Annotated in this window: 139 protein-coding genes and 4 pseudogenes; 61 read left to right on the forward strand and 82 right to left on the reverse strand. The window is 72.0% G+C overall.

Features of this window, described 5'->3' with window-relative positions:
- The 16 genes from ACIF9R_RS17405 to ACIF9R_RS17480 all read right to left on the reverse strand — a co-directional run.
- On the reverse strand, positions 1 to 179 hold a 179-nt coding region (locus tag ACIF9R_RS17405; protein WP_399980749.1), incomplete at its 3' end, for a flavodoxin-dependent (E)-4-hydroxy-3-methylbut-2-enyl-diphosphate synthase.
- Positions 180 to 183: 4 nt separating this feature from the next.
- On the reverse strand, positions 184 to 1,206 hold the full coding sequence (hpnH, locus tag ACIF9R_RS17410; RefSeq protein ID WP_399980432.1) for an adenosyl-hopene transferase HpnH: 1,023 nt from the start codon (positions 1,204 to 1,206) through the stop codon (positions 184 to 186).
- Positions 1,207 to 1,211: 5 nt separating this feature from the next.
- Positions 1,212 to 1,853: a 1-hydroxy-2-methyl-2-butenyl 4-diphosphate reductase gene (locus ACIF9R_RS17415; RefSeq protein WP_399980435.1), complete on the reverse strand. Its 642-nt coding sequence runs from the start codon at positions 1,851 to 1,853 to the stop codon at positions 1,212 to 1,214.
- Positions 1,853 to 3,961, reverse strand: a complete 2,109-nt coding sequence (gene shc / locus ACIF9R_RS17420) for a squalene--hopene cyclase (protein WP_399980437.1) — start codon at positions 3,959 to 3,961, stop codon at positions 1,853 to 1,855. The genes ACIF9R_RS17415 and shc overlap by 1 nt, the downstream gene beginning before the upstream one ends.
- A gap of 117 nt (positions 3,962 to 4,078) precedes the next feature.
- Positions 4,079 to 5,143 (reverse strand): polyprenyl synthetase family protein, encoded by a 1,065-nt coding sequence (locus tag ACIF9R_RS17425; protein ID WP_399980751.1) that lies wholly within the window; start codon positions 5,141 to 5,143, stop codon positions 4,079 to 4,081.
- A 71-nt stretch (positions 5,144 to 5,214) separates the two neighbouring features.
- Positions 5,215 to 6,642 (reverse strand): hydroxysqualene dehydroxylase HpnE, encoded by a 1,428-nt coding sequence (gene hpnE / locus ACIF9R_RS17430; protein ID WP_399980440.1) that lies wholly within the window; start codon positions 6,640 to 6,642, stop codon positions 5,215 to 5,217.
- A complete protein-coding gene (locus ACIF9R_RS17435) occupies positions 6,639 to 6,761 on the reverse strand; it encodes a DUF6380 family protein (RefSeq protein ID WP_399980442.1) in 123 nt (40 codons plus the stop codon). The genes hpnE and ACIF9R_RS17435 overlap by 4 nt, the downstream gene beginning before the upstream one ends.
- The gene (gene hpnD, locus ACIF9R_RS17440; protein ID WP_399980445.1) at positions 6,761 to 7,708 is read right to left on the reverse strand and encodes a presqualene diphosphate synthase HpnD; all 948 of its coding nucleotides are present in this window, start codon (positions 7,706 to 7,708) and stop codon (positions 6,761 to 6,763) included. The genes ACIF9R_RS17435 and hpnD overlap by 1 nt, the downstream gene beginning before the upstream one ends.
- Positions 7,705 to 8,616 carry a squalene synthase HpnC gene (hpnC, locus tag ACIF9R_RS17445; RefSeq protein ID WP_399980446.1) on the reverse strand — a complete coding sequence of 304 codons (912 nt, stop codon included), beginning with the start codon at positions 8,614 to 8,616 and terminating at the stop codon, positions 7,705 to 7,707. The genes hpnD and hpnC overlap by 4 nt, the downstream gene beginning before the upstream one ends.
- Positions 8,617 to 8,990: 374 nt before the next feature.
- The gene (locus ACIF9R_RS17450; protein WP_399980449.1) at positions 8,991 to 9,770 is read right to left on the reverse strand and encodes an ABC transporter ATP-binding protein; all 780 of its coding nucleotides are present in this window, start codon (positions 9,768 to 9,770) and stop codon (positions 8,991 to 8,993) included.
- Positions 9,763 to 10,698 carry an ABC transporter permease gene (locus tag ACIF9R_RS17455; protein WP_399980451.1) on the reverse strand — a complete coding sequence of 312 codons (936 nt, stop codon included), beginning with the start codon at positions 10,696 to 10,698 and terminating at the stop codon, positions 9,763 to 9,765. The genes ACIF9R_RS17450 and ACIF9R_RS17455 overlap by 8 nt, the downstream gene beginning before the upstream one ends.
- Before the next feature lie 98 nt (positions 10,699 to 10,796).
- Positions 10,797 to 11,642, reverse strand: coding sequence for a glycosyltransferase family 2 protein (locus ACIF9R_RS17460; RefSeq protein WP_399980754.1), 846 nt, complete (start codon positions 11,640 to 11,642; stop codon positions 10,797 to 10,799).
- A 35-nt stretch (positions 11,643 to 11,677) separates the two neighbouring features.
- Positions 11,678 to 12,457, reverse strand: coding sequence for a CDP-alcohol phosphatidyltransferase family protein (locus tag ACIF9R_RS17465; protein ID WP_399980453.1), 780 nt, complete (start codon positions 12,455 to 12,457; stop codon positions 11,678 to 11,680).
- On the reverse strand, positions 12,435 to 13,496 hold the full coding sequence (locus ACIF9R_RS17470) for an iron-containing alcohol dehydrogenase family protein (protein ID WP_399980455.1): 1,062 nt from the start codon (positions 13,494 to 13,496) through the stop codon (positions 12,435 to 12,437). The genes ACIF9R_RS17465 and ACIF9R_RS17470 overlap by 23 nt, the downstream gene beginning before the upstream one ends.
- Positions 13,484 to 14,236: a sugar phosphate nucleotidyltransferase gene (locus tag ACIF9R_RS17475; protein WP_399980457.1), complete on the reverse strand. Its 753-nt coding sequence runs from the start codon at positions 14,234 to 14,236 to the stop codon at positions 13,484 to 13,486. The genes ACIF9R_RS17470 and ACIF9R_RS17475 overlap by 13 nt, the downstream gene beginning before the upstream one ends.
- Positions 14,233 to 16,047, reverse strand: a complete 1,815-nt coding sequence (locus ACIF9R_RS17480; RefSeq protein ID WP_399980459.1) for a DUF5941 domain-containing protein — start codon at positions 16,045 to 16,047, stop codon at positions 14,233 to 14,235. The genes ACIF9R_RS17475 and ACIF9R_RS17480 overlap by 4 nt, the downstream gene beginning before the upstream one ends.
- 321 nt (positions 16,048 to 16,368) lie before the next feature.
- On the opposite strand from ACIF9R_RS17480, the gene galE reads away from it, so the two are divergent.
- From galE to idi, 3 genes are all read left to right on the forward strand, one after another.
- Positions 16,369 to 17,364, forward strand: a complete 996-nt coding sequence (gene galE, locus ACIF9R_RS17485; RefSeq protein WP_399980462.1) for a UDP-glucose 4-epimerase GalE — start codon at positions 16,369 to 16,371, stop codon at positions 17,362 to 17,364.
- A 123-nt stretch (positions 17,365 to 17,487) separates the two neighbouring features.
- Positions 17,488 to 18,426: a cation diffusion facilitator family transporter gene (locus ACIF9R_RS17490; protein ID WP_399980464.1), complete on the forward strand. Its 939-nt coding sequence runs from the start codon at positions 17,488 to 17,490 to the stop codon at positions 18,424 to 18,426.
- Positions 18,427 to 18,694: 268 nt separating this feature from the next.
- Entirely contained in the window at positions 18,695 to 19,288 is a 594-nt protein-coding gene (idi, locus tag ACIF9R_RS17495; protein WP_399980467.1) for an isopentenyl-diphosphate Delta-isomerase, read from the forward strand.
- A 19-nt stretch (positions 19,289 to 19,307) separates the two neighbouring features.
- Here the strand turns inward: idi and ACIF9R_RS17500 are convergent, their stop codons facing one another.
- Together ACIF9R_RS17500 and ACIF9R_RS17505 are read right to left on the reverse strand one after the other, a co-directional pair.
- Complete coding sequence (locus ACIF9R_RS17500; RefSeq protein ID WP_399980469.1) at positions 19,308 to 19,769, reverse strand: ATP-binding protein; 462 nt, start codon at positions 19,767 to 19,769, stop codon at positions 19,308 to 19,310.
- A gap of 138 nt (positions 19,770 to 19,907) precedes the next feature.
- Positions 19,908 to 20,579 (reverse strand): HdeD family acid-resistance protein, encoded by a 672-nt coding sequence (locus ACIF9R_RS17505; protein WP_399980472.1) that lies wholly within the window; start codon positions 20,577 to 20,579, stop codon positions 19,908 to 19,910.
- A 114-nt stretch (positions 20,580 to 20,693) separates the two neighbouring features.
- Here ACIF9R_RS17505 and ACIF9R_RS17510 point away from each other — a divergent pair, with 114 nt between their 5' ends.
- The gene (locus ACIF9R_RS17510; protein WP_399980475.1) at positions 20,694 to 21,449 is read left to right on the forward strand and encodes an enoyl-CoA hydratase/isomerase family protein; all 756 of its coding nucleotides are present in this window, start codon (positions 20,694 to 20,696) and stop codon (positions 21,447 to 21,449) included.
- Here the strand turns inward: ACIF9R_RS17510 and ACIF9R_RS17515 are convergent.
- Positions 21,436 to 22,071: a DJ-1/PfpI family protein gene (locus ACIF9R_RS17515; protein WP_399980477.1), complete on the reverse strand. Its 636-nt coding sequence runs from the start codon at positions 22,069 to 22,071 to the stop codon at positions 21,436 to 21,438. The two genes, ACIF9R_RS17510 and ACIF9R_RS17515, sit on opposite strands and share 14 nt — an antisense overlap.
- A gap of 206 nt (positions 22,072 to 22,277) precedes the next feature.
- Positions 22,278 to 23,240: a GlxA family transcriptional regulator gene (locus ACIF9R_RS17520; protein ID WP_399980479.1), complete on the reverse strand. Its 963-nt coding sequence runs from the start codon at positions 23,238 to 23,240 to the stop codon at positions 22,278 to 22,280.
- A 136-nt stretch (positions 23,241 to 23,376) separates the two neighbouring features.
- Here ACIF9R_RS17520 and ACIF9R_RS17525 point away from each other — a divergent pair, with 136 nt between their 5' ends.
- Both ACIF9R_RS17525 and ACIF9R_RS17530 read left to right on the forward strand, forming a co-directional pair.
- Positions 23,377 to 23,508: an LPFR motif small protein gene (locus ACIF9R_RS17525; RefSeq protein WP_363039958.1), complete on the forward strand. Its 132-nt coding sequence runs from the start codon at positions 23,377 to 23,379 to the stop codon at positions 23,506 to 23,508.
- A 105-nt stretch (positions 23,509 to 23,613) separates the two neighbouring features.
- Positions 23,614 to 25,983 (forward strand): Tex family protein, encoded by a 2,370-nt coding sequence (locus tag ACIF9R_RS17530; protein ID WP_399980482.1) that lies wholly within the window; start codon positions 23,614 to 23,616, stop codon positions 25,981 to 25,983.
- 147 nt (positions 25,984 to 26,130) lie between these two features.
- Here ACIF9R_RS17530 and ACIF9R_RS17535 read toward each other — a convergent pair whose 3' ends face one another.
- A complete protein-coding gene (locus tag ACIF9R_RS17535; protein WP_399980485.1) occupies positions 26,131 to 27,771 on the reverse strand; it encodes an ABC-F family ATP-binding cassette domain-containing protein in 1,641 nt (546 codons plus the stop codon).
- 273 nt (positions 27,772 to 28,044) lie between these two features.
- On the opposite strand from ACIF9R_RS17535, the gene ACIF9R_RS17540 reads away from it, so the two are divergent.
- Complete coding sequence (locus ACIF9R_RS17540; RefSeq protein WP_399980488.1) at positions 28,045 to 28,998, forward strand: FAD-dependent oxidoreductase; 954 nt, start codon at positions 28,045 to 28,047, stop codon at positions 28,996 to 28,998.
- 64 nt (positions 28,999 to 29,062) lie between these two features.
- On the forward strand, positions 29,063 to 29,764 hold the full coding sequence (locus tag ACIF9R_RS17545) for a MerR family transcriptional regulator (protein WP_399980490.1): 702 nt from the start codon (positions 29,063 to 29,065) through the stop codon (positions 29,762 to 29,764).
- A gap of 15 nt (positions 29,765 to 29,779) precedes the next feature.
- Here the strand turns inward: ACIF9R_RS17545 and ACIF9R_RS17550 are convergent, their stop codons facing one another.
- From ACIF9R_RS17550 to ACIF9R_RS17560, 3 genes are read right to left on the reverse strand one after another with little or no spacing between them, the layout of a single operon-like run.
- Positions 29,780 to 31,957, reverse strand: coding sequence for a 3-hydroxyacyl-CoA dehydrogenase NAD-binding domain-containing protein (locus tag ACIF9R_RS17550; protein WP_399980493.1), 2,178 nt, complete (start codon positions 31,955 to 31,957; stop codon positions 29,780 to 29,782).
- Positions 31,958 to 31,997: 40 nt separating this feature from the next.
- Positions 31,998 to 33,212 carry an acetyl-CoA C-acetyltransferase gene (locus tag ACIF9R_RS17555; RefSeq protein ID WP_399980496.1) on the reverse strand — a complete coding sequence of 405 codons (1,215 nt, stop codon included), beginning with the start codon at positions 33,210 to 33,212 and terminating at the stop codon, positions 31,998 to 32,000.
- Positions 33,209 to 34,390: a CaiB/BaiF CoA transferase family protein gene (locus ACIF9R_RS17560; RefSeq protein WP_399980497.1), complete on the reverse strand. Its 1,182-nt coding sequence runs from the start codon at positions 34,388 to 34,390 to the stop codon at positions 33,209 to 33,211. The genes ACIF9R_RS17555 and ACIF9R_RS17560 overlap by 4 nt, the downstream gene beginning before the upstream one ends.
- A gap of 271 nt (positions 34,391 to 34,661) precedes the next feature.
- Here ACIF9R_RS17560 and ACIF9R_RS17565 point away from each other — a divergent pair, with 271 nt between their 5' ends.
- On the forward strand, positions 34,662 to 35,840 hold the full coding sequence (locus tag ACIF9R_RS17565) for a saccharopine dehydrogenase family protein (protein ID WP_399980499.1): 1,179 nt from the start codon (positions 34,662 to 34,664) through the stop codon (positions 35,838 to 35,840).
- Between the two features lie 54 nt (positions 35,841 to 35,894).
- On the opposite strand, the gene ACIF9R_RS17570 is transcribed toward ACIF9R_RS17565, so the two are convergent.
- From ACIF9R_RS17570 to ACIF9R_RS17585, 4 genes are all read right to left on the reverse strand, one after another.
- Complete coding sequence (locus tag ACIF9R_RS17570; protein ID WP_399980502.1) at positions 35,895 to 36,635, reverse strand: DsbA family protein; 741 nt, start codon at positions 36,633 to 36,635, stop codon at positions 35,895 to 35,897.
- Positions 36,636 to 36,694: 59 nt separating this feature from the next.
- The gene (locus tag ACIF9R_RS17575) at positions 36,695 to 37,405 is read right to left on the reverse strand and encodes an endonuclease V (protein ID WP_399980505.1); all 711 of its coding nucleotides are present in this window, start codon (positions 37,403 to 37,405) and stop codon (positions 36,695 to 36,697) included.
- Positions 37,406 to 37,483: 78 nt separating this feature from the next.
- A complete protein-coding gene (locus tag ACIF9R_RS17580; protein WP_399980507.1) occupies positions 37,484 to 37,807 on the reverse strand; it encodes a plasmid stabilization protein in 324 nt (107 codons plus the stop codon).
- Positions 37,808 to 37,878: 71 nt separating this feature from the next.
- Positions 37,879 to 38,937 carry a WD40/YVTN/BNR-like repeat-containing protein gene (locus ACIF9R_RS17585; protein ID WP_399980509.1) on the reverse strand — a complete coding sequence of 353 codons (1,059 nt, stop codon included), beginning with the start codon at positions 38,935 to 38,937 and terminating at the stop codon, positions 37,879 to 37,881.
- Between the two features lie 299 nt (positions 38,938 to 39,236).
- Here ACIF9R_RS17585 and ACIF9R_RS17590 point away from each other — a divergent pair, with 299 nt between their 5' ends.
- The gene (locus ACIF9R_RS17590; RefSeq protein ID WP_399980511.1) at positions 39,237 to 39,650 is read left to right on the forward strand and encodes an SsgA family sporulation/cell division regulator; all 414 of its coding nucleotides are present in this window, start codon (positions 39,237 to 39,239) and stop codon (positions 39,648 to 39,650) included.
- A 13-nt stretch (positions 39,651 to 39,663) separates the two neighbouring features.
- Here ACIF9R_RS17590 and ACIF9R_RS17595 read toward each other — a convergent pair whose 3' ends face one another.
- Together ACIF9R_RS17595 and ACIF9R_RS17600 are read right to left on the reverse strand one after the other, a co-directional pair.
- Positions 39,664 to 40,503 (reverse strand): isocitrate lyase/phosphoenolpyruvate mutase family protein, encoded by an 840-nt coding sequence (locus ACIF9R_RS17595; protein WP_399980513.1) that lies wholly within the window; start codon positions 40,501 to 40,503, stop codon positions 39,664 to 39,666.
- A gap of 325 nt (positions 40,504 to 40,828) precedes the next feature.
- Positions 40,829 to 41,473 (reverse strand): GPP34 family phosphoprotein, encoded by a 645-nt coding sequence (locus ACIF9R_RS17600; protein ID WP_399980515.1) that lies wholly within the window; start codon positions 41,471 to 41,473, stop codon positions 40,829 to 40,831.
- Positions 41,474 to 41,786: 313 nt separating this feature from the next.
- Here ACIF9R_RS17600 and ACIF9R_RS17605 point away from each other — a divergent pair, with 313 nt between their 5' ends.
- From ACIF9R_RS17605 to ACIF9R_RS17615, 3 genes are all read left to right on the forward strand, one after another.
- A complete protein-coding gene (locus ACIF9R_RS17605; RefSeq protein ID WP_399980518.1) occupies positions 41,787 to 43,412 on the forward strand; it encodes an ABC-F family ATP-binding cassette domain-containing protein in 1,626 nt (541 codons plus the stop codon).
- A 341-nt stretch (positions 43,413 to 43,753) separates the two neighbouring features.
- The gene (gene ddaH / locus ACIF9R_RS17610; RefSeq protein ID WP_399980520.1) at positions 43,754 to 44,530 is read left to right on the forward strand and encodes a dimethylargininase; all 777 of its coding nucleotides are present in this window, start codon (positions 43,754 to 43,756) and stop codon (positions 44,528 to 44,530) included.
- A 210-nt stretch (positions 44,531 to 44,740) separates the two neighbouring features.
- Positions 44,741 to 45,715: an acyl-ACP desaturase gene (locus ACIF9R_RS17615; RefSeq protein WP_399980523.1), complete on the forward strand. Its 975-nt coding sequence runs from the start codon at positions 44,741 to 44,743 to the stop codon at positions 45,713 to 45,715.
- A 375-nt stretch (positions 45,716 to 46,090) separates the two neighbouring features.
- Here ACIF9R_RS17615 and ACIF9R_RS17620 read toward each other — a convergent pair whose 3' ends face one another.
- The 4 genes from ACIF9R_RS17620 to ACIF9R_RS17635 form a co-directional block, all read right to left on the reverse strand.
- A complete protein-coding gene (locus ACIF9R_RS17620; protein WP_399980526.1) occupies positions 46,091 to 46,336 on the reverse strand; it encodes a WhiB family transcriptional regulator in 246 nt (81 codons plus the stop codon).
- 162 nt (positions 46,337 to 46,498) lie between these two features.
- Positions 46,499 to 47,293 (reverse strand): VOC family protein, encoded by a 795-nt coding sequence (locus ACIF9R_RS17625; protein ID WP_399980528.1) that lies wholly within the window; start codon positions 47,291 to 47,293, stop codon positions 46,499 to 46,501.
- A gap of 284 nt (positions 47,294 to 47,577) precedes the next feature.
- Positions 47,578 to 48,612 carry a LacI family DNA-binding transcriptional regulator gene (locus tag ACIF9R_RS17630; RefSeq protein ID WP_399980530.1) on the reverse strand — a complete coding sequence of 345 codons (1,035 nt, stop codon included), beginning with the start codon at positions 48,610 to 48,612 and terminating at the stop codon, positions 47,578 to 47,580.
- Positions 48,613 to 48,697: 85 nt separating this feature from the next.
- Complete coding sequence (locus ACIF9R_RS17635; RefSeq protein ID WP_399980532.1) at positions 48,698 to 49,702, reverse strand: multicopper oxidase domain-containing protein; 1,005 nt, start codon at positions 49,700 to 49,702, stop codon at positions 48,698 to 48,700.
- 201 nt (positions 49,703 to 49,903) lie between these two features.
- On the opposite strand from ACIF9R_RS17635, the gene ACIF9R_RS17640 reads away from it, so the two are divergent.
- Positions 49,904 to 52,414 carry a ThuA domain-containing protein gene (locus ACIF9R_RS17640; RefSeq protein ID WP_399980534.1) on the forward strand — a complete coding sequence of 837 codons (2,511 nt, stop codon included), beginning with the start codon at positions 49,904 to 49,906 and terminating at the stop codon, positions 52,412 to 52,414.
- A gap of 23 nt (positions 52,415 to 52,437) precedes the next feature.
- A complete protein-coding gene (locus ACIF9R_RS17645; protein WP_399980756.1) occupies positions 52,438 to 54,630 on the forward strand; it encodes an OmpL47-type beta-barrel domain-containing protein in 2,193 nt (730 codons plus the stop codon).
- 29 nt (positions 54,631 to 54,659) lie between these two features.
- Here ACIF9R_RS17645 and ligD read toward each other — a convergent pair whose 3' ends face one another.
- Positions 54,660 to 55,685: a non-homologous end-joining DNA ligase gene (gene ligD / locus ACIF9R_RS17650; protein WP_399980537.1), complete on the reverse strand. Its 1,026-nt coding sequence runs from the start codon at positions 55,683 to 55,685 to the stop codon at positions 54,660 to 54,662.
- Between the two features lie 75 nt (positions 55,686 to 55,760).
- Between ligD and ACIF9R_RS17655 the strand changes: the two genes are divergently transcribed.
- Complete coding sequence (locus tag ACIF9R_RS17655) at positions 55,761 to 56,828, forward strand: ATP-dependent DNA ligase (RefSeq protein WP_399980539.1); 1,068 nt, start codon at positions 55,761 to 55,763, stop codon at positions 56,826 to 56,828.
- 37 nt (positions 56,829 to 56,865) lie between these two features.
- On the opposite strand, the gene ACIF9R_RS17660 is transcribed toward ACIF9R_RS17655, so the two are convergent.
- Positions 56,866 to 58,095 carry a zinc-dependent alcohol dehydrogenase gene (locus ACIF9R_RS17660; RefSeq protein ID WP_399980542.1) on the reverse strand — a complete coding sequence of 410 codons (1,230 nt, stop codon included), beginning with the start codon at positions 58,093 to 58,095 and terminating at the stop codon, positions 56,866 to 56,868.
- A 197-nt stretch (positions 58,096 to 58,292) separates the two neighbouring features.
- Between ACIF9R_RS17660 and ACIF9R_RS17665 the strand changes: the two genes are divergently transcribed.
- Positions 58,293 to 59,279 carry a DUF3048 domain-containing protein gene (locus ACIF9R_RS17665; protein ID WP_399980545.1) on the forward strand — a complete coding sequence of 329 codons (987 nt, stop codon included), beginning with the start codon at positions 58,293 to 58,295 and terminating at the stop codon, positions 59,277 to 59,279.
- A gap of 10 nt (positions 59,280 to 59,289) precedes the next feature.
- On the opposite strand, the gene ACIF9R_RS17670 is transcribed toward ACIF9R_RS17665, so the two are convergent.
- Complete coding sequence (locus ACIF9R_RS17670; protein ID WP_399980548.1) at positions 59,290 to 59,754, reverse strand: MarR family winged helix-turn-helix transcriptional regulator; 465 nt, start codon at positions 59,752 to 59,754, stop codon at positions 59,290 to 59,292.
- 163 nt (positions 59,755 to 59,917) lie between these two features.
- Here ACIF9R_RS17670 and pcaH point away from each other — a divergent pair, with 163 nt between their 5' ends.
- The 4 genes from pcaH to pcaD are packed head-to-tail and all read left to right on the forward strand — an operon-like array spanning position 59,918 to position 63,751.
- Positions 59,918 to 60,697: a protocatechuate 3,4-dioxygenase subunit beta gene (pcaH, locus tag ACIF9R_RS17675; RefSeq protein ID WP_399980551.1), complete on the forward strand. Its 780-nt coding sequence runs from the start codon at positions 59,918 to 59,920 to the stop codon at positions 60,695 to 60,697.
- A 5-nt stretch (positions 60,698 to 60,702) separates the two neighbouring features.
- Positions 60,703 to 61,308, forward strand: a complete 606-nt coding sequence (pcaG, locus tag ACIF9R_RS17680; protein WP_399980553.1) for a protocatechuate 3,4-dioxygenase subunit alpha — start codon at positions 60,703 to 60,705, stop codon at positions 61,306 to 61,308.
- The gene (pcaB, locus tag ACIF9R_RS17685) at positions 61,305 to 62,636 is read left to right on the forward strand and encodes a 3-carboxy-cis,cis-muconate cycloisomerase (protein WP_399980556.1); all 1,332 of its coding nucleotides are present in this window, start codon (positions 61,305 to 61,307) and stop codon (positions 62,634 to 62,636) included. Before pcaG ends, pcaB begins: the two co-directional genes overlap by 4 nt.
- Entirely contained in the window at positions 62,633 to 63,751 is a 1,119-nt protein-coding gene (gene pcaD, locus ACIF9R_RS17690) for a 3-oxoadipate enol-lactonase (protein ID WP_399980558.1), read from the forward strand. Before pcaB ends, pcaD begins: the two co-directional genes overlap by 4 nt.
- Before the next feature lie 351 nt (positions 63,752 to 64,102).
- On the opposite strand, the gene ACIF9R_RS17695 is transcribed toward pcaD, so the two are convergent.
- Entirely contained in the window at positions 64,103 to 66,790 is a 2,688-nt protein-coding gene (locus ACIF9R_RS17695) for an ATP-binding protein (protein ID WP_399980560.1), read from the reverse strand.
- Between the two features lie 488 nt (positions 66,791 to 67,278).
- On the opposite strand from ACIF9R_RS17695, the gene ACIF9R_RS17700 reads away from it, so the two are divergent.
- Positions 67,279 to 68,214 carry a DUF2510 domain-containing protein gene (locus ACIF9R_RS17700; protein WP_399980562.1) on the forward strand — a complete coding sequence of 312 codons (936 nt, stop codon included), beginning with the start codon at positions 67,279 to 67,281 and terminating at the stop codon, positions 68,212 to 68,214.
- Positions 68,215 to 68,447: 233 nt separating this feature from the next.
- Here the strand turns inward: ACIF9R_RS17700 and ACIF9R_RS17705 are convergent, their stop codons facing one another.
- The 10 genes from ACIF9R_RS17705 to ACIF9R_RS17750 form a co-directional block, all read right to left on the reverse strand.
- Entirely contained in the window at positions 68,448 to 70,259 is a 1,812-nt protein-coding gene (locus ACIF9R_RS17705) for a hypothetical protein (RefSeq protein ID WP_399980565.1), read from the reverse strand.
- Positions 70,256 to 74,332: a DUF5682 family protein gene (locus ACIF9R_RS17710; protein WP_399980567.1), complete on the reverse strand. Its 4,077-nt coding sequence runs from the start codon at positions 74,330 to 74,332 to the stop codon at positions 70,256 to 70,258. The genes ACIF9R_RS17705 and ACIF9R_RS17710 overlap by 4 nt, the downstream gene beginning before the upstream one ends.
- A 123-nt stretch (positions 74,333 to 74,455) precedes the next feature.
- Positions 74,456 to 79,483: a DNA-binding protein gene (locus ACIF9R_RS17715; RefSeq protein WP_399980569.1), complete on the reverse strand. Its 5,028-nt coding sequence runs from the start codon at positions 79,481 to 79,483 to the stop codon at positions 74,456 to 74,458.
- Positions 79,484 to 79,523: 40 nt separating this feature from the next.
- Positions 79,524 to 80,399: a DUF4132 domain-containing protein gene (locus ACIF9R_RS17720; protein WP_399980572.1), complete on the reverse strand. Its 876-nt coding sequence runs from the start codon at positions 80,397 to 80,399 to the stop codon at positions 79,524 to 79,526.
- Positions 80,400 to 80,659: 260 nt separating this feature from the next.
- Positions 80,660 to 82,240 (reverse strand): glycoside hydrolase family 13 protein, encoded by a 1,581-nt coding sequence (locus tag ACIF9R_RS17725; RefSeq protein WP_399980575.1) that lies wholly within the window; start codon positions 82,238 to 82,240, stop codon positions 80,660 to 80,662.
- A gap of 39 nt (positions 82,241 to 82,279) precedes the next feature.
- Complete coding sequence (locus tag ACIF9R_RS17730; protein ID WP_399980578.1) at positions 82,280 to 83,140, reverse strand: carbohydrate ABC transporter permease; 861 nt, start codon at positions 83,138 to 83,140, stop codon at positions 82,280 to 82,282.
- The gene (locus ACIF9R_RS17735; RefSeq protein ID WP_399980580.1) at positions 83,137 to 84,087 is read right to left on the reverse strand and encodes a carbohydrate ABC transporter permease; all 951 of its coding nucleotides are present in this window, start codon (positions 84,085 to 84,087) and stop codon (positions 83,137 to 83,139) included. Before ACIF9R_RS17735 ends, ACIF9R_RS17730 begins: the two co-directional genes overlap by 4 nt.
- 3 nt (positions 84,088 to 84,090) lie before the next feature.
- Positions 84,091 to 85,434 carry an ABC transporter substrate-binding protein gene (locus tag ACIF9R_RS17740; protein ID WP_399980582.1) on the reverse strand — a complete coding sequence of 448 codons (1,344 nt, stop codon included), beginning with the start codon at positions 85,432 to 85,434 and terminating at the stop codon, positions 84,091 to 84,093.
- Between the two features lie 137 nt (positions 85,435 to 85,571).
- A complete protein-coding gene (locus ACIF9R_RS17745) occupies positions 85,572 to 86,570 on the reverse strand; it encodes a LacI family DNA-binding transcriptional regulator (protein WP_399980585.1) in 999 nt (332 codons plus the stop codon).
- Between the two features lie 128 nt (positions 86,571 to 86,698).
- Positions 86,699 to 87,358 (reverse strand): hypothetical protein, encoded by a 660-nt coding sequence (locus ACIF9R_RS17750; protein ID WP_399980588.1) that lies wholly within the window; start codon positions 87,356 to 87,358, stop codon positions 86,699 to 86,701.
- Positions 87,359 to 87,580: 222 nt separating this feature from the next.
- Here ACIF9R_RS17750 and ACIF9R_RS17755 point away from each other — a divergent pair, with 222 nt between their 5' ends.
- From ACIF9R_RS17755 to ACIF9R_RS17765, 3 genes are all read left to right on the forward strand, one after another.
- The gene (locus tag ACIF9R_RS17755) at positions 87,581 to 88,237 is read left to right on the forward strand and encodes a helix-turn-helix domain-containing protein (protein WP_399980590.1); all 657 of its coding nucleotides are present in this window, start codon (positions 87,581 to 87,583) and stop codon (positions 88,235 to 88,237) included.
- Between the two features lie 31 nt (positions 88,238 to 88,268).
- Positions 88,269 to 88,808 (forward strand): toxin-antitoxin system, toxin component, encoded by a 540-nt coding sequence (locus tag ACIF9R_RS17760; RefSeq protein ID WP_399980758.1) that lies wholly within the window; start codon positions 88,269 to 88,271, stop codon positions 88,806 to 88,808.
- Between the two features lie 121 nt (positions 88,809 to 88,929).
- Positions 88,930 to 89,169: a hypothetical protein gene (locus ACIF9R_RS17765; RefSeq protein ID WP_399980593.1), complete on the forward strand. Its 240-nt coding sequence runs from the start codon at positions 88,930 to 88,932 to the stop codon at positions 89,167 to 89,169.
- A gap of 297 nt (positions 89,170 to 89,466) precedes the next feature.
- On the opposite strand, the gene ACIF9R_RS17770 is transcribed toward ACIF9R_RS17765, so the two are convergent.
- Both ACIF9R_RS17770 and ACIF9R_RS17775 read right to left on the reverse strand, forming a co-directional pair.
- Complete coding sequence (locus ACIF9R_RS17770) at positions 89,467 to 90,144, reverse strand: 4'-phosphopantetheinyl transferase (RefSeq protein ID WP_399980595.1); 678 nt, start codon at positions 90,142 to 90,144, stop codon at positions 89,467 to 89,469.
- A complete protein-coding gene (locus ACIF9R_RS17775) occupies positions 90,141 to 91,043 on the reverse strand; it encodes a metallophosphoesterase family protein (RefSeq protein ID WP_399980760.1) in 903 nt (300 codons plus the stop codon). The genes ACIF9R_RS17770 and ACIF9R_RS17775 overlap by 4 nt, the downstream gene beginning before the upstream one ends.
- Before the next feature lie 238 nt (positions 91,044 to 91,281).
- On the opposite strand from ACIF9R_RS17775, the gene ACIF9R_RS17780 reads away from it, so the two are divergent.
- Positions 91,282 to 92,469 carry an ATP-grasp domain-containing protein gene (locus ACIF9R_RS17780; protein ID WP_399980597.1) on the forward strand — a complete coding sequence of 396 codons (1,188 nt, stop codon included), beginning with the start codon at positions 91,282 to 91,284 and terminating at the stop codon, positions 92,467 to 92,469.
- A gap of 189 nt (positions 92,470 to 92,658) precedes the next feature.
- Here ACIF9R_RS17780 and ACIF9R_RS17785 read toward each other — a convergent pair whose 3' ends face one another.
- Complete coding sequence (locus ACIF9R_RS17785) at positions 92,659 to 93,996, reverse strand: 6-phospho-beta-glucosidase (protein ID WP_399980600.1); 1,338 nt, start codon at positions 93,994 to 93,996, stop codon at positions 92,659 to 92,661.
- Positions 93,997 to 94,619: 623 nt separating this feature from the next.
- Here ACIF9R_RS17785 and ACIF9R_RS17790 point away from each other — a divergent pair.
- The 8 genes from ACIF9R_RS17790 to ACIF9R_RS17825 all read left to right on the forward strand — a co-directional run bounded on the left by ACIF9R_RS17790 (position 94,620) and on the right by ACIF9R_RS17825 (position 106,759).
- Positions 94,620 to 95,816 carry a sensor histidine kinase gene (locus ACIF9R_RS17790; protein ID WP_399980603.1) on the forward strand — a complete coding sequence of 399 codons (1,197 nt, stop codon included), beginning with the start codon at positions 94,620 to 94,622 and terminating at the stop codon, positions 95,814 to 95,816.
- Positions 95,813 to 96,484 carry a response regulator gene (locus tag ACIF9R_RS17795; RefSeq protein ID WP_399980605.1) on the forward strand — a complete coding sequence of 224 codons (672 nt, stop codon included), beginning with the start codon at positions 95,813 to 95,815 and terminating at the stop codon, positions 96,482 to 96,484. The genes ACIF9R_RS17790 and ACIF9R_RS17795 overlap by 4 nt, the downstream gene beginning before the upstream one ends.
- 131 nt (positions 96,485 to 96,615) lie before the next feature.
- Complete coding sequence (locus ACIF9R_RS17800) at positions 96,616 to 98,733, forward strand: MMPL family transporter (protein ID WP_399980608.1); 2,118 nt, start codon at positions 96,616 to 96,618, stop codon at positions 98,731 to 98,733.
- 694 nt (positions 98,734 to 99,427) lie between these two features.
- Positions 99,428 to 101,017, forward strand: a complete 1,590-nt coding sequence (gene zwf / locus ACIF9R_RS17805; protein ID WP_399980763.1) for a glucose-6-phosphate dehydrogenase — start codon at positions 99,428 to 99,430, stop codon at positions 101,015 to 101,017.
- Positions 101,014 to 101,949, forward strand: coding sequence for a glucose-6-phosphate dehydrogenase assembly protein OpcA (gene opcA, locus ACIF9R_RS17810; RefSeq protein WP_399980610.1), 936 nt, complete (start codon positions 101,014 to 101,016; stop codon positions 101,947 to 101,949). The genes zwf and opcA overlap by 4 nt, the downstream gene beginning before the upstream one ends.
- A 98-nt stretch (positions 101,950 to 102,047) precedes the next feature.
- A complete protein-coding gene (gnd, locus tag ACIF9R_RS17815; RefSeq protein ID WP_399980612.1) occupies positions 102,048 to 102,932 on the forward strand; it encodes a phosphogluconate dehydrogenase (NAD(+)-dependent, decarboxylating) in 885 nt (294 codons plus the stop codon).
- Positions 102,933 to 102,936: 4 nt separating this feature from the next.
- Positions 102,937 to 103,521, forward strand: coding sequence for a histidine phosphatase family protein (locus ACIF9R_RS17820; protein WP_399980615.1), 585 nt, complete (start codon positions 102,937 to 102,939; stop codon positions 103,519 to 103,521).
- A gap of 844 nt (positions 103,522 to 104,365) precedes the next feature.
- Positions 104,366 to 106,759: an ATP-binding cassette domain-containing protein gene (locus ACIF9R_RS17825; protein WP_399980618.1), complete on the forward strand. Its 2,394-nt coding sequence runs from the start codon at positions 104,366 to 104,368 to the stop codon at positions 106,757 to 106,759.
- Between the two features lie 34 nt (positions 106,760 to 106,793).
- On the opposite strand, the gene ACIF9R_RS17830 is transcribed toward ACIF9R_RS17825, so the two are convergent.
- Positions 106,794 to 107,240, reverse strand: a complete 447-nt coding sequence (locus ACIF9R_RS17830) for a PPOX class F420-dependent oxidoreductase (RefSeq protein ID WP_399980621.1) — start codon at positions 107,238 to 107,240, stop codon at positions 106,794 to 106,796.
- Between the two features lie 46 nt (positions 107,241 to 107,286).
- On the opposite strand from ACIF9R_RS17830, the gene ACIF9R_RS17835 reads away from it, so the two are divergent.
- Entirely contained in the window at positions 107,287 to 108,525 is a 1,239-nt protein-coding gene (locus tag ACIF9R_RS17835; RefSeq protein WP_399980623.1) for a serine hydrolase domain-containing protein, read from the forward strand.
- Positions 108,526 to 108,537: 12 nt separating this feature from the next.
- On the opposite strand, the gene ribA is transcribed toward ACIF9R_RS17835, so the two are convergent.
- Entirely contained in the window at positions 108,538 to 109,197 is a 660-nt protein-coding gene (gene ribA, locus ACIF9R_RS17840) for a GTP cyclohydrolase II (RefSeq protein WP_399980625.1), read from the reverse strand.
- A 41-nt stretch (positions 109,198 to 109,238) separates the two neighbouring features.
- Between ribA and ACIF9R_RS17845 the strand changes: the two genes are divergently transcribed.
- Positions 109,239 to 110,075, forward strand: a complete 837-nt coding sequence (locus ACIF9R_RS17845) for a creatininase family protein (RefSeq protein ID WP_399980627.1) — start codon at positions 109,239 to 109,241, stop codon at positions 110,073 to 110,075.
- Positions 110,076 to 110,227: 152 nt separating this feature from the next.
- Here ACIF9R_RS17845 and ACIF9R_RS17850 read toward each other — a convergent pair.
- The 5 genes and pseudogenes from ACIF9R_RS17850 to ACIF9R_RS17870 form a co-directional block, all read right to left on the reverse strand.
- Positions 110,228 to 111,208 (reverse strand): annotated as a pseudogene (locus tag ACIF9R_RS17850) (lysylphosphatidylglycerol synthase transmembrane domain-containing protein); the annotation flags it as partial.
- The gene (locus tag ACIF9R_RS17855; protein ID WP_399980629.1) at positions 111,205 to 112,269 is read right to left on the reverse strand and encodes a class I SAM-dependent methyltransferase; all 1,065 of its coding nucleotides are present in this window, start codon (positions 112,267 to 112,269) and stop codon (positions 111,205 to 111,207) included. The pseudogene ACIF9R_RS17850 and the gene ACIF9R_RS17855, both read right to left, overlap by 4 nt.
- Positions 112,266 to 113,507: a glycosyltransferase family 4 protein gene (locus tag ACIF9R_RS17860; protein ID WP_399980632.1), complete on the reverse strand. Its 1,242-nt coding sequence runs from the start codon at positions 113,505 to 113,507 to the stop codon at positions 112,266 to 112,268. The genes ACIF9R_RS17855 and ACIF9R_RS17860 overlap by 4 nt, the downstream gene beginning before the upstream one ends.
- Positions 113,504 to 113,902, reverse strand: coding sequence for a 6-carboxytetrahydropterin synthase (locus ACIF9R_RS17865; protein ID WP_125502651.1), 399 nt, complete (start codon positions 113,900 to 113,902; stop codon positions 113,504 to 113,506). The genes ACIF9R_RS17860 and ACIF9R_RS17865 overlap by 4 nt, the downstream gene beginning before the upstream one ends.
- A 115-nt stretch (positions 113,903 to 114,017) precedes the next feature.
- Positions 114,018 to 115,013: a dehydrogenase gene (locus ACIF9R_RS17870; protein ID WP_399980634.1), complete on the reverse strand. Its 996-nt coding sequence runs from the start codon at positions 115,011 to 115,013 to the stop codon at positions 114,018 to 114,020.
- 108 nt (positions 115,014 to 115,121) lie between these two features.
- Between ACIF9R_RS17870 and ACIF9R_RS17875 the strand changes: the two genes are divergently transcribed.
- The 3 genes from ACIF9R_RS17875 (at position 115,122) to ACIF9R_RS17885 (ending at position 117,484) form a co-directional block, all read left to right on the forward strand.
- A complete protein-coding gene (locus ACIF9R_RS17875; RefSeq protein ID WP_399980637.1) occupies positions 115,122 to 115,886 on the forward strand; it encodes a CDP-alcohol phosphatidyltransferase family protein in 765 nt (254 codons plus the stop codon).
- A gap of 273 nt (positions 115,887 to 116,159) precedes the next feature.
- Positions 116,160 to 116,750 (forward strand): HD domain-containing protein, encoded by a 591-nt coding sequence (locus ACIF9R_RS17880; RefSeq protein ID WP_399980639.1) that lies wholly within the window; start codon positions 116,160 to 116,162, stop codon positions 116,748 to 116,750.
- A 221-nt stretch (positions 116,751 to 116,971) separates the two neighbouring features.
- A complete protein-coding gene (locus ACIF9R_RS17885; RefSeq protein WP_399980642.1) occupies positions 116,972 to 117,484 on the forward strand; it encodes a hypothetical protein in 513 nt (170 codons plus the stop codon).
- Between the two features lie 35 nt (positions 117,485 to 117,519).
- Here ACIF9R_RS17885 and betT read toward each other — a convergent pair whose 3' ends face one another.
- Genes betT through ACIF9R_RS17900 form a run of 3 tightly spaced genes read right to left on the reverse strand, consistent with a single transcriptional unit; the run spans position 117,520 to position 122,756 of the window.
- Complete coding sequence (gene betT / locus ACIF9R_RS17890; RefSeq protein ID WP_399980644.1) at positions 117,520 to 119,646, reverse strand: choline BCCT transporter BetT; 2,127 nt, start codon at positions 119,644 to 119,646, stop codon at positions 117,520 to 117,522.
- Positions 119,647 to 119,679: 33 nt separating this feature from the next.
- Positions 119,680 to 121,233: a GMC family oxidoreductase gene (locus tag ACIF9R_RS17895; RefSeq protein ID WP_399980647.1), complete on the reverse strand. Its 1,554-nt coding sequence runs from the start codon at positions 121,231 to 121,233 to the stop codon at positions 119,680 to 119,682.
- Positions 121,234 to 121,289: 56 nt separating this feature from the next.
- Positions 121,290 to 122,756 (reverse strand): aldehyde dehydrogenase family protein, encoded by a 1,467-nt coding sequence (locus ACIF9R_RS17900; protein WP_399980649.1) that lies wholly within the window; start codon positions 122,754 to 122,756, stop codon positions 121,290 to 121,292.
- Positions 122,757 to 123,061: 305 nt separating this feature from the next.
- On the opposite strand from ACIF9R_RS17900, the gene ACIF9R_RS17905 reads away from it, so the two are divergent.
- The 3 genes from ACIF9R_RS17905 (at position 123,062) to ACIF9R_RS17915 (ending at position 132,553) form a co-directional block, all read left to right on the forward strand.
- Positions 123,062 to 124,354: a serine/threonine-protein kinase gene (locus tag ACIF9R_RS17905; protein ID WP_399980651.1), complete on the forward strand. Its 1,293-nt coding sequence runs from the start codon at positions 123,062 to 123,064 to the stop codon at positions 124,352 to 124,354.
- A 169-nt stretch (positions 124,355 to 124,523) separates the two neighbouring features.
- Positions 124,524 to 127,427 (forward strand): DEAD/DEAH box helicase, encoded by a 2,904-nt coding sequence (locus ACIF9R_RS17910; protein WP_399980653.1) that lies wholly within the window; start codon positions 124,524 to 124,526, stop codon positions 127,425 to 127,427.
- Between the two features lie 26 nt (positions 127,428 to 127,453).
- The gene (locus tag ACIF9R_RS17915) at positions 127,454 to 132,553 is read left to right on the forward strand and encodes a class I SAM-dependent DNA methyltransferase (protein WP_399980655.1); all 5,100 of its coding nucleotides are present in this window, start codon (positions 127,454 to 127,456) and stop codon (positions 132,551 to 132,553) included.
- Positions 132,554 to 132,623: 70 nt separating this feature from the next.
- On the opposite strand, the gene ACIF9R_RS17920 is transcribed toward ACIF9R_RS17915, so the two are convergent.
- From ACIF9R_RS17920 to ACIF9R_RS17930, 3 genes are all read right to left on the reverse strand, one after another.
- A complete protein-coding gene (locus ACIF9R_RS17920) occupies positions 132,624 to 132,827 on the reverse strand; it encodes a DUF397 domain-containing protein (protein ID WP_191879963.1) in 204 nt (67 codons plus the stop codon).
- Entirely contained in the window at positions 132,824 to 133,588 is a 765-nt protein-coding gene (locus ACIF9R_RS17925; protein WP_399980765.1) for a Scr1 family TA system antitoxin-like transcriptional regulator, read from the reverse strand. Before ACIF9R_RS17925 ends, ACIF9R_RS17920 begins: the two co-directional genes overlap by 4 nt.
- A gap of 330 nt (positions 133,589 to 133,918) precedes the next feature.
- Positions 133,919 to 134,863 (reverse strand): C45 family autoproteolytic acyltransferase/hydolase, encoded by a 945-nt coding sequence (locus ACIF9R_RS17930; protein ID WP_399980657.1) that lies wholly within the window; start codon positions 134,861 to 134,863, stop codon positions 133,919 to 133,921.
- A gap of 620 nt (positions 134,864 to 135,483) precedes the next feature.
- On the opposite strand from ACIF9R_RS17930, the gene ACIF9R_RS17935 reads away from it, so the two are divergent.
- Positions 135,484 to 135,912, forward strand: a complete 429-nt coding sequence (locus ACIF9R_RS17935) for a hypothetical protein (protein WP_399980660.1) — start codon at positions 135,484 to 135,486, stop codon at positions 135,910 to 135,912.
- Between the two features lie 118 nt (positions 135,913 to 136,030).
- Positions 136,031 to 137,020: a hypothetical protein gene (locus ACIF9R_RS17940; RefSeq protein ID WP_399980663.1), complete on the forward strand. Its 990-nt coding sequence runs from the start codon at positions 136,031 to 136,033 to the stop codon at positions 137,018 to 137,020.
- Positions 137,021 to 137,102: 82 nt separating this feature from the next.
- Here the strand turns inward: ACIF9R_RS17940 and ACIF9R_RS17945 are convergent, their stop codons facing one another.
- The gene (locus ACIF9R_RS17945; RefSeq protein ID WP_399980666.1) at positions 137,103 to 137,840 is read right to left on the reverse strand and encodes an SDR family oxidoreductase; all 738 of its coding nucleotides are present in this window, start codon (positions 137,838 to 137,840) and stop codon (positions 137,103 to 137,105) included.
- Positions 137,841 to 137,973: 133 nt separating this feature from the next.
- Between ACIF9R_RS17945 and ACIF9R_RS17950 the strand changes: the two genes are divergently transcribed.
- The gene (locus ACIF9R_RS17950; protein WP_399980669.1) at positions 137,974 to 138,798 is read left to right on the forward strand and encodes a helix-turn-helix transcriptional regulator; all 825 of its coding nucleotides are present in this window, start codon (positions 137,974 to 137,976) and stop codon (positions 138,796 to 138,798) included.
- Positions 138,799 to 138,873: 75 nt separating this feature from the next.
- Here the strand turns inward: ACIF9R_RS17950 and ACIF9R_RS17955 are convergent, their stop codons facing one another.
- Complete coding sequence (locus ACIF9R_RS17955) at positions 138,874 to 139,299, reverse strand: hypothetical protein (protein WP_399980672.1); 426 nt, start codon at positions 139,297 to 139,299, stop codon at positions 138,874 to 138,876.
- A gap of 259 nt (positions 139,300 to 139,558) precedes the next feature.
- On the opposite strand from ACIF9R_RS17955, the gene tgmA reads away from it, so the two are divergent.
- The 3 genes from tgmA to tgmC are packed head-to-tail and all read left to right on the forward strand — an operon-like array spanning position 139,559 to position 141,938.
- Entirely contained in the window at positions 139,559 to 139,870 is a 312-nt protein-coding gene (tgmA, locus tag ACIF9R_RS17960) for a putative ATP-grasp-modified RiPP (protein WP_399980674.1), read from the forward strand.
- Entirely contained in the window at positions 139,867 to 140,817 is a 951-nt protein-coding gene (gene tgmB / locus ACIF9R_RS17965) for an ATP-grasp ribosomal peptide maturase (protein ID WP_399980677.1), read from the forward strand. The genes tgmA and tgmB overlap by 4 nt, the downstream gene beginning before the upstream one ends.
- The gene (gene tgmC / locus ACIF9R_RS17970; RefSeq protein ID WP_399980680.1) at positions 140,814 to 141,938 is read left to right on the forward strand and encodes an ATP-grasp peptide maturase system methyltransferase; all 1,125 of its coding nucleotides are present in this window, start codon (positions 140,814 to 140,816) and stop codon (positions 141,936 to 141,938) included. Before tgmB ends, tgmC begins: the two co-directional genes overlap by 4 nt.
- A gap of 113 nt (positions 141,939 to 142,051) precedes the next feature.
- Here tgmC and ACIF9R_RS17975 read toward each other — a convergent pair whose 3' ends face one another.
- A complete protein-coding gene (locus tag ACIF9R_RS17975; RefSeq protein ID WP_399980683.1) occupies positions 142,052 to 143,320 on the reverse strand; it encodes a PQQ-binding-like beta-propeller repeat protein in 1,269 nt (422 codons plus the stop codon).
- Between the two features lie 276 nt (positions 143,321 to 143,596).
- Between ACIF9R_RS17975 and ACIF9R_RS17980 the strand changes: the two genes are divergently transcribed.
- The 3 genes from ACIF9R_RS17980 (at position 143,597) to ACIF9R_RS17990 (ending at position 153,561) form a co-directional block, all read left to right on the forward strand.
- The gene (locus tag ACIF9R_RS17980) at positions 143,597 to 144,067 is read left to right on the forward strand and encodes an ATP-binding protein (protein ID WP_399980686.1); all 471 of its coding nucleotides are present in this window, start codon (positions 143,597 to 143,599) and stop codon (positions 144,065 to 144,067) included.
- Positions 144,068 to 144,256: 189 nt separating this feature from the next.
- Entirely contained in the window at positions 144,257 to 151,276 is a 7,020-nt protein-coding gene (locus ACIF9R_RS17985; RefSeq protein WP_399980689.1) for a DEAD/DEAH box helicase, read from the forward strand.
- Complete coding sequence (locus tag ACIF9R_RS17990; RefSeq protein ID WP_399980692.1) at positions 151,273 to 153,561, forward strand: UvrD-helicase domain-containing protein; 2,289 nt, start codon at positions 151,273 to 151,275, stop codon at positions 153,559 to 153,561. The genes ACIF9R_RS17985 and ACIF9R_RS17990 overlap by 4 nt, the downstream gene beginning before the upstream one ends.
- An 86-nt stretch (positions 153,562 to 153,647) precedes the next feature.
- Here ACIF9R_RS17990 and ACIF9R_RS17995 read toward each other — a convergent pair whose 3' ends face one another.
- The 3 genes from ACIF9R_RS17995 to ACIF9R_RS18005 all read right to left on the reverse strand — a co-directional run bounded on the left by ACIF9R_RS17995 (position 153,648) and on the right by ACIF9R_RS18005 (position 156,249).
- Complete coding sequence (locus ACIF9R_RS17995) at positions 153,648 to 154,592, reverse strand: serine/threonine-protein kinase (protein WP_399980694.1); 945 nt, start codon at positions 154,590 to 154,592, stop codon at positions 153,648 to 153,650.
- Positions 154,593 to 154,814: 222 nt separating this feature from the next.
- A complete protein-coding gene (locus tag ACIF9R_RS18000) occupies positions 154,815 to 155,075 on the reverse strand; it encodes a hypothetical protein (protein WP_399980697.1) in 261 nt (86 codons plus the stop codon).
- The gene (locus tag ACIF9R_RS18005; RefSeq protein ID WP_399980700.1) at positions 155,038 to 156,249 is read right to left on the reverse strand and encodes an MFS transporter; all 1,212 of its coding nucleotides are present in this window, start codon (positions 156,247 to 156,249) and stop codon (positions 155,038 to 155,040) included. The genes ACIF9R_RS18000 and ACIF9R_RS18005 overlap by 38 nt, the downstream gene beginning before the upstream one ends.
- A gap of 54 nt (positions 156,250 to 156,303) precedes the next feature.
- Between ACIF9R_RS18005 and ACIF9R_RS18010 the strand changes: the two genes are divergently transcribed.
- The gene (locus ACIF9R_RS18010) at positions 156,304 to 157,047 is read left to right on the forward strand and encodes an AraC family transcriptional regulator (RefSeq protein ID WP_399980702.1); all 744 of its coding nucleotides are present in this window, start codon (positions 156,304 to 156,306) and stop codon (positions 157,045 to 157,047) included.
- A 180-nt stretch (positions 157,048 to 157,227) separates the two neighbouring features.
- Here the strand turns inward: ACIF9R_RS18010 and ACIF9R_RS18015 are convergent, their stop codons facing one another.
- The 4 genes from ACIF9R_RS18015 to ACIF9R_RS18030 all read right to left on the reverse strand — a co-directional run bounded on the left by ACIF9R_RS18015 (position 157,228) and on the right by ACIF9R_RS18030 (position 163,924).
- Positions 157,228 to 158,148, reverse strand: a complete 921-nt coding sequence (locus tag ACIF9R_RS18015) for an NlpC/P60 family protein (RefSeq protein ID WP_399980704.1) — start codon at positions 158,146 to 158,148, stop codon at positions 157,228 to 157,230.
- 165 nt (positions 158,149 to 158,313) lie between these two features.
- Entirely contained in the window at positions 158,314 to 162,294 is a 3,981-nt protein-coding gene (locus tag ACIF9R_RS18020) for a helix-turn-helix domain-containing protein (protein ID WP_399980707.1), read from the reverse strand.
- A gap of 152 nt (positions 162,295 to 162,446) precedes the next feature.
- Positions 162,447 to 162,893 (reverse strand): peptidase inhibitor family I36 protein, encoded by a 447-nt coding sequence (locus tag ACIF9R_RS18025; RefSeq protein ID WP_399980709.1) that lies wholly within the window; start codon positions 162,891 to 162,893, stop codon positions 162,447 to 162,449.
- Between the two features lie 110 nt (positions 162,894 to 163,003).
- A complete protein-coding gene (locus ACIF9R_RS18030) occupies positions 163,004 to 163,924 on the reverse strand; it encodes a hypothetical protein (RefSeq protein WP_399980712.1) in 921 nt (306 codons plus the stop codon).
- A 352-nt stretch (positions 163,925 to 164,276) separates the two neighbouring features.
- Between ACIF9R_RS18030 and ACIF9R_RS18035 the strand changes: the two genes are divergently transcribed.
- Entirely contained in the window at positions 164,277 to 167,141 is a 2,865-nt protein-coding gene (locus ACIF9R_RS18035; RefSeq protein ID WP_399980715.1) for an ABC transporter substrate-binding protein, read from the forward strand.
- Positions 167,142 to 167,190: 49 nt separating this feature from the next.
- Here the strand turns inward: ACIF9R_RS18035 and ACIF9R_RS18040 are convergent, their stop codons facing one another.
- Both ACIF9R_RS18040 and ACIF9R_RS18045 read right to left on the reverse strand, forming a co-directional pair.
- The gene (locus tag ACIF9R_RS18040) at positions 167,191 to 167,505 is read right to left on the reverse strand and encodes a hypothetical protein (protein ID WP_399980767.1); all 315 of its coding nucleotides are present in this window, start codon (positions 167,503 to 167,505) and stop codon (positions 167,191 to 167,193) included.
- Between the two features lie 125 nt (positions 167,506 to 167,630).
- A pseudogene (locus ACIF9R_RS18045) lies at positions 167,631 to 168,923 on the reverse strand (IS256 family transposase).
- Positions 168,924 to 169,447: 524 nt separating this feature from the next.
- On the opposite strand from ACIF9R_RS18045, the pseudogene ACIF9R_RS18050 reads away from it, so the two are divergent.
- Positions 169,448 to 169,651, forward strand: a pseudogene (locus ACIF9R_RS18050) (transposase); the annotation flags it as partial.
- On the opposite strand, the gene ACIF9R_RS18055 reads toward ACIF9R_RS18050, so the two are convergent.
- Together ACIF9R_RS18055 and ACIF9R_RS18060 are read right to left on the reverse strand one after the other, a co-directional pair.
- Positions 169,648 to 169,983 (reverse strand): hypothetical protein, encoded by a 336-nt coding sequence (locus ACIF9R_RS18055; RefSeq protein WP_399980718.1) that lies wholly within the window; start codon positions 169,981 to 169,983, stop codon positions 169,648 to 169,650. The pseudogene ACIF9R_RS18050 and the gene ACIF9R_RS18055 overlap by 4 nt on opposite strands.
- 78 nt (positions 169,984 to 170,061) lie before the next feature.
- On the reverse strand, positions 170,062 to 173,829 hold the full coding sequence (locus ACIF9R_RS18060; RefSeq protein WP_399980721.1) for a CHAT domain-containing protein: 3,768 nt from the start codon (positions 173,827 to 173,829) through the stop codon (positions 170,062 to 170,064).
- A gap of 89 nt (positions 173,830 to 173,918) precedes the next feature.
- Between ACIF9R_RS18060 and ACIF9R_RS18065 the strand changes: the two genes are divergently transcribed.
- The 4 genes from ACIF9R_RS18065 (at position 173,919) to ACIF9R_RS18080 (ending at position 179,826) form a co-directional block, all read left to right on the forward strand.
- Entirely contained in the window at positions 173,919 to 174,314 is a 396-nt protein-coding gene (locus ACIF9R_RS18065; protein WP_399980724.1) for a hypothetical protein, read from the forward strand.
- A gap of 10 nt (positions 174,315 to 174,324) precedes the next feature.
- Positions 174,325 to 175,260, forward strand: coding sequence for a hypothetical protein (locus tag ACIF9R_RS18070; protein WP_399980727.1), 936 nt, complete (start codon positions 174,325 to 174,327; stop codon positions 175,258 to 175,260).
- Positions 175,261 to 175,560: 300 nt separating this feature from the next.
- A complete protein-coding gene (locus tag ACIF9R_RS18075; protein ID WP_399980730.1) occupies positions 175,561 to 178,365 on the forward strand; it encodes a glycosyl hydrolase in 2,805 nt (934 codons plus the stop codon).
- A 378-nt stretch (positions 178,366 to 178,743) separates the two neighbouring features.
- Positions 178,744 to 179,826: an esterase-like activity of phytase family protein gene (locus tag ACIF9R_RS18080; RefSeq protein ID WP_399980732.1), complete on the forward strand. Its 1,083-nt coding sequence runs from the start codon at positions 178,744 to 178,746 to the stop codon at positions 179,824 to 179,826.
- A gap of 64 nt (positions 179,827 to 179,890) precedes the next feature.
- On the opposite strand, the gene ACIF9R_RS18085 is transcribed toward ACIF9R_RS18080, so the two are convergent.
- From ACIF9R_RS18085 to ACIF9R_RS18100, 4 genes are read right to left on the reverse strand one after another with little or no spacing between them, the layout of a single operon-like run.
- Entirely contained in the window at positions 179,891 to 180,973 is a 1,083-nt protein-coding gene (locus ACIF9R_RS18085) for a DNA helicase (RefSeq protein ID WP_399980734.1), read from the reverse strand.
- Positions 180,970 to 182,820, reverse strand: coding sequence for a DrmB family protein (gene drmB / locus ACIF9R_RS18090; protein ID WP_399980736.1), 1,851 nt, complete (start codon positions 182,818 to 182,820; stop codon positions 180,970 to 180,972). The genes ACIF9R_RS18085 and drmB overlap by 4 nt, the downstream gene beginning before the upstream one ends.
- Entirely contained in the window at positions 182,817 to 185,945 is a 3,129-nt protein-coding gene (locus tag ACIF9R_RS18095) for a helicase-related protein (RefSeq protein ID WP_399980738.1), read from the reverse strand. The genes drmB and ACIF9R_RS18095 overlap by 4 nt, the downstream gene beginning before the upstream one ends.
- Positions 185,946 to 185,998: 53 nt before the next feature.
- Complete coding sequence (locus tag ACIF9R_RS18100; protein WP_399980740.1) at positions 185,999 to 189,685, reverse strand: RNA polymerase sigma factor RpoD/SigA; 3,687 nt, start codon at positions 189,683 to 189,685, stop codon at positions 185,999 to 186,001.
- A gap of 222 nt (positions 189,686 to 189,907) precedes the next feature.
- Between ACIF9R_RS18100 and ACIF9R_RS18105 the strand changes: the two genes are divergently transcribed.
- From ACIF9R_RS18105 to ACIF9R_RS18115, 3 genes and pseudogenes are all read left to right on the forward strand, one after another.
- Entirely contained in the window at positions 189,908 to 196,246 is a 6,339-nt protein-coding gene (locus ACIF9R_RS18105; protein WP_399980743.1) for a protein kinase, read from the forward strand.
- Positions 196,247 to 196,294: 48 nt separating this feature from the next.
- A complete protein-coding gene (locus ACIF9R_RS18110; protein ID WP_399980746.1) occupies positions 196,295 to 199,258 on the forward strand; it encodes a helicase-related protein in 2,964 nt (987 codons plus the stop codon).
- Positions 199,258 to 202,008 (forward strand): annotated as a pseudogene (locus tag ACIF9R_RS18115) (Eco57I restriction-modification methylase domain-containing protein); the annotation flags it as partial. The gene ACIF9R_RS18110 and the pseudogene ACIF9R_RS18115, both read left to right, overlap by 1 nt.
- Positions 202,009 to 202,092 lie beyond the last annotated feature (84 nt).

Below are 202,092 nucleotides of genomic sequence, written 5' to 3' on the forward strand. Positions count from 1 at the left end.
TCGGCGATCTGCTGGAGCGTCGCCCCCACATCGGACGTCCGCGTGGTCGTCATCGACTGCACCGACACCGGCGCGTCCCCGCCCACCGCCACGGAACCGACCTGGATCCGCCGCGACACGCGCCGCTCGGCGAGCCGCGGCGCGGGTACCTCGGGCATCCCGAGCGAAATGGCGGTCATGGCCTCACTCCCGGTTCCCGGAGACCGTCTCGCGCAGGGCGCGCAGCGACTCCTTCAGCGATCCCATGGTGGCGAGGACGGCGGTGGGCTCGTAGCCGCAGTGCGCCATGCAGTTGGCGCAGCGCGGGTCCTTGCCGCGGCCGTACCGGTCCCAGTCGGTGTCCTCGATCAGCTCCCGGTACGTCGGCACATAGCCGTCGCTCATCAGGTAGCAGGGGCGCTGCCAGCCGAAGAGGGAGTAGTTCGGGATCGCCCACGCGGTGCACGGGAAGTCGACCTTGCCCTCGAGGAAGTCCAGGAACAGCGGGGAATGGTTCAGCCGCCAGCGGCGGCGGTTGCCGCCCGCGAAGGCCTTCTTGAACAGCTCCCGGGTCTGCTCCACGCCCAGGAAGTGCTCCTGGTCGGGGGCCTTCTCGTAGGCGTAGGCGGGCGAGATCATCATCTCGTCGACCTTGAGGTCGTCGTTGAGGTAGTTGAGCACCTCGATGATGGTCTGCGGGGTGTCGGTGTTGAAGAACGTCGAGTTGGTGGTGACCCGGAAGCCGCGCCGCTTGGCCTCCTTGATGGCCTCCACGGCCTCGTCGAAGACGCCTTCCTTCGCCACGGACTCGTCGTGCCGCTCCCGCAGGCCGTCGATGTGCACGGCGAACGCGAAGTAGGGCGAGGGGGTGAACAGGTCCATCTTCTTGCGCATGAGCAGGGCGTTGGTGCACAGGAAGACGTACTTGCGCTTGGCCACCAGCTGGCGCGCGATCTCGTCGATCTGCGGGTGCATCAGGGGCTCGCCGCCGGCGATCGACACCATCGGTGCCCCGGACTCCAGGACCGCGCCCACGGCCTGCGCCACGGGCATCCGCTGTTTGAGCACCCCGGCCGGGTGCTGGATCTTGCCGCACCCCTCGCACTTGAGATTGCAGGCGAAGAGCGGTTCCAGTTCGACGATGAGCGGGAACTTGTCCCGCCTGCGGAGCTTCTGTTCGGCCAAATATGTAGCGACCTTGATGGACTGACGCAGCGGCATGGCCATCGGGCTCACCTCCTGGGGAGCAGCAAGGAACGGTGCCATTCATAGAAAGCCGGAAGTACGGAACGAAGGACACGGAAAGCCGATATTCCACCGCGGACCGTGCCGATGCGGACCAGTTCGTGCTCAGGAGCGTCCACGACCACCCGGACGGCCGCAACCGGGCGCTCGCCCGTACGGACGGCGCTCAGAAGCGTGGCCGCCGATTCCATGTCGACCGCGATCGCGCCGGTGGCGAGCAGACCGGACCGTTCCTGACCGCGGACGACGTGGTCGGAGCCGGTGAGCGGGCCGGTGTGGACGGTGCGCCCGGGCACCGCCCGCACCAGTTCCTTCACCAGCAGTTCGGTCCCGACGCAGGGGACGCTGCCGCGCGGGTCCCGGGTCTCCTCGGCGACGACCAGGTCGCCGGGGTGCATCCCGGTGGCGAGCCCGGCACAGAATCCGGTGGCCAGCACGGCCGCGCCGCTCAGGGCGGGGCCGGCGAGCACCCGCGTGACGGAGCGCTCGGCCGCCGCCGGGCCCATGCCCGTGCGCAGGACGGTGACCGGCCCGCCCGGAGTGCCCCGCCCACGCCTGCGCAGGGCGAGGTGCTCGATGCCGAGCGCACAGGCGATCAGCAGCGGGGCCGGGGCGGGCCGGTGGCTCATCAGCTTCCCTTCGCCTCGGCGAGCGGCTGCGGCCCGGGACCGTCCGCTGGCTCGGGACCGTCCGCCGGCTCGCGTGCGTCCGCCGGCCCGGGGGCGGACCTCGCGGCGGGTCTCGCCGCGGACTGCTTCCTGCCGAGTGGCTCCCCGTGCACGTACCGGCCGAGCGCGGTGAGCGGGAAGACCTGCCGGTAGAGGTGGTAGTTGATGGAGAAGTCCCAGGGGAAGCCGGTTCCGGTGAAGTACGGCTCGTCCCAGGAGCCGTCCTCGCACTGGGTGGCCGCCAGCCACGTGATGCCGCGTTCCACGGCCCTGGACTCCCGCTCCCCCGCCGCCAGCAGCGCCATCAGCGCCCAGGCGGTCTGCGAGGGGGTGGAGGCGCCCCGGCCGCTCCACTCACGGACGTACCGGTAGGAGCGCAGGTCCTCGCCCCAGCCGCCGTCCTCGTTCTGCACCTTCTCCAGCCAGGCCACGGCCCGTCTGATCGCCGGGTGCGAGCCGGGGAACCCGGCCGCGGTCAGGGCGGGGACCACGGAGCCCGTGCCGTAGAGGTAGTTGACGCCCCAGCGCCCGAACCAGGAGCCGTCGAGCTCCTGTTCGGCCAGGAGCCACCGGATGCCGCGCCGGGTGCGCGGGTCGTGGGCCAGGCCCTCGGCGGCCAGCATCTCCACGACGTGCGCGGTGACATCGGCCGACGGCGGGTCGATGACCTCACCGAAGTCGCAGAACGGCAGCCGGTTGGGGAACGGACTGGTGTTGTCGACGTCGAAGGCGCCCCACGCACCGTTCCTCGACTGCATGCCGAGGTTCCAGCGCACCCCGCGCCCGATCGCGTTGTCCATCCGCTCCGGGTCGTGATGCTTGACCCGGCGCAGCGCGAGGACCACCTCCGCGGTGTCGTCGATGTCGGGGTAGTTGTCGTTGTGGAACTCGAACGCCCAGCCGCCGGGCGGCAGCTGGGGCCGGCGCACGGACCAGTCACCGGGCCGCACGATCTGTTCGCCCAGCATCCAGTCGGCGGCCTTGACCAGTTGGGGGTGGTCGGCGGGCAGACCCGCGTCGGCCAGCGCGATGGTGGCCAGGCAGGTGTCCCACACCGGGGACTGGCAGGCCTCGATCATCCGGGCCCCGTCCTCGCGCCACACGGCGAACCGGTCCAGCGACTCCAGGCCCGCGCGCATCACCGGATGGTTCAGGTCGTAGCCGAGCAGGTGCAGCGCGATGACGGAATACACGGCCGGGGGCTGGATGCCTCCCCAGCAGCCGTCGTTCTCCTGCCGCTCGATGATCCAGCGGGCGGCGGCGTTCATGGCCGCCGCGCGCAGCCGGCGCGGGACGGCCCGGCGCAGGGCGTGCAGACCCTTGTCCAGCCGCTGGAAGGCGCCGTCCCAGCTCCTCACCGGGGCGAACGGCCGGGGAGGGTTGGGGCGGTGCGGGTCGGTGTGCAGTTCGTCCAGCGGGAACGGGGCGGGACGCACCGGGCGTCGGGCGGAGACGATCGTCAGCGGCACGATGGTCTGCCGGGCCCAGCAGCCGAAGTCATAGATGTTGAGCGGCACCCAGGAGGGGAACCAGATCAGCTCGGGCGGGAGTTCGGGCAGGTCCTCCCACTTCCACCAGCCGAACAGCGCCAGCCAGATGCGGGTGAAGACCCGGGCGGCGGCGATACCGCCCCGCTCGCGGATCCAGGCGGAGGCCCGCGCCATGTGCGGGGCGTCCGGCGGGTCACCGGCCAGCCGCAGGGCGACGTACGCCTCGATGGTGGTGGAGAGTTCGCCGGGGCCGCCGTAGAAGGAGGCCCAGGTGCCGTCGTCGCGCTGCTCGCCGCGGATGAACAGGGCGGCCGCGCGGGTGGTGTCCTCGTCGCCGATGCCGAGGAACTGACGCAGCAGCAGGTCCTCGGCGTCCATCGTGACGTTGGTCTGGAGGTCCCCCTTCCACCAGCCCTGGTCGTCCTGCCGGGACAGCAGGAAGTCGGTGGCGCGCCGCATGGCGTGGGCGGCGATGTCGGGAACCCCGGCCGCCTCGGGGATGTCGGTGTCGTGTTCGCTGGCCGCGGTCACGCGGGACGGCCATGCCGCCCCGGTGCTTCCGTCGGTCGTCGCTGTCATGGCTTCCCCTTCGTGCAGTCCTGCGAGTGGTGTCTGCTGTGGGTCCGCCGTCGGCCGGTGCCGTTCTCCCCTGGGCGCCGGCCGGCGACTACGCGAGGGCTATTCGACCGATAGTGATCATCTCTTTCGTACGACGACGAAGTCCGCGAGCGCCGTGAACCGCTCCCGCACCCGGTCGGGCATGTCCACGGTGTCCAGGGCCTCGATGGCGATGGTGTGCTGACGGCGCGCCTCGCCGGCGGTCCACTCGCGGCCGCCCGCCTCCTCGATGAGGGCGGCACGTGCCGCGAACTCCTCCTCGGAGAAGTTCGCGACGTCGCTGCTCCTGGCGTCGGCCGCGAGGATCTCGCCGAGCCGCCGGGAGGCGGGTCCTTCGGCCGCGAGCGCGGCCACGACCGGGAGGGACTTCTTGCGCTGGCGCAAGTCGCTCCAGGTCTGCTTGCCGGTGGCGTCCGGGTCGCCCCAGATGCCGAGGAGGTCGTCGACGGCCTGGAAGGCGAGGCCGAGGTGGTAGCCGTACGTCTCCAGCGCGTCGGCGGTGCGGTCGTCGGCGCCGCCGAGCACCGCGCCGATGGAGCTGGCGCAGGCGAGCAGGGCACCGGTCTTGTTGCCCTCCATCTCCAGGCACTCCTCGACGCTGACGCGGTCGCGGTGCTCGTAGGAGATGTCCTGGGCCTGGCCGTCGATGAGCGCGCGGCTCGCCGTGGTCAGCCGGCGGGCCGCGCGGCCCGCCTCGACCGTGCCGAGTTCCAGCAGCACCTCGCCCGCCAGGGCGAACAGGGCGTCGCCGACCAGGATGGCCTGGGCGGGGCCGTGCACCTTCCAGACGGTGTCGCGGTGCCGCCGCTGTTCGTCACCGTCCATCAGGTCGTCGTGCAGCAGCGAGAAGTTGTGGACCAGTTCGACGGCGACCGCGCCGGGGACACCGGTCTCCGGCGTGGCCCCGGTGACCTCGGCCGACAGCACGGCGAGCGCGGGGCGCACGGCCTTGCCGCCGTCGCCGTCCGCGGGCCGGCCCTGGGCGTCGATCCAGCCGAAGTGGTAGGCGGCGACCGTGTCCATGGGAGGGGCCAGGCGGTCGACGGCCGCCCGCAGTACCGGCGTGGCCAGGGTCCGCCCGCGCTCCAGGAGCGCGGCCACGTCCACCGCCGTCCTTCGAGCGGCCTGCGGGGCCGGGGTCACAGGGGGCACAGTCTCTCCTCTTGTCGCGGTACCGGGGGCACGGAAGCCTGCCGCACCGCTCCGTTGCAGCATCAGGCCGCCTCCTCGATCGCGAAGAGGTGGCGGGGGCGGGGCCGGCCGAGGGCGTGCAGCGCGGCGTCCGCCGCGCCGACACCGCTGCGGACCGCGCCCTCCATGGTCGCGGGCCACCCGGTGGCGGTCCACGCTCCGGCCAGGTACAGGCCGGGGGCCTTGGTGCGGGCGCCGGGCCTGAGGCGTCCGACGCCGGGTGCGGGGGCGAAGGTGGCGGTGCGCTCCCGGGTGACGAAGAAGTCCTCGATCCGGGCGTCCCGGGTGCGCGGCAGCAGCCGCCGGAGTTCGGGCAGATAGCGCTCACGCAGAGCGGCCACCGGCTCGTCGATGTCGGCCTGGGCGACGGACTGGGACAGCGCCAGGTACTGGCCCCGGTCGAGTCCGGCGGCGTCGGTCCGGTCGAAGACCCACTGCACGGGGGTGCCGAGGGCGGCGAAGAAGGGCCGTGACAGCACCTGGCGGTCGTAGATCACGTGGACGTTGAGGATCGGGGCGGTGCCGATACCGAGGAGCCGCTCGGGGTGGTCGAGCGCGCCCTCGGGCAGCAGGTCGTACGTCTCGCGCTGCGGCACGGCGAGCACCACCGCGTCGGCCCGGATCGTGTCGCCGGGAACCGAGACGTTCCACCCTCCGCCCGCGTCGGCGCGGACGGAGGAGACCCTGGTACGGACCTCGGTGCGCACGCCCGCCGAGTCGAGCGCCTCGCGGGCGAGCCGGTCATGCAGTTCGCCCAGGGGCACCCGGGCCCAGCCGATGTCGGCGGCCGAAGGGTCGGACAGCAGACCGGTCTTGAACACCATCGCGGCGAGCGACAGGGACGTGTCGCCCGCGACCGCGTTGAGGGTGGCGACCCCGACCAGGTCCCACAGCGCCTCGATGGCGCGCGCCGACTGGCCGTGGGCGGTCAGCCAGCTGCCGAAGTCCTGGGTGTCCAGAGCCGGATCGGCGGGGTCGAGCCCCTTCAGCGCGAGCGCGGCCCGGACCGCCCTGGCCCGGTCGGCGAGCGACAGATGCGGATACGTGGCGAGGCTGCGCCCCAGGTGCAGGGGCACCGGCAGCGCGTCGCGCCGCAGTCTGCCGAGCCGCCGCCCCTCGGGGCGCGCGAGGTCCACGACGGGCACGTCGAGGCGGTCCTGCAGCGGTGCCAGCGCCGCTCCGCCGATCCGGTCGAGGAACCAGCGGTAGGCGGTGCAGCAGCGCAGGTACACATGCTGGCCGTTGTCGACGGTCAGGTCGCCGCGCCGGAAGGAGAAGGCGAGCCCGCCCAGGCGCGGCCGGCCCTCGATCAGGGTGACGCCCACGCCGGCGTCGGCGAGTGCGAGCGCGGTGGTGACCCCGGCGAGCCCGCCGCCGACCACGACGGCATGCCGTCCTGCCGGGACCGGGGCGTCCGTGCGCGGCCCCCCGGTGCGTGTGCCGTGGCTCATGCGCCCTCCCCTGCCCGGCCGGGCCGCCGCAGCGGTGCAGGACCGGTCGTCTCAGTCTGGGACGCGGCGCCGCGGCGGAGGGTTGCCCGCCGCTTCCGGGCCGGTGGCGGGGTGTCCATCAGGCACGCCTCCTGACGCTCCGCCGGGTCACGTGCCGGGTGTCCAGGCCGGACAGACCGCGCATCGCGACATACGCCTTCTCGCGTCCGGGCAGGGAGACCCGGCCGCGCAGCACGGCCTCGGGCTCGCGCTCGATGCGGTCCAGGAGACGGCGGTAGATGCCGGCCATGGCGGCGACGCACGCGCCGCTGCGCCGGTCGAGCAGGGGGAGCAGCCGGTAGCCCTCGGCGAAGAGGGCACGGGCCCTGCGCACCTCGAAGTGCACCAGGCCGGGGAAGTCGGAGCCCTCGGGCGGCGTCGGCCCGCCGAACCCGGCCGAGCAGCCGAACTTGGCGAGGTCGTCCGCGGGCAGATAGGTGCGCCCGCCCTCGGCGTCCTCCCGGACGTCCCTGAGGATGTTGGTCAGCTGGAGGGCGAGCCCCAGCGTGTCGGCGTACTCGGGGGCGCGCTCGACGCCTCGCGCGCCGGGTTCGGTGCCGAACACGCCGAGCGAGAGCCGCCCGATGGCGCCCGCGACACAGCGGCAGTAGACCTTCAGGTCGTCCCAGGTCTCGTAGGTCTCGCCGCGTACGTCCATCCGGACGCCGTCGATGAGCTCGTCCAGGCCGCCGAGCGGGATCGGGAAGCGGGCGGCGGCGTGCGCGAGGGCGACCGCGACCGGGTCGGTGTCGTCCTCGTCGACCGCGCCGTCGCGGATCCGGGAGAGCAGGGCCCGGGTGTCCTCGAGCCGGGCGATCTTGACGTCGTCCGCCAGCGCGCCGTCGCCGATGTCGTCGACCCGCCGGGAGAACGCGTACAGCGCCGACATGGCGCGCCGCTCCGGTGTGGGCAGCAGCCGGATGCCGTAGGCGAAGTTACGTGCCTGCTGTCCGGTGACGGTCTCGCAGTAGCTGTAGGCGGCGAGTACCGGTGCGGACGCGGGTTGCGACTCCACGGTCCGGATCACCCCTTTCCTCGCAGAGTCACGCCCGCCTCGCGCAGCAACTGGATCGTGCCGGGCTTGGGCGGGCCGGGAAGTACGTCGTACGCGGCGGCGGCGATCGCCTGGACGGTCGCCCTTCCTCCCGCCACGAACCCCGCGAGCAGCAGTCTGAGCCTGCCGTGGACGCTGCGCACCAGGGGGTCGCCCTCGTCCAGCAGGTCCCGGGCGCGTTGCGCCTGGTACGCGACCAGTGCGCGCACCGATGCGCCGGCGGTGGGCGCGGCGAGGTCCGCCTCCCGGACATGAAAACGCTTCATGTCCACGGCGGGCAGGTAGATGCGGTCGCGGCCGAGGTCCTCGGCGACGTCCTGGAGGTGTTCGACGATCTGCAGCGCTGTGCAGATCGCGTCGGAACGGCGGATCCGCTCCGGGGTGGCGGTCCCGGTGACGGCGAGGACGAGGCGGCCGACGGGGTTGGCCGACAGCTCGCAGTAGGCGAGCAGGTCGTCGTAGGTCTCGTAGCGCTTGACGAGCTGGTCCTGACGGTTCGCGGCGATCAGCCCGAGGAAGGGCTCGGGGGTCAGCGCGTGGCGGCGGACCGTCGGCAGCAGCCGGCGCAGCAGCGGGTGACCGGGCTGCGGGCCGGAGGGATCGAACACCCGGCGGAGATCGGCTTCGAAGGCGTCCAGCAGGGCGAGCCGGTCCGCCGCCTCCTCCGCCGGCACGCCCAGCAGGCGGGCGTCGGCGCCGCCGGGGGCCAGATCGCCGTCGCCGATGTCATCGACCAGACGGGCGAAGCCGTACACGGCCATGAGGTCGTCGCGCCAGGACCGGGGCAGGAAGAAGGGGGCCACGGGGAAGTTCTCGGCGGCGGCCTTGTCGAGGGTGGCACGCTCGACGTCGACGGCGGACGCCGCGGCGGTGGGCGTCATCGTGGACTGCCCGGGGCGAGGACGGCACGCGCTGCGTTCACCCGGGGAGTTTCCGTAGCCATTGCCGTCACATCTCCCGTTCTACACTGCTGACCCAATGCACACTATTTCGGACACGCCGCCCAGGTTTCCGCCCGGCGGTATCACTGGATGGTGTCGGGCATTATGGCCCTGATTGCCGTCTTTCGGGACCGGTACAGCTTACGTTGTACAACGCGGCGCGCATCGTCGGGGGTCACGCGGACACCACGGCAACACGCGCATCGGCGTCAGGATTCCTCGCGGGGGCAGGAGTTGACGCTGCCTTCCCAGACGCCGGACCCTCACCGGACAGTTCCGGCGAGGGCCCGGGACCCGTCCCTCCGCCAACCGGGCTACTTCCCCGAGAACTTCTCGTACTCCTTGAGCACCTCGTCGGTCGGCCCGTCCATGCGCAGCTCGCCGCGCTCCAGCCAGAGCACGCGGTCGCAGGTGTCGCGGATCGACTTGTTGTTGTGACTGACCAGGAAGACGGTGCCGGCCTCCTTGCGCAACTCCCGGATCCGGGCCTCGGAGCGTTTCTGGAACTTGCGGTCGCCGGTGGCCAGGGCCTCGTCGATCATCAGGACGTCGTGGTCCTTGGCGGCGGCGATGGAGAAGCGCAGCCGGGCCGCCATGCCGGAGGAGTAGGTGCGCATCGGCAGGGTGATGAAGTCGCCCTTCTCGTTGATGCCCGAGAAGTCGACGATCTCCTGGTAACGGTCCCTGATCTCCTCGCGGGACATCCCCATGGCGAGTCCGCCCAGCATGACGTTCCGCTCGCCCGTCAGATCGTTCATCAGGGCGGCGTTGACGCCCAGCAGGGAGGGCTGGCCGTCGGTGTAGACCTTGCCCTTCTCGGCGGGCAGCAGTCCGGCGATGGCCCGCAGCAGGGTGGACTTGCCGGAGCCGTTGGAGCCGATCAGGCCGATGGCCTCGCCCCGGTAGGAGACGAAGGAGACCCCGCGCACGGCGTGCACCTTGCGCACCCCCCGCTCCTCGCCCCGCCTCAGGATGCGGCTCAGCGCCGAGGTGGCGCTGCCCCGGCCCGTCCTGGCACCGTTGACGCGGTAGACGATGTGCAGGTCGTCCGCGATGACGGTGGGGACGCGCGCACCCGTCGTGTCGTCAGCCACGGCCGTACCTCTCCTCGGACTTCCAGAAGTAGACGAAACCGGCCGCGCCGACCAGCAGGGCCCAGCCCAGGGCGAACGCCCACACGTGCGGGGGCAGGTACGAGGAGCCGTAGTCGTCGATCAAGGCGAAGCGGACCAGGTCCATGTAGACCGCGGCCGGGTTCCACTGCAGCACGTCGGCGAGCCAGCCCGGGACGTCCTTGTCCGCCAGCATCGCCGGGATGCTGAACATCACGCCCGAGGCGTACAACCAGGTGCGCAGCACGAACGGCATCAGCTGCGCCAGGTCCGGGGTCCTGCTGCCCATCCGCGCGAAGATCAGCGCGAGACCGGTGTTGAACACGAACTGCAGCGCCAGCGCCGGCACCACCAGCAGCCACGAAAGGCCCGGGACGTTCCCGAACGCCAGCATGATCACCACGAGCACGATCATCGAGAACAGCAGCTGCTGCAGCTGCTGGAGCGCGAACGAGATCGGCAGCGAGGCCCGCGGAAAGTGCAGCGCCCGCACCAGCCCCAGATTGCCCGAGATGGCACGCACCCCGGCCAGCACCGAGCTCTGGGTGAAGGTGAACACGAACACGCCCGTCACCAGGAACGGCACGTAGACGTCCTTCGGGATGCCCCGGTTGGCGCCGAGCAGCAGGCCGAAGATGAAGAAGTACACCGCCGCGTTCAGCAGCGGGGTCGCCACCTGCCACAGCTGGCCCAGCTTGGCCTGGCTGTACTGGGCGGTGAGCTTCGCCTGCGAGAAGGCGACGATGAAGTGCCGCCGCCCCCAGAGCTGACGGACGTACGCGCCCAGGGACGGCCGGGCGCCACTGACCGTGAGGCCGTACTTGGCGGCCAGCTCGGCCGCCGTGAGGCCCTCGTCGGGCGATGCGGCCGCAGTGACCGCGACCGTGCCGTCGTGCCTTGTCTCACTCACTGGTGGAAAAACTTTCGTCCTCGAGGTGCGTGGCCCGAGCGGGCCTGGCATGAGCCGGGGAGCCTCGGTACGGCCCCGGTGTTCCGGACACGAGCTTGTCAGATCACGGGGGGCCGGCCCAGTCGGGTCAGCCGCCACACCGTACGCCACTTCATGGGCCTGCGGGGTCCGCAGGGGGCGGTCAGGCCCTCCCGGAAGCCGCCGAACCAGGCCTTCAGGGCCGCGCGTGAGGGACGGCGCAGCAGGGTGAGGAGGAGCCAGGTGCCCAGGTAGACGGGGACGAGGAGGGCGGGGAGGTTGCGGCGGGCGAGCCAGACCCGGTTGCGGGCGACCATGCGGTGGTAGACCGCGTGCCGTGAGGGGGCGGTCGCCGGGTGGTACAGCACCATGTCGGACCGGTAGTCGATCATCCAGCCGGCGTCGAGGGCCCGCCAGGCGAGATCGGTCTCCTCATGCGCGTAGAAGAACGCGTCCGGCAGTCCGCCGACCTCGGCGAGAACCTTGGTGCGTACGGCGTTGGCGCCACCGAGGAAGGTGGTCACGCGGGAGGAGCGCATCGGATCGGCCGCGCGCAGCCGCGGCACGTGGCGGCGCTGGGTGACGCCGGTCTCCGGGTCGGCGATGCGGAAGCTGATGATGCCGAGCGTCGGGTCGTCCGCGAAGGCCTCGCGGCACAGCTCGGCGGTGTCGCGGCGGGCGAGCAGACCGTCGTCGTCGAGGAACAGCAGGATGTCGACGTCCCGGCCGCCCGGACCGAAGGCCTCGATGCCGACGTTGCGGCCGCCGGGTATGCCGAGGTTCTCCGGCAGCTCGACGGTGCGCACCCCCTCGGGGACCTCGGGGACGGGCGAGCCGTTGCCGACGACCACGACCCGCACCGGGTCGCCGTCCTGGGCCGCGACCGAGTCCAGCAGGGCCCGCAGTTCCGCGGGGCGGTTGCCCATGGTGATGATCACCGCCCCGACCGTCGTTCCGGTGCTCACTTCAGCCTGCTCGACGCGAGGACGGACACCAGGTGCAGCACGGTCTGCAGCAGCGCGATGCCGGCGAGTACGGCGGTGCCGAGCCGGGTGAAGAAGAGGTCGCCCCGGGCCGCGTCCAGGATCGCGAGCAGCAGGATCAGCAGGGACGCCTCGATGCCGAGGATGAGCCGGTGGAACCTGACCGCGCCGGCGGCCCGGCGGGCCAGTGCCATGCCGGAGGAGCGCGGCTCGGACGCGGCCTCCTTCACCGGGGGCAGCCCGCCCTGGTGGCGGGCGACGCCGACCAGGTCGGTCTCGGCCTTGACCAGGATCGCGCCGAGCGCCGCCAGGGTGCCGAGGAAGGCCCACAGCCAGTCGACGCGCCCGGAGCCCCAGAGGTCGGCGGCGCGCAGGCCGAGTCCGGTCAGGACGGCGGCGTCGCACAGATAGGCGCCGACCCGGTCCAGATAGACACCGCTGAGCGAGTACTGCTTCTTCCAGCGCGCGACCTCGCCGTCGACGCAGTCCAGCAGCAGGTACAGCTGGACCATGACCACGCCGAGGACGGCTCCCGTGATCCCGGGCACCAGCAGGGCCGGGGCCGCGAGGACGCCGAAGACGGTCATCAGGTAGGTGAGCTGGTTGGGCGTGACCCTGGTGTTCACCAGATAGCGGTCCACCCGCAGGGAGACCTCACGCATGTAGAGGCGCCCCATCCAGTGCTCACCGCTGCGCCGGTCCTTGACCCCGGCGGGGTGCACGACCGGACGGAGTTCAGCTACCGATGGCCTTGACATAGTCGGCGTAGACGTCCTTGATCTGTTCGGTTTTCAGGTCGAGATGTTCGAGGATGGTGAAGCGGCCGGGGCGGGTCTCGGGAGCGAACTCGACGACCCGGACGAACTCGTCCACCGTGAATCCGATCTCCTCCGGCAGCACCGGCAGCCCGTGCCGGCGCAGCACCTCTGCCATGGCCGCCGACTCCTCGTGCGCTCCGCGCAGATACATCGCGAAGGCGGCCCCCAGTCCGCACTGCTCGCCGTGGGCGGCGGCCCTCCTGGGGTGGAGCAGGTCGAAGCCGTGGTTGATCTCGTGGCAGGCGCCGGAGGAGGGGCGGGAGTCGCCGGACACCGACATGGCGATGCCGGTGAGGACGAGGGCCTCGGCCAGCACCTGCAGGAAACCGTCGTCGCCGACGCCTCCGGGGTGGCGCAGTACGGCCTCGCCCGCCTGCCGGGCCATGGCGGCGGCGAGTCCGTCGATCTTCTCGCCGTTGACGCGGTGGGAGAGCTCCCAGTCCGCGACGGCGGAGACATTGGAGATGACGTCGCCGATGCCGGAGCGCACGAACCGGACGGGGGCCTCACGGATGACGTTGAGGTCGATGACGACCGCGATCGGGTTCGGCACCCCGTACGAGCCGCGGCCCGCGTCGTTGTCCAGGGTCGCGACCGGCGAGCACAGGCCGTCGTGCGCCAGGTTGGTGGCGACCGCGACCAGGGGCAGGCCGACACGCGCCGCGGCGAACTTGGCGCAGTCGATGATCTTCCCGCCGCCGAGCCCGACGACCGCGTCGTAGTGACCGCCCTGCATGTCGCCCGCCAGCCGGACCGCGTCGTCGAGGGTGCCGCCGCCGACCTCGAACCAGGTGGCGCCGGGCAGCGAGGGCGCGATCCGCTCGCGCAGCCGGGCGCCGGAGCCGCCGCTGACGGCGATGGCGAGCCGGCCCGACTGCGAGATCCGCTCGTCGGCGAGGACATTCGCCAGGTCGTCGAGGGCACCCGGGCGGATGTCGACGACGACCGGCGAGGGGATGAGCCGGGTCAGTACTGGCACGCGATCTCCCGTCCGCGGGCGAGGTCGTCGTGGTTGTCGATCTCGACCCACGCGACGTCACCGATCGGCGCCACGTCGATCCGGAAGCCGCGGTTCACCAGCTCCTGGTAGCCGTCCTCGTAGTACAGCTGCGGATCCCGCTCGAAGGTCGCCTTCAGCGCGTCCGCCAGCTCCCCGGCCGCCTCGCCCTCGATGAGCGTGACCCCGATGTACTCACCGGTCGCCTCGGCCGGGTCCATCAGCTTGGTGATCCGCGTCATCCCCTTCGCCGGGTCGACGACGACCTTCATCTCCTCGTCCGCGAGCTTCTTCACCGTGTCCAGCGCGAGGATGATCCTCTTGCCGTCGCCGCGCGCGGCCAGGAGCGTCTTCTCCACCGAGACCGGGTGCACGGTGTCGCCGTTGGCGAGGATCACCCCGTCCCTGAGGGCGTCACGGCCGCACCACAGGGAGTAGGCGTTGTTCCACTCCTCGGCCTTGTCGTTGTCGATCAGCGTCAGCCGGACGCCGTACTTCTTCTCCAGGGCCGCCTGACGCTCGTACACGGCCTCCTTGCGGTAGCCGACGATGACCCCGACCTCGGTCAGCCCGATCTCGGCGAAGTTGGCGAGGGTCAGGTCCAGCACCGTCACCGCGTCCGGGTCTCCCTCCGCTCCCACCGGTACCAGCGCCTTGGGCAGGGTGTCGGTGTAGGGGCGCAGACGGCGTCCGGCGCCGGCCGCGAGCACGAGGCCGATCATGCGGGTTCTCCTTCGTCGTGTACGGCGGGCGCCCCTGCGGACGCCCAGAAACGGATGCTCTCGGCGAGCACCACCAGCGCCGCGGCCACGGCGAGGACCGTGAGCGCGACAGTGAACCGGGAAGCGGTGAGCACGGCCGCCAGCACCGCGACCAGCAGGGTGCGGACCTCGTGCCCGCCGATCGCCCACACCAGCCGGCGCGGGGGCGCGCCCGCCTGGCCGCGGATGCGGTAAACGGTGTCGTAGTGATGGTAGGCGATCACGGCCACCAGTCCGTAGGCCGCCGGCAGGGCTCCGTTCACCTCCGCCCGGGCCGCCAGTGCCAGGACGGTACCGTACTCGGCGGCGCGGAAGAACGGGGGGACCATCCAGTCGAGGGCGCCCGTGAGGGGACGGGCCACGGCGAGGGCGGAGGTCAGGACGTAGCCGCAGGCGGCCAGGACCGTCCAGGCGCTGCCGAAGCCGGTGGACGCGGCCGTGGCGACGACGGCCGCGCCACCGAGCAGGGCGACGGCGGGGGTGGCGAGGCCGGGGAGCCGGCGCGCGGCGTTCGTCAGCGGGCCGGTCAGGGCCTGGGCGAGCGGACCGGAGTCGGCGAGGTCGGCAAGCGCCCGCGCCGCCCGGTCGCTGCGGCGGACCCCCGGGGTCAGCGAGCGCAGGACGCGGCCCGCCGCGGTGTACGTGGCCGCGAGGGCGCAGCCGACGAGCAGCGCGTAGAAGGTGATCCGGGGGGTGGTGACGGCCGTGAGCACGGCGATCATCGCCCAGCGTTCACCGATCGGCAGGACGATCATGCGGCGCGCCCAGACCGTCCAGCCGACGCTGTCGAGCCGGTCGGAGAGGGCGGCGGTGGGGCTGGTGCCGGCGGCGTCCTGGCCCGCCTCGCTGAAGGAGAAGTCGACGACGTGCCGGCAGGTCTGCAGGATTATGGCGCCGAGGGCGAGGGCCCATACGTCGTCGCCGCCGCGCGCGGCCCCGAGGGCGAGGCCGGCGTAGTAGGCGTACTCCTTGGCGCGGTCGAAGGTGGCGTCGAGCCAGGCGCCGAGGGTGGAGTACCGCAGGGTGTAGCGGGCGAGCTGGCCGTCGGCGCAGTCCAGCACGAAGGACGCGATGAGCAGGACGCCGGCGGCGACGAAGCCGGGGCGGGTGCCGGTCGCGGCGCAGGCGGCGGCGATCAGCGCGGTGAGCAGCGAGGCGGTGGTGACCTGGTTGGGGGTCAGTCCACGGCGGGCGCACCAGCGGGCCAGGTAGCGGGAGTAGGGGCTGATGAAGTGGGTGGTGAAGAACCCGTCGCGGGCCTTGACCGCGGACTTCAGGCGCAGGGCCTCGTCGTCGACGGCGGCAACGGCCTGGCGGGCCTCGTTGCGGGTCTGGGGGTCGGCGGGGACGGTGGCGACGAGGCTGCCGAGCTCGGGACGGTGCACCTCGGCGCCGTCGGTGTCGAGAGCGGTGACGACGCGGTCGGCGAGGCCGTCGACGAGGGTGGTGCCACTCCCCCGCGTCTCGCCGGCCGCGTACTCGCGGGCCATCGCACGGGTCAGGGCGCGGCGGCCTTCCCGCTGGGCGGTGACGGCGCCCGGGATCGCGGAGATCGGGAAGCGGGGGTCGGTGAGACCGAGGCGCAGCGCGTGCACATGGCCCACGAAGCGGGCGTCGACCACGGCGACCCGCTGCCCGGCGGGCACCCCGGCGAGCAGGGTCTCGGCCTCGGCGGTGCCGGACGCTATCCGTACGTCGAAGCCGAGGGAGCGCAGGTCGGCCTCGAGTGACGAACCGGGGACCGGGTGGCCGGTGAGGATGGCGATCGACAAGCGAATCTCGCTCCCTGGGTGCCGGCGCGTCCACGCCGGTGACGTACTGGTGCGCCCGTGCCGGGCCTCAGGGCGGCATGCCGGCAGAGGCTATCGGATGGACGTCGAGCCCGCGTTCACCGGCCGTTCCACGGCTGGATCGACGTGGTTCGCCCGCGCCGCCGCCCGTCATCATCGGGGATGCGGGGCCCGTCCCACAAACCGCACCCCAGAAGGGATATAGCGGGTCACTTCGTGAAATGACTTCGCATACCCGACTGTTCGGCGCGCGGCGGCACGGCTCGGAGCGACGGGGCACGGCTCGGCATAGGGTGGGCGACCATGACTTGGCTGATCACCGGCGGAGCCGGTTACATCGGGGCACATGTGGTGCGGGCCATGGCCGGCGCCGGGGAGCGGGTCGTCGCGCTGGACGACCTCTCGGCCGGCGTGCCGGAGCGTCTCCCCGCCGATGTCCCGCTGGTCAGGGGCTCGTCACTGGACGGCGAGCTGCTGAAGCGTGCGCTCGCGGAGCACGAGGTGACGGGCGTGCTGCATCTCGCCGCGCGCAAGCAGGTCGCCGAGTCCGTGGCCCAGCCGGCCCGGTACTACCGGGAGAACGTGGGCGGTCTCGCGACGCTCCTGGAGGCCGTCGCGGAGGCGGGGGTCCGGCGCTTCGTCTTCTCCTCGTCCGCGGCCGTGTACGGCGATCCCCGGGTGGATCTCATCACGGAGGAGACGCCCTGTGCCCCGGTGAACCCCTACGGCGAGACCAAGCTCGCCGGGGAATGGCTCGTGCGGGCGGCCGGCCGGGCTCACGGCATGTCCACGGTGTGCCTGCGCTACTTCAACGTGGCGGGGGCCGCGGCGCCGGAGCTGGCCGACACGGGTGTGTTCAACATCGTGCCGATGGTCTTCGACCGGCTCACCCGCGGCGAGGCCCCGCGGATCTTCGGCGACGACTATCCGACGCCGGACGGCACGTGTGTCCGTGACTACATCCACGTGACCGATCTGGCGGAGGCGCACCTGGCGGCGGCCCGCAGGCTGTCGGACGGGGACCTGACCGGAGACCTGACGCTGAACATCGGGCGCGGCGAGGGTGTCTCGGTACGCGAGTTGATCACGGCCATCGGCGAGGTCACCGGGGACACCCGGGCCCCGCTCGTGGAGCCCCGCCGCCCGGGTGACGCCCCCCGCGCGGTGGCCTCGTCCGTCCTCGCGGGCGAGCGGCTCGGCTGGTCCGCCCATCGTTCCGTGCGCGAGATGGTGGACTCGGCCTGGCAGGGCTGGCGACTCCACCACGCCGCTGCGGCAGGCCATTTGAGCCGGCCCTGACCTGCGGATCGTTTCCGCAGGTCAGGGCACATGACAACGGTGTTCAGTGCCGCGTTGCCCCATACCCCCCGCCCGTAGTTCACTGTGGTCCGACGGACCGGAACGGAAAGGGCGGCGGCACCCATGGGGGCTGGGCACGATCACGGGCACACGCACGGCGCGCCGGCCGGCGGTACGGCCAGTGCGGCGTACCGCGGCAGACTGCGGGCGGCGCTGGCGATCACGCTCGGCGTCATGGCGGTCCAGATCGTGGGCGGGGTGCTGGCCGACTCGCTCGCCCTGGTCACGGACGCGGCGCACATGGCGACGGACGCCCTGGGACTGGGCATGGCGCTGCTCGCGATCCACTTCGCGAGCCGCCCGCCGAGCGAGCGCCGCACCTTCGGGCTCGCCCGCGCGGAGATTCTCGCGGCCCTGGCCAACTGTCTGCTGCTGCTCGGCGTCGGCGGCTATGTGCTGTACGAGGTGGTCGAACGGTTCATCATCCCGGCAGACACCAAGGGCGGCCTGACGATGGTGTTCGGCGCGATCGGCCTGGTCGCCAACCTGGTGTCGCTGACCCTCCTGATGCGCGGGCAGAAGGAGAGCCTGAACGTGCGCGGCGCCTTCCTGGAGGTGGCGGCCGACGCGCTCGGCTCGGTCGCGGTCATCGTCTCCGCGCTGGTGATCGTGACCACCGGCTGGACGGCCGCCGACCCGATCGCCTCTCTGGTGATCGCGCTGATGATCGTGCCCCGCAGCGTGAAGCTGCTGCGCGAGACCCTGGACGTCCTGCTGGAGGCGGCGCCCAAGGGTGTCGACATGACCGAGGTGCGGGCGCACATACTGGCCACGCCGGGGGTCGTGGACGTGCACGATCTGCACGCCTGGACGATCACCTCGGGCATGCCCGTTCTCTCCGCACACGTGGTCGTCAGCTCCGACACCCTGAACGCCATCGGGCACGAGAAGATGCTGCACGAGCTGCAGAGCTGTCTGGGCGACCACTTCGACGTGGAGCACTGCACCTTCCAGCTGGAGCCCGTCGGGCACGCCGAGCACGAGGCGCGTCTGTGCCACTGAGGCCGGTTCGAAGGCGCCCGGGTGCCCCCGTGCGCCGGGGAACGCGGCCCTCCGCCCCCCGTCCCGGCGTCCCTGCGCCCAAGGCTCCTTTCGGGGGAGGTTCCCGGCCGCCCGACGTGGGCACGATGAGCTCCGGGTCCGGTTCCGCCCCCTGATGGCGGAGGCCGCCTCCGGCAGCGCCGTGGGACATGCGGGCGGAGACCGGAGTGCCGGGAGTGCCGGATTCGTGCGGCAGACTTGGGGCGCGAAGACCGAGTGAAGGATGGGTATGCCGATCACACCTGCCACCGCGACGAACAGCCCGTCGAGCGGCACCGCCGAGCCGATTTTGCTGGAACTGGTCGACGAGGACGGCGTGACGATCGGCACCGCGGAGAAACTCGCCGCGCATCAGCCGCCGGGGCAGCTGCACCGGGCGTTCTCGGTGTTCCTGTTCGACGAGCGCGGGCGGCTGCTGCTCCAGCGGCGGGCGCTGGGCAAGTACCACTCCCCCGGTGTGTGGTCCAACACCTGCTGCGGTCACCCCTACCCCGGTGAGGCGCCGTTCGCGGCGGCGGCCCGGCGGACCTCCGAGGAGCTCGGGGTGTCCCCGTCACTGCTCGCCGCGGCCGGCACGGTCCGCTACAACCATCCGGACCCGGCCTCGGGCCTGGTGGAGCAGGAGTACAACCACCTCTTCGTCGGCATGGTGCAGTCGCCGCCGCGGCCGGACCCGGAGGAGGTGGTGGCCACGGCGTTCGTGACCCCGGACGAGCTGGCGGAGCGGCATGCGCGGGACCCCTACTCGGCCTGGTTCATGACCGTCCTGGACGCGGCCCGCCCGGCGGTCCGGGAACTGACCGGGCCGTCGGCGGGCTGGTGACCCGACCCCCCGGACACTCCTAGAGGATCCGCGTGGGCTTGAGCGGCAGGGCGGCCCAGATCACCTTGCCGCCGATCGCGGTGTGCTCGACATCGCACCCCCCGCCCGCCTCACGGGCGATCTCGCGCACCAGGAGCAGTCCGCGGCCACCGGTGCGGGCGTGGTCGGTCTCCAGGGCGGTGGGACGGTAGGGGTGGTTGTCCTCCACGGAGACCCGGACCCAGTCGGCGCCCACGGCGACCTCGACGGCGAGCGTCGGGGACAGCAGCGCCGCGTGCCGTACGGCGTTGGTGACCAGCTCCGAGACGATCAGCAGCAGCCCCTGCACCACGTCGTCGGAGACCGGCACCCCCTGCCGCGTCAGCAGGTCACGCACAGCGTGGCGGGCCTGTGGGACCGAGGCGTCCACGGCCGGGGCGGTGAACCGCCAGACACCTTCGTACGGCAGCGGATCGCCACCTTCACGCTCGATTGTCACCACACGTCGAGTGTTGGTACCGAGCGGCCCCGCACCGCGAGACTGAACAGAAGTCAGCACGTATCGAGCGATTGCGACCGTTGACGCATGATCCGGTCGATCCCGGGACCGCTTCTGTGCGCCTGGTGCCCTCTCGGCGGACTATTCGGGTGGGACGGGTTTGGCTCCGGGCGTTTCCCCCGCCCTTCCCGCCTCCCGCGTCCGTCCCTCCTCCTCACCGGCCAGCCGCTCGGAGACCATGCCGACGATCCGGCGCCCTCCGTAGCCGGTGGCGATCAGACCGAGCCCGTCGAAGAGCAGGGAGAGCGAGAAGAACGTTCCGATGACGTACTGGCTGCTGCTGGGCCAGGTGGCCAGGACGAGGATGCCGAGCAGCAGGCCGAAGGCGCCCTGGACCAGCGTCCAGCCGAACTGCGGCCCGCGCACCACCAGGCTGCCGACCAGCCGGAACAGCCCGCCGGTGAGGAAGAGCAGCGCGGCGAACATGGTCAGCGCCTCGGCCGCCGCCTCCGGTGTCCTCAGCACCACCACACCGGCCGCGATGTTCAGGGCCGCGACGACCACGCCGAGCCAGAAGAAGTTGGTGTGCCGGGCCTGGACGGCGTGCAGCAGCCCGATCACACCGCCGATCAGCAGCAGCCAGCCGAAGAGCAGCATCGAGGTCAGGGTGGCCACGCCCGTGTACACCAGGCCGACCAGGCCGGCGACGACGAGGATCACCCCGAGTACGGCGAGCCAGCTGAAGCCCCGGCTCAGTTTCGCGACCTCGCCCTGCGGCTTGGCGGTCCCGGCGGTCTTGGCGGTCCTGGCCATCAATGCCTCCTCGCTCCCGTCCCCCGCTCCCAGTCTCCGCCGTCCCCCCGCCCCGCGCCGGGCGGCGGGATCCTGCCGCCCGGCGCGCCGACCGGGGCGGATAGCATCCGGCGCATGGAGCCGCAGCTGCTGCACAACGTCATCGACTCGGTCGCCACGGTCGTCATCCGCCACCCGGCCAAGCGCAACGCCATGACGGCCGCGATGTGGGGTTCCCTGCCGCCCCTGCTGGAAACACTGGCGGCCGACCCGGAGGTGAGGGCCCTGGTGCTCACCGGCGCGGGCGCGACGTTCTGCGCCGGGGCGGACATCTCCACGCTCCGGGAGTCGCCTTCGACGGCCCAGCGACTGGCCGTGGCGGCGGAGGAGGCGCTCGCCGCCTTCCCCAAACCGACGCTGGCCGCGGTCCGCGGGCACTGTGTGGGCGGCGGGGCCCAGCTGGCGGCGGCCTGTGATCTGCGGTTCGCCGAGGAGGGTGCGCGCTTCGGGGTGACCCCGGCGAAGCTCGGCATCGTCTACCCGGCCTCCGCCACCCGGCGGCTGGTGTCGCTGGTGGGGCCGGCGACCGCCAAGTACCTGCTGTTCTCGGGTGAACTGATCGACACCCCGCGGGCACTGCGCACGGGTCTGGTGGACGAGGTGCTGCCCGAGGGCCAACTGGACAAGCGGGTCGCGGAGTTCACCCGGATCCTGACGTCCCGCTCCCAGCTGACGCAGGCCGCGGCCAAGGAGTTCGCGAACGGCCGCGCCGACCGGGAGGCGCACTGGGGCGAACGGGCGCGGGAGAGCGGCGACGCCGCCGAGGGCGTCGCCGCGTTCCTGGAGCGCCGGGCGCCGCACTTCACCTGGAGCGTGTCTACGTCAGGATGAAGCGGCTCTTCGACCGGAACTCCTCCACGAGCTGCGCGGGCGCCTTCTCCGGCGATCCGGCGTCGTAGGGCGGCTGCGGGTCGTACTCAGTGAGCAACTGGACGGCCTGGGCGTGCTCGTCGCCGGCGATGCGGCCGAGCAGGGTGAGCCCCATGTCGATACCGGAGGACACCCCGGCCGCGGTGACGTACTTGCCGTCGCTCACCACCCGCTCCCCGGTCGGCTCGGCGCCGTAACGCTCCAGATGGCCGAGCGCCAGCCAGTGGGAGGTGGCCCGGCGGCCCCGGAGGAGACCGGCCGCGGCCAGCAGCAGGGAACCGGTGCACACGGACGTCGTCCACGTGCTGGAGGCGTCGGCGGCGCGCAGCCAGTCCAGCAGGGTCCCGTTCTCCATCTGGGGCGTCTGGCCGGGGCCGCCGGGAACCACCACGATGTCCGGACGGGGCACGTCGGCCAGGGTCCTGTCGGCCATGAGTGCGAGCGAGCCGGAGTCGTTGCGCACGGGTCCGGTGCGCTCGGCGACGAAGACGGTCTCCGCGTCGGGGAGCCGGCCGAGGGTCTCGTAGGGCCCCACCGCGTCGAGGGCGGTGAAGCGGTCGAAGAGGACGACGGCGATCTGCATCGGGGGCCTTTCGGGGTGGGTGAGGCAGGTCGGGTGGGGTCAGGCGGGTGAGGACGGGCGGATGAAGAGAGGTCCGGTCCGATCAGGCCGACGAGGTCAGGCGGGTACGGCAGGTCCGGTCCGATCAGGCCGACGAGGGGGCGGGTACGGCAGGTCCGGTCCGATCAGGCCGACGAGGTCAGGCGGGTACGGCAGGTCCGGTCCGATCAGGCCGACGAGGTCGCGGGCTGGAAGCGACGGCGGTATTCCGCCGGGGACGCTCCGAGGGTCCGGACGAAGGCGCGCCGCATCGCCTCGGGGGTGCCGTAACCGCTGGCGCGGGAGATCTCCTCCACACCGTCGTCGGTGTCCTCCAGCAGCCTGCGTGCGTGTTCGAGCCGTACCCGGTCGACGTAGCGGCCCGGCGTCATACCGGTCTCGGTGTGGAAGGCGCGGGCGAAGTGGCGCGGCGAGAGGGCCGCGCGGGCGGCGAGCGCCTCGACGCACAGATCGGCGTCCGGATGCTCGGTGATCCAGTGCTGCACCTCCCGCAACGGCTCGCGCCTGGCGGTCTGGGCGGCGAGCTGGGCACTGAACTGCGCCTGGTTTCCCGGTCTGCGCAGGAACACCACCAGGTGCCGGGCGACGGTGAGGGCGACGCTTCGGCCGAGGTCCTCCTCGACCAGGGCGAGCGCCAGGTCGATGCCGGAGGTGACACCGGCGGACGTGGAGACGCGGCCGTCCCGGATGTAGATGGGGTCCGGGTCCACCTCGACGGCCGGGTGCTCGCGAGCGAGTTGGTCGCTGTAGGCCCAGTGGGTGGTGGCGCGGCGGCCGTCCAGCAGCCCGGCCGCGGCGAGCAGGGCGGCTCCGGTGCAGACGGAGACCAGCCGTTCGGCGCGCGGGCCGTGCCGGCGCAGCCAGTCGGTCAGCCGCGGGTCGGGCCGGCGGGTGCCCTGTCCACCGGGCACCAGCAGCGTATGCGCCTCGGGGACGTCGGTGAGCGCCCGGTCCGGTACGACGGTCAGGCCGCTGGTCGTCCGGACGGGAGCACCGTCGAGGGAGGCGGTGCACAGCCGGTACGTCCCCGGGGTGTGCTTCTCGGCTCCCGCGAAGACCTCCACGGGACCGGTGACATCGAGGCTCTGCACGTCGTCGAAGAGGACGACGAGAACGGTTCGCTGCGCCATGCGGTCGATTCTTGGCGCTGTCCGTGACGGCGGCAATGACGGATTCCCCACCTTTCCTGCCATGCATGGCCGGCGCCTCGACGAGGTACCCGCGGTACGTCCGGCCGGACAGGCCGGGAAGCGAAAGGGGAGACACGTGTTCCGTGCCATCGCAGATGTTCTGCGCCAGATCGGCGGCGCCGTCGCCACCGTCGTGACGCTGCCGTTCCGGGCGCTCGCCCGGCTGTTCGGCGGGGCTTCCTCCGCCGGCCGCGGCCGTCGCGCCTGAGCCCGCCCGTGCGGTGTCCGGGCGAGTCGCCGCCCTGATCCCCGATTGTCGGCGTCACCTGCCACAATTGCCGCGCAACCTCAGTGGAGAAGGCGGTACGGGAACGTGACGACACCCCTCGCAGGGTCCATCGAAGGCAGGATCGCCGAGGAGCTCGGCGTACGGGAGCGGCAGGTCAAGGCCGCCGTCGAACTGCTCGACGGCGGTTCGACGGTGCCCTTCATCGCCCGCTACCGCAAGGAAGCGACCGAGATGCTCGACGACGCGCAGCTGCGCACGCTCGAGGAGCGGCTGCGCTATCTGCGGGAGCTGGAGGAGCGTCGTACGGCGATCCTGGAGTCAGTGCGCGAGCAGGGCAAGCTGACGGACGAGCTCGAGGCGCGGATCCGGGGCGCGGAGACCAAGGCGCGCCTGGAGGACATCTATCTGCCGTTCAAGCCGAAGCGGCGCACCAAGGCACAGATCGCCCGCGAGGCGGGGCTCGAACCGCTGGCGGAGGGGCTGCTCGGCGATCCGGGCGTCGAGCCCCTCGCCGCGGCCGCCGCGTTCGTGGACGCCGACAGGGGTGTCGCCGATCCGCAGGCCGCCCTGGACGGCGCGCGGGCGATCCTCACCGAGCGGTTCTCCGAGGACGCGGACCTGATCGGTGAGCTGCGTGAGCGGATGTGGGTGCGCGGGCGGCTGGCCGCGAAGGTGCGCGAGGGCAAGGAGGAGGCGGGCGCGAAGTTCTCGGACTACTTCGACTTCGCCGAGCCGTTCACCGAGCTGCCCTCCCACCGGATCCTGGCGATGCTGCGCGGTGAGAAGGAGGAGGTCCTCGACCTCGTCCTGGAGCCGGAGGAGCCCACGGACGGGCCGTCGTCGTACGAGGGGATCATCGCGCACCGGTTCGGGATCGCCGACCGGGGGCGCCCTGGTGACAAGTGGCTGGGCGACACGGTCCGCTGGGCCTGGCGGACTCGCGTCCTGGTGCACCTCGGCATCGACATGCGGCTGCGGCTGCGCACCGCCGCCGAGGACGAGGCGGTGCGGGTCTTCGCGGCCAACCTGCGCGACCTGCTGCTCGCCGCCCCGGCCGGCACGCGCGCGACCCTGGGCCTCGACCCGGGTTTCCGTACGGGCGTGAAGGTCGCCGTGGTCGACGCGACCGGCAAGGTCGTGGCCACGGACGTGATCCATCCGCATGTTCCGGCGAACCGGTGGGACGAGGCGATCGCGAAGCTGGCGCGGCTGGCGAAGGAGCACGCGGTCGAGCTGATCGCGATCGGCAACGGCACGGCGTCCCGCGAGACCGACAAGCTCGCCGGTGAGCTGATCACCAAGCACCCCGAGCTGAAGCTGACCAAGGTCATGGTGTCGGAGGCGGGCGCCTCCGTGTACTCGGCCTCCGCGTTCGCCTCCCAGGAACTGCCGGACATGGACGTGTCGCTGCGCGGCGCGGTGTCGATCGCACGCCGGCTCCAGGACCCGCTGGCCGAGCTGGTGAAGATCGACCCGAAGTCGATCGGTGTCGGCCAGTACCAGCACGACCTGTCCGAGGTGAAGCTGTCGCGTTCGCTGGACGCGGTGGTGGAGGACTGTGTGAACGGTGTGGGGGTGGACGTCAACACCGCGTCGGCGCCGCTGCTGGCCCGGGTCTCCGGCATCACCTCGGGGCTCGCCGAGAACATCGTGGCGCACCGCGACTCCAACGGACCGTTCCGCTCGCGCGGTGAGCTGAAGAAGGTGGCGCGGCTCGGCCCGAAGGCGTACGAGCAGTGCGCGGGCTTCCTGCGGATCCGCGGCGGGGACGACCCGCTGGACGCGTCCAGTGTGCACCCGGAGGCCTATCCGGTGGTGCGGCGCATGGTGAAGCAGTCGGGCGCGGAGGTCGCCGCGCTGATCGGCAACACGGCGGTGCTGCGGTCGCTGCGGCCGCAGGAGTTCGTGGACGAGACGTTCGGTCTGCCGACGGTGAGCGACATCCTGAAGGAGCTGGAGAAGCCGGGGCGCGACCCGCGGCCCGCGTTCAGGACGGCGGTCTTCAAGGAGGGCGTGGAGAAGATCTCCGACCTGTCCTCCGGGATGGTGCTGGAGGGGGTCGTCACGAACGTCGCCGCGTTCGGCGCCTTCGTCGACGTCGGTGTCCACCAGGACGGTCTTGTGCATGTCTCCGCCATGTCGAAGACGTTCGTCAAGGACCCTCGGGACGTCGTGAAGCCGGGGGACATCGTCAAGGTGAAGGTCCTCGACGTGGACATCCCGCGCAAGCGGATCTCGCTGACGCTGCGGCTGGACGACGAGGCGGCGCCGAAGGAGCAGGGGTCCGGCGGTGAGCGCCGGCAGCGTGGCGGCCGTCCGCCGCAGCAGCGCCAGGGCCGCGGTGGCGGCGCGGGCGGCCAGGGCGCGCGGCAGGCGCCCGCGCCGGCGAACAGCGCGATGGCCGACGCGCTGCGCCGTGCGGGTCTCGTCGACCCGAAGAGCGGCAGGCGCTGAGCCTCCCGGGCCCGTTTCCGCGCCGTGGCGGCGGGGAAACGGGCCCCCCTGGCCTGGAGCGCCGACGGTGAGCGGCTGCCCGGTCCGGGCGGCGCGGCCTCGTCGCCGGCTGTCCACGGCCGGCCCGGCGGCTCGGCCGACGTCCCGTCAGCGCTCGGTGACCTTGCCGTCGGCGACCTCCAGGCGGCGGTTCACCCGGACCGCGTCGAGCATGCGGCGGTCGTGGGTGATCAGCAGGAGGGTGCCCTCGTAGGAGTCCAGGGCCGATTCGAGCTGTTCGATGGCCGGCAGGTCCAGGTGGTTGGTGGGCTCGTCGAGGACCAGGAGGTTGACGCCTCTGCCCTGGAGGAGGGCCAGCGCCGCCCGGGTGCGTTCGCCCGGGGACAGGGTGGCCGCCGGGCGCGTCACATGGTCCGCCTTGAGACCGAACTTGGCCAGCAGGGTGCGGATGTCGGCCGGTTCCAGGCCGGGTACCGCCGGGCGGAAGGCGTCGAGCAGGGCCTCGGGTCCATGGAAGAGCGCGCGGGCCTGGTCGACCTCGCCCAGCAGGACGCCCGAGCCCAGGGCGGCGTGGCCGGCGTCCAGCGGCACCCGGCCCAGCAGGGCGCCGAGCAGGGTGGACTTGCCGGCGCCGTTCGCACCCGTGACGGCCACCCGGTCGGCCCAGTCGATCTGCAGGGAGACCGGGCCGAGGGTGAAGCCGTCGCGGCGCACCTCGGCGTCCCGGAGGGTGGCGACGACCGCGCCCGAGCGGGCGGCCGAGGCGATCTCCATGCGCAGTTCCCATTCCTTGCGCGGCTCGTCGACCACCTCCAGGCGTTCGATCATGCGCTGGGTATGGCGTGCCTTGGCTGCCTGCTTCTCGCTGGCCTCGCTGCGGAACTTGCGGCCGATCTTGTCGTTGTCGCCGGCGGCCTTCCGGCGGGCGTTCTTGACGCCCTTGTCCATCCAGGAGCGCTGTGTCTGCGCCCGGTCCTGGAGCGCGGCCCGCTTGTCGGCGTACTCCTCGTAGTCGTCCCGGGCGTGCCGACGGGCCACCTCCCGCTCCTCCAGATAGGCCTGGTAGCCGCCGCCGTAGAGGTTGATCCGCCGCTGGGCGAGGTCGAGTTCGAGGACCTTGGTGACGGTGCGGGTGAGGAACTCGCGGTCGTGGCTGACGACGACGGTGCCGGCCCGCAGTCCGGTCACGAAGCGTTCGAGGCGCTCCAGGCCGTCCAGGTCGAGGTCGTTGGTCGGCTCGTCGAGGAGGAAGACGTCGTAGCGGGAGAGGAGCAGGGAGGCGAGGCCCGCGCGGGCCGCCTGGCCGCCGGACAGCGCGGTCATCGGCTGGTCCAGGTCGACGGCCAGGCCGAGGGTGGCGGCGACCTCGTCGGCGCGCTCGTCCAGGTCGGCGCCGCCCAGGGACAGCCAGCGCTCCAGGCCGGTGGCGTAGGCGTCGTCCGCGCCCGGTGCGCCGTCGACCAGGGCCTGGGTGGCCTCGTCCATCGCCCGCTGGGCCTCGGCGACACCGGTACGGCGGGCCAGGAACTCCCGCACGGTCTCGCCGGGCCGGCGCTCCGGCTCCTGCGGGAGGTGCCCGACGGCTGCGGTGGGCGGGGAGAGGCGCAGCTCGCCCTGTTCCGGCGCGGTGAGTCCGGCGAGCAGGCGCAGCAGGGTGGACTTGCCCGCGCCGTTGGCACCGACCAGGCCGATCACGTCGCCGGGGGCGACGACGAGGTCGAGACCGGTGAACAGGGAGCGGTCACCGTGCCCGGCGGCGAGGTTCTTGGCGACGAGGGTGGCAGTCATCAGACCGCCGATCCTAATGGCCCCGCACGGCCGCTCACGCGCCGGTCCTCGTCACCGCTCCACGGCCGTCACCAGCACGGTCCCCGCGGTGCGCGCCACGACGGGGGCCTCGCCCCGCACCGCCGCCGGGTCCGGCGGAACACGGTGCGGCCGGCGGCCGGGTTCCTCGCCGGTGCCGGGCCGGAGGTCGCGTACCCGGCAGAGATGCTGTGAGTGTTCGCACCGCGGAACCGGCCCGCGCACGGCCTGACGTGTTCCGCTAACGTCCGGTCGATGGAAACCGAACTGGACGGCGAGGTCCTGGTGGTCGGCGGTGGTGTCATCGGGCTGACCACGGCCGTGGTCCTCGCCGAGCGCGGCACACGGGTGCGGCTGTGGGCGCGGGACCCGGTCGAGCGGACCACCTCGGCGGTCGCGGGCGCGCTGTGGTGGCCGTACCGGATCGAGCCGGTGGCGTCGGCGCGGGCGTGGGCGCTGCGGTCGCTGGAGGTGTACCAGGAGCTGGCGGCGCGGCCGGAGACCACCGGCGTACGGATGGTCGAAGGGGTACTGGGCGAAACCGCGCCGGACGAGGTCGACGCGTGGGCCGCCGCGCGGCTGCCGGGGCTGCGGGCCGCCACGGCGCAGGAGTATCCCGCCGGGCCGGGGCTGTGGGCCCGGCTGCCGCTCATCGACATGCCGGCTCATCTGCCGTGGCTGCGGGAGCGGTTGCTGGCGGCGGGGGGCACGGTCGAGGCGCGTACGGTGGCGAACCTGGCGGAGACGGACGCTCCGGTCGTGGTCAACTGCACGGGACTGGCGGCGCGCGAGCTGGTGCCGGATCCGTCGGTGCGTCCGGTGCGGGGGCAGCTGGTCGTCGTGGAGAACCCGGGGATCGACACATGGATGGTCTCCACGGGGGCGGATGGTGCGATGGCGTACTTCTTCCCGCAGCCGGGGCGGCTGGTGCTCGGCGGCACGGCGGAGGAGGACGTCTGGTCCGCGGAGCCGGACGCGGCGGTGGCCGAGGCGATCGTGCGGCGGTGTGCGGCGCTGCGCCCCGAGATCGCCGGTGCCCGCGTCCTGGAGCACCGGGTGGGCCTGCGCCCCGCCCGTGACACGGTCCGGCTGGAACGCACCACGCTGCCCGACGGCCGGGTCCTGGTCCACCACTACGGCCACGGCGGCGCGGGCGTCACCGTGGCCTGGGGCTGCGCGGAGGAGGCGGCGACGCTGGCCGCCGGGTGAACCGGCCGCCCGCTGATCGGCTGGGGTGTGTCACAGCGCGGGTGGTACAGCGATACTGCTGCGCATGACGAACGGGACCGAGGGCCTGACGATCGACGAGCTGGCGGCCCGGTGCGGGGTCACCGTGCGCACGGTCCGTTTCTACGGCACCAAGGGCCTGCTGCCGCCGCCGGTGATCGGTCCCCGGCGGGTCGGCCGTTACGGGCGGGAGCATCTGGCCCGGCTGGAGCTCATCGAGGAGCTGCAGAGCCGGGGCATGACGCTGGCGGCGATCGAACGGTACCTGGGGCAGCTGCCGCCGGACCTGAGTGTGCGGGATCTGGCCATCCAGCGGGCGGTGGTGGCGTCCTGGGCGCCCAGCACGGTGGAGACGGTCTCGCGCGGGGAACTGGAGCGCCGGGCGGGGCGGGCGCTGGGTGAGGAGGACCTGAAGCGGCTGGCGGCGATGGACGTCGTGGAGCGGGACGGTGAGGCCCCCGGGTCCTTCCTCGTGGACACGGGGCTGCTGCGGCTCGGTGTGGAACTGCTGGACGTACCGCTGTCGCACGAGACGATCCTCGCCGCCCGTACGGCGCTCACCGAGCACTCCCGCACGGCGGCCCACGAGTTGTCGCGGCTGCTGCGCGACGCGGTCGCGGACAAGGACACGCGGGATGTGCGGTCCTTGTCCGCCCGGATGCAGCCGCTCGTGGTGCAGGCGCTCCTCACGACCTTCCAGCGGTCGCTGAAGGAGGAGCTGCGGGAGTGGCTCGACGAGGAGGGGTGAGCCCCGGGAAGGACGTCAGCGGGCGTCCGTGAAGACTTCCCCCTTCTCCGCCTTCTCCACCAGCAGGGCCGGCGGGTCGAAGCGCTCGCCGTAGCGCTCGGCGAGTTCGCGCGCGCGGGCCACGAATCCGGGCAGGCCGCCCTCGTAGCCGTTGATGTACTGCAGGACGCCACCGGTCCAGCCGGGGAAGCCGATGCCGAGGATCGAGCCGATGTTGGCGTCGGCGACGGACGTCAGCACGCCCTCCTCCAGCAGCCGGACGGTGTCCAGCGCCTCGGAGAACAGCATGCGTTCCCGCATGTCGCGGAACGGGATCTCGCGGCCGGGCTCGGTGAAGTGCTCGCGCAGGCCCGGCCACAGGGCGCCGCGCTTGCCGTCCTCGCCGTACTCGTAGAAGCCGGCGCCGCCGCTGCGGCCGGGGCGGCCGAACTCGTCGACCATGCGGTCGATGACGGCTTCGGCGGGGTGCGGGGTCCAGGTTCCGCCGGCCTCCTCGACGGCCCGCTTCGACTCGAGGCGGATCTTGCGGGGCAGGGTGAGGGTCAGCTCGTCCATCAGCGAGAGCACCTTGGCGGGGTAGCCCGCCTGGGCCGCCGCCTGCTCCACCGACGCCGGCTCGATGCCCTCGCCGACCATGGCGACGCCCTCGTTGATGAAGTGGCCGATGACGCGGGAGGTGAAGAAGCCGCGTGAGTCGTTGACGACGATCGGCGTCTTGTTGATCTGCCGTACGAGGTCGAAGGCGCGGGCCAGCGTCTCGTCGCCGGTGCGCTCGCCCTTGATGATCTCGACGAGCGGCATCTTGTCGACGGGCGAGAAGAAGTGCAGCCCGATGAAGTCGCCCTGGCGCTCGACGCCTTCGGCAAGGGCGGTGATGGGCAGGGTGGAGGTGTTGGAGCACAGCAGCGCGTCGGGGGCGACGACGTCCTGGATCTCCTGGAACACCTTGTGCTTGAGGGAGGTGTCCTCGAAGACGGCCTCGATGACCGCGTCGCAGCCGGCCAGGTCGGCGGCCTCGGCGGTGGGCGTGATCCGTGCGAGCAGCGCGTCGGCCTTCTCCTGGCTGGTACGGCCCTTGGCGACGGCCTTGGCGCACAGCTTCTCGGAGTAGCCCTTGCCCTTGGCGGCGGACTCCGGGGAGACGTCCTTGAGGACGACGTCGATGCCCGCGCGGGCGCACGCGTAGGCGATGCCGGCGCCCATCATCCCGGCGCCGAGTACGGCGACCCTGCGGACCGTGCGGGGCTCGATGCCCTGGGGACGGTTGGCGCCGGAGTTGACGGCCTGGAGGTCGAAGAAGAACGCCTGGATCATGTTCTTCGACGTCTGTCCGGCGGCCAGTTCCACGAAGTAGCGGGCCTCGATGACCTGGGCGGTCTCGAAGTCGACCTGGGCGCCCTCGACGGCGGCGGCCATGATGTTGCGCGGCGCCGGGTAGGGGGCGCCGCCCGTCTGCTTGCGCAGGGTGGCCGGGAAGGCGGGCAGGTTCGCGGCGAACTTGGGGTGCGCGGGGGTGCCGCCGGGGATGCGGTAGCCGGGCCGGTCCCAGGGCTGGGCGGACTCGGGGTGGGCATCGATGAAGGCGCGGGCCTTGGCGAGCATGTCCTCGTGGCTGTCGGCGATCTCGTCGACCAGGCCGTTGTCCAGGGCGCGGCGCGGGCTGTACTGGGTGCCCTGGAGGAGCACCTTCAGCAGCGCGTCGGTGATGCCGAGCATCCGCACGGTGCGGACCACACCGCCGCCTCCGGGCAGCAGACCGAGGGTGACCTCGGGGCAGCCGATCTTGGAGCGGGGGGCGTCGAGGGCGATGCGGTGGTGGCAGGCCAGGGCGAGTTCGTAGCCGCCACCGAGGGCCGCGCCGTTGATCGCGGCGACGACGGGCTTGCCGAGGGTCTCGATGCGGCGCAGCTGGCGCTTGAGCGCCATACCGCCGTCGAACAGCTGCTGGGCGGTCTCGGGCGTGACCCGGATCAGGTCGCGCAGGTCCCCGCCGGCGAAGAAGGTCTTCTTGGCGGAGGTGATGACGACACCGCGGATCGTGTCCTTCTCCGCCTCCAGGCGGTCGGTGATCGCGGCGAGGGAGTCGCGGAACGCCTGGTTCATGGTGTTCGCGGACTGGTGGGGATCGTCGATGACGAGGGTGACGACGCCGGTGCGGTCCTGTTCCCAGCGGATGGTGGTGCTCGCGGTCATGAGGGAGTCTCCGTGAATAGGGTGGCGGGTCGCTGGGGTTTCAGAGGCGTTCGACGACGGTGGCGATGCCCATGCCGCCGCCCACGCACAGGGTGGCCAGGCCGTAGCGCTTGTCCTGGCGCTCCAGTTCGTCGACGAGGGTGCCGAGGATCATCGCGCCGGTCGCGCCGAGGGGATGGCCGAGCGCGATGGCGCCGCCGTTGACGTTGACCTTGTCCAGCGGCAGGCCCATGTCCCGCGCGAAGCGCAGGACGACCGCGGCGAACGCCTCGTTGATCTCGACCAGGTCGATGTCGTCGATGGTCAGCCCGGCCTTGGCGAGGGCCTTGCGGGTGGCGGGGGCGGGGCCGGTGAGCATGATGGTGGGCTCGGAGCCGGAGACGGCGGCGGAGACGATCCGTGCGCGGGGCGTGAGTCCGTAGCGTTCCCCGATCTCGCGGGAGCCGATGGCGACCAGGGCGGCGCCGTCGACGATGCCGGAGGAGTTGCCCGCGTGGTGGACGTGGTCGATCCTCTCCACCCAGTGGTACTTCTGCAGCGCGACGGCGTCGAACCCGCCCAGCTCACCGATGTCCGCGAACGACGGCTTCAGCCTGGCCAGCGAGTCGGCGGTGGTACCCGGGCGCGGGTGCTCGTCCCGGTCGAGGACGACCAGGCCACTGCGGTCCCGCACCGGGACGACCGACCGCTCGAAGCGGTTCTCCTTCCAGGCGGCGGCCGCCCGCTCCTGCGACAGGGCCGCGTACTCGTCGACATCGCGCCGGGAGAAGCCCTCGATGGTGGCGATCAGGTCCGCGCCGATGCCCTGCGGCACGAAGTCGACGGCGAGGTTGGTCATCGGGTCGTTGAACCAGGCCCCGCCGTCGCTGCCCATGGGCACCCGGGACATGGACTCCACTCCCCCGGCCAGGATCAGGTCCTCCCAGCCGGAGCGGACCTTGGCGGCGGCCAGGTTGACGGCCTCCAGACCGGAGGCGCAGAAGCGGTTCTCCTGCACACCGGCCACGGTGTCCGGCAGTCCGGCCGCGATGGCGGCGATACGGGCGATGTCGGAGCCCTGGTCGCCGACGGGACCGACCACGCCGAGGACGATGTCGTCCACGGCAGCCGGGTCGAGGTCCGGGAAGCGGGCGCGGATCTCGTGGATCAGCCCGACCACCAGGTCGATGGGCTTGGTGCCGTGCAGGGCTCCGTCGGCCTTGCCACGCCCGCGCGGGGTGCGGATCGCGTCGTACACGTACGCTTCGGTGCTCACGAGGAGGCCTTTCGCTGAGGGTTCGAGGGCTCGGAGGAGTTCGAGGGGGCCGGGTCCGCGGGGCGGGGCAGGTCCCAGTCGCGGGCCACGTCGTCGGTGTCGGCGCCGGGCCGGACGGGTCCGGTGCGGATGCGGGCGGGGGTCGCGGAGAACCGTGGGGCCGGGGCGGGCTGGCGGATGCCGCCGTGATCGGTGAAGGTGCCGCGGGCGGCGAGGTGCGGATGGTGCGGGGCCTCGCGGAGGGACAGCACGGGCGCCACGCACGCGTCGCTGCCCTCGAAGACGGCCGTCCACTCGTCACGGGTGCGGGCCTCGAAGCGGGCGGCGACCCGCTCGCGCAGCTCCGGCCAGCAGGTGACGTCCCCGTGGGCCTCCGTCAGGTCGTCGAGGCCGAGCAGGCGCAGGAACTCCGCGTAGAACCGCGGTTCGAGCGCACCGACCGCCATGTGCCTGCCGTCGGCGGTGCGGTAGGTGCCGTAGTAGGGGCAGCCGCCGTCGAGGAGGTTGGCGCCGCGCCGGTCCTGCCAGGCTCCGGCGGCGAGCATGCCGTGGATCATCGCGGAGAGGTGGGCGGTGCCGTCCACGATGGCGGCGTCGACGATCTGTCCCGTGCCGGTCGCGCGCGCGTGGTGCAGGGCGGCGAGGACGCCGACGACGAGGTAGAGGGAGCCGCCCGCGTAGTCACCGAGCAGGTTGGCCGGGACGGCCGGGGGCCGGTCCGGGTCGCCGATCATGCCGAGGGTGCCGGTGAGGGCGATATAGGCGATGTCGTGTCCCGCTCGGTCGGCGAGTGGGCCTTCCTGCCCCCAGCCGGTCATCCGGCCGTAGACCAGGCGCGGGTTGCGGGCGTGGCAGTCGGCGGGGCCGACGCCGAGACGCTCGGCGACGCCGGGGCGGTAGCCCTCGATGAGGACGTCGGCCCGTTCGGCGAGGTCCAGGACGCGGGCGGGTCCTTCGGGTGCCTTCAGGTCCACGATCACGGAGCGCTTGTTGCGGTGGGTGATGTCGCGGGCCGGGTCGATGCCCAGGCCGGGGCCGCCCGGCCGGTCCACGCGGACGACATCGGCACCCAGGTCGGCCAGCAGCATGGCGGCGAACGGGCCCGGCCCGATCCCGGCCAGTTCGACCACCCGCACGCCGGCGAGCGGACCGCCCTGCGGCGTCTGCGCCTTCGTCATCGAGCCCCCATCGCCTGTGACACTCCTGGTGTAACACCCGTGATGTTAAGAACACGTTCCACCCGGCACAAGACCGGGCGAGCAAGCGCTTAGCCACTGTACGGGGCGGTGTCTCCGCGCGCCCCGTCGGCGTGCGCCGGTTCGCGCCGCGAACCGTCCCGCGTTCGAGGGCACGGTCATCGCTTTCCTCCGGGGCTCGTCGTCGGGCTCCGCATCCCTCACGCTAGCCTCGGCCACCGACAGCGGCGCGGCTGCACGATCAAGGGGTGTCATGAGCAGGCTGAACAGGACGGACCGTCCGTACGACATCGTGCTTTTCGGAGCGACCGGCTTCGTCGGGACGCTGACCGCGGAGTACCTCGCCGCCCATGCCCCCGCCGGGCTGCGCTGGGCCGTCGCCGGCCGCAGCACCGAGAAGCTGGAACGGCTGCGGGAGCGGCTGCCCGGCGGCGCGGGGATCGGACTGCTGCGGGCGGACGTGTCCGACCCGGCCTCGCTGCGCGCCCTTGCCGAGCACGCCCGCGTGGTCGCCACGACCGTGGGCCCGTACGCGCTGTACGGCGAGGAACTGGTCGCCGCCTGTGCGGACACCGGGACGGACTATGTCGACCTCACGGGTGAGCCCGAGTTCGTGGACCTGATGTACATCCGGCACGACGCACGCGCGCGGGAGACCGGGGCGCGGCTGGTGCACGCCTGCGGCTTCGACTCGGTACCGCACGACCTGGGCGCGTACTTCACCGTGCGGCACCTGCCGGAGGGGGTGCCGCTGACCGTGGACGGGTTCGTCACCACCGACGCGGTCTTCTCGGGCGGGACCTTCGCCTCGGCGCTGAACCAGTTCGCCGCGCACCGCCGGATCCGCGCGGCCGCCCGCGAGCGCGGACACCACGAACCGCGGCTGGTGGACCGCCGGACCTCGGCCCCGCTGGGCGCGCCGCGCTACGCGCCGGAGGTCGGTGCCTGGGCCCTGCCGCTGCCGACGATCGACGGGCAGATCGTGCACCGGTCGGCGAAGGCGCTCGACCGGTACGGCCCCGACTTCCGCTATCGGCACTACGCCGCCGTGCGTCGTCTCCCGGTGGCGGTGGGCGGGGTGGCGGCCGTGGGCGCGCTGGTCACGGCGGCCCAGCTGCCGCCGCTGCGGCGCCGGCTCTCCGACCGGCTCAAGCCCGGCGAAGGACCGGGCCCCGAGAGGCGCGCCCGGAGCTGGTTCACCGTCCGCTTCGTCGGCGAGGGCGGCGGACAGCGGGTGTACACGGAGGTGGCGGGCGGCGACCCCGGTTACGACGAGACGGCGAAGATGCTGGCCGAGGGCGCCCTCTGCCTCGCCTTCGACGACCTCCCGCCGACGGCGGGGCAGGTCACGACGGCGGTGGCGATGGGTGACGCGCTGATCGACCGCCTGCGCACGGCGGGCCTCCGCTTCCGCGTCGCCGCGACCCGCTGACCGCGCGGCCGGACAGGTGTACGCGTACCCCGTACGTCTCCGGCCGCCGCACCCTCAGAACACGTGGTCCGACCAGCCGTCCGGGTCCTGGATCACCTTGAACAGGAGCATGCCGAAGGTCGCGCCGTCGTACAGGGTTCCGCTGTATTCCGGCGGGATCCGCTTCCCGTTGATGACGACCGTCGGGGTGCCGGGGCCCTCGGGTTCCGCCGCTCCCCCGGCCCGCTCGTACGCCTTCTCCGACGCGGTGACGAAAGCGCGGTACTTCATGGACCTGACGGCCTTGTCGAACGACGGGCCGCGCAGCCCCGGGACCTCGGAGGCCAGTTCCAGCAGGCGGTCGTCGGTGTAGCCGTCGTCGGTCTCCTCGGGCTGGTTGGCGTAGAGCACCCGGTGGTACTCCACGAACCTGTCCTCCTCCAGCGCGGCACGCAGCGCGTTGACCGCCTTCTTCGAACCGCTGCCGCCGACGCGGTCGTCCAGGAAGGAGGCGAGGGTGTACTCGGCCCTCACCTGACGACCGCGCAGCGCCTCATCGACCAGGGAGCCTCCCCCGTCGACCTCGAAGTCGCGGCAGTACGGACAGCGCGGATCCTCGTACAGGTGGACGACCGTCTTCGCCTTCGGGTCGCCCGCCTGGATGGTGGTGCCGTCCGCGCCCAGTCGCTCCGGCACGTCCTCCGCGCTCTTGTACGGCTCCGCCGGTGCCGCGGCGGCGCTCGTGGGCGTGCTGTCGGGCTGTCTCCCGCGCTCGCCGCAGCCCACCAGTACGAGCGCCGCGATGGCGAGCGCCATGGCTCTTCGTCCCCCACGCCTCACAATGGTCCCCTCCCCTTGATCGGCGTGTCATTAGATCATCCCGGGGCCTGGGAAGGCTGGGCGGTGGTCTCCGCGAGTGCCCGGCGGCACAGGGTGTCCGCCCTGCGGGTGGTCTCGGGGAGGCGGTAGGCGGGGGTCAGGGCGAGGGTGTGGGCGCAGGCGTTGTCCAGGCTCACCCGGTGGCCGACCGAGACGAAGACCGGCTTGACGGCGTCCCTGGTGCGCAGGGCACGGCCGACCTCCTCGCTGCCGTCGAGCAGCGGGGAGGTGCTGCCGCGCGAGGTGCCGGGTACGGCGTGGGTGAAGGTGAAGGGATTCTTGGCGACACCGATCGTCGGCAGGCCGGTGAGCACGCCGAGGTGGCTCGCCAGGCCGAAGCGGCGGGGGTGGGCGAGGCCGTAGCCGTCGCAGATCACCAGGCCGGGCGGGCACGGCAGGGCTTCCAGGGCGGCGAGCACGGTGGGGATCTCGCGGAAGGCGAGCAGTCCGGGGACGTACGGGAAGGAGATCCGGCCGACGGCCGTGGTCTCGGCGACGACGTCCAGGGTCGCCGCGTCCAGGACGACGGCCGCGGCGGCGACGACGTCCCGTTCGTCGTCGTACGCCACGTCCACGCCGGTGACCCGGCCCGACCCGGGCGGCGGGCCCGGTTCGTCGAGCACCACCCGCGCGCGGAGTCCGTCCTGGACCGCGCGGGCCTCTTCCTCGGTCACGGGCCAGCCGGCGGGTGTGGGTACGGTCGTCATGGTGCCCCTGAGCCTACGGGGCGGGGGTGCTCCGCGCGGAAGGCGGTCCCCGGCCGGGGGCCTGCGCGCGGCGGCGGCTCACTTGCCGAGCGCGCGCTGGAGCTGGCTCTTGTTCATGTTCGAACGGCCCTCGACGTTCCGCTTCTTGGCCTCTTCGTACAACTGGTCGCGGGTGGGCCCCTGGGAGCCCTTGCCGGAACGCTGCCCGCCGCGCCTGCCGGACGACATGTCCTGCGTCGACGTGCGGCTGGCCGTCTTCGACTCGCCGGAGCGGGCGCGCTCCTTGTTCACCGTCCGGGCGGCGATCTCCTTGGCGCGTTCGGTGCTCTCGCCCCGGTCCTCCGCGCCCTCCTTGATGTGCTCGTACTGACGCTCCCGCTTGGGGCTGGATCCGCGTGGCATGTCCGCTCACTTCCTCTCGCGTACGACGAACGGGTACCCACGCCGACGGCGTTCAGGGCACCCCGCACGCGTCAGTGCTCCAGACGGGCCACCCGTCCCTTCTCCCCCGCCGCCCAGCAGCCGTGGTCGGGCGTGCAGTCGACCGTGTCGAACGAGCCGCTGTCCACGGTCCGCCAGGTGCGGCCGGCGTCGGTGGTCAGGTCGGTTCCGGTGGGGCCGACCGCGAGGGCGGCGGTGCGGCTGTGCGGGAGCCAGGTGACGCCCGAGCGGTAGGCCGGTGGCGGGGCCGCAGCCGGGCGCCAGGTGCGGCCGCCGTCCGCGGTGCGCGCGGCGGCGTCGGGCGAGACCTGGTCGGGGCGGAAGTCACCGCCGACGGCGAGGCCGTGGGCGCGGTCGCGGAAGGCGAGGGCGAAGACGCCGCGCGCCGGGTCCCCGCCGGGGATCGAGGTGCCGGTGACCGTCCAGGTGCGGCCGCGGTCGGCGGAGTGCAGCACCCGCGCGCGTGCCGCTCCTCCGGTGGCCAGCCAGACGTCCTTCGGTCCGGAGGACACCAGGCACTGGCCGCTCGCCGCGAACCCGGCCTCGCCCTCCAGCGCGGCCGGCATCCCCTCGTCGGGCAGCACCGTCCACGAACGGCCGCCGTCGCGGGTCGACAGGATGCGGAACTTCCCGTCCACCGGGTCGCTCATCGCGAGGCCGTGGCGGTGGTCGAAGAAGGTGAGGCAGTCGTAGAAGGCGCGGGCGTCGGTGTTGCGGAAGGACTCCGTCCAGGTCGTTCCGCCGTCGTCCGTGCGGTACACCCGGGACGCCTCACCCTCGCCGATGGCCAGCACCACGGCCCGCCGCGCGTCGAACGCCTCGATGTCCCGGAACTGCAATTCCCCCGCGCCCGGCGGCGAGACGTTCCGCCAGCTCCGGCCGCCGTCGGTGGTGCGCAGGACGGTGCCCCGGGTTCCGGCCACCCAGGCGGTGCCGCGGCTGACGGCGGCCAGGCCGCGGAACCTGACCTCCGGGGTGCCGGTGTCCTTGACCGACCACCGCGGTGACGTCTGCCGGTCCGGGCCGTGCGCCTGTGCGGGTACGGCCGTCCACGCGGCCAGGGCCGCCGCGCACACGGCCACCGCGGTCATCCGCCGCCGCATCCGCCCCGTCCGTGTCGTCGGAGTCGTCCGCCTCGTCCGTCGCGTGCTCCCCGAGCGCCTCATGGCGGGCGAAGCTAGTCCACCGCCGGGATGCCGTCCAGAGGGCCTTCCGCCGGAGCGTTCGCCCCGAGGGGCGAGCGGGGAGAGCCGTGTCACCCGAGTGCATGAACGCGGTGACAGAGGTCACTCGCAGTTCGTGTGCACGGATTGGCTGCTTCCGTCGTCTCTTCCGGTAGCCGACCCGATCCGCCCGGAAGCCCGTCCAGCCGTCACGAGGGAGCAAGGCGTTGTCCACCGTCATTGAGCAGCCCGTAGAGGCCCGTCTGGTCGCCGCCGCGCCGCGGATGCCGAACATCCCCGCCACGTTGCACTACGACCGTGACGACCCGTTCGCCGTCCGCATGACCTTTCCGGCGCCCGCCACCCTCGAGGGCGTCGAGGTCTGCTGGACCTTCGCGCGGGAGCTCCTCGCCGCGGGCCTGGAAGGGCCCGAGGGTCATGGCGACGTACGGGTCCGTCCGTACGGCTACGACCGCACCGTGCTGGAGTTCCACGCCCCCGAGGGGACCGCTGTCGTGCATGTCCGCTCGGGCGAGGTCCGCCGGTTCCTGGACGCCACGGGCGAGTTGGTGCCGGCCGGACTGGAACACCTCCGGCTCGATCTCGACCACCGCCTCGCGGAGCTGATGCGCGACGCCTGAGGGCAGGGCGGCGTCACGGGCCCTCGTGCATCAGGGTGTTGAGCGTCGTGGACGCCAGTCCGCCGGCCTGTGCCTGGTACGTCCCGGTGTCGAGCAGCTCTCGCGCCGCGCGCTGGACCAGGGCGTACGCGGCCCGGGCGAGGCCGGAACCGACGCTGATCCGGGCCACCCCCAGCGCGGCCAGTTCCCCGGTCGGCGGGGCGCCGGGACCGGCCAGCACGTTCAGCGGCGCGTGGATCCGGCCGGCGAGCTCCCGCACGGTCCCCGGGTCGACGGTCCCGGGGACGAAGATCCCGTCGGCGCCCGCGGCGAGGTAGGCGTCGGCGCGCTCCACGGTCTCGTCCAGTCCCCCGGCGCCGCGCAGGAAGGTGTCGATTCGGGCGTTGACGAACAGCGGCACGCCGGTCGCGTCGGCGGCCGCACGGGCGGCGGCGATGCGTTCGGCCTGCTCGCCGGCCGGACGCAGGGTGTCCGGGCCGGTGCCGTGCAGGGTGTCCTCGATGTTCACCCCGACCGCGCCCGCCGCGAGCACGGCGCGCACGGTGTCACCGACTCCCGCCGGGTCCTTGGCATAGCCGCTCTCGATGTCGGCGGTGGTGGGCACGCGGACGGCCCCGGCGATCTCCGCGACGACGCGCAGGGCCCGCTCGCGGTCCAGTTGGTCCCCGTCCGCCGCCCCGAGGGCCCAGGCGACCCCGGCGCTACTGGTGGCCACGGCGCCGGCACCCGCGTCCTGGACCAGACGGGCACTGGCGATGTCCCAGGCGTTGGGCAGGATCAGCGGGCGCCCCGGGACGTGCAGGGAGCGGAAGGCGAGGGCGCGGTCACGGCGCTCTGCGGCGGAGTTCGTCATACCCGCCACTCAACCATCCGGGCAGGCGTCCTGGCCCGCGAGATTCCGACAGGAACGTGCGGGCCCGCATCGACCAGGGGTGTCCGGCGGATCGACCAGGGGTGTCCGGCGGGTGGGGCCGCAGGCAACCGACGGTATCCGGCCGGGTGGGGTCCCATGCGTTCAGATGCAAGGGCGGAGGAGGAGGCGGCGACGCGGAGCGTCGACCACCGGCGACAACGCCGCGGACGAGCGTACCGGACCCCACTCCCCCGGCATGATCCGCCGGACTTCCCGAGAAGCGTCGGAATCGCCGGACGCGGCAGGGACAGCCCCGGACGAGGGGTCAGCGGCCCCTGGTCAGCGAGGGCAGCGGCGACATGTCGGCCAGTGCCGCGCACAGTTCGTCCAGGACGGCGTCGACCGCGGGGGTGGACGCCCCGGCACGGCGGGTCGGGGCCGCGGCGCGGCGGTCGTGGAAGGAGTCGTCCCGCGCCGGCGGCAGACCCGCCGCGGTGACGAGGGCGAGAGCGGTCGCGGTCGGCTCGGTGACGCTCTCGGCCGGTGCGGACCCGGCCAGGATCAGGCGGGCCTCCCGGCGCAGGGCGTCCGCCCGGGCGGTGTCGGCCAGCACGTGGTCGACGGACGGGAAAACCCCGAGGACCCGGTGTTTCTCGGCCCGCAGCACGCCTTCGGCCACCAGCTGCTCCCGGACCGCCTCCAGGGTGTGCCGCGCGTGCAGCGTCACCCAGCCGCGCCAGCGGTGCGGGAAGGACTCGCTGACCAGCTCGAGGAGACCGTCCAGGACCGGGGCGCCGGTCCTGGTGTCCAGGTCGCGCGGGGTGACGATGCCGTCGTCGTCGGTCAGCAGACCGCGCCGGGCGAGCTCGGCGAGGGCACCGGCCCGCACCAGCGGGGCCAGCCGCCCCGGGTCGGTGTCCCAGGCCAGCAGGCAGAGACGGGCCGGCAGGGAGAGCGGGCCGTTGGGCATGTGGCCTCCTCGGGGGGTGGGGTCGTGGTCCGTAAATTGCGTTGACAGCCGATGGGGCGGTTCGTAGCGTGAGCAACGGTTCTGTTGCCGTCGAATGGAGAAGGACGTTGCTCGTCTGAGGTTCTGAGACACCGCGTCACACCGGTCAGGTGTGTACGCAGCGTGCGACCTCGTTGTGCGAGCCGTCCTTGCGGTCCCTTCGGAACAGGGCTCTTCTTCCGCCCACGGTTTCCCTCCCGGCTGCCGGTCGTCGTCCCGCGGTGTCTCGATACGCGTGTGCCCCTGATCGCCCCGAGCAACCGCGGAGGCCCGTATGTCACCTTCCCTCACCTGTACCTCCCTCGCCTTCACCTGGCCCGACGGCACCGCCGTCTTCGACGGCCTCGATGCCGCCTTCGGCCCCGGACGCACCGGGCTCGTCGGTGTCAACGGGTCGGGCAAATCCACCCTGTTGAAGCTGATCGCCGGTGAGCTCACCCCGGCCGACGGCACCGTGCGGGTCGCCGGGGAGGTGGGGTACCTGCCGCAGAACGTCACGCTCGACACCGCGCTCAGGGTCGACGAGGCACTCGGCATCGCCGCCCGGCGGGCCGCGCTGCACGCCATCGAGGCGGGCGACGCGGCCGAGGAGCACTTCGAGGCCGTCGGCGACGACTGGGACGTCGAGGAACGTGCCCTGGCCACGCTCGGCGAGCTGGGCCTCGGACACATCGGGCTCGACCGCACGGTCGGCGAGGTGTCGGGCGGCGAGTCGGTACTGCTGCGACTGGCGTCGCTGCTGCTGCGGCGCCCGGACGTACTGCTGCTGGACGAGCCCACCAACAACCTCGACCTGTACGCCCGCAGGCGGCTGTACGCGGCCGTCGCGAACTGGCCGGGCGTCATGGTCGTGGTCAGCCACGACCGTGAACTGCTGGAACTGGTCGACCAGATCGCCGATCTGCGCTCCGGCGGGATCACCTGGTACGGCGGCAACTACTCGGCCTACGAGGAGGCTCTGGCCGTCGAGCAGGAGGCCGCCGAACGCATGGTGCGCGTCGCCGAGGCGGACTTCCGCAAGCAGAAGCGCGAACTCGTGGACGCCCAGGTCAAGTTGGCACGTCGCAAGCGGTACGGGCAGAAGATGTTCGAGCAGAAGCGCGAGCCGAAGATCGTCATGGGGGCGCGCAAGCGCGCGGCGCAGGTGTCCGCGGGCAAGCACCGCATCATGCACGAGGAGAAGGTCGCCGAGGCCAGGGAGCGCCTCGACGACGCGGCGGAGGCCGTACGGGACGACGACGAGATCCGCGTCGATCTGCCGTACACGGCCGTACCGCCGGGGCGCGACGTGCTCACCCTCCGGGATCTGGGACTGGCGTACGGCGCCCGGGTGGACGGCGGTCTCGATCTGCGCGGCCCGGAGCGGGTGGCGCTGATCGGACGCAACGGGGCGGGCAAGACGACCCTGTTGCGCACGATGGCCGGGGAGCTGGAGCCGGTCTCCGGTGAGGCTCGGGCCCATGTGCCCCTGCGGTTCCTGCCGCAGCGGCTCGACGTCCTCGACGCGGAACTGACCGTCGCCGAGAACGTGGCCCGGTTCGCCCCGGGCGCCACCAACAACCGGATCCGGGCCCGCCTGGCCCGCTTCCTGTTCCGGGGCGCCCGCGCCGACCAGAAGGCGGACACGCTCTCCGGCGGCGAGCGGTTCCGCGCGGCGCTGGCCGCGCTGATGCTGGCGGAGCCCGCACCGCAACTGCTGATGCTGGACGAGCCGACCAACAACCTCGACATGGCGAGCGTCCGGCAGCTCACCACGGCGCTGGAGTCGTACGAGGGAGCCCTGATCGTGGCCAGTCACGATCTGCCGTTCCTGGCGTCGATCGGCATCACCCGATGGCTGCTGATGGAGGAGGGAGGGCTGAGACAGACCACGGCGGAGGCTGTCGGGGATCCCTCGTAGCGTCGGCGTACATCCAGCCCCTCCGGCGTTTGAGGAGTGGGGTCCGGGGCGGAGCCCCGGTTTCGCGGGGTCACCGGCCGGCCCGACGCTCGACGGCCCCGCCCGGACGGCAGACGGCAGACGGCAGACGGCAGACGGCAGACGGCAGGACGATGGCCGGAGCCGCGGCGGCGGGCCGGGCGGCGCCGGCCTTACCGGCGGTACGTGTCGTCGTCGGCGGGGGTGGCCCGGGCCGGATCCGCCCTGCATGATGGCAGCGCCGACGCCCGTGGGAGGCCGGCCGCCGCACGGGCTCCCCGGACCCGGCTGAGCCATGCCCGTCCCGTCCGAAAGGCGCTCCCGTGCCCAGCAAGAAGGCCCTCGTCCGCCGCCCCTCCCCCCGTCTGGCCGAAGGGCTGGTGACGCACATCGAACGGGAGGGCGTCGACGTCGACCGCGCGGTGGAGCAGTGGGAGGCGTACACGGAGACGCTGCGTACCCACGGCTGGGAGACGATCGAGGTGGACCCGGCCGACGACTGCCCGGACTCCGTGTTCGTGGAGGACACGGTGGTGATGTTCCGGAACGTGGCGCTGATCGCCCGCTCCGGTGCCGAGTCCCGGCGGGCGGAGACACCCGGGGTCGAGCAGGCCGTCGCGTCGCTGGGCTGCTCCGTGAACTGGATCTGGGAGCCGGGCACGCTGGACGGCGGCGATGTGCTGAAGATCGGCGACACGGTGTACGTGGGCCGCGGCGGGCGCACCAACGCGGCCGGCGTCCGGCAGCTACGGGCCGCGTTCGAGCCGCTGGGGGCGCGGGTGGTGGCGGTGCCGGTGGCCAAGGTGCTGCATCTGAAGTCGGCGGTCACGGCGCTGCCGGACGGCACGGTGGTCGGCCACATCCCGACCGTGGACGCGCCGTCCCTGTTCCCGCGGCTCCTTCCGGTGCCGGAGGAGTCCGGGGCGCACGTCGTGCTGCTCGGCGGGGACAGGCTGCTGATGGCGGCGAGCGCGCCGAAGACGGCGGAGCTGTTCGCGGATCTCGGATACGAGCCCGTCCTCGTGGACATCGGCGAGTTCGAGAAGCTCGAGGGGTGTGTGACGTGCCTCTCGGTACGGTTGCGGGAGCTGTACGCCTGACCGCCCCCCGCGTGCCGTACGGCGCGGCGACCTGCGGCTCCGGTGCATCCGCCGCGCCACACCCCCTTTTGGGGGACCCCCGCTGATCAGCGCTCTTTACGGCGGTCTTAACCTACGGCTACGTAACCTACGGCTTCGTAGCCTACGATTCCGTAGGTTCCGGCACCGCTCGCCGGACCTCCGAATGTCATCGTCCCCCTGGAGTCACCCGTGTCGCTCACTTCTCCCCACCTGGGCAGCCCTTCGGTCTGGACCGACGCCCGGCTGTTGTACGCACTGGAGGAAGTGGTCGAGAAGGAGCTCAACCGGCATCTGAAGGTCACCAAGGACTGGATGCCGCACGAGTACGTGCCGTGGAGCGACGGCCGCAACTTCCCGGGTTTCTTCGAGGACGGCGAGGCCTGGGACAAGGAGCAGTCGAAGGTCACCGAGGTCGGCAGGATCGCCCTGGTGGTCAACCTGCTGACCGAGGACAACCTCCCGAGCTACCACCACGAGATCGCCACGCTGTTCGGCCGGGAGGGCGCCTGGGGCACCTGGGTGCACCGCTGGACGGCCGAGGAGGGCCGGCACGGCATCGTGATGCGGGACTACCTGCTCGCCTCGCGGGCGGTGGACCCGGACAAGCTGGAGCAGTTCCGCATGTCGCACATGAGCGAGGGCTTCGAGTCGGACAACCGGCACTCGATGCTCCACTCGATCGCCTACGTCGCCTTCCAGGAGCTGGCGACCCGTATCTCGCACCGCAACACCGGCCACCAGTCCGGTGACCCGGTCTGCGACCGCATGCTGGCCCGCATCGCGACCGACGAGAACCTGCACATGGTCTTCTACCGCAACCTACTGAAGGCGGCGTTCGAACTCGCCCCGGATCTCACGATGCAGGCGGTGCGCGATGTCGTGGTGAACTTCCGGATGCCCGGCCACGGGATCCCCGGGTTCGAGCGGGCGGCCGCGCAGATGGCCATCGGTGAGGTGTACAACATGCGCATCCACCACGACGACGTGCTGCAGCCGGTGCTGCGCTACCTGAAGATCATGGAGATGGACGGGCTGAGCCCCGACGGCCTCAAGGCGCAGGAGGAACTGGGCCTGTTCCTGGGCGGCCTGGACGCGGAGGCCGCGAAGTTCGACGAGAAGCTGGCGGCCCGCAAGGCCCGGATGGCGGCCCGCGCCGCCGGCTGAGGAACGGATCCGACGGGGCGGGGCCGGGTCTCCGGGCCCCGCCCAGGCTCCGGCGACCCGGCACGCCTGCCCCCGCGCCACGGCCCCGCCCCCGGAACACGACACGAAGGCCCGCCACCGGGCCGCACCACCGGACTCCGACCCACGGGACCGCGTGAGCGAGGCGGTACGTCCGCCCCCGCACCACGGCCGCACCCCCGGAACACGACACGAAGGCCCGCCACCGGGCCGCACCACCGGACTCCGACCCACGAGACCGCGTGAGCGAGGCGGTACGTCCGCCTCTGCGACGCGTCCGGCCGCGGAACGGTCCTGGCCAGGGGGCCGGTGCCGGCCAAACCGGTCTTCCCGGCCGGTGGCCGCACGCGCCGGCGGCTACCGTCCGGCGCGCCGCAGTTCCAGGCGTTCCTTCTCCGACATCCCGCCCCAGACACCGAAGCGCATGTCGTGGGCGAGGGCGTACTCGAGGCAGCTGGGGCGGATCGGGCAGAGACCGCAGATGCGCTTGGCGTCGCGAACCGAACTGCCGGGCTCGGGGAAGAAGAAGTCTCCGCCCGTCTGCGCGCACAACGCCTCCTCCTGCCAGGCGAGGTCCGGCGACGTGAATGTGTCGGTGTGCATGGCGGGAAGCGTGCCGGACGGCGAAAAACGTTCGATCAACGCCGCATCAACGCGGGGGGCGACGCCGGATCGGCGCCGGGGTCCACCGGGGCATGCCCGCCCGTTCGCGACCGCATGATGATGACGTCCGGCGCGTCACCGCGCACGGCGGCGCGCCGGTGCTCACGTCTGGCGCGGATCACCTTTGAGGACCGCGAAGCGCGCTCCGTACGGGTCCTCCAGGCGGGCGAGCCGGCCGACGCCGGCGAGGGAGGTGGCGGGCATCCGCACCGTGCCGCCCAGCTCGACGGCCCGGTCGACGACGGCGTCCGTGTCGTCCACCCCGATGTAGGGCAGCCAGTAGGGCTGTCCGGTGCCCGCCTCGACGGGGTCGTCCGCCAGCGGGACCATCCCGCCGAACATCCCGTCCTCGCCCGTCCCGGCGGGGTTGACGGAGGTGTAGACACCGCCGGGGAAGGTCACCGCCGAGGTCTCCCAGCCGAGGGCCGCGTGGTAGAAGGCGGCGGCCCGCGCGATGTCCGGGGTGTAGAGCTCGGCCCAGCACAGCGCGCCGACCTCGCCGGCCGCCTCGATCCCCTTGCGCCGCGCGGGTTCCCAGATACCGAAGGGCACGCCCGCCTGATCGGCGAGGATCGCCGCTCTTCCCTGATCCATCACGTCCATGGGCGGCATGGGCACGCTGCCCCCGGCCTGCCGGGCGGCCTCCGCGGTGGCGCCGGCGTCGGGGCTCCGGAAGTAGACGGTCCAGGCGGGCGGGCCCTGCTCGGGCGTGGTCCGCATGCCGCCGGCGACGATCCGCCCGGCCAGCTCGAAGAAGCCGTACCCTCCTGCGTCGGGCCCCGCCGAGCGGAACTCCCAGCCGAACAGGCCGCCGTAGAAGGACTGGGCGCCCTCCATGTCGGACGTACCGACGTCGATCCAGTTCGGGGCTCCGTCGACAAAGCGGGTGGTGAGCATGGTGCCTCCTCCAAGAGCTCCCGTCACCTGCTCTGCGAGTCTCCCACCACCCACCGGCCCTCACCGCCGAAGCACCCGAACGGACGCGTCCCGAACACGGCCCGGCCAACGCGCACCCCGGCACCCGGAGCTCCGGCCCGAGGCGCGGCACCCGGAGCTCCGGCCCGAGGCGCGGCATCCGGGGCTCCGGCCCGAGGTGAGAGGTCCGGACGCCGGCCCCGTGCCCGGGCGGGGCACCGTGGGCTCCGGCCGAGGCCCAGGGGCTCCCGCCGAGGCCCGGGGGATCAGGCCGAGGCCCTGGGGATCAGGGTGGTCGGCAGGATCACCCCGGCGGGGTTGCCGCCCGTGTTCCCGTCGGGCGCTCCCGCGAGGTCGCGCAGCAGGAGGCGGGCCATCAGGCGGCCCATCTCCTCGATGTCCTGACGGACCGTGGTGAGCGGCGGTTCGGTCTGTTCCGCGATCGGCAGCATGTCGTCGAAGCCGACGACCGCCACGTCGTCCGGCACCCGCCGGCCGTGCTCGCGCAGCACCCGCAGGGCGCCCACCGCCATGAGGTCGTTGCCGGCGAACACCGCGTCCAGGTCGGGGCGGCGCCCCAGGAGTTCCCGCATCGCCCGCTCGCCGCTCGCGGGGGTGAAGTCGCCCTCTTCGACCAGCCGGGGGTCGACGTCGGTCATGACGTCGCGGTAGCCGTCGAGCCGGTCCACCGCCGAGGTCTGGTCCAGGGCTCCCGTGATGTGGGCGATACGGCTCCGGCCGAGGCCGATGAGATGGCGTACGGCGTCGCGGGCGCCGCCCCGGTTGTCGCTGTCGACGTAGGACACGCCGCCCCGGCCGCCGTTGAAGTCGGGCCGGCCGCCGAACACCGTCGGCAGTCCCGCGCGCTGGATCAGTTCGGGCAGCGGGTCGTCGATGTGGAGTGAGAAGACCAGCGCGCCGTCGACATGGCCGCCGGCGAGGTAGCGGCCGACGCGGACGTGGTCGTCGCGGTCCTCGGTGAGCAGGAGGACGAGCTGGTTGTCGTGCGCGGTCAGTTCCTTGCTGATCCCGCGCAGCTGCCGGGCGAAGAAGGGGTCGGCGAAGACCCGGGTCTCCGGTTCGGCGACGATGACGGCGATGGCGTCGTGCCGCCTGGTCACCAGGCTGCGGGCGGCCTGGTTCGGCACGTACCCGAGTTCTTCCACGGCCTGTCGGACCCGCTCGGCCAGGGGTTCGCGCACCCCGTCGGATCCGTTGACCACGCGGGAGACCGTGGCCCGGGAGACCCCGGCTCGCGCGGCGACCTCCTCCAGCGTGGGGCGCGGCACTGTTTCGGTCACTTGGGCGCTCCTCACCTGCGGCTGCGGGAAAGGATAGCCGCGGCGCGCCCGGGTGGGAGAGCGCTCTCGGATCACGTCCGGTACATCAGTGCTCGTGCGCCGGCTTCTTCGCGGGGGCCGGATCGTGGGCGTGCTCGTGCGGGTCGTACCCGGGGATCGTGCCGTCCGGCTTCTTCACCAGGAACAGCCCGACCATGCCCATGTCGGAGTGGCTCTGGACATGGCAGTGGTACATCCAGGCGCCCGCTCCGACGCCCTCCCCCGCGATGATCTGGAAGCCGAAGGAGTCGGCAGGGCCGCAGATCTTGTTGTCGATGACCTGGCTGGGGTCGTCGGGCCCGGTGAGCATGCCGGTGCGGTTGTCGGCCCAGCGGTGACCGTGCAGGTGGAACGTGTGGTAGTACTCGCCGTGGGTGATCATGACGATCTCGACGCGGTCACCCACGGTGGCCTCGAAGTTCGGGCCGGCGTGGGCTGGTCTGTTGTTGATCGACATGTCGTTGAAGACGATGGTGTGGGTCGCGTCGGGCAGGACGTCGCCCTTGCGGCGCACGACGACCGGCCCGTACAGGCCGTTGCGGATGCCGCCGGTGCCGTGCTCGGTGCCGACGACATGGTCGTGGTAGTGCCAGTAGCCCGCGCTGCCCGCCCGCCAGGTGCCGTCGGAGCGGCGGCCGGGCGCGTGGGTGCGCCAGGTGTAGGTGCGGGTGCCGCCGGGCTCGACGTGGCTCTTGTTCAGTGTGGTGCCGTCGCTGGAGATCTCGTAGTCCAGGCCGTGGACGTGCAGGCTCGCAGGTACGTCCATGGTGTTCTCGAACTCGATGTGCAGGGTGTCGCCCTCGTTGAGCTCGATCAGCGGTCCGGGGACCGACGCCTTGCCCTTCTCGAAGCCGTAGCCCATCTGTCCGCCGCCCAGCCGTTCGGCGTACATCTTGACGCGCCGTACCTCGCCCCCGGCGGGCGCGGTCTTCGCCGGGGCGGCCGTGCCCGCGGCCCCGGGCACGCTCACGGCCTCGGGTGCGACGGACAACGAGGTGGCGACGGCCGCGCCGCCCAGCAGTACCCGTCGGTTGAAACCACGTCTGTCCATGCCGAACTCCCAGGCTGGCTGTCATGAACCTGTGAAACCGTAGCGGCCCGGCCGCCGTTTATCCACGCTCGGGACAAAGTTTGATTCATTGCCGCGATAGGTATTGGCGTCTGACGCAAAGGGGTCTAGCTTCCTTGACGCTGTTGCTGCGACCGAGGAGGGGTGGGTGGCCACGTGCGGTCCACATCGCATCACGAACCCATGCGCTTACGAGGATTGAGCACGTCACGCGTCACGAGCGCACGAAGGACGAGAACGGGACGACGCCTCTGGGCGGCCGCCGTGACCGCCGGCGTCGTGACCGCCGGACTGCTGTCGGGTCCCGCCGCCAGCGCGCGGCCGGCCCCGGATCCGTCCCTGACAACGATGTCCATCAAGTCGCCCCCGGGCGGCGCGAACGTACGGGTGCTGCTGTTCTACGGTTCGGCGGCCGGCGGTGACGAGTCACCGCTGGTGAACGCGGGGATCGCGGCGATCGAGCGGATCGGTCTCTCCGGCCCGGAGGAACAGCGGTTCACGGTGACCGCCACCGACAACGCCTCGGTCTTCACCAACGCCAAGAGGCTGGGCCGCTTCAACACCATCGTGTTCCTGACCGGCGGCGGGGATGTCCTCGACCCGGAGCAGGAGGCGGGCCTGGAGGCGTACATGGAGGCCGGCGGCGGTTTCGTCGGTCTGCACGACGCGGCGCGCGCGGAGCCGTACTCGGACTGGTTCACCGGTCTGATCGGCGCCCGTCCGGCCGCGTCCGGTCCGGACACGGTGCAGCGGGCGACCGTCGAGGTCGGCGACCGGACGCATCCGGCGGCCAAGAGCCTGCCCATGCAGTGGAAGCGGCCCGACAAGTGGCTGAACTGGGTGAAGAACCCCTCCGGCGAGGTACACACCGTCGCCCGGGTGCGGGAATCGACGTACACGCCCGGCGCGGGCGCCAACGGCTGGGACCACCCGGTCAGCTGGTGCCGCGACTACGACGGTGGCCGGTCCTTCTACACCGGAATGGGCGGCACGGTGTCGTCGTACGACGAGACCGACTTCCGCGACCATCTGCGCGGCGCCCTGCTGTGGACCAACCGTCTCGCACAGGCCGACTGCAAGGCCACCATCACCGGGAACTACAAGGCGGAGCGGCTCACCCAGCCCAACCAGCCGGGGCAGAACGACCAGATCGGCGAGCCGCACGGCCTGGTCACCGCGCCCGACAGCCGTGTGTTCTACATCGGCCGGGGCGGCGCGGACTCCTCGCAGCCCGTCGTCACCGACTGGAACGACCCGGACATCGGCAAGGGCAGGGGCGAGATCCACGTCTACGACCCGAAGACCAAGAAGGTCACCCTCGCCGGGGCGCTCACCGTCTTCGGCAACAAGGGCGGCGGTGACGAGCTGCGGAAGGTGGAGGAAGGCCTGCTCGGCATCGAACTGGACCCGGGGTTCGAGCGGAACGGGTGGGTGTACCTGCACTACACACCGCACTCCGGGATCAACCGGGACACGCACATGGGCGAGCGGCGGGTCTCCCGGTTCACGCTCGACCATGCCACGAACAAGCTGGACCTGGGCAGCGAGAAGGTGCTGCTGAAGTGGCCGGTGCAGATCCACAGCTGCTGTCATGCGGGCGGCGGGATGGCCTGGGACTCCAAGGGCAACCTGTACATCGCGACCGGTGACACCAACTCCAGTGGCTTCACCGGTGGTTACTCGGGCAACAACCCGGAGCCCAACTTCAAGGGCGTGTCCTTCGCGGACGCGCGCCGCACCGCGGGCAACACCAACAACCTCAACGGCAAGATCCTGCGCATCCACCCGGAGCCGGACGGCACGTACACCCTCCCGGAGGGCAACCTGTTCACCGGCGAGGAGACCGCCGAGGGCGGCGGGAAGACACGCGGCGAGATCTATGTGATGGGGGTGCGCAACCCCGCGCGCATCTCCGTCGACAGGAAGACCGACGTGCTCTACGCGGGCTGGGTCGGCCCGGACGCCGGTTCCCCGTCGACCACCTGGGGTCCGGCGAAGTACGACACCTTCGCCGTCATCACCGAGGCGTCCAACCGCGGCTGGCCGTACTGCATGGGCAACAACCAGCCCTACCGCGACCGCAACCTGCCCGACCCGTCCGAGCCGCTGGGCTGGTACGACTGCGACGCCCCGAAGAACGAGTCGCCGAACAACGACGGTCTGGTCAATCTGCCGCCGGTGACCCCCAACAACATCTGGTACTCGCCGCAGGGCGGCGCTCCGGACTACCCGCGCGACGCGAACGGCGTTCCGTCGTACGTGCAGGACCAGGCCACCTACCGGCTGCCCTGGCTGAAGGGCGGCGGCCAGGCCGCGATGAACGGCCCGGTCTACCGGTACGACGCCGCCGGCGCCAGTGAGGTCGCGTGGCCGGCGTACTGGGACGGCAAGTGGTTCGTCGGTGACTTCTACGACGCCGACCAGCCGCGCAACGCGGTGCTGATGGACCCGAGGACGCAGGGCGACGGCGGTCTTCCGGTGCACTCGGAGTCCCTGAAGAAGATCGTGCCGATCGGCAACGACGGCATCAAGAACCTGATGGACTGGAAGTTCGGCCCGGACGGCGCGCTGTACGTCCTCGACTACGGCCGGGGCTTCTTCACCTCCGACACCAAGTCCGCGCTGTGGCGGGTCACCTACACGGGCGGCGGCCCGACCCCGGCCGCCGACCAGTTGGCGAGGAAGGCCGGATGAAACCAGTGACACGGCAACGAAGAGTGTGGGCCGGCCTGCTGGCCGCCCTGCTGATGACGCTCGGTCTGCAGACGACGACGTCGGCGGCCGGCGGATCCGGATCCCCGGCCGCCGAGGCGGCCGAGCAGGTCCTCACCTGGACCGCCGGTGACAGCATCACGCAGTACACGTCGGCGCCGACGACCGCGGAGGCCGGTCCGGTGACGATCGTCTTCGAGAACAGCGCGGCGACCGGCAACACCACCGGCATGCCGCACACGCTGACGTTCGTGACCTCCGACCCGGAGTTCAACAACGACGTCCAGCTGAACATCCTGGCCAATCCGGGCGATGCCCAGGGCGGCCGGCACACCGCGGAGGTGGTCCTCACCCCGGGCCGGTACTTCTACCACTGCACCATCCCCGGCCACAGCGAGATGCAGGGCATCCTGACGGTGACCGAGGGCAGTGGTGAGGACACCACCGCGCCCGAGGCCACGGCGAAGGTGACCGGCTCGCAGAACGACCGGGGTGAGTACGTCGGTTCGGCGAGCGTGAGCGTCGAGGCCACCGACGAGGGTTCCGGCGTGGACCGGATCGAGTACGCCGTGGGCGCCGACGGCGCCTGGCAGCCGTACACCGCCCCGGTCGTCGTCGACCAGGTCGGCACCCACACGGTGCGCTACCGCGCGCTGGACCGGGCGGGCAACGTCTCGGCCGAGCGGAGCGCGCAGTTCACGGTCGTCGCGCCACCGACGGACGACACCACGGCCCCGGAGACCTCGGCGACGGTGGACGGCGAGCGGAACGACGCCGGCGACTACATCGACATGGCGACGGTCACCGTCACCGCGTCGGACACCGGATCCGGCGTCAACACCATCGAGTACGCACTCGGGGCCGACGGCGCCTGGACCGCGTACACCGGCCCGGTGATGGTCCACCAGGTGGGTACGCACACCGTGCGCTACCGCGCCACCGACAAGGCGGGCAACACGGCGGCGGTCAGGAGCGTGGCGTTCACGGTCGTCGCCGCTCCCCCGCAGGACACCACCCCGCCGGCGACCGGCGTGAGTCTCGGGGGTGTCAGGAACTCCGACGGCGCGTACGTCGGTGACGCCACGGTGACGGTCAGTGCCGACGACGGGCACGGCGGTTCCGGGGTCGCCGGGATCGAGTACTCACTCGACGGCGGCCCGTATCTGGCGTACACCGCGCCCGTGGTCGTCGACCGGGCGGGCCGGCACACCGTGGCCTACCGGGCGAGCGACCGGGCCGGCAACACCTCCGCGCCGCTCACGGTGAGCTTCACGGTCGTGGCCGACGGCGGGGTGCCCGCACCCAACTGCCCCGAGTACGACGAGCGGTTGACGGTGATCGTCGGCACGGTCGACTCCGGTGTGCCGAACCGGGTCACCAACAACCGGTGCCGGATCGGCGAGCTGATCGAGGACGAGAAGCAGTGGACCTCACAGGCGCTGTTCCTGAAGCACGTGAAGAGCGTCCTGGACCGGCTCAAGGACGAAGGGGTCATCGACCAGCGGGAGCGGAAGGCGATCAACCAGGCGGCCAAGCAGTCCGGTGTCGGCACGCCGGGACAGACCGACGGCTACCGCACCATCCTGGACGGCACGCCGGAGTCGTTCGCCAAGTGGCAGCATGTGGGCGGCGGTTCGTTCGCGCTGAACCCGGACGGGTCGATCACCTCCGGCACCACCCGGGGCGGGCTCGGCATGCTCTGGTTCCCCGAGCGCACGTACGGCGACTTCTCGCTGAAGCTCCAGTGGCGTGACGACGCGCCGGACACCGGCAACGCCAACTCCGGTGTGTTCGTGCGGTTCCCGCAGATCCACGACCATCCGGAGGAGCCGCGGCCGGAGTGGGCCGCCATCAAGTACGGACACGAGGTGCAGGTGTTCGACTCGCCCAGCGGTGACATGTACAAGACGGGCTCGGTCTACGGCTTCGACCGGGTGGGCCTGGCCGGCGCGGGCGTGACACAGAAGGGCACCTGGAACGACTACGAGATCCGCGTGGTGGACCAGCACTACTCGGTCTACCGCAACGGTGTACTGATCAATGAGTTCGACAACACCGGCGGCCAGGACTTCACCCCGCCGCGCTCGGACGATCCGGGCACGGACGGGCGGCGGTTCGCCTCCGGCTACATCGGACTGCAGGTGCACGGCACGTCGGACGTCGTCTCCTACCGGGACGTCCGGATCAAGGACCTGTAGTCCCGCGCCGCTCCGGGTGACGCACCGGGTCAGGAAGCCGGGGGTTCCGGCTTCCTGGCCCGGCTCGGCTGCACCCGGCTGGGCTCTCCCGGCATCTTCGGATACTCGGGCGGGTACGGCAGATCGCCCAGGCCGTGGTCGTGCTCGTCGCGGCGGGCGAGTTCGAGCAGGGACTCCAGCGAGAACGCGTGATCGTCCATGTCCGCGTGCACGTCGCCGAGTTCGGCGAAGCGCGCGGGCATGGTCGTGAGGTCGAAGTCCCGCGGACGCGCGGCGCCCACCTCCTCCCAGCGCAAGGGCGCCGAGACGGGCGCGTGCGGGCGGGGGCGTACGGAGTAGGCGGAGGCGATGGTGCGGTCGCGGGCCGTCTGGTTGTAGTCGACGAAGATGCGCTCGCCGCGCTCCTCCTTCCACCACTTGGTGGTCACCCGCCGGGGCATCCGGCGTTCCAGCTCCCGTCCCACGGCGATGGCGGCACGGCGGACCTGGGTGAAGGTCCAGCGGGGCTCGATCGGCACGAAGATGTGCAGGCCGCGCCCGCCGGAGGTCTTGGGCCAGCCGCGTAGCCCGCCGAACTCATCCAGTACGGCCCGTAGTTCGTGGGCGGCGTGGACGGCGTCGTCGTAGTCGGTGCCGGGCTGGGGATCGAGGTCGAGGCGCAGTTCGTCGGGGTGCTCGACATCGGCGCGGCGCACCGGCCAGGGGTGGAAGACCAGCGTGCCGTACTGGGCGGCCCAGACGACGGCCGCCTCCTCGGTGGGGCACATCTCGTCGGCGCTGCGGCCGCTGGGGAAGGTGATGTGCGCGGTGGGGATCCAGTCGGGCATGCTCTTGGGCGCCCGCTTCTGGTAGAACCACTCGCCGGTGACGCCGTCCGGGTAGCGCTGCAGGGTGGTGGGCCGCTCGCGCAGGGCGCGCAGGATGCCGGGGGCGACCGCCTGGTAGTAGCGGGCGACGTCGAGCTTGGTGTAGCCGTGCTCCGGGAAGAAGACCTTGTCCGGGCTGGACAGGCGTACGGTCCGGCCGGCCACTTCCAGTTCCACCGCGTCACCCATGCGAGCCACGGTAGGGGGCGCGCACCTGCCGCGCACACCGGGCGGCACCGGGCGTGTGCGCGCAGAATCGGAGGCATGGAGCTGCCCGTCATGCCGCCCGTGAAGCCGATGCTCGCCAAGTCGGTGGCGAGGATCCCGCCGGACATGCAGTACGAGGCGAAGTGGGACGGTTTCCGGGCGATCGTGTTCCGTGACGGGGACGAGGTGGAGCTGGGCAGCCGTACCGGCAAGCCGCTGACCAGGTACTTCCCCGAGTTGGTGGCGGCGGTGCGGGAGCGGCTGCCGCGGCGGTGCGTGCTGGACGGGGAGATCGTCGTCGCGCGGGAGGGGCATCTCGACTTCGACGCGCTCAGCGAGCGGATCCATCCGGCGGACTCCCGGGTGCGGATGCTCGCCGAGCGGACCCCCGCGTCGTTCGTCGCCTTCGACGTGCTGGCGCTGGAGGACGAGTCGCTGCTGGACGTCCCGCTGTCCGACCGGCGGGAGCTGCTGGTCCGGGCGCTGGAGGGAGTCACCCCTCCGGTGCATGTGGCCCCGGCGACGCGGGACGTCGAGGTGGCGCGGGGGTGGTTCGAGCAGTACGAGGGGGCAGGTCTCGACGGGGTGATCGCCAAGCCGCTGAATCTGCGCTACCGGCCGGACGAGCGGGCCATGTTCAAGATCAAGCACGAGCGCACGGCCGATGTGGTGGTGGCCGGGTACCGGTTGCACAAGAGCGGCCCGGTGGTGGGCTCGCTGCTGCTGGGCCTGTACGACGAGGGCGGCACCCTCCAGCACGTGGGCGTGTCCGCGGCGTTCTCGATGAAGCGGCGCGCGGAGCTGGTCGAGGAGCTGGCCCCGCTGCGGATGGACGACGTGTCGGGCCATCCGTGGGCGGCGTGGGCCGAGGAGGCGGCGCACGAGACGGCGCGGCTGCCGGGCGCGCCGAGCCGCTGGTCGGGCAAGAAGGACCTGTCCTGGACGCCGCTGAGGCCGGAGCTGGTGGCCGAGGTGGCCTACGACCACATGGAGAACGGGCGGCGTTTCCGGCACACCGCCCGTTTCCGCCGCTGGCGCCCGGACCGGACTGCCGAGAGCTGCACCTACGCGCAGTTGGAGGAGCCGGTCCGCTACGACCTGGCCGAGATTCTCGGCGGCCCCTGAGCCGGGGCCCGCCCGGAGTCCCGGCGAGCCCTCCGGGTCAGGGCCGCAGCACCACCTTGACCGCGCCGTCCTGCTTCTTCTGGAACATGTCGTAGGCGTGCGGCGCCTCGCTGAGCGGCATGCGGTGGGTGGCGAAGTCGTCGACGCCCAGCGGGTCCTCGTCGGTGAGGTAGGGGATGATCTCGTCGCTCCAGCGGCGGACGTTCGCCTGGCCCATGCGCATCTGGACCTGCTTGTCGAACAGGGTGAGCAGGGGCAGCGGGTCGGCCATGCCGCCGTAGACGCCGCTGATCGAGATGGTGCCGCCGCGGCGCACCAGTTCGATGGCGGTGTGCAGGGCGGCCAGCCGGTCGACGCTGAAGCGCTCCGCCATCGGGCCGCTCAGCTTGCGGGGCAGCAGCGCGGAGGCGTTCTGCACCATGCGGGCCGCCGCGCTGCCGTGCGCCTCGGTGCCGACGGCGTCGATCACGGCGTCGGGGCCGCGGCCGTCGGTCTGGTCGCGGATGGCGGTGACGAGTTCCTTCTCGTCGTCGAAGGAGCGCAGGTCGAAGGTCTCGACGCCGCGTTCCCTCGCCCGGCGCAGCCGTTCGGGGACGAGGTCCACGCCGAACACCCTCCCCCAGCCTCCGGCCGGGGGGACCCCCATCTCGCTTCGCTCGGCGCCCTGGACCTGCGCGACCCGGCAGGCCATGTCGCCGATGGGGCCGAGCCCGAGCACGGCGACGCTACCGCCCTTGGGGACTCCGGCGTAGGCGACCGCCTGCCAGGCGGTGGGCAGCACGTCGGAGAGGTAGAGGAACCGCTCGTCGGCGGGCCCCTCGGGGACCTTGATCGGGCCGTACTGGGCCTGCGGGACACGCAGGTACTCGGCCTGGGCGCCCGGCACCGCGCCGTACAGCCTGGTGTAGCCGAACAGCGCCGCGCCCATGCCCTCGGCGCTGACCTGGGTGGTCTCGCACTGGGTGGGCAGTCCGGTGAGGCACATCCAGCAGTTGCCGCAGGCGATCTGGAAGGGCACCACGACCCGGTCGCCGGCCTGGAGGTCCGGCACCGCCGCGCCGACCTCCTCCACGATCCCCATCGGCTCGTGGCCGAGGATGTCGCCCGGTGTCATGAACGGGGTGAGCACCTCGTACAGATGCAGATCGGATCCGCACAGTCCGCTGGAGGTGACGCGGATGATCGCGTCCGTCGGCTCCTCGATACGGGGGTCGGGCACGGTCTCCACCCGTACGTCCCGCTTTCCCTGCCAGGTCAGTGCCCTCATTGCCGCCCGCTCCCTCCGTCGTACCGGTGTGTCGCTCGTGCGGTGGGCGACCGGGTACCCGAGGGGCCGCACACCGAACCCCGGGGCGCTGGGCCGATCGGCGGACGCCGCCGCGCGGGAGCGGCTCCGACCCGCGCTGGCCAGAGACCATCGGAAAAGCGCACAATCGAGAGTACGGATGATCTGAGGCGGGCGCGGTGACGACGGTGGGCACGGAACGAGGAGCGCGCCGACGGCGTGGCAGGGCGGCGGGGATAGCGCTCACCGTCGTGCTGACGGTCGGCCTGGCCGCGGGCTGCACGACATCGGACGGTCCGCGCGACGACGGGCGGGGTACGGCCGGCGAGTCGCCGGCCCGGCCCGGCGACGGCCCGCCGGTACTCACCGTGAAGATCGACAACGCCCCGGCCGCCCGGCCCCAGACCGGTCTGGACGCCGCGGACGTGGTGTACACCGAACAGGTCGAGGGCGGCAGCAGCAGACTGATCGCCGTGTACGCCACCGGGCTGCCGGAGTCCGTGGGGCCGGTGCGCAGTGCCCGGGAGTCGGATCTGGAGCTGCTGCGCCAGTTCGACCGGCCGCTGCTGGCCTACTCCGGGGCGCAGAGCAAGCTCAAGCCCCTGATCGAGCAGGCGCCGCTGGAGGCGGTGACACCCGAGTCGGAGCCCAACGCCTACACCCGGGACCCCAGCCGCGCCGCGCCGCACAACCTGTATCTGCGCCCGGGGCAACTCATGGACGAGCCGCCCGGCGAGGCGGCTCTGACCACCGGTTTCCGCTTCGGCCCGGCCCCCGCGGACGGCGAGCCGCGAAACGACCTCACCGTGCGCTACCCGGCGGCCCGCTTCACCTTCACCTGGTCCGGCGCCCAGGACCGCTGGCTGGTGTCGATGGACGGCTCCCCGGCGCTCACCGCGGAGGGCGAACGGCTGGCGCCCGCGACGGTCGTCGTGCAGTACGTGACCGTGCGCCCGTCCGGCTTCCGCGACTTCCTCGGCAACACCACCCCGTACACCGAGACGGTGGGCTCCGGGGAGGCCACCGTGCTGCGCGACGGACGCGCCTGGGAGGTGAACTGGAAGCGGACGGCGGCCGAGGACGGCACCTCATTCACCACCGACTCCGGCGAGCCGGTGAACTTCGCACGCGGCCAGGTATGGGTCGTGTACGCGAAGGCACCCTGAGGCGGTCCGGTCAGTGCGGGGCGGTCAGGTGCGGCGCGGGATCACGCAGGCTCTCGGCCGCGTCCGCGACCCGCCGCATCAGCTCGGTGAGGACCGCCCGCTCACCGGCGTCGAGCGGGGCCAGGAAGACCTGGTTCATCCGCGCGGTGCGCACCGTCAGCCCACGGTGGGTGCGCGTCCCGTCGTCGGTGAGGCGCAGCTGGAAGCGGCGGCCGTCCCGCGGATCGCGGACCTTGTCCAGCAGTCCGCGCCGGATGAGCCGGGCGATCACCTCGGCGACGGTGGACCGGTCCAGGCCCACCCGCTCCCCCACGGTGCGCTGGTCGAGGCCGGGTTCGGCGACGAGCGCGTTGAGTACGGCGAACTGCGGCGAGGTGACCTCCTCGGAGACCATCGTGTTCCACAGCAGGTGGTGCGCCTGCTGGAGCCGCCGGGCCAGATGCCCGGGATGAGTGGTGAGATCCACGGCGGCCATGCGCGCTCCCCATTCTTCCATCGGTCTACTGATTGTCGTTGGCATCTGAACAGTACTGGACATGGGGTTGATCTCCGGTTAATACTCAGTGCACTGACTAAATGGGATCACCGCAGACCACCGCCAAGACCGGAGCCGGACGCACGCCCGGGGAGGGCCCGTCATGACCGACACACTCACGCAAGCCGACATCGACAAGGAGATCGCGGCCGAGCGCGCCGCGTACGGGCGGCGGCTCGCCGACGGCGCTCCCGTCGAGCACCACCCGCGCCGCGACTACGCCCCCTACCGTTCCTCGGTGCTGCGCCACCCGAAGCAGCCGCCGGTCGTCATCGACGTCGCGAAGGACCCGGAACTGGTGGAGCTCTCCTCCCCCGCCTTCGGCGAGCGCGACATCGCCGAGACCGACAACGACCTCACCCGGCAGCACACCGGTGAGCCCCTCGGCGAGCGCATCACCGTCTCCGGCCGGCTGCTGGACCGGGACGGCCGGCCGGTGCGCGGCCAGCTGGTGGAGATCTGGCAGGCCAACTCGGCCGGACGATACGCCCATCGGCGCGAGCAGCACGACGCCCCGCTGGACCCGAACTTCACCGGCGCGGGCCGCACCCTCACCGACGACGACGGCCACTACCGCTTCACCAGCATCCAGCCGGGCCCGTACCCGTGGCGCAACCACCTCAACGCCTGGCGCCCGGCCCACATCCACTTCTCCGTCTTCGGCTCCGCGTTCACCCAGCGGCTGGTGACGCAGATGTACTTCCCGGGCGACCCGCTCTTCCCGTACGACCCGATCCTGCAGTCCGTGACCGACGACGCGGCGCGGCAGCGGCTGGTCGCCACCTACGACCACAGCCTGTCGGTGCCGGAGTTCTCCCTCGGCTACCACTGGGACATCGTGCTGGACGGGCCTCGGGCCACCTGGATGGAAGAAGGGCGCTGACCACCATGACGAGGATCGACACCGACCACCCGGACCGTGTGCTGCCCACCCCCTCGCACACCGTGGGCCCCTTCTACGGCTACGCGCTGCCCTTCCGGGGCGGCGAGGACATCGCGCCCGCCGGGCACCCGGACACGGTCACCGTGCACGGGTATGTGTACGACGGCGAGGGCCGTCCCCTGCCCGACGCGCTGCTGGAGCTGTGGGGGCCGGACCCCGAAGGCGTTCTTCCGGCAGTGGACGGCTCGATGCGGCGGGACCCGGCGAGCGGGGACCACCTGGGCCGCAACGGCGTGGAGTTCACCGGCTTCGGCCGGATCCAGACCGACGCGAACGGCCACTGGTACGCCCGTACGCTGCGCCCGGGAGCCCGTGGCGGGAACGCTCCCCATCTCAGTGTGTGCGTCTTCGCGCGGGGTCTGCTGGTGCACCTGTTCACCCGGATCTACCTGCCCGGCGACGAGGCCGCGCTGACGGCGGACCCGCTGCTGTCCCGGCTCGACGGCGAGCGCCGTGCCACGCTGGTCGCGGGGGAGGAGGGCGCGGGCACGTACCGTTTCGACATCCGCCTTCAGGGCGAGGACGAGACGGTCTTCCTGGAGTTCCGGTGACATCGGCCGATCGCGGCGACGGTCTGCTCGGCCCCGGGTGGGCCGGTTCCCCGGCCGCCGCGGAGACCGGTGACACGGCGTACCTGCGGGCGCTGCTCGACGCGGAGGCCGCGCTGACCCGGGCGCAGGCCGCGCTGGGGCTCTCCCCGGCCGAGTCGGCGGCCGCGGTGACCCGGGCGGCGGATCCGGACCGCTTCGACCTCGCTTCCCTCGCCGCGCAGGCCCGGGACGGCGGGAATCCGGTGATCCCGCTGGTCGCGGAGCTGACCCGGGCGGTCGGCGCGGAGCACGGCCCCGCCGTGCACCGGGGAGCGACCAGCCAGGACATCATGGACACGGCGGCGATGCTGGTCGCCCACCGCGCCCTGGGACCGGTCCTCGCCGATCTCGACCGCGTACAGCGGGCCCTGGCCCGCCTGTCCGCCGAACACCGTGACACCGTGCTGCCGGGCCGCACCCTGACCCAGCACGCCGTGCCGACGACCTTCGGGCTCAAGGCCGCCGGGTGGCGGTCACTGGTGCTGGACGCCCGGGACCGGGTGACCTCGGTACGCGGCACACTGCCCGCCCAGCTCGGCGGCGCGGCCGGCACCCTGGCCGCCTTCGCCGCGTACGGCGCCGAGGACCCGGCCGCGCTGCCGGCCGTGTACGCCCGTGAACTGGGCCTGTGCGAACCCCTGTTGCCCTGGCACACCCTGCGTACGCCCGTCGCCGACCTCGCCGGATGCCTGGCCCTGACGGCCGGGGCGCTCGGCAGGCTCGCGGCGGACGTCCTCACCCTCTCCCGCACCGAGATCGCGGAGGTCTCCGAGGGCGGCGGCGGCGGTTCCTCGGCCATGCCGCACAAGGCGAACCCGGTCCGCTCGACGCTGATCGCGGCCGCCGCCCGACGCGCGCCGCAGCTCGCGGCCACGCTCTACGGCTCGCTGGTGGCCGAGGACGAACGCCCCGCCGGGGCCTGGCACGCCGAGTGGGAACCGCTCAGGGACCTGCTCCGGCTGGTCGGCGGTGCGGCCCGGGACGCCGCCGAACTCACCGCGGGACTGCGGGTGCACTCGGCCGCGATGCGTGAACACCTCGGCCTCACCCATGGGTTGATCGTCTCCGAGCGGCTCTCCGCCGAGCTGTCGCCGGTGCTCGGCCGGGACCGGGCGAAGGAACTGCTGACGGAACTGGCCCGGCAGGCGTACCAGGAGGGGCGGGACTTCGGCGGACTGCTGTCCGAGCGACCGGAGTTGGTGGACGTCGACATCCCCTCGCTGATGGACCCCGCCCGTTACACCGGCTCCGCCGGCACGCTCACCGACCGCGCACTGGAGCGACCGTGACCGACACACTCCTCAACCACCGTGCCGAAGGCTCCGCTTCGGCTCCCCCGCTGCTGCTCGGCCCCTCACTCGGCACCTCGTACGCCCTGTGGGACACGGTGGCGCCCGAACTGTCGGCCGCACACCGGGTGGTCCGCTGGGACCTGCCGGGGCACGGCGGATCGGCGGCGGGGCTGATCGGCGCCGGGGCGACGGTGGGCGATCTGGCGGAGCTGGTGCTGGCGCTGGCCGACGCGCTCGGCATCGAGCGGTTCGCGTACGCGGGCGTCTCGCTGGGTGGTGCGGTGGGGCTGCATCTCGCCGTGCACCATCCGCGGCGGGTGTCGTCGCTGGCCGTGATCTGTTCCTCGGCACACTTCAACGGCGCGAAACCGTGGGAGGAGCGGGCGGCACTGGTGCGGCGCGAGGGGCTGGCCGGGCTCGCGGAGGGCGCCGACGCCCGCTGGTTCACGCCCGGGTTCACCGTTCCCCGGCTGGTCCGGGACCACCGGGAGGCCGACCCGGGCGCGTATGCCGCGTGCTGTGACGCGCTGGCCGCGTTCGATCTGCGGGAGCGGCTCGCGGACATCTCCCTGCCGACACTGGCGGTGGCCGGCCGGGAGGACCCGGCGACCCCGCCCGGGCATCTGCGGGAGATCGCGGACGCGGTGCCGGGTGCCGCGCTCGTGGAGATTCCGGGCGCCTCCCATCTGGCGCCGGCGCAGTGCCCGGAGGCGGTGCTGGCGGCTCTGCGGACGCACTTCGACGGGGCTGCCGGGCGCGGGACGGCAGTGCGCCGGGAGGTACTGGGCGATGCCCATGTGGACCGGGCCCAGGCGCGCCAGACACCGTTCACCGCCCGCTTCCAGGACTTCATCTCGCGCTACGCCTGGGGCGAGATCTGGACCGACCCGACGCTCAGCCGCCGCGAACGCAGCATGATCACGCTCACGGCGCTGGTGGCGCACGGCCACTACGACGAACTCGCGATGCACGTCCGGGCGGCCCGGCGGAACGGGCTCACGCCCGAGGAGATCGGCGCGGTGCTGCTGCAGACGGCCGTGTACTGCGGGGTCCCGGCGGCGAACTCGGCGTTCGCGACGGCACAGCGGGTGCTGGCGGAGGACGACGGGTGAACCGGCCACGGCGTGGCGCCGGCGGAGGAGGGACGGGGACCCGGGTCCGGCGTGACGCCGGCGGAGGTTCGGGGCGAAACCGGCCACGGCGTGGCGCCGGCGGAGGAGGGACGGGGACCCGGGTCCGGCGTGACGCCGGCGGAGGTTCGGGGCGAAACCGGGCACGGCGTGGCGCCGGCGGAGGAGGGACAGGGATCCGGGTCCGGCACGGCGCCGGCGGACGGTATGAACCGGCCCGGCACGGCGCCAACAGGAGGACGGGGTGACGGGCCACGGCGGGGCGCCGACAGCGACGGGGACACGAGGGTGGTGCCGGCCGGAGGAGGGCGGGGGGCGGGGTCCGGTGGAGGGCTAGCGGAGGCCCGCGCCCGTTTGCAGCTCCGCGCGGGCTCGCTTCACCAGGCCGTCCGCTCCGCAGGAGCGTGCCAGGGCCAGACCGCGTTCGAGGTCGGGGACGGAGCGGGCGAGGATGCCGTACTCGACCCGGGCCGCCGCGTGTTCGTACTGGCAGGGAGAGGACTCCAGGTAGGTGACCGCCTGGGCGGCGAGGCGGACCGCGCGCTGCCCCGTCTCCAGGGCCGCCGCGACACGCAGCGCCTCTCCTATCGCGGTGTCCGTGCCGAGGCGCTCGGCGTGCCGGCGCATGTCGACGGCCAGCCTCGCGGCGCGGGCGGGGTCCTCCGTGGCGAGGGCGCGGGCCAGGTCGCCGGCACCGAAGACGTGCACGGGGTTGTGGTGGCCGCGGGCGGCCGCCGCCTTCTCCGCCGCCTCCAGTTCGTTGATGCCGTCCTTGGTGCGGCCGACGGCCAGCAGCAGCCTGCCGCGCACGGAGCGCGGGTCGGGCAGCACGATGGTGGACGGGTAGGGCGGTGTGAAGCCGTGCCGTTCCGCCATGGCCCAGGCCTCGTCCACATGACCCCGGGCGAGCAGGGTGTCGACGAGATTGCAGGTGGCCGTCCAGTACAGAGGCAGTCCGCGGCCGACGCGCTCGGCGAGGCGCAGTGACTCACGCAGCGACGCCTCCGCCGCCTCCAGCCTCCCCCTCCTGCGGTGCGCGAGACCGACGTAGGCGTGCGCCAGGACCAGGTGGCCGCCGCCCCAGCCCGCCGTGTCGTAGGCGTGCAGCGCTTCGCTGAAGAGGCTTTCGGCGCGGTCGAGGCGGTCCGTGTAGGCGTAGGAACTCGCGAGCATCAGCAGGAGTTCTATGCTCCACTCGGAGTCGGTCCAGCCGAGGCCCGGTGCGAGGCGGCCGTTGACGAGGGCGCGGTCGCAGACCTCGGCGACCTCCTCCGCGTTCTCCCCGCGCATCATGGCGTCGAAGCCGCGCAGGATGAGCAGCGCCCGTTCGGAGTTGTCGCGTCCGGTACAGGTGGCGGCGAGCCGGACGAGCCGCTCGGAGCGGCCGGGGGTGATGGTTTCACCGGCGTGGATGCCCTCCCACATGAACTGCACCGCGTGCAGCCTCATTTGGGCAGGGCCGGAGGGGAGCCGGGCCGCCTCCGCCTCGACCGTGCGGACCGCCTCCTCCATCTGGTCGTTGTGGAGCAGCGCCTGGGAGAGCCGGATCACGGCGTCCACGCGCCGGTCGCCGTCGAGGCCGGGCATGCCGAGCGCGGTCCGCAGATGGCCGATGGTGCGGGCGGGTGCGGTGAGGAAGGCGGCGCTGCCCAGTTCGTACAGGACGTGCGCGTGGACCTCGGGGCGGGGCGGTTCCTCCAGCGCGCGCTCCAGGCAGCGGCGGGCGGCGTCCGGGGCGCCGACGGCGAGGTGTTCGCGGGCGGCCTCGCGCAGTTGCCAGACGAGTTCCTCGTCGTCGTCCGGGTGCACTTCGAGGAGGTGCCGGGAGGCCGCGGCGGCGCCGCGCCCGGAGTCGGTGACGATCCGGGCGGCTATGCCGTGCATGGCCCGGCGCAGGGCGTCGGGGATGGAGTTGTAGACGGCCGTGGCGATGAGGGGGTGGACGAACTCGAGTTCGGCGGGCCGGGGACCGCCCGTGGCGGCCGGGTCGGGAGCGGTGAGGATGCGGGCGCTGCGCAGACGTTCGGCGCAGCGGGCGGCGTCGTCGGGGGTGAGGGTGGCGAGCCGGGCCACCAGGCCGACGGTGATGTCGGTGCCGAGGATGGCGGCGGCCCAGGCGAACCGGGTGGCGTCTATGCCGAGTTCCTCCAGGCGGGCGACGAGGCCGCCGCCGCGGGCGGAGCGGTTGAGCTCGCGCAGTTCACCGGCGTGGGCCTCGACGGGTTCGAGTTCGCTGTCCTGGACCTTGGCGAGGAGTTCGACGGTCTCGTAGGGGTTGCCCGCGGTCACCGCCCACACCTCGCGGCAGAATGCCGCGTCGGCGTTCTCACCGAGGGTGGCGCGGGTGAGTCCTGCCGCGGCGTCGGGGGTGAGAGCGCTGAGGGTGGTGACGGGGCGGTCGGCCGCGGCGGCGACGCGGTCCAGGTACCGGGCGGCCGTCCCGGAGATCTCACCGGGGCGGCGGGCCACGACGACGAGCACGGACAGGTCGGCGAGGCGTTCGGCGAACACGGCGAGCCAGTAGAGCGTTTCCTGGTCGGCCCAGTGGGCGTCGTCGATCAGCAGGACCAGCGGCCAGTCCCGGCGGGCCAGCCGGCGCACGGCGGCCACCAGGCCCTCGCACACTCCCTGCGGGTCGGCGTGCCGGTCGCCGGGGTCGGCTATGCCGAGGGCGGGGCCGGCGATGTCGTACCAGTCGCCGAGGTACTCGCGGGCCTCCTCCGGCAGCATCGACACCAGAGCGGGCTGCAGGAGTTGGCGTACGACGTTGAAGGGGACGGAGCGCAGGGTCTCGCCGCCGCGGGCGGACCAGACGGTGCAGCCGCGCTGTTCGGCGATGCGCCGGGTCTCGGCCAGCAGCGCGGTCTTGCCCAGCCCCGCCTCGCCCCGGAGCACCAGCAGGCTGCCCGGCGAGGAGCGGTCGGCGCACAGGATGTCGACGGCCTCCGCTATGGCGGCGACTTCCTCGTCGCGCTCCCACAGGGAAGCCGAGGGAGCCGCCGGGGGCCGTACCTCCGTCATCCCGCTGCCTCCCAGAGTCGCCCGAATGACGTACCGCTCTCGAGCCTAGTCCCCCTCCCGCCCGAACGGTGGCCGCTCGGGACACGTGTTGCCGTGACGGGTGACACGGAGCACGACGAGTCGACGTGGACCACTCCTCACCAGGGGTCCTGATGGTCAACAGCTGTCAAGGGGGCGGGGGTTGAGAAGCACCGGAGGGGTGCGACACCGCCGCGGGAGTGACGGGTGCGCGGGGGCGGCCGGAGGTGCCGCGCGGGGCGGCCACGCGGACGGCCACGGGGACGGGGCCCGCGGCCGCGGGAAGGGGAAGGACCCCGTCCACGGACACCGTCCACGGATGCGGGGCAGGAGCGGGGCGCGTGGGCGGGGCAGGGGGCGGGGGGCGGCGGGGCAGGGCGCGGTGGGCGGGGCAGGGGGCGGGGCGCGTGGGGCGGGCCGGAGTGGGACTCTCTCATACGGCTTTCACCGTCGCCTCATACGGTGGGGGCATGACGCAGGTGACTCCTCCCGGGTGGTACCCCGACCCCGGGCAGACGAATGACGGACCGGCCACCGAACGCTGGTGGGACGGCGCGGCCTGGACGGACCAGGTCCGGCCGGCGGGGTCGGCCGCCGCATGGGGTCCGCCCGCGCCGGTCGCCGCGGCCGGTCCGGCGTACCCCGCCTACCCCGTGTACCCGGCTCCGCCGCCGCCCGGCCGGGGACACAAGGTGCGGAACGGGATAGCCGTCGCCGTGGCCGTGGCCGTACTGGCGAGCATCGGTGTGGGCGTGTACGCGCTGACGGACGACGGACCGGACCGGGCCGCCACGGCCTCGCAGGCACCGGAGGGCCGGGACGACGGCTCCGAGGGCGAGGAGCCGGGGCCGGACGGACCCGAGCCGCCGCGGATCGAGAGCGGGTCGGTGACCGACTCGCTGAGCGGCATCAGCCTGCCCGTCCTGGACGGCTGGTACGGGCAGGAGCTCCAGGTGGGCGCCTCGGTGACGTCGGAGGACTCGTACGACTGCCCCGGCAACACCGAGAAGAGCTGTACCAAGGGCGGTGCGTACTCGGCGCCCGCCCTGGCGCTCGGCAGCCGCGGCTCCACCGCCGAGGAGGTCGCCAAGGCGGACATCGCCGCCAACGCGGAGGAGAGCTACGGCGGGGACGCGTACGGGAAGATCACCTCGCACGACGTGCTCGCGTCGAAGGCCGTGACCGTCGCCGGACAGAAGGGCTATCTGGTGCGCTGGAAGGCGGTCACCAGCAAGGGCTCCGACGGGTTCGTGCAGTCGCTCGCCTTCCCGTCCCCGGCGCAGCCGAAGCAGATCGTCGTGGTGCGCGTCGGCGTGGACACCGACCAGACGCAGGCCGTCCTCGACGAGATCACCGAGGGCATCGAGGTGGCGTCGGGCGGCGGCGGCAACGGGCAGGACGTCTGAATCGTCAGGTCGCGGCCCGGATGGGCGGCGTGCGGGGCCCTGGACCGTGATCGGCCCCGCCACGGCGGGGAACGTGTCCTGATGCCGCGTGTCCGACGGCCGGGTGGGGCGTCGCTCCGCTCAGGAGTGCCCCACCCGGCCGGGCCCCGTGCCGCCCCGTCCCCACGGTGCGGCGCGGCCGGGCCGATGTGGCGATCCTGCCGGGACTCGGTCCGTCCGGGCGGCGCACCGGCTCACCCCCGCCAGGTTCCGTCGCGCAGGGCCGCCTCGGTACCGGCGAGGTAGACGGCGGTGGCGAGCCACTGGGCCGCGTACCGGTCGGGGCCACCGTCGTCGAGGCGGCCGAAGACGTCACGGGTGCGGTGCGCGGCCACCGCGCCGAGCGCGGCGACCAGCCGCGCGCCGTTGACGAAACCGCCGCGGTGCAGCGCGGCGACGTGCTCGCGGTGATCGTCGGTACGTGCGGGTTCCGCGGCGGCCCGGCGTCCGCCCGCAACCGCCAGTTCGACCAGTCGGCGCACGCGCCACAGCGGTGGGTCGCCCGCGGCGACGCCGGAGCCCACGAGGACGGGCCCGTCCGGGACGGGCAGGTCCGGCGGGAAGTGATCGTCCTGGAGACGGTCGTAGCCGAGATCGGCGCGGCCCTGCCAGTCGTGCGGCAGACGCAGGGTCGCCGCGGTGCCGGGCACCGGGGCGACGGCGAGTGGGTGGAGGGCTGCCGCGCGGCCCGCCGGGACGCGGCCGGCGACCCGGATCCGCAGCCCGGGACGGGCACCGAGTCGCCGCAGGTTGGCGGTGTGCGCGAGGCCGGGGTGGTGGTGGGCGGGGGTCAGCCGGACGAACGTCCCCTCGTGCTCGGGCAGTACCCGGGCCAGCAGGTCATCGCCGTCCATGGCGAGCACTTCCACATCGCGGACGGTCAGCGGTCCGGCGCGTCCGGCTCCGTCGGAGTCGGCCGTGGGGAACGCCGGGAACCGCTCACCGCCGGCCGGTGCCGTCCGTGCGCTCACGGTCCAGGGCCGTCCGGCGGCGAAGGTGGCACGGACGCCGGGTTCCGGCAGCAGCCGGCCGTCCGGGGCGACGGTCGCCCCGGTGAGGACGAGGCCGCCGCGGGAGAGCCGGAAGTGGTCACTGAGGAAGGTCCGGATCGCGACGTGGGCCCGGCCGGTGCGGCGGGCCCGGGCCGGTCCGCCGGGCTTGACGTCGGGGAGTGTGTACCCGTGGCCGTCGTCGTCGACGAGATGGGTGACCACCCCGCCGAGACCGCCGGGACCGATGACCGGTTCGCGGCAGACGCCGTACAGCCGCAGCGGCCCGTCGGGGCGGTGCAGCCGGCGGGCGGTGCCGATCAGTTCGGGGTCGGGGTCGGACGACTTCAACCGGTGGGTGACGAGGAGAAGTTCACCGAGTGCGGAGACCAGCGCGGCGAGGGCGCGCGGTCGGTGCGGATCGCGTACGTCCCGCAGGTGGCGCACCACGGCGAGGGCGGCGGTCTCCGAGCGGCGCAGCCCCGCGAGGCCGGCCGTGTGGGCTGCGCGGAGCAATTCGGCCTGAAGGACCGCTCCCGCGCCGCCCGTTCCGGCGGACAGCACGGTCGCGGCCGCCGCCCAGAGCCCGGAGGCGGCCCGGACCTGCTCGGCGGAGGGGCCGGTGGGTCCGGCGGCCGGGTTGAGGGTGGGGCCCGCCGCCGGGGTGGTGAGGGGGATGTCGTCGGTGGGGTGGGCCGGTGTCGGGGGGTGGTGGACGGTGCCGGCCACCGGACAGGCGGTCAGCAGGGCCGCGCGGTGCAGGCAGCGCGGGGCCAGCAGACAGGTGCAGTCGACCTGTCCGGCTTCCGTGAGTGTGCCGGACGGGCCGGGGGTGAGGGTCACCCAGGTGTCCTCGCCGCAGCGGACGCGCAGGGTCGCGGCCCCGGCGGTGACCGGTGCGCCGGCCAGAGCCTCGACGGCCGCGTCAAGACGGCCCCGCAGACGCGTGGTCAGGCTCTCCACCGCGGCGGCGACCACCTCCGGTGCGGCCGGTGGGAGGGGGACGGAAGGGGTCATCGGGTCGCTCCGCGGACGCGTTCGCCCACCCAGCGGGCGAGTGAGAGAGGGCTGAGGGCGGCCACCGGCATTCCGGCGGCGACGAGTTGCCGGGCGACCGGCACCGAGTAGCGGGGCACTCCCTCGTCGTTCAGGGCGGCGCAGCCCAGCAGCTGGACACCGGAACCGACCAGGGACTCGACCTCGGCCAGCAGGCCGTCGACCCCGAACCCTTCCTCGAAGTCGCTGACGACCACCATCAGCGTGCGGTTCGGCACCTTCACCAGCGTGCGGGCGTGCGCGAGACCCGCCGCGATGTGCGTACCGCCGCCGACCTTCACCTCCAATAGCAGGGAGAGCGGGTCGTCGACCCGGTCGGTGAGGTCGACGACCTGTGTGCTGAAGGTGAGGAAGTGCGTGGAGAGCATGGGGGTCCCGCCCAGTACGGCAGCGGTCAGCGCCGACCAGATGACCGCGGCCTGCATCGATGCCGACACATCGACGACCAGAATCAGCCGCCAGTCGTTCTGCCGGGCGGTGCGGGTCGTGAACACCGGCCGTTCGGGGATGACTTCCACTCTGCCGTCCTCCAGCCGGCGACTGTGGACGAGGTTCTCCCGCAGGGTACGGGCCAGATCGAGCCGGCCGCCGGGACGCCGGGTGGGACGCGGTGTGCTGAGTCCGGTCAGCGTGGGGCGCAGCCGGGTGGCGAGCTCGCGGGTGAGTTCCTCGACGAGCCGCGCGACCAGCGGACGGAGGTGCGCGATCCGCTGCTCGGGCATGCCGCGGGCCAGCGTGAGCACGGCGGAGAGCAGTTCCACGGACGGACGGACCGACGCCGGGTCGAGGTGGGCGATCACCTCCGTGCGGCCGTTCGCGGCGGCGCGTCCCAGGACCTCTTCCCGGATGTCCGCGCCGAAGAGAGCTTCCAGGTCCTCGGCCCAGTGGCGCACGCTCGGGTACCCGGGGTCGTCCTGGCCTCCGGTGAGCGCGTCCGTGTCGCTGCCGGGGGCCCCGGTCCCCGCCCTCCCCTCTCCCGCACCGCCGTCCGTATCCGCGTCCGCGTCCTCGACCGCGTCGCCCGCCTGTCCGTCCGGTCCGAACAGCTCGTCGAGGGCACGGGCGTAGGGCAGCAGGTCAGGGGGAAGTCTCGTGCGTTCGCGGCCGAGCAGCAGCCGCCAGCGGTCCGTGGGGCCGAGCCGTGGAGTCCCGTGTTCCGTACCGCCGGTGCCGGACGCCGGCGCCTCCGCCGTGTGCGGCGGCCCGTCCGCGACGACGGACACTCCGGAACGCACCGACCCCGTGTGCCCGGGACCGGCCGGATCCACGCCCGGGAAACCGGCGGGCCCCCTGTCCGGACGACCGGCAGAATCCGTATCCGGACAACCGGCCGAATCCACACCCGAGAGACCGGCAAGCCTCGCCCCCGGACAACCAGCCGAATCCACGCCCGGAAGACCAGCCGGATTCGCGCCCGGGAAACCGGTGGGCCCCCTCTCCGGACGACCGGCAGAATCCGTGTCCGGACAACCAGCCGAATCCACACCCGAGAGACCGGCAAGCCTCGCCCCCGGACAACCAGCCGAATCCGTGTCCCGGCAACCAGCCGAACCCACGCCCGGAAGACCAGCCGGATTCGCGCCCGGGAAACCGGCGGGCCCCCTCTCCGGACGACCGGCAGAATCCGTGTCCGGACAACCAGCCGAATCCGCGCCCGGGAGACCGGCGGGCCCCCTGTCCGGGCAACCGGCCGGATCCACGCCCGAAGGACCAGCCTGATCCGTGGGCGCGGGATTCTCCGGCTCCGCCAGTCCCCACTCGCTCAGCAGCGCGAACCCCGCGTGGTCGGCCTCGGCCCAGCGGCCGGCCTGCTCGGCGGGCGCGCCGAGCCGGAGGTCGGGCCGGTCGCCCAGGCGTTCGGTCACGGCCGTCAGCAGGCGGCCCCGGCCTTCCGGGGTCAGTGCCCGGAAGCCGCCGCGCAGGGCGGTGAGCCGGTCGAGGAAGTGCCGGTCGCTCATCGTCTCGACGCGTTCCAGCAGCGGTTCGAGGGCCGCGGGTGCGGACTCGATCAGTGGTCCGGCGGCGATGAGCACTCCGGTCAGCCGGCGTTCCAGCCGGTGCCGGCCGTCCGGTGCGGTCGCCGAGTCGACCCAGGCGGCCAGCCTGCTGCCCAGCAGGTCGGAGCTGTCGAGGTCGAGCAGCACCCGGGCGGCGAGGGACGCTCCCTGCACGAGTGGCGAACCGGTGCGGGAGAGCGCGTACAACTCGCCGTCCAGGCGCAGGCCGAGGCGGTCCTCGCCGCTTCTGACCGCCAGGGTCACGACGGCGACCGCGTCCTCCGTCTCGTCGCTGCCGGCCAATCCCGGCAAGGCGCGGACGGCGGCGTCCAGCAGGGTGCCGGAGAGCGCGGTCGCCCGGTCGCGTGTCCGCCGGGTGGTGCCGGGCAGGTGCTCGCGCCGTATCGACTCCAACAGGTCCAGGGCCTTGAGGAGTTCGGGCAGGGTGGCGGCGGTGGGCAGTATCCGTGCGGCCTCCGTGAGGCCTTGGCCGACCAGGGCCGGCAACGCGCACCGGGCCGCCGCGTCCAGGAGGCCGATGACCCGGGCGGGGGTGGTTCCGTCGGCCTCGCAGGCCCGGCGGTGGTTCTCGCGGAGGGTGCCGTCGGCCGCCTGGGCGGCGGTGACGCCTCTGGCACCCACCAGGTCGAGCCGGGCGGCGACCGACGGGGTCCAGGCGGCCTGCCAGCGTGTGGTGAGCGCGCTTCCCTCCCTCGCGGCGGCCACCCCGGCCGGCTCCGCGTAGCCCACCCCGCACGCCATGAGACGCTGGAGCAGGATCTCGCGCCGGGCGTCGAGGGAGGAGCGCAGCGGCGAGAGCCGGATCTCCCGGGGGTCGGGGCTGTGCGGCCCGGGCAGCCGCAGGGCGGCGAGTTCCGCCTCCACCCACGGTCCGAGGCCGGACCGGGGTGTGCCGGGCGCGAGCCGCCCGCGTCCGGTGCCGACCAGCACCGGTTCCAGGACCGGGTCGAGAGGCCGGCCCCGGCCCAGTACGGACGTCACCGCTTCCCGCAGTTCGCGCCGGCCGGGTGCGGGAAGGCCGCGCAGGCTGCCCAGGTCGCAGGCGAACCGCAGGGTCTCGATCGCCTCCCCGGTTCCCGCGGTGTGCCCCGACGCGCGGATCTCCCGGCAGATCTCGGTGACGAGACGGGCCGCGGTGTCACGTATCCGGGCGGGGTCTCCCCCGGCTTCGAGCACCGCCTGCTGCCAGCGGGGGTCGCGGACCCCGGCCGGGTAGCCGGAGCGTGAGTCCAGCAGGGCGGCGGCGTAGGGCACGAGCGAGGTGACCACCGCCCGGCCCGGCCCGTCGGCGACGGAAGCGACGGGCGCGGCGGGCGCGACGGCGACGTCCCGCTCCCCCTCGTGGGTCAGGGCGGGTGCGTGGAAGGCACCGGTGACCGCGGCCACCCGGCGCTTGCCGAAGGCGGTGACCACCTGGCGCATGTGTGCCTCGCGGGCGAGGTCGACGTCCGTGATCCCGCCCCGGGCCCGTAGGTCCTGGCGCAGTACCAGGCCGAAGCCGAGGGCGGCGCGGCGCACGGCCTCCGGGGTGCTGCCGGGGGCCAGCGCCTCGACCGCACGGTCCCACAGCGCGTCTGCATCGAGTCCGGTGCCGTCAGCGCCGGTGGCCGCACCGGATACCGCACCGGTGGCCGCCCCGGCCGCGGGGCCTGCCGCCGGGCCCGATGTCCACCCCGGGTCCGCGAGCGGCAGATCGCAGCAGATCACCTCCGCGCCTCGTTCCCGGGCCCAGCGGATCGCCGCGAGTTCCGGCGAGAAGTCGGCGAGGGGGTAGAAGCGCAGCTGTCCGTTCTCGTGGGCACCGGTCAGTGCCACGGGCGCGACGGTGCGCGGATCGGAGAGGTACGGCAGCCACGGCTGGAAGTCGGCCGGCAGCTCGACGCAGACGACCTCGGCGTCGGCGGCCTCCAGCAGCCGGGGTACGGCGACGGCCAGCGCGGGGCTGTGGTGCCGTACGCCGATCAGACGGGGCCGGGTGCGGGCGGCCAGTGCGGCGGTCTCGTCAGGTGCGCTCATGGGTCCCAGCAGGCGTTTCGGCGGGGACGGCCGTACGCGACCGGCCGTCCCCCTTCTTCTCGTGCTCCCGGTTCTTCTCGTGCTCCCGGCTCTTCTCGGTGCTCCCGGTGGAACCGGCGGAGCTCAGCGGCGGCGCTTCCGCGGCCGCGGCACCTCCAGTTCCTCCAGCCCGGGTCCGTCCCCGTTCTGGACCCGCTGCCATGCCTCGCGGTAGAGACGTGCGACGGGCCGGAGCGGCACGACGACGCCCAGGACGGGCTGCTCCCCCTCGATCAGGTCGTACAGCGGCAGCTTCCACCGCTCCAGCGGGAGGTGCGGGACGGCGAGCTGGGTCCAGCCCCCGGGCAGGAACAGGGAGCGTCCGGCCTTGGAGCGGTTGCCCTCGATGACGAGGTCGGTGGCGGCGAGTTCGGCGCGGGCGGCCCGGTGCCGGGCCGTGCCGCCGCGCTGCGCGCCCCAGCCGGTCCAGCGGGCGGTGTTGCGGTCGGTGGGGTCGGGCAGGACGAGCAGCATCAGGTAGAGGACGGCGGCGTCCGCACTGATGCCGTACCGCTCGGTCACCTCCGTGACCAGGTCGGGTACGGACCGGGCGGGGTCCTGCGGCCACCACAGGCCGTCCGCGTCACGCTCGCCCGCCACCGGGTTGCCGGGGTCGGCGAGGAGTTCGGCGAACAGCCGGTCGCGCACCAGGCGCAGTGCGGTCTCCTGGGCGTTCGGCCGTGTACCGGTGAACAGCGCCGTCAGGTGGGGGTCGTTCCCGGACGCGTCCAGCAGCGCGGGCCGGATGGCTGGCACGGGTTCGGACGCCTCGGTGCCCAGCACGATCGCGCCGTAGCGCACGTGGTCGTCGCCGGTCTCGGTGGGATCTCCGGCGGCCTGCCGGTACGCCTCCCAGTCGATCCGCCGGTCGAGATGGATCAGCAGGCCCGGGTGGGCGAGCCGGTCGCGCAGCGCGGTCAGGATGCCGGGCAGCACGGCACGGACCGGGTCGCCGGAGGGGAGACGGTGGGCGAGGTACGCGGCCAGGGCCACCGAACCCTTGAGGACACCGTTGTCGAAGCCTGGCCCCTGCCCGGTGGATTCGACGTAGTAGCGGTTGAACGTCCAGTCCCGGTCCTCGGTCAGCCGGGGCTCGCCGGCCATGTCGACGAATCCCCACAGCGCCGCGGCCGGTGCCCATCCCGGCGAGACCACGCTGCGGACCGCGTCGTGCAGCACCTCCTCGGGGACGGGGGTGCGCCGGCCCAGGCGGTCGTTCCAGACCGCGGCCGCGCGGGCGGCGTCGGGGCCGTGCGTCCACAGCCGGGACGGATCGTCGGGGAGCAGCGCCGCCACGACGGCCTGCCGGGCCCGTGCGTCCAGGGTCTTCAGCTCCTCCTTGGCCACGCGCGCGTCGGCCGTCCTCACCCCGATGGTCTTCAGCGTCGCGGCGGGTACCGGCTCGCGCCGGTGGTCGATCCTGGGCAGGCCCGCGACGACCAGTCGGGCCATGGTCGGGGTGATGCCGGTGAGCCGCGCGAACTCCTCGGCCGCCGCCGGGAACCAGGGTGCCGGGCCGCGTTCGGCGAGTTCGGCGCGGAACGCCGCGGCCCAGCCGGCCGGCCGGGTCGGCTGCGGTACGAACGGCTGTGCGGCGAGCAGGGTGTAGGGCGCGGGTACCTCGAACCGGCCGGAGGGGTCGTGGAAGAGCGCTCCGTAGTGCCGGCCCGTGGGCTCGTCCACGTTCGCGTCGTTGAGGAGGAGCCACGGCCGGTACGGGAGGAGCAGGAACGCGCCGCCTTCGAGGTTCAGCACGGTGGCCTCCGTGTGCCCCTTGATGGCGTCGGGCCCTTCGAACAGGCTCGGGTCCAGCCGCAGCCGGACCGCGCGCCAGTGGTCGGGGTCCAGTTCGGTGAGGCCCTGCGCGTCGAACTCCGCGAGGAACGCGTCGAGCGCCGCCCGGTCTTCCTCCACGGTGGCCGCCGAACCCGCCCGCAGCGCCAGTATCGCGGACAGCAGGGGAAGGGCCAGGGGGTCCAGCTTCTCGAACGCCTTCTGTGGGTCCAGTTCGACGTGGGTCCGGCCGGGGGGAACCGGCTGGACCAGGCCCCGCATCGACCGGCCGAGCAGGCCCGGCAGCTCGTACAGGAGGTGGTCGGAGTCGTAGTACGCGGTGTACCAGCCGTAACCGGTCAGGCCGAGGCCGTTCACGGCCGCCTCGAGCCGGGCGTCGCCCACCTTGGGCCGGGGGGCCTCGCGCGGAACGACTCCGGCGATCGCGGAGTCGAGCCGGGCGCGCGCCGCGTCGATCATGCGCTGCTGCTCGGCGGCGAACCGCACCACTCCGGTGATGCCCCGGCGCAGTGCCTCATGGCCGACCTGCGGCAGCAGGGTGCGCACCCGTGCGGGCACCAGGTCCGCACCGTGCCCGGCCGGTTCCGTTCCGGGTTCGTCCTCTCCCTCGGTGTCGCGCGGCCCCTCCTCCATGGCCGCGGCCAGCAGGGCCGCCGCCGTCTCCTCGCCGACCGCGCGGAGCGCCGCGGAGCCCCGCGGGTCGCGCGGCCGGAGCTGGTGCCAGTAGTGCATCGGCGGGAACAGCGCGGTGCCCGCGCTGAAGGAGCCGGTGCTGTGGTCTCCCGGGGTCCGGGCGACCACGCTGCCGTCCTGGTCGTACAGTTCGATTCCGCCGTACGTCCGGATCACCGCGAGGAACCGCTCGGTGCCCGGGAACCGCAGCGCGTGGCGCAGGGGGTGGTACGTCCCGGGCGGCACGACAACCGAGCGTCCGGACAGGTCCTCGCCCCGGCGTGAGCCGTCGGGCAGTTTCACCACGCGCCAGCCGAGCACTCCGTCCACCGGACCGCACACCGGGCCGTGAGCCGCGGACGGCTCGGGGCGCAACCAGGCGGTTTCCAGCACACTGCCCTCCGGCACGTCCGACAGGGCCGTGGCGAGCCATTCCGGTACTCCGGGTGCGCCCGCCGTGTCACTGACGGGGTCGTAGGCATGCCATGCCTCGGAGCCGGTCCCGCCGTCCCGGATCCACACCCAGTACGACGTGCCGTCGCTCAGGATGTTCCGCCGGTCCGGCATCACGGTGTCCCCCCGGCGCAGCACGCCGTGCCCGGTGGTGCGGCCACCGCCGGGCAGCGGGAGGGAGACGGGGTCCGGGTCGCTGCTGTATCCGCCCCGCCCCTCCGCCGTGGCGAGCCGGGAGCCGGGTGACGATGCGAGGGGGAGCGGCGGTGCGTCCGCGGTGTGGTGCCAGTAGCACTGCGAGCCGGTCCGGTACGTGTGCCACGAGACGAACAGCTCTCCGTCCACGTACTGGCAGCCCACGTCCCAGAGGCTGTTCGCCACATCCGCCGGAAGGCGCAGCTCATGGATGAGGGCCGTGCCCTCCGCGCCGATCACCCGGGCCTGTCCGCGGGCCACGACCACCAGGTGGGGCCAGGAGTCGGCGACACGCAGGTTTTTGGCCGGTGTCTCCGGCGCGAGGGCTTCGAGGGCCTCGTCCCAGGCGGGCCAGCCCAGCTCGTCGAGGATGCCGGTGCGCAGGGTGCGGGCGAGGGCCGGTACGACACCGGTGGCCAGTGCCTGGCGTACCTCGTCCTCGGCGACGGCCAGCACCTCTCCCGGCAGCCAGTCCGGAATCCGGAGTGTGTCGGAGAGTTCGGGCAGTTCACTGTTCCGGTACCGCCGGCAGGCCGCGCCCACCCAGACGGCGAGCATCGGCCGTCCGCCGGGGGACTCGGCCAGTGTGAGGAGGGTGTGCCTGCCGGTGCTCCCCTCGCTGTCGGGACAGCCGTTCCAGAACGCCGGGTGGAAACGGGGGTCGGCCGCCAGCGCGAGGAGGTCACGCCGTCGGCCGCGGGCCGCCCAGGCGTCCAGGGCGAGCCGCGGACGGCGGCCCCGCGGCTCCGCCACCGGTACGCCCAGTGACAGGAGCTGGTCGAGCAGGTCCACATCGCCGACCGGGGGCGGCAGCATGTCCGCGGCCGCTTCGAGTTCGCCGCGCAGCACGCCGGCCATGCGGTCGACGATCGGGTACAGCCCCTCCGGGGCCGGGTGATGGCCGTCGGCTCCGCACAGTGCGACGAACCGGCGCAGCCATCCGGCCGCGCCGTCGGGGGACCGCACGTCGGCGGGCAGCGTGGGGTCGCACAGGCCGGCGGTGGCGTCACTCTTCTCCAGCAGGTCGAGCCACTGGTCCAGTTCCTCGCGCGCCCAGTCCGCGGGCAGCAGTCGCAGCAGGGTGCCGCGGACGGCGGGCTCCTGCCGGGTCAGCCGGAGCAGGGCCTGGCGGTGGGCCTTCCACCAGCCGGGGGGTGCCTTGGGCGTGCCGGGGAGTTCCAGCATCTCGCGCAGATAGGACATCTCCTCCGCCTGCGCGTCCGGGCCCGCGGCCGCCTTCGCCAGCTTGCGCAGTTCGCTCGCGCCCGGACTGGACGGGGGCAGTCCGTGGGCCGCGAGCCGGACGAAGAGCCCGCGCAGATGCCGGAACGCCGTGGCGGCCGGTACCCGGGAGGTGAGGCCCTTGGCGTAGCTGGAGAGGACCTTCGTCGGTACGGCGTCGGCCAGGGCGAACTCCAGGAAGACGGCGTCCATGCGGGCCTCGTCGAACGGCAGCGCGTGGGCCGTCTCCGCCTTGCGGGCGTTGACGAACATCTGCGAGGCGTAGGCCTGTTGACCGGCGGCCAGGAACACCCGGCCGGCCTGCTCGTAGAAGGTCGGCAGGAAGTGCGGTACGGAGCCCGCGAGCCGTTCACCGAGGGACTCGTAGGTGGCGCGGGCCCTCTTCGCCCGCGATCTCACCGTCCGGGCGACCTTGTCCATCTCCTCGACCAGGGACATCGCCAGGTGGCCGTCGGAGGGGTGGCGGGCCAGTACCCAGTCGGGGAAGCCCAGGGCCCGGTGCTGTCCGACACCGACCTCCACCGGGTCGCCCTCGGGCCGAAGTCCGAGGAAGCCGGAGTCCTGGTCACCGGTGTGGTCCTCGGCGGTCAGGCGTACGACGGTCCTCCCGTCCAGCTGCGGATGGCGGTAGGCCCGGGCGAACATGCGCACCGCCCGCTCACCGCCCCCTGTGGTGCCCGGCGGCAGTACCGCGCCGGCGCGCAGCAGTTCCTCCACGTCCGCCGTCGCCCCGTCCCGCCTCGTGCCGTCACTCATGATCGCGTGCCTTTCGTGGATGTACGTACCGCCGTGCCGTTCACCGGTCGCCGTCCGCGGGGACGGTGCGGCCGGCGTGCAGGGCCGCGGCCATGCGCATGCCCTCCGACCAGGCCACGGGGCCGACCTCGGTCAGCTTCAGGGGGCGGTGCCCGTCCTCGTCGCTCCAGGAGAGATCGCCGGTCCAGGCCCGTTCCTCGGCGTAGGGGTCGCTCATGCCGACGCGGGCGGTGAAGATGCGTCCGGCGTCCCTGATCCGGTCGGTGATGCTGCTGCCGGAGATCGTGTAGCCGAGGGACGTCGCGCGGGCGGAGAGATGGAACCAGGAGCGGTACTCGGCATCGGCGAACTCGCGAATCGACTCGGCGGCCGTGTCAAGGTCGCCGGGCTTGTGCCAGGTGGCGCGGTGGAGCTGCTCGACGCCCTGAACCACGCCCAACTCGGCTGCGAACGTGCGCAGTTCCTCCAAGTCGGGCAGGAGGACCGGGTGGGGCAGGGTCACGGTGCGGGGGGTCAGCCGGACGGTCTCGCCGTCCAGGTTCACCACCCGCAGTGCGCCCGCGTCGTCGGCGTCACGCAGGAAGCCGACGTCGTCGGGGCCGTCACCGACCACGACGGCGTCACGCAGCGCCGCCTGCCACGCCTCGTCGGGCCAGACCCGGGCCAGCAGACCGGTCGGCACCGGCAGGGAGGACACCATCCAGGTGGTGACCTGTGCCGCGCACTCGGCGGCATGCCGGTCCAGCCATTCGGCGAACCGCTGGAGTTCGATCACCTCGGGACGGTCCCGTATCGCCGCGGGCAGGCCTCTCTCCTGTTTCCCCTCCGGCCCGTCCCCCGCCGACGCGGACCGGGCCACCACCCGGCCGTCCACCAGGGCGACTTCGTAGGTGTCGCCCGCTGATCGCCAACCCATGAGATCTTCGCCTCTCCCACCATCCGGAAACCGGCACAGCGCATCCGGCAGCCCCAACTGGCCTGCCTCGCCGTGGCGTTGACCGGAAGACTAGGGGGTAACGCTGACAGTCACCGGTGAAAGCCCCGGCACGGGAGGACCGGCGCCCCGCTCCGCCGAGTCGCGGGTCCCTGTGCAGGAGCGGATCCGGGTGGCGAAGCGCTCGGGCGCCACGGCGGGGGTGGGATGTGCCTCGACCTCCGTGAACAACCCCGGTCGCCTCAGGCGCGCAGCCAGACCGCGGTGTCCCCGGGCAGCCGTCCGTCGGGGTCCAGGGGGCCGCTGGCGAGGAGTGGCGCGGTGTGGGCCGGGAGGGCCACGGGCGTGGCCGCGAGGTTCACCACGCACAGGGCGCCGTCGGCGCGGGTGAAGGCGAGCACGCCGTCGGCGGTGGGCAGCCAGGTGAGCGGCCCGTCGCCGAAGACGGGGCGCAGGCGGATCGCCTCACGGTAGAGGGTGAGCATCGAGCCGGGGTCCCCGGCCTGCCGGTCGGCCGCGTACGACGCCCAGCCGGAGGGCTGCGGCAGCCACGGTTCGCCGCCGAACCCGGCGTGCGGCGCGTCGGCCTGCCAGGGCAGGGGCACCCTGCATCCGTCGCGTCCGGGGTCGGTGCCGCCGGAGCGGGCGTGCATGGGGTCCTCGATGCGGTCGGGCGGGATGTCGGCCTCGGGCAGGCCGAGTTCCTCGCCCTGGTAGACGTAGACCGCGCCGGGCAGGGCCAGGGAGAGCAGGGCGGCGGCGCGGGCCCGGCGGGTTCCGAGAGCGAGGTCGGCCGGGGTACCGAAGACCTTGGTGGCGAAGTCGAACCCGGTGTCGGCGCGGCCGTAGCGGGTGACCGTGCGGGTGACGTCGTGGTTGCACAGCACCCAGGTGGCGGGCGCGCCGATGGGGACGTGCTCGGCCAGGGTCTCGTCGATGGCGGCGCGCAGCCGTCGCGCGTCCCAGGGACAGGTCAGGAAGGAGAAGTTGAACGCGGTGTGCAGTTCGTCGGGGCGCAGATAGCGGGCGAAGCGCTCGGTGTCCGGCAGCCAGACCTCACCGACGAAGACGGCGCCGTACTCGTCGGCGATGGCCCGCCAGGCCCGGTAGATGTCGTGGAGGTCGTCGCGGTCCACGTACGGGTGCGGGTCGCGGCCCGCCACGAAATCCGGCAGCCGGGGGTCCTTCGCCGGCAGCGCGGCGGAGTCGATACGGAAGCCGGCCACGCCCCGTTCGAACCAGAAGCGCAGGATGTCCTCGTGCTCCTGACGGACGGCGGGGTGCGCCCAGTTGAGGTCGGGCTGTTCGGGGGCGAACAAATGGAGGTACCAGTCGCCGCCCGCCGTCCTGGTCCAGGCGGGGCCGCCGAACTCCGACCGCCAGTCGTTGGGCGGGAGCTCGCCGTGGTCCCCGCGGCCCGGACGGAAGTGGAACAGCTCCCGCTCGGCCCCGTCGGCGAGCGCCGCCCGGAACCAGGGGTGCTGGTCGGAGACATGGTTGGGCACGATGTCGACGATCGTGCGGATGCCCAGTACCCGTGCCTCGGCGATGAGTTTCTCCGCCTCGGCGAGGGTGCCGAAGGCCGGGTCGATCGACCGGTAGTCGGCGACGTCGTAGCCGCCGTCCTTCATCGGGGAGAGGTACCAGGGGTTGAACCACAGGGCGTCGACACCGAGTTCGGCGAGGTAGGGCAGCCTGGCGCGGACGCCCGCGAGGTCTCCGGTGCCGTCGCCGTCGCCGTCGGCGAAGCTGCGGACGTACACCTGGTAGATGACGGCGGAGCGCCACCAGTCGTCGTTCCGGTCGGGGGTGGGCTGTCCCACGGTGCGTGCCTCTCTCTTCTGTGGACGTCGGGTCCGGTGTCAGCCCTTGGTGCTGCCCGCGCTGATTCCGGCGATGATGTGCCGCTGGAAGACGAGGAACAGCGCGACCATGGGGATGCTGGCGATCACCATCGCGGCGATGAGCACGGTCAGCTGGATGTTCTGCGACAGCTGCACGAGGGCCACGCTGATCGGTTGCTTCTCGGTGTCGGAGAAGACCATCAGCGGCCACAGGAAGTCCTGCCAGACGGCGACCAGCGCGAAGATCGACACCACGCCGAGCACCGGGCGCGACAGGGGCAGCACGATCGACCACAGGGTGCGCAGTCTCCCGGCGCCGTCGATCTGGGCCGCTTCGAGCACATCCCGGGGCAGTTGGTCGAAGAACCGTTTGAGCAGGTACAGGTTGAAGGCGTTGGCAACGGCCGGCAGCCAGATGGCCAGGGGGTCGTTGAGGAGTCCCAGGTCCGCCACGGTGAGGTACTTCGGTACGACGAGGGCCTGGGCGGGAACCATCAGGGTGGCGAGGATGCCGCCGAGGATCAGCGTGCCGAAGGCGGGCCGCAGCCTGGACAGGGCGTAGGCGGCGGCCGTGCAGAACACCAGCTGGAACAGCCAGGCACCGGACGCCTGCACCACCGTGTTCCCCAGGTGGACCGGCAGTCGCATCAGTTCCCAGGCGTCGGTGTAGCCACTGGTGCTCCAGCTCTCCGGGACGAGGGTGGGCGGGGTGCGGGCCACCTCGTCCGGTGACTTCATCGCGCCGCTCGCCATCCAGTAGACGGGGAAGAGGAAGGCGAGGGTGAAGAGCACGACGACGCCCGTGAACACGGTCCAGTAGACGGCCCTGCCGCGCGGGCGGGCCAGGACGGCCGGGGACACCAGGGTGCGGGTGCTCACCGGGCTTCCTCTCCGGAACGGGTGAGACGGAGGTAGCCGGCGGAGAACACGCCGAGCAGGGCGAGCAGCATCACGCTCAGCGCGCAGGCGCCGCCGAAGTCGTTGTAGAGGAAGGCGTACTTGTAGATGAGATAGAGGACGGTCACGGTCGCGTTCTCCGGGCCGCCGCCGGTGATCACGAAGGGTTCGGTGAACACCTGCATGGTGGCGATGATCTGGAGCAGCATCAGCATGAGGATGACGAATCTGGTCTGCGGCACCGTCACATGGCGGACGCGCTGGAGCAGGTTCGCGCCGTCCAGTTCGGCGGCCTCGTAGAGCTCGCCGGGGATGGACTGGAGGGCGGCCAGATAGATGAGCACGGTGCCGCCCATGTTGGCCCAGGTGGCGACGACGACCAGGGAGATCAGGGCGGTGTCGGCGCCGTTGGTCCAGTTGGACGTGGGCAGGTGCAGGAAGCGCAGTGCCTCGTTGGCGAGGCCGGCGCCGGGGTCGTAGAACCACTTCCACAGCAGGGCGCTGACGACGGGCGGGATCATCACCGGCAGATAGACGACGACCCGGAAGAAGGCCTGTCCGTGCCGGAGTTCGTTGAGGACGAGGGCGAGGACGAAGGGGACCGCGAAGCCGAGCAGCAGGGCGAGCAGGGTGAAGGTGAGCGTGTTGCGCCAGGCCGCGCCGAACTCGGGGTCGTTCAGGACGCGGGTGAAGTTGGCGGTGCCGACCCATTCGGGGTCCCCGCCCGGGGTGTACTCCTGGAAGGCGATCACGACGGCGCGGATCGCCGGGTACCAGGAGAACAGGGCGAAGCAGACGAGTCCGCCGAGGAGGAAGCCGTAGGCGCGCAGCTGGTCGGTGAGGCGGCGCCGTCTCCGGTCCCCTGCCGCCGGCGGCGCCTTCACCGGCCGGACCCGCACGGCGGCCGGCCGCTGTGCCGTCTTCGTCACCGGTCAGCTCCGGGCCAGGATGCCGTCGATCTTGCCGGAGGCGTCCTCGAGGAGCCGGTCGATGTCTGCGTCCTCCTTGGTGAGGACGGCGGAGACGACACCGTCGAGGACGGAGTAGAGCTGCTGGGCGTGCGGCGGCTCGATCTTCATCTCCAGGGACTGGTTGCCGGCCAGGAAGGACCGGTAGTTCTCCACCGGGACGTTGGCGTGGGCCTTCTTGGCCCGCTGGTCCCTGGCGTCGGCGGTGCCGGTGAACAGGCGGGGTTCGGGCAGGCCGACGGGGGCGCCGTTCTTGCGGGCGCGGGCGTAGTCGCCGAGGAATCCGTCGCCGGGGGTGAGGAACATGTGGTCGAGCCACTTGAGTCCGGCGCGGATCTGCTCGGGCGAGGCCTTCCTGCTGACCATGTAGCCGTCGCCGCCGATGAGGGTGGCCCGGCCGCCGGGCATGGGGGCGATGGCTATGTCCTGGTACGCGGCGCCCTTCTCCTTGACCAGGATCGGGATGTTGTCGGGGGCGGCGAGGTACATGCCGAGCTTGCCGGCGCCCATCATCTGCTGGACGTCGTTGATGACGAGCAGTTGCCTGCTGCCCATCGACCGGTCCTTCCACCGCATGTCGTGGAGGGTCCGGAGCACGGCGTGGCCCTCGGGGGTGTCGATGGTGGCCTTCTCGCCGTCGGCGCTCACCACGTCGCCGCCCCGGGAGTACAGCTCGGCGGTGAAGTGCCAGCCGCCCTGGTTCTGGGCGCTGTAGTCGGCATAGCCGACGGTGCCGTCGCCGAGCGCGGCGATCTTCTTCGCGGCGTCCCGGACCTCGTCCCAGGTGGTGGGCGGCCGGTCCGGGTCGAGGCCTGCCTTCTCGAAGAGTTCGCGATGGTAGATCAGGCCCATGGAGTAGCCGGTGCGCGGGATGCCGTAGACCTTGCCGTCGACGGTGTAGATGTCCCGCAGCTGCTGCTGAAGGGTGTCGTAGCTCTTCAACTCTTTTATGTACGGAGTGAGATCGGCCGCCTGGTTGATGTCGACGACGTGTCGCGCGTCGGTGAAGTACGTGTAGAAGACGTCCTCCATCTGCCCGCCGGCGAGTTTGGCGTCGAACGTCTTGGGGTCCTGGCAGGGGAACGCGTCGTGCGGGACGACGTCGATGTCCGGGTTCCGCTTCTCGAAGGCGGCGATGTCCTCCTCGAAGAACTGCCGGTCGACCTTGGCGCTCTTGGGCGGCATGCAGTTGACGGTGATGCGGGTCTTGCCGCCGGCGGCTTCGTCGCCGTCCGAGCCGCATGCGGTGAGCGTGAGCGCGCCGACGCCCAGAGCGACGAAGGTACGACGGATCCCGGTGCTTCTCATCGGTGGACCCCTTCAAGGGACAGGAGCGAGTGAACCCCTCGGAACAGGAGCGGTGGGCGGGGCACACTCAAGCACCGACGACATCGGTCCGCAAGATATCGCGCAGACTTTGAAATTATTCGACAGACAGGTGGATCTCAGGAACGGGGCGCCTGGGCGGTCGACCCCCGCACCACCAGTTCGGGCTCGAACAACAGCTCCTCGGGGGCCACCGCGCTCCCGCTGATCTGTGCGTTGAGCAGTTCCACGACCGCCCTGCCCATGGCCTCGATGGGCTGCCGGACGGTGGTGAGCGGGGGCTCGGTGCAGTTCATCAGCGCCGAGTCGTCGTATCCGACGACCGAGATCTCCCCTGGCACGTCGAGCCCCTTGCGGCGGGCGGCCCGTACGACACCGAGGGCGAGGGGGTCACTGGCACAGATGAAGCCGGTGACGCCCCGCTCGATGAGCCGGGAGGCGGCGGCGTGACCGCCCTCGATGGAGAACATGGCGCGGGCCACGCGCTCCTCGGGCACCTCGCCGGCGACGGCGCGGGCGGCGGCGAGCTTGCGCGCGGAGGGCACGTGGTCGCCGGGGCCGAGCACCAGGCCGATGCGCTCGTGCCCGAGCGAGGCCAGATGTCTCCATGCCTGCTCCACCGCCACGGCGTCGTCGCAGGAGACGGCCGGGAAGCCGAGGTGTTCGATGGCCGCGTTGACCAGGACGACGGGGATGTTGCGCTCGGCGAGCCGGCGGTAGTGCTCGTGGGGCGCGTCGGCCTGCGCGTAGAGGCCGCCGGCGAACACGACGCCGGAGACCTGCTGCTGGAGCAACAGGTCCACATAGTCCGACTCGGAGACGCCGCCACGGGTCTGGGTGCACAGCACCGGCGTGAGGCCGAGCTGGGCCAGCGCGCCGCCGATGACCTCCGCGAAGGCCGGGAAGATCGGGTTCTGCAGCTCGGGCAGGACCAGTCCGACCAGCCGGGCGCGCTCGCCGCGCAGCTGGGTCGGCCGCTCGTAGCCGAGCACGTCCAGGGCGGACAGCACCGCCTGCCGGGTCGCGTCGGAGACTCCCGGCTTGCCGTTGAGCACCCGGCTGACCGTGGCCTCGCTGACGCCGACCTTCTTCGCCACCACAGCAAGTCGTCGTGTCATGAACGCAAGACTAGCGCAAGAAATGCAAATGGCTTGCGTACGGGTGCAACGTCCCCGGTCAGGGAGCCGAACGGCCGGGAGCAAGGAGGAGAGGGGAGAGGGGCAGGCGCAGGGTCGGCGGGGGCCGGTCAGTCGGCGGCGTGGACCACCCGGAGGTGGGAGACGGAGCGGCGGGCCCGGCGGCTGCGGGCCGGGGCGCGGGGGGCCTCACGCAGCACGAGGGTCAGCCGGGCGCAGCCCATCTCCTGGAGGGTGTCGGTCGTCTCGACGACGATGCGGCAGTCCGTGGCGCCCCAGCGTGGATCGGGATGCAGCAGCGGCCGTACGGCGCCGTCGTGTTCGGCGGCCCGCTCGCCGACGGACCGGAGCCAGTGCGGCAGGCCGTGCCGGTAGGCGGCCTCCATGATCGGGTCCTGGGCGATGTCGCGGCGGATGGCCTGCATCCCGTGGTCCTGGCCGTGGCGCTCGACGGTCTTGGCGAAGTGGGCCAGCATCGGCAGGCACCAGCTGGACTCGTGGTCGCCGAGGACGGTGGCGGCGTCCGGGTGGAAGAGGACGAACCGGAGGAAGTTGTCGACGGGCAGGGCCGTGGGATGCGGCTCCACGGCCTGGAAAAGTGTCCGGAAAGCACTGTTGGTGAGCAGCACGTCCCAGCGGTGGTCCACCACCAGTGAGGGGAAGGGGGCCGCTTCCAGCAGAGCGGCGTAGTCCCGCAGATAGGCCTGGGCCTCGGGAGTGCCGGGGCCGGGCCGCGGATCCGGCCGCTGCCCTCCTGCCTGAGATGTCATCGGGAGGTCACCCCTCTTGCCCGTGCGGCCCTGACGCGGGCCCTGATCCTGGTGCCCGGACATGTGACGTGTCAACTATCGTGGCATTCCGCGACGGTTGACGGCTGAAATTGGCCACAGTTGTGGCGAGACCTGGATGTGAGTTCGAACCACCGGCTAGTCTCCGTGAGGTTCACGGCAATCGCTTGTGAGAAGCCTGTGAGAGACGTAGGAGATCTTTCGGTGACGGGTGACTTCGAGGGTCCGGGCACCGCGCCGACAGCCGCGCTGCCGGCCGTCGTCGCCCGCGTCTCCGCACTCGCCGACCGGCTCGACGTGCCGCACGCCGAGGTTTTCGACATCGGCCGGCTGTCCGTGGCCTCGGGTGTACCGGAGCCCGTGGTCAAGTCGCTGCTGGGCGGGCGGCCCGCGGGCGAGCCCGATGTCCAGGCCCGGTTCCTGCAGCGGCTGGACCTGCTGCGCCGCACCCGGCTGAAGCCGAACGGCCGCAAGTACACCCAGCAGGAGATCGCCGACGGCGCGGGTATGTCCCGGCAGCAGGCCGGCGCGCTGATCAACGGCGACCGGCGGCCCACCATGGAGCACTGCGACGCCATCCAGCGGTTCTTCCGGGTGCACGCCGGTTTCCTCACCGCGGAGGACCCCGAGGCGCTGACGAGCGCCCTGCAGCACACCGAGCAGGAACTGCTGCAGAAGCTCGCGGACCGGGAGCGCGAGGCGGCCGCGCTCGCCGACGATCCGCTGGAGCGGCTGCTGCAGGACCACGGGGTGCGCGGAATCGCCTGGCGGGCCGCGCAACTGCCCACCGACCAGCACCGCGACAAGGTCGCGGAGTGGCTGGACATGCTCCTGGAGAGCGTCCAGCGGCCCAAGTCCTGACCCGGGGAGAACTGTGGGCATCGGCAGGGAAATGCGCCGCCTGTGCGGCGAGTTGGTCGCGGAGCTGACGCTTCCCGTTCCGGCGCGGCCCGCCGATCTGTACACCGCCCTGTGCGAGGGCATGAGCCGGCGCCGCGGCCGGCCCGTCCTGTTCCGTACGGCCGTCTTCCCGCCGGGTACGGCGAGCGGGCTGTGGCTCGACATGGCCGACCAGGATCTCGTGGTCGTCGAGGAACGCACCGCTCCCGACCACCAGTTGGTGATCCTGGGCCACGAGCTGTGGCACATGAAGGCCGGGCACTGCGGCGGTCACGTCGCCGGAGCCGGGGTCGCGACCCGCCTGCTGGACGCGGCGGTCGACGAGGACGCGCTGCGGACGACCGTACTGAGGGTCGCCGCGCGCACCCGTTTCGACCTCGCGGAGGAGAAGGAGGCCGAGGCGTTCGGTCTGCTGCTGGCCAGCAAGTGCCGGACCCGGCTCGCCGGTTCGGCCCTGCGCGGACCGGTGCAGCGGGACCACCTGGCCGGCCGGATCGGGGCGTCGCTCGGCTACCTGGGTCCTCAGAGCTGAACGGGCCCGCCCCGGCCCGCGGGGCGGGCCGATTGTCAGTGGGGGACGGCAAGCTGGAGGCAGGCCCCCGCACCGTGCGGGGGCGTGGGACCGACGACCACGACACGGGGAGAGCCGAGCGATGCCCACCGCCGTACTGACCGACCGCGAGCGCACCGCCGTCCAGGCCTATCTACGGCTGCTGCACACCGTGCGCGCCGCCTTCGACACCGGCCGACCGGGAGCGCCGGACACCGCCGGGCCGCCACTCGTCCCGCCGTCCGTACTCGCCGAGGCGGAGGCCGCGCTGGCCCGGGCGGGCCTGACCGGCAACGAGGAGAAGTTCTTCCGGCTGGTCCGCACCTGGCACCCCGAGCCGTAGCCCCACCCGTCAAGCGTGCGGGACCCGGCCGCCACCACACGGCCCGGTCCCCCACACCCAGGCCCCCAGGCGCAGACACCCCCGCCCGAAAAACCAACGCCGCCCTCCACCCCCCAGGGGCGCGGGGAACTGCGCGACCAGCCCCCACCGAGCCGCACCCGCACCCTCCACTCAAACCCCCGCCTCAAAACCAACGCCGACCCCCCACCCCCCAGGGGCGCGGGGAACTGCGCGACCAGCCCCCACCCAGCCGCACCCGCACCACCCCTCACCTGGCAAGACCGGCGGAGCCGAACCTCACGCGGGCGCGACGGCGATCGCCGTGGCGATCAGGTCGTCCCGCGCGGCCCAGCGGCCACTGAAGTGGCCGACACGGCGCCCGCCCACCACCGGGCCCGGGACGAGGAGCGTGGCACGGAACGTGCCCCGGGTGTCCTCCCCCTCGTCGACCTGGAGATCGATGTCCGCCTCCCCGAAGTCCAGCCACTTCCCGGTGAGCGGGAACCACGCCTTGTACACGGACTCCTTGGCGCTGAACAGCAGCCGGTCCCAGTGCACCGCGGGCAGTTCCCCGCTCAGCCCGGCGATCCGCGCCGCCTCCTCCGGCAGCGCCACGGAGGACAGCACACCCTCGGGCAGCGGCGCATGGGGCTCGGCGTCGATGCCGACGGACACCAGATCTCCGGCGCGGGCCAGCGCGGCGGCACAGTAGCCCTGGCAGTGGGTCATACTGCCGGTCAGCCCGTCCGGCCAGACGGGTGCACCGCGCTCTCCGGGCAGCACGGCCCGCGGCGGCACGCCGAGCTTCTCCATCGCACGGCGGGCGCAGAAGCGTACGGCGGTGAACTCCCGGCGCCGCTTGAGGACGGCCCGCTGGATCAGCGTCTCTTCCCCGGGGTACAGCGGAGCGTCGACGCCCTCGTCGCCGTATGCCTCCACGGCGACCACCGTCGACGGCAGCAGTTCCTCGATCATCGTCCGCGCCCCTCCCCGGACTTCCCGTCCTCCCCATCCTCTCCGGGCCCTCCGGGCTCCGCGGGCACGATCCGGCGCAACCGCCCCGGTGGCCGGTCCCGCCCCCGCCACTCGCGCGGGTAGCCCACCGACACCTCCTCGAAGCGGACACCGTCCCGCCAGGTGGTCCGGGGGATGTGCAGATGCCCGTAGACCACCGTGCGGACGGGGAACCGCCGGTGCCAGTCGTCGGTCAGGACGGTGCCGCACCACATGGCGAACTCCGGATACCAGAGCACGTCCGTCGGATGGCGGTGCAGCGGATGGTGGTTGACGAGGACGAGCGGCAGACCGTCCGGCACCTCGGCGAGCCGGCGCTCCGTCTCGGCGACCCGGGCCCGGCACCAGTCCTCGCGGGTCGGGTACGGGTCGGGGTGCAACAGGTTCTCGTCGGTGCAGATCACGCCGGTGCCGTGCGCGTACTCCAGTCCTTCGTCCTTGGTGGTGCACCCGGACGGCAGGAACGTGTAGTCGTACAGCAGGAAGAGGGGTGCGACGGCGACCGGGCCGCCGGGCCCCTCCCACACGGGGTAGGGGTCCTCGGGGGTGATCACTCCGAGGTCGCGGCACTGTTCGACCAGGTGCTCGTAACGGGCGACGCCGCGCAGCGTGACCGCGTCGCTCGGGTGGGTCCACAGTTCGTGGTTGCCGGGCACCCAGACGACCTTGGCGAACCGGCCCGCGAGGGTCTTGAGGGCCCAGCGGACGTCCTCCACGGTCTCCGCGACGTCACCGGCCACCAGCAGCCAGTCCTCGTCCGACTCCGGCCGCATCCCTTCGACCAGGGCACGGTTCTCGGCGTAGCCGATGTGCAGGTCGCTGATCGCCCACAGCTGCCCGCCGCCGTGCGTCTCCGACATCATCCGTCGTCCCTCCACCCGTCACGCGAACGCACCCACGAGATCACAATCATGCCGCTCGAACAAGCGACAACCGGGTGAGGCACGTGGTATCAGAACCGGTCGTCCAAGCCGTATGATCGCCCCAACACCACCGCCGTGAGGACGCCCTTCGCACAGGGCGGTTTGGTGACCCTCCATACCTCTGCCCGGGCAACGGGTTACTCAGCCGTGCCCGCGAACCCGAAAGGCGGCCTGCATGGTCTCTCGCGTACGCGTCTGGCTCAACCGCACGTACGCGGAGAACGTGTTCTTCATGGATCAGCTGAGACGAAATCCCAGCGACCGGGCCGTCGAGATCCATGCCACCCACGGGGACCCCGACTCCCCCGTGCTGGCCGCCGCCGACACCGCCGAGCTGGAGCCCGAGGGCCTGTCCCCGGCGGCGTACGTGGAGTACGCGCTCACGCAGTGCGAGCGGCGCGGCATCGATGTGTTCGTCCCCCGGCTGCACCAGGCGGCGATCGTGGCGCACCGCGCCGAGTTCGAGGCCGCCGGTACGGCGCTGCTGGCGCCACCGCCCGAGGCGGTGGCCGTGTTCCACGACAAGGTGATCGCCTACGAGGCGGTCCAGGCGATCGGCGTGCCCGTGCCGCCGTGGTGGCGGGTCCGGAGCGCGGACGAACTCGTCGCGGCGGTGGACGAGCTGGAAGGCAGTGGACACCGGGCGTGTTTCAAGCCGGCGTCCGGTGCGGGCGGGGTCGGCTTCCGTATGATCACGCGCGCGCCCTTCTCGCTCGCGCAGCTGAGCGGCTTCCCGAGCCCGTACGTGCCGCTCGGCCTGGTGCTGGACGCCGTGCGGGAGGCCGAGGAGCCGGTGGACTGGCTGGTGATGCCGCGTCTGGAACAGCCCGAGGTGTCGGTGGACTGTCTGACCGGGTCCGACAACCGGGTCCGGCTGGCCGTGGGACGCACCAAGAACGGCCGTCGCCGGGGCTTCACCCTGCACGAGCGATGGCTGGAGCCGGCCCGGCGGATCGCGGAGAGCTTCCGACTGCACCACCTGTCGAACATCCAGTTCCGGATGCTCGGCGACCGGCCCGTGCTGATGGACGTCAACACCCGGCCGGCGGGCGGGCTGCACCAGCTGTCCCTGTGCGGGGTGAACGCTCCGTGGGCCGCCGTCCGGCTGGCGCTCGGTGACGATCCGGGTGAAATGGAGCCGCCGTTCCTGGGCCAGGACTACTCCGTGGTGTCCGGTCCGCGGCCGCTGCTGCCGGTGTCGCTGCCGCGGCAGCGCACGGACGTGGCCGCGGCCGTGCAGGAGGCCGTACCGGGTGCCGCGCCGGGTGCCGGACCGGACGCCGTGCTCGCTCCGGCCGCTCCGGGTGCCCCCTCGGCTCCGGTGTCCGTGGCGCCGAGGACGGCGACCGCGGCGCGCTCGTAGAACTTTTCCGGGAATCTTCCGCCGGGGGTGTATCAGGGGCCGGGCAGCGGGCTCTTGATGGTGTCGGCGACCGGGGAAAGCCGGCGGGGGGAAGCACGGGGGAACCGGGAGCACGGGGGAACCGGGGGGCTCGGGTCGGTCGGCCGCTGTCACGGGGGGCGACCGGCCGACCCGAGGCCATGCCCCGGGCTATCCGAGGTAGGCGAGACCGGGGTGGACGGCGGTGTAGCCGTCGACGAGACGGCGGGCCACGTTCACCGAGTCGACGAGCGGGTGCAGGGCGAAGGCCTTGACCGCAGTCGCGCGGGAGCCGGACCGGGCGGCGGCCAGCACCTCGCGTTCCACCGCCTTGACGGCGCAGACCAGACCGGTGGCGTGCGGGGGCAGCGGGTCGACGGAGACGGGGTGCGCGCCGTTGGCGTCCACCAGGCAGGGCACCTCGATCACGGCCTCCGCGTCCAGGGGGGTCAGGGTGCCGCGGTTGCGGACGTTGAGGATCAGGGTGGTGCGTTCGTCACGGGCGATGGCCCGCATCAGGGCGAGGGCCACCTTCTCGTAGCCGCCGGACAGGTCGTCGGCCTCACGTTCGCCCGCGCCCGCGGTCTCCCGGTTCTCGGCCATGTAGGTGGCCTCGCGTTCGGCGCGGGTGCGCTCCCACAGGGCCAGGGCGGAGGCCTCGGGGTCGCGCGTCCCGGCGTAGAAGCGGGCCTGCTGGTCGCGCAGGAACGCGCCGCGGGTCCGGTCGGCCTGCCGGTAGGCGTCCACGGCCTCACGGTTGAAGTAGTAGTAGTGCAGGTACTCGTTGGGGATCGCGCCCAGCGACCGCAGCCAGTCGGTGCCGAAGAGCCGGCCCTCCTCGAAGGAGCCGAGCAGCGCCGGATCGGCGAGCAGGCGCGGGAGTTCGTCGCGGCCGGCGATCCGCAGACCGCGCACCCAGCCGAGGTGGTTCAGGCCGACGTAGTCGATCCACGCCTCCCCCGGCCGCGCGCCGAGCACCCGGGCGATACGGCGGCCGAGGCCGACCGGTGAGTCGCAGATGCCGATGACGCGGTCCCCGAGGTGGCGGGCCATGGCCTCGGTGACCAGGCCGGCCGGGTTGGTGAAGTTGATGACCCAGGCGTCGGGGGCGAGCCGGGCCACCCGGCGGGCGATGTCGACGGCGACGGGCACGGTGCGCAGGCCGTAGGCGATGCCGCCCGCGCCGACCGTCTCCTGGCCGAGCACGCCCTCGGCGAGGGCGACCCACTCGTCGTCCGCCCTGCCCTCCAGGCCGCCGACACGGATCGCCGAGAAGACGAAGTCGGCGCCGCGCAGCGCCTCGTCGAGGTCGGTGGTCCAGGTCACCTCCGGGGCGTCGGGCACTCCCTCGGCCTGCTCGGCCAGCACGCGGGCGATCGCGGCCAGCCGGCCGGCGTCCACGTCGTGCAGCACGACCCGGGTCACCCGCCCCTCGGCGTGGTCCCCGAGCAGCGCCCCGTACACCAGCGGCACGCGGAACCCTCCGCCGCCCAGAATCGTCAGCCTCACATCCGCACCCTTCCCACCACGACGAACGTGGACGACCCTACTCGCGGCGCGGGTGTCACGGCGGGCCGCGCGCCGCGCCGCGAGTGCCCCTGGCCTGGCCGGCCGGCCCCCCGGAAACTGCCGTCCGTGACCGCCCGATCCGCGTCGGACCGTCTGCTGTCGGTACTCGCGGCCTTCGCCCCCGCGCATCCGGCGCTGCCCCTCATGCACCAACCACCGGGCCGGGCTCACCCTGAACCAACCCGCCCGATCCCACCCATGCCCGGGACCGACCGAGAGTTCTACCCACGCCCGGGACCGACCGCAGAGTCCTACCCACCCGCGGGACCGACCGCAGAGTCCTACCCACGCGTGGGACAGACCGCCCGATTCCGCCCGCGTGTGGGACAGACCGCCCGATTCCGCCCGCGTGTGGGACCGACCACCCGATTCCGCCCGCGTGTGGGACCGACCACCCGATTCCGCCAACGCCTGGGATCAGCCGCCGGGTTCTGCCGGGCCTCGGGCCGGCGGCCGGGCACCCGGGGCGTGTGGCCGTGGGGTGCGAAAATCCCTCTCGCCGGTGAGGACGGGGTTCCGGGACCTCGTGATACTGGGACGGCCCCCGCCCCGAGGAGCCGTTCATGTCCTTCCGGTCCGTCCTCACTCCGGTCGTCACCCGCTGGCGTACGGCGAATCCGTACGCCCTCGACACGGCGCTCGCCGCGCTCGTGCTGTTCGCCGTCTCCCTGCAGTGGATGTTCCCCGACGAGGGTGACGACCCGCTGACCTGGCAGGGCTGGCTGCTCGGCGCCGCCACGGCCGTGCCGCTGGTCTGGCGGCGGCGGGCGCCCTTCGCGACCGCGTACGCCGTGTCGGTCGCCACCTCGGCGCAGGCGCTGTACCACGCGCCCCCGCCCGACGTCATGTACGGCGGGATGGTCGTCCTGTACACCCTGGCCGCTGTGGGCAAACCCTGGCAGCGCCGGACGATGCTCGCAGGCTGGGTGATCGGGGTCGTGACGACCATGCAGCACCAGACGGACAAGGAGCCCTTCGAGTACGCCTTCCATCTGATGGGCCTCGTCTGCGCCTACGCCCTCGGGATGCTCGCCCGGGTGCAGCGCGCCTACACCACCGAACTGGAGGACCGGGCCCGCCGGCTGGAGCGGGAGCGGGCCGCGGACACCGCGCGGGCGAGGGCCGAGGAACGCTCCAGGATCGCCCGGGACATGCACGACATCCTGGCGCACGCCGTGAGCCTGATGGTGGTGCAGGCGGAGGCGGGTCCGGTCGTGGTGCGCAGGGATCCGGAGCGTGCGGAGGCGACGTTCGACACCATCGCGGCGACCGGGCGGGACGCGATGACCCAACTGCGTAGGATTCTTGGCGTGTTGAAGGAGGAGCGAGCGGACGGCGCGACCGTGCCCCGACTGCCGCAGCCGAGCGTGGCGGCCCTGCCCCAACTGGTCCGCCGGGTGCAGGAGTCCACGGGACTGCGCGTCGGGCTGCGCACCACGGGCGAGCCCCGCCCGCTGGCCTCGGACACCGAGGTCGCGGCCTACCGGGTGGTCCAGGAAGCGCTCACCAATACCGTGAAGCACGCCCGTGCCTCCCGCGCGGTGGTGGAACTGGACTGGGCGGAGGACCGGGTGACCCTCACGGTGACCGACGACGGACGGGGCCCGTCCGCGCCGGCCGGCGGACACGGACTGATCGGCATCCGGGAGCGGGCCGCGGCCTGCGGGGGCAGTGCCGAGACCGGCGGTGGTCCGGACGGCGGTTTCCGGGTCGTCGTACGCCTGCCCGCGGCCGCCGACCGGGAGGGGGCCCTCGGATGAGCATCCGGGTGGTCGTCGCCGACGACCAGGAGCTGGTCCGGGCCGGCTTCGGCATGATCCTCGACGCCCAGGACGACATCGAGGTGGTCGCCGAGGCCGGCGACGGCGAGGAGGCGGTCGCGGCGGTGCGCCGGCACGCCCCGGACGTGCTGCTGCTCGACATCCGCATGCCGGTGATGGACGGCCTGGAGGCGGCCCGGCGGGTGTGCGCGCAGTCGGGCTGCAAGGTGGTCATGCTGACCACGTTCGACCTGGACGAGTACGTGTACGAGGCGCTGTACGCGGGCGCCAGCGGCTTTCTGCTGAAGGACGTCCGGCGGGACGACCTGGTGCACGCGGTACGGGTGGTGGCGGCCGGTGACTCACTGCTCGCCCCGGCCGTGACGCGGCGGCTGGTCGCGGACATCGTGCGCCGCCGCCACGAGGGGGCCACTGCCGGCACACCGCCCCCGGGGCGCCTGGACGCGCTCACCGCGCGCGAGGTGGAGACCCTGCGGCTGCTGGCCCGGGGACTGTCCAACGCGGAGATCGCCACGACCCTGTTCGTCAGCGAGCACACCGTCAAGACCCATGTGAGCAATGTGCTGGGCAAGCTCGCTCTCAGGGACCGGGTGCAGGCGGTGATCTGCGCGTACGAGACGGGGCTGATCACACCCGGCTCCCCCTGAGGAGTGAGGGAGGGGCCCGTCTCCCCCGTACGGGCGAGGGCCGCAAACCGCTCCTTCCGGCGATCCGCCGACCCACTTCCCGGCGGGAGTCTGAGGGTCGTTGACGATCCATCACTCGCCGGGAGGGGACCATGCTGTCCGCACTCGTCCGGGCGGCCACCCGCCGCCCTTTGACCGTGATGCTCCTGTGGGGGCTCTTTCTGCTGCTGGGCTTCGGACTGGGCACGGGGGTCTTCGCCCGGCTCTCCGACAACGTGCCCGAAGTCCCCGGGACCGAGTCGGAGTCGGCCGCCCGGTACCTGGACCGGGTCGATCCGGCGGGCGGATCGGTCACCGGCGTGGTGGCCGGCGCCGCCGTCTCGGGCCCGGAGCTGCGCGCCGAGGTCGAACGCGCCGTGGCCGACGTCCGGAAGGTCGCCGGGGTCGCCGCCGTACCCGACCCGTACACCACGCCGGGCCTGACCGCCGAGGACGGGCAGGCACTGCTCATCCCCGTCGCGCTCGAGGGCGGACTGGACGACGAAGCCGAGGAGCGCACGCTCGACGCGGCGGCCGACCGCATCCGCGCGATCGACGCGCCCGACGTCCAGGTGAGCGGCGGCCCGCTGCTGGGGCTGCAGATCGGAGAGCGGGCCCAGGAGGACGTGAAGAACGCGGAGTTGATCTCCCTGCCGGTGGTGCTGGCGCTGCTGCTCGTCGTGTTCGGCGGGCTGCGCGCGGCGCTGCTGCCGCTGATCGTCGCGGTCAGCGGCATCGCGGGGGCCTTCCTGGCGCTGTTCGCGTTCAGCTCGGTCACCGACATCTCCGTGTACGCGATCCAGGTGACGACGATGCTGGGGCTCGGACTCGCCGTGGACTACGCCCTGTTGATGCTGGTGCGGTTCCGGGAGGAGCGCCGGCACACCGACGACGTCGCCGAGGCGGTGCACCGCACGGTCACGGCGGCCGGGCGGACGGTGCTGTTCTCCGGCCTCACGGTCGCCGTCAGCCTGACCGGGCTGCTGGTGTTCCCGAGCGTGTTCCTGCGCAGCATGGGTCTGGCGGTCGCCGCCGTGGTCGTCATCGACATGCTGGCCGCGCTGACCCTGCTGCCCGCGCTGCTGACGCGGTTCGGCGGGCGGATCCCGCCGGCGAGGACACCGAGGAGCGGCGAGGAGGGCCGGTTCTTCGCCCGCGTCGCCCGTTTCGCGGCCCGGCGCAGGGTCGCCGTACTGGCCGTGGTCGTCCCGGCGCTGCTGGTCCTGGCGGTGCCCGTGTCCGGGATGAGCATCGCCGTGGGGGACGCGCGGCAGTTGCCGGCCGACACCGAGGCCCGGCAGCTGCACGACACCGTCGCCGGGCACTTCCCGCCGGGTACCGGGGTCTCACCCGTCACCGTCGTCGTCGGGCCCGGCACGGACCCGGCGACCGCCGACCGGATCCGGGCGCTGTCCCCGGACGCCGGGACGCGCGAACTGCCCGGCGGTGCCTCGGTGATCGAGATCCGGCCGCCCGGCGAGAGCGACGGCGAGGAGGCGACCGGGCTGGTGGAGCGGGTACGCGAGCTGCGGGGCGACGAGCCGGTCGAGGTCACCGGCACTGCGGCCCGGCTGGTCGACTTCCGCGAGATGCTCGCGGAACGGGGGCCCTGGGCGGCACTGACCGTGCTGGCCGGCATCTTCGTGCTGCTGTTCGCGTTCACCGGTTCCGTGCTGCTGCCGCTGCGCACCATCGCGACGACCCTGCTCAGTCTGGCCGCCGCGCTGGGTGTGGTGGTGTGGGTGTTCCAGGACGGCCATCTGGCCGGGCTGCTGGGCACCGAGGGTCTGGGCGCGCTCAGCCTGACCGCGCCGCCGCTGATCGTCGCGATCGCGTTCGGACTCGCCATGGACTACGAGCTGTTCATTCTGGCCCGGATGCGCGAGGCACGGCAGCGCACCGGCGACGACCGGGAGGCCGTGGTGACCGGGCTGCGCCGCTCCGGGCGGGTGGTCACCTGCGCGGCGCTGCTGCTGGCGGTGGTGTTCGGCGCCTTCATGACGGGCGGGTTCTCGCCCATTCTGCAGATCGGCCTCGGGCTCACACTCGCCGTCCTCATCGACGCGACCATCGTGCGGATGCTCCTGGTCCCGGCCACCATGGCCGTGCTCGGCCGTCGCGCCTGGTGGGCTCCGGCGCCGCTGCGCCGGGCGCACGACCGCTTCGGTCTGCGGGAGGAAGCGGAGGGCGAGGCGGAGGACGCCCGGCCGCGGGTGCCGACGGGGGTGTGAGCGACCGGCCCGGAGGCCGGTGTGTGGGGGGGGCAGTGGCCGAAGGGGCGCGCCGTGCCGGGCGGCGGGGAAGCCGACCCGGCCGGCCCCGAACGGACCAACGCTCACCCGTCGGGGCGTACCGGCGCACGCGCGTACGGATGCCCCCGCACGGGGACGTCGGCGCCGGGGAATCACGTGCCCGCGCGCACGGTTGACGCCCTCGCGGGAGAGGGGACGACCACGGAGCGACGCGACCGCGGGAGCGCCGAAAGCGCCGGCCGGCGGGTCCCGGGCCGCCGGGCAGCGGCCCGACGGGTGTCCACCGGGTGAAGGACACCGCATACCGGGACACCCTGTAAGGGAGGAGCCGGTCGCTCCCGGCACGGTCACCCGATCTCCGGGAGCACGCCGAGGGCCGCGCCGGTCACGGCGCGGTGCGGGCGACACCGCCACCGGCGACGACGCCCGGAGCACGAAGGAACGGCGCAGGAGGAGGACACGAGGAGGACACCGGGCGGGAGCTGCCGGACACGGTGACGAAGTCGCTCGACAGCAAGGGAGTTGACGCGGAATGACCGACGAGAGGACCGGTCCGGGGACGGAAGCCCCGGACGGGACGAGCGGTCCGGCGGCGGAGAGCCCGGCGACCGGAGCGACGGCGCCGGAGGAGCCGGTGGCGGGCCTGACGGGTGATTCGCCGGGAGACCCGACAATGGACTCGGCGGAAGACCCTGCGCGGAACCAGCCGGAGGTCCTCACCGCCCTCACCGCGCCCCCGGCCGGCTGGGCCAACCCGCTGCGCGATCCGCGGGACCGCCGGCTGCCCCGGGTCGCGGGCCCCTCCGGGCTGGTCATCTTCGGGGTGACCGGTGACCTGTCCCGCCGCAAGCTGATGCCGGCCGTGTACGACCTCGCCAACCGGGGTCTGCTGCCGCCGGGCTTCTCGCTGGTGGGCTTCGCCCGCCGGGACTGGGAGGACCAGGATTTCGCCGAGGTGGTGCACGACGCGGTCAGGGAGCACGCGCGGACCCCGTTCCGCGAGGAGGTCTGGCAGCAGCTCTCCGAGGGCATGCGGTTCGTTCCCGGCGACTTCGACGACGACCAGGCGTTCGAGCAGCTGCGCAAGGCCGTCGACGAGCTGGACGCCTCCCGGGGAACCAGTGGCAACCATGCCTTCTACCTTTCGGTACCGCCACGCTTCTTCCCGAAGGTGGTGCAGCAGCTGAAGAAGCACGGCCTGGCCGACGCGCGCGAGGGTTCCTGGCGGCGCGCGGTGATCGAGAAGCCGTTCGGCCGCGACCTGGGGTCGGCCCAGGAGCTCAACGCGATCGTGCACGAGGTGTTCGACCCCGAGCAGGTCTTCCGGATCGACCACTACCTGGGCAAGGAGACCGTCCAGAACATCCTGGCGCTGCGCTTCGCCAACCAGATGTTCGAACCGCTCTGGAACCGGTCCTTCGTGGACCATGTGCAGATCACCATGGCCGAGGACATCGGCATCGGCGGACGGGCCGGGTACTACGACGGCATCGGCGCGGCCCGCGACGTGATCCAGAACCACCTGCTCCAGCTGATGGCGCTCACCGCGATGGAGGAGCCGGCATCCTTCGACGCGGCCTCGCTGCTGACCGAGAAGCTGAAGGTGTTCCGGGCCGTGCGGCTCCCGGACGACCTCGGCCGGCACACGGTGCGCGGACAGTACGCGGCCGCCTGGCAGGGCGGTGCGAAGGTGCGCGGATATCTGGAGGAGGAGGGCATCGACCAGGCCTCCGTCACGGACACCTACGCCGCGATCAAACTGGGCGTGGACAACCGCCGCTGGGCGGGCGTCCCCTTCTATCTGCGCACCGGGAAGCGGCTGGGCCGCCGGGTCACCGAGATCGCGGTGGTCTTCCAGCGGGCGCCGCACTCCCCCTTCGACACCAGCGCCACCGAGGAACTGGGCCAGAACGCCATCGTGATCCGGGTCCAGCCGGACGAGGGCATGACGGTCCGGTTCGGCTCGAAGGTGCCGGGGACGTCGATGGAGCTGCGGGATGTGACCATGGACTTCGCCTACGGCGAGTCGTTCACCGAGTCCAGTCCGGAGGCGTACGAACGGCTCCTCCTGGACGTGCTGCTGGGGGACGCCAACCTGTTCCCCCGTCATCAGGAAGTGGAGGAGTCCTGGAGGATCCTCGATCCGATCGAGGAGTACTGGGCGTCGCACGGCAGGCCGGCGCAGTACGCATCGGGCAGCTGGGGGCCCGCGGAAGCCGACGAGATGCTCGCACGAGACGGACGGAGCTGGCGCAGGCCATGAAGATCGACCTGACCGACACCACGGCAAGCAAGGTCAACAAGGCGCTGGTGCGGGGCCGCCGCGCCATCGGCACACCGGCCGTGGGCATGGTCCTGACGATGGTGATCGTCACGGACGAGGAGAACGCCTACGACTCGATCAAGGCGGCCGAGGAGGCCTCGCACGAGCATCCCTCGCGCACCCTGGTCGTCATCAAGCGGCACGCCCGCAACCCGCGCGAGCGCACCCACCCCCGGCTGGACGCCGAGGTCCGGGTCGGCTCCGAGGCCGGCACCGGGGAGACGGTGGTGCTGCGGACCTACGGCGAGGTGTCCGAGCACGCCGACTCGGTGGTGCTGCCGCTGCTGCTGCCGGACGCCCCGGTGGTGGTGTGGTGGCCGGCGGACGCGCCCGAGAACCCGGCGCGGGACCCGCTGGGCGCGCTGGGCCAGCGCAGGATCACCGATCTGTACGCGGTCGAGAACCCCATGGCGGTACTCCGGGCCCGCCGGCGCACCTACGCACCCGGCGACACCGACCTCGCCTGGACCCGGCTGACGCTGTGGCGCTCGATGCTGGCGGCGGCCCTGGACCAGGCGCGGGCGACGGTGACCTCGGCGGCCGTGGAGGCCGAGGCCGACAACCCGGCCGCGGAGCTGCTGGCACGCTGGCTGGAGGCGCGGCTGCGGGTCACGGTGGACCGGGTGGTGACCGCGGGGCCGGTCGTCACCGCGGTCCGGCTGGGCACGGTGGACGGCGAGGTCGTGATCGACCGCCCCGAGGGTCCGCTGGCCACGCTGACCCTGCCGGGCCAGCCCGCCCGCCGGCTGGCGCTGAAGGTCCGTCCCACCTCCGAACTCATCGCCGAGGAGCTCAGGCGCCTCGACGCGGACGAGATGTACGCCGTCGCGCTGCGCGGTGAGGCCACCGAGGAGTCTCCCGCCCATGTCTGACGACGTCCTCGGCCCCCGTCCCCGGCACGGTGCTCGGCGCCGTCCCGTCCACGGCCGCGCCGGCGGCCGCTCACCGCGAACTCAGGAAGTGAACTGACATGCAGATCGGTCTTGTTGGTCTCGGCAAAATGGGCGGCAACATGCGCGAGCGCATCCGCGCCGCCGGCCACACCGTCATCGGGTTCGACACCGATCCCGCACGCTCCGACGTCGACCACCTGTCCGACCTCGTCGACGGGCTCGCAGGGCCGCGCGCGGTGTGGGTGATGGTTCCGGCGGGCGCCGTCACCCAGCAGGTCATCGACCAGCTGTGCAGCCTGCTCAAGCCGGGGGACGTCGTCGTCGACGGCGGCAACTCCCGCTGGACGGACGACGAGAAGCACGCCAGGGAGCTGGGCGCCCGGGGCATCGGCTTCGTCGACGCGGGGGTCTCGGGCGGCGTGTGGGGCCTGGAGCACGGCTACGCCCTGATGGTCGGCGGCGACGAGGAGCACGTGGAGCGGCTGAAGCCGATCTTCGACGCGCTCAAGCCGGACGGTCCGTACGGCTATGTCCATGCGGGCGGGGTCGGGGCGGGGCACTTCGCGAAGATGGTCCACAACGGGATCGAGTACGCCATGATGCAGGCCTATGCCGAGGGCTGGGAGCTGCTGGAGAAGGCCGACTCGGTGGACAACGTCCGGGAGGTCTTCCGCTCCTGGCAGCAGGGCACCGTCATCCGTTCCTGGCTGCTGGACCTGGCGGTCGACGCCCTCGACGGGGACGAGCACCTGGAGCGGCTGCGGGGCTACGCCGAGGACTCGGGCGAGGGCCGCTGGACGGTCGAGGCGGCCCTCGACAACGCCGTGCCGCTGCCCGCGATCACCGCGTCGCTGTTCGCCCGGTTCACCTCACGCCAGGAGGACTCGCCGCAGATGAAGATGGTCGCGGCGCTGCGGAACCAGTTCGGCGGGCACGCCGTCGAGTCGGCGCGGAAGCCCTGACCGCGTGGGCGATCTGCTGCTGGCCCGGCACGGTGAGACGGAGTGGAGCAGGGTGGGCCGGCACACCGGCCGTACCGATCTGCCGCTGACTCCGAGGGGTGAGACCCAGGCCAGGTCCCTGGCCCCGCTGCTGGCCGGCCGGGGCTTCGTACTGGTCCTCACCAGCCCGCTGGTCCGCGCCCGGCACACCGCCGAGCTGGCGGGCCTGACCGGCGCCGATCCGGAGCCCGACCTGCGGGAGTGGGACTACGGCGGCTACGAGGGCATCACCACGGCGGACGTGCACCGCACCCGGCCCGGCTGGGACCTGTGGACCGACGGGGTGCCGCCCGGCCGGGAGTCCTCCGGGGAGTCCCCGGAGCAGGTCGGCGAGCGCGCGGACCGGGTGCTGTCCCGGGTGGCCGGCGTCCTGGACGAGGGGGACGTGATGCTGGTGGCCCACGGCCATCTCCTCCGCGTCCTCACCGCCCGCCACCTGGGGCTCCCCCCGGCCGACGGCCGGCTCTTCCGCCTGGAGACGGGCACCCTGTGCCGCCTGTCCCTGGAGCGTGGCAGTCCGGTCGTCGCGGAGTGGAACACCCGTCCGTGACGCCTCCCGGCGACAGGCGGGCCGGCGCTCCCGGGCGCCGCCGCACCGGTACCGGCTCCCTGGGCCTCCCCGCAGCACCGGGCCCCATGCGGGCCAAGCCGAACACGCACGCCTTCTCAGGCACAGCCGACCGCAGCCGTCGCAGAGCGCGGCCGACCACACACGCCCGCCGGTACCGGCCCACACCCAACCCGCCCCATACGCCGGTGCGGGCACCCCGTCCGGACACTCACACCCGTAGGCACAACCGACCACCCGCAGACGCCCACCCGTCCCGGCCACACCCAGACCAGCACAAACGCCGGTGCAGGCGCAGCCGGCCGCACACGCACACCAACACCGGCCCACCCAAGCCCGACACGCTCACCCGTGCCGGCCTACTCAGCAGCGCGCACGTGCCGTCGCTGTCAGCCAACCTGCTCAGCCGCGCACGCGGGACGGGTCGGTGCCGGCGCCGTTGAACCCACCCCCTGCGCATCGCGTCCCGTGCGCTCGGGCACCGGCGCGCGCCGGTACGGGCAGGATCGGCCGCGCACGCCGACCGAAGCCGCGCGGCCGGCGGTGCGGGCCGGCACAGAAGGGCGGGCCCCTCCGTCGGCGCACCGCGGCCGCGGCCGGTCAGGAATGGAGAAGCGCGGGCGGGCGGCGCCCGCCTAGCCTAGCCTTGGTGCTACGTCCGAACGGGAACACCTGTTCGGACTGATGGCTGATGGTGGATCACCGCCTCGACCGCGCCGACGACGAAGGACGGCCGGGCGGGCGGGTCTGCCCGCACCCGGTCGCACCGCACCGGGAACGCCGGCGGAGACCGCGAGGGCGGCTCCGCCCGACGGGATGGAGAACGATGAGCAGGGCCACGAGGACGGACCGGCAGCCGGCCGCGCCGCACGCCGCCGACAGCCACGATCTGATCCGGGTGCACGGCGCGCGCGAGAACAACCTCAAGGACGTCAGCGTCGAACTCCCCAAGCGCCGTCTGACCGTGTTCACCGGCGTGTCCGGCTCGGGCAAGAGCTCACTCGTGTTCGACACGATCGCCGCCGAGTCGCAGCGGATGATCAACGAGACGTACAGCGCGTTCCTGCAGGGGTTCATGCCGACGCTCGCACGGCCCGAGGTCGACGTGCTCGACGGGCTGACCACCGCGATCACCGTGGACCAGCAGCGGATGGGTTCCGACCCGCGCTCCACGGTCGGCACCGCCACCGACGCCAACGCGATGCTGCGCATCCTCTTCAGCCGCCTCGGCAAGCCGTACTTCGGCCCGCCCGGCGCGTTCTCCTTCAATGTCGCCTCGATCCAGGCGAGCGGAGGCTTCACGGTCGACCGCGGCGCCGAGAAGACCAAGACGGAGAAGGTGTCCTTCAACCGCACCGGCGGCATGTGCACGCACTGCGAGGGCCGTGGCACGGTCTCCGACATCGACCTCGCCCAGCTCTTCGACGACTCCAAGTCGCTCTCGGAGGACCCCTTCACCATCCCCACCTACACCGGGGGCGGCTGGGTGGTGCGGGTCATCGCCGAGTCGGGCTTCTTCGACCCGGACAAGCCGATCCGCGAGTACACCAAGAAGGAGCGGCACGACTTCCTGTACCGCGAGCCGACCAAGGTGAAGATCAACGGCATCAACCTCACCTACGAGGGGCTGATCCCCAAGCTCCAGAAGTCGATGCTCAGCAAGGACCGGGAGGCGATGCAGCCGCACATCCGGGCGTTCGTCGACCGGGCCGTCACCTTCGCCACCTGCCCCGAGTGCGACGGCACCCGGCTCACGGAGGGGGCGCGGTCGTCGAAGATCAAGAAGATCAGCATCGCCGACGCCTGCGCGATGGAGATCAGGGACCTCGCCGAGTGGGTCCGTGGCCTGGACGAGCCGTCGGTGAAGCCGCTGCTCACCGCGCTCCAGCACACCCTCGACTCGTTCGTCGAGATCGGTCTCGGCTATCTCTCGCTCGACCGGTCGTCCGGCACGCTGTCCGGCGGCGAGGCGCAGCGCGTGAAGATGATCCGCCACCTCGGCTCCTCGCTCACCGATGTCACCTACGTCTTCGACGAGCCCACCATCGGCCTGCACCCGCACGACATCCAGCGGATGAACAACCTGCTGCTACGGCTGCGCGACAAGGGCAACACGGTGCTGGTGGTGGAGCACAAGCCGGAGGCGATCGCCATCGCCGACCACGTCGTCGACCTCGGCCCCGGCGCGGGCACGGCGGGCGGCACGGTCTGCTTCGAGGGCACCGTCGAAGGGCTGCGGGCCAGCGACACGGTCACCGGCCGCCACCTCGACGACCGGGCCTCGGTCAAGGACACGGTCCGCGAGCCCACCGGCACGCTCGCCATCCGCGGCGCGACGGCGAACAACCTCCACGAGGTGGACGTCGACATCCCGCTCGGCGTGCTCACCGTCGTCACCGGTGTGGCGGGCTCCGGCAAGAGCTCGCTGGTGCACGGTTCGATCCCCGCCGAGGAGGGCGTGATCGCGGTCGACCAGACCCCGATCCGCGGCTCCCGGCGCAGCAACCCGGCGACGTACACCGGACTGCTCGAACCCATCCGCAAGGCGTTCGCCAAGGCCAACGGGGTGAAGCCGGCGCTGTTCAGCGCCAACTCCGAGGGCGCCTGCCCCACCTGCAACGGGGCCGGGGTGATCTACACCGACCTCGGGATGATGGCCGGCGTCTCCACCACCTGCGAGGACTGCGGGGGCAAGCGGTTCCAGCCCGCCGTGCTGGAGTACCGCTTCGGCGGGCGGGACATCAGCGAGGTGCTGGCGATGCCGGTGGCGGAGGCCGAGGAGTTCTTCCGCGCCGGCGAGGCCCGTACGCCCGCCGCGCACCGGATCCTCGAGCGGCTGGCCGACGTCGGGCTCGGCTACCTCACCCTGGGCCAGCCGCTCACCACGCTGTCCGGCGGTGAGCGGCAGCGGCTCAAGCTGGCCACGCACATGGGCGAGAAGGGCGGTGTCTACGTGCTCGACGAGCCGACCACCGGCCTCCACCTCGCCGATGTCGAGCAGTTGCTCGGCCTGCTGGACCGGCTGGTCGACTCCGGCAAGTCGGTCATCGTGATCGAGCACCACCAGGCGGTCATGGCGCACGCCGACTGGATCATCGACCTCGGCCCCGGGGCCGGCCACGACGGCGGCCGGATCGTCTTCGAGGGCACCCCCGCCGACCTGGTCGCCGCCCGCTCCACCCTCACGGGCGAGCATCTCGCGGAGTACGTCGGCGGCTGATCCGCCCGTCGCCCGCGCCGGGCCCGGGTACGCGTCACGCCCCGGGCCGGCGCGGGATGCCGTACGCCCGTTCCACTCTCAGCCGCAGCACCAGCCGGCGGTCGCGGACCATCGCCGCGCGGTAGTCGTCCCAGTCGGGGTGCTCGCCGTTGAGGTCGCGGTACAGCCGGATGAGTTCCTCCACGGTCTCGTCGTAGGGATCCCCGGCGACGGGGGTCAGTTCGGCGGTTCCCTCGGCCACCGTGTAGGCCCACCGGTCCGGGGTGGTGACGTGGTAGGAGGCGCGGGGGTCCCGGCGCAGATTGCGGGTCTTGGCCCGGTCGTCCGTGAGCGACACGCGAATCACGCGCTCATCGGGGTAGTAAGCGTGCATGACGTTCGACAACTGGGGCCGCCCGTCGCGTTTCAGCGTGACGAGCACTCCGCCGTGCCCCTCGGAGAGCAGGGCGAGCAGCGCGTTCTGTTCGGCGTCCTGAGTCATGACTCGATCAACGGTCCGCACCGGGCCGGCGTTCCCGAGGAGAGCGATGGGAGTACCGGGAGTACTGCGCCAGGAGGTCACCCCCGAGGAGGCCGGTCTGGACGCGCGGGCGCTGGAGCGTCTCGACCGGCATCTCGCCCGCCGGGTCGACGAGGGGGAGCTGCCCGGGTTCCTCGTCGCCGTCGCCCGGGGCGGGCGGGTCGCGCACCTGACGGTGCACGGGGCGCGGAACGTCGCGGCGGGGCTGCCCGTGGAGGGCGACACCCTGTGGCGGATGTACTCCATGACCAAACCGGTCACCACCGTGGGCGCGCTGATGCTGGTGGAGGAGGGGCTGCTCTCGCTGGACGACCCGGTCGGCCGCCACCTTCCCGCCTTCGCGGAACCCCGCGTGTACGAGGGCGGTTCGGGCGACGGGGTGCGGACCCGTCCGGCCGCCGGCCCTCTCCTCGTGCGGCATCTGATGACACACACGGCCGGGCTCACCTTCGCCTTCTACCACGCCCATCCCGTCGACGCGCTGTACCGCGCGGCGGGGCTGGAGTCGTCGGTGGCACCGGGTAAGGACCTGGCGGGGACGACGGACGTCTACGCGGGCCTGCCCCTCCAGTTCGATCCGGGGACCCAGTGGAACTACTCGGTCGCCTCGAACGTGCTGGGCCGGATCATCGAGGTCGTGTCCGGGCGCCCGCTCGACGCGTACCTCGCCGAGCGCGTCTTCCGTCCGCTCGGCATGACGGACGCCGGTTTCCAGGTCACCGACGAGCAGGCGCGGCGCCTGGCGGAGCTGTACGGCGAGTCCGACGACGGCGGCATCGAGCCGATCGCGGGGCTTCCGCTGCGGGGCCGGCCCCGCTTCCTGTCCGGCAGCGGCGGCATGGTGGCCTCCGCCCACGACTGGCACCGGTTCATGGAACTGCTGCGCCGGCGCGGCGAACTCGACGGCACCCGGCTGCTCGCCCCGGCGACCGTGGACCTGATGACCCGCAACCACCTCCCCGGCAACGCCGACCTGCGTTCCTTCGGCAGCCGCCCGGCGCACGACGAGCCCGGCAACGAGGGCGTCGGCTTCGGTCTCGGTGTCAGTGTCGTCATCGATCCGTCCCGCACGCAGTCCCCGTCCGGCCTCGGCAACTACGGCTGGAGCGGGGTGGCCACCACCACCTTCTGGGTCGACCCGGGCCGCGACCTCACCGTGCAGTTCTGCACGCAGGTGCGGCCCAGGTCCTCCCACACCGTCTTCCGGGACCTCAAGCGGCTGGTGCACGAGGCGGTGGTCCACTGACCGGGCGCCGCGTCAGGACAGGTGTGCCACCGCGTCCAGGTGGGGCAGGTGGTGGTCCAGGCGCTCCCGCTTGGTGCGCAGGTAGGTGATGTTGCTCTCGCACGGCGGTATCAGCAGCGGCACCTGCTCGGCGACCTGGACGCCGTGCCGCACCAGGGCCTCGCGCTTGCGCGGGTTGTTGGACATCAGCCGCACCGACCGCACGCCGAGGTCCTGGAGCATCCTGGCGGCGACGGCGTAGTCCCGGGAGTCCACCGGCAGGCCGAGCGCGAGGTTCGCCTCGACGGTGTCCAGCCCTTCCGCCTGCAGCGCCATCGCCCGCAGTTTGGCGAGGAGCCCGATTCCGCGACCCTCGTGGCCCCTCAAGTAGACGACCACGCCCGCCCCTTCGGCGACCACCGCGCGCAGCGCCGCCGCCAGCTGGTCGCCGCACTCGCAGTGCTGGGAACCGAAGGCGTCGCCGGTCAGGCACTCCGAGTGCAGCCGGGTGAGGACCCGGTCACTGCCGAGATCGCCGTACACCAGGGCGACTTGCTCGTCGCCGCGGTCGTGGTCCAGATAACCGACCGCCTGGAACTGTCCGTACACGGTGGGCAGCGGCGCATTCACGACGCGTTCCACACCGGTCCGCCGCTGAGGCTTCTTGCCGAGTACGCCTACTTTTTCTGTCATGATTCTCGAGTTCCTAAGCAGAGACGAAAGGCCGTGACGATATGGGTGGTTCACACATGAGGTCGGCGGCATACGGCCCGGTGCACGGTCTGTTGCCGGCGGATACTACAGAGGATGTACGGACGCGGGGAGCCGGCGTCTCACAGCGGATCGCGGTTCTTCCGGTCGGGAGTTTCGAGCAGCACGGCCCGTTCCTGCCGCTGGCGACCGACACCCTGGTCGCCTGCGCGATCGCGCGGGAGATCGCCGACGCCTACCCGGTGCACCTCCTCCCTCCCGTGACCATCTCCTGTTCGCACGAGCACGCGGCCTGGCCGGGAACCGTGTCGATCTCGGCGGTGACGCTGCACGCGGTGATCCGGGACATCGCCGACTCGCTCCGCCGGTCGGGGGTGGACACCCTGGTGCTGGTCAACGGGCACGGCGGAAACTACGTACTGGGCAACGCCGTTCAGGAAGCGTCGGCCCGTGGTGAAAGGATGGCCCTGTACCCGGCGCCGGAGGACTGGGAGACGGCACGCGAACGGGCGGGCGTCGTCACCTCTCTCCTCACGGACATGCACGCGGGCGAAATCGAGACCTCCATCCTTCTGCACACTCATCCCGAATCGCTCCGCCCCGGTTATGAGACCTCGGACCATGTGGCGGATGACCGCCGCCATCTCCTGACCGTCGGTATGGCCGCCTATACGGATTCCGGCGTCATCGGCCGCCCTTCCCTGGCCTGGGCGGAAAAGGGCAAGGAACTCCTGACAAGCCTGACGGATTCCTTCGCCCCATATTTCTCCCTACTGACCGAACCACCGTCCACCCCCAGCCCGTCCGGCGCTCCGGGAACACCGCCCCCGGCGACACCCCCCAGCCCGTCCGGCGTTTGAGGACGAGGCCCGAAGGGCCGAAAGGGGGGTCCGGGGGCACCGCCCCCGGGGACGGGAAGGGAAGGGGCGGCGGGGGCGAAAGACGCACGGCCACCGACGGACCGCACCCCGCCATACCACCGCACCACCAGCACCACCACCCCCGGCAGACTCGCCACCAGACTGAGCACGCCGTACACCACGGCAACCGTGAACCCGACCTCCGCCCCCAGCCCCGCCGCCCCGAACGCCCAGGCGGTGACCCCTTCCCGCGGCCCCCAGCCCCCCACGTTCAGCGGCAGCGCCATCGCCAGCAGCGCCAGCACGGCGAGCGGCAACAGCTCCCCCACTCCGGCATCCGCCCCGGCAACCCGCGCGGCCACCACGAACATGGCGACGTACCCGCCCAGCACCACCACGGAAGACAAGACCACACCAGGCGCGCTCCGCCGGGAGCACAACCCCGCCCGGGCCTCCCCCAGCATCCGCGCCCCCCACCCGGGCCCCCGCGCCGCCCGCCCCGACGCCGCCGCAGCCGTTCCCCGGTTCATCCGCAGCGCGAGCCCCACCGCACAGACCCCCAGCACCCCGAGCCCGACCACCGGCGCCACCTGCCGCACCGGCCCCAGCACCGGAGACGGCATGCTCACCAGCACCACACCGCCGGCGACGAACAGCGCGAGCTGCCCCGCCGTACGTTCCAGCACCACCGCCCGCACCCCGCGCCCCAGGTCCCCGGCCTCCTGCCCGTGACGCACCGCCCGGTGGACATCGCCGAGGACACCTCCGGGCAGGGCGGCGTTGAGGAACAGGGCACGGTAGTAGTCGGCGACGGCCGCCCTCAGCGGCAGCCGTATGCCGATCCCCCGCGCCACCAACGCCCAGCGCCACGCGCTGAACGCGGTGGTCACCAGCCCGATGCCCAGCGCGGCGAGCAGCGTGAGCCCGTCGATGCGCCGCAGCCCGTCGACGAACGCCCCCGTGCCGAACCGCCAGAACAGCACCGCGAGGAGCGCGACACCGGCGAGGGTGCCCAGACGCGTCCGTACGGCAGGGGTGTTGAGCCGTGCGAGCAGCCCCCGTGACGCCCCTTCGCCGCCCGCGGACGTCGCCCGCTCCGCGGTGGCGGCGGCCTCCCCCGTTCGCGTACTCATGCGGCCACGTCCACCGGCCGGCACAGGGCGAGCAGATCACTGTGGTGGACGACGACCCGCAACTCGCCCGCCGCGCAGGCCTCCAGCCGGTCGCTCAGATAGCCGGCGGCGCGCGCCGCCAGCTCCGGCCGCTCCTCCACCGCCGCACCGACCCAGCCCCGGAGCCACTGTTCGGTCAGCGCCGCCTGCCGCGGCCCGAGACGCCAGGCGCTCGGGTTCAGTCGTACGGTCGCCCCGTGCTCGGTGAACGCCTCGGCCGCGACCGTGACGGCGTCCGGCCCCAGCAGGCCGTCCCGCCGCTGGTGGGCGTTGAACGCCTCGGTGATCTCCTCGTCCATCGGATGCGGCGCGGTCAGCTCCACGCGCCCCGCCACCGACAGGGTCAGCAGCGCGGGGCAGCCCGCTCCGGCGCAGGCTGCGGCGAGGGTGCCGATCTCCTCGCGGGTGAGGACGTCGAGCAGCGCGGACGCGGTCACCAGGGAGGCACCGGACAGCGCCTCCGGGGTGAGCCGGGCGACATCGCCGCGCCGGGTCTCGACGGTGACGTGGCTGCCGTCGGCGGCGGAGCGCGGGGAGGCGACGGCGGCGAAGTGCAGCAGGTAGGGGTCCCGGTCGTGCAGGACCCAGTGCTGGGCGCCGTCGAGGTGGGGCGCGAGCCAGCGGCCCATCGAGCCGGTGCCGCAGCCGATGTCGTGGATGACGAAACCGTCGGCCCGGCGCGGCAGATTGGCGAGCCGGATGCGCAACGGGTCGAGCAGGTCGTACGAGCGGGCGGCGGCGTCGGCCGGTTCGCGCAGCTGGAGCCACTCGGGAGCGTAGCGGGCCGGTTCGTCGTCGCCGGAGTCCCGCAGCCGCAGGGTGGCCCGCTCGCCGGGGCGGGTCGTGGCGGGACCCGCCCCGGGGATGACCGACGGTGAAGCGGGGGCGGGGGCGGTCTCGGGTTCCACGGTGGCTGTGCCCCCTGTCCGGCCGGGTGCGGCGTCCGTGACGGCGACGTCCCGGGGGCCGGGCCGGGCCGGGATCGTCCCGCCGTGCTGGGTGGTGGTCGCCGGGTTGGTCATGCGGCCCTCCGGGGTTCGGTCGGGAGCCGGCGCAGGACCGCCGCCAGGCTCTGTGCGGTGGCTGCCCAGCCGCCGAGGGCGGCCCTCCGGCTGCGGGCGGCCGCCTTCAGCCGGCGCCGTACGTCCGCCTCGCCGAACCAGCCGCGCAGTTCGGCGGCGATGGCGGCGGGGTTCTCCGGCGGGACGAGGATGCCGGGCACTCCCCCGTCGGGTGCGCGGCCGACCGCCTCGGGCAGTCCGCCGACGTCGGTGGCCAGCACCGGGATGCCGCGCGCCAGGGCCTCGGTGACGGCCATGCCGTACGTCTCCGCGTACGAGGTGAGCACCATCAGGTCGGCGGCGGCATAGCTGGCGTCGAGGGCGGCTCCGGTTTGCGGGCCGGTCAGTTCCAGCCGGTCCTCCAGGCCGTGTTCGCGGATCAGGTTCCGCAAGTGGGCGACGTACGCGGGATCGTGGCCGAGTCCGCCGACGAGCGAGCAGCTCCACGGCAGGTCCGCCACGGTCGCCAGGGCCTCCACGAGCCGGTGCTGGCCCTTGCGCGGTGTCACGGCGGCCACGCACACCAGCCGTGAGACACCGTCGGTGCCGGGCGCGAGGGGGGCGATGTCGGCACCCGGGGCGGCGACATGGACGCGTTCGGGGGCGAGGCCGTGGTGGGAGACGAGACGGCGGACGGCCCAGTCGCTGGTGGCGATGACGGCCGGGACCGCCCGCAGCACCGCGCGCTCGCGGGCGTCCAGCTCGGCGGCGACGGCCGCGTCGAGTCCGGTCTCCTCGCCGAGCGGAAGGTGGACGAGTACGGCCATGCCCAGCCGTCCCTCCTCCGCCTCCGGGACGACGATCTCGGGCACCCCGCAGGCCACGAGACCGTCGAGCAGGACGATGCTGCCGTCCGGCAGTTCGCGCAGGGTGCGGGCGAGTTCCGCGCGGGCGGCGGCGTCGGGCCGGGGCCAGTCGCCGGCCACCGCGTGCCGGTGCACCTGCCAGCCGAAGCCGGGCAGGTCGAGGCAGGCGCGGCGGTCGTAGGCGTTGCCGCCGCTCGGCGCGGCCGGGTCGTCGACGTCACCCGGCATCACGAAGTGCACGGTGCGCAGGGACATGGGGATGATCCCGTCGTTCCTCGGGAAGGACGCCTGCTGGGGCACGTAGTCCAGACGGACGGTGCCGGCCCGGTCGGCGGCCCTGCGGGCGGTCCTGTCGGCTGTCCTGCCGGTCATCTCGATGGTCGTGTCGGTCACAGCGCACGCTCGTAACTCGCCCAGGCGATGTGCGACTCGTGGAGCGTGACGGCGATCTTCGCGATGCCCTTGGCGCCCTCGCCCAGGGCGCCCTTGTGGACGCGTTCGGCGAGCCGGTCGGCGATGACCTTGGCCAGGTACTCCGTGGAGGTGTTGATCCCCGCGAAGTCGGGTTCGTTGTCGAGGTTGCGGTAGTTCAGCTCGCCGACGACGGCGCCGAGTTCCTGTGTGGCGAGGCCGATGTCGACGACGATGTTGTCCTCGTCCAGCTGCTCACGCCGGAACGTGGCGTCCACGAGGAACGTGGCTCCGTGGAGACGCTGGGCCGGTCCGAAGACCTCGCCGCGGAAGCTGTGGGCGATCATGATGTGATCGCGGACGGTGATGCTGAACAACGGACGACCCTCCAGGTGCGGCGCGTCTGTTCCCCGGCCGATCTTTGACGGGGATGTCGTGTAGTACGGCTGACTGCCTTCCCCTGTTCAGCGTCGCCCTACCTCTTTTCTGAGGTCAGGCGTGTGCGATCGGCTCCGGGTCGGGATAACGCACGCGGTGGCACAGCGCGGGCGTCTCGCCGGAGGCGAGGCGGGGCATGACGTCGGGCAGTTCCTCGAACGCGGATTCGCCGGTGATCAGGGCGTCGAGGGCGGGGTCGGTGAGCAGGTCGAGGGCGAGGGCGAGGCGGTCGGCGTAGCCGCGGTGCGCGCGGGCCGGGGAGACCGTGCCGACCTGACTGCCGCGAATGGTCAGCCGCCGTGAGTGGAAGGCCTCGCCCAGCGGGAGGCTCACCGTGCGGTCCCCGTACCAGCTGAGCTCGACGACGGTGCCCTCGGGGCGGAGCAGTTCGAGCGCGCGGTTCAGTCCCTGTTCGGTGGCGCTGGCGTGGACGACCAGGTCGCACTCGCCGAGGGCGTCCGCGGGGAGCGCGAAGCCGACGCCGAGGGCGTCCGCGATGCCGGCGCGCGCCGGGTCGGCGTCGACGAGCTGGACGCGCACGCCGGGGAAGCGGGCCAGCAGTGCCGCCACCGAGCAGCCGACCATTCCGCCGCCGACCACGGCGACGCGGTCGCCGACCAGCGGTGCCGCGTCCCACAGGGCGTTGACGGCGGTCTCCACGGTGCCGGCGAGCACGGCCCGCCCGGCGGGCACGCCGTCGGGGACGGGGGTGACGGCGTGTGCCGGGACGACGTACCGCGTCTGGTGCGGATGGAGGCAGAACACCGTACGGCCGGTCAGCTCCTCGGGCCCCTCCTCCACCACTCCGACACTGAGGTAGCCGTACTTCACCGGCCCCGGGAAGTCGCCCTCCTGGAACGGGGCCCGCATCGCGCGGTGCTGGCTCTCGGGCACGCCGCCCCGGAAGACGAGCGTCTCGGTGCCGCGGCTCACCCCGGAGTAGAGCGAGCGCACCAGCACCTCGTCCGCACCGGGAGCCGACAGGGGCATCTCCCGGATCACCCCTCGGCCGGGCGAGTCGATCCAGAACGCGCGAGCGGTGCGGTTCATCGAAATCCTCCTGAACGATCGGGAAGCTGCACGCGTACCGAGAGGTGCACAGGCCGCGCACAAGGTAGCGGCGATGATCGACTCTGTCATACGGCCGGAGGATGCTCGGTGGCCCTGAACAACACTTACGACGCGAGGCTCGTACAGCAGGAGACCGCGGTGGGGGCGGGTGTACAGATCCTGTTGCTGGCCCTGATCGGTACGGCGATCGGCATGGGCCCTGCGGGCTGGCTGACCGGCCTCGCGTTCGCGATCGCCACCTGGGCGGTGCTCTCCCGGGCCCTGCACCGGTCCCGGCTGCGCTCCTTCGGCGCGGCGAACCGGGTCACGCTGGGCCGGGCCACCCTGGTCGGCGGGGTCACCGCGCTGGTCGCCGACTCGTTCCAGGACTCGCCGCCCGTCTCCCTCCTCGTCGGTCTGACCGCCGTGGCTCTGATCCTCGACGGTGTGGACGGCAAGGTGGCCCGCAGGACCGGTACGTCGACTCCGCTGGGCGCCCGCTTCGACATGGAGGTGGACGCCTTCCTGATCCTGGTCCTGAGTGTGTACGTGTCGATGGCGATGGGTCCGTGGGTGCTCCTCATCGGCGGTATGCGGTACGTCTTCGTGGCCGCGGCGCGGGTGTGGCCGTGGCTGACCGCCCCGCTTCCGCCGAGCATGGCCCGCAAGACGGTGGCCGCGCTCCAGGGTGTGCTGCTGCTGGTGGCGGGCGCGGCGCTGCTGCCGCACGCGGTCAATGTCGCCGTGGCGGCACTGGCCCTGGGGCTCCTGGTGTGGTCGTTCGGCCGGGATGTGCTGTGGCTGTGGCGGACGTCGCGGGTGAGGGTGGCTCCGCCCGCGCACGAGGTACGGCGGGAACTGGTCGCGAGCTGACCCCCGGGTACCCCCGCGCGGGCCGGCACCGGCCCGCCCGCCGCCCTTCCGATACAGACCCATGGTGTGCTCCCGACGCCGTCGTGCAAGGTGAGACGTGGACGGAATGTCCCGTCACCAGCTCGAACGGCTCGCGACGCCACCACGTGCCCCGCGTCGGCCGGCATCACCTCATCGCGTGAATCCGGACGCGACGGGAACTTCCCGCCCGGGCCCGCCCGACCCCGCCCGACCCCGCCCGGCCCCCACCGGCGGTTGTTAGGCTCTCCCCCGATGAGCATTCCGGCCCCCGAAGAGATCCGCGCGCTGCACGAGAAGTACGCGCCCACCCCCGAGGCGTTCACGCTCGTCCACACGCACTGCGAGATCGTCTGGAGCGTCGCCGAGCGGCTTCTCTCCGCACCTCGCCTCGCGCACCTCGACGCCGAACTGGTCCGGGCCGGCTGCCTGCTCCACGACATCGGCGTCTACCGCCTCTACGGCGACGACGGACGCCTGGACCACGCGAACTACATCCGGCACGGCCTGCTCGGTCACGCGATCCTCGAAGCGGAAGGTTTTCCCGAGCCCCTGCGCCGCTTCTGCTCCCACCACACCGGAGTCGGCCTCACCCGCGACGACATCGTCGGCCGGGGCCTCCCCCTTCCTCCCGCCGACTACCTGGCGGTGACGGAGGAGGAGCGGCTGGTGATGTACGCGGACAAGTTCCACTCCAAGTCCCGGCCGTCGTCGTTCCTCACCGCCGACGAGTACGCCGTCTACGTCCGCCGTTTCGGCGAGGACAAGGTGACCGCCTTCCGGGCCCTGGGTACGGAGTTCGGCGAACCGGACCTCACCGTGCCGCCACCGCGCGCCGGCGCCTGACGGTCACCCACGCCGCGAACGTCAAATCCCCTGCGTATTCTCAGAGTTGACCGTTGTCGCTATGTTCGGTACAGGGATATCACGCGCAGAACGTGCGCCCTGCGACGAGGAGTTGGCACGGCATGACCGACAACGGCACGTCCGACAGACCGGAGCAGGTTCCTCCGACGCCCGCGTACCCCGCCGCGCCGCCCGCCCCTCCCCCTGCATCGGCGCCAACGGTGGCTCCTGCCCGCCGGGAGGGGACGGCCAAACGGGTCGTGCCGATCGTCGCCGTCCTCGTGGTCGTGCTGGCCGGCGGCGGCGCCGCCGGGTGGGCGCTGGCCAAGGGCGGCAACGACTCGGCGGGCGTCGGCAACCCGATGGACCACGTGGAGATCTCGGACGGCAAACTCGTCACCGACGACGGTGATCTCGGGTACTGCGACGACGACGATCTCTACTCGTACAACGACTGCACCGACCTCTCCGAGGAGACCTACGAGTTCTCCTTCGAGATCACCAACAGGGGCGACGAGCCGGCCAACTACTCCGTCATCGTCAACGGCTTCGACGAAGACGGTGACTTCGTCGCCCAGACGTACATCGGCGCGACCCATCTGAACCCCGACAGGACCGAGTCGGACAAGGGCGAGTTCAGCATGTACAGCAGCAGGGAGGACGACGAACGTCCGCTGTCCGACATCGACTCCATCGAGATCGCTCACGCCGAGCGCACCCCGCTGGCCAACTGACGCCCGCACCGGTCGGCGGCCGCCCGTCCGGCGGCCTATCCCTCCGGCAGATGCGCGTCCGGCTCGTCGGGGCGATGGTGGGGAAGGCTGGAGCGGGAGGTGGCCTCGTCGCGCACCCTCAGGAACTCCAGGTGCCGCTCGTACTGGTCGAGGCTGTCGGCGATGAGCTGTTCCCTGGTGTACCCCATCACGTCGTAGTCCTGGTTGCCCTCGGCGAGCCGGACCTCGAAGCGCACATAGGAGTCGTGCCGGCTGACCGACCGGGTGGCGAACCCGGGGGTCGGCATCTCGACGGGCCAGACCTCGTAGAGGAATTCGTCGCCGGTGCCGATCGGCACGCGCAGGCCGACGTGGGTGAGCCCGTTCTCCTCCACGGTGCCCTCCAGGACCTCCGCGTCCGCGCCCGCCTCCCGCAGTTCCCCCACGACCTCCTGGAAGGCGGGGCGGCACACCTGGTCGACGAACCTCGCCGCCGCCCGCCTGCCGGGGAACGCCATCGCCCGCGCCAGGCGGTGCTGCCAGGTCGGCGCCCCCGGCAGACCGTGCTGCCCGGTACGTCCGGAGAGCGATCCGGGCAGTGTGGTGATGCTCGCCTCCGCCTTCATCCGTTCGGTGCGCAGCGCCAGGAAGAGCCCGGCCATGATCAGGAACATCACGAAGGAGAAGGGCAGCCCCATGATGATGGTGGCGTTGGTGAGCGCCTGCACCCCGCCCACGATGAGCATGGCGAGGGTGAGCAGTCCGGTCGCCAGCGCCCAGAAGATGCGCAGCCAGGTGGGCGCGTCGGTCACCGGGGTGGGCAGTTCGGCGCTGAGGTTGCCCATGACCAGGGCCCCGGAGTCCGCGGAGGTGACGTACAGCAGCAGGCCGACGAAGGTGGCGAGTCCGGCGCTGAACAGGAAGCCCGGGTACTGCTCCAGCAGGGTGTAGAAGCCCTGCTCGGGGACGTTCATGGCGGTCTCGCCGAACGCGGTGTCCCCGTCGCGCACCACGAACAGGGCGCTGTTGCCGAAGATCGCCAGGAAGAGACCGGTGAAGAGGAACGGGATGACCAGGGTCGCCGCGATGAACTCGCGCAGGGTGCGGCCGCGGGAGATGCGGGCAAGGAAGAGCCCGACGAACGGCGCCCAGGCGATCCACCAGGCCCAGAAGAAGAGCGTCCAGGCGTCCAGCCACTCGGTGGGCTGGTCGTAGGCGAAGGTGTTCAGGGTCATCGACGGGAAGCGGCTGACGTAGTCCCCGACGTTCTGGACCACGGCGTTGAGCAGGCGGAACGGCTCACCGACGACCAGGATGTAGAGCATCAGCAGGGTGGCGAGGAGGATGTTGAGCTGCGACAGCCTGCGGATGCCCTTGTCCACGCCGGAGGCCGCGGAGAAGGTGGCCATCGCCACCGCGACGACGATCAGGGCGATCTGCGCGGCCAGCCCCTCCGGCACGTCGAAGAGCACCTTCAGTCCGTAGTTCAGCTGCACCACGCCGATGCCGAGGGTCACGCCGATGCCGAACACGGTGCCGATGACGGCCGCGAGGTCGACGGCGTCACCGATCCGCCCGTGGATCCTGCGGCCGATGATGGGGTAGAGCGCGGAGCGGATGGCGAGCGGCAGCCGGTAGCGGAAGGAGAAGTAGCCGAGAGCCATGCCCATCAGCGCGTACATGCCCCAGCCGGTGATGCCGTAGTGGAACAGGGTCCACACCACGGCCTGCCGGGCGGCCTCGAGCGTCTGCGGATCGCCCTGCGGGGGCGCGAGGTAGTGGCTGACGGGCCCGGAGACCGAGAAGAACATCAGGTCGATGCCGATGCCCGCCGCGAACAGCATCGCCCCCCAGGTGAAGACGCCGTAGTCGGGCCTGGAGTGCTTGGGGCCCAGCTTGACCGTGCCGTACTTGGACAGGGCGATGAAGACGACGAACAGCAGGTACAGGGTCGCGGCGACGAAGTAGTACCAGCCGAACCAGCCGGAGATCTTGGCGACCGCCACTCCGATGACGTCCTCCGCCCCGGAGGGGGTGATGATCGCCCAGAGCGAGATCGCGAGGACGAGGACGGCAGCCCCGAAGAAGACCACGGGTTTGAGCCGTACCGGAGCGGTCGGCTCGTCCTCCGCCAGGATCTCCTCCGGTGCCGATTCGGGGTCCTTACCTCCGGCGGTCGACACAGTCGTGTTCCTCCTTCGTCGAGGGACAGGACGTCACGGTGCGCCTGCCCTGCCGGTGAGCAGGTCGGCGGCGCGTTCGGCGGCGAGCAGCACGGTCACCATGGGGTTGATGGTGGGCATCGTCGGGAACACCGACGCGTCGACGATGCGCACGCCCTCGGCACCCCGCAGTCTCAACTGCGGATCGCAGACGGCCATCGGGTCGTCCGCCGCGCCCATGCGGCAGGTGCCCGCCGGGTGGTAGACGGTGTGGGCCGCGCGCCGCCCGTACTCCGACAGGTCGGCGTCGGCGGTGACGTCCGGGCCGGGCGCGACCTCGCGGACGAGCCAGCCGCTCAGCGGTTCGGTCGCGGCGATCTCCCGGGCCACCTTGAGCCCTTCGACGACGGTGCGCTCGTCGTGGCCCTCGGGGTCGGTGAAGTACCGGAAGTCCAGGGCGGGATGCTCGGCCGGGTTGGAACTGCGCAGCCACATCCGGCCGGTGGAACGGGCCCGGGGCACGTTCGGCGTCATGCACACCCCGTTGTCCGGGACGGGGTAGCCCAGACGTTCGGTGTTGACGGTGAACGGCACCTGGTAGAAGTGGAACATCAGGTCCGGACGCGGCTGCCCCTGGTCGAGGCGCAGGAAGAGTCCGGCGTCGGAGTCCATCGCGGAGTTGGGCGGCAGCGGGCCGTCGGTCTCCCAGACGATCACGGACTCGGGGTGGTCCAGCAGGTTCTCCCCCACGCCGGGCAGGTCGATGTGGGTGGTGATGCCCAGGCGGCGCAGGTCGTCGGCCGGGCCGATGCCGGACAGCATGAGCAGGCGCGGGGTGTCGATGGCCCCGGCGCACAGCAGGAGTTCCCGTTCGGCGCGCACGGTGGCGGGCTCGCCGTCGGCGCCGCGGACGGCGACCCGGGTCAGCCTCCCGGACTCGTCGGTGAGCAGCCGGTGGGCCCAGGTCTCCAGCAGGAGGGTGAGGTTGGGGCGGTCCAGGACCGGGTGGAGGTAGGCGACGGAGGCCGACGAGCGCAGGTTGCCCTCCGGCTCGTAGGCGAGGGAGAAGAAGCCGGTGCCGTCGGCGAAGGGTTCGGCGTTGAAGTCGTCGACGACGGGGACACCGGTGGCCCGGGAGGCGGCGGTGACGAAGTCCTTGGCGATGGGATTGCGGTCGGCCTCGGCGACAGGGACGATCTTGGTCTGCAGCCGGTCGCGGTAGGGGAGGATCGTCGCCGGGTCCCAGCCGGTGCAGCCCGCGGCGACCCAGTCGTCGAGGTCCTGCGGCAGCGGCAGGAAGCTGATCAGGGTGTTGTGGGAGGAGCAGCCGCCGAGGACGCGGGCCCGTGAGTGCAGGATGTGGGAGTTGCCGCGGGGCTGTTCGACGGTGGTGTAGCCGTAGTCGAACTCCGTGCCGAGCAGGTTGATCCAGTTGCGCAGGCGCAGGATGCGTTCGTCACCGACGTCGCTGGGGCCGCCTTCGACGACGCAGACGCGGCAGTCGGGGTCCTCGCTCAGACGGGCGGCGAGGACGCAGCCCGCGGTGCCGCCACCGACGATGACGTAGTCGTAGGAGGACTCGGCGCCGTGCGGGGTGGTGGAGGCCATGGAGTGCCTTTCTTCCGTGCCGTCGGGTGGTGACGGGCTGTTCCGTGCCGTGCCCGTCAGCCCTTGAACCAGCCGGAGGGTCCCGGGTCGAGGTTCTGGTAGATGTGCTTGGCCTCCTGGTACTCGCGCAGGCCGGTGGGGCCCAGCTCGCGCCCGACGCCGGAGCGGCCGAAGCCGCCCCATTCGGCCTGCGGTACGTAGGGGTGGAAGTCGTTGATCCACACGGTGCCGTGCCGCAGCCGCTGGGCGACGCGCTGGGCGCGGCTCGCCTCGGAGGTCCAGACGCCGCCGGCCAGGCCGTAGCGGGTGTCGTTGGCCAGCTCCACCGCCTCGTCCTCGGTGCGGAACCGCTCGACGGTGACGACCGGTCCGAAGACCTCCTCCTGCACGATGCGCATGGACCGGTCGCAGTCGGCGAAGACCGTCGGCAGCAGGAAGAAGCCGCGGCTCAGCGCCGGGTCATCGGGGCGGATGCCGCCGGTGACGAGCCGGGCGCCCTCCTCCTGGGCGGAGGCGATGTGCCGTTCGACCTTTGCGCGGTGCTCGGCGGAGCTGAGCGGCCCGCTCTCGGTGCCCTCGTCCAAGCCGTTGCCCAGGCGGATCGCGCGGGCGCGTGCGGCCAGGGCGTCGACGAACCGGTCGTGCAGGGAGTCCTGGACCAGCAGCCGCGAGCCGGCCGAGCAGACCTGCCCGGCGTGCAGGAAGGAGGCGTCGAGCGCGTAGTCCACGGCGGCGTCGAAGTCGGCGTCCTCGAACACGATGTTGGGGTTCTTGCCGCCGAGTTCCAGGGCGATGTTCTTCGGCCCTTCCGCGGCGGCGGCCATGATGGCGCGTCCGGTGGCCAGGCCGCCGGTGAAGGACACCAGGTCGACGTCGGGGTGGGCGGTCAGCGCCGCGCCGGCGCCCGCTCCGGAGCCGAGGACGAGGTTGGCGACGCCGGGCGGTGCGCCGGCCTCCGCGATCAGCCGGATCATGGCGATGGTGGTGAGCGGAGTGAGCTCACTGGGCTTGAGGACGAAGGTGTTGCCCGCGGCCAGCGCGGGGGCGACCTTCCATGAGGCCTGGAGCAGCGGATAGTTCCAGGGCGCGATGAGCGCGCACACCCCGACCGGCTGGTACACGACGCGGCTGAGGACGTCGGGGGCGACGTCCACGACCCGGCCGCCGTCCTTGCCGGCGAGTTCCCCGAAGTACCGGAAGGCGTTCGCCACGTCCTCCACGTCGAAGCGGGACTCGGTGAGCGTCTTGCCGGTGTCGAGGGTCTCGGTGCGGGCGATCTCGTCGATGTCGCGCAGCAGCAGCTCACGGACGCGCAGCAGGACGTCGGCGCGGCGGCGGGTGGGGGCGTTCGCCCAGTCCCCCTCGTCGAAGGCGCGCCGGGCGGCGCGCACCGCGCGGTCCACGTCGGTGGCATCGGCCTCGTCGACGGTGGTGATGACGGAGGAGTCGTACGGGTTCACCACGTCCCGCCGCCCGCCGGCCGCCGCGCCCGTCCACTCGCCGTCGATGTACAGCTCGCCCATCGCGGGGGCCTCCTTCGCGTGCGACCGGTACCGATCGGTCCGCCGGTCGGCATCACGGCCCATCGTGCGGCCGCCGGCGGCGGGGCGCACGGCCACCGTCGCGACCGGGTGGCGGGGGTACCCCGGGCGTGCCTACGGACGGGGCGGGCGGGTCCGGTGCACGCCACACGTTCCTCCCCCATAGAGGTTGATATCTCCATTCCGCAACCCCCGTTCCTGAGCCCGTCCCGATCCACTACCGTGTCTCCAGGTGCGCGTCGCGGCTGATCGGGCGCCCGCCAAAACCGAATGCCGAGGACACACACGTGCAGATCACGCCCCTGAACCCCGAGGATCCGGTCGCCCTGGGCGACTTCGAACTCCTCGGCCGGATCGGTCATGGCGGCATGGGGCAGGTCTTCCTGGGTGAGTCGCTCGGCGGTGAGCCCGCCGCGGTGAAGGTGATCAAGCCGTCGGTGGTGGATTCCGAGTCCCGGCAGCGGTTCGCGCAGGAGATCGAGGTACTGAAGACCATCTGGGGCGCCCGCATCGCGGCGTTCCTGGGGGCGGACGCGGAGGCGGAGCAGCCGTGGCTGGCCACGGAGTACGTGGACGGCCCGGACCTCGCGAAGCACGTCGGCACGCACGGGCCGCTGCCGTCCGTCCTCGCCGCGGCGCTCGGCGCGGTCCTCGCGGAGGCGCTGTCGGGCGTGCACGCGCAGGGCCTGCTGCACCGTGACCTCAAGCCGGCCAACGTCCTGCTGGGACCGAACGGTCCGAAGATCATCGACTTCGGCCTGGCCGCGTTCACCGAGTCGACGATCTCCCTCACCGCCCCGCACCAGGTCGTCGGCACCCCGATCTGCATGGCCCCGGAGCAGGCCGCGGGGGTGAAGCCGTTGACGGCGGCGGTGGACGTGTACGCGCTGGGGGCGCTGCTGCTGTTCGCGGTGACGGGGCACTATCCGCACCAGGCGGCCACCCCGTACATGGTGTTCCACCTGGTCACGGACCCCGGTACGGCACCGGACCTGTCCGGCGTCCCGGATGACCTGCTGCCGCTGCTGACCGCCATGCTCGCCCATGACGCCGCCGGCCGGCCGTCGCTGACCGAGGTGGTGCAGCGGTGCCGGGCGCTGATCGAGGCGCAGGGCATGAAGATCGCCCAGGCGCGCCGCAGGCTCACCGCGCACACCGCGGAGCGGCGCCGGCCCGGGCAGGCCGCCCCCGCCGACAGCGTCCCCACCGTCGCCTGGCCCGCCGCCGCGAGCGACACCCGGGTCACGGAGATCACCCCGGCCGAGCTGGAGACCCCGGCCGACGCTCCGGCGCCCTCCCCCGCACCGGCCGGGACGGCCCCCGCCCCGGCCACCGCCGCCGCCCTTACGCCGGACGACTCGCCCGGTCCCGGTCCGGCCCCCCGGCCCGCGGGCCTCCCGCCCGCCGACCCGCGCGAGCACCCTGACGCCTCCCGGCGTGAACCCCCGGCGCCCGGCCGCCGCCCGCCCACGGGCTCCCCGCGGCCCGGGGAGGGGACGCGGACGCTGCGGCACTCCGTCCAGGCCCGCAGGACGGCGGAGCGTCTGCGATCCGTGTACGCGGCGAAGGCCCCGTTCTGACTCCGGCCGGCCGCCGGGCCGGGACGGCGGACCCCACGTCCCCTCCCCGGCCCCGCTGCCCCGCCGGTCCGGCCGACCCCGCGCCACCGGCCGCCCGCCCCACCCCGCATCCGACCCGCATCCGCATCCGCATCCGCCCCACCGACCCGATCGCCCAGGAGGCCCCCGCGTGACCGCCGACTTGAGCACCGCGCCCGCGACGAGCGGCGAGGACGCCCAGTACCCGCCGGGCGCCCAGATCCTCGTACGGGACGAGGTGTGGCTGGTGCGCAACGCGACACGGACCGAGCACGACGGGGCCAGGATCGAGGCGGTCGGCGCGTCGGACTTCGTGCGCGACCAGGAAGCGGTGTTCTTCGACGGCCTCGACCGGATCGAGATGCTCGACCCGAGGCGCACGCGTCTGGTGCGGGACGACTCCCCGAACTTCCGCCGCTCCCGGCTGTTCCTGGAGGCGGTGCTGCGCAAGACGCCGCTGCCGCAGGCCGAGCGGGGCCTGGCGCTCGCGGACTCCTTCCTGCTGGACGCCCTCCCTTACCAGCAGCGTCCCGCGCAACTCGCCCTGTCGGGCCGCAACCTGCGCCCGCGCCTGCTCATCGCGGACGTGGTCGGTCTCGGCAAGACGCTGGAGATCGGTCTCACCCTCGCCGAGCTGATCCGCCGGGGCCGGGGCGAGCGCATCCTGGTGGTCACCCCGCAGCATGTACTGGAGCAGTTCCAGCACGAGCTGTGGACCCGGTTCGCGATCCCGCTGGTGCGGCTGGACTCGGTGGGCATCGAGCGGATCCAGCGGGAGATCCCGGCGGGCCGCAACCCGTTCACGTACTTCAAGCGGGTCATCGTCTCCATCGACACGCTGAAGAACACCGACCAGTACAAGCATCATCTGGAGCGGATCACCTGGGACGCGGTCGTCATCGACGAGTCGCACAATCTGATCAACAGGGGGTCCCTGCGCAACCAGCTCGCCCGCACCCTCGCCCCGCACACGGACGCCCTGCTGCTGGCCTCGGCGACCCCGCACAACGGTGACGCCCGTTCCTTCGCCGAGCTGATCTCGCTGCTCGACCCGGCCGCGATCCGTGACCCGGAGCACTACCGTGCCGACGACATCAAGCACCTGTTCATCCGCCGTACGAAGGTCAGCCCCGAGGTACGGGAGCAGATGAAGGGGCAGTGGGCGGACCGGGGCCCGTCCCGTTCGGTCCGGGTGACGGCCACCCCGGCCGAGGAGAAGGTCTTCGAGGAGCTGGCGGCGGTGTGGCTGCCGTCCGATGGGTCGAAGTCGGTCAGCGACGTGCCGCTGTTCCCGTACACGCTGCTGAAGTCGTTCCTGTCCTCCCATACGGCGCTGAAGGCCACGGTCGCCACGCGCATCAAGACGCTGGAGAAGAAGGACGACCCGGAGTCGACGTCCGCCGAGCGCGCGGCCCTGCACCGGCTGCTTGAGCTGGCGTCGGGCATGACGGAGGCGGACTCGGGCAAGTTCGGGGCGCTCATCGATCAGCTGCGGGAGATCGGGGTCGGGCCGAAGTCGGACACCCGGGTGGTGGTGTTCTCGGAGCGGGTGCAGACGCTGGAGTGGCTGGCGCGGACCGTGCCGGGCGCCCTCGGCTTCAAGGGGAAGGCCGCCGAGCAGGCCGCCCGGGTCATGCACGGCGGGCTGTCGGACGAGCAGCAGATGCAGTGCGTGGAGGACTTCGGCCTCGCGGACACGCCGGTACGCATCCTGTTCACGGGCGATGTCGCCTCCGAGGGCGTCAACCTGCACCGCCAGTGTCACCAGCTCGTCCACTACGACGTGCCGTGGTCGCTGATCCGCATCGAGCAGCGCAACGGCCGCATCGACCGCTACGGGCAGCCGCACCAGCCTCAGTTCCGGGCGCTGATCCTCACCAGCTCCGTCGACGGCGCCAAGGACGACACCCTCGTCTCCGAGCGCCTGCTGGAGCGGGAGGCGGAGGCGCACCGGTCGCTGGGCACGGCGGAGGCGGTGTCCGGCCTGTACCGGGCGGAGGCGGAGGAGAAGTCGCTCATCCAGGATCTGCTGAAGGGCCGGGGCGTCGACGAGTCCCTGGACGCCGACCGCACCATCGGTGCCGGCACCGACGACGGCGTGGACGACTTCCTCGCCGACTTCTTCGGCGCGGTGAACGACGACCCGGAGGAGGACTCCGCCGCCGCAGTCTCCGGCACGGTCGACGGCGACGGCGAGGGTGGCGGGTCGGTGCCCCGGGCGGACGTACCCCGTCTGTTCGGCTCCGCCCGCGACTTCCTCGACGAGGCGCTGCGCGAGGTCTACCCGGACGCCCACGACCGCCTCGACCTGTCCCTCGACCCCGAGCAGGGCCTGCTCTCCTTCGTCCCGCCCTCCGACCTGGTCCACCGTCTCAAGGCGCTCCCCCCGGAGTACGTCCGTGAACAGGGCCTGCGCGACCGGCTGAAGGTCACGTTCAACCGGCGGCTCGCCGACCTCAGCCTGACGCGCGCCCGCGCCTCGGCGACATCGAGCTGGCCGGACATCTCCCTCCTGACCGACCTGCACCCGGTCATGGAATGGCTCACGGACAAGGTCCTGGTCCGCCTGGACCGCCAGGAGGCACCGGTTCTGACGGCCGACGTGCCGCAGCCCACGTATCTCGTCCAGGGCATCTACTCCAACGCGCTCGGCCGCCCCACCGTCGTCAAGTGGATGGCGGTCACCACGGACGGCGAGGTCGACGACGACATGGTGGCGGTGCTGCGCCGCGCCCAGGTCGGCCCGACCATGGCCAACCCGGGCCTCGCCCACGACACGGACCATCTCGCCGAGGCGATCCCGGGCGTCCTGGACCGGGCGGAGGCGTTCCTGGAGCAGCACCGCGAGGCGTGGGACGAACCGTTGCGGGCGCCCATCGAGGAATACAAGTCCCGGCTTGGCGCGTGGGAGCAGCCGACGCTGACGGCGGGCGGCGGATCCGCGCCGACCGCCACCCGCGACCGGCTCACCTCGCTCGCGGACTCCCTGCTCACCACCGGCCGCCCGATGCTCCGCGTCCTCGCCGTCCTCGCCCCGGCCCACGCCGCCGCCTGACCGACTTCCCCCAGAGGTTTCTCACGATGACGTTCGACTCCCTGGTCAACCGCGGCGACTACTTCTCCGCGCACTACCTCGCCGAGGTCCTGCCCAAGGATCTCAAGTCCGGTCTGCTCGCCGAGTGGAAGCAGCGCGAGGAGGACGCCGCCGGCGCCGAGCGGCCCGAGGGCGCGCTGCCGGTCACCCCGCGCGCGGGCCTGCGGGCGCTGCGCCGCGCCTACTTCGGGGCCCGCTCGTACTTCACGATGGACGAGGAGCGGGCGGCGACCGGCGACGACGCCGTGACGTACGACGCGCCCGAGTGGCGCGACCGGGTCCGTGCCCTGAATCGGGAGGTGCTGCGCGCGCTCGGCTTCGACGCCAAGCCGGGCACGCTCACCGTCGTGCGCGCCGACCAGTCGTACGAGGTGACGGTCGCGCACGCGGAGAAGGATCTCGTCGCGCTGGACTGCGGCTGGTCGGCGGAGCCCGATGACGCACTGGACCCGGACGGCGCCGGGCGGCTGTTGAGTGAGCTGCGCCTGGACGGTCAGCACACGGTCGCCACCGGGTCGAAGCTCGCGTCGTTCCTGTTCGCGTGCGAGGACGCGCCGCGTTATGTGCTGCTGCTGGTCGGCGGTGTCGTCGTGCTCGCGGACCGGGCCGCGTGGGGCGAGGGCCGGTACCTCGCCGTGTCGCTCGACACCGCGCTGGAGCGCAACGACACCAAGGCGGGCGGCGAACTCGACACGGTGGCCGCCCTGTTCGGCGCGGACTCGCTGCGCACGCCGGAGGAGGGCGGCGAGAACCCCCTCGCCACGCTCGTCGACAAGTCGACGAAGCACGCGGTGGGCGTCAGCAGTGAGCTGCGCGACGGGCTGCGGCTGAGCGTCGAGCTGATCGCCAACGAGGTACTGGACCGGGTGCGCGAGGGCGGTGTCCGCCCGGAGGAGGTCAAGGAACTTCCCGAGCTGGGGCGCCAGTTGACGCGGGAGTCGCTGCGGTATCTGTACCGGATCCTGTTCCTGCTGTACGCGGAGGCCCGCCCGGAGCTGGGCATCCTGCCCTCGGACTACCCCGAGTACCAGATGGGGTACGGGCTCGGCCGGCTCGGTGAGTTGATCGCCGAGCGGGATCTCGTCGACGAGAAGTCCCGGAAGGGCTTCTACCTGTACGAGTCGCTGGACCTGCTGTTCCGCAAGGTGCAGGAGGGTTACCGACCGCGTCGGACGCACGGGGTGGACGCGGAGACGCCGTCGGAGGCCGTGACGGCGAAGACCTCTGAGGACATGGGGCTGCGGTTCGAGCCGCTGCACTCCAAGCTGTTCGAGCCGGAGTCGATCCGGCTGATCGGCGCGCGTGCGGTTCCCGACCCGCGCGTCGAGAGTGAGGGCGAGGGCGGGGAGCGGTTCATCGACACCCGGCTGCGCAACGAGACGCTGTACCGGGTGCTGCGGCTGCTGATGCTCACGCGCGGCAAGCGGCGGGAGCGCGGCGGCTTCATCTCCTACGCGCAACTCGGGATCAACCAGCTCGGGGCCGTGTACGAGGGACTGATGTCCTACTCGGGCTTCGTCGCGGGCGAGGAGCTGTACGAGGTCGCGAAGCACGGTGACCCGAAGGACGGTTCGTGGCTCGTTCCGGCGACGAAGGCCGACGAGTACCCGGACGAGGTGTTCGTCCGGCACAAGGACGAGGTGACGGGTGAGGAGCGGCGGGTCCGGTATGCGCCGGGTGCGTTCGTGTACCGGCTGTCGGGGCGTGACCGGCAGACCTCGGCCTCGTACTACACGCCGGAGTCGCTGACCCGGGTGACGGTGCAGTTGGCGTTGCAGCACCGCTTGGACCAGGACGACACGGTGACTGCTGCTCGGGAACTCCTTGAGTGGAAGATCTGTGAGCCGGCGCTCGGCTCGGGCGCGTTCCTCAACGAGGCGATCAACCAGGTCGCGGCGGAGTATCTGCGGCGGCGGCAGGACGAGTTGGGCGTCGCCATCGACACGGAGAAGTACGCGGTCGAGTTGCAGAAGGCCAAGGCGTACATCGCGCTGCACAACTCCTACGGCGTCGACCTCAACAACACGGCGGTGGAGCTGGCGGAGGTGTCGCTGTGGCTCAACACGATGCATCCGGGGATGGAGGCACCCTGGTTCGGGCTGCGCCTGCGGCGGGGTAACTCGCTGATCGGTGGGCGGCGGGAGATCTACTCCGCCGAGCGTCTGAAGAAGGGCGGCTGGCTGGGGAGCACTCCGGAACGCTTCCCGTTGTCGGAGGCCGTGGCGGGGGCGGCGCTGCCTGAAGGGGCTGTGCATCACTTCCTGCTTCCGGCGAAGGAGTGGGGCGCGGTCGCCGCCGAAAAGGAGGCGAAGGCGCTGGCTCCGGCGGAGGCGAAGGCGCTGGGTGCTTGGCGGAAGGCGATCACCAAGTCGCCGGCGGCCACGCAGACGAAGCGGTTGCAGGGGTTGGCCCGGCGGGCTGAGTACCTGTGGGGGCTCGTGGTGCGGCGGCTGGAGATCTCCGAGCGGGAGATTTCGCGGCGCGTGGATGTGTGGGGTGCGGAGGACGGGTGGCTGCGGTCACCGGAAGTTGCGGTGCCGAGGGAGAAGGTCAAGGCGGACCTGGAGGCGGTGGACACGCCGTACTGGCGGCTGAAGACGCTGATGGACGCGTGGTGTGCGCTGTGGTTCTGGCCGGTGCAGAGTGCGGCGCTGCTGGACGGGTCGGCGGAGGTGTACACGCGGGCGGCGGAGGTTGCTTCGCAGTCGGCGGGGTGGACGGTGTCGGCGGCGCCGGCCTCGCCTGCGGATGCGGTGCCGAGTCAGGCGGGGGCGCCTGCGCGGGAGACGTATGAGTCGGAGGACCTGTTCGGTGAGGTTCAGGTCGTCGAGGTCAAGGCGAAGGCCGCGCGGGGTGGTGGTCGCAAGGAGCAGATTCGCGGTGAGCGGCGGGCTGTGATTCCGCTGGCCTCGCTGGATGACTGGCTGGACTTCGCCGAGTCGTTGTTGGGGACGCAGGATGTGGCTGCGGACTCGTTGGTGGCGCAGTTTGACACGCTGGATGAACTGGAGCGGTACGAGGACGAGTTGCCCGAGTGGATGGGCATGGAGCGGTTCACCTCGCTGGAGTCGCGGTATCCGTGGGCGGCGGTTGCTCGGGATGTGGCTGAGCGGCAGGGGTTCTTCCATTGGGAGCTGGAGTTCGGCAGCGTTTTCGGGGCGCGGGGTGGGTTCGATTTGCAAGTCGGCAATCCTCCCTGGGTTCGTCCTGACTGGCTGGAGGACGCTGTACTTGCAGAGCTGGAACCATGGTTCAAACTAGCACACAAACCCGCTATGGAAGATGTGCGCCTTCGAAAGAATGAACTACTGGCATGTAAAGCTAACTTGGGCTTTTACATGACTGAACTCACAGGAGTAGTCGGCACAGCGACGCTACTCAGCTCGAATTTTGCGTATCCGCTACTCAATAAGACCCGACCAGACTTCTACAGGGCTTTCATGTGTCGGGTATGGGGCAACACTAACGCGTCCGGAACAGGTGGCCTTATTCACCCCGATACACACTTCGGCGGGGTCAAGGAAGGCCCACTACGTGAGGCTGCCTACCACCATCTTCGAGTCCATGCCAGCTTCGTAAACGGATCCAACTGGGCATTCCCTCGCCCAGTTGGCGATACCGCCATCTTCGGGATTCACATCTATAGTGCCCCGCACCCAGTAAATTTCCTGCATATTAGCCACCTGTACTCCGCTGAAACTCTCCGTGACTCCCTTACATACGAAACTAAGGGACCACTGCCTGGAATTAAACACAGGGGGAAGTGGGACCTACGCCCTCATAGAGCCCGTCTTGTAACTGTCGACATGGAGCGGTTGACCGAATGGAACCGGCTCGCAGGCGAGACGGCCGTACCTGACACCCAAGCACCACTTCTGTACCCGGTGACGGTAGAAGAACAGGGTGCCGTGCAAACAATTTCACTTTTTCCGCACCGACTGGATCGGTTCGAACCGCGCATCACGGTGGGATTCTTTGAAAATCTCGCCACGAAAAAACTGGGCCTTTATACGTGGAATACCTCCCAGGTTAACGACCTTGCCGAAGTCATCCTACAAGGGCCGCACTTCTCTGTTGCAACACCAATCAGCAAAGAGCCAAAAATCCCCTGTAAGAGCACGAACGACTGGTACTCACTGGACCTTCGGTCGCTCAGGTCTGACGCCGCACCTCGAACTAACTACGTTCGTAGCACCTCCACGGATCGATTCCGTGAGGCACAGGACATGTGGTCCGGCCGTCGCTATACAGAGTATTTCCGGCTAGCTTGGCGACGCATGATCCCTTTCAATACAGAGCGCAGCCTTTTCGCTGCCCTTATCCCTCCGGGCCCTACACATGTCGACGCCGTGAATTCCATGGCGCTCAGCGATAACCGCCTAACCGCCCTAAATGCAGGATTCTGGGCCTCCCTGCCACTCGACTATCTCCTGCGTATTACAGGCCGATCCGACCTTCGGGTGTCCGAGGCTCATAAGATGCCAGCACCTAGCCCCGACCACCCTTTGGCTGCTCCACTTCTCCTCCGCACCCTCCGTTTGAATTCTCTGACCCGCTCCTATGCTCCCCTCTGGATGGAGCTATATGACCCCACTTGGCCTGGCTACGAGGAGTGGGCTAACTCGAACTGGCCAAATCTCAAACCACTCGCTACTCATCTGGTGCCAACGTGGGAGCATGAGACCCCCCTCCGCACGGAGCACGAGCGCCGGGCCGCCCTCGTCGAACTCGATGCGTTGGTCTCCGTCTGGCTCGGCATCACGGCCGATCAACTAGCGGCAATCTACAAGTCTCGTTACGCAGTTCTTGCGGACCGGGAAGCAGCTATGTACTTCGACGCACAAGGACGTCGGATTTCTGCCGACTCCTATGCGTTTGGCTACGGCCAAACTAAGCAAGCCTATCTCGACCTGATGGCTCACTTGGAAAACCCGGCTACGACCCCGCCCCCAACTGGCTACACCGCCCCGTTCTACAAGGCGGACCGTGAGGCTGAGATGCGGGCCGCACACGCGCACTTCCAAGCTCGCTTGGACAAGGAAATCGCCGCTGGCCGCTGGGCACCTCCCGCGAAGCGTGAGGTCTGAGTGCCGTTCCTCATGACAACGGTCGGCGCTTCTGAGAGAAGCGCCGACCGTCGCCGCGAGCCACGCAGGCTCACATCGTCTTGAGCAACGCCGTCCAGGCCGCCGAGCCGACCTTCAGCACAGGCCCTCCCTGCGTCACGCACTTCGAGTCACGCACGTGCACGTCAACAGCCGTGAGGGCCACCTCAACACACTCACCACCCGACCCCGTGCTGTAACTGCTGGTGCGCCAGAGCAGGTTGGTGCCACCGTGCGTCGCGTCTTCCGCGTTCATAGTTCTCCCAGCATCTGTTCGAGGAGTCCCGTCGACTCGCGTGGAGTCAGGGCCTGAGCACGCAGGATGCCGTACTGCTCCTCATACTCGCGCACCGACCTCCGCTCAGTGAAGAGACGGCTGTCGTTACGTGCCTCCACATATGCGAGCCGCTGGCCCTTTTGCGTCTCGTACAGGGTGAACGGCCCGTCCAACGCGGCATGTTCCACACACCCAACAGGCATGACCTGTACGACCACGTTCCGGTGCTGCGCGCGCAGCAGGACCTCCTCCAACTGCCCCCGCATAACGTCCCACCCGCCGAGAGGCCGACGCAGCACATGCTCCTCGATGACGAAGCTGATCGTGGGCAACGGCTGGCGGTCGAAGATCGCCTGGCGAGCGAGACGTGAGCCCACCCGCTGGTTGACCGTCTCCGGGTCCAGCAGAGGCAGCCACATCTCACAGACCGCCCGCGCATACTCCTCCGTCTGCAACAGACCCGGCACGGCCTTGCTGGCGTACACATGCAGCTCAACCGCCTCCGCCTCCAACTTCGCCGCGTCCCGAAAGAACGACGGATACCGGGCCCGAGCCACCTCCTCCTTCATCACCGCCAACAGCCCGCCGGCCTCCAACACCGCATCCGCCCGCTCGATGAACTCCGGCTTCGGAATCCGCCGCCCCAGCTCCACTGACGCGACCATGTCCTCGCCGTAACTGAGCCTCGCCCCCAACTCAGCACGCGTCAGCCCCCTGCTCGTCCGAAGCAACCGCAACATCTGCCCGAAGCACCGCAGGATGCCCGTCTCGCTCTCACCGTGAGTCGTCGTCACCGGTGACCTCACCTCGCCCACCCGCACAGTGGTGCCGCCCGCACCACACCCGGCCATCACTCACAGCTCACCCTAACGACACGCACCGTAGCCTTCGCGCCACTTGGCCCCACTTCCCCCGTACCGGGGACGAGCCCCCGCCCTCCCCGTACAGCCCCCGCATGTACACGCACTTCCGTCCACCCGCGATGTGGGACAAGGGGAATGCGCGAGCACGCAGACAGATGACTTCTCCCGCGGCAGGCCCGGTTCATCGTGCGACTGTGGCAGCGCCTCTCAGCTGGCCCGGCCCAAGGTCATCGTGCGGGATCCTGGTGTGAAGTCGGCGAAGGACTGTTGCCAGGACTCACCAGGCCAGTAGTACGTCACCCGACCCTCGACGGGTCGGTAGCGGGCGGTGTAGAGCGTTCTCGACCCCTGCTCGTCGACGGATCGATACAGCGGCGGCTCCAGCATCGCCGCCACGTCCGTACCCGCTGCGCGAATGGCGCGCAGCCGCTCCTGCGTCCCCATGGCCCGCTCCTGCTCGTCGGTCACCGGCAGGTGCTGATGATTGGCGGCGCAAGCGTCCGGTGCCACCATCGGTGACATGTCCGGTCCCACGAACACCGTCATCGCCTTCACGGAATCGACGAGGGTGAGGTTCTGAGGGGTGGCAACTGGCAGGGACCGCAGCCTGTCGACCGCCTCATCGACGGTGTCGCACGTCTCCAGCAGGTAGCGCACCAGGATGAGAATGGCGAAGCCGCCTCCGTGGGCGGTACGTCCGCCCCAGGTGAGCGAGACCGCGAGACCGGCGTCGTTCATTCCGTCCAGCAGGCCCCACAGCATGTCCTGCATCCCGATCACGGGGCGCAGGAAGCAGGAGGAGACAATGGTCCCCTCGCATTGATCGGGCGGGAAATCATAGTTGCGCAGCAGAGTGCCGTTCTGGCCGGTCTGGGTGCAGGCAGGGGAGAACGGCCGCAGTGCCGCGTGGGTGAGGAAGGCCTCTGCCGCGGGCCGGTTGAGCCAGCCGACCAGGCGGTCCAGAACCGGGACCAGTTCCGGCATGTGCGCACGGAACAGCGCCCGCACACGCTCCGCGCCTTCCGGAGTGCGGCCCTCCTCGGTCAGCAGGCCCTCCATCTCCTGCCACAGGGCCCGGGCGTAGGCAGCCCACCGCCCGTCGCTGCCGTCGCCGACCTCGATCGCCTGGAAGGTCTTGTGCTGTTGCCGCACGGCTACCACTCCCTGTGAGAATCGGATGAGGAGGGGGCAACCTAACCAACGGGGAGGGCAATCACCAGGTGGCCGCCATCGGCGACGGTCGGGCGCTGAATATTGTGAAGCCGCTGAACGCGAGTGTGGCCGATTGAGCCGCGTCCGTAGGCGGAAGGTCCGCTCCATCGCCCCTCGCCGCTACTCTCCTACGAGAGCGCTGACGACCTCTCCCCCGACGACACGATCGTCCTACCCGCCACGACCACTACCGCGATCCTGGCGATCGGGCGGGCCGCTGGCGGCCCGCTACAGGTCAGGACGGTGGGTGAGGAACCGGGGCTTGAGGTGGGGGTGCGCGGGAAGCTGGGCCGCTGCGGGCGAAGACGACCAAGCCGCCGTCTGTTCATCATGACGCGGCCCTCTACCACGAAGGTTGTACGTCGTGCCGGGCTACGACGACGGGTGCACGAGAAGGTCAAACCGGCACGGGACGACACCGCGGTCACGCCGCACGTAGCGTCTCGCACCAGCACCACGGCGGCATGGCAGAACGTCCACCAGCCGCCGCGAGGATCACGGACTCCGAGCAGCGGAAACCCTGTCAGGAGCCGCGAAGGACCGATGGGAGTTTGGGTGACATGAAACTGAAGTCGAAGCTCGCAGGGGCGCTGCTGGCGACCGGACTGGCCGTTTCCGCGGTGCCGTTGACCGCGGCTCCCGCGCAGGCCGCCGGCAAGCATGTCGGAGTGAACGGCAACGAATCCCGCTGCTATTCGAAGGGTTTCTACGTCTGCTTCTACTACAGCACGTGGGGCAACGCCTACTGGGGCGGCTACAACGACGACGCCAACCTCGGGAACAACTACTACCGCTCCGGTACGGGGTCGGGGTCCGGGCAGGCCGTCCGTAACAACGCTCGGAAGATCCAGTGCGACTCGTGGGCCGTTTCCTGTGAGAGCTACTACTCCCCCAGCTATGCGGGGAACTTCGACTGGCTCTGGGGCGGGCAGCGCGGGGAGCTCTACTACACCTGGAACGACAACGCGTCGGTCAGGATCGTCGGCTGATCCCGACCACCGGTCCGCGAGTCCCGGGGCTGCGGGCAGGCGCGGCGGCCCACGGCCCCGGGACCCTTCCCGACACCGCATGCCGTCCCCTGTCCCTCCGATGAAGCGGATTCAGCCCATGGCTCTGCATCCCCGCCGACTGACCTTCCCGGCCGCGCTTGCCGCGACGGTCCTGATGTTCGCCTCGGCGTGTACCGGCCAGGACTCCGGTCCCGGAGCGACCGGGGTGCCCTCCCCGACCGCGCCACCCGCGCCCGGGGAGGTGGTCCTTCCCATCAACGCGTACCTGCCGACCGCCGACGACCAGGCCCGGATGGGGCGGGCCAGGGCGATACTGATCGACCGCTGCATGCGCAGATTCGGCCTCTCCTTCCCCCAGCCTTCCGCGGCCGCCCTGGAAGCCGGCGCCAAGGACAACGGTGTGTACGGGAACAAGCGCCGCTACGGAGTGACGGACGCGGCCACGGCACAGCGATACGGGTACCACTTGCCGTCCACCGTGGACCGAGTCTCCCAGGACGGCGAGCCGGATGGCACCGAGGCGGGAACCGGGGCGGAAGCAGGGAGCGCCGAGGGGAAGCGCAGTCGGCGGCGGGACCCCGCGTACGCGGCCGTCCTCAACGGGCACGAGGGGAACGAGTCGGAGCGCGGTGCGCGTCGGGACGACGTCCCCTCCGGCGGCTGTGTGGGCGAGGCCGGGGCGAAACTGGCCGAGGCGGGCAGCGCGACGGACGGTTTCTCCTACGCCAAGGTGGCCTCGGACATCAAAGCGGATTCTCATTTCCGGTCGATGTCCAGCACGCGCGTGACCGCGGCGTTCAAGGAGTGGTCCCGGTGCATGCGGGACAAGGGCTATTCCACGACCGCTCCTGTCGGCGAGCGCCTGCCCTTCGACATCGACAGTGCCCGGGTGAGCGAGAAGGAGATCGAGAGGGCGCTGGCCGATGTCGCGTGCAAGGAGCGGACGCGGCTCGTGGAGATCTGGTCCGGTGAGGAGCGCAGATACCAGAACGCGCAGATCAAGGAGCATTCCACGGAGTTGCGGACGGCCGCGGAGGAACACCGGAGCCGTATGAAGGCGATCACCGCGATACTTGCCCGCGAATGAGCGATGGACGACTGCGCCATCGTGTGCGGCCCGTGGAGCCGTCCCGCGGGTGCGGGTGTCCGCACCGGAAGGGCGAGGGGGGTCAGCTCTGGGCGGTGGGCCGGACGACGATGTCGTTCACGTCGACCGCGGCGGGCTGTTCGATCGCGAAAGCGATGGCCCGGGCGATCGCGTCGGGCGGGATCGCGATGTCGTCCCGCATCTTCGTGATCTCCGCTCTGACCCGGCTGTTGGTGGACGCCTCGGCGAAGTCGGTCGCCGTCGCACCAGGTGAGACGGTGGTCACCCGCAGCGAGTCGCCGGCTTCCTGGCGCAGTCCTTCGCAGATGGCCCGGACCGCGAACTTGGTGCCGGCGTAGACGGCCATGGCCGGCACGATGCGGAACGCGGCCGTGGAGGCGACGGTGATGAAGTGACCGGTGCCCTGCGTCCGGAACACCGGCAGCGCGGCGCCGATCCCGTGCAGTACGCCCTTCACGTTGACGTCGACCATGTGGTCCCACTCCTCGACGCGCAGATCGTCGAGAGGCGAGATGGTGCCGACTCCGGCGTTGCTGACCAGCACATCAAGTCGGCCGAAGCGCTCACCGGCCAGCGCGACCAGGGCCCGCAGGTCCTCCCGTCGGGTCACGTCGGTGCGGATCCGCACGGCCGTGCCGCCTGCCTTCTCGATCCGGGCCACAAGGTCCGCCAGGCGTTCGGACCGGCGTGCGCCGAGGACGAGTCGCGCGCCGCGTTCGGCGAGCAGCAGCGCTGTCGCCTCGCCGATGCCGCTGCTCGCTCCCGTGATCGCCACGACTTTGTCCTTGCTTCCGGACATGCGTTGTCCTCTCGCCGGTATGACCGTTCGAGGCCGTCGGTCATGCCGCGGCCCGTGCTCGCCCACCACTCTCCGAGAGGCTTAGCCTGGTATCCAGACCGTACTTATTCTGGAACTGAGGGTGCCACCTGCCATGCCCACGCAGCCGGACCAACGCCGTCAGCTCAGTGCGTTCCTGCGCAGCCGGAGGGAGCGCCTGACCCCTGACGAGGTGGGCCTGCCCCGGACCGGCCGCCGTCGGACTCCGGGACTTCGCCGGGAGGAACTGGCGTTGCTGGCCGGGATCAGCGCCACCTGGTACACGTACCTGGAACAGGGGCGGAAGATCCGCGCCTCGGAACAGGTGCTCAACGCCCTGGCCGCGGCGCTGCGGCTCGACCGGCACGAGCGCGATCATCTTCTCCAGCTTGCCGGTCACGCCTCCGCGGCCGAAGCCGGGGAACACGAGCGGCTGACGGCCGAGGCGCGTGCCGTCCCCCTGTTGCTCCAGCCGCACCCGGCGTACATCATCGGCGGCACCTACGACGTCCTCAGCCACAACCAGGCAGCCCGCGAACTGTTCCCGGGACTCATCACCGAGGCGGACCGGCCCGCCAACTTCGCCCGCTGGGTGTTCCTCGAAGCGATGGCCCGGGACGTCCTGATCGACTGGGAACCCGAAGCACGCGGCCTGCTCGGCCGGCTTCGGACGCTGGCGGCGCGCCATCCCGACGACCCGCGGTACACCCGACTGATCGAGGACCTGCACGAGGGCAGCCCACAAGTGCGGGACTGGTGGCCGCAGTACGAGGTGCAGGCCCGGCACAGCGGCCGCAAACGGCTACGACACCCGCAACGGGGAGCGGGCGATTACGCCTACACCGCCTTCCACTTGGCCGAACAACCCGAACAGACGCTGGTCGTCTATGCCGACAGCAGCGAACCCCCCGATGGAAGCGCAGCCGTGACCGGCGACTGAAGGAGGAGGCCGACGGCACGCCATCTGAGAACGCGTCAGCCTTGTCCCCTGCACAGGCCGGTAAGTGGCGACGGTTCACCACCGCCACCAGCCCCTGCGCGCCGAAACCGAGGCCGAAGCATGTGAATGGCCTCTGGACCGGGACTCGTGCCAGCGGCGGCGTTCCCGGCGAAGACGGCGCCGCGATCGGTGCTGGCTGATCCGCTTGCCGCATTCTGTTCCCGCGCCCAGGAGCAGCAGCAACGTCAGAAGTGTGGCCACAACCGTCTGCGAGACACTGGCCACTGGCAGATCGGCCTGGGAGAAGCCGTAGCCGGCCAGCGCCGAGAGGGCCGCCCCCACGGACAGCACCCAGAGGAACCGGCTCGTCGCACCCGGGACCGGTCCTCCCTGGGCTGCCCACTTCTTCACACCTTCGACGAACCAGAAGGCGACCAGCACCGCCCCTTCCAGCCCCGACAACAGGACCGCCAGGCCAAGGTCCAGGACCGCCTTCGACATGCCTCCCATGCTGCCGGGGCAAGGCGGCCGCGCGCCTGAGTACGGCTACTCAGAGGGCGAAGGCGGGCCGGGCCGCCCACGTACCTCGCGTACAACCGCCGTCCGTACAGGCGTCGCTGCTGGTGACGCGCCGGCCGGGGCCTTCACGCTGGGGCCATGCAGGCACCACCCTCCGGTCCGCGGCGGCCCCCGACCACCACCCCTCGCGCTCGGCCCCGGAACGAGAAGACGCACCTTCCACCCCCACCAGGAGGCACCGATGTTCGCCCACTCCGACCGGCTCCCCACTGGGACGCCGTTGCCCGACGGCACCACCACCCCCGTTCCCTGGGGACTGCGCCGTATGGCGCCGTACCCGGCCCTCGCCCCCTCGTACGCCCGCGTCGAACTGGACCCGGCCACCCAGACCGGCCGCTACTTCGACGCCGCCGGTCAGGTGATGGAGATGCCCGGGCACGGGACCAGCACCGGCACCCGGCCCGCCACCAACACCGGGAACCCCTCCGACGGTTCGCGCCCCGGCGGCAGCGGTGGCGGCGACCAGGACACCGGGAACGACACCGACCAGTGACGGACACCCGCCCGGTTCTGGTCGTCACCAACCTGGACGACCCCACGACCGACCTCGTGATCGACGAACTGCACCGCCGGGATGTCCCGGTGGTGCGGTTCGACTCCGGGGACTTCCCCGGCACCCTGTCGTTCGCGGCCACCCTCACGGCGCGCGGGATCGAGGGCACGCTGACGACGCCCACGCGCACGGCGGACCTGTCCCGGGTCCGCTCGCTGTACTACCGCAGGCCCTCCGGGTTCACCTTCCCCCACCTCGACCGCCAGACCGAGCGCTTCGCCCTCACCCAGGCCCGCTACGGGCTCGGCGGGGTCGTGGCCTCGTTGCCCGGCTGTCTCTACGTCAACCACCCGCACCGCATCGGAGACGCCGAGTTCAAGCCCTCCGGGCTCGCTGCTGCTGCCGCTTGCGGGTTCCGTCTGCCGCGGACGACGATCACGTCCTGCCCGGTCGCCGCACGCACCTTCGCCGAGAGCCACGGCCCGGTGCTCCACAAGCCGCTGTCCACGCCGTTGTACCGGATCGACGGCGTCTCCTGCACGGTGGAGGTGCGCGAGGTCACCGCCGACGAGATCGACGACACGGTGTCGGGGACCGCCCACCTCTTCCAGCAGCGGATCGACAAGACCGGTGACGTGCGCGTGACCGTCATCGGCGACCGGATCTTCTGCGTCCGTATCGACTCGGACCTGCTGGACTGGCGTACCGACTACGCGCGGCTGAGCTACCGCGTGGTCCAGCCCCCGCCGGGCGTCCCCCAGGCGCTGCGCGCCTATCTCGACCACTTCCGGCTGGTGTTCGGCGCTTTCGACTTCGCCGTGGACCGGCGGGGGCAATGGTGGTTCCTGGAGTGCAACCCGTCCGGGCAGTGGGCGTGGCTGGAAGCGGAGACCGGGCTGCCGATGGTGGCGGCGATGGCGGATCTCCTGGAGAGGAGGACGGCGTGAACGACCAGGAGTTGAGGACGCGGCTCGTCGAACGGCTGACCGCGGACGGTCATCTACGGACCGGGCCCTGGCGTGCGGCCGTGTCCGCCGTGCCGCGCCACGCGTTCCTGAGCGGCGGCTTCTTCGAGCAGGTCGACGGTTCCGGGCCCACCGCCTGGGCCCCGGTCATGCCGGACGATCCACGGTGGCTGGAGGCCTGCTACGACGACGTCTCCCTGGTGACGCAGGTCGCCGGGACCGTCGTGCCCGGGGACGTCCGCGGGGAGATCATGCGGGCCCCCACCTCGTCCAGCACCATGCCCGGCCTGGTGGTGCGGATGCTCGAGGACCTGCGGGTCGAGGCGGGCCACCGGGTCCTGGAGATCGGCACGGGCACCGGATACTCCACCGCCCTGCTGTGCCACCGGCTCGGCGACGACGCGGTGACCTCCGTCGACATCGACGAGGACGTGTCCACCCGCGCCCGCGCCGCCCTGGGCCACTGCGGGTTCGCGCCGGAGCTGATCGTCGGGGACGGCCTCGCCGGACACGGGGCCGCGGCCCCCTACGACCGGGTGATCGCCAGCTGCGGGCTCCTCACCGTGCCCCCCGAGCTGGTCGAGCAGACCCGTCCCGGCGGGGTCCTGCTGGTGACCCTCTGCGGCTGGCTGTACTCCTCCGAACTGGCCCGGCTCACCGTCCACGAGGACGGCACGGCGTCCGGGCGGCTCCTCGGCGGGCAGGTGTCCTTCATGCTCGCCCGGCCGCACCTGCCGCCGCCGCTGGGGCTGCTCCCCGATCTCGACGAGGGCGACGAACGGCACGCGGTCCTCGGCGCCGACGTGATCGACGACTGGGACACCCGGTTCGTCGCCCAACTCGCCGTGCCCCGGGTCCAGTACGTCACCCTGGACCGCGAAGGCCGCGCGGAGCAACTGTTCCTCGACGCCGACACCGGCGCCTGGGCGCTGCTCCGGGAGCGAGACGGCCGGTGGATGGTCCGGCAGGGCGGGCCGTCCCGCCTCTGGGACGCCGTCGAGGAGCACATCACCCGCTGGCGCGGCGCCGGAGCCCCGCCGCTGGAGCGGTTCACGGTCACCCTCACCTCCGGGCGACCGACGCTCACCTGGCCCGGCGGCTGACCTGCGTCCCACGGCTGCGCTCCGCCCCACCGGCACCACGGGGCGGAGGCAATCGCACACATCATCCGGGTGCCGGTACCCGGCGTGCCCGCGCCGCGATCACCCCCCGTGCGTCACACCGGCAGCGCGTGCAGCTCGGTGCCGTGGAGGGCGAAGACGCGCTCGCCGTCGGTGGCCACCAGCCAGGCGTGGTGGTCACCGGTGCCGTCGTTGAACGTCCAGCGCACGGCGCCGGTCTTCGCGTCCATGGCGATGACGCCGCCCTTCTTGTCCAGGTCCGTGGCGCCGAAGAGGGTGTCCTTCACCTTGACGTACTGGCGCGGTACCTGGAGACCGGCGTCGGCGAGGGCCTCCGACGTCCAGAGCTGCTTGCCTGTGCGCGGATCGACGGCCCGCAACGTCCTGGCGCTGTCGGCGATGTACAGCACGTCCTCCACGACCGAGGGTTCCTTGAAGAGGGTGAACTCCGCTGTCTCCAGGGCCCACTTCTCCTTCCCGTCGGCCAGGTTGAAGGCCTGGAGCTTCCGCCCCTGCGGGACGATCACCAGGTCCTGGTGGACGGCGAAGACGCCGTAGTTGGTCTTGGCCGTCTTGTGCGTCCACACCTGGCTGCCGGTGGCGGTGTCGCGGACGGTGAGGTTCTTCTTGAAGTCGGTGTAGACGAGGTGGCGGCCGCGGACGGCGGCGTGGACGCCGTTCTGCTCGGTGCCGAGGTCGCGTTGTTCCTTCCAGGCGATCCTGCCGGTGGTGCTGTCGAGGGCCGCGATGACGTTCGTCCTGGAGGAGCCGTCGTCCTCGAGGATCTCGGCGACGACGTACACCTGCCCCTCGTCCACCGCGATCGGCCGCGGCTGCCGGTAGTCCTTGCCCAGACGGCTGCGCCACGTCTCCTTGCCCGACGCGGGGTCGTAGCCGATGACGCTGCCGTCGTACTGGCTGCTGGCCAGGTACAGCGTGTCCTTGCCGAGCAGCAGGGGCGCGCCGGGGACGGCGCCGCCGGGCAGGGACCACTTCTCGCTGCCGGTCGCGGTGTCCAGAGCGGCCAGCGGGCTGCCGCTGGCGATCACGGCTCCGCCCGCGACCACGAGTTCGTCGTTGTCGCCGTAGGTTTCGGCCGAGGTCGACTTCGTCCACAGCGGCTTGGGGCCCTGGCCGTTCTTCCCGGTGCCGCCCCCGGAGTCCTTGCCGCCGCCGCTCGGCTTGTCGCCGCCGGCGTTTCCCGCGTCCTCGGCCTCCGCCGCGCCCTCGTCGCAGCCGACCGTGCCGGCCGTCAGGGCGACCAGCGCGAGACCGCCGCCGGTCAACCGCAGCACACGCCGACGGGAAGGTCCGCCGGACATCCCGGATGTTCTGTCGTCCGGCGTGTTGTCTCGCTCAGTCATTGCGGCTTACCCCCGTGGTACGTCAGATCGGCAACATGAACGGGAAGGCCCCACGCCGTCCGGACAAGCGGACGTACGCACGGCCTTGCGATCATGAACGGTAACCGGGCTTCCGCCACGCCCCCACCACCGGATCCCAACCGGGACAGCACCGTGAAGCAATCGAGACAACCCCCCAACGCCCCCAGGGACCCGCCCCGCCGTCACCTGTACAGCACACTCCCGTACAGGTGTCGCCGCTGGTGACACGCCCGTCGCGGCCACCACGCTGACGCCATGCACAGTCGTTCCCCGCAGTCGCCCCGGCTGCTCTCCCTCCTTCCCATGCCCGCCACCGAGTTCGCGATGGCCTTCACCTCCACCCCGCGCGGTGCCCGCCTCGCCCGGCTGTTCGTCGCGCACTGTCTGGACTCCTGGGGCCACCCGCACACCAGTGCCGTCAACGAGACACTGACGCTGATCACGGCCGAGCTGTGCGCCAACGCCGTTCAGCACGGTCGTGTCCCCGGGCGGGACTTCCACGTACGGCTCGTCGCCGAGGCGGACGGCGCGCGGTTGCGCGTGGAGGTGTCCGACACCCGCGCGGAACGCCGGCCCGCCGCCACCGTGCCCGCGGACCCCGATGCCGAGTCAGGCCGCGGCCTCCTCCTCGTCGCCGCCCTCGCCGACGGCTGGGGCGTCACCGACCGCCGCGGCGGCCCCGGCAAGACGGTGTGGGCGACGGTGGGCGTCCCGTCGGGCACCTGAGCCCTCCGCCCCCTCCCGGCATCGTCCGGCGCCGGGACCGGGGCCCTTCAGGTCCGGGATCCGACCAGGTGGGTATCGATGTCCGAGGTGGGCGCTATTTTTGATGCCGATCGTCACGGTACGTGCGCCCGGTCGCCACCGGGGGCACGCACCGGCGGTCCCGGTACCCGACTTGTCCGAAAGGTCCTCGTGAAGCCCACCCTGGCCGCCGCGCAGCTCCGCGGCAGTCTGACGCAGTACCTCACGACGACGTACGCACTGGCCGACGAGGACACGCGGCTCGCGCTGGAGCGGTTTCTCGAGGACCCCGAGACGGGGATCTTCCGGGGGCCGTACCTGCGGATCAGGACGCCGTTCCATCCGGCCGGTGACGGGTGGCGGGCCGCGCTGGAGTGGCAGCCGGCGTTCACTCCGTGGCGGCACCAGGCGAAGGCGTGGGAGCGGCTGAGTACGTACCGGGGGGCGGCCGAGCCGACGCTCGTGACGACCGGCACCGGGTCCGGCAAGACGGAGTCGTTCCTGATCCCCGTGCTCGACCACTGCCGTCGGCAGAAGGCGCTGGGGCGGCGCGGGGTGAAGGCCGTCCTGCTGTATCCGATGAACGCGCTCGCCACTGACCAGGCGGGCCGTATCGGCGAGTACCTCGCGCAGCCGGAGCTGGCGCAGGTGACGGCCGGTCTCTACATCGGGGACAGACCGGACACCGACTTCCGGCGGGTGATGACGCGGCGCGAGGAGATGCGCCAGGCGCCGCCGGACGTGCTGATCACCAACTACAAGATGCTGGACCTGCTGCTCCAGCGGGCCGAGGACCGGCCGCTGTGGGAGGGCGCGGACCCGGCGTACGTGGTGCTGGACGAGTTCCACACCTACGACGGCGCGCAGGGCACGGACGTCGCGATGCTGCTGCGGCGGCTGGCGTCGGCCGTGGGCGCCTCGAAGCCGGAGCGGCCGCTCGGGTCGATCTGCCCGGTGGCGACCTCGGCGACCCTCGGTGAGGGCGGGGGCGACGGCAGCGGCATCCTCGCCGTCGCCGAGCAGGTGTTCGGCGTACCGTTCGGTCCGGACTCCGTGATCGGTGAGGAGCGGCTGAGCGCCGACGACTTCGTCGGTGACATCGACTACGAGCTGCCCGAGCCCCCCGACCCCAAGGAGGTCATCGAGGTCTCCGGCGGGCCGGGCGTCGAGTCCGCCCCGGACCGGCTCGACCTGGACGGGCTCGCCGAGCGGCTGCTGGGGCGGCGCGGTCTGGACGCCTTCCAGATCGGAAGGCTGCTGCGGAAGCACGACTTCACCCACGGGGTGCTCGCCCTGCTGAACGGCGACCCGCTCGACGAGTGGGGGCTGCGGGACCGTATGGCCCGCTTCGGGTACGCGTGGGCGCGCACCGCGCGGGAGAGCCCGCGGCTCGCCCTGCAGGCGCTGTCGCGGTTCGTGGCGCTGCTGTCGTCCGCGCGGGACCCGGAGTCCGACGAGCGCCGGCCGCGTCCGCTGCTGCACATCGAGGCACATCTGTGGGTGCGGCCGGTGGGGCGGATCCTGAGCGGGGTGGGCGCCCGGCCGGAGTTCCGCTGGTACGAGGACGAGCGGACCGTCGCCCGGCGCTCCGCGCTCACCGCCGCGTCCGCGTCCGAGGAGTCGTCCGACAGCGACGAGTGGCCGACGGCGGACTCGCGGCGGCCCGAGTCGCTGCCCGGGTCGGACACCGTGCAGCGGCCGGCCCAGGCGCACCTGCCGGCGGTCTACTGCCGCGTGTGCGGGCGCTCGGGGTGGGCGGCGCTGTCCCCGGAGGCCGATCCGCAGAAGCTGGAGACCGGCCCGCTGAAGATCTGGCAGGCCTCCGTCGGGCGCGACAAGCGCCGGCTGCGGTACTTCATCTCGGCGACACCGGCCGAGGCGCGCGACGCCCTCGCGGCCCTCACCGGCAGCGCGCCGAAGGCGGCGGGCGGCGTGGACCCGCAGTCCGTGGTGGTGCTGGACGGCGCGCAGGGCACGTACCGGATGCCCGTCGCCGAGGACGGGGAGGGGTTGCAGGACGCCTGGTTCGCGCGGGCCGTCCTGGACAAGAAGACCGCCGACCAGGCCGCCAAGGACGACACCTGCCCGGCGTGCAACACCGACAACGGCATCCGCTTCCTCGGCACCGCGCTCGCCGCCCTGGCGTCCGCCACCGTCACCCAGCTGTTCACCGGCGGCCAGGAGATCGCGCTGGCGCCGGAGGAGCGCAAGACGCTGCTGTTCAACGACTCCACGCAGGACGCGGCGCACCGGGCCGGATACGTCGCCAACGCCTCGTACAAGTTCTCGCTGCGCTCCCTGCTCGCCCACCGGCTGGACGATGACGGCGCGGCGCTCCCCCTGAACGACCTGATCGGCGACGTCCTGGACGCCGTCGACGACCCGCAGACGCTGGCCGCGGTCGTCCCGCCGGACCTGCACGACGAACCGGGCGTGGACCGGCTGCTGTCGGGGCGCGGCACGGGCGACGCGCGGACCTGGAAGCTCATCGGGGAACGGCTCGCGTTCGCCACGGTCATGGAGTTCGGGCTGCGCTCCCGCCTCGGGCGCACCCTGGAGCTGACCCGGACCACGGCCGCCGAGGTGGTGATCGCCGACCCGGAGCGGATCGTCGCGCTCGCCCGCGACCTGCACCTCACGCTGCCGGGACAGCTCGGCCTGGACGGCGGCCTGCCCACGCCCGACCGCTATCTGGCCCATGTACGGGGCTTGTTGGAGCGGATGCGGCTGCGCGGCGGCGTCCGGCACCGGTGGCTGGACACCTGGATCAGGGAAGCCGGTGTCAACCAGTACCTCATCTCCGGGCGGCGGCCGGAGGGGATGCCCGCCTTCCCCGAGGGGTATGTGGCGCCGCCGCGGTTCCTGCTCGCCGGGCCGAAGGAGAAGACCAAGTTCGACACCATCACCGGGCGCGGCAACTGGTACCAGGACTGGACCCGGCGCTGCCTCGGTCTGGACGCCCAGCAGGCGACCGAGTACCTGCGGCGGCTGCTGCCGGTCCTCGCCGACGAGGGCGTGGTGTCGGCCCGCACCGCCAAGGACCGCACCACCCGCGTGTACGGGCTCCAGCCGGGCCACGTCCAGGTGCGGCTCCTGGCCGACGACCTGGTCAACAAGGCGTTCGTGTCCTGCGAGGAGTGCGGCTGGCAGCAGGTCGTGCCCCCCGAGCGGCGCACCCGCTGGTACGGGCACCCCTGCCCGCGCTGGCGCTGCACAGGCTTCCTCACGCCTCCCCAGTACGGCATGTCGTCGACCGGGGCGGGCAGCGGCGGCTTCGGCGGAAAACTGGAGCGTGACTACCGCGAGGACTACTACCGGCGGCTGTATCTGACCGGCGGCACCTACCGGGTCGTCACCGCCGAGCACACCGGCATGCTGACCCGGCCCGAACGGGAGCGCGTCGAGCGGACGTTCCGGCAGGGCGTGCACTACACCGACCCCAACGTGCTGTCCTGCACGCCCACACTGGAGCTGGGCATCGACATCGGCGACCTGTCGGCGGTGCTGCTCGGCTCGCTGCCGGGCGGCCCGGCCAACTACGTGCAGCGCGCCGGGCGCGCCGGGCGGCGGACCGGCAACGCCCTGGTGGTCGCCTTCGGCGGGCGGCGGGCCCGCGACCGGTACTACCTGGACGACCCGGCCGAGATGATCGCCGGTGACATCGTGCCGCCGGGCTGCTACCTGTCGGCCGTGGAGATCCTGCGCCGCCAGTACACGGCCCATCTGCTGGACCGGGCGGCCCGCGGGGAACTGACCACGTCGGACGGCGAGGCGCTCATGCCCGTGCCGCGCCTGTCGTCGGCGCTGTTCGGCACGACCGGCTGGTGCCAGGACCTGTCGGACGCGGCGCTCACCCACGGGGCCCGGCTGGCCGAGGAGTTCCTGGCACTGTTCCCGCAGGCGCCGGGCGGCCCCGACGACGACCGGGGCGTCTCCGCGCACGCCGCCGACGAGCTGCGCGCGTACGCCACCGGCGGCATCGCCCGCACCCTGGCCGAGGCCGACGAGGAGTGGACGGCGCGCCGCGAGGAACTGCGCCGCCGTATCGCCGCCATCGACACGGCGGTGGACGGGCTGCTCGCCGAGGACCGCGAACAGGGCGCCGAGCGGCGCGAGTTGCTTGCGGAACGGCGCGCGACGGGCGAACTGCTGCGCCAGCTGAGCCAGACGAGCGCGCACGGCGCCCTCGTCGAACTCGGCCTGCTGCCCAACTACAGCCTCACCGACACCACGACGTCCCTGGAGGCCACGCTCTACTGGAAGGAGGCCGCCGGCGGCGACGAGGGCGCGGAGGATTCGGAGGGCTCCGGGGCGTCCGAGGCCGGTGACGACGAGCGCCGGGAGTGGGTGTACCGCAGCGAGATGCGCGACTACGAGCGCTCCCGCAAACTCGCCCTGACCGAACTCGCGCCCGGCAACAGCTTCTACGTCAACGGCTACCGGCACGTCGTACGCGCCCTCGACATCGGCAGCCCGGAGCGGCGCGCCTGGTCGGTGTGGCGGCTCTGCCCGTCCTGCGGATACGCGCGCACCCACGGCGACCCGAAGAACGACACCTCGCCGTGCCCGCGCTGCGGCTCCCGGGAGATCGCCGACGCGGGCTGTGTGCACCACGTACTGGAGCCCCGCCGCGTCACCTCCCGCGACAAGCGGGACGACGCCCGGGTGCGCGACGACCGCGACGAGCGGGACCGCAGGCGCTACGCGGTGCTCACCACCGTCGACATCGACCCGGCGCACCTGGCGGCCGGATCGTGGCGGCACGACACCGCGGTCTTCGGCGCCGACTTCACCCGCAGGGCCGTCGTGCGCACCCTGAACCTGGGCATCGACCGGCAGGACGGCAGCAGCACGGTCGCGCTGGCCGGGGACGACGTACGGCTCAACCCCTTCTACGTGTGCACGAGTTGCGGCGGCGCGACCGCCGACGGACGGCCGGTCGTCGACCAGTCGCAGCACGCGCTCACCGCGTCCCTCGCCCAGTCCACCCGGGCCAGCGCCCACCACCAGCTGTGGTGCCCGCGCCGACGGCTGCGCGGCAGCGCGGAGGCGCAGGGCGCCGGACAGGACGTACCGCTGCTGCTGGCGCACGAGCTGACCACCGAGGCCGTCCGCATCCTGCTGCCGGCGTCCGTGGCGCGGGCCAGGGAGCGGCTCGCCTCGTTCACCGCCGCCCTGTTCGCGGGCATAGCCGCCCGCTACGGCGGCGACCCCGACCACATCGACATCACGGCCGCGTCCATGCCGGACGGCGAGGACCGCGACTGGCCCCGCCGGTTCCTCGTGGTCTACGACCGGCTGCCCGGCGGCACCGGATACCTGCACCGCCTGGCGACCTCCGACGGCTTCCGCGAGGTCCTGCTGAAGGCGCGGGAGGTGATCGAGAGCTGCGGCTGCCTGGAGAAGGGCCTCGACGGCTGCCACCGCTGTCTGCTGCGCCGCGTCCCGCCGGGCGACTACGACAAGGTCAGCCGCAACGAGGTCCGGCAGATGCTGGACGAACTGCTCGGCGCGGACGGCGAACGCTGGGCCACCTCCCCCGTCACCACCACCCAGCACATCCCGATGCACCAGCAGGCCGAGAGCGACCTCGAGGTCCTGTTCATCGACACGCTGCGGGAGTGGGCCGCCCTGCCCGAGAGCCGCGCCAGCGGCGACGCCTACATCACCCCCGCCGGCACCCACGCGCTCGACCTGCGGCTGACCGCCGCCGACGGCACCACACTGAGCTGGCGGGTGTCACAGCAGCGGGTCCTCGACGGCACCCGGCCCGACGTCCTCTTCGAACGGGTCGACGCGCCCGGCCCACGCGTGGCGCTCTACCTGGACGGCTACGAGTTCCACGCCGGACGCGCGCACAACCGGGCCGGTGACGACGCCGACAAGCGCACCGGGCTGCGCGCGGAAGGGCTGCGGGTCTTCCAGCTCACCTACGGCGACGTACAGGACTGGCGGCGCCGCGTCCAGGACACCGGCCGGGCGGGCGCGGGACCGGCCGACCCGGTGTGGGAACCGTACGGGGACACGGCCCGTACCAAGGCCCGCGCGTACTACGAAAGGGCGCGGGGCGGGCTGCCCGGGGAACTCGCGGAGACGGTGTGGGTCAACCCGGCCGAGCAGCTCGTGGAGTACCTGCGCCGGCCGGACGCGCGGCGCTGGCAGTGGCGGGCGGAGGCGGCCCTGGCCGGATTCATGGGCGCCGGGACCCGCCCGGTCGCGCTGCCGCCGGACGCGCTGGGAGAACAGATCACGGCGGCGCTGCGCGGCGGAAGTCCGTCGGGACCGCCCGGCCCGGTGCAGCTGTTCGCGGTGACCGACCGTTCGGAACTGCCGCTGGTGTGCGCCGCCGACGGCCGGGTGACACCCCCAGCGTGGACGGGCATCGTCCTCCTCGACGACGCGCCCGGCGTCCACGCCCGGGAGGAGGCGCACAAGCGCCGCTGGCGGGCCTGGCTGTACTGGTCCAACCTGCTGCAGTTCCTCGACACCGGCGGGGGTGACGCCGTACAGCTCACGACGAGCCGTCTCGACGCGTTCCCCGTCGAGATCCTGGCGGCGACGGGCGGCGGCGGCGTCCTGGAGAGCGTCCGCGTCACACTCGCCGGCGAGGTGGCGGCGCCGGGCGGGGGCGCGCCGGGCGGGGTTCCGGGCAAGGACAGTCGGGGCGGGGACACTCCCCCGCCGGCCGGGGTCGTACCGCCCGCGACGTCCGCGCAGCGCGCGCGGCCCGCGCCGTCGGCGCCCGCGACCGCAGGGGTGTCCGGCGCGGATGGCGTCCCGCCCGTCCGGGACGCGGCGTGGGACCGGGTCGTCGAGTACCTCGACCCGGACGAGCCCGGCCTGCTCGCACTCGCCGAAACCCTCGCCTCGCGTGGCGTCCCGGCCCCCGAGGACGGCTACGAACTCGACTCGGACGGCGGCTGGCTCGCCGAACTGGCCTGGCCCGGCGCACGCGTCGGCGTCGTCCTCGCGCCGCGCCCGCCGGACGGCGAGGACTCCGACCCGGAGGCCGCCGACCGGGACCGTGCGTTCGCCGCGGCCGGCTGGGACGTACGCCCCGCCGCCGACTGGACCGCCGGGGACCTCGCCGACCGCCTCGACGGCACACCGCCCGCGGAGGACACCAGCGACATGACGAACACGACGGACGCGACGGACGCGACGGACAACGGGGGGAACGGACAGCCGTGACCGGCAAGAACGTGACACTGCGCCTGCTCGACAAGGCGGACCGGGAGATCCTCAAGCTCCCCCGCCCGGTCAAGGGCGCGATCTACGACTTCCAGCACAAGTTCAAGACCAACCCCGACTCCGCGGGCCTGCGCCTCAAGCAGTTGCAGGGGCACGACAAGCTGCACTCGGCCCGCGTCAACGACGAGTACCGCGCGCTGCTGCTGCGGCTGGCCGACGACGACTGGCTGATCGTCTCGGTCAAGCACCGCAAGGACGTGTACGCGCACCTGGACCGGCTCACCTACTCGGTCAACCGGGTCACCGGCGGCATCGAGTACGTGGACCTCCAGGTCGTACAGGAGGAGGTGCTCGCCCCCGCGGTCCCGCCGGCACCCGAGCACGCACCGCGCGTCGAGCCCGAACCCGCCGCCCCTGCCGCTGGACCGGCCGCCGAGCCGGCCGCCGCCGAACCGCTGTTCGCGCAGTGGTCGGAGCAGGAGCTGACCGACCTGGGCGTGGCCCCCTCCCTCGTCCCGGTGGTCGCCGCCCTGACGACCGAGGACCAGCTCCTCGGCCTCGTCGAGTACGCGCCGCAGCTCACCGGCGAGGTGCTGCTGGCGCTGTACGACGGCAAGGCGTACGACGACGTCCTGGACCAGGTCACCACCCCCGTCACGGCACCGGAACCCGTGGACACGGAGGACTTCAGGGCTGCTGTCGAACGTCCCGCCACCATCGTCACCACCACCGACGACGCACTGCGCGAGGCGCTGGAGGGCGAGGACTTCGGACGCTGGAAGGTGTTCCTGCACCCCACCCAGGCCAAGCTGGTCACCCGCGACTACAGCGGTCCCGCGCGCGTGGGCGGCGGGCCCGGCACCGGCAAGACGATCGTGGCGCTGCACCGGGTCAGGCACCTCGTGGAGCGGCTCCCGGCCGGCCGCACCAAGCCGGTCCTGCTGACCACGTACAACAAGAACCTCGCGGCGGACCTGCGGTCCCGGCTGCTGGCGCTCGGCGGTGAGGCGCTGTTGTCCCGCGTCGAGATCAGTCACGTCGACCAGCTCGCGCTGCGCACGGTCCGGGAGGCGGAACCGGGCAACCGCAAGCGCATCGTCGACGAGGCGCAGGCCGTCCGCGAATGGCGCTCGCTCCTCGACGAACTCGGCGAGGACGGCTGGGACGCGGAGTTCCTGCACGACGAGTGGACGCAGGTGATCCTCGGCCAGGCGGTGACCTCCCGCACGGACTACTTCCGGGCCCGCCGCGCCGGACGCGGACGTACCGTCACCCGTGCCGAGCGCGCCGGGATCTGGCAGCTCGCCGAGCGGTTCGTCCAGCGTCTGGACCGGATCGGAGTCCAGACGTGGGACCAGATCGCGGAGCGCGCGGCGCAGTTGGAGGCAGGACGCGCCCGGCGGATCCAGGACATCGACCGCCGGAGGGAGGAGGCGGGCGGCCTCGACAACGTGCACGTGGCCGACGGCTCGGGCGGCTGGCTGCGCTACCGGTACCGGCACATCGTCGTCGACGAGGCCCAGGACCTGCGGCCCGCGCACTGGAAGATGCTGCGCGCGATGACCGCCCCGGACCGCAACGACCTCTTCCTGGTCGGCGACACCCACCAGCGCATCTACAAGAACCAGGTGACCCTGGGCAGCCTCGGCATCAACATCCGCGGCCGGTCCTCGAAGCTGTCGCTGAGCTACCGCACCACCCGGCAGATCCTGCGCTCCGCGCTCAACGTGCTCGGCGACGAGACGTACGACGACCTCGACGGCAGCGCCGAGACCCTGGCCGGGTACCGGTCAGTGCTCAGCGGCGGCGTACCGGACCTGCACCGGCTGCCCGACTGGGCGGACGAACGGGAGGCGATCACCGCGCTGATCGAGTCCTGGGGGCAGGTGCCGCACGAGCAGATCGCCATCGCCGTGCCGACCAACGACATGGCGCGCGAGGTCGCGTACACGCTGCGGCAGCACGGCATCATGGCGCAGGAGATCGGTCCGGACGGTCCCGTCGGCGACAGCGGCGTCCACATCGGCACGATGTTCCGGTTCAAGGGACTGGAGTACCAGCGCATGATCATCGCGGCGGTGACCGACGGACTGGTTCCCCGCGCCGACATCCAGCGGCTGCGCACCACGGACCCGGCGCGGCACCGGAGGGAGATGCAGCGCGCCCGGTCCCTGCTCTTCGTGGCGGCCACGCGCGCCCGGGACAGCCTGGACGTCTTCTGGCACGGCGAGCCGAGCCCGTTCCTCGGGGAACTGCTCGATGACCGCCCCCCGGCCGCGGCGTGATCCGGCCCACGGGGGCGGCCCCGGCTCACGGGGCATGACCCGGGCCCGGTGGAACACCGCAGCTCACGACGCGGTGACGGCCCCGGCTAACGGGGCATGACCGGGGCCTGAGGCACGAGGAACGGACGCCGGGGGTCCTCCGGCGGCATCCGGCGGGTCGCGAACGCCGGGTCGGGGGCGGGCAGATGGGGGGCGAGGGCCGCGTAGACCTCCGCCGCACCGCCGGGACGGTCCTCGGGGCGCTTGGCGAGCAGCGCGTGCACCAGGTCCTGAAGCGCGGCCGGGGCGTCGACACCGTCGTCGGCGAAGCGGGGCGGGGGCGCGGTGAGGTGCCGGGTCACCAGGTCGGCGGGACCGGGGCCGTCGAAAGGAGGCCGTCCGGTGAGCATGTGGTGCAGCAGACACCCCACCGCGTACAGGTCGCTGCGACCGTCCAACATCCTGTCCCCGGACAGGAGTTCGGGCGAGGCGTAGGCGACGTTGCCGACCGTCTCGCCGGTCATGGTGAGCTGCGGATCGGCGTCCGAGAGGACCTTCACCAGACCGAAGTCGAGAATCTTCACCAGGCCGCTGGCGCGGACCATGACGTTCTGGGGCTTGAGATCGCGATGGACGAGCCCGGCCGCGTGCGCGGCGGAGAGCCCCGAGCACAGTTGCGCGGCCACGGACACCGCGGCGGCGGTGGACAGCCGCCCGTCGTCCGCGCAGTCGATCACGTTGTCGAGGGTCGTCCCGTCGACGAGCTGCATCACCAGACAGCAGAAGTCCTCGGTGAGGGCCGCGTCGTACACGGTGGTGATGTTGGGGTGGTCCAGCCGGGCGGCGGTCTTGGCCTCCCGCTCGAAGCGGCCCAGGGCGGTGCGGCGCCGGTCCGCCGGAGCCAGCAGCTCCGCTGCCACGGTCTTCACCGCCACGGGCCGCTCCAGATACACGTCCGTCCCCTCCCAGACATGCCCCATGGCCCCCCTGCCCAGCACCCGGTCCAGCCGGTACCTGCTCCGCAGCACCTTGCCCGCGGCGAACTGCTCCACGTTCACTTCCTTCGATGAGCCCCAGTCGGACGCCGATACCCGCCCAGCCTGGCAGATACACGGAACCGGCAGCGCCGGGGGGAGGGAACGCTCCCGGCCGACGACGAACCCCTGCCCCGCGGAACTGTTCCGCTCCTCTTCGACGTGCCCGGCTCGCACCGGGCCGCGCAGCCCGGCAGCCGGCCGCGCACCTGGGAGACGACAGCCGGCCCGGACGGTCCATCAGTCGGCCGGAGGTCCGGTGAAGGCGACCAGGTGGTCCCCGTGGAGCACGACGACGGCACCGCAGTCGCACGCGCAGTACTCCACTTCGGTGTCGGACGTCCGGTGATGGGACAGCAGGTGCCAGGTGGGCCGGCGCAGATCGGCGGCACAGCCCCAGTCCCTCAGCGGGCAGGAGTCCCGGTCCGCCGGTTCCGGAGGGTCGTCCGCCGCGGCGGACGGCTCAGCGGTGGCCGGGTCCGGAGCGGCTGAGTGCGTCATCGGTGTCGCCCCCCTTCGACGGGGCCGCGTCCCCTGCCGGCGGGACGGGCTCGGGCAGCATGCGGAAGAACAGCCAGCCGAGGACGGGCATCAGCACGAGCGGGGCCAGCGCGGTGCGCAGTGAGGTCGCGTCGGCCAGGTTCCCGATCAGCGGGCCGGCCAGGCCGCCGACACTGACGGTCAGGCCGAGGGTGACGCCGGCGGCGGTGCCCACGCGGGAGGGCAGGTAGTCCTGACCGAGGGTGAGGATCAGGGAGAACGGCACGTACAGGCTCGTCGACGCCAGTGCCACGAACGGGTACAGCGCCGGACCGGGTGCGAGGAGCAGGCCCGGCACGGACACGGCGGTGAGCAGACAGGACCAGCGGCAGACGGCGACCCGGTCCCAGCGATGGGCCAGGGCCCCGCCCAGCACGGAGCCGACCGCGCCGCCGAGATAGAGCACGAACAGCGCCACGGTGCCCGCCGCCGTGCTGCCCCCCATGCGCTCGGTGGCGTACAGGGAGAGGAACGTGCTCAGTCCGGTGAAGACGACCGACCGACACACCACGGCCAGCGACAGCTTCACGAACGAGGCCATGTCGTCACTCCGGTCCGCCACGGCGGCGCCGCGTCCGGCACCGGTGTGCCGTTCCAGCGCCCTCAGCACGGGCAGGCACAGGACGGCGCCGACGAGCGCCGGCAGGACCAGGAACGGCGTCAGACGCAGGCCTCCGGTCGCGACGACCGTGGCGACCATGAGCGGGGCGAGTGCGAAGCCCAGGTTGCCGCCCAGGGAGAACCAGCCCATCGCGCGGTGGCTGCCCCCGCTCACGATCCGGGCCACCCGGGCGGACTCGGGGTGGTAGGCGGCCACGCCCACCCCGGAGACGGCCACGAAAGCGAGGGTCAGCGCGTAGGAGCCGCTGAGCCCACTCAGAGCGATACCCAGACCGCCCAGTAGCGTGCCGGTCGGCAGCAGCCAGGGCACGGGCCGGCGGTCGGTCAGCACGCCGAACACGGGCTGCGCCACCGAGGAGAGCAGGGAGGCCGCGAGCACGATGCCCGAGACCGCGGCGTAGCCGTAGGCGCGCTCGGCCGCGAAGAACGGCACCAGTGACGCCACAGCGCCCTGGTAGACGTCCACGCAGGCGTGACCGGCGGTCAGCAGGACGATCGATCGGTTCCTTCGCACCCCGTCATGGTGGGTCCCCGGCGAGGTGTCGTACTTCCGATAAACTGCCACGTGATGACGGAAATCCGCCACACGTCGACCGCGCCGACCCGCACGCAGCGGCTGGCGCCCGGCGCCGCGATCGACGCCCACCGGCACGACGACCACCAGATCGTCTACGCCGGCCGCGGGGTACTGGCCGTCACCACCGACGCGGGCTCCTGGGTCGCCCCCGCCAACCGCGCCATCTGGGTCCCCGCCGGCACCGTCCACGCCCACCAGGCGCACGGCGAGATCCAGTTGCACCTGCTGGGACTGCCCGCGGTCGTGAATCCGCTGGGCCTCGCCTCACCGACCGTCCTCGCCGTGGGCCCGCTGCTGCGCGAGCTGATCATCGCCTACACCCGCTCCCCGGGCGCCGTCGGTCCCGAGCGGGAGCGGTTGCACGCCGTGCTGCTCGACCAGTTGCGGGCCTCGCCGCAGGAACCGCTGCACCTGCCCACCCCGGCCGATCCCCTGCTGCGGAAGCTGTGCGACATTCTGCGCGCCGATCCGGCCGACGGGCGCACCCTGGCCGAGCTGGGCCGGGCCGTGGGGGCGAGCGACCGGACCCTGTCCCGGCTGTTCCACCGCGACCTCGGCATGACGTTCCCGCAGTGGCGCACCCAACTGCGCCTCCACCTCGCGCTGGTGCTGCTGGCCGAGGACATGCCGGTGACCGCGGTCGCGCACCGGTGCGGCTGGTCGTCGGCCAGTACCTTCATCGACGTGTTCCGCCGCGCCTTCGGCCACACACCCGGCGCTCATCCCGGAGGCTGAGGGCCCGACGCCGTCCCGGCCGGCTCCCGGCGGTCCGGGCACTCCAAGCACTCCGGGCAGCCGGGAGTCGGCTGATGTCGGGCGTCGGGCGTCGGACCGTGAGCGCACGCAACGCCTGAGCAGTGGTTCAGGGCTCAACCGCGTGTCCTCACGGTCGGAGACCCGCGGCGCGCCGGCGCGTCACGGCGTCGGTGGCGGCGTCGTCCGGCAGTCGGGGACGCCGTCGAGCCATGCCGCTCCCTTGATGTAGATGTTGGTCATCCACGCCCTGTAGTCCGGCAGGTAGGACCACACGTCGTTGGTGTATCCGTCGGAGGTGACTGTTTCGGCGTGCTTCTGGCAGTGGACGCGGATGGTGGTGGAGTAGGGGAAGGCGTAGACGCGGGCGGCGGCGAGGGAGGGTTCGGCCTTGGTCCACACGTCGGTGCCCCAGGTCTGGTGGATGTGACCGGTGACCTGCCCGGTGTTGACGCGGACGGCGCCGAAGTAGCCGCCCAGGCGGACGTCGCTGACCATGAGCCTGGTGCCGGACTCCTTGGCCTCGACCATCTTGCCCGCGCCGAGGTAGATGGCGATGTGGTGCAGGTCCTTCGAGGTGCCCCAGGCGAGCAGGTCGCCCGGGAGCAGCGGGGCCAGGCCCTGGGCTGCGGTGAAGCGGGCGGCGGCGCGATGCGTGTAGTACTGCTGGCTCGCGACGCCGTTGAGGATGTCGGAGCCCGCCGCCTCGGCGTAGGCGTGGCGGACCAGGCCCGAGCAGTCGAACCCGAACCGTTCGGGGTCGTGTTCGCTGTCCGGGTCGGTCGGGTCGACCTGGCCATACGTGGGGCCCGGTTGGGGGCCGTGCCCGCCGCCCCAGGTGTACCAGGTGCCGGCCGCGACCTCGGCGCAGGCGGCGGCGATCGCACGTTCGGCCGCCGCGGAGGCTCCGGGTGCGAGCACCCCGCACGCCTCGGCGGCCGTGCGCTGCGCGGGCGTCGCGGTGCTCGGGGCGTTCGTCGTGCTCGCGGTGTTCGTCGTGCTCGCGGCGGCGGACACCGGCGCGCAGAGGAGGAAGGCGAGTAACGCGGTCAGTGTGCGGATGAGTTCGGTCCGGCGGACCATGCCAAGACCCCCGTTTCCGGTGGCTGTTCAGCTGTTCGGCTGATGAGAGTGGTCGCACAGGAGCCTGCTGGCCGCGACGCGTGCCTGTCGAGATCCAGGTGTCGCCTCCTGCCGATGGGCAACGGGAAACACCCGGGAAACCCCCTTCGAGCGGCTGAGCCGCCGTCACCCCCGTCCGTCGCAGGCGGCCCCGTCGTCGGTGAGGCGGACACCGGGCAGGAGCTTCGCGCGCGCGTCCGCGTCGACGGTCGCGCGCAGTCGGCAGATCCGCTCCAGCCGGGCCTCGGGGTCGAGGTCCCACAGCCGTACGGTGCCGTCCGTGCCGGCGCTGGCCACCGTGCGCCCGCCGGGGGCGAAGGTCACGCTCCACACCGCGTCGGTGTGGCCCGTCAGCGTCGCCCACGGGCGCCGTCCCGCGACGTCCCACAGGCGCACCGTACGGTCGTTGCCGCTGCTGGCGAGCCTGCGGCCGTCGGGGGCGAAGGCGATGCCCCGGACGGAGCCGATGTGACCGGTCAGGACACCCGCGGAGCGGCGTGCGCGGACGTGCCACAGCCGTACGGTGCCGTCGTTGCCGCTGCTGGCCAGGGTCCGCCCGTCGGGGGCGAAGGTCACGCCGCGCACCGCGCCGGTGTGGCCGGTCAACATGCCGAGCGGGCGGATCGGGCGGTGCGGGGAGACGTCCCAGAGACGGACGGTCAGGTCGTCGGAGGCGCTCGCCAGAACCCGGCCGTCGGGGCTGAAGGCGACGCCGTTGACGTAGTCCCGGTGGCCGGTCAGCATCGCCCGCTGCGCGCGCTCCGCCACGTCCCACAGGCGCACCGTACGGTCGGAGCCCGCCGACGCGAGACTCCGGCCGTCGGGGGCGAAGGCGAGGGAGAAGACCTGCCCGACGTGGCCCGTCAGGGTCGCCAGCGGTTCCCGTGCGGCCACGTCCCACAGCCGGATCGTGCCGTCGGAACCCGCCGACGCCAGGATCCGCCCGTCGGGTGCGAAGGACACCGAGAAGACGGCCTCGGTGTGTCCCCGGAGCGTCGTCGGCAGCCGGCGTCGGCCCACCTCCCACAGGCGTACCGTGTGGTCGGCGTCGGCGGTGGCCATCAACCGGCCGTCGGGGCTGTACCGGGCCTGCCAGACCTCCGTGAAGGGACGGGCCCTCAGCACCGGGCCGCCGAGGTTCCACAGGACCACGGACCGGTCGAACCCGGCCGTGGCGAGCAGGGTGCCCCCGGAGGTCACGGCCACCCCCATCACGTAGTCGGTGTGACCGGCGAGCACGGCGGTCTGCCGGCGGCTGCGGACGTCCCACAGCCTGGTCGTCCCGTCGCCGACCGCGCCGACGACCGTGGCGCCTTCGTGCGTGTACGCGACGGCGTTGATGTCGTCGCTGCTCCCGGACAATGTCGCGCGGGGCCGGCCGTCGCGCACGTCCCACAGCCGTACGGTCCGGTCGACGCCTCCGGAGGCCACCTCCCTGCCGTCCGGGGAGAACGCCACACCCAGCACTTCGTCGGTGTGCCCCCTGAGCACGGTGGGGGGCCGGGTCCCCCGGCCGGTGGACCAGAGGCGCACGGTCCGGTCGGCTCCGCCGGAGACCAGGGTCCGGCCGTCGCGGGAGTGGTCCAGGGCGTTGACCGCCCCCTTGTGCCCGCTGAGCGTCGCGGTGAGGCGGGGCGTGCGCGCGGTGTCGTACACCTGGATCCGCCCCCCGGCGGTCGCGACGGCGAGCCGGTGCCCGCCGGGGGCGAAGGACAGCGCCCGCGCGCCCTTCGTGCCGGCAGCGAGCACGGCCCTTCGCCGGCGCTCGGTGATGTCCCAGAGGCTGACGGGCCCGTCCGTCGATGTCGCCGCGAGGGTGCGGCCGTCGGGGCTGAAGGCGATCGAACGGACTGGTCCGGACACGGCGAAGGAGGCGGTCGTACGGCGGTCCGACACCCGTCGCAGAGTGACCGTGCCGTCGGAACTGGCCGTCGCCAGGGAGCGGTCGTCCGGCGCGAAGGCCACCGCGTTGACCGGCCCTCGATGACCGCCCAGCCGGCCGGAGTAGGGCTGGGACTGCGTGCTCAACAGCGCACCGCGCGCCTCGACGGTGACGTGGGTCCGGTAGGCCTCGCCGGCCAGCAGCATCGACGCCTCCGGCCGGCCCCCGGCGAGCGCCGCGGACCGCACGGCGAGCGCCTGGGAACGCGCGACGCGTTCCTGATCGAGGGCGCTCTCGCGCTGCTGGTACGCGAGGCCGCCGGCGGTCACGGCGAGCCCCAGGAGGACGGCGAGCGTGGCGAACATCGACTGCCGGAGCCGGACCTGACGTCGTGCCTGCCGCTCATGGATCTCCTGCTCGGCCAGGCTCGCCCTGAGGAACGCCTCCTCGCCGGGTCCGAGCCGGCTCCAGCCGTCCAGTTCGTCGGCCCAGGAGCGCACGGTGCTCAGCCGGGTGCCGCGGTACAGCGCGGAGGGGTCACGTCCCTCGCGCTCCCATTCGCCGGCGGCGTAAGCGAGTTGCTGGTGCAGGAGCAGCCCGGCGCGGTCGGCGTGGATCCAGTCCCGCAGCCGTGGCCAGGCGTGCAGCAGGGCCTCGTGGGTGATCTCGACCGTGTCGCTGTCCATGGTGATCAGCCGGGCCCGTACGAAGGCGTCGAGCGCGGCGGACGTGCCGTCCGCGTCGGCGAACTGCTCCCTCAGGGCGGTCGCGTTCATCCGGCGGCGGGTCGCCCCGCCGCCGTCCGCGACGTACACGAGCCGGGACAGGACGCGCCGGATCGTCTTCTGCTCGGCCGGGTACAGCCGGGCGAACACGTGCTCGGCGGTCCGCGCGATCGCACCCCGGATCCCGCCGGCCCGCTCGTACCCGGCGACGGTCAGCACGGACCCCTCGCGGCGCTGCCAGGTGGCCAGCAGGGCGTGGGAGATGAGGGGGAGCACGCCGGAGGGTGCCACGTCGGCTCCGGAACCGGCGTCCGTCCCGCTGCTCCTCGGTGGTCCGTTCCGTTCGTCGCGCAGCTCACGCAGCTCGCGCAGCCCCGCGTCCCGCAGGAGCAGGGGCACCAGGCCCGGTTGGAGGGTCAGTCCGGCGAGTTCGGCGGGCCGGGTGATGGACTCCCGTAACTCCCCTACGGACATGGGCGGCAGCACGAACAACCCGTCGGTGAGAACGGGGGCGAGTTCGGGAAGGTCCAGACAGTCGCCGGTGAAGTCGGCCCGGACGCCGAGCACCACGACGGCGGGGCCGTGTGCGTGCTCCTCCTCCGGCCGGGGGGCCGCCAGCGCGCAGAGCACCCGGACGAAGGAGCGACGCTCGTCCTCGTCCGCGCAGAGGGTGAACAGCTCCTCGAACTGGTCGACGATCAGCACCAGTCGGCAGGGCGGGGGCCGGCGCGGGGGTTGTGTATCTCCTGGCGGTTCCGGTTCCGGTTCCGGCGGATCGCCCACCATCGCGCGTACGGCGTCCAGCAGTTCATCGGGATTTACGCGCACCTCCTCGACGGTGACGGCGAGGTCTCCGCCCACGGCTTTCGCCGTGCGTTCCAGGAGTTCCTCCAGGGGGCGCGCGGTGGGGGTGAACGTCACCACCGGCCACCGGCCGGTGCCGGGCATGGGGAAGTCGCCGCGCCGCAGGGCGGGTACCAGTCCGGCGTTGAGGAGGGACGACTTGCCGGCGCCCGAGGGGGCGACGAGCATGAGCGGACCGGTGCCCACCCGCTCGAAGACCCGTTCCACCAGTGCCGCAGTCGCGCGCTCGCGGCCGAAGAACCAGTCCGCGTCCTGCGGAGTGAACGCCGACAGGCCGCGGTACGGGCAGAGCGCATCGGACTGCCGCCCGCCGGTGCCGGTGGCAGCGATCTCGGCGCCGCTTCCACCGTCGGCGGGCGGGGGCGGTCCCTCCCGTACGAGCCTGAGCAACTCGCCCTCAGCGCCCAGGACCCGGTCACAGACACGGGCGACGTCGGCGGTCGCCCGTTTCGTACCGGTCTCGATCTTGCTGAGGTAGCCCTTGCTGTAGTGCGTCTGCCGTGCGAGGTCGGTCAGCGACAGGCCGCGTGCCTGTCTGAGCCGTCGTAGTTGCGCGGGGAAGGAGTGCGTGGTCGGCGCGTTCCGGTCCCGCTCGGTCCCGTGGTCGGCTTCGTGCCCCTGCTGCGGATCTCCCACGGAGTCCCCCATGCGGTGCGGCCGTGAGATGGCTGAAGCCCAGGCTACTGCCGGGGTGCTGAGGGCAGCCAAACCTTTTCACCCGATGTGGCGAAAACACGGACGTCCGGAACCATGGAACGGTTCCGGACGTCCGTCGCCGAGCGGGCGGATCAGGTCAGGTTGACCGCGCAGCCCCCGTTCACCCACCGGTGCGACCTGATGTTGTTGTTCACCGTCGGACCGGTGTTGAAGAAGTTGTCGGAGAGGTTGTCGGCGTACAGCTCGCCCGGCTGGAGGCAGGCGTGGCCTCCCGCGTAGTTCTCCAGGAAGTAGAACGCGACGATCGACAGGCTGCCGGTGAACCCGCGGTTCATGACCGACGAGGCCCTGTCGTTGGCGGAGCCCCAGTTCGTGCTGTTGCCCGGCGTGGCGATCAGCTGGGTGCCCTGGCAGTCGAAGCCGTCCCAGGCGTACATGTTGCCGTTGCGCGGCCCCCACTTGCTGTCGCAGCCGGGGCCGGCGACGGTGTTCTCGGACGCGTGGGCGGCGGTGGCGGGTGCGGCGAGGCCCAGGGCTGCGAGCCCGAGGACCGCCGCGGTGACGGTGAACTTGCGCATGATGTTTCCCCTCGTTGGTGTCACTGTTGATGCGTCGGAACGGGTGTGCCGTGCCGGTGGGCCGGCGCGCACCCGCGCCGTGGGGCGGTGTCCGCCCGTGCGCGACCTGGTCAGTCGCGCTCCGGAACGATGCGGACCGCCCGGTCGTAGGCCCGCTGACCGAGGTGCCGGTAGGTGTCGATGTCCTTGCCGAACCGGTCGCGCAGGCGGTCCAGGTGGTGCGTCTCCCGTGCCGTGGCCACGGCACGCAGGGAGGCCTTGCGGGCGCAGGCCGCGTCCGCGACGGCGGTCCTCCGCTCGGCGGCGAACGCCTCGTCCGCGCGGGCCTCGCCCAGCCGGCTGGTGCGGACGCGGACGGCTTCGCGGGCCGCCCAGGGATCCTCGTACGGCTGTCCCGCGTCCTTCATGCACCGCGCCCACGCTGTGACCGCGGCGACCAGCTGACGGTCGGTCATCAGTTGCTCCCCGTAGAGGGCGTTGAGGCCCGACACGGTCTTGCTCGTACGGAACCAGACGACCGGGTCGCCGTAGAGCGTGCGTTCGGCCTCCTCCGTGCAGCCCCCGAGGCGTTTGCGGATCTCTCCGCCGGCGGGCAGCGGCGCCCGGAGCGTCCTGGCGTCGTCGCCGCCGTCCAGCGCGGTGTCGAAGGCGGTGCGGCGCGTGCCGGAAAGGCTCTGCCGGTACGTGCCGTTGGGGTTGCGCTCGTGGACCCGCAGGCTTTTCGCCTCGATACGTCCCCCGTAACCGTGCGTGCGCGCCCACGCCACGTCGTCCTGCACGAAGCGCACCGGACGGCTCTCCTCGAGCGTCAGACCACGGTCCTCCCAGTAGGTGAAGCCCTGGCGCTCCATGCACTGCCTGATCAGACGCTGTTGCGCGTCGGCGACACGGAGTTCCTGTTGCCAGGTCAGCGCCGGGGGACGCGGCCGCGGATCCTGTTCAGCCCGGCGATCACCCCCGTCGCCCCCGCCGCCGCATCCGGTCGCGACGGCCGCCACGGCCACGCACAAGGACACGAGCACCCGCCTCATGACCCCGCCCCCCTTCACCGCCGCTTGCTGCCGGATTCAGAGTTGCCCCGCTGCCGGCGGAGGTCGACGGGTTTCCTGTTGCCCGCCGGTACGACCGGCCGGGAAACAAGGCGTGAGCAGGGGGAACGCGGGAGGAGAGGCAACGCGGTGGGGGCCGTCGGAGGCGGTGGGGGTGGGGGTGAGGAGCGGGGGCGCACGGCCACTTTCGCGCCTTCTCGTCAGGAGCAGTTGTCAGCGGCGGGCGATACCCTCACAAGGCGCTTGTGACACATGTGTCTTACGACCACGGGGGGTGTCCATGCACGGCCGCGACCAGAACTTCCCTCGGGACTGCCCGGGAGGTCACCCGGGCATGTCGACCGGGGCGGGGATCGACGTCCAGCGACAACTGGAATCGCTGATCCAGGACTTCCGGGCCGGCGATCCTCCGATGCCGGTGATCGTGCTGCACGCGGAGGACGCCGCCGACGACGACCGCGTCACCGAACTCGTCGACGAACTGCGCGAAGGGCAGCAGCGCCACGGAACACGCCTGGCCGTCGCCCCGACCGAGCCCCAGCCGGGGGACCTCGACCCCACCGCCCAGGCCGTACGGCTCCTGCGCGACCTCGGCGACTCCCGGAAGTGGGGCGACCGTTCCGCGACCTACCGGCCCTACTCCTTTCCCCGCCTGGGCCTCGTGCGTGCTCTCCAGGAGGCCACCGACGATCCGGAGATGCGCGAGCACTGGCCGACAGCCCCGGCAGGCACCCCGGACGGGAACGCCCAGCGGGAGCAGGCCCAGACGCACCTTCTGCGCATCCTCGCCCGGCAGCGCTGGCGCCCCCGCAGACCCGCGCGCCGCAACCGGCAGGTGCTGCTCAACGACGTGCAGCAGTTCCTCCCCATGGGTGTCCTGGGAGCCTTCACCGCACTGCTCACCCGTCCCGAGTGGTACATCGCCGTGCTGGCGGGCATCGGGCTGATGATCCTGCTCGCCGCTCTGAACCACGTGCCCGGACGCGCACCCCTCTTCCTGTGGCTGCGCAGGGAGAGCCGGTGGTTCCTGACCACGACGTTCCTCCAGTCCGCCGCCCGCCGTCAGTCCACCAGCGTGCGGCTCCTGCGACCCGTCCGCTCCTGGCGGGCCATAGCGGCCCGCGCCTACGACGTGTCCGAGGCCATGCGCGAGGGCGGCCCGTTCCCCCTCCAGCTGTACGTGCTGGCGCTCTTCGAGGATCTGCGGGACAGCCACCGGCGCGGCAGCTGGGACCTGCGAGGGCTGAAGCGGACCCGGCCGCCGGTGCTGTTCCTGCGCCGGGTGGGCCGGGAGAACGGCGGCATCGAACTGATCAGGGCGGTCAGTGACGTCCGCAGCCGCCGCAGCGAACTCGACCCGCTGCTGATCGTGGCGGGCGTGGCGGCGGACGACGCGGCGCTGCTCGACCGGGGCACGGAGACGAGCGCGCCGGTGAACCGACCGCAGCCCCAGCCCCCGTCCCGGACCGGGCCCTCGCGCCTGCAGCAACGGTTGCGCCACTGGTACGACGAATGGGCGGGGAACCTCCGGGCCGACCAGTCGCCGAGCAGGACCAACGCCCTGCCCTGGGTGCTGCGGATGCCGCTGCCCCCTGACGAGCTGGTGCAGCTGCGCCAGACGGACTGGCGGTGCGTGCGGGCCGGGCACCGGCCGTCCGTGGCCCGTGTCGTATGGTCGGCGCACAGCCTGATCCTGGTCCTCGCCCTCGCCGCCACCGTCGGCGTCGTCCACGCCCGCGACCTGCACCGGACGTACTGCTCGGCGGGCCTGCTGACCGCCGACCGCGACACCGAACTGCGTCCCGCGCCCGGGGGCGGCACGGAGTGCGTCGGCATAGCCGCCTCGGACGTACGGTTCGGCGCTCACCTCTCCAGCGGAACCGACGAGGAGGGCGGGAGGCTGCGCGAGCTGGAGGAGCTGGTGCACGCCGAGAACGCCGAGGTGCTGCGCGACCACCCCGGCGCCTACGTCACGGTGGTGTACGCGGGACCGCTGAGCTCGGCCGCGGTGGACCCGTCCCTGGTCAAGGGCGCCGAGGAGCTGGCCGGTGTCTACCTCGCCCAGCGCGTCGTCAATGAGAACTACCGCGTGAAACTGCGGGTGCTGCTCGCCAACGGCGGCGCGGACATGGGGCACCAGCGCGTCACGGCCGACGCGATCGCCGAGTACGCCGACCGCGACCCGACCGTCGTCGGCGTCGTCGGCTTCGGCCGTGACCTGCAGAGCAGCCCCGACGTGACGCGCCGGCTCCACTCGGCGGGACTCCCCGTCGTCTCCGGCACCAACTCGGCGACCTACCTGCCGAAGGAGTTCTCCAACTGGTTCAGCCTCGCCGCTCCCGACGAGCACCAGGCGGAGGCGCTCGGTCTCGTCGCCCGGCAGCTGCGCGGCCGGGACAAGGCCCCGCACGCCCTGGTGCTGGCCCGGGACACGAAGCAGTCGCAGGACCGGTACACCAGCGAACAGGCCTTCTACGGCGGGGAGATGCTGAAGCGGGAAGGCTTCCGGCTGCTGCCCGCACGCACCTACCGGGTGGCGAACGGCAAGCCCGAACTGCGGCTGCACGCGGAGAGCATCTGCCGCGGCGAGAGCGTCCCGTCGGTGATCTACTTCGCCGGACGGGTCGAGGACATCGGGCCGCTGATGACCCAGCTGGGCGTCGAACCGGGCTGCGCGAACAGGGAGATCTCGATCCTCACGGGTGACGACCTGAGCAAGGCCAAGTTCTCCGGCACGGGCGGCCGGGACGGCGTGGCCCCGCGGATCACGCTGTACCACGCCGCCCTGGCCGAGCTGCGCGAAGCGGCGTCCGGGACCGCCTTCTACCAGGACGCCGCCGAGCACCTCCCCTGGCTCGAGGACGGGGAGGCCACGTACGACGCCCCCGACTTCGCCAGCGGTCAGACGGCCCTCGCCCACGACGCCACACGTGCGCTGTACTGGGCGGCCAGCCTCGGAGACGTACGCCAGAGCCGCGCCGCGACCTGGATCAACCTCAGGGGCGTCAAGCTCGACGGGATGGCCACCGGCACGATCGACTTCACCGACGCACCTCTGTACGGCGAACGGCACGGCCACAGCATCGTCCTCGCACGGGTCCGTCGCACCCCGGCGGGCGTGTCGAAGGCGGATGTCCTGTGCAGCAGACCGGCGGGCAACACGGAACCGCTCGATGTGAAGGAGTGCTCGATCAAGTGAGCCGAGTGCCGGGCACCGCCCCGGGAGGAGGCGCGGCGCCGGCCGCCGTTCAGGCGTAGAAGTCGGGAATCACCTGGTCCGCCGTCCCGACGGCCTGTTCGACACGCAGGACCTCCCGGCGCACGGCTCCGCCTTCCGCGATCAGCACGTCGGGGAGATGCGCTTCGTAGAAGCGGAGATACCCCACCGTGCCCACGGTCGTCGTACGATCGCCGAGCCACAGCACGATCCTGCGCAGATCGTCGAAGTCGTCGGGATGCGTCTCCTGCCGCACGGTCAGCGCCCATCCCGCGCCCTCACTGGAGTGCAACTCCCCCACCAGCGCGCCCCCGATCCGCAGCGCCGCGCCCCGGGTCTCCCACAGGCGGTCGGTGCGGGCACGGGCCGCCGGGTTGCCGCTGAGCAGCGCGTACAGCACGGCCATGAAGTGCGACTTACCTGGCCGAAAGAGGGTCTGTCAAACGAACGGTGTAACCAGGGGGGTTGGGGTTACTGACGAGCTGCGGAGAGGCGGCCGTCGAAAGTGATGTCGAAGGCGTTCAGGGCGGTCTTCCAGCGCATGGTCCAGCGGGCCTGGCCCTTGCCGGTGGGGTCCAGCGACATGATGGCCATGTAGACGCACTTCAAGGCGGCCTGCTCGTTCGGGAAGTGGCCGCGGGCCTTGACCGCCCGCCGGATGCGGGCGTTCACGGACTCGATCGCGTTGGTGGTGCAGACGATGCGGCGGATCTCGGTGTCGAAGCGGAGGAACGGCGTGAACTCCTCCCACGCGTTCTCCCAGAGCCGCACGATCGCCGGGTACTACTTGCCCCAGGCATCGGCGAACTCGGCGAACCGTTCAAGGGCAGCCTCTTCGGTCGCGGCGGTGTAGACGGGCTTGAGGACGCGGGCGATCTTGTCCCAGTCCTGGCGGGCGGCGTAGCGGAAGGAGTTCCGCAGCAGGTGGACCACACAAGTCTGGACCGTGGTGCGGGGCCAGACGGCCTCGACGGCGTCGGGCAGGCCCTTGAGACCGTCGCAGACGAGCATGAGGACGTCGTTGACGCCGCGGTTCTTGATCTCGGTGAGGATGTGCATCCAGTGCTTGGCGCCCTCGCCGCCGTCGCCGGCCCACAGGCCGAGGATGTCGCGGCGGCCCTCGACGGTGACGGCCAGGGCCACGCAGATCGGCCGGTTGGCCACGGCGCCGTCGCGGATCTTCACGTGGATCGCGTCGATGAAGATCACCGGATAGACGGCGTCGAGGGGCCTGTTCTGCCATTCCGCCATGCCGTCCATGACCTGTCGGTGATGGTGGAGATCGTCTGGCGGGAGACTTCGGCGCCATAGACTTCGGCCAGGTGAGCCTGGACCTCAGCGGTCGTCAGGCCCTTCGCGGACAGTGAGATGACCATCGCGTCGACGCCGGACAGACGCTTCTGCCGTTTCTTGACGATCTTCGGCTCACGAAGGAGCCTTCACGGTCGCGGGGCACGGATATCTCGACCGGGCCGACGTCTGTGAGCACGGTCTCGGCGCGGGTGCCGTTGCGGGAGTTGCCGCCGTTCTTCCCGGCCGGATCGTGCTTGTCGTAGCCGAGGTGGTCATGATCTCGCCCTCGAGCGCGGACTCCAGCAGTCGCTTCGTCAGCTGCTGCAGCAGCCCGCCCTCACCCGTCAGCTGCAGGCCCTCGGCCTGGGCGCGGCCCACCAGCTCGTCGATGAGCTGGTCGTCCACCGCCTTCGCCGGCTGCGGCTCGGCCGCCTCAACGGACTCGGCCTCGGTCACGTTCTCACTGGTCATCGATGCATCTTCCTTGATCAGGAGTTACACCGAACGTTTTACAGTCCCGGCACGGTCGGAGATGCCGTTACTGGTGTCGCCCACCTGGCACAAGGCGATACTCAAGCGCTGTGGGGCGACGTTGCTGGAGTAGTAGTGGGCGGACTCGCTGGAGCCGCGTGCGGAGCAGCAGTCGCTGCCTCATCCCCAGCGACGTTGGGAGGCTCTCTGGGAGCCACCGCAGGGTGCTACGCGATTGCATGGAGTGCCGGGCAGATCGCCTCCAACGCGGTAAGCGGAGGCTAAGAGATCAGGACTCTGGGGCGGGGAATGCAATCGCCCCGCCCCAGAGTCAAGGAAGAAGGGATCGCACATGCCCAACCTGGGATGGTCGCTGGAGCAACGGGCAGCGGTGAAGAGGTGGATGCTGTTCGCCACCCTCTTCGCCGTGGCCGGAGTAATCCTGTCGGTCTTTCTCATCGTTGCAGGAAATTCCGGCGGCTGGGTCATCCTGCTCATGACACTATGCATATATGGGGCCCTGACCGCAGATCGCCCGCCGCGGCCCCGAACACGGCTCCGGCCTGGCTGCCCAACGCTGGGTCGTCGAGCGAGCGTTCGCCCACCTGCACTGGTTCCGCCGCCTGCGCATCCGCTGGGAGATACGCGATGACATCCACCAAGCCTTCCTCAGTCTCGCTTGCAGCATCATCTGCTGGCGACGACTGAAGAAGCTCCGACCGCGTTAACGTTCGTTGTCCTGGGCGGCCCTGAAACCGTGATCCTCGATGACCGGGAAGACTTGCTGTGTAGTGGTGATCCAGGCATCGATGTCGGCATGAGACGACCGGATAGCGCTGATCAGCGCCTCGACCACCTGCAGCTTCGCCTTGCCGACGTTCAGGCTGAGCTCGTCCATCGACACCTCTTGGTACGACATGACCAGCTGCCACCAGAAGCGCATGAGGAAGCGGCATTCCTGCGGGTCACGGTCGTCTGCGAGGCGATCATGAATGACCCTCTGGACACGCCGCCGCTGCTCATCATCACGAAAGCCGTTCTTGAGGTCAGTCAGGGTCACATCCGGACAGTAGCAACCACGCTCGTTCACGGCACCGAACAAGCACTCAAGTCCGCGTAGAGCATTCCGTTAGGGGTTCTAAGGGCCCGCATGCACCTGGCAGGCCCACAGGCTCGGGGTTCCCGGGTACGTGTCGCGCAGCGTGCGTACCGCCCTGTGCAGGGCCTCGGCCGTGCGGGCGACGTCGAGTGTGCCGTCACCCGTGTCCAGGGTTTCGTACACGCTGAGCGCGACCTCGGCCGCGATCACGTCGTCGACATGCCACAGCGAGCCGACCACATGGGGGAAGCCCGCCATCTGGAAGGCGCTGACGATGTGGACCGCCTCGTCGGCGAGTTCGGGGCTGGTGCGCAGAGTCGCGCAGGCGGAGAGGTAGGCGAGCCGGACCGAGGGCAGCCGGAGGCGGGCCAGGTCACGGACGGTCAGCGGGTGTTCGGTGTGGTCGTGCAGGACGAGTCGGCTGCCGGACGGATGTTCCAGGTCGCCCAGGGCGTGGCAGGCGAAATGGGCGTGGGCGTGGCGGTGCAGTGCGGAGACGACCGCGGAGTGGGTGGCCGAGGTGTCCGCCAGCAGTGCGGCACCGGGGAGCGTGCGGGCCAGGTGCTCCGCTTCGCGGCGTGCGCCCGGGAGGGGGGCCTGGCCGGTAGCTCGCTCGACGCTGACGACGAGGGTCCCGGTGCCCGCCGGGCGGGCGGCGCGGCGACGGGCGTGGTGCAGGGCCCGCAGTGTCGGCGTGTACGAGGAGACCACCCGGTCGAGGGCGCCGGGGGCGCCGTCGGCGGGGGCTGCCGCGTGCAGGGGCAGCGTGCCCAGCAGGCCACCGGGCGACCACCACACGCGGGTTGCCCCGGGGAGGTGGTCGAGGACCGGGCCGGTGGCCGTCTGCCACAGCCAGGCGAGGGTTTCCCGTACGTCCTGCTGGGCGCGCTGCGACTGCTTGCGGGAGGTTCCGGGCGTCTCGATGCGGAGCAGGGCGTCCTGGAGGGTCTGCCGGCGCATCGTCGTCGTCCGCGGGTCGAGACCGGGGAGCGGTACGGCGTCGATGGAGTGTCCGGTGACGACGAGGGCGTCGCTGCCGTGTGGAGAGACGTTGACCAGGACCACCGGGCCCGCCGCGGCCGTCGCGCGCAGTTCGCGTTCGTCCCAGTCCCGCACCGGACGCAGCATGCCCAGTTCGGGATGTTCGGCGCGTATCCGGTCGGTGAGCTCCCGCCACTCGGCGGCCAGTCGCTGCCGCAGATCGGCGCGGGCGTCGGGGGCGGGCGGTCCTTCCTCGGGGAGTTCCCCGCTGTCGGTCGCCGTGTCGAGGGCGTCCCGGAGCTCCTCGAAGCGGGCGGCGAGGCCGGGGGCGGTCTCCCGGAGCCGGGTCAGATCGCTGTCGGCGTCGAAGGCGTGGGAGAGGGTCACGCCCCGGGCCTGTTCGAGCAGACGGACGGCGAGTCCGGGCCGGCCGCAGCGCACCGCGCAGGCAGCGGCGGCGGCCCCCAGGCCGACGGTGCGGCTCAGTACGAACTCCTGGTCGTCGCGGACGAGCTGGCGGGGTGCCACGGAGTGCAGCAGGTCGACCGCGACCACGTAGCCGTCCAGTGCGCGGTCCCAGTCGCCCAGCTCCGCCCGGATGTCGCCCCAGGCCCGTGCCGCGCCCAGCCGCTCGAAGGGCGCACACTGCTGTTCCAGGGCCGCTTCCCGGAGCACCTCGGCCGCCGCGGTCAGATTGCTACGACGGCTGCGGTCCGGGCCCAAATCGTACAGGGCGTAGCCGAGGCCGGTCAGACGGAGCGCGCGCTGGGGGTGGCCGGGCGGAGTGGCCTCGACCGCCCGGCGGTGCAGCGCAATCACCTCGCCCCGGCCCGCCGATGACAGCAGGGCACGTGGGCTCACCGTCCGGGCCCTTGCGGCCACCACCAGGGCGCCCGGCAGATCGGGCGAGTTCGCGGGCAGCGCCGCGATCACCGCGTCAGCCAGTTCGCGCGCTTCGCGGACCTCTGCCGTCCGCAGCGCCTGTGGGCTGCGGGACAGCAGGGCGACGGCGAGGCGGTGCCGTCGTCGGGGCAGTTGGGGGTCTCCCTCCGAGGTCAGGGACAGAGCTTCCCTGAAAAGCCCTACGATTTCGTCGAGTTGCGCGTCCGGATCAGTGGCTCGTTCGAGGCCCGTCATCAGGCCGATCCCCGTCGAGCCCAGCAGTGCGGCGTGGTGGGCGCGGCCGAGGCCGGGCAGCGTGGCGGCACGGCGCCGGCATGCCCGGGCCTCCCGCAGGTCTTCGCCGTCTCCGGTCATCCGGTGGCGCAGGCCCAACGCCGCACCGAGGTTGAGCAGCCGCAGGCCGAGGACGCCGTGCCCTTCGGGGGTGAGCGCCACCGCCTCGCGATGGGCCGCCACGGATTCGTTCAGCTCCTCTCTGTCTCCCGAGCGTTGGTGGCAGGCGACCAGCACCAGGCCGAGGTAGTTGAGCACCGCGGGACGGTCCGGGTGGCCCGGCGGCATGAGGGGCTCGGCCTCTCGGAGACGCCGCAGCGCCTCGTCGAGGTCCGCCCCGTGCGCCTGCGGATCGCGTGTGTAGCGGGTGTACAGGACCAAGGCGGGGGCAAGAAACGGCACGTCCGGGCCCGTTGCCGTCCCTGTGGGGGCGGTGGCGGGGTCGATGAGGTCGTGCGCCGCGTCCAGATCGGCCGGAGCCCCGGTCACGACGGAGCGGGTACGCAGAGCGTTGCCCAGGGCGTTCCGCAGGGCCGCCCGCTCCCCCGGACTCCGCGCCACCCGGAGCGCCTCGGCCAGCACCTCCACCGCCTCGTGCAGGTCCTCCACCAGGCCGGTGTGCTGCGCCCGCAGGACTAGCGCCATGCCCAGGTCGTGGCCCGCCGCGCCGGGCCCCCGTAAGTGGCCGGCGAAGCCCCGGCGGCACAGGTCCACCACTTCGTCGCACTCCTGCGCCGTCGCCCCCTGCGTCTGCCGCAACGTCAGCAGGGCGCTTCCCAGACCGGCGATGCCATCGGTCAGGTGCGGGTGTCCGGGCGGTAGTTGGGCCACTACATCACGTGCGATGCCCACCGCTTCGTACAGGTCCTCGGCGTCGAACGACTCACGGAAGCGGTTCAGGAGCCGACGGCCCAGACCGTCCAGGGCGAGGAGACGTGCGGGGGAGGCGGCCGGGGTGCGCTTGACGGCACCGTGGACGAACCGGACCGGATCCGCGTCCGCCAGGTCCCCGAACGGCCAGGGCCTCCCGCTGAGGGACACGGCACGGGACAGTTCGTCGAGCCGGTCCGCGAACCAGGGTTCGTACTCCCATGTCGCGAGGAGGGCGAGGCTGCCGCATCCGATCGCGCTGATGAGCCGGGTCTCCCGGGAGGGGGTCGTCGCGGCCATGAGCGCGGCCATCTCGTGGAGCCGCAGCATGTCTTCGTCGGCGTCCGGCGGCGGGTCGTGCTGCCGTCCCTCCGTCGCGATTCTGAACGCGGCACACAGGGCCGACCACTCGGCGGGACCGTCCGCGTTCGCCGGGTCGGGGCGAGCGGCGGGGTCGGCGGACGCGTAGCCCGCCGCCAGCTCCGGGGGTACCGACGTCGGATCGGCGACCCACACCGGGAAGAGCAGTGTTCCGGCCATGGCCCCGTGGACGGTGTCGCGGTTCCCCGGTTCCGTCATCGCGCGGGTGGCGCAGAGCCAGCCGGCCGCGTGCCGGGCCTCCATGTCTCTCGTCGTATCGGCGGTCCGCAGCAGTCCGCGGAGTTCGGCATCCGCGTCGATCCCGAACAGCACGCTCCTGGCCGCACCCTCGTCCGCCGTCACGGCCCGGCCGAGGCGCGCGTGAATCGACTCAAGGAACCAGTCCCGGTCGTACCTCACCCGTCGCTCCCCCCTTCCGCACCCTCCGTCGGCTCGGAGGCCGCGCCAAATCATGCCCGACTCTGCCTTATTTACGGCACACTTGGACCATGACGTCCCCTGCCGACCTGCCCCGGCCCGACCCCCGGGCGGCAGCCGCGTTGTGCGCCCTGCTCGGCTCACCGGAGGACCTTCGGCAGCCCGGTGTCCGGGAGGCGGCCGAGCGCGCGCGTGACCTCCTGCGATCGGGTGCGGACGCCGACGAGCTCGCGATCTGCTACCGCGCCCTGGACACGGCGTTACGCCGGAACGGGGATGCACGCGGACTGGTCAACGAGTCCCGAGGAACGACGGTCCCCGGCATCACGCCCCACATCAAGGTCGCCGTATGTCCTGGACCGACCCGCTGCATCCGCGCCGAACGGGCCCGCGACCTGCTTCCCGCCCCGTACTGTGCCGTCCACGGCACCCGCATGCGCAAGGCCCGACTGGGCTCCGCGCAGTGACCCCACTCCCGTGAACCCGCTCCTCGCCACCCTGGGCGGCAAACTCACCGAGCGCTGGCTGAATCTGCTGGTCCTCCCCGGCGCCCTGTTCCTGGCCGCCACTGCCGTCGGCGCCACCCTGGGTCACCGCCACTGGCACGACGTCGACCGGCTGCGCACCACCCTGGACGACCTCGCCGCCGACCCCGTTCTGGACCGCACCGGCACCGCCGCGCTCCTGGTCGCCCTCGCCCTGCTCGCCGCGACCGCGGCCTCACTCGCCGCGCAGTTCCTCGGTGGCGCGATCGAGCGGTGGCGACTGCGCTTCGGCCACGACCCGTTCTCGCGCGCCAGGACCGCACGCCGGGCCCGCCAGTGGCGGGAAAGGGACGCGCGGTTCGACGAAGCCGTCGGCCACGCCCACCGGACGACCACCGGGTCCGATGGATCCGGCGGGTCGGTGACGGACCGGGGCAGAGCCCTGGAACGGGTCCATGCCCTCGCCGAGGCCCGTGACCGCATCGCGCTGCGCGCACCGGTCCGCCCCACCTGGTACGGCGACCGTATACAGGCAACGGCCCACCGCCTCGACGCCGCCTACGGGGTGGACCTGGCCGTCCTCTGGCCGCGGCTGTGGCTCACCCTCCCCGAACCGGCCGTGCGCCGCCTTCAGTCGGCTCACGACTCCTTCAGTGCCGCCGCCCGCCTCAGCGCCTGGGCTGTCGGCTACGCCCTGCTCGCCTGTTGGTGGTGGCCGGCCGCGGCGGCCGCCGTCTGCTGCGCCGTCGTCGCCCGAACCCGTGCCCGGACCTCCCTGGACGCGCTCGCCGGCCTCATCGAGGCAGCCGTCGACGTGCACGGCCGTGAGCTGGCCACCAGGGTCGGCCTGATCTCACCGGAGACCTCGGGGCGGCTGACTCCCGACACGGGGGACGTGATGTCGGAGGTGTTCAGGAAGGCCGAGTAACGGCCAGGGGCGTGCGGGTGATCCGTGCGTGGGACGTCGCGAGCACGGTCACCGAGGTCACCACGATCACCGCCGGGCGGTACCCGACGGGGTCCGCATCGGTACAGAGTCCGGTGCCCGCGCGCGCCTCATCCGGCTTCTCTCGGCCAACCCCCGGCGACGCTCAAAGATGTGACGAAACGCCGGCTCGGCACATCCCGTTGCGTTCAAGCCATTGACACGTGCATTACATGGGCTTTACGTTCCGGCCATCTGAGAGCGCTCTCAGAGTCTCCCCACTGTCACGACTTGAGGTGACGCATGCCATCCCCACGCACCAGACCGGCCACCGTTCTGCTGCTGGCCTCAGCCCTCGCCGTCGCCGGCCTGGGCGGCCCGGCCGCCGCGCCGGCGTCCGCCGCCACCGTGCCTGTAGGCAACGGCAGTTACTCCGACACCCGGCCCCCCGGCACGTCGGGCCCCACCACCAACACGGGAACGCCGGTCACACCCAAGGTGACCGCGGCCGCCAGGAACCGGCCCGTACCCACCAACGACTGGTGGTCCTCCCTCGCCTTCCAGCGTTACGGCGACAACCCGTACTCGACGCCCATGTACGGGCACCCCCTCACCTACCAGGCCACGGCCGGCGGGCTCGACATCGGCTACCCGACATCCCCCACGATCGTCGGCGAGGGCCGCCAGTACGAGTACGCCCACAAGCGCGACCTCACCATCGGGCTGACCGGCCTCAACTCCCCCGACACCAAGGCCGACGACTGGTCCGACTGGACGGTCACCCCGTACTGGTCCGACGGCGCCCGCACCCTGCGCACCACCATCGGCCACGGCTCCCCGTTCGTCTACGCCAAGGGCTCCGGCGGCAACGCCCAGATCACCACCGCGGGCGCGCCCACCGTCTTCGCCGACCAGGGCAACGTCCTCGGTATCACCGTCGCCGGGCACCACTACGCCCTCTTCGCGCCGACCGGCAGCGACTGGAACGTCGCCGGATCCACCGTCACCGCGGGTCTCGGTTCCAAGGACTACTTCTCCGTCGCCGTACTGCCGTCCACCGGCGCGCTGGCGACGTTCAAGAAGTACGCCTACAGCTTCGTCTCCGGCTCCAAGGTCACCTGGAACTACACCGGAGGCACCGTCGGGGCCACCTACACACTCACCACCGAGGCGAAGGAAGGCACCGAGCGCGGCACGCTCCAGGCCCTCTACCGCCACCAGTGGCTGCACACCACGGACCCCCTCACCTCGTACACGTACGTCTCACCGCGCGGCACGATGAAGGTCCGTGAGGCGGCCTCCTTCACCACGAGCCAGAAGGCGTCGGCGGTGCTGCCCGCGCTGCCCAAGTCGAACGGCGTGGACACCGCCCGGCTGCGCGGATACCTGAACGACGTCGTGAACGCCGCCGACCCCTTCTCCGGGGCCTCCGACACGTACTGGACCGGCAAGGCACTCGGCCGCCTCGCCCAACTCGTCCCGGTGGCCGACCAGATCGGTGAGACCGCCGTCCGCGACCGGATGCTCGGCCTGATGAAGGGCAAGCTCCAGGACTGGTTCACGGCGGGTGGCGCGAACGAGTTCAGCTACGACAAGGACTGGAAGACGCTCACCGGCTACCCCGCCTCCTACGGCAGCGACACCGAGCTGAACGACCACCACTTCCACTACGGTTACTACGTCTACGCGGCAGCTGTCATCGCGCAGTACGACCCGGCGTGGGCCGCGGAATCCGCCTGGGGCGGCATGGTCAAAACCCTGGTACGGGACACCGCCAACCCCAGCCGCACCGACACGTCCTACCCCTTCCTGCGCGGCTTCGACATCTACGCGGGCCACGGCTGGGCCTCCGGCCACCAGGGCTTCGCCGCCGGCAACAACCAGGAGTCCTCCTCGGAGTCCACCAACCTCAGCGCCGCCCTGATCCTCTGGGGCTCCGCCACCGGCGACACCTCACTGCGTGACCTCGGCACCTTCCTGCTGACCACCGAGTCGGAGTCCATCGCCCAGTACTGGTTCGACGCCGACGAGCAGGTCTTCCCGTCCTCCTTCGGCCACGACACGGCCGGCATGGTGTGGGGCAGCGGCGCCGCGTACGCCACGTGGTGGACCGCCAACCCCGAGGAGATCCACGGCATCAACGTCCTGCCGGTGACCGGTGGTTCGCTCCACCTCGGCGGCGAGAAGGCCGCCATCCGGCGCAACATCGCCGAGATGGAACGGGAGAACGGCGGCCCGGCCGTCGAATGGCGTGATCTCCTCTGGGAGTTCGAGTCCTTCGCCGACCCTGCCGCGGCCAAGGCCAAGTGGGACGCCGGCCACGCCGGTTACACCCCGGAGGAGGGGGAGTCGAAGGCGCACACCTACCACTGGCTCACCACCCTCGACACCCTCGGCGCACCCGACGCCACCGTGACCGGTGACATCCCCACCTCGGCCGTCTTCACCAAGGGAACGACCCGGACCTACGCGGCCCACAACCACGGAGCCACGGCCCGCACCGTCACCTTCTCCGACGGCAAGACCCTCTCCGTACCGGCCCGTTCCACCGCGACCGGCACCGGAACCGGGTCCACGGACCCCGACCCCGACCCCGATCCGGAGCCGGAGCCGGAGCCGGAGCCGCCGACCGGGAACACCTTCCAGCTGCGCGGCGGTGGCGTCCTGACCACGGCGACCGGCGGCACGGCGGGCAGCGACACCATCGCCTCCGCCGGCGGCGCCAACCGCGACGGCGCCCCGTACCAGCCTCTCGTCTACCAGGTCCGCGGCGTGAACGGCACGCTCACCCCGGGCGCGCAGACCGCCTTCCGGCTCCAGGTGGACGCCGGCACCACGGTCGGGCTGGGCCAACAGGCACGGATCAGCTACGACTTCACCGGCGACGGCAGCTTCGACCGAACGGAGACGTACCACTACTTCGCAACCGACCCGGTCAATGGATGGGAGGAGTACACCCAGGCACGCGGCCTCAAGGCGTCCACGGGCACCCTGGGCAACCTGAGCGGCGGCACCGTACGCCTGGAGGTGTGGAGCGCCATCGGCAACGGCACCTCGAAGCTCCAGACGGGCACGGCCACGTCCGTGCTGGTGATCCCCTACAGCTGAACCGGCGCGCAAGACCCGCGGCGGGGACCGGCGTTCGCCCGGTCCCCGCCGCTCCCGCATGCGCCCAGGCCGGTGCGGGTGGAGCTGATCTGACTGAACGTCATGCTGTCGCACCGGCAGGGAAGTTCGGGCGATCAAGGGGCCACAAGTTACTCCGCGTGTACTTGCTACGCGGGTAGAACATCCACCGTCGGGCTTATAGGCTGACTTTTTGTTGAGCCCATGCGGTGCGTGGCCGTTCGTCATGCCCGTGCGGGGCCCAGTGCGCCGTTCGCCTGCGTCACGGGTGAGCGCGTCGTCGTGGATGTTGGCCGATGATGCCCAACACACGGCACCCGGAACCACCTTCCATCCTTCTTGGTCAAAAGGAGTACGCGCATGCGTCCACGCGTGTCGGCCACCACCGCACTGGTCCTGAGCATGACCGGATGCCTCACGTTCGCCCAGGGGACCGTCCAGGCGTCTCCGCTGCCCTCGTCGTCCCATGTCCTGCCCGGTCAGGCGCGTGACTGCTCCGACTCGGTCCGTATCCGGGCCTTCTCGGACGACCTGGACAAGAAGACCCTGGACGGCGTCTACGTAGGCAACATCTCCGCTCTCGCGGTAGACCGGGGTGGCCGGATCACCGCGGTGTCCGACGAGTCGTACGTATACTCCCTCGCCGTGCGAGAACGCGCCCATGCACTGACCGCCGAGGCGAAGACCGTGGCACCCCTCGCAGACCTGAACGGCACGGCGCCGGACTCCGAGGGGCTGGTCATCGACCGGGACGGCGCCCGGCTGATCAGCTCGGAGACCGAACCCTCCGTCACCCGCTACGACCGCGACGGCACGCCTCTCGAGGCACTTCCCGTACCGGCCGCTCTCGCTGTGGCTCCGGCAGGCCGCGCCGTACGCAACGAGACCTTCGAAGGGCTGACCCTTCAGCCCGGCGGACGGACTCTGATCGCCTCCATGGAGGGGTCCCTCGCCGGGGACGAGGCCGGCGTGGTCCGCTTCCAGACCTGGAATCGCGCGGGACTCGGCAAGCCCTTCGCCATCGGCGCCCAGTACGGCTACCGGGCCGATGCGGGCCTTGGAGTGGTGGAGTTGGCGGCTACCGGGGACGGTCGGCTCCTCGTCCTCGAACGCGGCTTCACCGCGGGTGTCGGCAACACGGTCCGCCTGTATCTGGCCGACCTGAGCCGGGCCGAGGACGTCAGCGGGACCGAGAACATCGCGGCAGGCGATTCGGTCCGCCTGGCCTCGAAGACGCTGCTGGCCGACCTGGTCGACTGTCCGACCCTCGGCGCCACGTCCGAACAGCCCCAGCCCAACCCGCTACTGGACAACATCGAGGGCCTCGCCGTGACCGGCCACACAGGCCACGGACGCATGCGCATCCTTCTGGCCAGCGACGACAACGAACGGGAGACCCAGATCACCCGCCTGTACTCCCTCGACGTCCGCCTGCCCCGCTGAGCGCCCCGGTCGGCGAGCCCCGCACCGCGAGCCGTGGCTTGGGGTCCTTGATCTCCGCTCTCTGCTAACCCCGTTGCAGGGCCGCGCGATTCACCTGGGCGAGGAGCGGCGGCTCGGAGTCACCCTCGTAACCGAGGTGGAGTTCCTGCCGTGCCCGGGTGGCCATCACGTAGTAGGACATCCGCAAGGCCGCGGAGGTGGGATCGGCTGCCGCGTCCCGGTGCGTGTCCGGGATGACGACCGTGTCGAAGCCGAGCCCTTTGGCACTCGCACGGTGCACGATCACGATGCCGGGGCGGCCGAGGTCGAGATTGCGGTACAGACGCCCCTTGGACTCGGACGTGTACAACTGGGGCTTCAGCCGAGGGGCGCGGTTCTGAATGCTGGTGAGCAGAGAGAACTGCGTGTGCTTGGACCCGGCGATCACGCCGATGGTCTTCTTGGGCTGCTGCTCCGCGAGCAGGAGGGGCAGATCCGCGACACCTCGTTCGGGGAAGCGGTGCAGCCGCGGCGCCGGTCCCTGCCGGCCGGGCAGGACCGGCATGCCGGTCCCGTTGTGGAAGTGGGCCGCGAAGGACGCTATCTGTTCGGTGTTGCGGTGATTGCCGTCGAGTTCGTGCCGGGTGCAGCGACCGAGGTTGCGAGCGATCTCACCGAGGGTGGAGTTGGTGTCGGTGAGCCGCTGGCACTCGTCCGCGAAGACGGTCGTAGGAGCCTGGAGCATGCGACAGAGCAGGTAGAACTCGGGCGGCAGGTCCTGGCCTTCGTCGACGACCAGGGTGGGGGCGGTGGACGCGGGGTCGGCGGCCCGGTTGTGGAGCGCGTCCCAGTCGTACCAGCCGTCTTCGGCGCGGGGCGGTGTCGCGCCGTACCAGTCGGCGAGCCAGCTGTGCGCCGTCATGACGCGGACCGACCGGTCCGCCGGCCCCAGCGCGTGCACGGTCCCCGCGAGGGACTGACGCAGCAGGTTCGAATAAGTCAGCAAGACCACGGGCGTGCCGGTGAGGGCGAGCATGATGGCGCGCTGCGCGGCCAGGATGCTCTTGCCGCTGCCCGGTGGCCCACTGACCAGATGGTTGCCGTCGAAGGGCAGGCCGTCGAGCCCCGCGCGCTGGTCGGGGGCGAGGTCGAGGTAGGTGATGGTCATGACTGCTCCAGGGCATCGGCCGCGGCGGCGCGGGCCGCGCTGACGATGGGTTGCAGGTAGCCGGGAACCCGCTCGCCGCCGATGACGAGAGCGCGGTCCAGGAGGCTGTTCCCGGCCTCGCAACTGGTCTCAGGTAGCAGGGCACAGGCGTGGCAGGCGGCCCTGTTCAGGTTGCCGAACCCCTGCCCTGCGTGTTCGGCGCACAGCGGGTCGGCGGAGCACCAGGCGGCCGACTCGGTCATGCGCAGGAGGGTTTCGGCCAGTCGGGGTGGTTCACCCTGGCGGACGAGCCCGCCCAGGGTGCCCTCGGCGTCACCGGCGGCCGTGTAGACGAGGACGCCGTACTGGTCCTGCTCGGGTCGGGCGTAGATCCGCTCGCGCAGGCTCGCCGTGGTGTAGCCGGACTCGAAGGACAGCTGCCGGATGAGCAGGTGGGCCAGGGTATGCAGGAGGACGAAGCGGGGTGACAGTTCCGGTCCGGTCACGCTCTCCAGCCGGTCCTTCTGGAAGGAGCGGTCGAGGTCGGCACGCATGCCCTTCACGCGCCTGCGGACGTCCGGATCGTCTTCCCAGTCCTTCAGTGCGGCACGGTCCAGGGTGAGGAAGATGCCCTCGCCGAAAACCTCGACGGCAGGAAGCCACTTCAACCGGCGGGAGGTGTCGGCAGGAACGACGGTTGCGTCCGGGGAGACCCGGGTGAAACCCGACAGGGCGCGGACCTCACGGAGCCGGTCGGCGAGGACGATGCGGCCGAAGTGGCCGGCGAGACCGGCCCACGGTTCGGCGGTCTCCTCCGCCAGTCCGAGCGTCGTCTCGCGCAGAGCGAAGTCCCGGGTGGCGGGCGGGACCGGTGCCGTGAACGCGGCCCATTCCTCCCTGCTCAGGTCCGGCTTGGCGGGGCCTTCGGACGCGGCAGCGGTGGTGGTCGGACTCATGACGCCCGTCTCCTCGGCGAGGAGAGCGTCCAGCAAGGCGTCATCGGCGCCCGTGTCCTCCTGGATCATCTGCCGGAAGAGCACGGCGCGCGGGGATGCGGCATCCCGGCACAACGACACCCACAGGTGGTGTTCACGCACCTGGTCCGCGAGCGCGTCGTCGGCGTGCGCGGGTACATCGGTCTCGGGGATGTCGAGCGCCGAGTGAACGATCGGGTAGTACAGGTTGCCGGCGGTACGCTGCACGATCTGCACGGGCCTCGGGCACTGCACGGCCTCGCTCGCGCGCTGCCACGGGTTGCGGCCCGAGCAGCGCAGGCCGTGCGTGCCGAGCACGTCGAGCAGGTCCCGGACGGCCCCGCAGTCCTTGGCGGTGCAGGCGACGGACAGCGCTTCGAGGCCGGAGGCCCGCTCCGAGACGAGGAACTTCAGTTTCTCGCGCTCCCCGCACTGCCCCCGCTCGCCCCCGTCCCGCCGTGAGTGCGCCCAGAACCACCAGTCGACGTCGCTGAGATGACCGGCCTGGCAGATCTGCACGAACCGCATGGGTGCCAGGGTCCGCGCCGGGGAGCAGGACGGGCAGCGTGGTGCCTGTCCGTGTTTCTCATCGGCGATCCGCCATCGCTTCATGCGTCGGCACGCCCCGCAGAACAGCCAGGAGGGGAAGCGGATGTAGGGCGCTCCGGGCGCGTCGGCAATGTCGAAGCGGTCGTTGGCGGTGGCGGGAGCGGCGAAGAAGCCGGAGACGCCCAGGCGGCCCGCGAGCCGGGCCGACTCGATCGGCTGCCTGCCGCGCGACGGCCAGTCGCCGATGCCGGTGGCGACGAACGACTCGCCCTGGATGTCGAAGACGGCCCCGACTCCGAAGGGCACCACGGTCTGCGACTGACGTACCCGCAGCGTGCGGCTCACAGGTCGGCTCCCTTCACTGTCACCTGGCATTCCCGGTCGACGTTGCGCATGGAGTTCGGTGTCTCCCACAGGCCGTAGAGCTGCTCGAAGCTCTTGATGAGGTTGGACTGGCCCTTGCCCTGACTGCGGTAGTACAGCTCGCGGCCGTCCTTGCGGGCCTGGCGCGCGAGGTCCTCCCAGTCGGCCAGCAGCCCGGCGAGTTCCTTGCGCACCGCGTCACCCGCGCCCGGCTCCGCGGTCTCGGCGCGGGCGGCCAACTCCTCGATCAGCGTCTCCGCTTCCGGCATCCGGTCAAGGATCGCTCCCGCCTGGTTCTCGGCCGCGAGTCCGAGCCGGTGCCGTACGAGGACGACGAGCACGGCGTGCAGGGCGCGGCGCCGGGAGGGAACGGACCAGGGGGTGACGCTGGTCGGTTCGACGTGCCGGTAGAGGGCGCGGTGATAGACGTCGAAGGTCTCGTAGTGCGAACGGTCCCTGGGGCGGGTGGCGTTGAAGAAGGTCACCACCAGACCGGGTACGGAGTGCCGGCCCACGCGGCTGGTGGCCTGGATGTACTCGGCGGTCGTCTTGGGCTGGCCCTGCATCAGCATCAGGGCGAGCCGCTTCACGTCGACACCCACGGACAGCATGTTGGTGCAGGGCAGGAAGGACACCGACTTGGGGTCGTCCCAGCTCTTCTCCAGCCGGTCCAGCAGCACGGGCTGCTCGGAGCGGGGCAGGTTGCTGGTGAGTTCCTCGACCTGCTGGTCCGGCAGGGGACGTACGCCGTTGCCGGAGTCGAGTCCGGCGAGCTGGGCGGGGATGTCGTCGGCGGCGGCGGTGACCGTACGGCCCAGTTCGCGCAGGCTGTGGTGGTAGGCGACGAGGGTCCAATAGGCGTCCCGGTGTTCCTCGGGCAGTTCCCACGCTCCCTGGAGCAGGGCGGCGGCGGTGGCGACGGACGCGCGGCCGGCCGTGTGCCCCTGTGCCATGACACCGACGTAGCGGCGGCCCGGGCGGGAGGTGTCGGGCTCGGCGAAGTAGGAGTGGCGGGCGTCGAGCCCGGCGGGCGGGAAGAGCTGGACGTCTCCTCCGTAGAGGGCGCGCACCTGTTCCCCCGAGCGGCGGATGGTGGCGGTGGACGCCACGACCTTCGGACGGGTTCCGTCCGGTGCGGTGCACAGCCCGAGGACGGCGGCCTCGTAGAGGCCGACGGTGGTGCCGAGCGGGCCGGTGAGCAGGTGCAGTTCGTCCTGGATGACGAGGGACGGCGGGCGGTTCCCGGTGCCGGACCCGAAGAGGCGCCCCGCGCGGGGTTCCCAGGCCAGCCGGGCGAATTTGTCGACGGTGCCCAGGACGAAGGTGGGCGGACGGTCGTACAGGTGCTCGTCCACGACGGCGACGGGCAGCTCGTCGTGGAAGAGGCACGCGTCCCTGGGGCAGAAAAAGGCGAAGGAGTCGGCGGCGGCACGCACCCCGTAGTCGCCGATGTCGGGCGACTTGTGGGCGGGCAGGATGCGGGTGCCGCACCACGGGCAGCGGTCGAGGATGAACACGTCGTCCGGAGCCGCTGCGGCCCGCGCGGTCTCGAAGTCGCGGCGCGCTTTGTCGTAGCTGTTGGCGGTGGTGGTCTCACCGACCCACAGGCCGATGGAGAACGGCTCCTCACCGTAGGTGGCGGGGTCGGCGCGGCGCATGGACTCGAGGGCGCACACGGTCGTGGCGGCACGCTGGAACTGCTGCGTCGTCAGCAGGCTGAGGGTGTAGCGGCTGAGTACGGCGGTGCCTCCGCCGTCCGGCCCGCCCCGGCGCAGCACCATCACGAACGCGGCCAGCAGCAGGTACGCCTCGGTCTTGCCGCCACCGGTCGGGAACCAGATGAGGTCTGTGACAGCGCGGTCCGGGTGCCGGGGGTCGACGGCACCGTCGACGGCGAGCAGGAAGAACGCGAGCTGGAAGGGCCGCCAGGTGGCGTCCGGGAACGGCTCGGGGTCGGGCGGCACGGCCTGGTCGCGGCGGGGGCGCCGGGTGCCGGCGAGGTCGGCGACGGAGTGGCGCATCTGCAGCGCCATGGCGTGGTTGGCGGCCCGGAACGCGTGCAGCAGTTCGGGACGCCGGGGGTCGCAGAGGGTGCGTACGCCGGACTCGATGCGGGACACCGCGGTGCCGATCCGGGCGAGCACGCGCTGGGCGGCCTCGCGTCCCCACTCGGGCACCTCCGTGTTGAGCTGACCGACGTACCAGGCCCGGTAGGCGGAGGCGAACTCGCCCAGTTCCTCACGGAGCTGGTCGACGGAGACGGCCGGGTCGGCGAGGTGGGCGAGGCTGAGTACCGGTGTGTCGGTCAGTCCGGCGGCTCGTACGCCCGTGACCTCCGCCTCGGGCATCACGGCCGCCCGGAGCCCGGTCACCGTCTGCCCGCTGTCGTCCCGCAGTTCCTCGACGGCGCACCCGTGGCCCACGGCGTGGGTGCGCACGTGGCGGTACTGGAGACGCAGCTCCTGTTCCTCCAGGTCACGGCTGGCGAGGCGGACACTCGGGTACTGGAGCACCTGCCCGTCGACGGGCCGTGCCCGCAAATCCACTTGGAACAGCATGCCGTCCCAGTGGGCGGTCTTCCCCGAGGCGGGGTCGTACCGGGCCGCGTTGACGAGGGCGACGGTGACGAGCTTCCCCGCGCCGAAGTCGCGTCTCGTGATGCGGAGTTCGGCTCGCGCATCCAGCACGGAGACGTGATGACGGTCGGAAGCGAGAAGGTGTGTCTCGGCCGGGATCGCGATCCGTTGCCACGTGCGTCCGCGCTGACCGCTGCGCGACCGGGTGAGGTAACGGGCGGCGGAGCAGTCGACCTCGAGCGTCTCGGCGTCGGTGTAGAAGCTGAATCCGAGCGAGGACGGCAGCCAGGAGTTCGACTCCGGTACGGGGTCACCCGCCGGTGCGGTGTCCTCGGCTCCCCGCTCGGTGCCGGCCCCTTCGAACTCCTCCTTGGCGAGGTCGAGCTGACCCTGCAGATCGGCTTCCTGCGGGTAGAGGGTGCCCATCAGGTACTGCCGGTCGGGCGGTGCGTCGAGCGTCTCGTCGTCGCCGTCGACCGGGCCGACGAGTTGCCGCCGCAGGTGGGAGACGAGTTCCTGTCTGGGGTCCATGGCATTCCTGGTCTTCTTGGAGGAGGGAGGGGACGAGTGGGCGGTCGGCGGACTCATGACCTGCGCCACCGGTCTCGGAGAAATCCGCGGCTGTGTTCCACTTCCTGTGCCGCGGCCAGTTGTGCCTGGGCCTGGTCGAGCTGCGTCTGCAGGGCGGTGATGCGGAGCCAGGCGTCGTGCTCGCTCTGTGCGATGCGCTGCGCCGCCTGCTGTTCGGCCTCTTCCGCGCGCCGACGGGCCGCCTCGGCGGACGCGACCTGTTGCGTAAGGGCGTCCTCGGCGTCTCGCAGGCGGGACTCCATTTCGGCGATGCGCAGTTGAGCACCCTGGCGGTACTCCTCGCGTGCCGACGCGGCGGCGCGTTCCCGTTCGGCGGCAGATGCCTTGGCGTCGTTCAGCCGTGATTCGAGGTCCGCGATGCGTGCCTCGGCACCCTCGCGGTACTGGCGCAGCCGCAGTTCCAGGACGCCGGTCCGGTCCCGCTGCTGCTGCGCCGACCGGGCGGCCTCCTCTGCCTTCTCGGCCCTGTCCAGCACCGACCGGTACGCCGCGTGGTGCTGTGCCTTGAGCTGTGCGACGTGTACCTCGGCCTCGGCCCGGACGCGCCGTTCGCGCCGGAGCAGGAGGGCGTCCATGCGCGCGAACAGCACCTCTTCCCACCCGTCGAGTTCCCGCTCGGCCTCCGCCCGGACCGCCGCGACGCGCTCTTCCGCGACGCGCCGCTCCTCGCTCAGCAGACGCTCCTGTTCCCGCGTCAGTGAGACGCACCGGGCCTCGTCGGGGGCCGGGTCATCGGCAGCCGGCCGCTCGGGCCCCGCCGACGGCTGTGCCTCCTGCACGGGATCCGTAGGTTCGGACGCCTGGTTCTCGTCCCTCGCGCCGTCCATCGGAGCCTCGGGCGTGCCGACGCCGTTGCGGACCCTTTCCGCCGTGGAACCGACCGGCTGCGGCGATGCCGCCACGAACCCTCGGAGCGCGTCACGCACGGCGACCCGTGACTCGGCCCGCACGAGAGGGTTCGTGGCCAGGTACGCGCGGGGAGTCACCCCGGCCAGCACGCCGGCGGGCGACTCGAAGAAGTGCTCAGGTCGCAGCCCTCTCTGCTTGACCGCGGTGAAGACGTCCACGAGCGTTTCCAGGGCCTGGATGACGGGGCGATCGAGCGTGCCCCGATGGCGTGCCGCCCGCACCACGGCATCGGCGGCCGGCGCACCGAGGAGCACGGAGAGCTGCAGATGCCCCAGGGCCAGCAACGCGTACTCGGCGAGCCAGGACACTCCCCCGCCCAGCGGCGGTTCCGTCAGCGCCAGAGCCTGGTCCCAGTCGGCGGTGGTCTGCGGGGGCGCGACGGGGGTGTCCGTCCCGGCGTGGTCGGTTGCCTGCGCTGTCGTCGTGTCCGCGACCGTCTCCACTTCCGCGTCGGGCCCGGGCACCTGGGGAGCGTCCGTCTCCACTCCTCGCGTCCGCTTCGGCGTCTCCGCGTCCTCGTTCCCGGTGGACGCGACGGCGAGGAATTCGCGCAGGGCGTCCCGTACAGCCAGTCGGGACTCGCGGTTCACCAAGGGTCTGCGTTCCAGATAGGCGCGGGGCGTCGCCCCGACGAGCGCTTCCGCGGAACGGTCGAGGAAGTCCTCCGGCGTCCGCCCGGCACTCACCAGGGCGTCGAAGACGCGGCGCAGCACTTCCAGCGCCGTGAGTACCTCACGCGGCAGGCGTCCGGCTGCACGGGCATCCCTCACCGCCCTGTCGGCGGCCGACCGGCCCAACACTGCCGCCAGGCCGTCTTCGCCGAGCGCCGCCCGTGCGTAGTCGACGAGCCACCAGAGCTGTTCGACGGGTGCCTCGGCCATGCGGCAGGCACGCTTCCAGTCGGCTGCGACGACAGCCGGCGCCACACCGGAGTTGACAGTCTCCTCGGTGTGAGCGGCGGCACGGGGGTCGACCGCGTCCTCGACGTCGACAGCCACCTCGGCGCGGGCGTCGTCATGGGCGTCCATCGTCACCGCGTGTTCGGGCTCCGCATGTCCGGGCTCCACCTCGACGATCGGGACGGCATCGGTCTCCTCGGCCTGTTGTCCGGCCAACCGGGCCAGGCGCTCCGCCCTCACCTTGCGCAGCGTGAGCCGGATACGGACGGACCGGGCCACCTGAGCGGAACGGTCGATCCGTGCCGCCCTTTCGGCCTCGGCGGCGCGTTCCGCCGCACGCTCGGCCTTCTCGCACGCGGCCTCGATACCGACGAGGCCCGCCTCGCGCAGCCGGACGCGCAGCGCCGGTCGCGCCTTGCCCTCGATCTGCCGGATGCGCTCTCTCGACACCCCGAACTCGCGGCCCAGTTCGTCCAGTGTCGAGGGCTCGTCCCCGTCGAGCCCGAGCCGCCGCACGAGGATGCGCGCCTCCCGTTCGGTGAACGTGTCCACCACGGCCAGCACGTCGTCCGCAAACAGGGCACCGACCACCTGCGTCTCCACCGGCGGCAGGGTGTGGGTCTCCCCCACGAAGTCTGCCAGTGTCACCCCGTCGCCGATGATCCGGTCCAGGGAGTCGGTGCGGTGGGTCAGGCGTCGGATCTCCTGCACCTTCTGCAGGGTCATGTCGCATCGCACCGCGACGTCGGCGTCGCCCGCACGGCGCCCCTCGGCGGCGAGGGCGCGTTCGGCCCTGGCGACTTTCCGCATCTGTTCGTGCATGTGCACCGGGACGCGGATCAGCGCGCCCTCGTCGGCGATGGCCCGGGTGATGCCCTGACGGATCCACCAGGTGGCGTACGTGGAGAACTTGAAGCCCTTGGCGGGATCGAACTTCCGGGCGGCCCTGAGCAGGCCGAGGAAGCCGTGCTGGAGGAGGTCCTCGTAGTCGAGACCCTGCTCCAGATGGTGCCTCGCCAGGGCGTGCACAAGTCGCTGGTTGTGCAGGACGAGGCAGTCCCGTGCCCGGATTCTGAGGTCGTCCGACGGAAGGGCCGTCAGCTCGTCCTCGGTCGGTTCCTCGGCGATGCGGTCCGGTCCGCCCCGCACCAGCACGGCCAGACCCACCTCGGCCTGCGCGCTCAGCAACCGGCTGCCGGGGTTCCGCACGCGTCGGTCCGTGTCCAGGACGGCATGCGCCGCGGCCACCGACTCCGCGAGGTCCCCCTGCACCACCGCTTCAGCGGGCGGCTCCTCCAGGTCCGGCCCGTCGGCTTCGGCGTCCTCCGGATCACCGGCTGCGAAGCCCTCCCCATCGCCGGTGGCCTCTCCTACCGCCGCCGACGACGACGTTTGCGCCTCACCGGCTTCCTCTCCCTCCCCGGCGCCCCGCTCCCCTTCCGGCGCCCGCACCGAGGTCTCCGCCCGCAGCCGCGCGGCCTCCCGCGCGCTGAGTCCGGCGAGCCGCACCACACCGTCGATGACCCGCGAGGTGACGTGGCCGTCGGCGTCCGCGTACCGGGTGAGCAGGTGGCGCACCGGAGTCAAACGTGGGAACACACTTTCCCCACAGTTCTGTGCAACCTTTTCACCGTCTCGGTGGTCGCCTTCTGTGTGCATGTGCACGTCCCGCACGGGCAGGCCCAGCCGGGCCAGCTCGTGCCGCAGTCGCTCCCGCTCGGCGTCCCCCAGGGCGAGGTTCCGCACGCTCTCGGCGAAGACGCGTTCCGGTACGACACCCTCCACGGCCGCACTCCGCAACTGCGTCAGCAGCGCGCCGAGCGCCGCACGCAGAGCGGACGCGCCACTGTCGTCCGCAGGCAACCGCGCCATGAGTCCCCTCCCACCGATTCCGCAGCAACGCTAGGGGTGTCGCGTTGATGATGTCAACAGATAGATTCGCTATACCTCTATCACCTTTTCGTGTACGGTGGCGCCCACTGCCGCTTGCCCTCTGTCACGATGAGTGGGCGCAGCGACACGTGAGGGGGTCCCGTCGGCCCGGGGCAGGGCAGGACGCGGGGACGTGCACGAGGGACGAAGGAGCGAGGGGCAGTGAGCCAGGAGCTGGTCGACGGCAGGTTCCGCATCGGACAGGTCATCGGCAGGGGCAACATGGGGGAGGTTCACCGCGCCGAGGACCTGCACGCCCCTGAGGGCACTCCCGAGCGCGCCGTGGCCGTCAAGACGATCCTGCGCCGCCGCACCGGCTCGCAGATCGACACCGGTGGTGACACCAAGGCCGTGCAGCGCTTCTCCCGCGAAGTCCGCATCACCCGCAGGTTGCGCCATCCCAACCTGACCCGTCTCGTGGCGGGCGGCATCGACGACCAGTCGGGCGGCCTGCCCTACCTGGCGATGGAGTTCCTGGACGGCGAGACGCTGCGCGACCTGATCGAGGAGGAGTCCCAGCTGCCCGTCTCCTGGGCCGCCGCGATCGGCGCGCAGATCGCGGCCGGCCTCGCGGCCGCCCACACCGCCGGTGTCGTGCACCGCGACCTCAAGCCGGCGAACGTGATGCTCACGCAGGGCGGCACGGTCAAGGTGCTGGACTTCGGCATGGGCAGCATCGCCGACGACCCGGACCAGACCCGGCTGACCAGCACCGGCGTCAGCGTGGGCACCGCCCGCTACATGGCCCCGGAGCAGTGCCAGGCCAAGCAGGTGACCCAGGCCGCCGACCTCTACGCGCTGGGCTGCGTGCTGTACGAGATGCTGGTCGGCGTTCCCCCGTTCACCAGCGAGTCCGCGTACGAGCTCGCCGACCGCCATGTGAACCAGCAGCCGGCCCCGGTGCGGGCGATCCGCCGCGAGGTCCCGGTGGAGCTGGCCCGGCTGGTGGAGCGTCTGCTGGCCAAGGATCCGGCGGACCGCCCCGCCGACGCGGTGACCGTCCGGGAGGCGCTGCTGCCGCTCGCCGTGGCCGACGCGGGGGCATCGCTGCTGCCGCACTGGGCTGCGCTCGACCCGACCGTGCCCGTGCGCGATGCGGCGCCCGCCCCGGCCTCCGCCCCTGCTACCGCCGACGCCGACGACGAAGACGAGGAGCCCACCGCCGCGCAGGGTCCGGCCGCCGGAGCCGGCATGGACGTCTTCGGCGTCCACCGGGCCCTCATCAAGGACTACCGCTCCTTCACCGAGGGCGGCACCGTCATCCGTGACGACCGCATCGCCGGCTTCGTGGAGCAGGACCTCGACGACAAGTCGCAGTGGCCGGACCCCTGGCTGTCGCTGAACCCGTTCTTCCAGGGCGGCGGCACCGTCGTCGAACTCGCTCAGCAGAAGGTGCTGCACGCCGAGTGCGCCCGTATCTTCCAGGCGAAGAAGACCGAGGGCGGCACCGTCTGCGACGGCCGCCCGCTCACCCTCCACCGTCACCAGCGCGACGCCATCGACGCCGCCGCCTCCGGCGCCTCGTACGTGCTGACAACCGGCACGGGATCCGGCAAGTCCCTCGCCTACATCGTGCCGATCGTCAACAAGGTGCTGCACGAGCGGGACGAGGAAGGCCCGAACGCCCCCAAGCGCGTGCGCGCGATCATCGTCTACCCGATGAACGCGCTCGCCAACAGCCAGCTGCGCGAGCTGGAGAAGTACCTGCGCGACGGATACGGCACCGGGAAGGAGCCGGTCACCTTCGCCCGTTACACGGGCCAGGAGGACGACGAGAAGCGCAAGGAGATCCGCGACAATCCGCCGGACATCCTGCTCACCAACTACGTGATGCTGGAGCTGATGCTCACCCGCCCCGCCGACCGGGCGAGCCTGATCCGGATGGCGCGGGGCCTGGAGTTCCTGGTCTTCGACGAACTGCACACCTACCGGGGCCGTCAGGGCGCCGACGTGGCCCTGCTCATCCGCCGCGTCCGCGAGGCCTGCCAGGCCGAGGAGCTTCAGTGCATCGGCACCTCGGCGACCATGTCGACGGAGGGTACCTGGGAGGACCAGCGCCGTGTGGTCGCCCAGGTCGCGAGCACCCTGTTCGGTACGAAGGTGCGGTCCGAGCACGTCATCGGCGAGACCCTGGTCCGCGCGACCCGCGAGGCACCCGACACCGTCCCGGCCGAGCGCCTCACCTCCCCCGCCGCCCCGCGCGCCTACGACGACCTGGTCCGCGACCCGCTGGCCCGCTGGATCGAGAGCCGCTTCGGCCTGGTCCAGGACGCGGAGTCCGGCCGCCTGGTCCGGCAGCAGCCGGCGAAGATCGAGATCGCCGCGAAGGAGCTCAGCGAGCAGTCCGGCGTGCCCGAGAAGGACTGTGTCGCCGCCATCCGCGCCACCCTGGAGGCGGGTTCACAGGCCCGCCACCCGCTCACCGAGCGGCCCCTTTTCGCGTTCCGGCTGCACCAGTTCCTCTCCAAGGGTGACACCGTGTACGTCACCCTGGAGGACAAGCTCTCCCGCCACCTCACCCGCTCCTACCAGCTCGAACAGCCGGGCAGCGGCGGCAAGTTGCTGATGCCGCTGGCGTTCTGCCGGGAGTGCGGCCAGGAGTACCTGACGGTGTGGCGCACCGAGAAGGACGGCGAGGTCCGTTACGAGGCCCGCCGCGACACCTCGGCGACCGGCGGCCGGCAGGGCGACGGCTACCTGTACGTCGACCACGAGCGGGAGTGGCCGTCGAACGTGCAGTACGCCGTCGACGACCGCCGGCTGCCCGAGTCCTGGCTGGAGGTGGACGACCGGGGCCAGGAGATCGTCAAGCGCACCTACCGCGACCGGGTACCGCGCGCGGTCACCGTCGACCCGTACGGCCAGGAGGGCCAGGGCGAGCTGAAGGCCGCCTTCATCCCGTCCCCGTTCCTCTTCTGCCTGCACTGCGGGGTGGCGTACGAGCAGACGCGTGGCCGTGACTTCGCCAAGCTGGCCACGCTGGACCAGGAGGGCCGTTCGTCGGCGACCTCGCTCGTCTCGGCGTCCATCGTGCGGTCGCTGAAGTCGGTGCCGGAGGAGGCCCTGGACAAGGAGGCGCGCAAGCTCCTCACCTTCGTCGACAACCGGCAGGACGCCTCCCTCCAGGCGGGCCACTTCAACGACTTCGTGCAGATCACCCAGTTGCGCGGGGCGCTGTACCGGGCGGCGCTGGACGCAGGCGAGGACGGCCTGCACCACGAGGAGCTGGCCTCGGCCGTCACCAACGCCCTCGCACTCGCCCCCGGCGACTACACGGGTGACACGGACCTCTCCCCCGGCCTGGCCCGCAACGCGGCCCGCACGCTGCGCGACATGGTCGCCTTCCGGCTCTACCTGGACCTGGAGCGCGGCTGGCGCATCACCATGCCCAACCTGGAGCAGACGGGCCTGCTGGAGATCGACTACGAGGACCTGCACTGGGTGGCCGGAAAGCAGGACCGCTGGGAGACCACGCACCCCGCGCTGCGGGACGCCGACCCGGCGCTGCGTGCGGAGATCGTCAAGGCGCTCCTCGACGAGATGCGCCGTTCGCTGGCGATCGACGTGTCCTTCTTCCGCGACGACACCTTCGAGTCGCTGCAACGGGCCACCGAGGAGCGGCTGGTGGACCCGTGGGTGCTGTCGGCCGGTGACAAGCCGAAGGTCGGCACGGCGTACCCGCACCCGTCCCGGCCGGGCGCCGACCGGGCCAGCCTGTTCCTGTCGGCGCGCGGCAAGTACGGCAAGTACCTGAGGCGCACGGACGGTTCCTTCGCAGGGCTGGACCAGGACGACCTCCAGCTGATCATCGCCCAGCTGCTGACGGTGCTCACCAAGGCGGGCCTGGTGAAGGAGGTCGAGACCGCCCCGCAGCGCCCCGGCCGCTTCCGCCGCCCGTCAGGACCGACGACGACCGGCTACCGGGTCGCCGCCCAGTCGCTGGTCTGGCGGGCGGGCAAGGGCGAGTCGGGCGCGCACGACCCGCTCACCCGCACCTACCAGAGCGGCGACGGCCCGCGCATCAACACCTTCTTCCTCAAGCTGTACCGGGAGACCGCCGACGCGCTCGCGGGCCTGTTCGCCCGCGAACACACCGCACAGGTCGCGCCGGAGGACCGGGAGAAGCGCGAGGAGGCTTTCCGCAAGGCGGAGTTGAAGCTGCTGTACTGCTCCCCCACGATGGAGCTGGGCGTCGACATCTCCTCGCTGAACGCGGTGATGATGCGCAACGTCCCGCCCACGCCTGCCAACTACGCCCAGCGGTCCGGCCGTGCGGGCCGCAGCGGCCAGCCCGCGCTGGTGACGACGTACTGCGCGACGGGCAACAGCCACGACCAGTACTACTTCCGCCGCTCGGAGCGCATGGTCGCGGGCGCGGTCGCCCCGCCCCGCCTGGACCTCGCCAACGAGGACCTGGTCCTCTCCCACCTCCAGGGCATCTGGATCGCCGAGGCGGGCCTGCGTCTGGGCCGCTCCATCCCGGACGTGCTGGACGTGTCCCACCCGGACACCGGTGACCGTCCGGACCCGGCCCTGGAGCTGCTGCCCGACATCCTGGACGCCTCGCACGACGACGGCGCGCAGCGCCGCACGGTGGACGCGGCCCTGGCCGTCCTGGGCCCGCTGCTGAAGGAGTTCGCCGACACCACCTGGTGGCACGACGACTGGATCCAGGACAAAGTGCGCACGGTCCCCGAGCGCTTCGACCGCGCCTTCGACCGCTGGCGCAGCCTGTTCCGCGCCGCGCTGGACGACCAGTACGTGCAGAACAAGCGCCGTCTCGACTACAGCCTCACGGAGACCGACCGCAACCGCGCCAACGCCCGCCGCCGCGAGGCGGAGACACAGCTCAACCTGCTGATGAACGAGAGCGTCGACAGCAAGTCGGTCCTCTCGGACTTCAACCCGTACCGCTACCTGGCCTCCGAGGGCTTCCTGCCCGGCTACAGCTTCCCGCGCCTGCCGCTGGCCGCGTACATCCCGACGATCGGGCGCCGCCGCGGCGACGGCGACTACCTCCAGCGGCCCCGTTTCCTCGCCATCCGCGAGTTCGGCCCCGGCTCGCTCATCTACCACGAGGGCGCCCGCTACCAGGTGACCCGCATCCAGCTCCCCCCGGACTCCTCCGGCGAGCTGACCACGGGCGAGGCCCGCCGCTGCACGTACTGCGGCTACCACCACGACCCGAAGGACCGCGAGGACCGCTGCGGCTTCTGCGACGAGCCGCTGAGCTCGGCGACATACGGCCTGCTGCACCTGCACACCGTGTACACCACGCGCCGCGAGCGGATCTCCTCGGACGAGGAGGAGCGGCGCCGGGCCGGCTTCCGGCTGGAGACGTCGTACCGCTTCCACGACCACGGCGCCCGCCGGGGCCGCCTGAACGCGACGATCGCCGACGCGGCGGGCGGACAGCTCGCCGAGATCGCCTACGGCGACTCCGCGACCATCCGGATCACCAACACGGGCCGGGTGCGGGCCAAGAAGGACGAGCCGCCGGGCTACTGGCTCGACCTGGCCGACGGCCGCTGGATGAACGACAAGGACGCCTCCGAGGCCTCCGGCGACTCCAGCGAACTCCCGGTGATCGACGCGGACGGCAACGAGCGGCGCCGCAAGAAGCGCGTCATCCCGTTCGTGGAGGACCGCCGGAACATCCTCGTCGTCACCCTCGACGAGGCACTGCCCGAGCCGGTCGCGCTGACGCTGATGTACGCGCTGGAGCGGGGCATCGAGGCGGCCTTCGAGCTGGAGGACGCCGAGCTGACGGCGGAACTGCTGCCGCCGGACGACGGTCCGCGCCGCCGCATCCTGTTCATGGAGGCCGCGGAGGGCGGCGCGGGCGTCCTGCGCCGCCTCCAGGCGGAGGACGACGCCCTGGCCAAGGCGGCCCACCGCGCCCTGGAGATCTGCCACTTCGCCGCCGACGGCACGGACGAGGGTGGCAAGGCCCACCGCGGCGACCGCGCCTGCGCGCTCGGCTGCTACGAGTGCCTGCTGACGTACGGCAACCAGCTCGACCACGCCCGGATCAACCGTCACACGGTGGCGGCGCTGTTGGTGCGCTTCGCGTCGGCGACGGCGACGCGGGAGGCGCGCGGGGAGTCGCGGTCGGAGCAGTACCGGCGGCTGGTCGCCGAGACCTCCGCCCCCTCCCCGGCCGAGCCGACGGTGGTGGAGGCCGCCGCGGCTGCGGAGCTGGTGGAGCAGGGTGACTTCCTGGGCTGGGTGAAGGCCAAGGGCCTCAACCTGCCGACGGAGACCGGCGCCCTGCTCACCGAGGCCAACGCGATGCCCGACTACGTCTACCGGCAGCCGGGCACGCGCCTGGCCGTCTTCGTCGACCTGCCGGACACGGAACAGACCGCCCTGCGCGACGAGGACGCCGAGGAACGCCTCTTCGACGCCGGCTGGGAGGCCGTCCGCTTCCGCCCCGGCGACGACTGGAACGCGCTCGCCGGCCGCTACGCCGACTGCTTCGGCAACCCGACCACCAACTGACCGCCCGCACTTACCCTGCCTCTCCTTTCCGAGGATCTGACGACTGACATGGCACTCACGTACTCCGCAGGCTCCCTGGTCACCGCACGCGGCCGGGAGTGGGTCGTACTCCCCGAGAGCGAGCCCGACCTGCTGGTGCTGCGCCCGCTGGGCGGCTCGGACGACGACATCGCGGCGGTGTTCCCGGCCTTCGAGACGGTGAAGGGAGCCGAGTTCGCGCCCCCGGAGCCCGGCGACCTCGGCGACCAGCGGGCGGCCGGCCTGCTGCGCACGGCGCTGCGCGTCGGCTTCCGCTCGGGCGCGGGCCCGTTCCGCTCACTGGCCGGGATCGCGGTGGAGCCGCGCGCGTACCAGCTCGTCCCGCTGCTGATGGCGTTGCGGCAGAAGACGGTGCGCATGCTGGTCTCCGACGACGTCGGCATCGGCAAGACGGTGGAAGCGGGCCTGATCGCGAGCGAGTTGCTGGCGCAGGGCGAGGCGACGGGCCTGGCGGTGCTGTGCTCGCCCGCGCTGGCGGAGCAGTGGCAGCAGGAGCTGCGGTCGAAGTTCGGCATCGACGCGGAACTGGTGCTGTCGTCGACCGTCTCCCGTCTGGAACGGGGCCTGGACCTGGGCCAGTCGCTGTTCGACAAGTACCCGCACGTGATCGTCTCGACGGACTTCATCAAGTCCACCCGCCACCGCGACGACTTCGTACGCCACTGCCCCGACCTGGTCATCGTCGACGAGGCGCACACGTGCGTGACCTCCGACGACTCCAAGGTGAGCACGCAGAACCAGCTCCGCTACGAGCTGCTGCGCCGTGTCGCGCAGGACGCCGAGCGGCACCTGCTGCTGGTGACGGCGACCCCGCACAGCGGCAAGGAGTCCGCGTTCCGCAACCTGCTGGGCCTGGTCAGGCCGGACCTGGCGCACGTGGACCTGGACTCGGAGAAGGGCCGCAAGCTCCTCGCCCAGCACTTCGTGGCCCGCAAGCGCGCGGACGTACGCCAGTACCTCACCAAGGAGGACGGCCTGGCGGACGACTCGCTCGCCGAGCGCACGGCGTTCCCGTCCGACCGCTACTTCAAGGACGAGACGTACAAGCTGTCCCCCGAGTACCGGGCACTGCTCGACGACGCGATCGCGTACGCGAGCGAGCGCGTGGAGGAGGCGGACGGCCAGGGCCGGCGCGAGGCCCGTATCGCCTGGTGGTCGGCGATCGCACTGCTGCGCTCCCTGGTGTCGTCGCCGAGGGCGGCGGCGCAGACCCTGCGCACCCGGTCCGCGGCGGCGGTGGCCGCGTCGGCGGAGGAGGCGGACCGGCTCGGCGCCCCGCTGACCAGCGACTCGGCGGACAGTGACGCACTGGAGGGCATGGACGTGGCCCCGGGCGCGGAGACGGAGGAGCACGCGGGCTCACGCCTCGCCGAACTCGCCGAGCGGGCCCAGGCGTTGGAGGGCCCGGCGCAGGACCTGAAGCTGAAGGCGCTCATCAAGCACCTCAAGGCCCTGCTGGCCGACGGCTACAACCCGATCGTCTTCTGCCGCTACATCCCGACCGCCGAGTACCTGGCCGAGCAGCTCGCCAACGACCCCGAGGCGAAGAAGCGCAGTCCGCTCGGCGTGAAGACGGTGGTGAAGGCGGTCACCGGCACGCTCTCCCCGCAGCAGCGCATCGACCGCATCGAGGAGCTGGCGGCGGAGGCCGGTGAGGACGCCGCCGCGCGCCGCGTCCTGATCGCCACCGACTGCCTCTCGGAGGGTGTGAACCTCCAGCACCACTTCGACGCCGTCCTCCACTACGACCTGGCGTGGAACCCGACCCGCCACGACCAGCGCGAGGGCCGCGTCGACCGGTACGGGCAGAAGCGCGACGAGGTCCGCGTCATCACCCTGTACGGCGACGACAACGGCATCGACGGCAAGGTCCTGGAGGTGCTGATCAAGAAGCACCGCCAGATCAAGAAGGACCTCGGTATCTCGGTGTCGGTGCCGGACGAGATGTCGACGGGCGTGACGGACGCGATCGTGGAGTGGCTGCTGTTGCGCGGCCGGCAGGGCGAGCAGGAGGCGCTGTTCGAGACGGAGTCGTTCCAGCAGAGCTTCGCAGACCTGGAGAAGGACTGGAACTCGGCGGCCGACCGGGAGAAGGCGTCCCGTTCGCGGTTCGCACAGCGTTCCATCCACCCGGAAGAGGTGGCCCGCGAGGTCGCCGCCGTGCGGGAGGCATTGGGCGGCGCTGGCGAGATCGACACGTTCGTACGGGAGTCGCTGAACGCCCTGGGCGCGGCCCTGCGCGACTCCGGCCAGGACTTCACGGCCCAGGTCGGCGGCACGCCGATCGGCCTGCGGGACGCCCTCGCCCCGGTCGTCGGCGCGGAGACGGTCGAGCGGGACCGCCCGATCCCGTTCCGCTCGACCCCGGCGGTGGCCCGGGGCGAGGCGGCCCTGGTCCGCACGGACCCGGTGGTGGGCGCGCTGGCGTCGCACGTGCTGAACGCGGCGCTGGACACACAGGCGGACGGCGCACGCCCGGCCCGCCGGTGTGGCGTGGTGACGACGGACGCGGTGACGACACGTACGACGCTGTTGCTGGTCCGCTACCGCTTCCACCTGACCCTGCCCTCGCGCAACGGCGAGAAGCAGGTGGTCGCGGAGGACGCCCGTCTGCTGGCCTTCGAGGGCGCCCCGAAGAACGCGGTGTGGCTGCCGCCGGAGCGCGCGGTGGAGCTGCTGGACGCGCGGGCCACGGAGAACACGGCCGCGGCGGCCGGCGAACGCACCATGACTCGCATCCTGGATCAACTGGGCGAGGCGACGCCGTACCTGGATTCGTACGGCGACGAACTGGCCGCCGAACTGGACGCCTCCCATCGCCGGGTTCGCGCCGCCTCCGGCGAGATCGTCCGGGGCCTGTCTGTCACGGCCCAGAAGCCCGCCGACATCCTCGGCACCTACGTCTACCTGCCCGCAGCCCTCTCCCCCGTCTCCGCTTCCGCTGCCTCTGTTCCCGCTGGAGTGTCCGCCTGATGTCCGCCACCACCCGCAACCAGGTGTTCACCGCCGTCCACACCGTCGGCGGCCTGCTGCCGGCCGACATGCTGGTCCGCATCTCCGAGGGCAAGGACGTCCCCGGCTCCAAGCCCGCCGACTACGGCATGCCGTCCTCGCGCTCGGTCCGCGACGAGGCCGAGCGCAGCTGGGAATACCTGAAGCCGCTATGGCGCGACCTGCGCAAGCACCTGCCCGAGGACACGGAGACGGGCGTCCCGGCCACCGACCCGACCGGCCGCGCCGACACCGACTGGCTCGCCCCGCTCTGGCGGGAGCTGGGCTTCGGCCGGCTGACGCCGGTCGGCCCAGGGGGCATCACAGCCAACTCCGACGCGGAGAAGAAGTTCCCGGTCTCCCACCGCTGGGGCCACGCCCTGATCCATCAGACGGCCTGGAACGCCGAGCTGGACAAGCGCCCGGCCGGCGCGGGCACGGTCCCGCCCCAGTCGATGCTCCAGGAGTGCCTGAACCGGACGGAGGCGCACCTGTGGGGCGTCCTGACGAACGGGCGTCAGGTGCGGCTGCTGCGCGACTCCAGCGCGCTAGCCACGGCGTCGTACGTCGAGTTCGACCTGGAGGCGATCTTCGACGGGGAGCTGTTCAGCGAGTTCGTGCTGCTGTACCGGCTGCTGCATGTGTCGCGGTTCGAGGTGGCGGAGGGGGCGGCGGCGTCCTCGTGCTGGCTGGAGGCGTGGCGGACGGCGGCGATCGAGACGGGCACCCGTGCCCTGGAGAACTACCGGTACGGCGTCCAGCAGGCGCTCGCCGCACTCGGCACCGGTTTCCTGCGCCATCCAGACAACACGGAACTGCGTGAGAACCTTGATCCGGCGGCCCTGCAGTCGGCGCTGCTGCGACTCGTCTACCGGCTGATCTTCCTGTTCGTGACAGAGGACCGCCGAGCGCTCCCCTCCCCGGACGCCGACGAACAGGCCCGCGACCGCTACACCCGATACTTCTCCACGGCCCGGCTGCGTGAGCGGTCCCTGCGCCGGCAGGGCACCACGCACAGCGACCAGTACGAGGCCCTCCAGCTCGTGCTGACCACCCTGGGCGACGAACAGGGCCGCCCGGAACTGGGCCTGCCGGGCCTCGGCGGCCTGTTCAACGACACGGCGGCCGACGCACCGCTCGCGGGCGCCCGGCTCGCCAACCGGTACTTCCTGGAAGCGGTGCGGCACCTCGCCCGCGTCCGGGACGCCGAAGCCGCCCGCTGGCGGACCGTGGACTACCAGCACATGGGCGCCGAGGAACTCGGCTCGGTGTACGAGGCCCTGCTGGAGCTGGTGCCCAAGCACAGCGCGTCCGACCGCACGTTCGCGCTGGTGGACCGGGCGGGTAACGACCGTAAGAAAACCGGTAGTTACTACACCCCCGCGGCACTCACCGAAACGCTCCTCGACTCGACGCTGGACCCGGTGATCGACGCCGCCGTGAAGCGCGGCGAGCAGCGGGCTTCCGCCGAGGGCCACCCCGACCCCGCCGACACCATCGTTGAGGAACTGCTGTCCCTCACGGTGTGCGACCCGGCCTGCGGTTCGGGCCACTTCCTGGTGGGCGCCGCCCGCCGCATCGCCAAGCGGGTCGCCTCCGTCCGCGAGCGCAACCCGGAGCCCACCGCCGAGGCGGTGCAGCACGCCCTACACGAAGTCGTGGCACAGTGCGTCTACGGCGTGGACCTCAACCCCATGGCGGTGGAGCTGGCCAAGGTCTCCCTGTGGCTGGAGGCCATGGAGCCAGGCCGTCCACTGGGCTTCTTGGACGCCCACATCCGGCACGGCAACGGTCTGATCGGCGCGACGCCAGCGCTGATGAAGGACGGCATCCCCAGTCGTGCGTTCAAGAAGACGGAGGGCGATGACGAGGCCTGGGCGAAGCGGTTGTTCGCTGAGAACGAGAAGGAGCGGGGCGGGCAGGGCCTGCTGTTCGAGGTGGAGGAACGCGAGCCGAATGTCGCCAACACGGCATTCGCGTCCGGACTTCGCCGTATCACGTCCGCTCCTGCCCACACCCTGGCTGACGTACGGCGCAAGGAGGCCGCGTTCAAGGAGTGGGCAACTTCCGGCGAGTACCTGAGGGCGCTGCATCTCGCCGACGCGTGGTGCGCCGCGTTCGTGTGGGTCAAGCAGGAGGACGCGCCACTGGCAGTCACCCACAAGGTGTTCCGGGGCCTTGAGGATCCCGAGGCCGACGCGGCTCCGCAGTCGACGCACAATGAGATCATCCGCCTGCGCGACCAGTACGCCTTCTTCCACTGGCACCTGGAGTTCCCTGAAATCTTCACTGTCCCCGACGAGGGCACGGCGGAGGCAACGAAGATCGACCCCGCGACAGGCTGGGCCGGCGGATTCTCGTGCGTGGTGGGCAACCCGCCGTGGGACAAGGTCGACTTCGAGGACAAGAAGTACTTCAGCGTCGTCGACCCGGACATCGCCGCGATCTCCGGCACGGCGCGGCGGACGCGGATCGCGGAATGGGAGGCCGAGCATTCGGAGGCGGGGGCGCGGTACCGGGAAGCGCGGCGGACAGTCAAGGGGACATTTCATTTCGCTGGGGACTCGGGGGTATTCCCGCTGTGCGCTAAGGGGCTGACGGTCAAGGGCGTCAACTCGCTCCAGACGGACACCTTGTTCGCCGAGCGGATGACGACGATCGTGGCTCCCGAGGGGCGGCACGGCCTGATCCTGCCAACGGCGATCGCGACGGGTGCAGGATCAACGTCGCTTCCGTAGTGTGATCTTGGTCGGGTAGGGTCCTGATCTTGTGGCGAGCGGGCACATAGCTGGTGAGACGTATCCCGAGCGGACGCG

The organism is Streptomyces sp. NPDC086080 (assembly GCF_044540255.1).
Lineage (GTDB): Bacteria > Actinomycetota > Actinomycetes > Streptomycetales > Streptomycetaceae > Streptomyces.

Excerpts from the sequence above, each read along its gene's own strand:
- hpnH (WP_399980432.1), bottom strand. The coding sequence starts at position 1,206 with ATGGCCATGCCGCTGCGTCAGTCCATCAAGGTCGCTACATATTTGGCC.
- ACIF9R_RS17415 (WP_399980435.1), bottom strand. The coding sequence starts at position 1,853 with ATGAGCCACCGGCCCGCCCCGGCCCCGCTGCTGATCGCCTGTGCGCTC.
- shc (WP_399980437.1), bottom strand. The coding sequence starts at position 3,961 with ATGACAGCGACGACCGACGGAAGCACCGGGGCGGCATGGCCGTCCCGC.
- hpnE (WP_399980440.1), bottom strand. The coding sequence starts at position 6,642 with ATGAGCCACGGCACACGCACCGGGGGGCCGCGCACGGACGCCCCGGTC.
- ACIF9R_RS17435 (WP_399980442.1), bottom strand. The coding sequence starts at position 6,761 with ATGGACACCCCGCCACCGGCCCGGAAGCGGCGGGCAACCCTCCGCCGC.
- hpnC (WP_399980446.1), bottom strand. The coding sequence starts at position 8,616 with ATGACGCCCACCGCCGCGGCGTCCGCCGTCGACGTCGAGCGTGCCACC.
- ACIF9R_RS17460 (WP_399980754.1), bottom strand. The coding sequence starts at position 11,642 with ATGGGCAACCGCCCCGCGGAACTGCGGGCCCTGCTGGACTCGGTCGCG.
- ACIF9R_RS17465 (WP_399980453.1), bottom strand. The coding sequence starts at position 12,457 with ATGTCAAGGCCATCGGTAGCTGAACTCCGTCCGGTCGTGCACCCCGCC.
- ACIF9R_RS17475 (WP_399980457.1), bottom strand. The coding sequence starts at position 14,236 with ATGATCGGCCTCGTGCTCGCGGCCGGCGCCGGACGCCGTCTGCGCCCC.
- galE (WP_399980462.1), top strand. The coding sequence starts at position 16,369 with ATGACTTGGCTGATCACCGGCGGAGCCGGTTACATCGGGGCACATGTG.
- ACIF9R_RS17490 (WP_399980464.1), top strand. The coding sequence starts at position 17,488 with ATGGGGGCTGGGCACGATCACGGGCACACGCACGGCGCGCCGGCCGGC.
- idi (WP_399980467.1), top strand. The coding sequence starts at position 18,695 with ATGCCGATCACACCTGCCACCGCGACGAACAGCCCGTCGAGCGGCACC.
- ACIF9R_RS17505 (WP_399980472.1), bottom strand. The coding sequence starts at position 20,579 with ATGGCCAGGACCGCCAAGACCGCCGGGACCGCCAAGCCGCAGGGCGAG.
- ACIF9R_RS17510 (WP_399980475.1), top strand. The coding sequence starts at position 20,694 with ATGGAGCCGCAGCTGCTGCACAACGTCATCGACTCGGTCGCCACGGTC.
- ACIF9R_RS17515 (WP_399980477.1), bottom strand. The coding sequence starts at position 22,071 with ATGCAGATCGCCGTCGTCCTCTTCGACCGCTTCACCGCCCTCGACGCG.
- ACIF9R_RS17520 (WP_399980479.1), bottom strand. The coding sequence starts at position 23,240 with ATGGCGCAGCGAACCGTTCTCGTCGTCCTCTTCGACGACGTGCAGAGC.
- ACIF9R_RS17535 (WP_399980485.1), bottom strand. The coding sequence starts at position 27,771 with ATGACTGCCACCCTCGTCGCCAAGAACCTCGCCGCCGGGCACGGTGAC.
- ACIF9R_RS17540 (WP_399980488.1), top strand. The coding sequence starts at position 28,045 with ATGGAAACCGAACTGGACGGCGAGGTCCTGGTGGTCGGCGGTGGTGTC.
- ACIF9R_RS17545 (WP_399980490.1), top strand. The coding sequence starts at position 29,063 with ATGACGAACGGGACCGAGGGCCTGACGATCGACGAGCTGGCGGCCCGG.
- ACIF9R_RS17550 (WP_399980493.1), bottom strand. The coding sequence starts at position 31,957 with ATGACCGCGAGCACCACCATCCGCTGGGAACAGGACCGCACCGGCGTC.
- ACIF9R_RS17560 (WP_399980497.1), bottom strand. The coding sequence starts at position 34,390 with ATGACGAAGGCGCAGACGCCGCAGGGCGGTCCGCTCGCCGGCGTGCGG.
- ACIF9R_RS17565 (WP_399980499.1), top strand. The coding sequence starts at position 34,662 with ATGAGCAGGCTGAACAGGACGGACCGTCCGTACGACATCGTGCTTTTC.
- ACIF9R_RS17570 (WP_399980502.1), bottom strand. The coding sequence starts at position 36,635 with ATGGCGCTCGCCATCGCGGCGCTCGTACTGGTGGGCTGCGGCGAGCGC.
- ACIF9R_RS17575 (WP_399980505.1), bottom strand. The coding sequence starts at position 37,405 with ATGACGACCGTACCCACACCCGCCGGCTGGCCCGTGACCGAGGAAGAG.
- ACIF9R_RS17580 (WP_399980507.1), bottom strand. The coding sequence starts at position 37,807 with ATGCCACGCGGATCCAGCCCCAAGCGGGAGCGTCAGTACGAGCACATC.
- ACIF9R_RS17585 (WP_399980509.1), bottom strand. The coding sequence starts at position 38,937 with ATGACCGCGGTGGCCGTGTGCGCGGCGGCCCTGGCCGCGTGGACGGCC.
- ACIF9R_RS17595 (WP_399980513.1), bottom strand. The coding sequence starts at position 40,503 with ATGACGAACTCCGCCGCAGAGCGCCGTGACCGCGCCCTCGCCTTCCGC.
- ACIF9R_RS17600 (WP_399980515.1), bottom strand. The coding sequence starts at position 41,473 with ATGCCCAACGGCCCGCTCTCCCTGCCGGCCCGTCTCTGCCTGCTGGCC.
- ACIF9R_RS17605 (WP_399980518.1), top strand. The coding sequence starts at position 41,787 with ATGTCACCTTCCCTCACCTGTACCTCCCTCGCCTTCACCTGGCCCGAC.
- ACIF9R_RS17620 (WP_399980526.1), bottom strand. The coding sequence starts at position 46,336 with ATGCACACCGACACATTCACGTCGCCGGACCTCGCCTGGCAGGAGGAG.
- ACIF9R_RS17625 (WP_399980528.1), bottom strand. The coding sequence starts at position 47,293 with ATGCTCACCACCCGCTTTGTCGACGGAGCCCCGAACTGGATCGACGTC.
- ACIF9R_RS17635 (WP_399980532.1), bottom strand. The coding sequence starts at position 49,702 with ATGGACAGACGTGGTTTCAACCGACGGGTACTGCTGGGCGGCGCGGCC.
- ACIF9R_RS17640 (WP_399980534.1), top strand. The coding sequence starts at position 49,904 with ATGCGCTTACGAGGATTGAGCACGTCACGCGTCACGAGCGCACGAAGG.
- ligD (WP_399980537.1), bottom strand. The coding sequence starts at position 55,685 with ATGGGTGACGCGGTGGAACTGGAAGTGGCCGGCCGGACCGTACGCCTG.
- ACIF9R_RS17655 (WP_399980539.1), top strand. The coding sequence starts at position 55,761 with ATGGAGCTGCCCGTCATGCCGCCCGTGAAGCCGATGCTCGCCAAGTCG.
- ACIF9R_RS17660 (WP_399980542.1), bottom strand. The coding sequence starts at position 58,095 with ATGAGGGCACTGACCTGGCAGGGAAAGCGGGACGTACGGGTGGAGACC.
- ACIF9R_RS17670 (WP_399980548.1), bottom strand. The coding sequence starts at position 59,754 with ATGGCCGCCGTGGATCTCACCACTCATCCCGGGCATCTGGCCCGGCGG.
- pcaH (WP_399980551.1), top strand. The coding sequence starts at position 59,918 with ATGACCGACACACTCACGCAAGCCGACATCGACAAGGAGATCGCGGCC.
- pcaG (WP_399980553.1), top strand. The coding sequence starts at position 60,703 with ATGACGAGGATCGACACCGACCACCCGGACCGTGTGCTGCCCACCCCC.
- ACIF9R_RS17695 (WP_399980560.1), bottom strand. The coding sequence starts at position 66,790 with ATGACGGAGGTACGGCCCCCGGCGGCTCCCTCGGCTTCCCTGTGGGAG.
- ACIF9R_RS17700 (WP_399980562.1), top strand. The coding sequence starts at position 67,279 with ATGACGCAGGTGACTCCTCCCGGGTGGTACCCCGACCCCGGGCAGACG.
- ACIF9R_RS17705 (WP_399980565.1), bottom strand. The coding sequence starts at position 70,259 with ATGACCCCTTCCGTCCCCCTCCCACCGGCCGCACCGGAGGTGGTCGCC.
- ACIF9R_RS17710 (WP_399980567.1), bottom strand. The coding sequence starts at position 74,332 with ATGAGCGCACCTGACGAGACCGCCGCACTGGCCGCCCGCACCCGGCCC.
- ACIF9R_RS17715 (WP_399980569.1), bottom strand. The coding sequence starts at position 79,483 with ATGAGTGACGGCACGAGGCGGGACGGGGCGACGGCGGACGTGGAGGAA.
- ACIF9R_RS17720 (WP_399980572.1), bottom strand. The coding sequence starts at position 80,399 with ATGGGTTGGCGATCAGCGGGCGACACCTACGAAGTCGCCCTGGTGGAC.
- ACIF9R_RS17740 (WP_399980582.1), bottom strand. The coding sequence starts at position 85,434 with ATGAGAAGCACCGGGATCCGTCGTACCTTCGTCGCTCTGGGCGTCGGC.
- ACIF9R_RS17745 (WP_399980585.1), bottom strand. The coding sequence starts at position 86,570 with ATGACACGACGACTTGCTGTGGTGGCGAAGAAGGTCGGCGTCAGCGAG.
- ACIF9R_RS17750 (WP_399980588.1), bottom strand. The coding sequence starts at position 87,358 with ATGACATCTCAGGCAGGAGGGCAGCGGCCGGATCCGCGGCCCGGCCCC.
- ACIF9R_RS17760 (WP_399980758.1), top strand. The coding sequence starts at position 88,269 with ATGCGCCGCCTGTGCGGCGAGTTGGTCGCGGAGCTGACGCTTCCCGTT.
- ACIF9R_RS17765 (WP_399980593.1), top strand. The coding sequence starts at position 88,930 with ATGCCCACCGCCGTACTGACCGACCGCGAGCGCACCGCCGTCCAGGCC.
- ACIF9R_RS17770 (WP_399980595.1), bottom strand. The coding sequence starts at position 90,144 with ATGATCGAGGAACTGCTGCCGTCGACGGTGGTCGCCGTGGAGGCATAC.
- ACIF9R_RS17775 (WP_399980760.1), bottom strand. The coding sequence starts at position 91,043 with ATGTCGGAGACGCACGGCGGCGGGCAGCTGTGGGCGATCAGCGACCTG.
- ACIF9R_RS17780 (WP_399980597.1), top strand. The coding sequence starts at position 91,282 with ATGGTCTCTCGCGTACGCGTCTGGCTCAACCGCACGTACGCGGAGAAC.
- ACIF9R_RS17790 (WP_399980603.1), top strand. The coding sequence starts at position 94,620 with ATGTCCTTCCGGTCCGTCCTCACTCCGGTCGTCACCCGCTGGCGTACG.
- ACIF9R_RS17795 (WP_399980605.1), top strand. The coding sequence starts at position 95,813 with ATGAGCATCCGGGTGGTCGTCGCCGACGACCAGGAGCTGGTCCGGGCC.
- ACIF9R_RS17800 (WP_399980608.1), top strand. The coding sequence starts at position 96,616 with ATGCTGTCCGCACTCGTCCGGGCGGCCACCCGCCGCCCTTTGACCGTG.
- zwf (WP_399980763.1), top strand. The coding sequence starts at position 99,428 with ATGGACTCGGCGGAAGACCCTGCGCGGAACCAGCCGGAGGTCCTCACC.
- opcA (WP_399980610.1), top strand. The coding sequence starts at position 101,014 with ATGAAGATCGACCTGACCGACACCACGGCAAGCAAGGTCAACAAGGCG.
- gnd (WP_399980612.1), top strand. The coding sequence starts at position 102,048 with ATGCAGATCGGTCTTGTTGGTCTCGGCAAAATGGGCGGCAACATGCGC.
- ACIF9R_RS17825 (WP_399980618.1), top strand. The coding sequence starts at position 104,366 with ATGAGCAGGGCCACGAGGACGGACCGGCAGCCGGCCGCGCCGCACGCC.
- ACIF9R_RS17830 (WP_399980621.1), bottom strand. The coding sequence starts at position 107,240 with ATGACTCAGGACGCCGAACAGAACGCGCTGCTCGCCCTGCTCTCCGAG.
- ACIF9R_RS17835 (WP_399980623.1), top strand. The coding sequence starts at position 107,287 with ATGGGAGTACCGGGAGTACTGCGCCAGGAGGTCACCCCCGAGGAGGCC.
- ribA (WP_399980625.1), bottom strand. The coding sequence starts at position 109,197 with ATGACAGAAAAAGTAGGCGTACTCGGCAAGAAGCCTCAGCGGCGGACC.
- ACIF9R_RS17845 (WP_399980627.1), top strand. The coding sequence starts at position 109,239 with ATGGGTGGTTCACACATGAGGTCGGCGGCATACGGCCCGGTGCACGGT.
- ACIF9R_RS17855 (WP_399980629.1), bottom strand. The coding sequence starts at position 112,269 with ATGACCAACCCGGCGACCACCACCCAGCACGGCGGGACGATCCCGGCC.
- ACIF9R_RS17870 (WP_399980634.1), bottom strand. The coding sequence starts at position 115,013 with ATGAACCGCACCGCTCGCGCGTTCTGGATCGACTCGCCCGGCCGAGGG.
- ACIF9R_RS17880 (WP_399980639.1), top strand. The coding sequence starts at position 116,160 with ATGAGCATTCCGGCCCCCGAAGAGATCCGCGCGCTGCACGAGAAGTAC.
- ACIF9R_RS17895 (WP_399980647.1), bottom strand. The coding sequence starts at position 121,233 with ATGGCCTCCACCACCCCGCACGGCGCCGAGTCCTCCTACGACTACGTC.
- ACIF9R_RS17900 (WP_399980649.1), bottom strand. The coding sequence starts at position 122,756 with ATGGGCGAGCTGTACATCGACGGCGAGTGGACGGGCGCGGCGGCCGGC.
- ACIF9R_RS17915 (WP_399980655.1), top strand. The coding sequence starts at position 127,454 with ATGACGTTCGACTCCCTGGTCAACCGCGGCGACTACTTCTCCGCGCAC.
- ACIF9R_RS17920 (WP_191879963.1), bottom strand. The coding sequence starts at position 132,827 with ATGAACGCGGAAGACGCGACGCACGGTGGCACCAACCTGCTCTGGCGC.
- ACIF9R_RS17925 (WP_399980765.1), bottom strand. The coding sequence starts at position 133,588 with ATGTTGCGGTTGCTTCGGACGAGCAGGGGGCTGACGCGTGCTGAGTTG.
- ACIF9R_RS17935 (WP_399980660.1), top strand. The coding sequence starts at position 135,484 with ATGAAACTGAAGTCGAAGCTCGCAGGGGCGCTGCTGGCGACCGGACTG.
- ACIF9R_RS17940 (WP_399980663.1), top strand. The coding sequence starts at position 136,031 with ATGGCTCTGCATCCCCGCCGACTGACCTTCCCGGCCGCGCTTGCCGCG.
- ACIF9R_RS17945 (WP_399980666.1), bottom strand. The coding sequence starts at position 137,840 with ATGTCCGGAAGCAAGGACAAAGTCGTGGCGATCACGGGAGCGAGCAGC.
- ACIF9R_RS17950 (WP_399980669.1), top strand. The coding sequence starts at position 137,974 with ATGCCCACGCAGCCGGACCAACGCCGTCAGCTCAGTGCGTTCCTGCGC.
- ACIF9R_RS17955 (WP_399980672.1), bottom strand. The coding sequence starts at position 139,299 with ATGTCGAAGGCGGTCCTGGACCTTGGCCTGGCGGTCCTGTTGTCGGGG.
- tgmA (WP_399980674.1), top strand. The coding sequence starts at position 139,559 with ATGTTCGCCCACTCCGACCGGCTCCCCACTGGGACGCCGTTGCCCGAC.
- ACIF9R_RS17975 (WP_399980683.1), bottom strand. The coding sequence starts at position 143,320 with ATGACTGAGCGAGACAACACGCCGGACGACAGAACATCCGGGATGTCC.
- ACIF9R_RS17980 (WP_399980686.1), top strand. The coding sequence starts at position 143,597 with ATGCACAGTCGTTCCCCGCAGTCGCCCCGGCTGCTCTCCCTCCTTCCC.
- ACIF9R_RS18000 (WP_399980697.1), bottom strand. The coding sequence starts at position 155,075 with ATGACGCACTCAGCCGCTCCGGACCCGGCCACCGCTGAGCCGTCCGCC.
- ACIF9R_RS18010 (WP_399980702.1), top strand. The coding sequence starts at position 156,304 with ATGACGGAAATCCGCCACACGTCGACCGCGCCGACCCGCACGCAGCGG.
- ACIF9R_RS18015 (WP_399980704.1), bottom strand. The coding sequence starts at position 158,148 with ATGGTCCGCCGGACCGAACTCATCCGCACACTGACCGCGTTACTCGCC.
- ACIF9R_RS18025 (WP_399980709.1), bottom strand. The coding sequence starts at position 162,893 with ATGCGCAAGTTCACCGTCACCGCGGCGGTCCTCGGGCTCGCAGCCCTG.
- ACIF9R_RS18030 (WP_399980712.1), bottom strand. The coding sequence starts at position 163,924 with ATGAGGCGGGTGCTCGTGTCCTTGTGCGTGGCCGTGGCGGCCGTCGCG.
- ACIF9R_RS18035 (WP_399980715.1), top strand. The coding sequence starts at position 164,277 with ATGTCGACCGGGGCGGGGATCGACGTCCAGCGACAACTGGAATCGCTG.
- ACIF9R_RS18065 (WP_399980724.1), top strand. The coding sequence starts at position 173,919 with ATGACGTCCCCTGCCGACCTGCCCCGGCCCGACCCCCGGGCGGCAGCC.
- ACIF9R_RS18075 (WP_399980730.1), top strand. The coding sequence starts at position 175,561 with ATGCCATCCCCACGCACCAGACCGGCCACCGTTCTGCTGCTGGCCTCA.
- ACIF9R_RS18080 (WP_399980732.1), top strand. The coding sequence starts at position 178,744 with ATGCGTCCACGCGTGTCGGCCACCACCGCACTGGTCCTGAGCATGACC.
- ACIF9R_RS18085 (WP_399980734.1), bottom strand. The coding sequence starts at position 180,973 with ATGACCATCACCTACCTCGACCTCGCCCCCGACCAGCGCGCGGGGCTC.
- ACIF9R_RS18095 (WP_399980738.1), bottom strand. The coding sequence starts at position 185,945 with ATGGACCCCAGACAGGAACTCGTCTCCCACCTGCGGCGGCAACTCGTC.
- ACIF9R_RS18100 (WP_399980740.1), bottom strand. The coding sequence starts at position 189,685 with ATGGCGCGGTTGCCTGCGGACGACAGTGGCGCGTCCGCTCTGCGTGCG.
- ACIF9R_RS18110 (WP_399980746.1), top strand. The coding sequence starts at position 196,295 with ATGGCACTCACGTACTCCGCAGGCTCCCTGGTCACCGCACGCGGCCGG.